Raw genomic sequence first — 230,686 nt, 5'->3', positions numbered from 1 at the left:
GTGGTCTTCCCGAAGCTACACGTATTCTTAGCTGTTCAATTTCTTTGTTTAATTTAGAATTTTCTTCTGTCAGTTTGATGACTTCATTATTTAAATCAGCCATTTTTTGATAGTCTGAAATAATATCATCTAAAAATGCATCTACTTCTTCAGTTTTAAATCCTCTTAAACCTCTTTCAAATTCCTTTTCATAAATATCTTTAGCAGATAGCTTTAATGTTACATCAGCCATATTTACACCTCATTTAATAAGATTCATTTTCATTATTATAATTATATTCCATAAAGTCTTGTAAATCCATGAATGTCATAACAGTATAAGTATAATTTGTCTTTTCGGCAAAATCAACTAACTTACTTTGGAAGTACTTTGGTGAAGCTTCTTGTTCATCATCATAAAACAAAATTGTCTTGTCGGTATTATTCAATATAAAATCATTTGCTTGTTGGAATTGGAATCCGCCTTGGTATTCACTTTGATGTATAGCATTTACATAATCAGCTTGAGCAACTATGCTTTGATATTTTTGCTGGTTCGTTTCATTCCATTTATTAAAATGATTTAAAAATGGTGTTAAAATTGCCAGTTTCAATTGAGGGTATTTATGTTTCATTTGTATTGTAACTTCAGCAGTCCAAAGTTCAAATCCAAGTTGCCCTGATATAATCACCCATTCCAAACCTTCTTCAACTTCTTGCTTAATGATTTCTTCTATATATGCTTTTATGACTTTAACTTCTGGCTGATCATCTTTAAATATATTTAATTCGAACGGCTTATAGCCAGTAAAGTATATGGAAGTCATGACAAATCACCTAAATGTGTATAGATGTAGCTCATATCATGTTGAACAGCTTTATGTTTTTCGAGAAACAGTTTTTTGCTTGTTCTTTTATAATGACATTCAACTGATAACTCTTTGTAATTATCAATAAGAAGTTGAAACTTTTGTTCATTCATATATTGTAATTGAATAACCCTATGTTGTTCTAATGCGAGTTTGTCTAACAATTCGTCAACAGCTTCAACAAATGGCACGACGTCTTTATAAAAGTCATACTCATGGTCATCTTTAGCGTTTTTAAAAATCTGTTGCATCTTGTTCAATTCATTTATAAGATCTTGTATCATTTTTATCCCTACTATCAATGAAGTTTGTTTTTTAAAAGTCCTCACGATAAAATGATAACATAACTAGAAAACTTCTAGAATATTTATGTATCATAAAAAACTTTTGTAACTTATAATGAAATAAGGTATAATGTTTAGAGTTTTTATGATATAAAGCTAGGTGATAAATTTGAATTATCCAAATGGTAAAAAAGGGATCAAAAATACTTCTGAAGTCCCAAGTCAAGACTCCCCTAAGTATAGTAAAATACAATATGGTAAGAGAGGGATGAATTTTGAAGAGGAAATTGATAAATCAAATCAATATTACAGGTTAGAAAATGTAGCAGTTATTCATAAGAAACCGACACCTATCCAAATTGTCGATGTAGATTATCCTAAAAGACAAAAAGCTGTTATTAAAGAAGCTTATTTTAGAAAACCTTCAACGACAGATTACAATGGTGTTTATAATGGATACTATATTGATTTTGAAGCTAAGGAAACAAAAAACAAAACAAGTTTCCCATTAAATAATATCCACGATCACCAAGTAGTACATATGAAACAAGTTTCAAGCCAAAAAGGCGTATGTTTTTTATTGATAAAATTTAGCTACCATGATAGCGTATTTTTATTGCCTTTTAGGAATTTTATGGTATATTGGGACAGATATAAATCTGGAGGAAAAAAATCCATTACTTTAAAAGAAATAGAGTCAGATGGTTTTGCCATTCCAATCCAATTTAGACCAAGAATTAACTACATACAAATAGTTGATCAATTGATAAAAACAGAAAGTGAGGCGCTCAAATGAGTCAATCAAAAGCTTCTAATAGTAAAAATAACAAAGAACAACCTAAGAAAAAGAGGAATATCAAGAGAACAATAATTAAGGTGTTTGGTATTCTCGTACTAGCATTCTTGGCAATGGTAATAGTAGGTGTTCTCGTATTTGCATATTATGCTTGGAAAGCTCCTGCTTTCAATGAAAGTGCGCTTAAAGACCAATTACCAACTAAAATTTATGATAAAAACAACGAACTCGTGACTACCCTTTATATGGGACAAAAGAGAGAACATGTTAAATTCGATGACGTACCTGATACATTAAAAGACGCGGTACTAGCAACAGAAGATAATCGATTCTATGATCATGGCGCATTAGATTATAAACGTTTATCTGGAGCAGTCATGAAAAACTTTACTGGTGGATTCGGTTCACAAGGTGCCTCAACACTGACGCAACAAGTTGTAAAGCGTTCATTCTTAACTGATAAGAAATCTATAGAAAGAAAGGCTCAAGAAGCTTACCTTTCATATAGACTTGAACAAGAATACTCTAAAGATGAAATTTTTGAAATGTATTTAAATAAAATTTATTATTCAGATGGTATTTACGGTTCACAAACTGCATCTAAGTATTACTTCAACAAAAAGTTAAAAGATTTAAACTTAGCAGAAACAGCATATTTAGCTGGCTTACCTCAAGTACCAAATCAATATAATATTTATGACAATCCTGAGGGAGCAGAAAAACGTAAAGACACTGTACTTTATTTAATGGAAAGACATGGTAGAATTTCTAAGAAAGAAATGAAAGAAGCACAAGATACACCTATAGATAAGAACTTAGTTCAAAGAACGGTAGAAGAAAGAAATGATGCTATGACAGATACACCTGATAACGAGTACGCTTCATACATTAATTATGTAAAACAAGAAATCACTGAAAATAAAGCGTTCAAAGGTCAATCTTTAAACGATATTATGACAAGTGGTCTGAAGATATACACAAACATGGATAAAAATGTTCAAAAAACATTACAAGATTCTGTAGATAATGGTACTTTCTACAAGAATAAAGACCAAATTACAGGGTCATCCATAGTAGATACGAAAACTGGTGGACTAGTTGGTATCAGTGGTGGTAAAGATTACAAGGATGTTGTAGATAGAAACCAAGCAACAGATTTACACCCTACTGGTTCATCACTTAAACCAATTTTAGCTTATGGACCAGCAATAGAAAATATGCAATATGCTACCAATCATAAGTTCCAAGATGAAAGTGAATATAATGTTAATGGTAGTATCTTTAAGAACTATGACGGTAAAGGACATGGATCAGTCACTATGGCAGATGCTTTAGCAAGATCCTATAACATACCAGCACTCAAATCTTGGCAAGAAACGAATCAAAACGCTGGTGAAAAAGCCGTTAAAGACTTTGCATCTAAAGTTAATTTAAATTATAAAGACCAAATTGGACCATCAGAAGTACTCGGTGGTTCACAATCAGAATTCTCCCCTACTCAACTCGCATCAGCATTTGCAAGTATGGGTAATGGCGGAACATATAATGAGCCTAAATCGATTAGAAAAGTTGTTACACAAGATGATGAAACAATTAAATTCTCAAGTGATAGTCATAAAGCAATGGAAGATTACACAGCATATATGTTAACAGAAATGCTTAAAGGTACTTTCGAAGCATATGGTTCAGCTTACGGTTATGGTATAAATGGTGTAAATGTCGCAGCTAAAACAGGTACAGGTACTTATGGTGACGAAGTATACAGTGAATATCAATTACCTGAAAATGCAGCGAAAGACGTATGGATTACAGGTTATTCACCACAGTACACAATGTCTGTTTGGATGGGCTTCAATAAAGTTAAAGAATACGGTGAAAACTCATTCTTAGGACATGATGAACAAATCAAACCACAAATTTTATTCAATGAAGTTATGTCAGAGATTTCAAGCTATGACGGTTCAGACTTTGAAAAGCCTGATTCAGTAACTGGAAGTGGCAAGAGCTTAAGTGTTGCAGGTAATGAAGATAACCAAACAACAAGTAACTCAGCACCAAGTACTGGTAATACTGATAATCAACAAAATAGTTATAATTTCTCAGGCAACAATAATAATGTAACAACAAATGAACCACAAACGAATTCAAATTCATCAAATGCACAAAGCACGACACAACAACAATCAGCTAATACTGAAAATGTAACAACAGAAGAACAAACAACCGAGTCACCTACTTCAGAATCTAGCAATGAACAAAGTTCAAGTAGTGATTCAAATAGTTCTGACAGCTCCAGTAGCTCAAATAGCTCAAGTTCAAACGCAGCTAGAGAAGCGGCCAAAGAAGCAGAAGATGAATAAAGAAATCGTTTGGATATAAATATAAGAGCTCTTCACGAGGTTATCGCCTCGTGAAGAGCTCTTTTTATATATTCTATTTATCATGTGAGCCCTGACTTGATAAATTCACAGTCAAATTGCACGAAGACTCAGTGGATAAAGTAAAAAGAGCGTGAATTCTTATGTTAGAAGAATTTACGCTCTTTTACATTACTGTCATAGCTCTATTTAATATTACTTTAATCAGTCATCTTGTTTTAATTTAGCTTCTCTTTTGAGTTTAAGTTGGTATCTTGCGTTCATTTTGATTAGCTCATCTTTTAAGGTTACCATTTGTCTATATCCCATAAAGTGATAAATTCTGTAATTGATATATTGATATCGTTCTTCAAAATTCATGGGTATAACTGGATAGTTAGATATTTCACTTATATCAAATTTGTCTATTTGATTGATCTGTTCGATATAACCAATGATGAGCGCATAATATTGATCTAATAATTGATGTGCGTAATCACTTTTCAGTTTTTTATTTATTACTAATGGTTCGATTTGTTCTTCTAGTTCTATAAAGTCTTGTTTTTCTATCATGCATCTTCAACCTTTACAAGTCCGGCTTTTAATCTTTTTTGTCCTTCTCTACAATCGTCTAATAAAGGACATGCTTCACATTTTGGTTTACGCGCTACACAATGATATCTTCCGAAAAATATTAATTGGTGATGGCTTTTTGTCCATCTTTCTTTCGGAATTATACTACATAATCGGTCTTCTACTTGTCGTACATTATCTTTAAGTTTGCATATTGCTAGTCGTTTAGATACTCTTTCAACGTGTGTATCTACTGCTAGTGCTGGTTCACCAAATGCAACGCTCATGACAACATTTGCTGTTTTACGCCCGACACCTGCTAACGATTCTAACTCTTCATGTGTGCTTGGTACGACACCATCATAATGATCTAATAATGATTGACATAGCTTTTGAATGTTTTTTCCTTTATTGCGATATAATCCAATTGATCTAATATCGTCTTGTAATTCTTCTAAACTGACACTTAAATAGTCTTCAGGTGTTTTATATTTTTGAAAAAGGGACTTCGTTACTTTATTGACAAGTACATCTGTACATTGTGCAGATAACAAGACGGCAATTGTAAGTTCAAAAGAATTATCGTGTACAAGCTCGCATTCAGCATCAGGAAACATTTCATCTATTACATCCATCATTTCTAATGCTTTCTTTTTACTTATCATATGGATTCTCCCCGTTCACCCAATCAAAAATCGGTATTGAATTAACATTTTGTTTTAATTTTTTGTTTTGATTGAACTTTTCGCTTTCTTCTTTTGAAGATTGAACAGTTGTAATGTTTTTCTTCTTCCAATTCAATAAAATTCTATCTATATATTTGATACTTAGTTTATCTAAACTATGTGCTTCATTAAGTGCACTTCGTATAAGTTCATTGGAATGATGATCTGTATCTATCCAATGATTTAACGTTTGGACTTCTAATGGTGTTAAAGGTCGACCAAATGTAGATTCAAACTCTTGGAATAATTTTTTAAATTGGTTATTTTGATCTTCTGCCTTGTTTTCTTGTTTTGTTTCATTTAAGACTAATGCCAATTGTTCAAACAATGGATCAAATGATATGAATTCATTATATTTATGCTGTTCGTCTTTTTCAATTTTAATGTCTATACATTTCAGTTGTGAAAGTTGATTGATGATATGACTGACTTCTTGAATTGACAAACTTGTTCCTTGCTGAACATCTTCTAATGGTGGTTGTATATTACGTTCATTTTCTTGATCTAATAATTTTATTAGAATAACAAATTGTTTTTCATTTAAGCCTAATTCTACGTAATGATTAAATAAAGCTCTTTGTATAACAACTGGTTTTTCTCTTAACATTTCACGAGTATACATTCTTTTTCACCTACTTTGTAATAGAAATAATACGCCCAATTATTGGGCGTATTATTATGGGTATAAACGATTAAGTAAACGTGGGAATGGTGAAGTTTCTCTAACGTGTTCTACGCCACTTAACCATGCTACTGTTCTTTCAAGTCCTAATCCAAATCCACTATGTGGCACACTGCCGTATTTTCTTAAGTCAGTGTAATAGCTATATGATTCTGGATCTAATCCATGTTCTTGAATTCTTTGATTAATTAACTCTAAATCACTGATTCTTTCTGAACCACCAATTATTTCTCCGTAACCTTCAGGTGCAATTAAGTCAGCACATAATACTGTGTCTGGATTCTCTGGGTTCGGTTCCATGTAAAATGGTTTGATTTTTGTTGGATAATTAATAATAAACACTGGTTTATCATAATGATTTGCAATAGCTGTTTCGTGTGGCGCACCAAAGTCGTCGCCCCATTCGATATCGTCGAATCCTTCTTTAATCAAGAATTCTACAGCATCATCATAAGTGATTCTTGGGAATGGTGTAGAAACTTTTTCTAATTTAGCCGTATCTCTTTCAAGTAAATCTAATTCTAAAGTACAATTTTCTAATACTGACGTCACAATATGTTGAACATAGTTTTCTTGCACTTCTAAACTTTGATCATGTTTCATAAATGCCATCTCTGGTTCAATCATCCAAAATTCAATTAAATGACGTCTTGTTTTAGATTTTTCAGCTCTAAATGTTGGTCCGAAGCTAAACACTCTACCATGAGCCATTGCAGCTGCTTCCATATATAATTGTCCACTTTGAGATAAGAAAGCATCTTCTTCGAAATATTTTGTATGGAAGAGCTCACTCGTACCCTCTGGAGCACTACCTGTTAAAATTGGTGGATCTATTTTAGTAAATCCATTGTTATTAAAGAATTCATAAGTCGCACGTATAATTTCATTTCTAATTTTCATAACAGCATGTTGACGTTTAGAACGTAACCATAAATGTCTATGATCCATTAAAAATTCAGTTCCGTGATTTTTAGGCGTTATTGGATAATCATGTGATTCTGATATAACTTCTACGCCACTTACTTGCATTTCATATCCGAATTTAGAACGATCATCTTCTGTAATTGTCCCCGTTACATATACTGACGTTTCTTGAGTTAATGATTTAGCAAGTTTGAACATATCTTCTGATACTTCAGCTTTTACTACTACACCTTGCATAAACCCTGTACCGTCTCTTAACTGTAAAAATGCTATTTTCCCACTAGATCGCTTATTTGCAATCCAAGCACCGATTGTCACTTCTTGATTGACGTAATCTTTCGCTTGTTTAATCGTAATATTCATTATTATTTCTCCTATTCAAATAAATTACCTATAGTTATTTTATCAAATTATGCATACAACTGCTATCTGTTTGGATATTTTCTTAATTTATCTTGGAAATTATCTATATCGCCTTCAATTACGGGTATTTCACCTAAAGCATTAATGAAAAATTTACTATAATTACTATCTAAAATTCTTCGGTCAAAGCACACTAATAAACCTTGATCGTTTTTATTTCTAATCAATCTACCAATACCTTGTCTGAATTTTGTTACAGCGTCAGGCAAGACGAAATCTTTAAATGGATTATCAAATTCATCTTTCATTAAATGGTATCTCGGATCATCTTGATGTATAAATGGTAACTTCGTCATCATGACACATTTAATGCCTGAAGATTGATAATCAAAACCTTCAAAGAAAGATAACGTTCCGAGCAGTATCGTTTTATCAAATTGGTTAAACTGTTGAACAAGTTTATATACATGTGAATGTTGTTGCTGCATTAATAATACATAGTCTTCGAATACTTCAAGTTCTTCCATATAACGATAAGCTTGATAAAGCATTGAATAATTCGTAAACAGCACTAAACATTTTTGATTTGTTTCACTGACGAATGTAGATAAATAATGAACGATTGTTTCAATATATTCATCTTGATTATGGAACTGGTAAGTCGGCATATGGTTAGGAACAAAACAAGTCGCTTGGTTTTTCAAATCATAAATGTCATTTAAGTAGTATGTGTGAAAATCAATATTTTCAGGGAACATAGATTTAAATGAAGTAAATGATTCATTTACAGTTAACGTTCCAGAAATGAATATATTACTATTAAATTGCTCGATAAATACTTCATTAAGTAAATCTTTAACCTCTTCTTTTTTCACAAAAAGTGAAAGCGTCGATTTCTGAGTAATCTTTTTAATAGAAACAAAAGGTATCTGGCCAGATTTAATAACGTTATATATTTTAGTGTATTGGTGGTAAATATAAATCAATTCTTTTTTGAATGCTTTAACATGTGCGTGTGTATAAGATTTGAATCTAGATAAGATTTGATTGATAGTACTAATTTGTCGTTTAAATATTTCCGAAATATTTGTTATATCGATATCATAAAAATAATGAATTTGTTGATCATCTCCAACTTGAGAATCTTGTCTGTTATTGATTTGCGCCATCAATTCATCAAATAAATTTTCATTTTGCTCATGTAGCAATTCGATATCTCTTTTAAGTTGATATATATCTATCGGGTTAATTGGGTATTGTTCAATCACTCTTCTGTTTTCAAGTTTATCTAATCGTTTAAACAATTTTTCTTGTTCATTTTTGCCTAATAATCCGAGGTGATATTTAATATGTTGATAATTTAAATCATCCGTCACTTGATTAAGTGCATAGTCTTGTATGCGGTGTGCTTCATCAACAATAATATGTTTAAACAACTGATATACCGTATCTTCTGTACTATGTTGCAATAAATGTGCATGATTTGTAATACCAATCTCTACACTTTGGGCACTTTCTTTAATAAATTGATAGTAATGTATATCATTTTTAAAAGGAACATAAGTTGTTCTTTTTTGTTCAAAGAATACTTTTTGTCCGCCCTTTAAATGCAGTTCTTCTATATCTCCAGTTTCAGTCTCTAAAATCCACACTAACAATTGCATTTTTAAGATCGTTGCTTCGTAATTATCCGTATCATCTTGAAGAATATTCAAAATTAAACCTAGAGAAATATAGTGATCTTTACTTTTTATAATCATAGCTTTTAAATCAAGGTTTAATGCAGTCAATACTTTATTAAATTCTTGTTCTAACAGTTGATTTTGAAGTAGCTTCGTATGCGTAGATACGAGAATATGTTCACCTGTTTCTAAATAATAAAGCAATGAAGCGAGTACAAAGCTCATTGATTTACCGCTTCCTAATGGTGCTTCAATAAGCGCATTTTCATTATGCAATAATGAATCGAATAACTGTTGTACTAACTGATATTGTTCTTTACGATAATCAAAATTAAATGTTGTGAGAATTCTTTCATATGCTTCATCAATTGTAATCGTCTCTCTATTGTGAGATTTACGAATAGGTGTTTGCTTTAAGTAATGGATGTTTTGATATTTCTTTATATTGCTAGAAACTGTTTCTTGCCCATGGTTCGTTCTAACGATTTCAAACAGAATATCTTTCAAATCATATTTTAAAGATTTAGATAAATAGTAAAGTTGTTTTATCGTATCAATCGGTAAATTTTTAATTTTTTGAATGGCTTTTATAAATAATAAAGCTGTTGCTTTAGCATCTTCATCTGCACTATGTGCTTGATTTAAATCCACTTCTAATGATTGACTCAATTCACTTAGTTGATAACTTTCTTCATTTGGAAATGCAATTTTAAAAAGCTCCATCGTATCAATTATTAATTTCGGTTCAAATTCCAATTGATATTTTTCGAAATGAGACTTTAAAAAATTCAAGTCAAATAAAACATTATGCGCGACAAACACACAGTTTTTCAACTTATTAAATAAAGATTTACTAATTTCTTCAAAATAAGGCGCTTCTTGTAAATCTAATTCATTTATATTTGTTAATGCCTGGATGAAAGACGGAATTTCCAAATCAGTTTTAACATATGAATGATATGTATCTATAATTTGATGATTTTCTATAAATGTAATACCAATTTGTATGATTTCGTCATATTGGATTTGGTTTCCAGTAGTTTCTAAATCTACAACAGCGTATCTTTGCGCCATATTATCTCTCCTATATTTCGATATCTGCACTCATAAATTGATGTAAATCGCCATCTTCAGATATCACAGTTAAGAACCCATTGTCTTGAATGTCAATTGCACGACCAACAATTTGTTTATTACCTTCAGTATAAGTTAGTGTTTTATTCCAAATCATACTTTTACTTTTATATAATTCTTTAATTTCACTAAATGGTAAATTTAAAAATTGATCATATCTTTGTTCGATTGCTTTTATAAGGACGCTCAGAAATTGATAAGGTTCTATAGGTTTACCATTCTCTATATTTAAACTCGTAGCGCGTGATTGATTAACTTTATCAAATTCTTCTTGTGTTTGATTTAAATTAATACCTATTCCACAAATAATAGCATTTACACCATCCGTATCAGCTATCATCTCAGTTAAGAAGCCACATACTTTTTTATTGCCTATATATATGTCATTAGGCCATTTAATTTTACATTGTATATGATAATGTTGTTCAATCACTTCTTGAATAGCAAGACTAATAAACAAATTGAATGTCGACATTTTTTGAATCGGTATATCTGGTCTTAATACGACCGACATCCAAAGCCCTTTGCTTTTTAAAGATGACCATTCTCGATTAAATCTACCTCGACCTTTAGTCTGCTCATCACTTAGCACAATAAAATGATTGTCCGTGTCATTGACATGAGCTTTAGCGAGTATTTGTGTAGAATCAACTTGTGTTTGAACAATTGCACGATTTAACAATAAATTATCTTTAAGTTCTATATTAACGATGTCTTCTTGCCAAGTTGTAGGGATCTTTGCAATTTTATAACCTTTATTAGATATGGATTCAATTTCAAATCCTTCTTTTCTAAGTTGATCTATTACTTTTTTAACAGTAACGCGTGAGCAATTTAATGTCTCTGCAATGTGTTGACCAGATAAGTATTCATCATTTCGATATAAATAATTGACAATTTCATGTTTATATTTCGACATTCTCTCGCACCCATTCTATTAAATCATTTTGTGTGTTTTTTACTTTATTTAAGATTACTGCTTGTTCGACTTTGTTTAATGTATCTTTAATCCAAGGTCCACCCTTTTTATTAAAAGTACTCATTAGTACTTGTCCATTGATATTTAAGTCTACTTTATCGTATATAGGTAGTTTATCATAAATTTCATCTACTAAAATAGCATTCATAATTGTAGGGTGAAATTGTATATTGAGACGTGCTTCATTTTCTTGTATAAATTGAAGCACGTCCTTCACTTTCTTGTCCCCATATGAATAAACTAAGCTAATCATGTTTACTCTTGATTTGTCTTCATGTTTAAACGCATTTAAAAGATTATAATATGAAATGATTTCACGCTTCTCTTGATTGCTTATTTTTAAATGCGTTAAACGTGAAAACTCTAAATCGTATAAATAACACAATGATCCAATCCATAATTCAAAATTGGATTGCTGCGGTATGAAAATGGTGTCGTGATGAATATGTTTGAAAAATGGCATATGTTTAAACATGTCCAAATGATTAATTGTCGAAATGGTACGATTTATAAATTGGCCAGTGATCATTTTCTTTAATTCAACGACAATTCTTTCAATAGCAATTTTGTCCAATAAATGCGCTGTTTGACGCATAGCTTCTTCTGTTTCTCTATCGAGATTAAAGCCAGTTTGCGCTTGGAATCTAACACCTCTCATAATACGCAAAGCATCTTCTTCCATTCTATCAATCGGTGTGCCTACAGCTGTTATGATTTTATTCTTAATCGCGCTTAAACCATCAAAATAATCATGTAATTGATAAGATTTATCCATAGCTATCGCGTTCATAGTAAAGTCTCTTCTTGCGACGTCTTCATATAAGTCTGTTACAAATTGTACAGATGTTGGTCTTCTATGGTCAACGTAATCTCCATCTTTTCTAAATGTCGTTACTTCGAATTGTTGTTCTTGTCCTAACACAATGATCGTACCGTGTTCTTTTCCAATCGGTAATGTCTTTTCAAATAATGCTTCAACTTCTTCTGGCAAAGCACTCGTTGTTATATCTACATCAGAAATATGTTTATCCATTAAATAATCTCTTACAGAACCACCAACAAAATAAGCTTGATGACCGTTATTTTCTAGCACTTCTAATATCCATCGAGCATCTTCAAAAACTTGATAAGGACTCATTTTAAACTCCTAACATATCGTTGTAACAAGATTCATACTGATCAGCAATTACTTTCGAAGAGAAACGTTTGCGGACATCTGCTATCATTTTACTTTGCATGTTTTTATATAACGATTCATTTGTTAATAACTCAATTGCATATTCACTCGCTTTATCCGTGTCACCTACATCAACGGTATAACCTGTCTCACCGTTTTTAATGACTTCTTTTATACCGCCTGCATTCGTACCAATCGGAACAACGCCCGTTAGCATCGCTTCTAATAGCACTAATCCAAAGCTTTCTTTTTCACTTAAGAGCAATGTTAAATCAGACATTTGGTAAAAAATATTAACTTCATCTTGTTTGCCTAAGAAAAGTACATGATTTTCAATATTGAGATGTTTAATTTGTTCTCTAGCAACTTGTAATTCCGGTCCATCCCCGATTAACAGTAATTTAGATTTAACATTTTTGTTAATCTTATAGAAAGTTTCTACAACATCATGGACACGTTTTACTTTTCTAAAATTAGATACAAATGTGATGACTTTTTCATCTTCTTCTATTCCGTATCTCGTCCTTAAATCTGTATTATAAACTTGCGGGAAGTTATCTTCTTGTACAAAGTTATATATTGTTTGAATGTCTTTATCTGGTTCTATTACTTCATATGTTTCTTCTTTTAAACTATCACTAACACTCGTGACAACATCACTTTTTTCAATTCCAAAGCGAATGGCACTTTGTAATGATGTATCATAACCTAATACTGTTATATCCGTACCGTGTAATGTCGTCATGATTTTGACATCTTTCCCAGATATTTGTCTTGCTAAAATACCACAAATTGCATGTGGGACTGCGTAGTGCATATGTAAAATATCTAAATCATAATCATTGATGACATCTGCAATTTTTGCACTTAATGTTATATCATATGGCGGATATTGGAAAACAGAGTATTGATTAACGTCAACTTGGTGAAAAGTAACGTTTGGCACAGGCTCTCTCATTCTAAAAGGCATATTAGACGTTATAAAATGAACTTCGTGACCTCTCTTTGCCATTTCTAATCCTAGTTCAGTCGCTACTATGCCTGAACCGCCCATTGATGGATAACACGTTATACCGATTTTCATACTATTCCTCCATAATGACTTATTTACGTTCAAATCTATCTTTATCTCTTACATTAAATTTATGCATAGTATCTTCAAAACTTTTATTCAAATCTATATTTAATGAGTTTGCTAAACAAATTAATACAAATAGATTATCGCCTAGTTCAGCTTCAATCGTATTTTCTTCTTCAGTAGATTTCTTTTTTTTCTCACCATGACTATGATTAATTTCTCTTGCCAGTTCTCCTACTTCTTCCGTTAATCTAGCTAAATTAGCTAATGGTGAAAAATAGCCAGCTTTAAATTGAGAAATATAAGTATCTACTTCTTTTTGCATTTCTTTCATATCCATTAATATTCCTCCTCACATTACGTTTATATTAATATACAAAGGAACTCACATAATAAAATTATATATGATTCATGCATATAATGACAATGTTATAAACTGATAGAACGTTATGGAACATTTAAATCTACAATTTATGATTCATTATAAAATAAAAAAACTACCGATATAAGTTATAAACTTAAATCGATAGTCTTTAATAGTCATTAACTATTACGAGCCATTAGAATAAATCTTGCAAGTTCTGCTACTGCTACTGCTGTTGCGGCAACATATGTCATCGCAGCTGCTGATAGAACTTTTTTAGCATGTCTATATTCTTGTTCGTTAACCATATTTAATTTCTCAATTTGGCGCATTGCCCGTTTACTTGCATCAAATTCAACTGGTAATGTAATTAATGAGAATAAAACAGCGAATGACATAAACACAATACCAACCCATAATAATGTTGTACCGAATGTACTACTCATTGCTGTTAATACGATACCAGCTAAAATAATAATGTATGATAATGAACTTCCTAAACTAGCTAGCGGTAAAAGCGCTGTTCTAAATTTTAGGAACCCGTATCCTTGAGCATGTTGAATTGCATGTCCAACTTCGTGAGCTGCAATTGCTGCTCCTGCTACACTTGGTTGTTGATAGTTAGCAGGTGATAATACAACACGCTTTTTAGATGGATCAAAATGATCTGATAAGAATCCTTCACCTTGTAATACTTCCACATCATGAATACCGTTAGCAGCTAAAATTTCTTCAGCTACTTGTTTACCCGTCTTCCCACTTGTTGAGCGTACTCTTGAATATTTATTGTAAGTTGATTTTACTCTAAATTGAAAGTACATAGGGACAAGCATAATGATGATAAAATATATGATATATGAAAACAAATAACTTCCTCCTTTATATCCCTGTTATTTATTATATTACGGAGTGACGGCCGTTACGTCAAATATTTCGAACGTAATTTTATGTTTTTTTGTAAATATAATAATAATAGAAAAGCGCCAATACTTAACCAAAAAGCAAAATATCCGATATGTGACTCGTACTGGCTTAACATACTATATACAGGATATTGGTGATACACATAATCTATGACGTCATTATGAAATACCCATATCATTGTGACGATGATATGCCAAGTTTTGATGTGAAATAATGGATAGAACATAAATGCTTGAATCGCCATGATCCCGTGAGAAGTCATGAGCATAATTGCCATAGGAACAAGTTGATCATAATGAATCATAACAAATAAATTCATCACGACAGCCCATACACCATATTTAATTAATGTCACAAACGCTAAACATTCAAACAATCCTAAATGCTTATTGAAATAAATAGCTGCAATAGCAATTACTAGAAATAAAGTTGCTGTAGGACTATCAGGGATGAAAGGCCAAAAATACCATTTACTTTCTAATAATTGTCCGCCATACCATATATATCCATAAATTGTGCCGAGCAGATTTGCTATAAACAATGTTATGAGCACTGACTTTTGTCCCATTACATATCTCCAAAATGCCATTAGATTACTCCTTTGAAAAAAGCCACCATAAAATGGTGGCTTTAATAATTATTTTTTCAATTCTTTACCGTTTGCATCTGTTTCATGTAAATCTGCAACGTATTTAGATACTTTATCGATTTCATCTTTTGAAAGTGTATCTTTAAAGCTCGGCATTTTACCTGCACCTTTTTCTACAAATCCATGGACACCCTCTTTAGGTAATTTCGATTCAACCAAGTTTGGACCTTGTCCCCCAGTCAACTCACCACCATGACAACTTGTACAGTTTGACTTGATAATGTCAGTATATACTGGGTCAGATTTATCTAAGTTAGAGAATACGATTTCACCTTGCTTAGCTTGTTGTTTCCAATCATGGTAATAACTTGATTCCCATGTTGTATAGAATAAGATAGCAACTGCAATTAACATAAATCCAGAAGCAAATGGTCTCTTCGTCCATTTACGTTCAGGTCCTCTATCTAACCAAGGCGCTAATAATAAAGCACCAAATGCTATACCTGGTAAGACGATTGCCCCAAATGTATTATAAGGACCAGATGCGAATGTATATTTAAGTATTTGATATAAGAATAAGAAATACCAGTCTGGTAATGGTGTATAACCAGTATCAGATGGATCTGCCACACGTTCAAGTGGCGATGGATGCGCGACTGTTAAACATAAGTATGCAATTAAGAAAACCGCACCAGTCATCCATTCTTTTAATAGAAAGTCAGGCCAGAAACTCTCTGTACGACCTGGAAATTCTGAGTAATCTCTATTTAACTTTGGTTTGTCGTATGACTTAATTCTTGAGTCACCAACAAACTTCATCCCTTTACCGCGATGCATGTCGCATGACCTCCTTTTTCATTTATTCACGTTATTTTTATAGTGGACCTGAAATACCTTGTTTTCTGATCATTATAAAGTGTGCTGCCAGTAACGCGAATAGTGCAGCTGGTAGGAAGAATACATGTATCGCAAAGAAACGAGTTAAAGTTTGTGCACCAACTATCTCTGCATCCCCTGCTAGTAATGTCTTAACCCACGGCCCAATGATAGGAACTGACTCTGCAATTTGTAAACCTACTTTTGTTGCAAAAAGTGCTTTCATATCCCATGGTAATAAATAACCAGTAAAACTTAATCCAAGCATTACAAAGAATATTAAAACACCTACAACCCAGTTTAATTCTCTCGGTTGTTTATAAGATCCTGTGAAAAATACACGAAGTGTATGTAAAAACATCATGACTACTACTAAACTTGCTCCCCAATGGTGCATACCACGTACGATAACACCAGCAGCTACATCGTGTTGTAAATAGTAAACTGACTTCCAAGCATTAACGATATCTGGAACATAGTACATCGTTAAGAACATGCCTGATAATACTTGTATTACTGTAATGAAAAACGTTAGACCACCAAAACAATAAACGAAAGCTGAAAAGTGATAAGCAGGGTTAACATGCTCTGGCACCTCATGATCAGCAATATCTCGCCAAATTGGTGTAATATCAAGTCTGTCATCGACCCAATCATAGATTTTATCTATCATTGTTAATCCCTCCTTATTTAGCTAATTCGTTCTCGTGTTTTTTACCGATTTGAATAATGCCATCTTTAACTTTCACTTCGTATTGATCAAGTGGTGCTAATGGTGGCGTACCAGGAATGTTTTTACCATTCTTTTCATAACGACCGTTATGACATGGACAATAGAATTGGTTAGGATTTGAGTCATCACCATTCCAAGTTACTGTACATCCTAAATGTTTACAGACCGGTGATAATGCTACGATGTCCTTTCCATCTTTGTATACCCAAGCAAATTCTGTAACTTCACTCGTATACCAAGCATCTTCTTGTTCGAATTTAAAGTCCACTTTTATAGGCTCTTTGCCAAGTTCTGACTCCTTTACGCCTGTAGCAATCAAATCGCCTTGTGCATCCGCTTTGAAAACAGGATCAAGCGCAAATCTACCCATAGGTAAAATCATACCAGCAGCCATAAATGACCCAACACCCATTAATGAATAGTTTAGAAATTGGCGTCGTGTGACACGTTGGCTCATTTAGATTCCCCCCTCTATTAATCGTTCTTTTATAACTAGGACAACTTAATTTTAGCCTATTATTTCAAGACGGTCAACGCTTTGTCACAATTTAAATGTTTATTTATTTAGGTTTTAACACGTAAAATTCAAAAAAATGAAAAGGCTTTAATATTTAAGGAGAAATTCAGTCTAAAAAACTGATTTTTGATAGTGATGTCCCCAAATTTAAACTGTTGCGAGATGCATTTTTAAGTAATGTTACCGGAAGATAGTCCGTAGAAATGATTCAACTCACGACATAACGTAAGACACTACTTAAGTCATGAGTTAAGTACTGAGTTAATCCAAGACATTGCTCAAGTCTGATGTGCACCCCAAAAGTTGAACCTCAAATCTAGCTTATAGGGGTGCATTATTTATGAGAAAAAAATATGATTTTAACTTTAAATTAAAATTAGTAAAAGAGTACTTAGATGGTCAATCAGGTTATAAAGCACTTACCTTAAAACATGACATTTCCAGTTCATCTGTCATTCAAATATGGGTCAATCAATATAAAGAGTTTGGAGAAGATGGCTTACAAGAAAAAAGAAGAAACACTGTTTATACTAGCGAATTTAAATTATCTGTTATAAAATTTAGACAAGAAAATATGTTGTCTTATCGAGAAACAGCTAATCATTTTAAGATTATTAATCCTATAATGGTTGCCAATTGGCAACATCAATTTGATGAAAAGTGTCGTCTTGATCTAGCTAATAAACAAAAGGGACGGTCTATCAATATGGATAAAAAATATTCGGAAACTGATAATAAAAATTCATCTCTAAATGAAAATGAACGTGAAGAACTCGAAAGACTTCGCAATGAAGTTGAAACGTTAAAGGCAGGTATTGCTTATCAAAAAAAGTTACAAGCCTTGACCGACATATACGGAAGCAAAAATCAGAAATAGTAAAGATCATTACGTAACTACACGAAACACTTAATATAAAATTGAGTATTTTATTCAAAGTCGCTAAATTAGCTAAATCTGTATATTATTATTGGATAAATCAGTTCAATAAACCTAATAAAGATGATGAACTGATTAAAGTAATAAAAGAAATATGTAAGGAATCTAATTATACCTATGGTTATCGAAGCGTTACACAAGATTTAAGTAATAGAGGTATCAATGTAAATCATAAAAAAGTAAGAAGATTAATGAAAGAATTAGGGTTATCTTGTTCGAAATTTACGCATAGAGGGCGTAAATTTCGATCATTCAAAGGTAAAGTTGGTAAGGTCGCTAAAAATATAATAAATCGTAGATTTAAAACACATGTCCCTTTTCAAAAAATAGTGACAGATATTACAGAATTCAAGTTGAAGAATGGCCAAAAATTATATTTATCTCCTTTTATGGACTTATATAGTTCGGAGATTATTAGTTTTGAAATTTCAAAACGTCCTTCGTTAGAGATTGTCATCAATCCACTAAAAGAAATGATAGCTATGCGTCCAGATTTAAGCTATCGTTTAACGATACACTCAGATCAAGGTTGGCATTATCAACATTCGCAATACACTAAATTATTAAAAGCAAATAAAGTATTTCAAAGTATGTCTAGAAAAGGTAATTGTTTAGATAACTCAGTTATGGAAAACTTTTTCGGACTACTTAAACAAGAGATGTATTATGGTCAAGAATTCGAAGATTTTCAGCAACTAGAACAAGCTATACATCGTTATATTCATTTTTATAATAATGAAAGAATCAAATCAAAATTAAAAGGCTTATCTCCTAAAAAATTCAGGAAACAAACCTTTAAAATATCATACTAAAAAAGTTCAACTTTTTGGGTTCAGTACAGACATTGCCCAAGTCGTGAGTTAAGTCCGATGTTAATCCAAGACATTGCCCAAGTCGTGAGTTAAGTCCGATGTTAATCCAAGACATTGCCCATGTCGTGAGTTAATTCCGATGTTAATCCAAGACATTTTTGTATCGATTTTGTAAAGTGCTGAAACCCGGGGGAATAGTAGACGCACGCGACTACTGGCTCGAGCCATATTCATAAGACAAGCGTGCACTTTCAAAATCGCAACACTCTAAACACAAAAAAATCTCTTCACTAGGCGATGACCTAATGAAGAGACCTTAATTTTGAAATTGGGTATTGATATCCCAACCTACTTTATCTTTATGATGATTTGTTCCAACTTTTGATGATGAACTTCATGAATTGTTTAACTTCATCTTCTATGAGTGTGCGTTTCATATCATCGTCTAGATCACCCATAGGGATTGTATTCACTGAATAAAGTTGAATATCTGTATCTAGATCGATTTTCTCACTGCTTAAAACGATAATGTTGTTTAGTCCATATTCTTTTAAGCTTTGGATGAATGATATTACATGCTCGTATTGATTTCCGCTCGTAAAAAATGAAGGGGTTAACAATAACCTACCTTTAAATTGTTTTTCAGCTAACATGCCTACGAGTTGTACTGTTTCATTTTTGTCACATGAAGCCAATAATTGATGATTCATATCGATATTGGAAACAGGTATAATCGCTGTATCTATATATTCTAAGTTGTTTTTTAATTCTTTTAAGTCAACATGATTAAATAACATTACTGACGTTCCTCCAACTCATTAATGAATTGTAATATTTTAGACATTTCTAAAAAAGTATCTTGATCGTTATAATCTAATGATTTATCAATTTCATTTCTAATTAATTGCCCCCAATGATGAAGACTATTTTGATTGTTGTTTAATGGACGAAGGTCTTTTTCTTCTCCATAATATGCGACGAGCATTTGTAAGAGCAATAATCTATTCAAACGGTCATCATTGTTGTTTAAATAGAGCAATACATTTAAGTGTGTCTCATCTAGTCTTATATCATGAAATATTTGTCGTCCATTTTCTATACAAAATTGTTCTTTACAATATAATAAGGGTAATTGTTTAGATCGATCTGTGCTTATCGATAAAATTCGATCATGAGTCGTTTCTCTAACGAATGAAATATTTGATAAATATTTCGGACTACTTTTAAGTAAATTTAATATCCATACACTTTCAGCAATTTTAAAATCATATTGGTACAATATATATTCAATGAACCGCTGTTTTTCATAATTAAGCCATGTATGATTCATATTTAACCCTACTTATAATAGTCTTTCGTATTCTTGATCCCAATATGGATTCTCAGGATCCTGCTTGCGAACAGACTCTAATATATTTTTAGCTGTTTCAATATTACCGATTTCTATTAAATAATGGTAATAGTCATTTAAGAAGTCGATGTTTTGCAATAAATCTGGGTACGCTAATTCGTAGAAATGTTGTGCTTCTTTATCTCTTTCTTCTACGCCAAATGCATAACCAACATGCCATGCTACAATTGGATCAATATCTTCATGATCTACATAAGTAAGCAAGTTAATTAAACCGGTTGTATTATCTTTTTCACGATAATAGTCAGCAAGTATGATGGCAGCTTCTGTATATGATGGATCTACTGTAAGTGCATCTTGTAAAAGAATCGCACCGTGTTCATCATTAGTTGTTAACATTAATCTCGCCGTATCCGTCATTAACTCTTTGTAATATGCATTTAGTCGAAGTCCTTCTTTACCTATTTCAATCGCTTTTTCATAATTTTTTTCAGATTCAAATATTTGAAGTAAATAATGATAAGCTTGCATAAAGTCAGGATCTTTTTCTAATAATTTTTCAAGTTGTTTAATTGCTTCAAGTGTTAAGTCATTTTTTTGATAACTGATCGCTTGTTTGAAGTAATCTTCCGCAGTCATGTCCATTTCCGAAACATTTTCATAATAATTAATCGCTTCTTCATATGCACCACTTTGTAAACTTGCATCAGCCATGCGCGCATAAATCGAAATACCATTTATAATGTCTTCACCTGTTTGTGTGATTGTTTCATAGTTTGACATTGCTTTTAAATATTGACCATCATAATAATACATTTCAGCTAAAGCAAAAGTGGTGATGATATCATCTGGTTGCATTTCTTTAGCTTCGATAAGTTTTTCAATACCAACTTCAAATAAACCTTGTTGCTGATATAAATCAGCTTCTAGCATTAATTTTTCTGTTGAATGAGGACTGTTATAAAGCACTTCGTGTGCTCTTTCTAAATCATTTTGATCGATTAGCCCTTCTATATAATAAATGAGCAATTCATTTTCATCTGGATAAAGAAAATATAATTCTTCAAATATTTTTACACCTTGATCGACAATACCGTATTTATATAATGTCTCTCCTAACATAAATAACGCATCATGATCATCTGATTGTAAAACTCTATTCACTTTTTCATCTAATTGGTCGATATTTTTCATGTGAATATCGTCAATTACTTTATATACATCTTCCATATTATAGGACTCCTTCTATTCATTAATTAGAGCTTTAAGTTCGTTAAAAGCGTCTAATACTTCATCTTTAGAAACGGATTCAATTGTAAACGAAGCTTCGCCTTTTTGTAAAACCATTTGAATCGATTGTCCAATATTTTTTTTATCTTTTTTCATATACTCAAAAATAAGCTCAATATCAGCATCATTCAATATATTGAGTGGATATCCAAGCTCTTTTAAATAATTGATTAATGCATCAATTGTATCTAACGTGTCATATAAATTTCTGTTTTTATTGATAACTTTTTGGAATAGAATACCAATCATAACAGCTTCACCATGTGCAATTTTAGTTAAGTATTCTATACCATGCCCAAATGTATGTCCTAAATTTAAATGCTTACGCACGCCACCTTCGAACTCATCTTCAATGACAATTTTTAATTTTGTTTCAATACCCATTTTTAAAAACGTTTCAATATTTTCTAATTGAGACAACTCTTTAATCGACGGATACACTTCCATTAGACGTGTTGTATCAGCTTCACTATTTAAAATTGCATGCTTATATATTTCACCGTAACCACTTCTAATTTCTGTATGTGGTAACGTTTCTAAAAATTTCGTGTCATATATAACTGCACGTGGTCTATGAAAAGCACCTATTAAATTTTTACCAACTGAAGCATTAATGCCAACTTTGCCACCTATTGCAGAATCGTGTGCAAGCAATGTTGTAGGTACTTGAATGAAATCAATACCTCGTAGTAACGTCGCGGCAAGGAATCCAACAAAGTCTCCAGTAGCGCCTCCACCGATCGCAATTAATTGTGACTGTCTAGTGATATTCATAGATAACAATTTTTCACTGATTGATTCAAAGTAAGACATTTGCTTACATACTTCACCACTCATAATTGTTAAAAATTTAATATCATCATCTTCAAGCTGTTCTTTTAAATATTCTTTATGAAATCGATAAACATCTTGATCAATTAAAACGATATTTTGTTCATTTTCTTTCAAATAATGTTTTATATCTGTCAATGCATTTTGCTTCAATATAATCGGGTAGTTGTTGTCATTATAAGTTGTTTTAAAAATCATGTCATCACCTAGAAATTCAAGTTCCAATTACGATGGTTTTTAATCGCATCTTGTAATTGGTCAATATGGTTAGATTGATACTCTTCTGTAATTGCTTTAGCAACTTCAAATGCAATGACGTGTTCACACACTACACTTGCAGCAGGGACTGCACAACTATCTGATCTTTCGATTGTAGCTTTAAAGCTCTCTTTAGAATCTATATCGACAGAATTTAATGGTTTATATAATGTTGGTATAGGTTTCATAACACCGTTAATAACGATTGGCATACCATTTGACATACCACCTTCAAGCCCACCTAAATGGTTTGATAAACGGTGATAACCTTTTTCACTGTCATATGCAATTTCATCTTGGATTTCGCTACCTGGTTTTTCAGCAGCTTTAAATCCTTCACCGAAACTAACACCTTTAAAAGCGTTAATACTAACGACCGCTTGAGCTAAACGACCATCTAATTTACGGTCATAATGTACATAACTTCCAATACCTGCAGGCATGTTTTCTACAACAACTTCAACGATACCGCCGATAGAATCACCATCATTTTTCGCTTCATCTATTCGATTTCTCATTTTTTCTGCTACGTCATCATTAATACAACGTACATCATTGTGATCAATATTTTCTTTCACTTCTTCAAGAGAGTATTCAAAATCGTCTTTTATGCCACCTATTTCGATAACTCTAGAATAAATATCTATATCTAAAGCTTTTAATAAAATTTTAGAAACAGCACCTACAGCTACTCTTGCTGCTGTTTCACGAGCAGAAGAACGCTCAAGGACATTTCTTAAATCTCTATGGTTATATTTCATCCCACCAACAAGATCTGCATGTCCTGGTCTCGGTTTCGTAATAACTCTTTTCATATTTTCTATTTCTTCTTCAGTTAATGGATCTGCACCCATGATTTTTCTCCAATGTTTAAAATCATCATTTTTTACGATGAGTGTAATAGGGCTACCTAAAGTATAACCATGTCTCACACCTGAAACGATTTCTACAGCATCTTTTTCAATTTGCATACGACGACCACGTCCGTAACCGCCTTGACGTTTAAACATTTCTTCATTGATTTCATTGACGTCAATTTTCAAATTAGCTGGAACACCTTCAATAATGACAGTCAGTTGTGGTCCATGTGATTCACCAGATGTTAAGTAACGCATATTATCTCTCCCTACTGTTAATTAAATATAAAATTAATCATATCATATTTAACGCTTTAAATTAACAAAAAGCGAGGAATAGTTTAACAAAAATTTGTTAAACTATTCCTCGCTTGTGTTTATTATTCATATACCCATTTTTCATCATTTAATATATAATCATTAAGTTCCGATTCATCAAACCATAAACTTATTTCACGTGCAGCAGATTCATTAGAATCAGATCCGTGAATAATGTTTCTTCCTAAATCAATACCATAATCCCCTCTTATAGTACCTGGAGCTGCTTTAGTAGGGTTTGTTTCTCCAACAATTGTTCTCGTAACTTCCACTACATTCTTACCTTCAACTACCATTGCAAATACTGGGCCTGATGTAATAAAGCTCACTAATTTGTTATAAAAAGGCTTTTCAACATGTTCAGCATAATGTTCTTTCGCTAATTCTTCATTAGCTTGAAACAATTTTGCTGCAACTAATTTTAATCCCTTTCTTTCTAATCGTGAAACAACTTCACCAATTAGGTTTCTTTGAACTGCATCAGGTTTAATCATTAAAAATGTTCTTTCCATTGCGTAATCCCTACCTTTGTTTTATGTAAATCCAAGATAAGTTTATCATTGAAGAAAGGGAGTTGCAAGCGCTTTCTAATGGTTTCTATCTCTTATTTTCATAATTATTTCTAAAAGCATCTTTTTGCCTGATTCATTATTTAGCGTATCAATTAAATCTTCAGCTTTATGTAAATAATTATTACTTACTTCTTTTGATTTTTGCAATTCTTCAGATGTAATGATTTCTTCTACTAATAAATCGAATGTTTCTGCTGGGCTATCCGCATGTAATTTATTGATATGTTCTTTAAATTCAGATGAGTTTTTCATTCTTAACAATACTGGTAAAGTAAGATGGCCATTTTTTAAATCCGAACCAACTGGCTTACCTAATTTCTTTTCAGTACTCGTAAAGTCTAATATATCATCCACAATTTGATAACTCATGCCTATGTAATAGCCAATTTTAGTTAGCTTTTTAACTGTTTCATTATCTGCTCGTGCAGCATATGCACCTAATTCTGTAGATAATGAAATAAGTAAAGCTGTTTTACGTTTAATTCGACGTAAATAGTTCGTAATAGATTGATTTGAAATAAATTGATCTTCAAATTGGAAGAGTTCTCCTCTACAAACTTCTATGATACCGTGGGCCAATTGCTTGTGTAGGTCAGGATGTTCAATGGTGCTTACAGCATTTAATGATTGAGATAACAAATAATTACCTGTTATGACTGCTGTTTGTACATCCCACTTCTTTGCAATAGTAGGTTTCCCTCTTCGCTTGTCACTTTTATCAATTACGTCATCGTGAACTAAACTAGCCATATGTATAAGCTCTAAAGTTGTAGCTACTGTGATTACATCTTTTGAATATCGCTCGCCAAATTGACTGGCGATTAATGTAAACAATGGACGTATACGTTTACCACCAGACGTTAATAAATATTGGCAAGCTTCATTTATTGTATTTTGATCACTATTAATATAGTTATTAAGTTGTTTTTCTATTTCTTTTACTTCTTTGTTTAAATGGATTTTTGTTTTATCATACATGTAATCACCTTGTTATTTAGGTTTATAAGCTAAATGCATAGCCGAAACGCCGCCAGTAAAACTTTTGATTTTTATTCTTTCGTAACCAACATCAGCGAACATTTCTGCTAATTCTTTTTTGCCAGGAAAGTTTCCGGCAGATTCTTGTAACCAATTATATTCTTGTAAAGATTTTGCAAATAATTTTCCGAATAATGGCATGATATTTTTGAAATAGAATCGATACATTTGTTTGAACACTGGCACAGTTGGTTGACTTGTTTCTAAACATACAACCATACCACCAGGTTTAACGACTCTCTTAAGTTCGTTTAAGACATGTTTATAATCTGGAACATTTCTTAATCCGAAACCAATTGTTACATAGTCGAATTCATTATCTTCAAAAGGTAAACTCATAGCATCACCATGTATCAAATGAATGTTAGCCATATTATCTGTTTTTTTCTTGCCTACTTCTAACATGTTTTCGCTGAAGTCTAAGCCTACCACTTCACCGTAAGGTCCAACAGCATGACTTAATTGTATCGTCCAATCTGCAGTTCCACAACATACATCTAAAGCTTTTGAACCAGGTTTCACATTCATTTGTTTCATTGTATATTTGCGCCATCTTTTATGCTGTTCAAAACTTATAATATTATTTAATGTATCATATTTTCCAGAAATATTTTGGAAAACGTCATGTACGTGTTCTGATTTAGATTTATTATCCACTTTTATTCATTCCTTTAAATTTTAAAATATAGTTATTATTTATTAATAATAATATGCATAAATTTCATCTTTCAACTTTTCTTTATCCATATTGATATCGTAGTAATCTATTAGCGTTGTAATATAAATAGATTCAATTTCTTTAATCATATTAGAATTGGCATTCGTTTTATCACTTGCTAAAGTTTGCTTTAATTCATTTTGTTTACTAATCGCTTTAGTCATTGTATCTAAAAATTTCAAATCTTTATTTAATGTAGCACATTTATAAAAGTATGCACTAACAAGATCACCTATTAAAATATCTTGATTGGAGACGTTAGGTTCTCCAATACGATTTAAAAAGCGCATTGAGGCATCAATAGATATCGTAGCTAACTTTGCATGCGTATCAACGTTAATATTATTCAATATTTCTGCAATAATGGGATTCACTACTGGAACATTACTATTCTGGACGCCCTTTAACAAATTAGAAATTTCTTTATTATAAATTTTTTCAATTTTATCCATCTTATCACCTCAACATTATCACCTATATATCTTAACACTAAGTTAAATGAATTGAAAATGCATATATCTAATTCATTTAAAGAAATAAGACAAATAAAAAAAGCCCTTAATAAGGGCTTTGATACAATCAATTATTTAACTGCATCTTTTAATGCTTTACCTGCTTTAAAAGCTGGAACTTTGCTTGCAGGGATATCAATTTCTTTACCAGTTTGTGGGTTACGTCCTTTACGAGCAGCTCTTTCGCGTACTTCAAAGTTACCGAAACCAATTAATTGTACTTTTTCACCGTCAGATAAAGATTTTTGAATTGATTCGAACACTGCATCTACAGCAAGACCGGCTTCTTTTTTAGTTAAATTAGCTTTTTCACTTACTGAGTTGATTAATTCTGTTTTGTTCATTTCAATTTCACCTCCCAAAAGGTTATCTAATGATATGTATAAATACCATTATGATAAGACTTTAACACAACAACCAGTGTCACTGCAACGATTTACAAGCTATTAATGTATAATTTCTATAATTTTATTAATATTTTTTCACTTTTGATTTAAAAACGGGCTCATTTTTGCTATTTATTGTAAATTCTGGTGAATAAGCCGGTAGTATAGGCGTTTCTTTATAAAGTAGGTAGCGAATGTCTGTACCAGGTTTAGGAAGCGACTTTTCTTTTTTAATTGCTTTTGCTAAATCTAATCGATAATCAATTACGAAATCGTTACCACCGTTCATATAAACAGGTAATCTTTCGTTACTATAAGGACTTGGAACTGTAGGTTTTTTCTTAAAACCATATTTTTTATAGTCAATTTCATATACGTTAGGCGCAACTTTTTTCCCGAGTTGTAACGGCTCACCGCTCGCATCAATTCTAATTCTAATATCTTTTAACACTTCAGAAGTTCTTAAATCAATTAAATGTACTTTTGGATCTTTATCGACATCCATAATGACATATTGGTATATACCACCATTTTCAAATGCATTACCTGGAAGTTGTGATAAGAACTTTGGCTTTAATTTATTAAAATCTACTGGGTGCTTTAAATATATTGAATAGCTATCGTCTCGTTCTTTAAGAGGTAATAAACCATTACTCGCTTTTTGATATTCATCTACTGCCGTTTGAACCATCGTTAATTGGTCTTTAGCAGGTACTTGGTTTTCCCCTTTTTCCTTATCAGGAAATGCACATGCAGATAAGAGTAATGTACAACATAATATAAGAAATGTTATTTTTTTATAATTATGCATGGCTAGATCCACCTAATACAACGATCATAAAAATACCAGCAAGAATAAGTGATATAACCGCTAATAACATCGTAATACCACTTAAAATTCTGTTTTTAAATTTAAATCTAGACAAATATACGAGTATAATCGCTAAAATCATAAAGCCTATCGAGTAAAAAGACACCCACATTAAATCCATTCTTGATATATCAAACATTTAAATACCTCACTTGCTTAAATATTCTCTGACTTTTTGTCGCGTTCCATAAGGTCTTTAACGCCTTCTGAAACAGGATAATCTTCGAATAATACTTTATATAGACCTGATGTAATAGGCATTTCTACATCATATTTTTTAGATAAGTTATAGGCAGCTTTAGTTGTTCTGACACCTTCAACTACCATGTTCATTTCTTCTAAAGCTTCTTCTAATGTTGCACCTTTACCTAGCATATTACCGCATTTCCAGTTTCTTGAATGAACTGAAGTACACGTTACAATTAGGTCGCCTATGCCCCCGAGTCCGAGGAAAGTCATTGGATCTGCACCCATTTTAACGCCTAAACGCGTAATTTCTGCTAAGCCTCTTGTCATAAGTGCAGCTTTAGCATTATCGCCATATCCTATACCGTCAGTTATACCTGCAGCAAGTGCGATAATATTTTTTAGTGCGCCACCAATTTCTATTCCAATTAAATCATTATTCGTATAAACACGGAAATAATCTGTCATAAATAAATCTTGTGCTAATTTCGCAACTTCTTCACTTTCTGAAGATACTGAAACTGTTGTAGGATGCTTGATTGCAACTTCTTCAGCATGACTTGGACCTGATAATACGGCAATACCTCCGTTTATTTTAGAATTGATGGATTCATCAATCATTTCGGAGATTCTTTTGAATGTTCCAGGTTCAATACCTTTTGATACATGTATGAAAACTTTTTTACCATACGCAATTTCGTTAATATGTTCAGAAACTTCGCGAATTGCTTTAGTTGGTACAGCGATTATAAATATTGAAGCATGATGCACAGCATCTTTCATATTTGTCGTTGCTTTAATATTTTCATTTATAGAAATTGTTTTTAAATATTTTGAATTAGTATGTTCTTTATTAATTTCATTGATTGTATTTTCAGTTTTTCCCCACATTAAAACATCATGATGATTGTCTGCTAAAACACTAGCTAATGCAGTTCCCCAACTTCCGGTACCAAACACAGTTATATTTGTCATATTTATCAATCCTTTTACATTAGTTTCTTTTTCTTGAGATTAAATGAATTGGTGTTCCTTCATAACCGAACGCATCTCTTATACGGTTTTCTATGAAACGTTTATAAGAGAAGTGCATTAATTCAGCATCATTCACGAATATTACAAATGTTGGAGGTTGAATAGCAACTTGTGTTGCATAGAAAATATTCAATCTTCTACCATTATCAGTTGGTGTTGGATTCATCGCAACAGCATCTGTAATGACTTCATTTAAAGTAGAACTTTGTACACGTTTACGATGGTTTTCATCTGCCATTGTAATAAGTGGGAATAACGTTTTCAAACGTGATTTTTCTAAAGCAGATACAAAAGCAATTGGTGCATAATCTAAGAATTGGAAGTTATCTCTAACTTTTTCTTCGAATTTTTTCATTGTTTTTGAATCTTTTTCTACTGTGTCCCATTTATTGACTACTATTACAATTGCTTTACCCGCTTCGTGCGCATATCCTGCAACTTTCTTATCTTGTTCAATAATACCGTCATCAGCATCGATTACAACAAGTACTACATTAGATCTTTCAATTGCTTTAAGTGCTCTTAATACTGAATATTTTTCGGTATTTTCATATACTTTACCTTTTTTTCTCATACCTGCTGTATCTATTAACACATACTCTTGTTCGTCATAAGTATATAAAGTATCGATTGCGTCTCTAGTTGTACCTGCAATTGGAGATACGATAACACGTTCTTCACCTAAAATGGCATTTATCAAACTAGATTTCCCTACATTTGGTCGTCCAATAAGTGATAATCTAATCGTTTCATCATCATATTCAGGTTCTGTATCTTCAGGAAAGTGTCTAGCAGCTTCGTCTAGTAAATCTCCTAAGCCTAATCCGTGTGAACCTGAAATTGGAAATGGTTCGCCGAAACCTAATGAATAAAAGTCATAAATTTCACTTCTCATCTCAGGATTATCAATTTTATTAACTGCTAATACGACAGGTTTATTTGATTTATATAGTATTTTAGCTACCATTTCATCTGCTTGTGTCACACCTTCACGGCCATTTACCATAAAGATAATAACGTCTGCTTCATCAATAGCTACTTCTGCTTGTGCCCTAATTTGTTGTTGGAAAGGTTCATCACCTAAGTCAATTCCACCAGTATCAATTAAGTTAAAGTCATGTGTTAACCATTCACCACTTGAATATATTCTGTCTCTTGTAATACCAGGTGTATCTTCGACAATTGATACTCTCTCGCCTATAATTCTATTGAAAATTGTAGATTTTCCTACATTTGGTTTACCTACAATTGCTATAATGGGTTTCGTCATAAACCTACTTCCTCTCATTCATAATCCTTTTTATTTTAACATATCATGTCAGTTTAGCCTATGGAATTAAAAAAAGCCATTCAAAGTTTATTTAGAATGGCTTTTTATATCATTATAATTTAAAATCTTTTAGTTTATCTCCAAAAATATCGCCTAATGTAGGATTATCTTCATCAGTATCTCTTTGATTTAAATAAGATTCATCATAATCTGTTTCTTGTTCAATAGTATCTTTAATTGATAATGAAATTCTTTCTTCATCTTTATCAATAGCTAATATTTTGACTTGAACATCTTGTCCTTTTTCTAGCACTTCTTCTGGATTGCCAATATGCTCATGGCTGATTTGTGAAATGTGTACCAAACCTTGTAATCCTGGCGCGATTTCTACAAATGCTCCAAATTGTGCTAAACGAACAACTTTACCTGGTACGATATCGCCAACTGTGAAATTCGTATCAATTTGTTCGAACGGACTTGCTAAAGTATCTTTAATAGATAAAGAAATTCTTTCTGCTTCTCTATCTACTGCGCGTACTTTAACTTTTACTGTCTCTCCAACAGTAACAACTTCTTCAGGTGATTTAACATGATTGTGTGACAACTCAGATACGTGTACTAAGCCATCTACACCACCTAGATCGATAAATGCACCGAAGTTAGCAATTCTAGCAACTTTACCTTCTAATACATCCCCTTGAGATATATTGTTAAGTAAATCTTCTTTTTGTGAACTTAAAGCTTCTTGTTCTACCTTTTTACGGCTTAAAATCACTCTATTATTCGTTTGATCTAACTCTTCTATTTTAAGTGTTAATACTTTACCTAAATAATCAGAGTAATCTTCGATATAATTAACAGAAATTAATGAAGCAGGTATGAAACCTCTAATGCCAGCATCAACAACTAAGCCACCTTTAACGACTTCAGTTACTTCAGCTTCAATTGTTTCATCTTCATCAAGAATAGTTTGTAATTTTTCGTATGATAAATTCTCATCTAATTTACGTTTAGATAATATATAATGACCGCTTTCTTCATTTTGTTCAATTTTAGTTACGAACGCTTCGATTTCATCACCAATATTGACGACTTCGTTGGCTGTTTCGATGTGTTGAGTTGACAGTTGGCTTATTGGAATGATGCCATCAAATTTACCACCCACTATGTGTACTACTACATGTTTATCTTCTATCGCCTGTACACTACCCTTTACTTTGTCACCTTCTTGCACTTCATTTATCATGGATTCGTTGAATTCTTCCGTCATCAAAATTGCCTCCTTTAAATAAATATCATAATATTAACTTCTTATAATGAAGCTAAATTGTCAAGGAATTCGAACTATTTAGACCATTTTGTCTTTTGCTAGTTCTGTAATCTGATTTGTCACTTCTTCAATTGTTAAACCAGTTGTATCAATACTTATTGCATCTTCAGCTTTAACTAAAGGTGAAATGTCTCGATTCATATCGTATTGATCTCGACGTTCAATATCAACCTTTAAAAATTCTAAATCAGATTCAATGCCTCTTAACTCATTATCTTTCAAACGTCTTACTGCACGTTCTTCTACAGATGCAATCATGTATATTTTGAGTTCTGCATCTGGTAACACAGTTGTGCCAATATCTCTGCCATCCATTACAACATTTTTTTCATCCGCTAACTTTTGTTGCTGTTCTACTAAAAATGTGCGAACCGATTCTTTAGAGGCAACATATGAAACTTTTTCTGTCACGTCATTTTCTCTTATTCTTTCTGAAACATCTTTACCATTTAAAATGACGCGTTGACCATTATCTAATACAATTTTCAAATCAATTTCTTTAACAAGACGGTCAAAATCTTCAGATTCTTGTTCAATGTAATAAAGTGTTATCGCTCTATACATAGCACCTGTATCCACATAAATCATGTTAAATTGTTGCGCTACTAATTTAGCGATTGTACTTTTACCAGCTGCTGCTGGACCATCTATTGCAATATTTATTTTCTTCATTTTATTAACCTCTCTTGTTCTTTAATCCTATATATTTTATCATAAATTATAAACATATGAATAGGAGGAAAGAAATGAAGAGAATTTTAGTTATACATACTGGTGGAACAATTAGTATGTCAGAAGATAAAGATACAGGTAAAGTAGAAACCAACTCAGAGCATCCAATGCATAGACATCAACAGTTTATACAATCTCTAGGTGACATTACAGAAATCAATCCATTCCAAGTACCTTCTCCACATATGAACAATCAATATATTATTAAATTGAAAAATATCATATGCGAATCAATCAAAAATAATGAATATGATGCATTTGTTATCACGCATGGTACGGATACATTAGAAGAAACAGCTTATTTGTTAGATTTAACAATAGATACTGAGTTACCTATAATTTTAACAGGTGCGATGAGATCTTCCAACGAAATTGGTTCTGACGGTTTATATAACTATGTTTCGGCATTAAAAGTTGCTTCAACTGATGATGCTCAAAATAAAGGCGTCATGGTTGTATTTAATGATGAAATTCATACCGCTAAAAATGTTACGAAGACGCATACTTCGAATACAAGCACTTTTCAAAGCCCTAATTATGGACCGATAGGAAGCGTCACAAAAACACACGTTTCATTCCATCATAAGCCATTTCCTTATAAGAAATATCCTGAAATCAATCCAAATATCAAAATCGGTATTGTAAAAGCACATATGGATTTATCTAGTGATTTATTAAACTTTTTCGTTGACTACAAATACGATGGTTTAATAATTGAAGCACTCGGTCAAGGAAATATGCCTCCAACAGCGTTAGAAGGCATCAAACATTTAATAGAGGCTGATATACCAGTCGTAATGGTTTCACGATCATTAAACGGTATTGTTGGTGGTATATACGCATATGAAGGTGGCGGCTACCAGTTACAACAAATGGGCATTATTTTATCAAATGGTTTAAATGGCCAAAAAGCTCGATTAAAACTTCTTGTAGGATTAAGTAATCAATTAACAAAAGACGATTTAGTACAATATTTCGCATAAAAAATTCCCTGTTATTGCTTCTGAGCAAATAACAGGGATCTTTTTATGATTCTAAAGGTGTTTGTTTCTTTCTGTCTATATCTTGTGCAATCGTGCCGCCATGAAACTTACCATTTTCAATGAAAATAGTGTTGGCATCGTTACCTGCAGCAATAACACCTGCAATATATAAGTTTTCAACATTGGATTCCATCGTATCTTTATTATACGAAGGTGCTGTTCCAAATTCGTTCGTAATCGTTTCAACACCACATGATTCTAAAAACTTATAATCAGGGTGATAGCCGATCATAGCAAAAACGAAATCATTTTTAATTGTGTGAGATTTTCCTTCTTTAGAAAAAGTTAAGGTATCTTCGTCTATACGTTCTACTTCACTATTAAAATGCATCGTAATTTTTTCGTGATTCGCAAGTGATTCAAAGTTAGGTAATATCCATGGTTTGATACTCTTAGAATACTCTGATCCACGATAAAGAACTGTTACATTTGCTCCAGCTTTCTCTAACTCAATTGCAGCATCTACTGCTGAATTCTTCCCGCCAACAATCACAACGTCTTGATTGAAATAAGGATGCGCTTCTTTAAAATAATGCATGACTTTACTTAACTCTTGACCTTCTACTTCTAATTCATTAGGTTGTCCATAATACCCAGTAGCAATCGTTAAAAATCTTACTTTGTAAGTTTGTTTAGTAGTTGAAACTAAAAATCTATTATCTACTTTTTTAACTGCTAACACTTCTTCAAATGTTCTTACATCAATCTGATGATGTTTAACAACTTCTCTATAATAAACGAGTGCTTGGTTCCTTTTAGGCTTTAAGTCTTCAACGATAAACGGCACATCACCGATACCGAGTTTATCACTTGAAGAAAAGAAGGTTTGGTGAGTTGGGTAATTATAAATTGCATCTACTACATTACCTTTTTCAATGACTACTGCATTGATGCCTCTTCTCTTTTGTTCAATTGCAGCACTTAAACCACAAGGACCTCCACCGATTATTAAACTTTCATATTCTTGCATGTACCTTCACTCCTTATAATATCCTCAATCATTATATCAATAAAGAGAGATTAGTAAAATGAATTGATACATAATTTCAGATAAACACACTAGCATGACATCATATATATCAGTTGTTATGAGCATAAAAAAACTGCCAACAAAGATTTTGTCTTTGTTGGCAGTTTAATAGTTAATTGAACATCATGTTATAAAATTATACTTCTTCAGTAACATCAAGAACTTTAAATCCATTTTTAGATAAGTACTTGATAAACTTATCAATATTATTCGATTTTTCTACTTTAATAATCATTCTTCGATACATTTTGTCCGTCTCATCAAATGTTACAAATGAAATCGTATTTAATTTGTGTTTTGCTATAATGCTTGATAGTCGTTTAATTCTACCTTCAGCTTCCACTGATGTAATAGCGATTCTAACACCTTTTTGTTTCATACCAAAAGCTGATTTAAATTGCTCCATTACATCGTATCTTGTAACGATACCTAGAAAATCTTTATCGTCATTGACGACGGCAAGAATTGGGAAATCTTGCAAGTTTAGAAGTGACTCTTCAACAAGTTTATTTTCATTTAAAGAGTGTAAGTCTAAAGTTAAGATTTCTTCAATCAATGTATCATCAATAAATTCATCTCTCGTTACATTTTCTTTTTTAAAGAAATAATGTCTAAAAATACTATATCTTGTAATCATACCAATATACTTTCCATCAGCAACGATTGGTAAACCATCAATCCCGTGATGTTCTAACTTATCCAACGCTGAGTGAATCGTATCTTTCGGATGAGCAATATAACACTTTTCTTTCGATATCATTATATTCGTTAAATACATAAATCCATCCCCTTTAGTTTATGTCTATGGTATTACTAAATTCTGACCTTGAGATAATTCATTGCCAGAAATACCATTTGCTTGTCTGATTTTATCTACGTTTTCAGGTGAACCACTACCGTAATATTGAATAGCGATACGATATAAGTTTTCTTTACCTGTTACAGTGTGTGCTTGTTGTGATTGATTTTGGTTTTGATTACTTTGTGCATTTTGTTCAGTTTGATTATTTGCTGCATCTTGTGCGGCATTTTGAACATCTTCATTTTCAGCATTTTCGTTATATTGATTTACACTATTGTCGCTGTTTTGATTTTGATCAGTTTGATTATTTTGTTCATCTGATCCATTTTCATTCGTGCTATTTTCAGATGAGTTTTCAGATGAATTTTCAGATGATTCACTAGAAGCGTTTGAGTTGTTATTTTTATCTGAATCATTTGATTGCTTATCGCTATCTTCTGATTTCTTCTCTTCATCTTTTTTAGCTCTTTCTTTCTCTGCTTGTTCATCCGCTTTTTTCTTAGTATCACTGTTAGTTTGTTCAGTTTTTTCGGCAATTTCTTTACCATTGTCTTTATTGGTACCATTTAAGTACATGCCAAGGAATATTGCCAGAGCCCCTAAGATAAGAATGGCAGCTATTATCGGTATTAAAGCTTTTTTAAACTTGCTAGAATTACCATCGTCTCCATTATTACCACTCTGTCCACTATTACCACCATTAGGCGGTGTGCCTCCACCGGAAGCTCCTGCAGCACCGGCACCGGCTGCACCTGCAGCACCTACGCCAGCAGCGGCAGCGCCTTTTTTCTTGTTCGATTTATCTTTATTATCATTCTGATTGTTTTCTTGCTTATTTTGATTTTTTTGGTCTTTATGACCTTTATGGGCTGCTGAAGCTGCAGCTCCTGCGCCAACTGCAGCGGCTCCGCCTGCTACTGCTGCGCCTTTTTTCTTGTTCGATTTATCTTTATTATCATTCTGATTGTTTTCTTGCTTATTTTGATTTTTTTGGTCTTTATGACCTTTATGGGCTGCTGAAGCTGCAGCTCCTGCGCCAACTGCAGCGGCTCCGCCTGCTACTGCTGCGCCTTTTTTCTTGTTCGATTTATCTTTATTATCATTCTGATTGTTTTCTTGCTTATTTTGGTTATTTTGATCTTTTTGACCATTATTGGCTGCTGAAGCTGCAGCTCCTGCGCCAACTGCACCGGCTCCGCCTGCTACTGCAGCTTTTTTGCCTTTATTATCATTTTCTGACTTCTGTTGTTCAACCTTTTGTTCAGGTTTGTCAGTTAAAGATTTTTTTGGACGCTTTTTATTATTATCATTATGTTTAGAAGCACCAACACCTGCAGCGGCTCCTGCTGCGCCTATTCCAGCAGCACCAGCTTTATTAGTTGAATCTTGTTTAGGTGTCGCTGGTTCTTCTTTAATTTCTTGTTCTTGCTTCACATCTTCGTTATTCTTCTGTTTATTAGCCTCTTCTTTTCTACGTTGTCTTCTTAATGCACCTCTTGGTGGATACGTTTGTTCGTTTTTACGCTGTTGCTTATTATCTTGTTTTGAATCTTCTACTTCTTTCCGATTAGATTGACTATTATTGTTCGTCTCTTCGGTGTTTACTTCTTCTTTCTTTACCTTGTCTTCAGGTCGTTCTATCGGTTGACGACTCTTTTCAAACTCGTCTTTAAAATTATCTTTAGACAATAAACTCACCTCATCATTATCTTTTTGATTTTAAATATATTGAATTATACTTCATTATATCCCTGTTCAACTTATCAAGTAAAGCAATCCTATTAAAATATTGCATTTAATCTATTTTGATAAGATATTCTTCGTTTAACTTCTTTAATGTTCGGTAATTTTAATAACTTTACATTGTTACAGTTATCACAGCATTTATCTTTTTGATTAACAGATTCATTGAAATATTGCATTAAATAACTTCTTCTACAATAGTTACTTTGAATATAGTTTTTCATATAATGAAATGCAGCTAATTTTTGATCTTGTTCTGCTTGAATTTTATCTTTTAATTGTTCGAAAGGATATAGCTCAAGAAGGAATTTAATATTCGTCGTAACTTCCTCATTTAACTGATACCCTTGTTCGTATAAATTAAGCATATCTAAATCGATTCCATGATCATGTGCCAAGTGATTAAGAATTAATAAATCACGCGACGTAAATAAACTTAATGCTTGTGACGGCTCACCATCTCTCCCCGCTCTACCAACTTCTTGGACATATTTAGAAGGAGATGTTGGCAAATGGTAATGGATAACTGTTCTAACATCTTGTTTGTTTATACCCATGCCGAAAGCACTTGTCGCTACGATTATTTTGATATCATTGTTAATAAACTGTGTTTGAACTGTTGTTCTTTCTTGATAGTCTAAATCACCATGATAAATACCCGTTAAATAACCTTCTTTATATATAATATCAGCTAATTCGTGACATTTTTTCTTTGAAGATACGTAAATGATAGTAGGACCTGATTCTTTTATTTCATTTAATAAAAATTTGTCTTTTTCTTCTTCGCTCTCAAAGTTAAAATGATGATACATAATATTTGAACGATTTAATCCTTCTTTATGTATTTTGAATGTTCTTTTCGTAATTTCTTGTATATCTTCCACCATTTTATCCGTTAATGTTGCCGTTAACGCAATTACTTGAGCATGATTAAAATATTGCGTCACTTTTGAAATGAGTGCATAGTGTGGTCTAAAATCAAATCCCCATTCACTTAAACAGTGCGCTTCATCTAATACGATATATTTAAAATCTATTGATTTGAAATGTTTGAAATTATGCTCTTCATAAATAAACTCTGGACTACAAAATATAAATTGATACTGAGATAAAGATTTAAATATGTCTCGCTTTTCATCAATCGATAATGCTGAATGTATGGCTACCGCATTTTTTTCTCCATTTAATTTCATTTGTACAACTTGATCATCCATTAATGAAATTAAAGGTGATATGATGAGAACCCTACCTCCCGTAATATAAGCTGGTAATTGATAACACAAACTTTTACCTGCACCAGTTGAAAGAATGCTTAATACATCATGACCATCTAGTATATTTTGAACAGTTTCTTCTTGCCCATTTCTAAATGTTTCATATCCAAAATATTGTTTGAGTTTACTGTGTAACATTCAATCCCTCCATTGCATAGATCACATACATTAATTTAATTTCAAAATAAGTGAATTCACCTAATGATTCATAATAATATTTCAAATTTTGATTTGGCTTGTCTTCAAAAACTTTTACAAATCCCAAAAATTTATCATCATCAATGTACTTGTTTTTATCTGTTAAATAACCTTTAATATACATTTCTATGACATGATCATGAATTGTATGCGACTTAACATTTTTTAAGCGTGCTAATGTTTCAATATCGTAAGTTTGATTTAATAATTGATAAGTCGTTAATGTTTGTTGATGTAACTTAGGCATAAATTTAATTTGAGATAAAATTGGGTATTTGTCTTCATTTTGCAGCGTTACTTGTATAAATTGATATTCCTCCACTAAATGCGCTTTTAATTTAATAATAGATATATCTTCTAACAGTGCTATTTGTTCTGTGGTATATGGGGTTTCTCGATAACCTGCTAATAAGTAATGAACATAGATTTCATTAAAAAATTGATTCATATCTTCAAATAAGTGATGAACTTCTGTTATAAATTGATTTTCACTATCATCTTTAATAGATATGTATAATTCTTTTGCCTTGAATTGTATCGTTTTATCATTAATAATGGGTTGATAAGAGAAATGTTCATGTTTTCTCTGGCTAACCATTTGAATTAACAGTAATAAAGTGCCTACTGTTTGTGTGGCTTGATGGTAAAAATAGTCACCTACAATCGGCTTTAAATCTTTATTTATTTGTTGTTCAACAACCTTTTCAAAATCCGCATATTTTAGGTTAGGTAAACAACCATAATATAATTTTAAATGCTCAATCGTAGCATCAAAATATGTTTGGTGCGTTTTCTTCCCAGTTAAAATATTATAAATACTTTTATACGTTTTATTTTCGTGTTTCATAGAAAGGGTTTTCATAATTATGTCTTGCAAATCAGTCACCTCATTTATTATAAAAATGTTGAAAAATATATGTGTTATCACTAAAATAAGTATGTATAATAAGTGTAGCATGTTTTTTAAAGGAGGCGAAAATTTTGGCTAAATACACAATAGTAGATATGGATACATGTATCGCGTGTGGTGCATGTGGAGCAGCTGCCCCCGATATATATGATTATGACGATGAGGGAATCGCCTACGTAATATTAGACGACAATAAGGGAATCGAAGCTGTCCCAGAAGAATTACTCGAAGATATGGAAGATGCTTTCGAAGGTTGTCCAACAGATTCAATTAAAATAGCAGATGAATCGTTTGACGGAGACGCACTTAAATTCGAATAATATAGATTAATAAAGCTTGGGAATCATTCCTTTGCTCATAAAAAAATAACAACTCATTTCACTGATGTATTCAGCTAGAAATGAGTTGTTATTTTTTATGAAATAGCTTGGTATGTTTTAAAATCTTGGAGAGAATTATAAAGATTGTTTGCTATTTATCATGTGAGCTCTGACTTGATAATATCAACGGCTCTATTTATCATGTGGGTCTGACTTGATAATATCAACGGCTCTATTTATCATGTGGAGCCTGACTTGATAAATTCATGGATAAAACGCACGAAGACTCAGAAAATATCATGCTCAAAATAAAGAAACATATCACGCTATTACTGAGAAAATTCAGTAGCGTGATATGTTTTAATTTATTTTATAATTGTTTTGAGTTTATCAAAGATGATTAAGTATATGACTGAAATCACAATACCTTTTATTAAATTGAATGGAATGATACCTGCAGATACAATCATTTTTAAATTATGCGCAAGATCTGCTAAGTTCATGATTTGACCGTATAAAGGTAATAATACAAAATAGTTCATTAAACTCATAAATACAGTCATCAATATGACACCTGTTATTAAACCATAACCCATGAACAGTTTAGATTTTTTAATACGGTAAAAATAGTATGTTGGTATAATTAAACAAACTGAAGCTAAAAAGTTAGCCGTATTTCCGATTGGTTCATGTGATACGATTAAAAAGTTTAATACATTTTTAAATAATGCAACTAATATTCCTGATACTGGGCCAAATGCAAATGTCGCCACAAGTACTGGCACATCGCTGAAATCCATCGTTAAATATGGTGGTAAAAATGGCAATGGAAATTTTAAAAACATTAAAATAAAGCTGATTGCAATAAGCATACTTACAGTGAGTAAGCGTTTTGTTTTGTTATCGTTAGACATATAAACTCCTCCTATTCATCTCGTAAGAATAGGAGGAAAGCAATAGCAAATAAACCTAGCATAAACTAGATCTTTTCCTCCATCTTCTCCCATCCAGACTTTAACTGTCGGCCTTAGATTTTCACTAAGTCAGCCAATGCACATATAAACATATGTATTGGGTCGCGGGCTATAACCGCCGGTATGGAATTACACCAAACCCCGAAGATGAATTTTTATTAAATTTTATTTTTATGATTCATATATTAGCACAATACTAAAAAACTTTCATTAAAACGACTCATAATTTATTTATTTAGGTAAAGTAATTATAAATTTCGTGCCTTTTTCTTGTTCACTTGTCACATTTATCGTACCATCATGAGCATCGACAATCTTTTGTACGATAAACAATCCAAGTCCGGTACCGTGTTTACCTCTTGTACGTGATGCATCCACTTTATAAAATCGATCAAAAATCTGTTCTAAATGTTCTTTCGCAATACCGACTCCTGTATCTTGAACAGTGATTACAAAATCTTCTTCTTGTGTGTCATCGAATATAACGTCAATTGAATCTTTCTGATGCGTATATCTTACAGCATTATCAATTAAATTCGTTAATATTTGCTCGATTCTATCACTATCACCGTACCAATTAATAGCTTCGCCAATATGTTTTACGTTTAAATTCAAGCCATTTTCTCGTGCTTGTGGCAAAAATTTAGTATCTATTTTATTGATGAGCGTCGATATTTCAAATTCATCTAGATGAACTTTAATACCTTCAGCATCCATTTTGGCAACTTCTAATAGTTCGTTAATGAGCCTGCTCAACCTTTTAGACTCATCTAAAATGATAAATAGAAAATCATCTACATCTTTTTTGTCTGTCACTACACCATCAACGATAGCTTCTGTATAACCTTGCAACATGGAAATAGGTGTTCTTAACTCATGTGAAACACTTGCTATAAAGTCTTTTTTCATTTGATCCATATGGTGTTCTTCAGTCATATCTCGAATGATAACAACAATTCCAGATGAACCATCATTTTGTATGCTGTCAATGTATGTTGATATTACAACATAATATTTATGACCTACTTCATACTCAAAGAATTGAGTGTTTTTCTCTTTAAATGTTTCATTTCTTTGAATTGAAATATCTACATGTTGATATTCTTTAACTTCTTTTAAGAATGCATCGGCTTTGGAATTAGATATAATGATTTCATTTTTATCATTTATACCGAGCACACCATCAATCATAGAATTTATAAGTTTTTCTTGAATGTTATTTTTTGATTTAACGTCATCAATATTCGTTCTTATATCTTTACTCATTTTATTAAATGCCAAACCTAGTTCTCCAATTTCGTCACGCGTATAAATAGGAACTTTCTCTGTATAATGACCTTTCGCAACTTTAAAAGCAGCGTGTTTAAGTTGAATGAGCGGTTTAGTAATTCTATTTGAAAGGAAAAATGCAAATACTGTACTGACAACTAATAATATAATTGCAGAAACTAAAATACTGAGCGTCACGACATTTTGAGCTTCTTTAATGGTATTGATATCTTGGAATAAAAATATACCCGCTTCATCTGTTTGAAAAGCTTGCGATGGATAACCTAATAAAATATAGGTGTGCTTTTCACCATTGAATGACAAATTGATTTCTTTTAATACATGTTTATCCTTGTTAAAAACTTTGTCAAAAGCATGATTTGTTCTAATTTCATCAATCATGACATCTTTTAGTGGATCGTCAGATTGTTTCGTTAAATCCTGATTGTTTTTAATGATAATGAGTCCTGCTGGATCTTCAATTAGTTCTTTAGCATAATCAATCACATGTTCTTTCTCATGTGAATTAAGAAGTAGCCGTTCAATTTTACTGGCATTATTGTATAAGTTCTCACCTGTATTGGAAGTATTGTATGATTGCAAAAAAGTTATGAGAAAGGCGCTTAATAAAAGTAAAACTGTCGTTACTATTAATATAATAGATAACCACAGTTTTACAACAACACTATTTAATCGATTCATTATTCAGGAACCTCAAATTTATAACCTACGCCCCACACTGTATGAATCATTTGCGCAGCCTCTTCTGAAACGCGATTTAACTTTTCACGCAATCTTTTTACATGGGTATCAACTGTTCTTAAATCTCCGTAGAACTCATAATGCCATACTTCTTTTAAGAGTTGTTCCCTATCAAATACTTTATCTGGTGATTTTGCTAAATACAATAATAATTCATACTCTTTAGGCGTTAAATTCACTTCTTTATGATCAGCTAATACACGATGTGCATCATTATCAATGACAAGATTTTCAAATACAATTAAATCTTTCGCTGTATTAGTTTGATTAACCATTGAATGATTTGTCGTGCGTCTTAATAATGCTTTTACACGCAAGACAACTTCTCTTGGAGAGAACGGTTTTACTATGTAATCATCTGCTCCAATTTCAAATCCTTCTACCCTATTATTTTCTTCGCCTTTAGCAGTCAGCATAATAATAGGTGTTGACTTTGTTTCTCTAATTCTTTTACATACTTCAATACCATCTATTTCGGGTAACATTAAGTCTAACAATATACAGTCATAATCTTCGTTTAAAGCTTTATCTAAGGCGATTTGTCCATTCTCAGCCTCATCTGTTTCATAACCTTCTCTTTCAAGGTACATTGTTACTAACTTGCGAATTCTATCTTCATCATCTACAACTAAAATACGGTCTGTCATACTTGCTGAACTCCCTTCTAGCATTTTTTAAGCATAAGAATGTAAACCAGCTACTATTAAATTAACTGCAATAACATTAAATAGTATTATTGCAAGGCCGCCAACAGCTAACCATGCTGATTTTCGACCTTCCCAGCCTTTACCTAATCTTAAATGCAGGAATATCGCATAATACAAGAATGTGATGAGCGCCCATACTTCTTTAGGATCCCATCCCCAATATCTACTCCAAGCCATTTGAGCCCAGATACTAGCGAATAAAATACCACCAAGTGCAAATAGAGGGAATCCAATAATTACTGCTCGATATCCGATTTCATCCATTAAGGATAGATTGACTCTTTTCGTCAATGGTTTTATAAGACTGAACAATGTTTTTCCTTTTAAAATCAATCTCAGTATACCATATAAGACCGAGCCAATAACAATCGACCAAATCACTGTATTTAATTTTTGAGCATTTATAACTGCAGGTAATTCAATTTTACTCCAACTTAATATATCCGTTCTTTCGATTGGTTCATAATCACTTCCTGATACATGATCCACGAGCAGACTATCTTGCTGTGTTACAAATGCAGGTAAATGATAATGTTGTACGGAATTATTATCGTTCTTATCTATAAAGAAGTATGTGTCGTCGTATCCTGCAATATCTTTCATAACCACCGTAGTTAAAATAAAACCGATTATGATAATAACGAAATACATAATCACTTCAACAAAGAAACTATGTATAGACTTTTCTTTCGGGCTGACTGCTGCAAATAAATAAATCAAACCAGCAACACAGCTTATTGATAAAATACCGTAAGAAATCGTTACTGTAATAACATGTATCGCTAACCAGCTAGATTGTAATGCAGGAATTAATGGTGAAACATCTCTAGAAAACATACTTGCATACGCTATAAGCAGCATAGCGATTGGTAAAACAAACAGTGCAAGAATAGGTGTTTTGTATATTGAATAAATGACAAGAAAACCACCTACCATCATGATTCCAAACATTGTTAAAAATTCATACATATTACTTACTGGCGCATGTCCTGCAGCAATCCATCTTGTAATAAAGTATATGATTTGTAATACAAAACCAATAGCTGTTAATGCTACACCAATTTTCGCGCTTCTATTTTTAGAAGAACGTACTGAAAATGAAAATGGTACAACTGCTACTAAATATAATATAAATGCAGAATATAAACTGATATTACTTATATTTAAAATGAAATCTTTATCCATTATTTGCCTCCTTGCTTTCGTGTATGTCTTCCTTTGTATCTTTAATATGGGTAATTTGATGTTTATCTAGTACTTGATTAATCTCTTTACTAAATCCATAGTAATTCTTATTTGTATGACCTGCAATATTAAATTCACCTTTATCTGTATTAATCCAAATACGTCTATGATTAATGTATGAACCTACTGCTAAGCCTATTAAGAATATAACAAATCCAGTAAATAAAATCGGTAGCGTTAAATCTTTTTTAACAGCTAATACTGTTGCCCATTGATTGGTAGCATTCGCAAACTTAACATCATATTGATTACCTTTAGATATATCTTGTGACTCTTTAATTCTTAAGAAACTAAATTCAGGTTTTTCACCTTTTTTAGTCACTTCAAACACAAAAGCAGGATTATTTGGATTTGGTGATTTAGTAGCTAATACACCATTTTCTATTTTTTCATAATCCGGCGCGTAACTTCTTAATTTAACAGTTAGGTCGTCCGTAAGCTTATATTCTTTTTTTGGACTTTCTAAATTAACCGTAAATGATTGACCTAATGCTTTTCCATCTTTCGTTTTTAAATTAAAAGTCATTTCTTTTAATGAAGAATTATCAAAACTACTTTGATAAAATTGCAAATGATCATATGTTAAGGGGTGATTAACTTTAATAGAATCTGAAGCAACTGCTTTTAAGTTCTCATTTGAACCAATAACATCTTGTTTGTCATTCTCATATAGTGTTGCTTTAGTTTCATAATTTTTAGCAATTTTATTTAAACTAGGATCAATTGATTCCGGATTGGAATTAGATTGAGATTTCTGATTATATTCTTCATATATAAAGTCATTATTTTTTATATAATATGCTCTATCAGTACCAGGGACAGGTTTCGTCTCACCTTCTTTAACATAAAGCATTTCATCTAAATAAAAACCTGGTAAAAATCTAAGCATTGCTCCAAATAGTAAAATGATAAGACCTGTATGATTTATGTACGGACCATATCTAGACAAGCGACCCTTTTCAAGGAGTAAATGATTTCCATCTTGTTTTACTTTATATCTTTTATTCTTAAATGATTTACCAATACCCTCTAAGTCGACTTGATCTTGAGTTGTCATATTTAATCTTTGACGTTTATAAAATGAGTTGTGCTTTTTCGTCCTTTGATTTTTCAAAGATTTATGTAATGGTATCCCTCTGTCTATACTAGAAGTAATGATTGAGAACGCCACTAAACCTAGTAAAATTAAAAACCACCAAGAGCTATATAAATTATGAAAACCTAATTTATAATAAAGTAAACCTAATGAACCATAATGTTCATAATAATATTGTTCTGGATTAACATTCATAGGGATAAAATATTCTTGAGGGAATATCGTACCTATTGATGCAGCTATAACAGTTAATACAAGTAATGTAACGCCCGTCTTAACTGAAGCAAAGAAATTCCAAACACGATCTAAAATCGTTCTATTTTTAGTCTTTGAACGTATTGCTTGTCCATCATAACGCATTACGTCGGTTGTCTTTTTCTTATCATAGTCGTCATTTATTAAGCGACCACAGTTTAAGCAGAGTTGAGTTCCTTCTGGGTTCTTATGCCCGCACTCACATACTATTTGCTTGTTGCTCACCTTTAATCCCCCTCTATTTCACTTTGACCATTTCCATTTCTTTAATGATTTGTTTCTTAGAAAGTTCACCAGTATGCTTAGATTTCACTTTACCATCTTTATCTACAGTTATAGTTGTAGGTAATGGGTTTACACCATAAGCATCCGTTACCAAATTATCATTATCCATCGCTACATTAAATGTAGGTGTTTCTTTTAATGAACTTAAATATTGTTTGATTTGTTGCGGATTATTTCTAACATGTATAGCAACGACCTCTACGCCTTTGTCTTTGTAATTTTGATATTGTCTTTCTAGTTCAGGCATTTCACGTTTACAAGGCTCACACCAAGTTCCCCAAAAGTTGATTAATACGCCTTTACCACGTAAATCTTTTAAATTTACTTTTTTACCATCAATCGTTTCAAGTTCAAATAGTGGCGCGTCATCTCCTACTTGAGCAATTTTATCATGATCTTTAGTAAGGCTAGACCATACCGTAAATATAATTGCGAGAAGAATAACTGCCGTAATAATAATTTGGAGTATAGACTTCTGTTTTTTCTTCATTTATTATCCTCCCTAACACAATAAAAAAACCATACATATACAATGTTATGGTGTTTTGTTTAGTATATCATGACTAAAAAGCAGATTAGTGGCATTATTGTGAACGTTTACAGTTTATTTACCGTCTTGTGCTAAATGTCTTAATACTTTTATTTCATGTGGTGATAACGTTCTACCTTGTCCTGCATTTAAGCCTTTTAAATTTAAAGGACCGTATTCTACTCTTGATAGTTTGACAACTTCATGTCCAAAATGACTAAACATTCTTCTAACTTGTCTATTTCTACCTTCTGTAATTGTTAATTCTACATGCGTTACATTTCGTTCTTTATCTTGACTCTTCACCTTAACAATCGCAGGTTGTGTTACACCATCTTCAAGTTGTATCCCTTTTTCAAGCTGCTTAACTTCTTCTCTTAATAAATATCCTTTTAATTTAGCAACGTATTTTTTTTGAATTTTATAACGTGGATGTGTCATTAAATTAGTGAATTCTCCATCATTTGTTAAAATGAGTAAACCTGAAGTATCATAGTCTAAACGACCTACAGGGAAGATTCTCGCCTTAATATCTTTGAAGAAATCAGTAACAACTGTTCTTCCTTTATCATCAGATACACTTGTAATGACTTTTGTTGGTTTATGGAACAAAATATAAAGTTTATTAGGCATTTCTAAAGGAATACCTTCAACTACAATATAATCTGAATCTCTTACTTTAGTACCTAGTTCTGTAACTTGTTTAGAATTGACATAAACGAGTCCTTCTTCAATCAATTTTTCTGCTTTTCTACGTGAAGTATATCCACTTTTCGCGATTACCTTTTGTAATCTATCTAATTCTTCGCTCATATTTATTGCTCCTCATTATTTTGTTTTTCGTTCATGCTACTAAAAAACAAATCCATTTCTTCTTGTTCATTTTCTTCGTTTGTTGATTTAGGTAAATCGTCTAAAGAAGTAAGCCCAAATACATTTAAAAAATAATCTGTTGTATAGAGTAATTGACTTCTAGATTGATCATTGTGCTTAGATTCTACAACACCTTTAGCGATTAAAGTTTTAACAGATGCATCTGAATTCACACCTCGTATCACTTCAATATCACTTCTTGTTACAGGCTGATTATATGCAATAATTGATAAAGTTTCTAAAGCTGCTTGTGATAATTTTGTATTCATATTCTCAATCATCAATTTTTCTAGATATTCATGCATAATGGGTTTAGCCGTTAGAATACATTTGTTACCATAAAATATAATTTGCAATGTTTCTCTTTCATATTCAGCAGCCATATCTTTCAACTGTGATGGCGTAATTTCTAGTAATTCACACAATTGATTTCTTTCAATACCTTCATCACCTAATGAATATAATAAACCTTCTAATAATCCTAATTTACTCACTGACATAGTTCACGCCTCGATTTATAGTTATTTCCCCAAACTGATATTGCTGAAAAACATCAATTTGTCTTAATCTCATCATTTCTAATATTGCCAAAAACATTGTTACTAATACATTTGTCGTTAAATTTGGTGGCAAAGTTTCAAAAAAGTTATAGCTTTTACGTTGAGAAAGTTGTTTATGAATGGTTGTAGTCGCCATCTCAATCGTATAACTATCCTCATTTACGGTTACATGCTGTGGTTGATTGAACCTTTGTCTCCTTTTAGTACGTTGATAAGCAATAATTAAATCAGTCATATCCAAATCTAAAGGTGCACGTTTATCATGCATTTCTTCAAATTTAGATAAATCTGCAGGTTTTTTAATAAATATTTGTTCTCTATCGTTCTTTTTAAGATTTAATAATTCTGCATATTCTTTATAATTTTGATATTCTATTAACTGTTTAACTAAATCGTCCCTTGGATCATCTTCAAATTCATCGATATCTGAAGGTTGTGTAGGTAGCAATAATTTACTTTTTATCATTAATAACTCTGAAGCCATAACTAAATATTCACTTGCCACATTTATTTCTAATATCTTCATTTGATGTATATAACTTAAATATTGTTCAGTCAGTTCCTTCATTGGAATATCATAAATATCAATTTCGTATTTCTGTATTAAATGAAGTAACAAATCCAAAGGTCCTTCAAAGGCATCAAGTTTTACTTCATACATTTAAAACTTCCTCATTTCTATTCCTTTTACGTGCATAAACCTAAAAATTATTATACCATGATTACGTATAAAGATTCTATGCTGAGAGGGATTAAAAATGGAAACACAAGTTATGTCATTTCATTATCACTTCCATGTCTTAAGACATTACTTTGAATGTCACGATATATTAGAAGAACATTGGAAAGATCAAACACGTTTTAGTAAGAATGATGCGATCGTAAGTTTAATATTATTTTCTACTGCATGCTATCACTATAGACGCGGTAATGTTAAAGGCGCTCTTAAAACTTATAAAAAATCATTACAAATTGCAGAATACAATGATGACTTTGATCATTTAGGTATTGAAAGAACACCTTATATATCCATTATCAATTCTGAAATGATGCGTATAGCGCAAGGTGAAGCATATCGCAATATACAGCTCCCATTAACAAATGCATGCTACCAAGCTTTAGAAAGTGCATATGATGACTTTGAATTCAATTATAATATGGATGTTTCGGACTATATTAAGCATCATCATTTACATAGAGACAGAACAGAAGTTATAGAAAGCCGAATGTCAGCATTTAACCAACGTCACTCTAAACTATAAACAGCCAATAAACAAGCCCCCATACGATAACAAACGTTAATAGAACAGCTAATGTTCTATATTTTTTTGATTCGTTATTCTGTGACTCATCATTGTGGTTATTCTTCTTCATGTTTATGCTCCTTTCTTGCCCGTGGATGGTAATTCAAATACATATCTCGTATTTGTTTTTTAGAAATATGTGTGTAGAGTTGAGTTGTTGAAATGTCTGAATGTCCTAACATTTCTTGAACAGCTCTTAAGTCTGCACCATTTTCTAGCAAGTGTGTCGCAAATGAATGTCTTAATGTATGAGGTGTTAACGTTTTAGTGATGCCTTTTTCCAGTCCGATTTTCTTTAATATTTTCCAAAATCCTTGGCGAGATAAAGCGCCACCTCTAGCATTTAAAAACAAAACATCTGTGACTTGTTTCTTTAATAAATTCGGTCTCACTTCTTGAACATAATACCTCAATATTCCCATTAAATGTTCTCCTAAAGGAACAATTCGTTCTTTGTTCCCTTTACCGAACACTCTTATAAATCCCATCGTTAAATTAACATCTTCAACTTTTAATTGAATGAGTTCTGTAACCCTGACGCCAGTTCCGTATAGCAACTCAAGCATCGCTTTATCACGTTCATCTCTCTCATTTGTAATATGTGTAAAGGTTAATAATTGATTAACTTCTTCTTCACTTAGAACATCTGGAAGCTTTTGCTCGTATTTTGGCGTTTCAATTAAAATTGTTGGATCTTTAACTGCATATTTCTCTCTTATTGCAAACTGATGAAAACTTCTAATGGTCGCTGCTAATCTAGCAATCGTTTTTGAAGATTTTCCTTCTTCTTTCAAATGAGCAAAATATTTCTGAATCACAATACGGTCAATATTATCTATATGACTAATTTTCTTTTTCTTTATATATTGATTATACTGTGTTAAATCGCGATTATAAGATTGAATAGTATTTTGACTTAATCCTTTTTCTAGCCTGATAAAATCTATAAATTCATTTATGACTTGATCCATTGACTCACCTCATTGTTGTCATTATTTTACCATAAAAAAAGACATCACTAAAATCAGTATGTAACTTCATTTAGTAACGTCAATATATAGATTTATTCTTCACGACATCTATGACAAACACCATGGAAAGTTAATCGATGGTCTAAAATTTTAAAGTTAAATTCTTTCTCAACACGACGCTCAACATCTTCTAATAAATCTTCTTCAATTTCATCAACTGCGCCACATTCCATACAAACCATATGATGATGGAAATGCTTTGCGCCTTCTTTTCTTAAATCAAATCGTGCAACCCCGTCACCAAAGTTAATTTTATCGACTACTTTTAGTTCAGCTAAAAGCTCAAGTGTGCGATAAACAGTTGCTAATCCAATCTCAGGTGCCTTATCTTTAACTTTTAAGTAAACATCCTCTGCACTTAAATGATCGGCTTCATTCTCAAGTAGTACTCTAACTGTCGCTTCTCTTTGCGGCGTTAATTTGTAGGAAGCTTTGTGTAACTGCTCTTTCACACGTTGTATACGTTCTTCCAACTTGACACCTTCTTTCTTAAATAAAATCATTATCAATTAGAATTGTATTCGTATACTAAAGTACCAATAATCCGTGAAAAAAGCAAGAAAAAATATCGCATTATTTAGAATGATTATAATTTAATAACAAGTATTGAAAAGCGATCAATGTTTTAGCATCTTCTATCTCTTGAGATAATAACAACGACTTAATATTGTCGATTGGAATTTTACTTAAATGTAAAAATTCGTCTTCATCTAAATTAACTTTACCTTCTTTCAAATCTTTAGCTATGTATATACTCACTTTTTCATTACAAAATCCCGGACAACCATATACTTCACCGATAAGCTCTAATTTATCAGCAATATATCCTGTTTCTTCTTCTAATTCTCGTTTTGCAGCACTTTCTCGTTCTTCTCCAACTTCTAACTTTCCAGCTGGAATTTCGATTAATGTCTTTTCCATCGCTTTTCTAAATTGTTCGACTACTATTACTTCGTTTTCAGGTGTAATTGCAAGTACTGATACTGCACCATTATGTAAAACAATTTCTCGTTCACTTGTATTGCCATTCGGTAATTGGACTTTATGTTTTTCAAGGTCAATAATGCTTCCACTATATATAACTTCTTTCGATATCGTTTCTTCTGTTAGTTTCATTCAAGTGCCCCTCTTTTCATTTAAATAATTAATCTGCTAAACTTAATATATAAAGTGTAGCGAAAGGAGCTTCAATATGCAAAAAAATACATTAAAAAGTGGTATAGAAATTTCTGAAGTTGGTTTAGGATGTATGAGTTTAGGAACAGATGTGAATCACGCTGAAACAATCATTGATGAAGCAGTTCAACAAGGCATCACATATTTTGATACAGCAGATTTATATGATTACGGTGAAAACGAAAAAATAGTAGGTAAACTTTTAAAGAAATATCAAAATCAAAACGATATTGTTATTGGCTCAAAAGTTGGAAACCATTTTAACAAAGAAACAAAAGAACATTATTGGGACCCTTCAAAAGAACATATTATGCGTAGTGTGAAAGAATCATTACAAAGATTGGACTTAGAACAATTAGATTTATATATGTTACACGGCGGTACAATAGAAGATAACAAAGATGAAACAATTGAAGCTTTCGAAAGATTAAAAGAAGAAGGATTAATTAAGGCATATGGTATTTCATCTATTCGACCAAATGTTATCGATTATTATTTAAAAAATAGTAATATCGAAACAATTATGATGCAGTTTAGTCTTTTAGATAATAGACCAGAAGATTTATTAGAACAAATCGATCAACACGGTGTGAAAGTATTAGCAAGAGGACCAGTATCTAAAGGCTTATTAACAAGCAAATCTACAGAAGTCCTTGAAAAGAAATTCAAAGATGGGTTACTAGATTACAACTATAGCGATTTAACAGATACGATTTCTAAACTCAACAGTGAATATGACAATTTATCAGCCGTTACACTCAACTATTTGAAATCATTCAATGCACTAGGATCAATCATTACAGGCGCAAGTTCACCAAAACAGTTAGTAGATAGTATTCAAAACTATCACGAAACATTGACAGAAGAGCAAATTAAGCATGCAAGATCGATTGTTAAGAATTTAGAATATACAAATCATTTATCATAGCAATAAAAAAATTTGAGAGATAAATCCCAACTCAAAATAAATAACAACTCATTTCACTGATGTATTCAGCTAGAAATGAGTTGTTATTTTTTATGAAATAGCTTGCTATGTTTTAAAATCTTACGATTTTGAAAGTGCATGCTTGCCTTATGAATATGGTTCGAGCCTGTAGTCTCTCTCATACTATTCCTCCAAGTATCAGCACTTTACAAAACCAATATGAGATACATGCTCAACTCACGCTACTGTTTTTTTAGTAAATAGCTTGATATGTTTTAAAATCTTACGATTTTGAAAGTGCATACTTGCCTGATGGATATGGTACGAGCCTGTAGTCTCTCTCTCATACTATTCCCCCGGGCGTCAGCACTTTACAAAATCGTTAAAAAGAAAAAATAGGGCTAACAGATCACTACGTGAAGTTAGCCCTAAAATCTATAAACTAATTATTTGTTCCCAATAGAAAAATAAACCTATAATAATTCCTAATAAAAAACCTACAAATACTATTTTTCTAAAAGGTATACGTTTATCTACTGGATTTATTAAATAATTAGAGAACAATCCTATTCCTATTGTCAATAAAATGATTACGATAATCATAAATAACACTTCCATTTTTAACTCCTTAATGTCTATGTAAATGATAGCTCTAAGAATTACCATTTTTCATATATTTTTTATTTGTTCTTTTAAGTACATGCTGTATGTTGCAAGACTTACCAAACAAGCTACATAGAAGCCCTGTATGTTGCAAGACTCACCAAACAAGCTACATAGAACGTCTGTATGTTGCAAGACTCATCAAACAAGCAACATAGAAGCCCTGTATGTTGCAAGACTAGCCAAACAAGCTACATAGAACATCTGAATGTTGCAAGACTCACCAAACAAGCTACATAGAACCTCCGAATCGTTCCTGTCCCAATTTCATTTTTATAAACTTTATATTTTCTTGCTTAGAAATGCTTTTTTAAATAACTGCTCAAATGTTCGTGGTGCTAATTGATAAATTCTCAAACCGAAGTCCATCCATCGAGGGTTGTTAATTTCTGTTTTCTTTTTAATTATGCCTTCGATAATTTGTTCTCCTAATTGCTCTATATTAATCTGAATATGATTTGTGAGATCTTGAAATGTTCCTGTTGGATCTGCTTTTACGTGAAATTGTGATTCAAATGGTCCAGGATTAACGGTTAATACATGTAAATCTTCTCTTTCTAATCTGTATGAGTTCGTAAAACTGCTAAGTGCTGCTTTAGATGCTGCATAATGACTCGCGTATGGCGTTGTTACTTTCGATGATATTGAAGATATATTGACTACTGAGCCGCCTCTTTTTAAAAATGGTGTTATTTTGTTTAATAACAGTATCAAGTTTACGAGATTGATATTATAGATTTCTTTAATTTCTTCATGAGTGTGATTTTCGTTTGATTTAAAATAGCCTAATCCAGCATTATTAATCACACCATCATATTTATTCTTTTTATTTAATGAGAATTGATTAATTTGTGTGATATCGTTCATGTCTAATATATGAACATCTATTATGTTTTTATATTTAGTTTGTAACATATTTGCTTTTTCTTTATTTCTAACAATAATGGATACATAAGCACCATGTTTATCGAGTGCTCGTATGATACTTTCTCCTAAATCACCTGTTGCCCCTGTAAGTATGTAATGTTTTCCTATCATCAATATCATCCTTTTTTGATTATTGTATTTAATGTATCATACATTTTTTAACTACTAAACTATATACAAGCATTTTTGACATAAGGTTTAATTACTTTATAATTAAAATGAATTCTCAAGGAAGTGAGTGGTTTTATTATGAAAATAGTTTTTTATGGTTCTGGTAATATGGCAAATGCAATTTTTACTGGAATCGTTAACAGTAAATCAATTGAACCGGAAAATATTTATTTAACGAACAAATCAAATTTAGAAGTATTAGAAGGTTATCATGAATCATTAGGTGTAAGTTATAGCTATGATGATGCAGAATTGTTAAAAGATGCTGATTATGTTTTCTTAAGTACTAAACCTTATGACTTTTTAAAATTAGCTGAACGTATTAAACCTTATATCACGAATGACAATAAATTTATATCTATTATGGCTGGTTTACCTATCAGTTATATTAGAGAACATCTACAAGTTGATAACCCAATTGCACGCATTATGCCAAATACTAATGCGCATGTAGGTCATTCGGTTACTGGCATTAGTTTCTCAACGAACTTTGGTCCGAATTCTAAACAAGAAGTATTGACGTTAATTGAAGCATTCGGTACTGCATTAGAAGTAAAAGAAGATCATTTACATCAAGTAACTGCAATTACAGGCAGTGGCCCAGCATTTTTATATCATGTATTCGAACAATACGTTAACGCTGGTACTAAACTTGGTATTGAGCAATCTCAAGTCGAAGAATCTATTAAAGAATTAATTATCGGTACAGGTAAAATGATTGAACGTTCTGATTTAAAAATGGATCAATTACGTAAAAACATCACATCTAAAGGTGGTACTACTCAGGCTGGATTAAACGCTTTAAGCAATCATGATATTGAAGCAGTTTTCTTAGATTGTTTAAATGCAGCAGTTAAAAGAAGTATCGAACTTGCAGAAGCTGAAGAAGATTAATTAAAAAAACGATGAAAGTATGCTCGAGATACTTTCATCGTTTTTATATTTGAAAACAATCATAATCTTTAACAAAGTGAAATTGATGATCAGTTGACGCTTTTAATGATTGCTCTACTTCTTGTATATCTTCTATTTCATAACGATTCGATAAATGTGTAAACAATCCTTGTTTAACATTTACATCTTTCATTAACTTAAAGACATCTTCTATATGACTATGAAAGTGAGCGCTCGCCAAACTATTATCTCCTTCAATATAGGTCGTTTCATGAACAATGACATCTGCATCTTTAGCGAGTATCCATTCATTTTGACAAGGCATCGTATCTCCAAATATTGAGATAACTTTCCCCTTCTTCTTAGGACCTTTAAAATCTTTAGATTGATATGTTTGGTTATTGTAATCAAATGTTTCATTAGCTTTAACTTCTTGATATTTAGGTCCAGGTTCCATACCTAACGCTTTCAATTTCTCGACGTCTAATTTACCTTCAATATCTGGTGCAGTTATTCTGTACCCCACTGATAAAATGCCATGCTTTAATGGTAAAGCTTGGATATGAAACCCATCTACATTTAATTCAGTTTCCGTATTAAATTCATTTACTGTAAGTTGATAATTTAAATTAGATTGTGAAATTTCTAGCGCCGTTTGTATAAATTTTGCAATTCCTTTTGGCCCTATTATCGTTAACGGTTTATCTTTACCACCTTGGAAGGAACGACTTGTTAATAATCCAGGCAATCCAAATATATGATCACCATGTAAGTGCGTAATAAATATATGACTTACCTTGCCCAGCTTAATGCCTGTATGCAATATTCTATGCTGAGTAGCTTCTCCAACATCAAATAACCATATTTGGTTTTCATACGGTAGACAATTAAAGGCAATAGATTGTGTGTTTCTTTCTTTAGTCGGTAGTCCGGCACTTGTGCCTAAAAATGTTAGTTCCATCGTCTTCCTCCTTACGAAATTATTATAACATGTTCTGAACTATGATTTATAAAAATACAGAAAAAATGCTATTATTATACAAATAACTGAATAAATTGAAAATTTAACAGTTTAAATTGAAGAATATCAATGAGTAACATGTTATAATAAATGATATTGTTAATTGTGAAAAAGTTAGAGAATCGAGGTAAATTAATGACAACCGAAACTAGAAATATTCCATGCTTAATTACAATATTTGGGGCTACAGGTGATTTAAGTCATCGTAAATTATTCCCATCTATTTTTCATTTATATCAACAAAATCAATTAGATGAACACATCGCTATCATCGGTGTTGGTCGAAGAGATTGGTCAACTGAAAAATTCAGAAATGAAATTAAAGCTTCAGTAGAAAAGCACGTTCAAGATACAGAAAAGTTAGACGAATTTATGGAACATGTATTTTATCAATCACATGATGTAAGTGATCCTTCTAGTTATGAAGAATTATTAACCTTTTCAAATGAATTAGATTCTAAATATCAGTTGGAAGGTAATAGATTATTCTATCTAGCTATGGCACCTCAATTCTTTGGAACAGTGACTGACTTCTTAAAATCATCTGGTTTAACTGAAACTGATGGATTTAAGCGATTGATTATCGAAAAACCTTTTGGCACAGATTTAGCATCTGCTGAAGAATTAAACAAACAAATTAGACGTTCATTTAAAGAAGAAGAAATATATAGAATTGATCACTATTTAGGTAAAGATATGGTACAAAATATCGAAGTTTTAAGATTTGCGAATGCTATGTTCGAACCATTATGGAACAATAAATATATCTCAAATGTACAGGTGACTTCATCTGAAATTTTAGGTGTTGAAGACCGTGGTGGATATTACGAAAATAGTGGTGCTCTTAAAGATATGTTCCAAAACCATATGTTACAAATGGTTGCGTTATTAGCTATGGAACCACCTATTAGTTTAAATAGTGAAGATGTTAGAAATGAAAAAGTAAAAGTTTTACGTTCTATTAGACCACTTAAAGAATCAGAAGTAAAACAAAATTTTGTTAGAGGCCAATATGACAAAGGTCAAATTGACGGCGAACAAGTTAAAAGTTATAGAGAAGAAGATAAAGTAGCAGATGATTCTAACACCCCTACTTTTGTTGCAGGTAAATTGCTTATCGATAACTTTAGATGGGCTGGCGTACCATTCTTTATAAGAACGGGTAAAAGAATGAAGAAAAAAGGTATTCAAGTAATTGTTGAATTTAAAGAAGTACCTATGAATTTATATTATCAACGTGATTCAGAATTAGAATCTAATTTATTAGTAATCAACATTCAACCTAATGAAGGATTATCATTACACTTAAATGCTAAAAAACAAGTTCAAGGAATAGAAACTGAACCTGTTCAATTATCATATTCAATGAGTGCTCAAGATAAAATGAATACTGTAGATGCTTATGAGAATTTGATTTTTGATTGTCTTAAAGGTGATGCGACAAACTTCACTCATTGGGAAGAATTAAAAGCTACATGGAAATATGTAGATGTAATACAAAATGTGTGGGACAATGATAAAGCACCGTTCCCTAACTATAGAGCTGGCACTAATGGACCAATAAAAAGTCAGCTATTATTGTCTATTGATGGATTTAAATGGTGGGACGATATTAACTAATCTTTCTACCAACAGGAGTGACTGAACATTGGAAGTAATTAAAGTTTTACAAAGAGCGATAGTTTACATAGAAGACCATTTACTTAGTGATATTGATTTACAGACTTTGAGTGAACATGTAGATGAATCACCATTTCATTTGAACCAAACTTTTACTATGGTCATTGGAATGACACCGTTAGAATATCAAATCGCTAGAAAAATGACAGAAGCGGCTTTTGATATTTTAAGTGGGCACTCTAGAATACTGGATATTGCACTTAAGTATGGTTATAAAGACGCTCACGCTTTCGCTCATGATTATAATGCATATCATGGTATTAGCCCTTTACAAACAAAGACACATCAATCTATGTTGAAAATCAAAAAGAGAGTATCCATTAAATTAACATCTACGGAAACTGAACCTTTAAACTATTCATTGCAATATAAAGATGATTTAAAGTTAGTCGGTAAAAATCATCATTATCATTCAAATGAGCTAGATAATCATTTCTTAATACCAGATTTATTAGAAATGTTAATAGAAAATAGATATATAGAAGACTTTATTAAATACAATGATGTTAAACCTCATCAATTATTTGTTGTACGCAGACCACTTATAGATGGACTGGAAGTGTTTGTAGGTGTTCCAAGTGATCGCTACCCTGGTCATTTAGATGATTATTATTTGCCAGGACATCACTTTGCAACATTTAACTTACAAGGTGAACTAGATTTTGTAGTGAGTGAAGCTTGGCATCATATTGAAAATCAGTGGCAACTTAAAATGCCCTATTTGCATGATGACTTTTACGTAGAAGTTTATCCATTAGACGTCAATTTTGAACAAGAAACGTCAAAAGTACAACTATGGATACCTATTGATCACAAAATAACCAATTAAACTAAAAAAAACTGGGATATAAATACCCAATCTTAAAAGAGAAGAGCGCTTCATTAGGTTATCGCCTAGTGAAGCGCTCTTTTTATTGTTTTAAAATTTCACGATTTTGCTTGTGCATGCTTGCCTAGGGGTGGGGTATGGTTCGAGCCTGTAGTCGCGCGCGGCATACTATTCCCCCGGGCGTCAGCACTTCACAAAATCGTGAGGAAAGATTATAAAGATTTTTTTGCTATTTATCATTTGAAGCCTGACTTGATAATTTTACGTGCAAAACGCACGAAGACATAAAAGATAATATAAAAAAGCGTAAATTCTTAAAAACCAAGAATTTACGCTCTTTTATATTATTTAGTCCACTCTGTGTGGAAGATGCCTTCTTTATCTTTGCGTTCATAAGTATGCGCGCCGAAATAATCACGTTGTGCTTGAATTAAGTTTGCTGGTAAATCTTCTGATCTATAACTATCGAAGTAGTTAATAGCTGAAGAGAAACCTGGTGTAGCAATACCAGCTTTTATAGCTGTTGCTGACACTTCTCTTAATGAACCTTGATATTTAGAAACGATATCATTAAAGTATGGGTCCAATAATAAGTTTGTTAATTCTTTATCATTATCATATGCTTCTTTAATTTTTTGTAAGAATTGAGCACGGATAATACAACCTTCTCTCCAAATCATAGCTAATTCGCCTAATTTCAAGTTCCAGTTATTTGTTTCACTTGCTGTTTTCATTTGAGCAAATCCTTGAGCATAACCACAGATTTTACTCATGTATAGAGCTTGTCTGATTTGTTCTAAGAATGCTTCTTTATCGCCATCAAATTCAGTTACTTCTGGATTAAATGCAGTGCTTGCTTTTACTCTTTCCTCTTTGAAAGATGAAATGAAACGAGCAAATACTGATTCAGTGATAATTGTTAATGGAATTCCTAATTCTAATGCATTAATTGAAGTCCATTTACCTGTACCTTTTTGTCCAGCTTTATCCATAATTTTTTCAACTAAAGGCGTTCCATCCTCGTCTAATTTATTAAAGATTTCTCCAGTAATTTCGATTAGATAACTTTCTAATTCACCAGTATTCCATGATTTAAATGTATCAGCAATTTCTTTATGATCCATGTGTAAGACACGTTTCATTAAGTCATAGCTTTCTGCTATTAATTGCATATCTGCGTATTCAATACCGTTATGCACCATTTTCACATAGTGACCTGCGCCATCTGGTCCTACATAAGTAACACATGGTGATCCGTCACTAGCTTTTGCAGAAATACTTTCTAAAATTGGTGCTACCAATTCATAAGCTTCTTTTTGTCCACCAGGCATGATAGACGGTCCAGTTAATGCACCTTCTTCTCCACCTGAAACACCAGTACCAATGAAGTTTATTCCACTTTCATCTAAGTATTGATTTCTACGAATAGTATCTAAATAGTTAGTGTTACCACCGTCGATAAGGATGTCACCTTTATCTAATAATGGTAATAAGCTATCGATTGTTTTATCTGTTGCTTCACCAGCTTTTACCATAAGTAAAATTTTTCTTGGTTTTTCTAATGAATCTACAAACTCTTCAATAGAATAGTTCGGATGTATATTTTTACCTTGTGATTCTTCAACCATTAGGTCGACTTTCTCTTTTGAACGGTTATATACTGAAACTGAGTAACCACGTGATTCAATATTCCAAGCTAAGTTTTTACCCATTACAGCTAAACCAACTACACCTATTTGTTGTGTCATGAAATTAACCTCACTTTTTATCGTTTTCTAGTTCATTTTAACATAGATTGAATGTGTTTCGCGTCTAATAGACCCTTAAAATCAAATGAATACGTTTACATTTGTGTTTTTTACGCAAGTTCTGAAATTGCAATAATTTGTTCTGTAATTTTTTGTAATTCTTTGACTGGCATACGTTCGTTTTTAGTATGAATATATTCATATCCGACACCTAATATAACCGTTGGAATACCAAATCCACTTATCACATTTCCGTCTGAACCGCCGCCTAATTTTACAAGTTCAGATTGACGACCAATTTTTTCAGTTGCTTTAACTGCTAATTGTACGACCTCATCTTGTTCAGATAAATTAAAGCTTGGATACATAACTTGTACATTTACTTCTGCTGTACAACCAAATTCTTCTGCTGTTTTTTCGAAAGCCTCTTTCATATGTGAAACTTGTTGATGCATTTTTTCATCATCTAAAGATCTCGCTTCAGCCAAAATGTAAACATGATCACTCACTATATTAGTAGCTGTTCCGCCTTCGAATCTACCGATATTAGCAGTCGTTTCTTCATCAATTCTACCTAAACTCATATGACTAATCGCTTTAGCTGCGATATTGATTGCAGATACACCTTTTTCAGGTTCTAAACCTGCATGTGCTGTTTTGCCTTTAATAACTGTTTCGATTTTAGCTTGAGTAGGCGCTGCTACTACTGTTGTACCTACTTTGCCTGGTGCATCAATTGCAAATCCATATTTAGCATTAATGTCTTCTGGATTTAACGCTTTCGCCCCTACTAAGCCTGATTCTTCTCCTACAGTAATAATAAATTCAATATCACCATGTTGAATGTCATTATCTTTCATAACTTTAATGGCTTCCAATATAGCAGCTAATCCCGCTTTATCGTCAGAACCTAAAATCGTTTCTCCTTTTGAATATATATATCCATCTTCACGAAGTTCAGGTTCAATATTATTCCCCGGAGAAACTGTGTCCATATGACTTGTAAAATATATAGGCGTTTTATTACTATCTTGACCTTTTAATTTACAGATGAGGTTTCCCGCTCCATATCCAGTTTTAGGTTGTGAATCATCTTCTTTAACTTCTAAGCCTAGATCAGTAAATTTTTGTTTAAGTAAATCTGCAATATTTCTTTCATTTTTAGATTCTGAATCAACTTTTACTAATTCGATAAAAGTATTAAGTAATCTTTGTTCATTAATCATGATAGTCCCTCATTTCATTTATTTAAATATCTCATAATCTAGTGTATAATACTTGGTATATATATACAAAACTATTGTTCAAAGAGAGGGTTTCCATGCAAAACAAGAAAGTTCGTAAAATAATCATAATAGTCATGTTAGTAGCGATCGTTGCTGCAATGGTTCTATCTGGTGTTTTACCGTTCCTATTAACATAATAAAAACTCAAGCCCGTTTTAAGAGCTTGAGTCAAGAGTTCAGGATATAAATGTCCTAGACATTAAAAGACAGTAGAAATTCATTATAAAATTGAATTTCTACTGTTTTCTTATTTAAAGTCCTTTGTTCTGTTAAGTACATGCTCTATGTTGCAAGACTTACCAAACAAGCAACATAGAACAGCTATATGTTGCAAGACTGACTAAACAAGCAACATAGAATGGCTGTATGTTGCAAGACTGACCAAACAAGCAACATTCAGATTCCGACCCGCTACTGACTCCACCCCCAACCTCATCCAATTATAAAAAACACCTCTAAAGTTGATTCAAAATTCAACTTTAGAGGTGTTGTTGTTATTTTTTCAAACTACCAAATTGGGATTTAATTTGCAAGTATTCTTCTACTTCATTTAATAATTGGAAAAGTGCTGCGATACTTTCAAGTTCACCTTGTGTCTTTGGTAACTCAATAGATTGTAATTTAATTTTTATTTCATATAAGCTATGCAATCTCATTAATGAATAATCATTACTTTGCACATTTTGAGATACATCTAGTAGCAATTGGCTACATAAATGATGCGCATGTTGACTATGTTGCATTGATTCAATCAAATTTTTCATACGTTTTAATAACGTTAATTGTTCTTGTCTCATATCAAAATAATGATAGTAAGAATTTTCATTTCTCACAAAATGATTTTTAACTTCTCTAAACGCTAATGATTTTGCTTTTTTAATATTTTGAGATACTTGATCGAATGATGGTGTATTTAATTTTTTATTAGGATTATTTAAACCTTCACTAAATACAAAAGTAATTAAAATAAAATCATCTTCAATTTTCCTCTTATATTGATTGAGTTTATGATCCAAACTCGGCATAAACATATTCATAATCAAAGCAATACCGATACCTATAATAAGTAATAATATTTCATTGATAATTAAGTTGAAATCGATTACTTTCGCCATGTATAAATGAAGTATAATAACACAGCTCGTTACGATTCCTTCTTGAACGCCAATCATTACAGTCACTGGAATAAATAGTAAAACCATAACACCTAATACAATAGGCGTACTGCCTAAATATGTGAAAAATACAGATCCAATCATGATCGCTATGAAACAGGCAATAAATCTATATATAGCAGCTTCAAAAGATTTAACTCTAGTATCTTTAATACATAGTACAACAAGTATTGCACTTGAAGCATAATTATCTAAACCTATTAAACGAGAAAGGATGACAGCTAATGTCATCCCTAAGGCAGTTTTTAACGTTCTATAACCAATTCTATACGGTTTTATTTGCATAGTAATTTAACCAACCTTTATACTTCTGCGCAATGTTCTTCAAATAATGCTTGAATGTTTGTAATAACACTCATTGGATCGTGACCTTCAATTTCATGTCTTTCAATCATTTTTACAATTTTTCCATCTTTAAGGAATGCAAATGATGGACTTGAAGGTGGATAACCTTCAAAGTAATCTCTTGCTGTTTCAGTAGCTTCTTTATCTTGACCTGCAAACACAGTTACTAATTGATCAGGTAATTTATCGTAATGTAATGCATGTTGAGCAGCTGGTCTAGCTATGCCGCCCGCACAACCACATACTGAATTAACCATCACGAAAGTCGTGCCAGGTTTATTAAATGTTTCTTCAACTTCTTCTTTTGTCGTTAACTGTTTGTAACCTGCTGCTTCAATCTCGTTTCTAGCAGAACTGACTACATCATTCATATATAAATTGAAATCCATTTCCATAAAAAAAGCCTCCTGTAATAATAGATAAGTCTATTTTACAGGAGATTTAAAGTTAAAACAATGAGAAGCTTTTATTAATATATAGAAGTATTCTCTATAGTCATACTTTGCAATCTTTCTTTTACAAATTTTAAGAATTCACCGGCCATTAAGCCATCTAAAATTCGATGATCAATAGAAAGTGACAAGTTCACCATATCACGAACACCAATCATATCATTTACAACGACCGGTCTTTTCACGATAGATTCTACTTGTAAGATAGCTGCCTGTGGGTAATTAATGATGCCCATTGAAGAAACAGAGCCAAATGACCCAGTATTATTAACTGTGAAAGTACCACCTTGCATATCTTGAGAAGTAAGTTGATGTTTTCTACCTCTAGTCGCTAAATCATTAATTTCTTTCGCGATACCTTTAATAGACTTATCATCGGCATTTTTAATAACGGGTACATATAATTTATCTTCACTCGCTACTGCAATTGAAACGTTGATATCTTTGTGGATTTTAATTTCATCATTTGCCCAAGTACTGTTCAGCATAGGATACTTTTTCAATCCTTCTGCTACTGCTTTTACGAAAAATGCGAAAAATGTTAAGTTATATCCTTCAGTTTGTTTGAAAGATCCTTTATGATGTTGTCTTGTTTTGACAAGATCTGTAGCGTCAACTTCAACCATCATCCATGCATGAGGAATTTCATTAACACTTTGTACCATTTTATTCGCTATCGCTCTTCTTACGCCATTCACTGGAATAGATTCGCCAGGTGTAGAAGCACTTTCGTTTGTATCATGTTGCTGTTTATGATCTGTTACTTCGGTCGTTGTTACATCATCTTGTTGTGATGGGGCCGCTACATCAGATACACCATTTTCAATAGCGTTTAGTATATCTTTCTTCGTAACCCTACCTAAGTTGCCAGTTCCTTTTACATTTTCTAAATTAATCCCATTTTCACTTGCTAATTTAAATACAACTGGTGAATATTGGCCATTATTTAATTTAGCGTTTTCGTTCATATTATTCGCTGGTTTGCTTGATTGATCGTCATCACTTTGGTTAGTGCGTTCTTGTTGATTGCTTTGATCTTCAGTTGAATTATCATCAGAAGCTTCACCATCAACTTCCATGCGACAAATAACTGTTCCAACATCAACAGTTTCTCCAGCTTCAACGACGATTTCTTTAATCGTACCATTATAAGTTGAAGGTACTTCAGCAGTGACTTTATCTGTAATCACTTCACATAACGCATCATATTCTTCAATAGTGTCGCCTGGTTTAACTAACCATTGCTCTATTGTGCCCTCATGTACACTTTCTCCAAGTTTCGGCATCTTTACGTCCATATTTTTACCTCCTAAAATTCAGCTAACGTTCTCATTTTATGTTCTATCTTCTCTGGATTCATCATAAAGAAATCTTCCATAAGTGGTGAAAACGGCATAGCTGGTACGTCTGGACCTGCAAGTCTTGCTATTGGCGCATCTAAGTCAAACAAGCAGTTCTCTGCTATAATCGCTGAAACTTCACTCATAACACTGCCTTCTAAGTTGTCTTCAGTTACTACCAATACTTTACCTGTCTTTTTCGCACAATTAATAATTGTTTCTTTATCTAATGGATATAATGAACGTAAATCTACAATTTCAGCATCTATACCTTCAGTTGATAATATTTCAGCTGCTTGAAGTGCATAGTTCACACATAAGCCATACGTAAATACAGTAATATCAGAACCTGCTCGTTTTACATCTGCTTTATCTAATGGCACAGTATAGTATTCTTCAGGCACTTCTTCTTTTAATAAGCGATATGCTTTTTTATGTTCAAAATATAATACAGGGTCGTTCTCTTCTATTGATGCTAATAACAAGCCTTTTGCATCATATGGACTAGAAGGAATAACAACTCTTAATCCTGGAGTAGAACAGAATATACTCTCAATACTTTGCGAATGGTAAAGTGCACCATGAATACCACCACCAAATGGGCTTCTTATTGTAAGTGGACAATCCCAATCATTGTTTGAGCGATATCTAATTTTAGCAGCTTCATTAATAATTTGATTTGTTGCAGGCACAATATATTCAGCAAATTGAATCTCAGCTACAGGTCTTTTACCCATCATTGCAGCACCAATTGCAGCACCTACAATATTAGATTCTGCTAATGGAGAGTCTAATACTCGTCCTTCGCCATATTTATTGTATAAGTTTTTAGTAGCACCAAATACGCCACCTTTAAGGCCGACATCTTCTCCGATTACAAAAACATTATTATCTTTTTCCATTGCTTGGTCCATTGCTTGATTAATTGCATCAAGATAAGATAACTTAGGCATCTTTTTCGCCTCCTTGATCATATACATGTGTTAAAGCTTCTTCAGGTAGTGGATAAGGTGCTTTTTCAGCATTTTTAGTAGCTGTATTAATTTCTTGTTTGATTTCATCTTCTATTTGGTTAAACCAATCATCATTAGCTACTTCATTTTCTACTAAATATTCTTTAAATCTAATCATGCAGTCATTTTCTTTTTCAAGTTTCATTTCATCCGATGGTCGATAATTATCATCATCATCTGATGAATGTGGTGTTAACCTACTACATAAAGCTTCTATCAGCGTAGGACCTTCACCATTTACTGCACGTTCTCTTGCACGTTTTACAGCTTCATAAACAGCTATTGGATCATTGCCGTCGACTTGTTCACCAAAAGCGCCGTATCCAGCTGCTCTTGAAGATAAATCATCAGTCGCATATTGCAAATGACTTGGTACTGAAATAGCATATTTATTATTTTCGATGATACAAATATAAGGTAATTTATGTACCCCGGCAAAATTCATAGCTTCATGAAAATCCCCTTGGCTCGTACTACCTTCACCAAGTGTTGCAAGCGCAACGGCTTTTTTTCCGTCCATCTTAAGTGATAAGCTTGCGCCAACTGCATGAAGCACTTGAGTTGTCACACAAGATCCTTGTGTAAGAATCGCTAAATCTTTCTTACTAAAATGAGAAGGCATTTGTTTACCACCACTTGATGTGTCACCTTGTTTTGCAAAAGCAGCTAACATCGATTCTTCAGCTGTAATGCCACGTGCAGTGACTAAAGCTAAATCTCTATAATAAGGTGCTAATATGTCTTCGTCTTTCAAAGCAAAATACGTACCGATTTGCGTTGCTTCTTGACCTTGACAACTAATGACGAAAGGTAATTTACCTGCACGATTAAGTAGCCACATTCTTTCATCAATTCTTCTTCCTAATAACATCCATTTATAAAATTCTTTTAAGTCTTCATGCGTTAATCCGACAGTCTTATAATCTAACATCTAATCTCTCCTCTTTAGACGTGAATAGCACGATTCTCAGATTTTAACCCTAGTTCCATAAGCACTTCTCCTATAGATGGATGTGCATGTACAGTAGTTGCTAATTCTTCAGTTGAGCCATTCATAAATGTAAATAGAGCTGCTTCATTAATTAATTCTGTTACTTTAGCACCAATCATATGAATACCGAGCACATTTTCATTTTCAATATCTTTTATTAAAATACATTCACCTAATCCGTTGTTCTCGATTACAGATTTACCGATAGCTTTAAATGGAACTTTAAACTTTTTAAAAGATAAACCTTCATTTTTAGCATCTTGTTCAGTCATGCCAATCGAAGCAACTTCTGGATTCGTATATATACATCTTGGAATCGTTAAATAATCTAACAAAATAGGATTTTGATCAAACATATGTTCAACCGCAATTGTTCCTTCTTTTGTCGCAACGTGAGCCAATTGATAGTTTCCTATTACATCTCCAACTGCATAAATGTGTTTATCCTCTGTTTGATAAACATCGTTCGTTATAATATAACCTTTATCATCTGTTTTTATTTTTGTGTTGTTTAAACCAAGGTCTTCAGTATTTGGCGTTCTACCAACAGCCACAAGTACTTTATCGAAACTTATGTTGTCTTCTTGAAGTTTAACGTCAACATGACTATCTTGGACAAGCACATCATCTTCAGATAAAGGCAATTTTTCATAAATTTTAATGCCATTTTCTTCAAACGTACGTTTAATCGTCTTACTTATTTCTTGCTGTTCATTTGGAATAATAGAAGGTCCGGCCTCCACGACAGTAACTTCTACACCTAAATCATTCAATAATGAAGCAAATTCAAGACCTATTACACCACCACCTATAATTAAAATATTATGAGGTAAAGTTTCTAAATGCATCATATCGTCGCTTGAAATAACTGTATGATGATTAAATTCTAAAAATGGTAATTCAATAGGTCGAGATCCAGTTGCGATTAATACATTATTATTAACAAGAAGTTCTGATTCTCCGTTTTCAAATTCAACGGAAACTGTTCCAGCTTGAGGTGAAAATAATGAAGGACCGAGAATTCTTCCATTTCCTTCATAAACATCTATTTTGTACTTCTTCATCAAACTTTGAACGCCACTGTACATCGTTGAAACTGTTTCATCTTTCTTAGCAACGATATCCATTATTTCAAATTCAGCTGAAGCAGTTTTTATCCCATATTCAGTTGAATGATTAATATATCTTAAAATTTCAGCTGTTTTTAAATATGATTTTGTCGGAATGCAGCCTTTATGCAAACATGTCCCACCAATTTTATATTTCTCTACAATTGCTACTTTTTTTCCGAGTTGAGAAGCACGAATTGCAGATACATAGCCTGCAGTTCCTCCACCAAGAATTACTAAATCATATTCTTTAGACATAGTATTACTCCTTATTCATATGACTTGGTACTAATTTTACCGTGTAAAAGGTCCATAACGCCAACATTTAAGGCGTGCATTTCTTTTTCTCCTTCATATATAGTAACATTTTGTAGCCAAGATACATATCGTTTTACTTTATTTATTAAATATTTTGAATAACTTAAACCACCCGTAAGAATGATTTGATCCACTTGACCTTCAAGAACAACAGCACAAGAACCAATTGATTTAGAGATCTGATAACACATAGCATCTAGTACTAATTTTGCTGTTTCATCTCCATTAGCCATCATTTCTTCTACTTTAATAAAATCATTCGTTCCAAAATATGATAACAATCCAGAATGTTTACTCAATTCATTATTCGCTTCTATTACAGTGAAATCATGATCGATCACCCATTTTATTAACGCATCATTTGGTATTGAACCTGCTCTTTCAGGACTAAAAGGCCCTTCACCTAACAATCCATCATTAACATCAATGACTCGTCCTTTTCTATGTGCACCGACACTAATGCCACCGCCAAGATGCGCAACAATCACATTGATATCTTCATACTTTTTACCGATTTCAGAAGCATATTGTTTAGCAACTGATTTATGATTTAACGCATGAAAAATACTCCGTCTTTCAATGCCTTTAATGCCTGTTATCCTAGCATCAGGTATTAACTCATCTACTACTACAGGATCTACAATATAAGAATGAATACTTAATTCTTGTGAAAGTTCATAGCCTATTACACCGCTTAAATTAGAAGCATGAAATCCATACTTAAATGTTTTTAAATCATGATACATCATATCATTGATTAAATAAGTGCCACCTTCAACAGGTTTTAAAACACCACCTCTACAAGCAATAGCATCTATTGCTTGTAGAGAAATTTGGTGTTGTTCTAATGATTTCTTGATACTTTCAAGTCGAATTGGGACTTGATCAATTAAGGGAAGATTTGTTTGTTCTATATTATGTCTAATAACATCTTCAAATAACATATCATAATTAGTAAATACAGAAACTTTTGACGATGTGCTTCCTAAATTAAGTACAAGAATTTTTTTCATTATCTTTTACCTCTAGAAATGATTGATCTTTCAGTTTTTAAGAAATTACTTCTTACTTTCATTAATTGATCAATACGTTCCTCAGCTAAAATTTCTGCTGCACGTGCTGTTGTAATTTGATCTCTATGGCTAATTTCAAATACTTTATCCATTTGATCGTAAATTTTTTCGATATTTGAAATGGCACGAGATTCATTGTAACCATCTAATTCGTCAGCAACGTTAATCACGCCACCAGAGTTCGCCACGAAATCAGGTGCGTAAATGATACCTTTATTTTCTAATTGGGTACCGTGTTTATCAATATCTTGTAATTGATTATTTGCACTACCACAAACTACTTTAACTTTTAAGCGTTTAATTGTATCGTCATTCAATACGCCACCTAATGCACATGGTGCAAAAATATCTGCATCTACATCATAAATATCATTTATGCCAACACTAGAAGCGTTAAAATCATTTACAACTCTATCTATAGCGTCTTGATTGATATCCGTTACAACTAATTTTGCACCAGCTTCATGTAAATAACGACATAAGTCATAGGCAACGTGCCCTACACCTTGAACTGCTACTGTTTTTCCTGCTAAATCATCAGTACCAAATGCTTCTTTAGCAGCACGTTTCATTGAAACAAAGACACCTAAAGATGTTTTTGGACTAGGATTACCACTTGAGTGATGGCTTTCAGATAGGCCGACAACATAATCTGTCTCTTCGAAAATGATATCCATATCATCTTCAGTTGTGCCTACATCTTCAGCTGTTATGTATCTGCCGTTTAAACTTTCTACATATCTACCTAATGCTCTAAATAAAGCTTCAGATTTATCTTTTTTAGGATCACCAATAATAACTGTTTTACCCCCACCAAGATTCAATCCAGCAGCAGCGTTTTTATATGTCATACCTCTTGAAAGACGTAATGCATCATTAATTGCTTCTTCTTCACTTTCATATGGCCACATTCTACAACCACCAAGTGCTGGTCCTAACGTTGTATCATGAATTGCAATAATCGCTTTTAATCCTGAACTTTTATCATGACAAAATACAATTTGTTCATAGTCATATTTTTCAATTGTTTCAAATAACATAACAATCCCCTTTTCATCTTTTAATATATTAACTCCACATCTAATTTTACATCAAATGTTTTATTTATCAAACAAATTGACGAAATATGATAGCGCTTTCAAAAAGTAAAAATTTTTAGAAAATTCAAAATAAATTGCTATATAAGCGATGTAAGCATTTTCATTTAACACTTCACAGGAGTATAGTTATTTATTTATTATTATAATATACTAAATAAGCATTAAGGCACTACAAATTGAATGAAATTTATCTCGTGAAGAATCTGAACGTGACGTTAAAATTATTGGTATTTTTGCACCAATTATAACAGAAGCAACATCTGCTTTTGATAAATATATTAAAGATTTATATAAAATATTGCCACTTTCAATTTGTGGAACAACAACGCCATCTACATTGCCAGAAATATTGGAATCAATATTTTTAATAATCGAAGCTCTTTTATTTATAGCAGCATCAAATGCCAAGGGACCTTCGATTTCTAATTTCGGCATTTCTTTACGAAAATACGATACAATTTCATTTGCATCCACAGAAGATTGCATTTTAGGATTAACACTTTCGATTGCAGATAAAATTGCTACTTTAGGAGAATCGATACCTATTTTTTGTAAGCACGCTACTAAATTACGCGTGATCACTATTTTTTGTTCTTTATTAGGTGAAATATTCATAGCAACATCTGAAATAGCTAGCATTTTATGATATTCAGGAACATTAAATAAGGCAATGTGACTCATTCTACTTTCTGTTTTTAAATTATATTTATCTTTCAAAACTTCTTTCAACAATGTAGAAGTAGCTACCAAACCTTTCATAATTAAATCTGCTTGGCCATCATCTACAGATTTAACACATTCTGAAATAGTGTGTGCTTCATCTTCTGTTTGAATAATCTTTATTCTATTAAACTCATCATGCGTTAAATTGAATGATCTAATCAACTCATCTTGAGGTTGCTCATCAAATAATATGAAATTCGCATTCGTATTTTTCACCGCTTTAACAACTGCTTTAATAACGCCCTCATCGTTCGATTTACATACAGCAATCGTAGCAGAAATATTCTTCCCCTTATTTATCATATCTTTAAATTGCATTTAATCCCCTCCTATTTCCATCATAATCAAATTCAAACGATTATGCTATTTTTTCAATGTTTACTTTTAATCATTATCTCATATATAATATAAGTTATTAATCAATAGGAGTTTTAACTTATGCAAAAGTATGTTGCATTACTCATTTTAGTTATACCAGGGATAATAGCTGGCTTAGGTATTAAGTGGATGAGAGATGCCGTTTTTGGCGTACTCGTTCCACAATTACATTTTATATGGGTGCAATTTTTATTAGGGTTCATATTTTTTGTATTCGGCGTTATTTTTATTGGCGGATATATATTACACCGTGAAAAGAAAAACAAAAGAGCTCAAGAACACTTTATGAAAAAGAATAACGTAAAAAAAGAGGTTGGGACATAAATGTCCTAACCTCAAATAAAGAGAGCTAATCCATAATTTTCGGATTAGCTCTCTTTCCTTTATTTATAAAATCTACGATTTTGTTCGTGCATGCTTGCCTGGGGGTATGGCTCGAGCCTGTAGTCTCTCACGCATACTATTCCCCCGGGCGTCAGCACTTTACAAAATCGTGACAAAATATCCATTCTTATTCAAAAAAATAAAGCACTTTCGTATAATTTAATTAATCACAACAAAAACTAAATTAACGAGGTGCTCTATGTATAAAAATTATAACATGTCTCAATTAACTCTACCACTAGATATTGAAGTCTTAATTCCAGAAAATGATATTGCTCATTTTGTAAATCAAATCGTAGAAACGATACCTAATGAAGAATTCTACGAATTTACTCACGTTCGTGGTGCATCCTCATATCACCCTAAATTAATGTTAAAGATTATACTTTATTCATATACACAATCTGTTTTTTCTGGAAGAAGAATTGAAAGTCTTCTTAAAGACAGTGTTCGTATGATGTGGTTGTCACAGAATCAAACACCTTCTTATCGAACGATAAATCGTTTCAGAGTTAATCCTATAATTGATCGATTATTACAATCTCTATTTATAAATTTTAGAACACAACTCATAGAACAAAACCTTATTGATGAGGAAAGTATTTATATAGACGGTACTAAGATTGAAGCAAATGCCAATAAATACACTTTTGTTTGGAGAAAAAACACAGAAAGATTTAATAAAAAAGTAGTTGAACAATCGAGAGAAATCTATCGTGAAGCCATTGTAAATGAAGTAATACCTGAGTTAAAAGATGAGACCCAAGATATTACACTTGAAACACTTTACGAATTCAAAAACAGATTAGAAGAAAAAATCGAAGATTTAAACAATGATATTAGCAACTCTAAAGATGTAGCAGAACGAAAAATGATGCGTTCAGAAAGAACGGAAATAAAAAAGACTAAAAAATTGTTAAGTGAAAATATCAATAGGCAAATAAAGTATAAAAAACAATTGGATATATTAGGTGAAAGAAATAGCTATTCTAAAACAGATCATGATGCAACTTTTATGAGAATGAAAGATGACCACATGATGAACGGACAATTAAAACCAGGATACAATTTACAAATCGCAACAAATTCACAATTCGTTTTATCTTATGACATATTTCCTAATCCAACTGATACTAGAACACTTACACCATTTTTAAATAATATTAGAAATAACTATTTTAATCTACCAAACTATATTGTCGCAGATGCTGGCTACGGCAGTGAGGAAAATTATAAAACGATTCTAGATGAATTTAACAGAACACCATTGATAACTTATAGTATGTACTTAAAAGAACAAACCAAGAAATATAATGAAAACATATATAACACACAAAATTGGAAGTATGATGAACTTAGAGATGAAATCATATGTCCAAGCAATCGCAGATTGCCATTCAAACGATACACTTATCGAATCGATAAGTATAAATATAAACGAGATTTCAAGTTATATGAAAGTGATAATTGTAATAACTGCGAACTATTTGATTTATGTAGAAAAAATGCATACCAGAGTACAAATAAAAAGATAATGAAAAACAATGTGTGGGAATACTTTAAACATATGACACAAAAGTTGCTTTCAAAACCTGAAACTGAAAAAATCTACAAACAAAGAAAGATTGATGTAGAGCCAGTTTTTGGATATTTGAAGGCTATTTTGGGTTTCACTCGAGTTTCTCTTAGAGGGAAAACAAAAGTGAAACGTGAATTAGGGATTGCCTTAATGGCAACAAACATAAGAAAAATGGTAGCTCTTAGAGCTACCAAAATTAAAAACTATAGTAAAAAGAGCGTAAATTCTTATTTTTTAAAGAATATACGCTCTTTTAAGTTAATCTGGGATGTTAATGTCCCAGCCTCTTTTTTCTTTGAGTATTTCTCTATATTTATGATATAGATGTGTAATAAATTCACCGTTTGTTGGTCTTACGTATGATTTTTCACTATTATACCAATAAGATTTCAGTTCTTTTTCCCACGCTAATTTAATAGCATGTCTTATTGAACGTTCTACATTATTAGCTTGAATACCGTAATATTCAGATATAAGTGGATATAGTTCTTTAGTTAATTGCATTTTATGAGTATGTTTCAGCATTAAATGGACGCCATACTTGATATATTTATAACCGTTCAAATTATATGAAAAACCGATTTTTTCCAACAATAGATCTAATGCATCTATCTCCAATATATTCGAATCGTCAGTATCTAGTATTCGCTGAATCGTGTTCAACAAGACATCAAATTCAACAGGTTTTATTAAAAAGTAATCTACACCTAATGATACAGATTCTTTTAACACATCATCACTTACAAATGCGCTCATACATATAACTTTATATTGCTTGTTCGGTTTTATATATTTTTTGAGCAAAGTCATACCATCTATATGTGGCAAAATTAAGTCTAACAGAAGAACATCGAAAGCTTCTCCATTTATAATATCAAGTGCTTCTTTACCGTTGTATCCAATATTAACAACCTCAATATCATGTTCTTTTAAATATTGTGCCATTTCACTTACATACGCTTTCGAGTCTTCTATAATTGCTACCTTAATTACCATGGTTAACACCCTATCAAATCATTCTATTTTAATTTTTTATTTTGTGAAATCATTTCTTTTGCGTGCTTTTTAGTTAATTCAGTAACTTCAACGCCTGAAATCATTCTCGCTATTTCATCTATTTTATCTTTACCAACTAATTGCTTAATAGAAGTTGTCGTACGATCGTTTACCGTTTCTTTTGTGATATATAAGTGATTATCACATATTGCAGCCACTTGTGGTAAATGTGATATGCAAATAACTTGTAAAGATTGCGATATTTGATGCATCTTTTCTGCCATTTTTTGCGCAACTCTTCCTGATACACCTGTGTCAACTTCATCAAACAATATTGCAGTTTGCCCTTTAGATGATACAAATATACTTTTTAGGGCAAGCATAATTCTAGATAGTTCGCCGCCTGAAGCTATTTTATTTAAACTTTTCAGTGGCTCACCTTTGTTTGGACTAATTAAAAATTCAACTTCTTCTAATCCATAAGTGCTAGGCTTCGTTTTAGAAAATGTTATTTCTATATTTGCATCTTGCATATGCAGATTTTGAACTTCTTCTACTAATCTATCTCTTAGTTGTAAAGCTACTTCTCTTCTCTTCGTAGAAAGTGCTTGTCCATAATTCATGACATCATCATAAAGTGCATTTATTTCATCTCGTAATTGCGATGTACTTTGTTCATAATTTTCAATTTTGAATATTTCATCATCAATTTTATCTCTATATTTAATTAACTCAGGTATACTTTTACCATATTTACGATTTAAATCTGTAAGTACATTTAAACGTGATTCATATTCGTTTAATAAAGACTCATCAAAATCATTTGATGTTAAATCATTATATAACTCATGTTTATAATCCTCTAACGTATAATACATTTGATCGAGCTCTTCGCTAAACGATGTATACTTCTCAGGAATAATATCCGTAATATGTTGAATTTCTTGATTAAGTTCATATATCTTATCCGTGATATTTTCTTCACTAGATAATAAAATATGCGCTTTATTTAGACTTTCATTTATTTTTTCATGGTTTTGAAGCTTTTTAATTTCTTTGTTTAAAAAGTCGATTTCTTCTTCTTTCAAGTCTGCATCATGTAACTCATCACGTTGGAATTTTATTAAATCTAACCTTTGTAATAAAGCTTGATCTTGTGACTCTAATTTTTCAAGTTCTTGTTTTTTAACACGATAAGATCGAAAAGCTTCTTCGTATTGATTAATTTCTGTTTGATATGAGCCATCAGCATAATTATCTAATAGAGATAAATGATATTTAGGCTTTAACAGAACTTGCGTCTCATGTTGACCGTGAATGTCTAACAGTTCTTGCATAACTATTTTCAAGTCAGCTAAAGTCACATTCTGATTATTTAATTTACAAATACTTTTACCAGAAGCAAATATTTCTCTCTTAACAAATAAGAAATCTTCATCGAAATCTATATCTAGCTTGTTTAAGATTTTGTTCACATTAGGTACATTGTCGATATCAAATACGCCTTCAATCGTCGCCTTTTGTTCACCATGTCTTACAAAGCTTTGAGACGCTCTTGCACCTACTAATTGGCCGATTGCATCTATGATAATAGATTTACCCGCTCCAGTTTCACCACTTAACACAGTTAGTCCATCTGAAAAATTTATTTCTAAAGATTCAATTATAGCGAATTGTTTAATTGTAAGTGCTTGTAACATTGTATATTAAATCTCCTTTAAAGCATATTGAAAATTCTATCCGTGATTACTTCAGCAGCTTCTTTATCTTTACAAATAATTAAGCAAGTATCGTCTCCACAAATAGTACCTATTACTTCAGACCAATCGATTTGGTCAATTATTGCACCAATAGATTGAGCATTACCAGGTAATGTCTTTAATACTAATAAGTTATCGGCACCATCAATTTTAACGAAGGAGTCCATTAAATATCTTCCTAATTTATCAATTGGATGATATTTTCTATCTCTTGGTAAACTATAGATATATTGTCCAGAAGGAGCTGGAACTTTTATTAATTGTAATTCTTTTATATCACGAGAAATCGTCGCTTGTGTAATATTCAAGTCATATTCATTTAATCGTTTAACTAACTCTTCTTGAGTTTCTATTTGTTCGTTTGAAATTATTTCTCTTATCTTAATTTGACGCATCGTTTTGTTCGCCATTACCTACACCTCTATTAATGAATATTTATACACTTATAATAGCATAAAAACGATAAAATGAGTAATGTAAGCGTTATTAATATATTAAAAGACGCTTTAGGTCTACTAAAGCGTCACTTTCAACATAATTATTCATATACTTATAAATATTATCTAATTAATGATTTAACAAGTGATTTTATATTTGCTTTAGAGATACCAATATCTTCTAATAATAAATCGACATCACCATGTTCAATATATTCGTCGTTTATGCCAATTCTGCGCATTACATTTTGATAATCATGATCTTTAATGAAAGTAGCAATTTGACTACCTAAACCACCAGTTAACATGGACTCTTCAACAGTAATAATAGGGTTAGTATCTTTACCTATTTCGTGTAACATATCAAAGTCCATCGGTTTAATAAAGCGAGCATTAATAACATTTACATTTATACCCTCTTTTAATAGTTCATCTGCTACATCAGTAATGATTTTAACTGTTGGCCCGTAACTAATAATAGATAAATGTTGTCCCATTCGTTCGTACTGCCATGTTCCGATTTCTAAAACTTCATTCTTCTTAGTTTCATTTAACATTGGCGCATTTCCGCGTGGATATCTAATAGCCATTGGTCCGTGTTCTGTTTCAAAAGCTGTTTTAACCATAGCAATCGCTTCGTCGCCATCTTTAGGCATCATAATTGTAAAATTGGGAAATTGGCTCAAGAAGCCGACATCGAATACACCTTGATGCGTTTCTCCATCAGCACCTACGAGTCCTGCTCTATCAACACCAAAAAGTACGTTTAAATTTTGTCTATCTACATCATGCAATAGTTGATCATATGCACGTTGCATAAATGTCGAGTAAATGGCTACGTAAGGTTTCATACCTTGTGTCGCTAAACCTGCGGCCATCGTAACGGCATGTTGCTCAGCAATGCCAACATCAAAAAATTGTTCCGGTAATGCTTGTTGAAATTTTGTTAACTTAGAACCTACAGGCATGGCAGGTGTAATAGCTACAACACGTTTATCTTGTTTAGCATAATTTAAGACTTGATCGCTCATTAAAGCACTCCAAGCTGGACCTTCAGCATCACCTTTAATAACTTCACCAGTTTCAAGCTTATACGGTCCAAGACCATGCCATGTGCCAACTGTATCAACTTCGGCAGGTTTATAACCTTTGCCTTTTTTAGTTACGACGTGAATTAACACTGGTTTGTTTATTTGTTTTGATGCAGATATCGCTTCATCTAATTCTTTGAAGTTATGACCATCAACTGGGCCAATATATTTAATGCCTAATTCTTCAAAGAAAATACCATCGACTACTAAATATTTCAAACTATCTTTTATTTTATCTGCTGAATCTCTTAAACGGTCTCCACCTGGAAGTCTGCTCATAAAAGTTTCAGCATCAAATTTAAATCTATTATAATTTTGGTTCGTTCTAATCCGTCCAAACATATTATGCATAGCACCGACATTAGGCGCTATACTCATTTCATTATCGTTTAATATGATTGTTAAATTCGTCTTATCATGACCGATATGATTAAGTGCTTCAAGTGCCATCCCACCTGTTAATGCACCATCACCAATAACTGGTACAACATGATTTGTTTTCCCTAAAATATCACGCGCTTTTGCCATACCCATAGCAGCTGATAAAGAAGTTGAACTATGTCCAGCTTCCCAAACATCATGCTCTGACTCTTTCGTTTTAGGAAAACCACATAAACCTTTATATTGTCTTAAAGAATTAAATTCATGTCCTCTACCTGTTAAGATTTTATGAATATACGTTTGATGACCAACATCCCAGATAATTTTATCTATAGGGCTATTAAAATGTTTGTGTAAGCTTAATGTTAATTCAACTACACCTAAGTTAGCCCCAATATGTCCACCCGTTACAGAACATGTTTCTATTAAAAACTTTCTAATTTCACTACTTAATTCTTCTAATTCTTGATTAGATAAGTCTTTGATAAAGGATGGATTTTGTATACTTGAAACATCCATTGTTTAACCACCTTTAGCCCTGTTTATTACGAAAGCTCGAATAATTTTGCTAAGTGTCTAATTTTCTCTATTTGCAAATAATTGAGTAAGTGACTTCAGTTCATCTGTGTCGTATTGTTCTTCTAATTGTTCCAATAAATATAAAGCTTGATTAACAGGTTGTTCTAATGCAACTTTAGTATTTGTCTTACCTAAAAGTGATACATAAGTGCTCTTATTGTTAATTTCATCACTTCCGACAGATTTACCTATTTTATCGAAATCACCTTCGATGTCTAATAAATCATCTTTAATTTGAAAGATCAAACCTAATTCTTGGCTAAATGAATCTAATAAGAGGAACGTTTTGCTACTTACTTTCGCAATGGTACATGCGGCAACTACTGAAAATTGAATAAGTGCGCCCGTCTTATATCTATGGATTTTACGTAACGTATCCAGTGAAATTTCTTTATCTTCACTATCCATATCTAAAACTTGGCCACCGACCATACCTTGGTGTCCTGCAGATTCAGATAGCAATCTAATAAGCTTAACCTTATCATCTGATGCTATATATGTATCTTTAGTAATAAGTTCGAATGCTTTCGTTAACAATGCATCACCAGCAAGAATTGCTGTGGCATCACCATAAACTTTATGATTCGTCTTCATACCACGTCTATAATCATCATTATCCATAGCAGGCAAATCATCATGTATGAGCGAATAAGTATGTATCATTTCAAGAGCTTTAGCAGTTTCCAGCCCTTTTTTAATGTCACATTTCAGCATAGACAATGTCATTAAAAGCAATACAGGTCTTATACGTTTTCCTCCAGCTGACAATGAATATCTCATACTTTCTTCTAACTTAGTATCCACGACTGGATCAAGTTTAGTCTGTTTTAGAGATTCATTAAATTTATCAACATAACTATTCATTAACTGACTCATCAGAATCACCCTCTTTTTGAACAAGTTTATTTACTTTATCCTCAGCCTCTTTAAGTTTCAATTCACATTTACTACTTAATTCGATACCGCGTTGATAAAGTTCGATTGATTCTTCTAGTGAAATGCTTTCTTCATCTAGTTTACCTACTACTTTCTCTAGTTCAACCATCATTTCTTCAAAAGTTTGTTCGTTAGCCACATTTGTCACCTAATTTCTTTTACATTAGCATTTATTTTGCCATCTTTTAAATTAATCGTAATATTATCTTCTATATTTAAATCATCTTTACTTGTAATGATTTTATCATTTTTTTCAATAATTGAATAACCTCTAAGCATTATTTGTGTTGGACTCAGTGCATCTAGCTGTGCCAATTTACTCGTAAGCATTTGCTTTTTCTGAGTAATGATGCGATTGATTAATTGTGATTGCATAGCATTCAATCGGTCAAAATCTTGTCTATATTGAGTTGTTTTATTATGAATAGGTCCTATTCTCAACTTATTTTGTAAAATATCAATTTTATGCTTATTTCTTAAAATCGTTTGTTCTAAATTTCTTGTTAATTGCTTTTGATAATCATCTAATTTTTGAGTTTCTTGATCGTATAATAACGATGGTGTCTTTAACTTATAATAAGATGATAGCTGTTTTAATTTATGTTTGTCTTGTTGAATACTTTGTGTAACATGCTTTGTTAAATATTGACGAGCATTCGCAATAAGTTGATATAACGCTTTTATATCTGGTGTGGCTATGACTGCTGCTTGAGTAGGCGTTGCTGCTCTAACATCACTTACAAAATCACTTAATGTAGTATCAGTTTCATGTCCAACAGCAGAAACAATAGGTGTAGCGCAATTATAAATAGCTTCTACAACTTCTCTTTCATTAAAGCTCCACAGATCTTCTATAGATCCACCACCACGACCAACGATAATAACATCAACATCCATTGAGTCAGCTTTTTTAATATTGTTAATGATATTATCCTTAGCTTCTTTACCTTGTACTAAAGTACTAATTAACACTTGCTCTGCAAGCGGATAGCGTTTATCTAAGGTAGAACAAATATCTCTAACTGCAGCTCCTGTCGATGCAGTTAATACAGCGATTTTTCTAGGATATTTAGGGATACTTAATTTATGTTCATTATTAAAGTATCCTTTTTCAGCCAATTCTTTTTTTAGTGCTTCAAATTTTTCATACAAAAGACCGACACCATCTAATTGCATCGTTTGAACGTATATTTGGTATGAGCCTCTCGATTCGTATATACCAATTCTTCCTTCAATTAAGACTTGATCCCCTTCTTTAGGTTCAAATGATAGTTGATTAGCATTGGATTTAAACATCATCGCACTTAATACACCTTTATCATCTTTTAATGCGAAATAAAGATGTCCACTTGAATGTTTTTTGAAGTTTGAAATCTCACCCTTTATAAATACATTTTGTAAATGAGGGTCTTGATCAAATTTATATTTGATATATTTAGTTATAGCTGTAACTGATAAATATTTATCCATTTATATCACTCTTTATTATTTTGATAAACTGCTTAATACACCGTTAATAAATTTATAATGTTCGTCGTCACTGTACACTTTTGCAATTTCAACTGCTTCATTAAAAATGACTTTTTGTGGTGTGTCAGTATAATTTAATTCATATGTTGCCATTCTTAAAATAATACGGTCCGTTTTAAGTAAACGTTCTAACGTCCATTTTTTTAAATGCGGTATGAATATTTCATCTAGTTCTTCTTTTTTGTCGATGACTTCTTTAACAAAGTGTTTAACATATAAATATTGTTCACCTTTAAAGTCGTCGACTAAGTAGTTAATTGCTTCCTCTACTGTTAACTCTATTTTGTTATTTTCTAATTGATACAATGTTTTAAAGACGATTTCTCTAAGTTCTGTTCTTTTCATATTCTTCTCCTTCAAAGAATAAGAGGATGCACGCATCCTCTTAATTAATCATTTTTTATTATTGGAAATGTATATTAACGATATGTACATTAACTTCTTTTGGCGTTAATGCTGTCATCGTATTTAATGCTTGTTTAATTTCAGTCTGAACCTTTCGAGCAGTTTCAGAAATTTTTGTGCCATAATCAAATGTACAGTAAACATTAATGTAGATGCCATCTTCTTTTATATCGACTTTTATACCTTTACCAAAATTCTTTTTCCCGAATTTTTCTAAGGAATTCTTATTAAAAACGGATTGCATATGAGATACACCTTTAATATCTGTAGTCGCAATACTCGCTATGACTTCAATAACTTCCGGCGCAATCTCAATCTTACCTAAAGAAGGCTTTTCATTTTCAATTGTTTTAGCCATTTGAATCCCTCCCTATTTATCTTCATTATTTATAATATCATGAATCTCTAGGAAATTGGTATTAAAATCACCTGATTCAAACACATCATTTTCCAACAATCTTAAATGGAATGGGATAGTCGTATCAATGCCTGTAACTAAAAACTCAGTTAGCGCTCTTTTACCGATTTGTATAGCTTCAGTTCTATCTTTACCATGTACGATTAGTTTAGCAACCATTGAATCGTAGTATGGTGGAATCGTATAACCTGTATAACAAGCTGAATCAATTCGAACACCGAATCCACCTGGTGTTAAATATTGTTTAATCTTACCTGGTGACGGCATGAAATTCTTGAACGGACTTTCAGCATTAATTCTAAATTCTATAGCGTGACCTTTTAAATCAACTTCATTTTGAGTTACTGGTAATGATTCACCACTCGCTACTTTAAGTTGCAACTTAACTAAATCCATACCTGTAACCATCTCAGTTACGGGATGTTCAACTTGAATACGTGTGTTCATTTCCATAAAGTAGAATGCTTCAGCATCTAAATCATAAATAAATTCAATTGTACCTGCGTTTTCATAGTTCACGGCTTTAGCTGCTCTAATTGCCGCTTCACCCATTTCTTTGCGCATTACTTCTGATAGAACTGGAGAAGGCGATTCTTCTACTAACTTTTGCATACGTCTTTGAATCGTACAATCACGTTCACCAAGATGAATGACATTACCTTCTGCATCACCAATAACTTGAATTTCGATATGTCTAAAGTTTTCAATGAATTTTTCTAAATAAAGTCCTTTGTTTCCAAAAGCAGTTTCAGCTTCTTGTTGCGTCATTCTAAATCCAGTAACAAGTTCTTCTTCATTTCGTGCTATTCTAATACCTTTACCACCACCGCCGGCAGTTGCTTTTATAATTACCGGATAACCTATTTGTTTTGCGCATTTCTTAGCAATTCTCACTGTATCTACTAGACCTTCACTACCTGGAACAACTGGTACATTCGCTTTAATCATTTCTTCTTTAGCGACATCTTTTATGCCCATTTTTTGAATAGATTGATAACTAGGTCCGATAAATTTGATTTGGCATGCTTCACACATCTCTGCAAAATCACTATTTTCAGCTAAGAAACCATATCCTGGATGTATACCATCACAGCCTGTTGATTTAGCAATTGAAATAATATTAGGTACATGTAAGTATGAATCTTTAGATTGTGTCGGTCCTACACAATAAGCCTCATCTGCTATTTGAGTATGTAATGCATCTTTATCAGCTTCTGAATAAATTGCAACCGTTTGTATATCTAATTCTCTACAAGCTCTAATGATTCTTACAGCAATTTCCCCTCTGTTAGCAATTAATACTTTTTTCATACTACTTCACCTTGAATAACGGTTGGCCATACTCTACCATTTGTCCGTCTTCAACTAATATTTCAGTGATTTCTCCTGATACTTCTGCTTGTATTTCATTAAATAATTTCATCGCTTCTAAAATACAAACAGTCGTATCCGCATCAACATGTGATCCTACTTGTACATAAGGACCTTCGTCAGGTGATGGTGATTTATAGAATGTTCCGACCATTGGGGCATTAATCGTTAAACCAGTTGGTGCTTCAGGTTCAACATTTTGTTGTGGCGTTTGTTGTGGCTGTTGTTCAGCAATAACATTTGAACTTCCTTGGCTATAAATAATCTCTTGTTTAATATCTTTTTTTAAAGTTAATTTAAAATCTTTATCATTAATATCAATTTCAGTTAAAGAAGAATTGTCTAATATATCAACTAGTTCTTTAATTTGTTTTAAGTTCATTTGAAAAACTCCTTTTAAATTCTAATTCATTACACTTCATACATTTTACTTTAGTGGTCATACCAATTCAAGAGATTTTAAGATTTAATTAAAAATGACCAATAGAAGTTTTTTCTATTGGTCATTTAAACATTTATTATTACGCATTAACCTCTTGATACATAACTACCGTCAGTTGTGTTAATGATAAGTAAATCGCCTTCATTTACGAATAAAGGAACATTTAAGCTAAATCCAGTTTCTACTGTTGCTTGTTTTGTAGCACCATTAGCAGTATCACCTTTAATACCTGGTTCAGTTTCAGTAACTTGTAAAGTAACTGTATTAGGTAATTCGATACCAATTGTTTCACCATCATATGTTTGAATATGAACTTCCATATTTTCTTTAATGAACTTAAGTTCGTATTCTAAACTTTCTTCTGGTAGTTCTAGTTGATCATAAGTTTCGTTATCCATGAATACATGGCTGTCTCCGTTTGCATACAGATATTGCATACGACGATTATCGATTTGAGCTTTTTCTACTTTTTCACCAGCTCTAAAAGTTTTTTCTTGGATAGCACCAGTTCTTAAGTTTCTTAGTTTAGAACGAACAAAAGCTGCACCTTTACCTGGTTTTACGTGTTGGAAATCTAATACTTTCCAAATTCCATTTTCAACTTTAATTGTCAAACCTGTTTTAAAATCATTAACTGAAATCATTCATTTTCCTCCTATTTATACCTTCTTATAAAATAATAAGGTCTTTTGAAGATTTAGTAAAGCGCTCTAGACCATTTTTTGTAACTAATACATCATCTTCTATTCTCACGCCACCTAAACCATCGACATATATGCCCGGTTCTAATGTTACACACATGTTCTCTTCAAGCACGATATCTGATTTTTGAGACAGTCCTGGTCCTTCGTGTACTTCTAAACCAATTCCATGACCTAAAGAGTGACCAAATGCATCTCCATACCCATATCCTTTAATAATATCTCTAGCTATCGTATCAGCTTCTTTACCTGTCATGCCTGGTTTAATTTGTTCTAATGCAGCTAATTGTGCTTCTAATACAATATTATATATTTTTTTCATTTCTTCTTTCGGTTCACCTATTGCAAAAGTTCTCGTAATATCACTTACATAACCTTCATATAAAGCGCCAAAGTCTAAAGTGATCATATCACCATTTTCAATGACTTTATTACTTGCAACACCATGTGGTAATGCACCACGGTGTCCAGAAGCAACAATTGTATCGAATGAAGAACATGTTGCACCTTTACTTCTCATGAACATTTCCATCTCGTTGTTCACTTCATTTTCAGTCATCCCTGGTTTAACCCACTCAAGAATATGTTCATAAGTTTCATCTACAATATCAGATGCTTTTTGAATTTGTTGAATTTCAAATTCGTCTTTAATCATTCTAATCGTTTCGATTACACCTTCAATAGAAGAAAGTTCAACATTTTCTGTATTTAATGCTTGAAAATCATTGTAAGTAATTAAGTCAGCTTCAACACCTACATTTTTATATTGACCTTGCTTAATTAAATCATTTATCTTACCTAACATCGGACCTTCTTGATTTATAACCTTAAAGTCTTTAGCTTGATCATTAGCTTGCTGAATATATCTAAAGTCTGTGATTAAAAGTGATTGATCTTGTGTTATTAACAAACTACCACTCGTCCCCGTAAATCCTGAAAGGTACATTCTATTATAAGGTGATAGTATAACCACAGCATCTAATTCTTTTTGACTCATAACTTGTCTCAACTTATTAATTTTCATATTTATCCCCTTTCTATTTGTACAATAAATCTATATACATTAAAATAATAGCATACATGCAATAATTTTTTCACAGTAAAACATTGGGAGTTAATAAACATGAGAAAAACAATAATAACTATCATGGCGAGTACAGTTGTGTTATCCGCTTGTGGGAATGATAAAATACAACAGCTTGAAGAAAAGAAATCAACTTTGAAAACTGATAACAGAAAACTAAAGCAAGAAGTTCTTGACTTAGAAGATAAAAACAAAACATATAAACAAAAAGAATCGGGCATTAATAGCTCCATAAAACAAATTAAAAAAGAATCCACTAGTCAATTTACAACACAATATTTAAAATCATCAACACGTTTCATTAATGAAACAAAAACAAACATTTCAAGTTACAACAAGATCAATAAGAATATCACGAAATTTGATGACGAAGATACAAAAAACGAATTAGAAAACATTTATCAAAATCAAAAAACGATTACGAAGAAATATAAAGACGAAATGGAAGGTAAATCAATTCCTAAAGATTATAAAGATTTACATAAAAGTATGTTGAAATTGTCTACCGGAATCGAAAATGTATTTAAAGATTTAAATGAAGCATTTAATAAGAAAGATAAAAAAGGCGTAGAAAAATCTATCAATCAATTAAAAAGTTTAGACAACGAAATAGGACAAATAAAGTGAGTATAAGTTTAAAATATGCTATATTAAATAGACTAATTACTTAAGGTGAGGTTCTATGAAAAACGTTTTATTTTATTTATTTATTGCAGTAGCACTATTCGGCTTAATTATGAACCTTGATTTTTTCATAATGGGTTTTATTAGAATGTTTGTGTCACTTATTATATTCGGGTTAATCATTTTTTTAATTTACTATTTCTTCTACTTAACACCAGATCAAAGGAAGTATAAGAAAGCAATGCGTAAACAAAAGCGCAGAAATAAATAAAGATGTCTAGGACATAAATACCCATGCACAAAATTAAAGATCTCTTCATTAGGTTATCGCCTAGTGAAGAGATCTTTTTATATTTTTGATTTTTACGATTTTGAAAGTGCATGCTTGCCTAGGGGTATGGTTCGAGCCTGTAGTCTCTCTCGCATACTAACCCCTCAGGCGTCAGCACTTTACAAAATCGCGAGGGCAAACCTAAGTGAAATCTAGGTAACTATGTCTCAGAATCCTTTATTTTCTATATGTCCATTCTTCTGATTTATATTTTTCTTCTATCTCTTTAATTTCATTAAGTTGCGCTTCTGTAAAGATTAAGGGCTTATATTCAATATCTAATCCCTTTTTAAAACCTTCATAAAATGCTGTTTCCATTTCTTCTAATGTGATATGTCTATCAGACAAATCATTTATTGCGACCGCTTTATCGATGAAAGCTGCTTTCATTTTATCTTTTAATCTATCATTTCTATATATAAACATATCAAACAGTTCATCTACATCAATATCTTGTAAAATTGAACCATGTTGCAAAATTACCCCTTTTTGTCTTGTTTGAGCACTTCCTGCTATTTTTCTATCTTCCACTACTAGTTCATACCAACTTGGTGCATCAAAACATACTGAGCTTCGAGGTGTCTTTAATTTGTCTCTAGCTTCTTTTGTTTTAGGGATTGAAAAATAAGCATCAAAGCCTAATGTTTTAAATCCTTCTAACAAACCTTCTGATATAACGCGATATGCTTCAGTAACCGTTTTAGGCATGTTAGGATGTGATTCTGGAACTATGACGCTATATGTTAGTTCTTTGTCATGTAACACACCTCTACCACCAGTCGCGCGTCTAACAAGTCCATATCCTTTTTCTTTAACTTTTTCAATATCAATTTCTTTTGTTAGCTTTTGAAAATACCCTATTGATAGTGTAGCTGGGTTCCACGTGTAGAATCTAATTACAGGGTCTATTTCACCTCTGCTAACAAAATTCATAAGTGCTTCATCTACTGCCATATTGTAATATGGATCGTTTGATTTCGTGTTTATAAAGTGCCAAGTTTCTCTCACATTTAAAACTCCTATTCAATTAATTCTATATACTTGTCTATTTTAGCAAAAATATTTTGATAAATCTCACGAGAAATCTTATAATAGGAGTATCGACTTGAATTGGGAGGAATCAGACCATGAATTATTGGTACATCGCGCTCATAGTCGTAGTCTTGCTTATTATTTATATGGCAATTAACTATTCATTGAACAAGCGCGCAGTTAAAGAACTAGATCAAAATGAGTTTCACAAGGGATTAAGAAAGGCGCAAGTCATCGACTTACGTGAAAAAGCTGATTTTGACTATGGTCATATCATCGGAGCTAGAAATATACCGATGAGTGTATTTCGCACTAGATATCAAGGGTTACGTAAAGACCAACCTATTTATTTTTGTGATGCGAATGGTGTAGCAAGTTCTAGAGCAGCAAGAATGATGAAGAAAAAAGGTTATAAAGACTTGTACATGTTAAAAGGCGGATATAAAAAATGGACTGGTAAAGTTAAGTCTAAATAATTCCAAAAGATTATGGTACATAAATACTCGTTTTCAAAACAAAATATCTCTTCATTAGGTTATAAGCCTAGTGAAGAGATATTTTTATTTTACAATTAATTTTTTTCTTCTTTTAATAATTCGAATTTTAAAACTGGTTTTCTTGCTGCTTGCGTTTCATCTAAACGTCCGATAACCGTAGTATGTGGTGCATCTAATACGATTTCAGGGTTGTCTTCCGCTTCTTTAGCAATTTGAATTAATGTATCACAGAAAGCATCTAAAGTTTCTTTAGATTCGGTTTCAGTAGGTTCAATCATCATGCACTCTTCCACGTTTATAGGGAAGTAAATTGTAGGTGGATGGAAATTAAAGTCTAATAAACGTTTCGCAATGTCCAATGTTCTAACACCTAGTTTTTTCTGTCTTGAACCACTTATAACAAATTCATGTTTACAATGTTGTTTATATGGCGTTTCAAAATGATCTTGTAATCTTCTCAACATGTAGTTAGCATTTAATACTGCTGTTTCTGAAACAGCTTTTAATCCATCAGGTCCCATTGTTCTAATGTAAGTATAAGCTCTTAAATAAATACCGAAATTACCAAAGAATGGCTTAACTCGACCAATTGAATTCGGCATATCATGTTCAAATTTATAGCTATCATTTTCTTTTACAACTGTTGGCTTAGGTAAATACGGAATTAAATCTTCTTTAACACCAACTGGTCCTGAACCAGGACCGCCACCACCATGTGGTCCAGTGAAAGTTTTGTGCAAGTTTAAATGAACTGCATCAAAGCCCATATCTCCTGGTCTGACTTTACTCATTATCGCATTAAGGTTTGCACCATCATAGTACAGTTTACCGCCAGCTTGGTGGACAATTTCTCTAATTTCTAAAATATCTTCTTCAAATAAACCTAAAGTGTTAGGGTTTGTTAACATGATTGCAGCTGTGTCTTCACCGACTACACGTTTTAAATCTTCTATATCTACTAAACCTTTTTCGTTAGATTTAACTGTAACAGTGTCAAAACCAGCTACTTTAGCAGATGCTGGATTCGTACCGTGAGCTGAATCAGGTACAATTACTTTTGTTCTATTAAAATCTCCATTTGCTTCATGGAACGCTTTAATCATTAATAACGCAGTCCACTCACCATGTGCGCCTGCTGCAGGTTGCAATGTCACTTCATCCATACCTGTTATTTCTTTTAAGTGTTCTTGTAAATCATAAATAATTTCTAACGACCCTTGTACAGTGGAAACATCTTGTAACGGATGTGCATTTGCAAAACCAGACATTCTGGCAACTTTTTCATTTATTTTAGGATTGTATTTCATCGTACATGAACCTAAAGGATAGAATCCAGTGTCTACACCATGATTTTTATTCGACAACTCTGTATAGTGTCTCATTAAATCAAGTTCACTAACTTCTGGTAATTCAGCTTTTTGTTTTCTCGTAAATTTATCACCTAGTATATCTTGAACATTTTGTGTTTCAACTTCTTTTTCAGGTAATGAAAATGCAAATCTGTCTTTTCTAGATCTTTCAAAAATTAATTCACTTGATGGTTTACGCACTATATTCACCTACTTTTTGGATAAATGTATCAATTTCTTCTTTAGTTCTAAGTTCAGTCACTGCAATTAACATATGATTTTCAAAATCATCATTCATAAATCCTAAATCAAATCCACCTATTATGCCTTCTTCAAGTAAATCTTTATTTATTTCTTTTATAGGTTTGTTAAACTTAACAACAAATTCATTAAATGAAATACCATCTAATACTTCAAATCCCACTTCTTTCATTTGTTGCTTCATGTATGTTGTGTTTTCCATGTTAAGTTTAGCCATTTCGTATACGCCATTTTTACCTAACGCACTCATACATACTGAAGCTGCTAAAGCATTTAACGCTTGGTTAGAACAAATGTTAGATGTAGCTTTATCTCTTCTAATATGTTGTTCACGTGCTTGTAATGTTAATACAAAACCTCTATTACCATCTTCATCTTGTGTTTGACCTACTAAACGTCCAGGTAATTTACGCATCAATTTTTTAGTTGATGCAAAGTAACCACAATGTGGGCCACCATATTGTGCTGGGATACCGAATACTTGTGCATCTCCAACAACGATATCTGCACCAAATTCTCCCGGAGGTGTAATGAGACCTAGAGATAACGGATTACTCGAAACAATAAATAATGCTTTTTTGTCTTCGATTAATTGTTTAATAGCTTCTAAATCTTCCAGTGAACCAAAGAAATTAGGATATTGAACGCATACAGCTGCAGTATCATCATCGATAACTTCTTTTAATTTATCTAAATCTGTTACTGTACCGTCTAAATCAACTTCGATTACTTCAATATCTTGAGCTTTCGTATATGTTTTAAGAACTTCAATAGATTGATAATGTACTGACTTAGATACGATTACTTTTTTCTTTTTAGTGTGACCTGCTGCAAGTACAGCAGCCTCAGCAAAAGCAGTTCCTCCGTCATACATTGAAGAGTTAGCTACATCCATACCGGTTAATTCACAAATTAAAGTTTGAAATTCGAAAATAGCTTGTAATTCACCTTGTGAAATTTCAGGTTGGTACGGCGTATATGCAGTATAAAATTCTGAACGAGAAATGACATGGTCTACTACTGTTGGAATATAGTGATCATAAACACCAGCTCCCAAAAATGATGCATGTGTTTCACTCGTTATATTTTTATTAGCAATTTGTGATAATTCTCGTAATAAAGCTGTTTCTGATTTTTTCTCTTTAATATTTAGTGGATTGTTAAATCTTACTGATTCAGGTATATCAGTAAATAATTCATCTACTGATTTAATACCGATTACATCTAACATTTCTGACTTATCTTTTTCAGTTAAAGGTATATAGCGGTGACCCATTTTATTCACTCCTATGATTTAAATGATGATTTTTTTACAATTTTAGCTTTTACTTGTCTTTTTCTTACTTGAATTAGAATTTCTTTATCTAGTTCAAAAGATTCTTTGTTAATCAATCCCATTGCGATTGATTTACCAGTTGATGGTGATTGTGTTCCTGAAGTGACATACCCAATTTCATGACCATCAATATCTAAAATTTCATAATCAGTTCTAGGTATACCTTTATCAATCATTTCTATACCAATTGATTTTCTAGTTGCACCATTTTCTTTTTGCTCTTTAAGTACTGATTTACCAATAAAGTCTGCTTCAATTAAAGGTTTAACTGCAAAACCTACCCCTGCTTCATATGGCGTGATTTGTTCTGACAAATCTTGACCATGTAATGGTAAAGCCGCTTCTAATCTAAGCGTATCACGTGCTCCTAAGCCACAAGGTTCAACACCTTCCTTGATGAAGCCATCCCATATTTCTTTAGTATCTCCAGATTTGCAATATACTTCAAAACCATCTTCACCTGTGTAACCTGATTGCGACAATATAACTTCTTTCCCGAATAAACTAACATTTTGTTGAAACTCAAACATCTTCATTTCAGTAACGTCTATGTTCACTAATTTTTGCACTAAATCACGAGCTTCTGGCCCTTGAATAGCTAATTGTCCATATTCTGAAGATTTATTTTCAATGTTTACATTAAATCCTTGAATATTTTGTAACCATTCAAAATCTATATCTGTATTACCAGCGTTAACAACTAAGAAATAAACCGATTCTTCCAACTTGTAAACAACTAAATCATCAATCACGCCGCCCTTATCGTTACAAAGCATAGTATATTGAGCTTTAGAGTCTGTTAATGTAGATGAATCATTTGTTAAAGCATATTGAATAAATTGATCCGCTTCTTCTCCAGAAACGATAATTTCACCCATATGGCTTACATCGAAAATACCAACTTTTGATCTAACAGCATTATGTTCCTCTTTAATACTTGAGAATTGCACTGGTAAAGCCCAGCCAGAAAAATCAATAACTTTTGCTCCTTGATCAATATACGTTTGATATAAAGGTGTTTTCTTTAAATCTGTAGTCATCATAACTCTCCCCTTCTAAATATGTATAATAAAAAAACAGGGTAGCTTTCGCTACCCTGTTGAAGTACTCTTCAGGAATGCGTCACAAAGTTATCCTTTTGCCTGAGAGATTCACTCAAATATGGCTTGCTCCTTCGGCGATGAATATTACATTCATTCTCTCTAACTTTGATCATTCGCAAATATATAAGCTTATAGAGATTCAATAATCTCACTAGCAACTACTTCTTTAGGTCTGTTTGCATCAATATGCTTGAATGCGATTTCATTATAACTTAATTCTCGTTTTGAATACAAGGCTTTTAATTCATTTAAAGATCTGCCGCTCGCATTCGGTCTATTATGATCATGATTAATTCTATTAAATAATATTTCAATATCACATTTTAACCAGAATGTATTCACATTACCTTTCAATATATCTTTCGATAATTCAGATTCTATAATACCACCACCAGTTGAAATAACAACGTCTTTATCAATCCATTTTTGAAGGGCTTGATACTCTAAATCTCTAAAATATGCTTCACCATACTTTTCAAAAATTTGAGGGATTGGTAATTGTGTTGTTTCAACGATATAAGTATCTATATCTACTAAAGGTTTGTCATAATGTTCACTTAACAAGTTACCGATTGTTGTTTTTCCAACACCCATAAAACCAACTAACACTATCGACATTAAATCTACTCCTTAGCTGTCACATTTCAACTTAAACTTTATTCTATCTCATTATTCAGAAAATAAAAAGACTAATATTCTTTATTTATCATTATTTTTATTTCTTGTTGATAGTATTGCTCTAGATTGTGATAAATATTTAACTTATAACTATATTGAACTAGGTAAAACGATAAAAAAGCGGAATAGATAAACAAAATACCTAGCAGAAATGGTAATAAAAACCCATGCTCATTAGATAAAAATTTCTTCATGAATTTTGTTATCTCCCTTCCTAATGGTTATATCTACCTTAAATGTATTTTGATTAACTTGTTGTATATTGAAGAGTTCGACATTATTTAATAACGTAATATTCCCTTTTCCATTAATACTTTTATATATTTTGGCGTTTAACAATGTATATTCTTTTGAATTGCCATTGTGTATAAATTTCATTTTGTGATGAGCATTATCAATCACGATGTTAGTATCTTTTATTTCTTCAGATAAATCTTTACGAAACATGATTAATTCATAGTTCGTATGATCCAATGCATTATCTTTAAACACATATATACTTTTAATTAACAAAGGTATAAGTGCAAGTATAATAAGTAAAAATGACAAAGATAACAACATCTCTATCATCGTAAATCCAGCGTTATTTTTTGATACAAACTTTTTCATTTTTCTTTTCATCTTCCAAACAAATTTGATTATTAAAATTGATATATTTATATCTGCTTACATCATATTTAAATTCGTGATTTGAGGATTGAAGCGTTTGGTACAAGATTTGATAAAGCTTAATTTTGCTATGCTCTTTTTCAATATTTTTATTTAAAGTAGTCACTAAAGGTAATAACGTCCCACTTAATAAAATAATAATGAAAATTGAAAGCATAAAATCGATAAACACATAACCTTTATTGTTCTTCGACAATTCTATATCTTCCCTTCTCTATACGAAAAACAACGTTATATTTTTTGTTGCTAAAATTCATTTTCAATGTACCAAACTGATTAATATTTCCTTCTCCATCAAGTACTAAAGTAGTAAATTTATTGTCTTTAGATATATTGCCTTTATATAGATTGAGTGTTTGAATGTTACCTTTCTCTAATTGATAATAAATTTTTTCTGAATTAGGTTTAAACCAAACTAATATCGGTCTTTTAGTTGCGAGAGATTTTGTTTCTAAATACTCTAACTTAGTTTCAAAGTCTTTTATACCACTTGTTAATCCTATTTTATCTACTGAACTAATCGATAAAGACATCGTAACCATAAAAATCAAACTTAGTATTGAAATTACAATGATCATCTCGATGAGCGTAAATCCCTTATTCTCCATTAATTTGCAACGACTTCTCCATTTTGTAATGTAATGCTCTCACCTGATTTACACGTTAATTGCTTTTCATTTATATACCCATCACTTACTAAATCATTAACTGAGTTCGGTTTAGCATCATGCTTTAACGTATATGCTTCTACTTGTCCAGCTACCATCTTAATTTGTGCTTGGCATCCAGTGCTTTTAACAGTTTCTGATTGTTTGCTAATATTAGGTATGATGATGATTAACAAAATGCTTATGATCAAAAGCACTATCAACATCTCGATTAAAGTAAACCCTTCTTTTTTACATAGCAATTTAAACTTTTTCATTTATAACATCCTTTCATTTTATGCCTTCAACCATTTGTAGCATCGGCAAAATAATAATTAAGTACAGTGTTACAATTAGTAATGCTAAAATCCCAAATACAATAGGTTGTATCCATTTCAAATGTTTAACAAAAGTCTTTTCTAATTTATCTAACATGAATACGCTAAAATAATGCAATTCCAGATCTAATTTAGATTTGTTTTCGCCGTGTTTAATATAATGAATTAAATGCTCGTCGAAACATCCTAATTGTTTTATTGCATTAGGAAATGTTTCCCCTTTTCTCATAGCATTATTGATTGAGAGACCAATATATTTTAAAAAGTCATCTTTAGTTTGTAACATGTAAATTTCAATAATTGTATTAAGCGTTACGCCATTTTGTATAAAAAATGAAAAGTCTCTAGCAATACGGTATGAATGATACATAGAAATGTATTTATTAATAAAAGGTATTCTCTTAAAAAACACGATTCTTTTGGAAACATCTTTACCCATATAATTCATATATAGTAAAAGGTTTATCAATATTAAGCTTAAAAATATCGTGAAAATTGTAGTAGGCAAATAGGAAAAGATTGTCGTAATTACTTTTAATGAGGTGGAAATTTCTACGTTCATAGATTCATATATTTCACTGAATTGAGGAATAATAGTCTGGTTTACTGCAGCTAAAAGCATGAAGAATATACAAAGTAATAATGCAGGATATTGTATCGTTTTAATAAATCTTTCTTTTACATGCTCTATTTTCTTTAAATATAAAATAGAATGATCGATTGTTTCAATTAAGTTTCCGTAGTTTTCTCCAAAATAAATTTGAGTAATGATTACTTGAGGATAATTCAAAACTTTCAAAACTTCGTGCAATTGCCCGGTATCTTTTACTAGTTCAATTACTTTCGTTGTTAATTTTTGTTTAGAAAACTGCAGGAATTGATCTGTTAATAATTGAATGGCTTCCATCAAGGTAAAACCTTGTTTTAACATATCTGAAAGCCTAACTAAATATAATACTTTATCTTTTTTTAAGATACAGCCTTTATTCATGATAATCACGCACCATATATTGAATGATATGTTCACTAAACATGTAACTCATTTTTCGACAGCGACTTGATTCATCTTGCTTAACTAATCGCTGATTTGCAATACACGATATGCCTTGCTTAATTTGTTCTACAGTTATGCCTAATTCAATTAATCTATGTATTGCACCGATATTATCTTTAGCATGCATAGTTGAAAGCACAAGATGCCCACTTAAACTTGCTTGTATAACTTGCTTAGCAGTTTCTTCATCTCTTATTTCACCTATCATAATAACATCAGGATCACATCTTAAAATTGCTTTAAATGACTGTTGATAAGATATATTCGCTCTTTCATTAACAGAAACTTGTACAACGCCATTTAATGTTTGTTCCACAGGATCCTCAATCGTAATAATATGTTTATTCTTTTCTTTCTTTAAGTCATACATTAATTCATACATTAAAGTTGTCTTACCAGATCCTGTAGGCCCAGTAAATAGAAATAAACCTTCAGATTGATACATCTTATTTCTAATTTCTATAAAATCTGAATTAAGCCTATTTGCATCACTTTCAATAAAATATTGAGGTGTTATCCTGATTGCACATGATTCTATCCCTAAACTAATTGGTATCGTCGAAATTCTTAAATAATAATTCATAACATGTTCATAAATATACTGACCACTTTGTGCTTTGTTTCTCTCACTTACGTCTAAGTGAGAAATAAATTTCATATAGATTAGCAATCTGTTATACAATTTAGCATCTAGCGATAAATCATAGTCTTTGTTGTCACCATTAAATCTCATCTGAACAACAATCTTATCGTCTATTACAGGTATGAAATGAATATCGCTTACATTTGATTTTATAGCGTCTTCGATAATTGATTTAAATAATTTCTCCATAATCTCTTCCTATTATATATAAACGCTTTCAATATCCGTCATTACTTACTTGATTGTTTATATTTTGCATCAAAATGCTATTTACTTTTGTATGCAGTAACTTTATAATTAGAAATGAATAAGAAAGTAAACACAGAGGGGGTTCTTAAGAAGATGGATAAAGTTTATAAAACTCTAGGCTTCTGGACTGCTATATTTGCTACAATGTTTTATGTCGGAGGAATGGACATGATGGCGTATTTCTTTGTAGCTCAAACTGGATTTTTCGTATTGTTGGGATACTTAAAATTAACTGAAAGAATGTATATGTATATATTCGCTCTTTATTTAGTATTATGTTTTGTAGGATTTACATACTATTCAACATTCTTATTAGAGCCAAGTTTCGGTCATCATTAAAAAAAGCATTACACATTTAGTGTAATGCTTTTTTATTTAGTTAAAACCATTTAAATAAGGATTCGTCATTTCTTCTTCAGATATCGTTGATTCGGGTCCATGTCCCGGAAAGATTGTCGTATTAGGATCTAATTCTAGTAATTTATCTTCAATAGAGCTCATTAACGTTTCAGTATCACCCTTGTATAAATCCGTTCTACCGATGCCGCCTTTAAACAAAGTATCTCCAACAACAGCAAAGTCACCAAAAACAAACGATAAGCTTCCTGGAGAATGACCAGGCGTATGTAATGCCTCAAACTCAAACTCACCAATTTTATGTTGACCTTCACCTATAACTAAAGGTATCGTGTGCTGCACAACTGGAGGTAACTGATAAGCTTCAAACTTTTTAGAACCATTTTTCACAGTATCCGTTAACCAAGATTTCTCTTCTTTGTGTACATAAACGTCTACACCGTGAGCGTTAACGACATCATCTACACCACCTATATGATCAAAATGAGCATGTGTCAGTAAGATACCACTCAACTTTTTATTAAATTTCTTTATACGTTCATTTATAAATTGACCATTATCACCTGGGTCAATTACTAAAAGTTCTTCATCACCTTCGATAATATAACAATTTGTTTCAACAATGCCTAAAGAATAGCTATGTACTTTCATTTTATTTCCTCCTCTTTTTTAAAAAGTATCTCGACAAAACCGCATATTAATTATACAATTAATATGATAATAAAAGAAATTTGTATTGGGGGTATTGGAATGCCATTTATCGACACAGGGGAATTATTTGAGTTATTTGGAGTAAAAATCCATATCGGTGTTAATATTTTTTCTTTATTAATGCTAGCTGTTTTTATTCTTGCAATATTTGGTTTGATTTCAGCATTCAAAAACAAAAATATTTTGGGCATTCTTTTTGGTGCAATAACTGTAGTATCATTTGGCTTTTTCTCATTAGCTACAATATTTACTTACGGTTATCCAATCTTACATCATTAAAGAAAAGACGAGTTTTCACTCGTCTTTTTTTATTTGTTTAAATGTTTGTTTACTGATTCTAACTTTTCATTCATTTTTCTAGATTTGTCTCTTCTATCATCAATCCTAATGTTCGTGCACACTCTATCTAAACCTTTATTAAAAGGACTTTCATGGATTTCTTGAATCACTTCAAATAAATCCTTTAAATCGCCTTCAATTAAAGTATTCATAGGTGTTAGTTGAAAATCAATTTTTCCTGTTTCTTTATGCTTTTCTAAAATTAATTGGATATCTGCAATATATTCACTTACACTCGGTCCTTCTGTACCTACTGGTATGACAACAACGTCTACTATAGCCATTATTGATTCTCCTTTTCTAATACATAAGTTTTAATGAGGCCTGCTGCACCAATAATACCTGCATCATTGCCTAATTGAGCAACTTCAATATGCGTATCTTCTTGTGCAGGTCTAAAAGTCATTTTTTCAAAATGTTTTTTTATGAACTTAAGTAAGATATCTCCAGCCTTACTAACGCCTCCACCGATTATGATGTACTTCGGATTAGTCATAACACTAATGACACTTGCTGCATAAGCTATGTAACCTGCAACTTTATCAATGATAAATAAGCTGAATTCATCTCCTGATTTCGCTGCATCAAACACGTCTTTAGCCGTAACATTTTTGCTTGCAATGAGGTCATGAATATTAGACTTCATATTAATATTTGGATAAAAATGATGAACTAAATTAATAACGCCTGTAGCAGATGCGACCGTTTCTAAACAGCCTTTCATACCGCAGTTACATTGGAACCTTTTATTCTGATCTACTAAGAAGTGTCCTATCTCAGCGCCAGAGCCATTATGACCGTGAATCAATTCACTGTTGGAAACAATTCCACCGCCTACACCAGTGCCAAGTGTTATACATACAACATCACTTTCATTTCTTCCAGCACCTTTAAATTTCTCACCTAAAGTTGCCACATTCGCGTCATTATCTACGTAAATAGGTCCATTGAAATACTGTTGCATATGTTTTCTTACTTCGATATTACCCGTCCAATTTAAATTAACTGCACCATGAACAATACCATTTTCAAAATCGATTGGGCCAGGAACACCGATGCCCATTCCAATTATATTTTCCATATCAATATTTTTACGGTTCATATGTACTACAAACGAATCGTAAATATTTTCTAAAATACCTTCGCCAGTTTTATTAGTGGAAATTTCCCATTTTTCTTCAATATTTAAAGTTTTATCAAATATTCCTAATTTACATGTTGTTCCACCAATATCTGCTGATAAAATATGTGTCATTTTTTCTCAATCCTTCTCTGGTTAATAATGAGTCTTGCTTGTAAAAATGTGTCTTTATCAATAAGCATAGATTGATACATTGACTTAATTTCTTGCTCCATCATTTCTAATCGATCTTCTTCATTTTTAAAATAGATGATATATCCAAACTTTTTTAATAATTGTTGTACATCATATAAGTTTTCCATTTATTAACTCCTAAATGCAGTTATTTCTTTTTTTAAAGCTTTATAATGTTCATTATTTTTATCTTGCTTTATTGATTGATTAATAAATTTATTTGCTTTATCGTAATCGTCTTTGGCTCTATAACCTAAAGCTAATTGATAATTGAGCTTGGGAGATTGAGGGAAAATCTTTAAACCTCTCTCCCACTCTAAAATAGCTTCATCCAATGACGTATTATTTGCTACAATCAATCCACTTAATATATATGTTTCATCAGATTCGAAGTTTTTTTCTTTTATTTGCTTAATCATTGTTTCCGCACTATTAAAATCACCATTATTCATCGCTTCTTTAGTTAATTCATCATATATATAATGCTGCTGTCTGCTAAAAATAATGAATACTAGAATAATGATTAATACGATAAAAGCAATAATATAATGCATTTTGAATTTATCATGCTCCATCCATTTATATATGATATACATAAGGATAGCACCACCAATAAATCCTCCTAAGTGGGCAAAATGGTTCACGTTGCTTATAAATAATGCTAATAAAGAAATAATCGCAATACCTATAAATGTTTGTAATACAAATTGTTTATTGATATTCTTTCTCGTAAATAAGTAGACGATGAATGCACCAATCAGTCCAAATATAGCACCACTTGCACCAATAGAAATAGATACAGTATCAATACTTAATGATACTAATCCAGCAAATAGACCAGAGACAAGATATATTATAAACATCTTGATTGAACCTAATGCACCTTCAATTAACTTACCAAATATAATAAGTGAAAATACATTCATGATCAAATGTGTGAAATCGGCATGCAAGAACATAGATGTTAATAACCTATACCACTCACCGTGTACAACGTTAAAATGTACGAGTCCACCGTAATCTACTAGATTAATTTGCGCAACTTGATTAAATATTAATACTAGTGATAGCCAGACAATCACGTTGATCGCTACTAAAAAATATGTAACTGGTGAAAATTTTAGCATAAAACTATCAATAAAACTCGCATTTAGCAACTTGTTCTTATATGTCGTTACAGCTGTTGTTTTAGAACGTTTAATTTGTTGTTTTGTAATGATATGGCTGGATACTTTCTCGAAATCTTCCACACTGCTTAAAGCATAATATCTAATTTTAGGACGCTTATAATGATTAAACTCTGTGAAATCTATATCTTTATCCGTTAAATAATATGTGTCCAATTGTTCAAAGCTAAATCCTATACTATCAATCAAACTACTTAAATGGTCTGTTGTTTTTTCAAAGTCAAAATCTACTTCTTGATGTGTAGGTGCTTTATGTATAAAGCGTTTTACGACTTTTTTAGATTCATGTGTTAACCAAACTTCTGAATCTTCTTCATCAATTGATAAAATATTAAATCCTTCTGTATATACTAAATAATAAATCGACTTCCACATTTGTTTTATTTTATCCATTTATTCTTCTCCATAAATAACATTTGGTAATATAATTTCTTCAACGGGTACATCATGCTCTTCTGTATCAAACGATTTAATTTGAAATGGATATACTAGGCTAAGCGTGCTTCCTTTGTATTCAGATAAGTATTTATCATAATAGCCTCCACCATAGCCAATTCTATAACCGTCTTCACTAAATACAACGCCAGGTACAATGATCAAATCAATATCGTCACTTATTTCAGTTTGCTTATCAATATATTTAATGCCCTTTTCGTCTAGAGCAATAGATTCTAAATCCGTTAATTGCTGAAATTTCATAATTTTTGTACTGTAGTTTGTTGTAGGCACATATACTTTTTTATTATCTTGTAATAACTTCTCTATAATTGGCAATGTATCTACTTCATGATCCATGCTCATGACAATAGCTACTGATTTAGCATTTTTATATTTATCGTGATCAAATAATTGTTTTCGTAAATTAAAATCATAATTCTCTTTCTGAGATTTTTGTTGATTTCTCATCAAATCCAGTATTTCTTTTCTCAATTTTTTCTTGATAGTCATGAATTTAACACTTCCCAATTATTATTTCATTTCTAGCATTTATACATTTAATGATAACACAAGAAATACTGTGATAGGTAGTGTTAGGACCTCTAAAGTTAAATAAAAAACACACTACCAAAATTGGCAATGTGTTCTTATTCGTTTTATTATTTTGTTTCTCTATGAAGAGTGTGTTTACCGTCACGAGCACAATATTTTTTCATTTCGATTCGCTCTGGGTTATTACGTTTATTCTTTTTAGAGATGTAGTTTCTTTCACCACAATCAGTACATGCTAAAGTTACATTTACGCGCATGATGAACCCTCCTATTCTTATTTCAATTAATATACGACCTTATTATAATACCATCTATGGTTATATAATTCCAGTATTATTTTTCAATTGGCTCATAGTGTTCGCCAGTAATATAATAATAACAGCTTTCACTAATATTTGTAATATGATCGCCAATTCTTTCTAAATATCTTGCAGCAAGATGTGCTTGACCTGAAATGAATGGATCATTGTCTATTAAATAAGTCGTATTACTAATCTCTCTATATAAATCATCAATGTCGTCATCACGTTCAATGATTTCTTTTATGAGCAATATATCCTTATTATTAACTGCTGTTTCTAAATCTCTCAGCATTAACATCGCTAGTTTACCCATCGTTTTTAATCTCATCAATATAAAATAATCCGTTATGATAGCTCTTTTTCTAATTTGAGCAATATTAGTTGAATTATCAGCCATTCTTTCTAATTCAGAAGCAATTTTTAAAGCTGAGATCATCACACGCAAATCAGTAGCCATAGGTTGTTGCTTCGTAATTAACATAACGACTTTTTCGTTAATATCATATTCCATTTGGTTGATTTTCTTATCGTAAGCGATTAAATTTCTAGCGTTAGTCTTATCTTCATCACTTAAAACTGTAACAGACTGTTCAATCATCTGATAAACTTCTTTACCCAATTTAAATAAATCTTCAATTAGTGTGTTTAATTCACCTTCGTATTTTTCTCTTATAACCATATTAACCAAATCTCCCAGAAATATAATCTTCTGTTTTCTTATCAGTTGGGTTAGAGAAAATTTTATCAGTATGGTCAAATTCGTTTACGTAACCATTTAAGAAGAAAGCCGTTTTATCAGATATTCTAGCAGCTTGTTGCATATTATGAGTCACAATAATAATAGAGTATTTAGATTTCAATTCTTGAACAAGTTCTTCAACTTTTAATGTTGAAATAGGATCTAATGCTGAAGTTGGTTCATCCATTAAAATGACATCTGGCTCTATTGCTAAACAACGGGCAATACAAACTCTTTGTTGTTGTCCTCCAGATAGTCCATAAGCATTTTTATCAAGTCTATCTTTACACTCATCCCATATAGCTGCACCTTTTAATGAACGTTCAACGATTTCGTCTAATACTTTTTTATCAGTAATACCATGGATTCTAGGACCATAAGTGATATTGTCATAAATAGACTTAGGAAATGGGTTTGGTTTTTGGAAGACCATACCAACATTCGTTCTTAACTCTTCAACACTATATTTTTTATCGAAAATATTTTGATCTCTATAAATAATTTCACCAGATGTTTTAACACTAGGAATTAATTCAATCATTCTATTTAAAGTTTTAATATAAGTTGATTTACCACAGCCTGACGGACCAATTATCGCTGTCACTTCGTTTTCAGCGATATCAAGATTAATATTCCTCAAAGCATGGAAATCACCATACCATAAATCTAAATTATTTGTTTTATATACAATGTTTTTATCTTCAACTACTATTTCTTTACTTGATGTCATGTCATTTGAAGGTATATTTTGAGACAAATCTCTAATTTTTACGTCTGTCATTTTAATGACCCCTCTTCATTTTGATTTTAAAGTTTTCTTTGATATTTATTTCTAATATAAATTGCAATGGAGTTCATAAGAATTAATATTACGAGTAAAACGATTATTGCAGCTGATGATACAAATTGGAATTCAGCTTGTGGCAATTTAGCCCAATTATATATTTGCATTGGTAACGCTTGAAATGATTCAAAGATACTATTTGGCGTTTTCATTAATATAGCAGGAATACCAATTACAACTAATGGTGCTGTTTCACCTAGTGCTCTTGATAGTGCAAGTATTGTACCTGTTAAAATACCTGGGATAGATGCAGGTAATACAATATTTTTAATCGTTTGCCATTTTGTACCACCTAGTCCTAAAGAAGCCTCTCTAATTGAAGATGGTACAGCTTTTATAGCTTCTTGGCTTGCTACGATAATAATTGGTAGAATCATAAGCGACATCGTTAATGCGGCTGCAATTACCGTTTTCCCTAGTGATAAGCTTTCAAACCCGGCTCCACGTACAAATATCGTTAAACCTAACAAACCAAATACTACTGACGGTACTCCGGCTAGGTTTGAGATATTTACTCTAATAAATTTTGTGAACCAATTTTCTTTTGCATATTCAACCATATAGATTGCTGTGCCGACACCTAAAATAATAGATATTGGAGCAATCGTCATCATGAGCCAAAGTGTACCAATTAAAGCACCTTTAATACCCGCTCTTTCAGGTGAAGTAGAAGAGAAATTACTAAAGAAATCAGTACTTAAATAAGGAATACCTTTTTTAAATATGTCAAATAGCAATATAGCTAATACAATTAACCCAATTAATGTACAGACAAAAAATACTGATTTAATCACTTTATTTTTTAACAATCTTGTGGGTAATTTTTTTTGAACAACAGTTTGATCAACTAAATTTACTTCTGACATATTAGTACTCCTCTCTAAAGCGCTTAGTAACCCATTGAGAAATAATATTCATAATAAATGTGAATATAAACAATGTGAAACCTACCGCGTATATACTGTAATAAATATCTGACCCATAAGTTGCATCTCCAGTAGCAACTTGAACGATAAATCCTGTCATCGTTTGAATTGAGCCTGTTAAACTAAAGCTTGCATCTGGCGTACTACCAGCTGCTAATGAAACAATCATCGTTTCACCAATTGCTCTTGATACAGCTAATACAATCGACGCAATAATTCCCGATAATGCTGCTGGAAAGACAATTTTAGTTGCTAGTTCAAATTTCGTTGCACCTAAACCAAGTGCACCTTCTTTAATCGATTCTGGCACTGAACTCATCGCATCCTCACTCATACTTGTAATCATCGGAATAATCATGACCCCCACGACTAAACCGGGACTAATTGAGTTAAAGCTACCTAATTCAGGGAATATTCCTCTTAATATAGGTGTAACAAATGTTAACGCGAAGAAACCATATACAATTGTAGGAATACCTGCCAATATTTCTAATACTGGTTTAATCATTCTTCTTGATCTATCAGACGCATATTCACTTAAGTAAAGTGCAGCGCCTAGTCCAACAGGTACTGCAAATACCGTTGCTACAGCCGTTACTTTTAAAGTACCTAATATAAGCGCAAATATTCCGTATTGTGGATCAGAAGAAAAGGGTGCCCATTCTTTAGTGAATAAAAATTCAAATGGATTCACTCTCGTGAAAAACGTTACTGTTTCAGTAATAAGTGTAAATAATATCCCGATTGTTGTTAGTACAGAAACTGAAGCTATTAATAATAAAATAATTGGAACTGCTTTGTCAGCAAAAACCTTTCCTTTATTGTTATTATTTCGTTTAATAAGTTCCTGCACTGAAGTTTGTTCTTCCATAAAAATAACTCCTTCATTTTGAAAAAGGGCGACATATGTACGCCCTTTGCATTGATTTATTAATGATTTTTTTAATGATTATTTTTTAAATTTTTCTAAAGTTTCTTTGTCTTTTTTATATTCTTCATCTTTTAATGGAACATAACCTGCATCTTTCGCTGCATCTGCTGAGTTGTCAATAACATACTCCATAAAGCCGTAGAATGCATCGTTATCTTCAAGTGATTTATTCTTCGCGTAAACGAACAGTGGTCTACTTAAAGGATAAGTTCCATCATTAACAGATTCATCAGTAGGTTCTACCGCTTTACCTTCATCACCTTTGATTTTCACTGCTTTCAATGTATCTTTATTTTCTTGGTAGAAGTTGTAGCCAAAGAAGCCAATTGAATCTTTGTTATCTTGAACTGATTTAACAATTACGTTTGTGTCAGCATTTTTTTCTGATTCCAGATCTTTTTCATCTAAAACTTCTTCACTAAAGAAATCGTATGTCCCGTGAGATTGGTCTGGTGAAAATGCTTTGATTTTCTTATCAGGAAATTCTGAATTAACATCTTTCCATGTTTTAGCTTTCCCGCTATATATTTTTGCTAATTCTTCCATACTTAGTTCTTCAACAAAGTCATTATCTTTATTAACTGCTACTGTTAAACCATCTTGAGCAACTTTAAACTCAGTGTATTCAACTTTTTCTTTTTTCAATTTATCTTTTTCTTCATCTTTAATATCTCTAGAAGCATTTGCGAAATCAGTTTCACCCGCTATGAATTTTTCAAATCCTCCACCAGTTCCCGAAACACCGATTGATACTGATACATCAGGTTGTTCTGCTGAGAAGTCTTCGTTTATTTTTTCCATTACTGGCGCGACTGTAGATGAGCCATCACCTTTTACTTCGCCACTTAATTTATTATCATCTGAAGATTTAGTATCCCCTGCACTAGATTTTTCAGCTGCTCCACCACAAGCTCCTAATAGAAGTGCTGAACTCAATGCTGTTGTTGACCCAATTAATTGCCACTTTTTCATGTTAAATCCTCCTAATTAATAACGCCTTAATCTTTATTACACCTTTACTTTACATTTTCTTTATTAAGCACAAATAAATTGAATGTAAATTTTGTGTTAACATTTGATGAAAACGTTTTTAATTTTAATCGATCAATATTTTGACATGCCCTCTCTATTTAATCGGATGATATGACAAATATTTTTTTATTTTAAAATCTTACGATTTTGTTTGTGCATGCTTGCCTTATGAATATGGTTCGAGCCTGTAGTCTCTCTCGCATACTATTCCCCCGGACGTCAGCACTTCACAAAATCGTGAGGACAAATACAAGTGGAATAAGAGTGAAACGTATGTATACTATGGAGATATCATGATCCACTCAAAATAAAAAAACATATCACATTACTGATATTTGTAAGTAGTGTCATATGTTTTCGTTTGTTCTTTTAAGTACATGCTATATGTTGCAAGACTAATCAAACAAGCAACATAGAAGGTCTGTATGTTGCAAGACTGATCAAACAAGCAACATAGAAGGCCTGTATGTTGCAAGACTTACCAAACAAGCAACATAGAAGGTCTGTATGTTGCAAGACTTGCCAAACAAGCAACATAGAAGGCCCGTATGTTGCAAGACTCGCCAAACAAGCAACATAGAAGGCCCGTATGTTGCAAGACTGATCAAACAAGCAACATAGAAGGTCCGTATGTTGCAAGACTTACCAAACAAACTAAAAAGAGCGTAAATTCTTCGAAAATAAGAATTTACGCTCTTTTATATTAATCTAGGATGTTCATGTCTATCTCATGATGCTTTATTTTCAATTACTTTCTATCTTTAAAATAGTAGTTTATGATATCTCTACCTAAATCTCCACCTGGTAACCACGGTTCTGGTACTGGTTGGTTCGTATAAGTAATAGAAAATGACAATTCAGGGTTTTTAGCTGGTGCATACCCAATATAAGTTGAATTTACTTTTGGTTTTCCGTCTTTAAATACTTCAGCTGTACCTGTTTTACCTGCTGATCTAACAACTGTATCATTAAAGCTTGAATAACCCGTTCCTTCTTCTTTATTGAATGCCATATCGAAACCTTTTTGAACTTGTTTAATTTCCTTATCACTATTGTTAACTTTGTTCATCACTTCGCCTTTAAATGATTTTTTAATAGGTCCAAGTGCGTCTTCGTTAGTAGAATTTCTAATTTCTTTTGCTAAATGTGGTTTCAATCTATATCCATCATTAGCAATTGTTGCTACATATTGTGAAAGTTGTATTGGCGTATAAGTATCAAATTGTCCTATTGCTAAATCAATATAGTTACCTGGATTATCTTTAATGGGTTCTATTTGACCTGCAGACTCGTTTGGCAAGTCAATACCAGTTTTTACACCTAATCCTACTTGATTTAAACCTTTGCGTAATTTAATACCTGCTTGTTCAACATCTGATGGCAATGACATGCCACTTCTATATGGTGAATCTGCTAATAAAAGCGCTGTTTTATACATGAATACGTTTGATGAGTGCATTAATGCTTCGGCATCAGTGATTGTTTTTTTACCATCTTGGTTGAAATAAGAACGCTTCGTTAATCCACCGTTGAATTTTAGTGGTTCATCGACCATCGTATCTCCAACATCAAGTACGCCATTTTGATAACCAGCGAGTAATGTAGCACCTTTGACAGAAGAACCTACTGTATATTGACTTGTAAAGTTCCCAATATGATTATCTGTGATTTTACCGTTTTCATCGATATCACGACCTGCCATTGCTAAAACATCACCATTTCTAGGGTCTTGAACAACAACCATGACTCTATCCATATCTTTCGCGCCTTTATCGCGTAATGACTCGATATGCTTATCGACATATTCTTCAACTTTTTTCTGTAATTCTATATCTATTGTTAATACGAGATCATTACCTCTTGAACCTTCAGAAATGACTTCTGAGCTTGTTATTTTACCTGACTTATCTGTCACGTATTTCATTTTTTTCTTAGAACCTTTTAATATATCTTCGTATTGATATTCTAAGTATGATTTACCTACTCTATCATTTCTTGAATAGCCCTTAGTTAAATAATCATTAACAAGTTCTTTCGGTAATCCTTCTTCTTTGCTTGATACATTACCAAATAATGTTCTTAAAGTTTCTCCGTATGGATAGCGTCTTTCCCAGTCCATCGTTGTGTTAACGCCAGGTAATTCTGATAAGTGTTGCGAAACAGCTGCATACTCGTCGTTTTTAACACCTTCATTTTTAATAACTACCGGGCTAAGTTGAGAACCTGCATTCATTTCTCTGAAAATCGCTAAAATCTGCAAATCATTTTTCGATAAAGTATTTGTGTATTTAGAAGTCACTTTTTTATATAATGCTTCATCATAATCTTCTTGGCTTATATTCCCATCTGAGAATAAAGCTTGTTCATCTTTCATTAACTTTTGAACTTCATCTTGATTTCTTAAAATCCAAAAATCTTGTTTATCTCTATCTGTAATATTAGATGTGTCCATTTTCATTAAATGAGATAGTTTTTCAGCGATTTTTAAAATGTCATCCTGACTTGTTCTCCTATCTCTTGTATATGTAATAGCTTTTCTAGATTCATTATCTACTAAAACCTTGCCGTTTCTATCATAAATACGGCCTCTCGGCACTGACTCGTTTACTGTAATTGATTCAGTACTATCTATTGTCCGTTTATATTCTCCGCCTTTAACTATTTGCAAGTAGCCTAGTCGCATTATAAGCACAGAAAATAAGATGACTACAACTGCTAATATTAGGCTTACACGTTTATTCATTAAAAGGCGAAATGCTTCTTCTTTAGATTTCTTTTTTACTCGTTTCAACAACTAAACCTACCTTTTTAACTCTATTATAATAATTTTATCATATATGATTATGACTTACATTGCTATTGATAAAGGTAAATTTTTATAAAAAAAGATGACTTCTATAAAAAGAAGCCATCCAAATCAAAAGACGAATTATTTTGCTGCTTGATATAATTCGTTTACTTTATCCCAATTTACAACATTCCAGAATGCATTAATGTAATCTGGACGTCTATTTTGATAGTTTAAGTAGTAAGCATGTTCCCAAACATCTAAGCCTAATACTGGAAGTTTACCTTCTGAAATAGGGTTATCTTGGTTTGGAGTTGAAACGATCGCTAATTCACCGTTATCTACAACTAACCATGCCCAACCTGAACCGAAACGGCCAGCTGCTGCAGCTGCAAATTCTTCTTTGAATTTGTCTAATGAACCGAATGTAGAACTAATTGCATCCACAACTTCTCCTGAAGGTTCAGAAGCATTTGGTGTTAATAGTTCCCAGAATAATGAGTGGTTATAATGTCCGCCACCATTGTTTTGAACTGCAGTACGAATATTTTCAGGAACAGAATTTAAATTTTTAATGATATCTTCAATAGATTTACTTTCTAAATCTGTACCTTTAACTGCGTCATTTAATTTTGTTACATAAGTGTTATGGTGTTTCGTATGGTGAATCTCCATAGTTTCTTTATCGATGTGTGGTTCTAATGCGTCATACGCATATGGTAATTTTGGTAATTCAAAAGCCATAAAAAATCATCCTCCTCATTTGTTTTACATACTTATCTTATCAAGATTAAAGTTTTATAACAAACAATTTGTTTAAATAATATTCAAAAAAATTAATTTTCTTATTTATCGCCTTGCAACTCTGTTTTTTTATCATTATTATTGAAACAAGAAGAGGTGAAATTATGCAGTACGCAAAGGAACTAAAAAGGCTATTCAAGCACCCTAGCAAATATCCAATGTTCAGAATAACAAAGTTAAGATACATCTTTCTACATATATTATTATTAAGTTTCATTTTAATACTTCCTAATACAGTTCAATACATACAAATCACGCAAAACTTATCTACCCTTGTAGATAATGAAGTAGATGAAATACCTAAATTTAAAATAGACAACAACAAAATGATTTTATCATCTAATAAAACAATCAAGTTAAACGATACACAATCGATTGTCTTCACTGAATCTCCTCAATTTAATATGAAGGATAATCATCTCGTCGTATTTAAGCCTGACCACATTGAAATATCTAATTACAATGATTATACAGAAATCAGTTATGGCTCATTATCGACTGTTGTCACGGATCAAGATGATTTAATTCGATTTATTGATACGATTAATGATTCAAAGTACTTCTATTTAAGCATGATTGTTTTATTTCTTTTGTTCATCCAATTTATAAGTCTATCTTTAAAAATAAGTATATTGTCATTAGCTGGTCATTTATTCAGCATTTTAATCCGAAAAAAATCACGTTATATGACATGGTTTAAAATGATGACATTTGTCATAACGCTTCCGACTTTAGTCCTATTATTAGGAATAGTTGCGTCGAATACTTTATTAATGTTTGTTTCATGGTGTATAATTATTATTGGTATTCTCGTTATGGCATTTAACTTACCAAACGGAAAGAAACATGCTAATGTAAAATTATAAGCAAATATAAACAAAGGAGTCTTATCATGTCAGAAATCATTCATCGTACTAACACTAGACCTGTTAAAGTTGGGAACTTAACGATTGGCGGTTCAGATGAAGTCGTTATCCAAAGTATGACGACTACAAAAACACATGATGTCAAAGCGACAGTAGCTGAAATTAAACGCTTAGAAGAAGCAGGTTGCCAAATAGTTCGTGTTGCTTGTCCAAATGAAGAAGATGCATATGCAATTAAAGACATTAAAGCTCAAATAAATATTCCTTTAGTTGTAGATATTCATTTTAACTATAAGCTCGCTTTAATTGCTATTGAAAATGGCGCAGATAAGATTCGAATTAATCCAGGAAATATCGGTAGACGTGAAAAAGTCGAAGCGGTTGTTAAAGCGTGTAAAGAAAAAGGTATTCCTATTAGAATTGGTGTAAATGCCGGCTCATTAGAAAAACATATCATAAAAAAATATGGTTACCCTACTGCAGATGGTATGGTAGAAAGTGCATTACATCATATTAAAATACTAGAAGATTTAGATTTTCATGATATTATTGTTTCAATGAAAGCAAGTGATGTTAATCTCGCGATAGAAGCTTATACGAAAGCAGCGCAAGCTTTTAATTATCCATTACATCTCGGTATAACAGAAAGTGGTACGTTGTTTAACGGTACAGTTAAATCTTCAGCAGGCTTAGGAGCCATTCTAAGTTTAGGTTTAGGTAATACATGCCGTATTTCTTTATCGGCCGATCCCGTTGAAGAAATTAAAGTCGCAAAATCATTGCTTAAAGCATTCGGTTTAGCTAGTAACGCTGCTACATTGATTGCTTGCCCTACTTGCGGTAGAATTGAAATTGATTTAATATCTATTGCTAATGAAGTTGAAGATTACATTTCTAACCTTCAAGTACCGTTGAAAGTAGCAGTTCTTGGATGTGCAGTAAATGGTCCAGGAGAAGCAAGAGAAGCGGATATAGGTATTGCAGGCGCACGAGGAGAAGGCCTTTTATTTATGAAAGGTAAAACTGTTCGCAAAGTACCAGAAGAAACAATGGTAGATGAATTAAAAAAAGAAATTGATAAGCTCGCTTTAGAGATGGAACAAAATATAACAACTCAAAAAGCATAAAATATAAAAAGGCACAATAATTACTAATTATTGTGCCTTTCATTAAATAACATATAAAGGTGATTTTTTATGAACCAAAAGCCAAGACTAGGTATAGATATTGACGGGACTGTAACATGTCCTAAAACATTTGTACCCTATTTACAAAAAGACTTTAATCAACAATTAAAATATGAAGATATAACCGAGTATAATTTAGCGAATGTATTAAACTGCGAAGAAGAAGTCATGCTCAATTGGTTTAAAACTAATGAATCTCATATTTATCAAAACTCTCCAGTTGCAGAAGGCGCAAAAGATATTTTAAACCAGCTAAAAAATGATTATGAACTATGTTATATAAGTGCAAGGCATAGTCATTTAGAAGATATAACGAAAGAATGGTTCAATATGCATAACATACCATTTGATCAAATTACATTAACAGGTAGTCATAATAAATTAGAAGTTACAAAGAAACAAAATATAGACGTATTTTTCGAAGATAAATTAGATAATGCTGAAGATATCAACCATCATCTCAACATACCTGTCTTTTTATTCGATACACCATATAACCAAAAAGAGCTTCAACCAGGTATTTACAGAATAAAAACTTGGCACGAAGTATCACCATTACTTAATCGTTTATAAAAACAAAGTTCAAACATAAAAAGAGCAGCAATTCATTGTTTAAATTGAATTGCTGCTCTTTTATATTATACTGTTTTACACTTTTCACACTTACCATATACTTCTAGTTTATGTGCTGCTATTTCTACATTTGGTAATTGTTGTTTTATTGAATCCATTGGACAGTAATCAATAACTTTTGTTGTTCCACATGATTCACATATAAAATGATGATGGTGATGACTTTGACATGCTATACGAAATTTCATTTCACCATCAATTTCAGTACTTTCAATTATATTTAAATCTTTAAATAAGTATAAATTACGATAAATTGTATCGAATGACAAACCTGCGTAATCATCTTTTAAAGCTTCTTGTATATATTTAGCTGTTATATATTTATCTTCGTTAACGAATAAAGAAATAATGTCACGGCGTTTATTTGTATACTTATGACCATCATTCTTCAATATTTGAATGGCTTCTTCTACTTTCAAGATGATAGCCTCCTTTTTTAATCAATACTTTGCTGTAGGCAATACTTGCAAGTAATTCTACAATCAATAATCCTACTATAATACCTCCTGGTGAAATATTCAAATAGAAGGAAAGTATTAGACCAGCAACGACGGATATTTCACCGAATAATATACTCAATGCGATTAATTGCTTAAATCCTTTTGCAAGTCTCATACTTGTAGCAACTGGCAATGTCATTAAACTACTTACGAGCAATATTCCTACAACTCTCATTGATGCTGAAATAACCAATGCAACAATGACGATAAATAATAATTGAATCCATTTCGGCATGCCGATTACTTTAGAATATTCTTCATCAAAAGACAATACGAAAAGAGATTTATATAATAACATGACGAATATTAACACGATCACTGTAATCACAATAATCGTAAATAAATCACTTAAATTCACTGCACTTATAGAGCCGAATAAATAACCAAATAAATCTTGATTAAAACCATTTGCTAGCGATATAAAGATAACACTAACACCAATACCGCCACTCATAATAATGGGAATCGCAATTTCTTGATAATGCTTATACTCGGTTCTCAACTGTTCAATGAGTAAGGCACCTGCTATTGAAAATATAATCCCAAACCATATCGGATTAATTGAAGCAAATAACGGGCTAACACTCATTAAGAATAATCCCATTGATATGCCACCTAAAGTAACATGACTTAAAGCATCTGCAATAAGCGATAACCTTCTAACTACAATAAACGCGCCTATTAAAGGTGCGATAAAACCAACTAAGACACCACTTATAAATGAGTATCTTATAAAATCAAAATTTAAAAACGCATCAATCATTATTTAAAAACTCCTTCACTTTGACCATCATTTCGCAAGTTCTTCCACTTGCTCGTTTACACAGCAATCACGATTATGTTGGTGATCAACAAATTGCACTGGATGTCCATAAATTTTAGATATTGAAACTTCATCTAACGATTTAAACGATTCACTTGTTCCATGGAAGTGTATATGTTGGTTTAAACATGCAACTTTACTTGCTGTATCTGCAACGACTCCGATGTCATGTGTTACAAGAATGATTGTAATGCCTTCTTGTTTTAATTGTGTAAGTAATTGATAAAATTCTGATACATGTCTTGCATCTATACCTACTGTAGGTTCATCTAGTATTAAAATACTCGGTTTAGAGATTAGCGCTCTTGCTATAAATGTTCTCTGTTGTTGACCACCTGATAATTGCGCTATATTTTCATTTTTAAGTTCGCTTATATTGAGTCTGTCTAATATTTCATCTACTTGTGCAGCGTCGTCTTTATTAAACCATTTAAATAAGCTTTTATTTTTAGTTAACCCACTCATTACAACTTCTTTAACTGTAGCAGGAAATCCTGAGCTAAATGCATTTGATTTCTGAGAAACGTAACTAATTTTTTCCCAAGACTTATATTGATTGATTTTTTTACCGCTAATGAATATATCACCTTTTTGTAAAGGTAACAGTCCAAGAATTAATTTAAGTAATGTTGATTTTCCTGAACCATTCGGTCCTACAATTGCTAGAAAATCACCTTTATAAATTTGTATATTAATATGGCTAAGTGCTAACTTATTTGGATAGCTATAACTGATATCTTTTAATTCAAAAATTGGTGCTTCTTTTTCCATGTTCATCACCTCGTCAATAGAATACTATACAACGAAAATTGTTCAATGTAAATAGTAATGTTTACGAATAGAAAAAGGAATGCTAAATATTTAGCATTCCTTAATGATTATTTATTGATTAAAAATTTTATCTTTTAAGTCTGGATCGAACGTTCCATTTTTAATCATTTCTATTTCATATTTATATGGTGGTTTTTTATTCTTTTTATCATCGCCTACATAAGGTGTTTCTAATATTTTAGGAACATCATTAAACGCTTCATGATTTACAATATAATGCAGGGCATCATATCCTATTGAGCCAAAACCTATGTTCTCATGTCTATCTTTTCTTGCACCTTGTGGGTTTTTACTATCGTTTACGTGAAGTACTTTTATTCTATCTATACCTACGATTTTATCAAATTCATTTAACACACCATCAAAATCTTCTTTAACGTTATAACCAGCATCGTTTACATGACAAGTATCAAAACAAACAGATAATCGTTCGTTATTGTCTACACCATCAATGATTTGTGCAAGTTCTTCGAATGTTTTACCACATTCAGAGCCTTTACCTGCCATTGTTTCTAGAGCTATACGAACATCGTTATTATTCGTTAAGACTTCATTTAAGCCTTCAATAATTTTTTTAATACCTTTTTCTTCGCCAGCACCAACGTGAGCACCTGGATGAAGTACTATATCTTTAGCACCTAAAGCTTCAGTACGTTCAATTTCAGATTGTAAAAATTCAACACCTAAATTAAAAACTTCGGGTTTAGTTGTATTCGCAATATTGATAATATACGGTGCATGCACAACAATGTTAGATAAACCATATTCTTTCATTGCTGCTTGACCATTTTCAATATTTAAATCTTCTATACTTTTACGTCTTGTGTTTTGTGGTGCGCCAGTATAAATCATAAATGTTGAAGCATTATAACTTGCTGCTTCTTCCGCTGCTTGAAGCAACATCTTCTTACCACTCATTGAAACGTGTGATCCGATTAACATATATGACACCTATCCTTTTCTGCCTTGTTTTTTAGTCCTCTTAGAATGTGCTTTCTTTTCTTTAAATTTCATATCTTCTAATTCGCGTTTAAATTTCTTCTTGTAACCAGGTTTAACTTTATTTTTATTGTTTCGTTTAAGTTTTTGCTTAAGTGTCTGCTCGATGTTGTCTTCTTTTTTAACACGTCTTGTTCTATTTTGACGATCTTTAATTTCTACGAATTCACCATTTTTAATATCAACATGATTAAATTTGTAATTATTTTTCTCAATTTGTGTGATTAGATCATCTTCGTCTGGTGTATATAAACTAATCGCTACGCCTTTATAATCACCACGACCTGTTCTACCAACTCTATGCGTAAAGAAATCAATTTCTTTAGGCAAGTCATAGTTAATCACATGACTAACACCTTCAATATCAATACCGCGTGATGCTAAATCACTTGCCACAACAAATTCAAAGTCTAATTGTTTAACACGCTTCATTTGTTGCGTTCTTTCTCTCGGTGTTAATCCTCCATGGATAACGCCAACTTTATATCCTTCTTTTGATAAATGAGCTACTAACTCATCAGCTCTATCACGGCTGTTAGCGAATATAATTGCTAAATAAGGATTAATCACTTTCATAACTTTTAAGATTTTTGCTTCTTTCTCTTCACCTTTAGTAGGTATTAAGTAGAAATCAATATTATCTTTGTTAGAAGTTGCTATTTCAATTTCAACAAATTCCGGATTACTTAAATATTTATTTAAGAACGGATGTAAAGCTTTAGGAATCGTTGCACTAAATACAGAGATTTGTGCATTTCCATCTAATCTACTCGCAACACTATCAACTTTAGGCATGAATCCTAAATCGATCATTAAATCTGCTTCATCAATGACAACATACTTAGCTAAATGTAAGTCTAATGCTCTTTCTACAGCCATGTCATCAATTCTATTCGGTGTACCCACAACTACTTGCGGTGTGTTTTTAGATTTATCAATATCTCTTGATTTATCTGTACCACCAATATATAAACTGACTTTAACACCTTTTTTAAACTGTGCTAAATGTGATGCGGCATCATATAATTGTTTAGCTAACTCTCTCGTAGGCGCTAAAATAATGATTTGTGGTTCTTTTATATCAACATTTATTTTATCGAATAATGGTAATAAAAATGCATGTGACTTACCAGTACCAGTCTGAGATTGTCCGATTATATTGGACCCTTTTATAATCTTCGGTATTACACGTCGTTGTACTTCTGTTGGCTGATTAAAATTTAAATCTTTAACCGCCTCTACTAATTCATTTCCTAATTGAAAATGTTCAAACGGATGCTTAGACATAAGCGACCCTCCTCGTTTCTTTTTCACTTCATATATTATATAGTATATAAGCACTTTATGATAGGCTTAAAGAATTATTTCGAATTTTTATTTAGTTTCATTCATTCTTGAGTGTTGTTATAATGGTTATAAATAAGGAGGGCAATTAATGGAAATTATAAAAATTACCCCAAGAGGTTATTGTTACGGTGTTGTTGATGCAATGGTAATTGCTAGAAATGCTTCATTAGACAAATCACTTCCTAGACCTATTTATATACTTGGCATGATTGTTCATAATAAACATGTAACGGATGCGTTTGAATCAGACGGAATCATTACTTTAGATGGCCCTAACAGATTAAAAATTTTAGAACAAATTGACGAAGGCACAGTAATTTTTACTGCACACGGTGTTTCACCTGAAGTCAAAAAACGTGCTAAAGAAAAAGGACTTGTTTGTATAGATGCTACATGTCCAGATGTAGACAATACACATCAACTAATACGAGAAGTTAAAGAGAAAGGTTACAATGTTATTTATATTGGTAAAAAAGGACATCCTGAACCAGAAGGCGCAGTTGGAGTAGCCCCTGATATTGTTCACCTCGTCCAAACATTAGATGACATTGAAGCACTACCAGAACATATTAAAGATAAAAAGCTCATCGTAACGAATCAAACGACGATGTCACAGTGGGATGTAAAACATTTAATAGACGAATTAAAAATTAAATATCCTCATATAGAAGTTCATGAAGAAATATGTTTAGCAACACAAGTAAGACAAGAAGCAGTCGCTAACCAAGCTCAGCAAGCAGACTTACTCATTGTTGTAGGTGATCCTAAAAGCAATAACTCTAATAGGCTAGCACAAGTTTCAAAAGAAATCGCCCATACGAATGCTTATAGAATTTCTGACTTGAGCGAACTAAAGCTAGAATGGTTGCAAGATGTTGAGAGCGTAGCTGTAACAGCTGGCGCATCAACGCCTACACTAATCGTTAAAGAAGTGATCGATTATATTAAGAACTATGATCCTACAAATGTACCAGATTCAGCTTTAACGAGTAATGTCCCTATTGAAAAGATATTACCTAAAATTAAAAAACCACAACCAGTAAAAATCATGAAATAAACAAAAACTGCCGACAAGTTCACTTTAAGTGACTTTATCGGCAGTTTTTGTTTATGTGCAGTTACATATATTCATATGGGTCTGTATTAATTGTAGATACTTTTACTTTGATAGATTGTTGTGTCCATTCTTCCAATAAAGACTTCAAGCCTTCTTTCATCACATATTCACTATAATGATTAACATCTAGTACATTAATACCATCCGCTATAGCATCCAATGCTTCGTGATGTTTCACATCACCCGTTATAAATAAATCTGCTCGTTTACTTTTAGCAAGTTGTGCGTATTCAATACCTGCACCACCTACAATTGCAATTTTATTTATTGTCGCCTTATTATTTCCTATAAACCTTACTGCCGGTATTTGTAGTTTTTCTTTATAATTTTCCACAAATTCCTTAATAGATTGCGTTTGTTCTAATTCTCCAATTATACCTAAACCTATTCCAGCATTTTTCTTAATTTCTATAAAATCAAATACAGGTTCTTCATATGGATGATTTTCATAAATAAGTTGTTGTGCTAATAATTTATCTTTTTCTTCTACCTTAAACTCTAATTTTGTTTCATATACTGTTTCTATTGTATTAGATTTACCTATATGTGGATTTGCGTTCTCACTTGGTTTAAATTGGCCTTTTCCTTGTGATTGGAAAAAGACTTCACTGTACTCTCCTATTTGTGTTAAATGATGCTTAACAAATGCAGCCTTCATCATTTCTACATCTTTATCTGGCACATAAATTTGTACTTTGTAATAAGTTTCAAGTTGTTCGTCTAGAACTGACATATTTTTCAAACCTATTTGATTGCCGATCATGTAACTTACACCTTTAGGATGTACATCTAAATTTGTATGAAGCGCGATTAAATTGATATCATTTTGAATGAGCTTACGTATAATTGGACCGTAACTTTTATCTGTTATGTTTTGAACACCTTTAAAGATAAGCGGATGATGCGCAATAATTGTGTTCATATCATTATCGATCGCTTCATTTACAACTTCCATAGTGCAATCTAAAGTTGTTAACACGCCAGACACTTCACTGTCTTCTGTTCCAATTAATAACCCTGTATTATCCCATGATTCACTACTTGAAAATGGAACGTGTTTATTAATGACATTTAATAATTCTTGAATAATCATTTAAGCACCCCTTTGATATGAAGTATTTGCTGATTAATTTCATGATATCTTTCATGATCATTATGATTCTCTAATTGTTTAATAATCTTATTTAGTGATTCTAATTCCCTTTGCCATTTCTCTTTAAACAAATCAGTTTTAGATTTTAGCAATATAGGTCCGAATTTCATTTCTGTTTCGTCTAATTGCATTTCACCTTTTTTAGCAACAATGATTTCATAAATATGCTTTTTATCTTTTATTAATTGTTCATCATATATTTGGTAACCAATTTTTTGTAATACTTGTCTAATTGGTAATGCATGAATATTTGCTTGTAAAACTAAATCTGGGTAATGAGATAATTTGTGCTGTCCTTCATCAATAATTTGAGCTATTAATGGCCCCCCCATTCCACAAATGGTAATGACATCAATCGTGTCATCTATAACTTCTAGGCCGTCACCTAGTTTAACTTCTATAATATCAGTCATGCCATATATTTTAGTGTTATGTTGAGCAGCTAAAAAGGGACCTTTTACTACTTCTCCAGCTATCGCTTTATTAATGAAACCATTTTGAATTGCGTATATAGGTAAATAAGCATGATCAGATCCAATATCCGCTAATTTATTATGGTTGAGATATTCACTTACCTTCGTTAAACGTTTATTTATTTGAATCATAATTTTTCCTTTCATTAAAAAAATCTTTTGCAATAGCAAAAGATTTTTTTGTGTTATTTAGCTTCTTCTTTCAAGTATTTGACAAGTGTGTCTAAATCTTTATTTGAAATAGTCGCTTCATCATGGGCAGGCATTGAGCCTTTACCGTCACGAATGATTTTTTTCATTTCACCTGCATCTTTAGAACTACCTGCAAGTTTAGGTCCCATTCCACCTTCAAGATTTTGTCCATGACAACTTGTACAATTGTCCTTTGCGAATGTAGCTGCGTCAAACTTTTCAGTTTTCGCACCGCCTCCGCCTTCTTTTTCTTCCTCCTTGTTAGCACCATGTGCTGACATGAAGAATATTAATCCCACACCGAGTAATAAAATCAGAATAAACGGGATAACAGGATTACGATTCATTCATACAACCTCCCTTTTGTTAAACCTTCATACAATTATATTTTATATTAAAACAAGGCATTGTCAAAGGCTTTTTGGGATTAATATAAACTTTTCATGATTAGTCCATAAAATCTTTCAAACGCTTACTTCTAGACGGATGTCTTAACTTGCGTAATGCTTTTGCTTCGATTTGACGAATACGTTCTCTCGTCACGCCGAATACTTTACCAACTTCTTCTAGCGTTCTTGTTCTGCCATCATCAAGACCAAATCTAAGTCTTAATACATTTTCTTCTCTATCTGTTAATGTATCTAAAACATCTTCTAATTGTTCTTTTAACAATTCATATGCAGCATGATCTGATGGGCTTTGAGCATCTTGGTCCTCAATGAAGTCGCCTAAATGACTGTCATCTTCTTCACCAATTGGTGTTTCTAATGAAACGGGCTCTTGTGCTATTTTTAAAATTTCACGCACTTTTTCTGGTGTTAAATCCATTTCTTCACCGATTTCTTCAGGAGATGGGTCTCTTCCTAAATCCTGTAGTAATTGACGTTGAACACGGATTAATTTATTAATAGTTTCAACCATATGAACTGGAATACGGATTGTACGTGCTTGGTCAGCTATAGCTCTTGTTATTGCTTGGCGAATCCACCAAGTCGCATAAGTTGAGAATTTGAAACCTTTATTAAAGTCGAATTTTTCTACTGCTTTAATAAGACCCATATTACCTTCTTGAATAAGGTCTAAGAACAACATACCTCTACCTACATAACGTTTCGCAATACTGACTACAAGTCTTAAGTTAGCTTCAGCAAGGCGTGATTTAGCAACATCGTCACCTTTTTCGATACGTTTAGCCAATTCTATTTCTTCTTGAGCTGTTAATAAATTAACGCGTCCAATTTCTTTTAAGTACATTCTAACTGGGTCATTTATTTTTACACCTGGAGGAGCACTTAAGTCATTTAAATTTAATTTGTCATTAGTATCTGTAGAGTCTTTTTCATTAATCAAATTGATTTCATTCTCATTGATTAAATCAAAGAAATCATCCATTTGATCTGGATCCATTTCAAAGTTTTGCAGTTTATCTGCAATTTCTTCGTGACTCAAATGTCCTGCTTTTTTACCTTGTTCAATTAATTGATGCTTAACTTGATCTACAGTAAGTACTGCTTCATTATTAGCGCTATTGATTTTGTTTAATTCTTTATCAGACATGAATAGGCCTCCCGGGTTATTAACTCTTACATTCTATTCCGATTATATTGTACAATTTGTTCCAAATACTGTCTTTGCAGTGCGAAATCGCCTGCTTGCATTGCTTTATTCAATTGTTCATTTAAATATTCTATTGAATTTTCTTCTTGTTCATTAGGACTAATGACTCTAATATAATCTTCCATCTCATCAGTTTCTGGTTCGTCATTGATCAGCAATGAATCTAAGTACATAACTGTCTCCATGATTTGATGTTCTTCAATGTAACTTGAAAAATCACTTATGTTAAAAACATCATTATTCTTATAATACCCATTTAAACGTGAAAAAATCACTCTATTATTCAATGAAGTGAAGTCTTCTTGATTAATCCTAGAATGATATTCTAAAAATAACTGTTTATGATTCATAAAATGTTTTAACAACGCTTGTTCTGCTCTACCGATTTTATCTAGTTTTTTTTCCTTCATTTCAGGAACGACATCATAATAATCAGCATTATTTTGAACAATATTTGGCGATAGTCGATTTTTTAGACTGTTAACATCTACTTTATACAAATCAGCTACTTGTTGCAATACTTTTTTTCTTAAAAATTCTGAACGAATAAGATTGATATCATTGACTAATTCTTCTAAATGTTGTCCATGTTTTAAATCATTGTTTTCGTTGGCATAATATAATTGTTGAGCTTTGAACGCAACATAAGATTGTTTTTGCCCTTCTACAAATGATTTAAACGCTTCACTTCCATATTCAGAAATATAGTCATCAGGGTCCATTTTTTTAGGTAAATTCACAACAAAAACATTTAAACCTTCATTAAGTAGTTCTTTACCTACATTAATAGCAGCTTCTTTACCTGCGAAATCTCCATCATACAGTAAAGTAACGTTTGATGCCAGTTTTTTGACCATAATAATATGTTCTTTTGATAAAGCTGTTCCCATAGTCGCAACAACTTGTTTAATATCCGCTTCATCAGATTTAATAACATCCATAAAACCTTCAAGAAGAATCACTTCGTCATTTTGTCTTATAAATTTTCTGGCGCGATCGATGTTATATAACATTTTTCTTTTTTGGAATATTGGTGTTTCTGGACTATTCAAGTATTTAGGAGATTGATCAGTATAAGTTCTTCCTGAAAATCCAACTGTTTTTCCTTGGAAATTGAGCAACGGGAATATTATCCTATCTCTGAATCTATCAAAGTAATCAAATGTTTCATCATTGCGACTTAACAATCCAGCTTCAAAAGCGAGTACAGCATCATAACCATTCTTTTCTAAAAAGTCATGCGTAAATTTAGAATGATTAGGTGCGTATCCTATTTTTCTATCATTTATTAATTCATCGCTAAATCCACGTGATTTTAAATAGTTTAAAGCTGCTTCGCCTTCTTCGGTATGTTTCAAAATATAATGATAATTATTTGCCATCAGTTCGTGCATTTCGATCATTTTTATATGGTCATCAACCATTGAATCCGTTGCTACAGTTTCTTGCTTTTCGATGTGAATATCTACTTTGTCTCCTAACTCTCTTACAGCGTCGACAAATGATACATCTTTAATTTCTTGTATAAATTGAAAAACATTTCCACCTTTTTTACAACCGAAACAATGACATATTTGTTTATCTTCTGAAACTGAAAATGACGGTGTCTTTTCATCATGGAAAGGACATAACCCTATATAGTTACGCCCTCTTTTTTCTAGCTTCACATATTCACTTACAACATCTAAAATATCATTTTTCTCACGGATTTCATTTATTAGTTCTTGTTCTATACGCATCATTTCACCCTTTAACGGTTTTGTTGAGTAATGATTTTAATAATGTCATTAGCTGTTTCTTCTATCGCTTTATCTGAAACATCTAATACAGGACATCCAATTTTATCAACAATTTCTTCAAAGTATTTTAACTCTTCTTCAATTCTATCATCTTTAGCATAGTTAGCATCATCGCTGAGACCTAGCTGAATCAATCTTGCTCTTCTAATCGCATTTAGATTTTTTTGATTGATTTTTAATGCAATGCATTTTTTCGGATCGATATCGAATAAACCTTCTGGTGGCGCAACTTCAGGCACTAAAGGTACGTTCATCACCTTATAACGTTTATGCGCTAAATATTGAGAAAGTGGTGTCTTAGAAGTTCTAGATACACCGATTAAAACGATATCTGCTTTAGGTAAACCTCTAGGATCTCTTCCATCATCATATTTAACTGCAAATTCTATCGCTTCAATCTTCTTAAAATAGTCTTCATCTAGTTTATGAATATTACCTGGTTCATTAAGGGGAGATTCATTTAATTCATAGCCCAATATACTCATCAATGGACCCATAATATCTACATTCTTTATATGATTTTCTTCTAATTTTTCTTTTAAGTATAATCTCATTTCAGGTTTAACTAATGTATAGACGACGATTGATTTTTGTTCCAATGCTAATGAAACCACTTCATTAATATTATTTTCATTTTCAATATAAGGTAATCTCACAATATCTAATACATTGCCCTCAGTCTTATACTGAGAAGTACAAGCTTTAGTAACAAGTTCGGCCGTCTCTCCTACTGAATCTGATGCTATAATTATTCTTATCTCTTCCATTTAACGTATCCCTCCTACTCATCTTCAATAAGTGAAACAAATGCTCGAGTAATAGTAGTTTTAGTGATTCTACCTTTTACTTTCATCTTATCGCCTTTTAATTTTTTAACTACAGGTAATGCATCTATTTGTTTATCTATTAATAGTTTCGCAGCATATATTAGTAAATCGTCTTCTAAACATACGGTTATGTTAGGCATACGACTCATGTTTATACTTACGGGTGTTTCTTTCAGACTTTGACCGCCTATTGCTGCTCTTAACAAATCTTTTCTTGAACAAACACCTATTAAATAGCCTTCTTTATTAATAACAAATAATGTACCAACATCTTCTAAAAACATCTTACATATTGCTTCATATACAGAAACACTTTCTTCTATAACTACCGGTATAGCCATAGATTCTTTAATTGTCATTTTCTTAATTGAATCACTTAACAATTGTGTGCTCGATTTTCCAGTATAAAAATACCCTACTCTAGGTCTTGCATCAAGATAGCCTGCCATTGTTAAAATTGCTAAATCAGGTCTTAACGTAGCCCTCGTCAAATTTAGTCGATCAGCTATTTTTTCACCTGTAATAGGTCCATTGTTTTTAACAATTTGTACAATTTTTTCTTGTCTTTGATTTAATTCGATAACTCTCACCCCTTCAAACACAATTCAATTAGATTAATTATAACATGTATCGCAAATTTTGCTCAATTTGAATATTTGATTTTACTTGATAACTCTCACATACCATGCTATATTTTAATTAACTTTGAAATTAAAAGCGAGTTAAGGACGGTGAAAGCTTAACATTAAAAGTTTTGGCTTATAAAACTTAATATAAAGTGAGTGGCTACACTAATTTGGGTGGAACCGCGGGTTATATACTCGTCCCAAGGCATTATTTAATGATGTCTTGGGACTTTTTTAATTTAAATGAGGAGTGAATTTTTTATGGCAAATGATATGGACAAAGTAGTAACGTTAGCAAAACACAGAGGATTTGTATTCCCTGGTAGTGAAATTTATGGTGGTTTAGCAAATACTTGGGATTACGGTCCACTAGGTGTTGAATTAAAAAATAATATTAAAAAAGCATGGTGGCAAAAATTCGTACAACAATCTCCATATAATGTTGGTTTAGATGCTGCAATCTTAATGAATCCAAGAACATGGGAAGCTTCAGGACATTTATCTAACTTTAATGATCCTATGATAGACAACAAAGATTCTAAAATTCGTTACAGAGCAGATAAATTAATTGAAGATTATATGCAAAATGTTGAAGGCGATGAGCACTTTATCGCTGATGGCATGAGCTTCGATGAAATGAAACAACTTATTGATGATAAAGGTATTACATGTCCTGAAAGTGGTACAGCAAACTGGACTGATATTCGTCAATTCAACTTAATGTTCAAAACATTCCAAGGTGTTACAGAATCTTCAACAAATGAAATTTTCTTACGCCCTGAAACTGCACAAGGTATTTTCGTAAACTATAAAAATGTTCAACGTTCAATGCGCAAAAAATTACCATTTGGTATCGCTCAAGTTGGTAAATCATTCAGAAACGAAATTACACCAGGTAACTTCATTTTCAGAACGAGAGAATTCGAACAAATGGAACTTGAATTCTTCTGTAAACCAGGTACTGAAATCGAATGGCAAAACTTCTGGAAAGAGTATGCTGCAAAATGGTTAAAAGATTTAGGTATTAAAGAAGAAAATACTAAATTACGTGACCATGACGAAGATGAATTAAGTCACTACTCTAATGCTACAACTGATATCGAATATAAATTCCCATTCGGTTGGGGTGAACTATGGGGTATCGCTTCAAGAACAGATTTCGACTTAAAACAACATAGTGAATTTAGTGGTGAAGACTTCAAATATCACGACCAAGAAACTGGTGAAAAGTTCATACCATATTGTATCGAACCTTCATTAGGTGCTGATCGTGTGACATTAGCATTCTTATGTGATGCATACGAAGAAGAAAACGAAGGTGAAAAAGAACAACGTACAGTGTTACACTTCCACCCTGCGTTAGCACCATATAAAGCAGCTATCTTACCATTAAGTAAAAAGCTTTCACCAGACGCGATTAAAGTATACGAAAAATTAAGCGAAAAATTCGCAATTGATTTTGATGAATCACAATCAATCGGTAAACGTTACCGCAGACAAGATGAAATTGGTACACCATACTGTATTACATTTGACTTCGATTCATTAGAAGACAACCAAGTTACAGTACGTGACAGAGACACAATGGAACAAGTGCGTATGCCAATCGATGAAGTTGAAAGCTTCTTAGCTGAAAAAATCAGATTCTAAATAAAATAAAAACAGAGCAAAGACTTAGTAACTATAAAGTCTTTGCTCTGTTTTTTTATATTTTTAAATTATCAAGTTGTTTGAGTAATTTTTTCGTTCTAAATACAACACCGACATATTCATCATACATATTATCAATTAAAGTTTGAATCTCTACCTTCACTGGATCGTTTATTTTAAAACTATTTAAATGTTGTATCGGTAATTGATACATTAAGTTCATGAAATATAACGCTCGATTAGATATTCGATAAGCATGTTCATCATTTGCGAGTGCTTGATTACTTAATGGTCCATTATATATAAAACTATAAGCGTTTAATTGTTGTTGGTCCATATCGCCTGTTATCACACATGCATTAAATCTCGGTTCATATCCATATTTAGGCATACATTTTAACGCAACGATCATACTCATTGTGTCAGCATCAACGCCCTTTTCAACCGCTTGAAAGACGCCTAAGAGCAGCTCATAGAAGAATACATCATGTTCTTCCTCTTCTAATGCTTTATCGACTATTTCTATACAATATGCGCCATAAGCACTTTTGAAAATATCGCTTTGCATCATTCTATGACTATTTATAATATCTGCTGAAGATAAAGTACCCATGCCTTTGAATTTAGAAAAAATAAACAAGCCATGAACGAAGGGCTGTGTAGCACCTTGTAAATGATGACTTGTTTTTTTAGCACCGCGTGCCATTAATGGAACTTTATGACCATATTCATTTAAAATCGTTATGATTTTATTATTTTCACCATAATCTACTGAGCGAATGACAAATCCTTCTTGTTTATAAAGCATTTTATCATCGCCTCCATTCTATTTAATACTCGTCTTCCCTATATCCCATTTGTTTAATGAAATTAGGTTTATTACGCCAATCTTTTTGAACTTTTACCCATAAATCTAAATAAACTTTTGAACCAAGTAACATTTCTATATCTCTACGGGCACGTTTCCCTATTTCTTTAAGCATTTTGCCACCTTTACCGATAACAATACCTTTTTGAGAGTCACGTTCTACGTAAATCGTAGCTTCAACGTGTACTTTTTCGCCTTCAGCTTTAGTCATTTTATCGATGTTTACACCAATCGCATGAGGTATTTCTTGGTTAGTTAAATGTAATGCTTTTTCTCTAATCAATTCTGCTACAACAAATTGTTCAGGATGATCAGAAATTTGGTCTTTAGGATAATACATCGGACCTTCTTCTAAATATTTTTTAAATTGTTCTAAAAGTGTCTCTATGTTTAATCCTTCTAACGCAGATATTGGAACAATCTCTGCAAATTCCATAGTTTTTTGATATTTTTCAATCTCAACAAGTAATTGATCTGGATGTACTAAATCTATTTTATTTAAAACTAAAAATACTGGCGTTTTAGTTTCTTTTAATAGATCAATGATATACTCATCGCCTTTACCAATACTTTCATCCACATTAATCATAAACATAATTAAGTCTACTTCTTTTAATGTATTTTTAGCGATTTTCATCATGTAATCACCTAAAGCGTGTTTAGGCTTATGGATACCAGGTGTATCAATAAATACCATCTGCGCATCATCAGTTGTTAAAACACCTTGTACTTTATTTCTCGTCGTTTGTGCTTTGTCTGACATAATGGCTACTTTATGACCGATAACTTTGTTCATAAAAGTAGATTTGCCGACATTAGGTCTACCTATTATAGATATGAAACCTGATTTAAATTCATTCATTTATTCTAAATCCTTTCCTGAGAAACCTAAAGGTAATAATTCATTAACAGTAGTTTCAATTCGTTCGTCTTTTTGATGTGTTAAATAAACGGGCATATCATCATCACATAGTTCCTTTAAGACTTGTCTACAAGTGCCACATGGTGATGAAGGTTTATCAGCATCAACAGTTATTGTAATACATTTAAAGTCTCCAGGTCTATAGCCATCTGACATAGCAGCAACTAATGCTGAACGTTCTGCACAAATTGTTGATGGATATGCAGCATTTTCAATGTTTGCACCATAATACGATTTACCGTCTTTCGTTATTAAATATGCACCAACATTAAATTTTGAATATGGTGTGTAAGCTCTTTTCTGTGCTTCTCTTGCGCCCTCGTACCACTCTTGTTTAAATTCCATAATACATCCCCCTTAAAATACCTCTATCAATTTCGGCAAAAATATCATTATCCCGATAATTGCCGCCATGATTGATGATAACAATACCGCTAAAGCTGCTGTGTCTTTAGCGTGTTTAGCAAGTATATTATACTTGTCAGTGTACATATCAACAACATATTCGATTGAGGTATTGATAATTTCAGTTATTAAAACACTGAATATAGCAAGTATAATCCATAGCCACTCATTCTGATTTAATTTTAATATTAAACTAACAAAGATGACGATAACAGCAAATACTAAATGCAATATTAAATTGCGGTCTTTTTTTACAATCGTAACTAAACCTGCTATAGGAAATTTAAAGCGATTCAAGAATTTATTCACGCGTTAGTCCAAACTCATTTAATATTTCATCTTGTCGAGAAAACATTTCTTTTTCATCTTCTTCAGTCATGTGATCATAACCTAACAGATGTAAGAAACCATGTAATGCTAAAAATCCTAATTCTCTACTGAGACTATGATTGTATGATTGAGCTTGTTCTTGAGCAACGCCCAAGCATATAATAATATCTCCCAATACTCTCGGAATGTCTAAACCTTCAATCTCAGGTTCATCCTCTTCAAGAGAAAATGAAATGACATCAGTCACTTTATCTTTATTTCTATAATCGCGATTAATCGCTTGTATTTCTTCTTCATCGACAAATGAAATAGAAAGTTCTGCTTCTTCAGTAATATTTTCCTTCTTAGCAGCAAATGTTAGTAACGATTCAATTTGATTTTTAGTATCCTCATCAATTACTTGTTGTTCATCTATAAAATCCATTGTTAGCATATTAAATCTCCTCTTCGTATGCATTAATTATTTTACCTACTAATGGGTGTCTGACAACATCAGTTTGTTCTAAATATGTCATCGAAATACCTTTGACACCACTTAATCTTTGATCAGCTTCTATTAAACCGCTTTTAACACCTTTAGGTAAATCAATTTGTGTTCTATCACCTGTAACGACCATTTTCGAACCAAACCCTAATCTTGTTAAGAACATTTTCATTTGTGGATGTGTCGTGTTCTGTGCTTCGTCTAAAATAACAAAAGCGTCATCAAGTGTTCGACCTCTCATGTATGCTAAAGGTGCTATTTCAATTGTACCTCTTTCGATTAAGCGAGCAGTTTGTTCAGTACCTAAGACTGTATGTAGACCATCATATAAAGGTCTTAAGTATGGATCAACCTTTTCTTTTAAGTCACCCGGTAAGAAACCTAATGATTCTCCAGCCTCGACTGCAGGGCGCGTTAATACGATGCGTTTAACTTGTCCGAGACGCAATGCTCTAGCTGCCATTACAACTGCTAAAAACGTCTTCCCTGTCCCTGCAGGACCAATGCCGAATACTAAGTCATTTTTTTTAATGTTATTAATATACACTCTTTGACCCATTGTTTTAGCTCTTATAATTTTACCATTACTATCTTTAGTGATTTCTTCGTCATATAGATTAATCAGTTCGTCAATTGTACCTTTATCAGCCATTTTTACCGCTGCTTGAACATCATTAATTGTTATGCTTGCGCCACTTTCGATTACTTTTAACAAATTCATCAATACTTTTTCAGCTTTTTCAACATTTTCTAAACGTCTCCCACGAACACTAATTTCCTGTCCTCGTGTTAAAACATCCACCTCGAGCTCATTTTCAATATATTTTATATGCTCATCTCCATTACCTAATAGCGCTTGAGCTTGATCCATATTCTCGATTTGAATTAATGTAGGCATTAAATATCTCCTTTATAAGTTGAATTGTTAACACTTTAAATGTACCAAACCTTGATATAACGTGCAATCTTATGGACTTTATTTTGCATATTATTTAATTTTTCTTGTGAAGTTAATAAATTTGTTACTTTTTCAAATTCACGTAATCTATTACTGTTATTCAATTTGATTTTAGGATTGATACGTATGAGCGTAATAATAAACTCTCTTTCTTCAATCGGACTAACCTTTTCTACTAATTTACCTTTTGAGACAATTTCTAACATACTATTTCCTTCAATAGATTTCGTCATGTTAATTTGTTCGATTTCAAAAATATTATAAGTATTCTTAAAAAAACCTCTTCTAATCGTTAAAAAATGTTCTTTGATCGTGTATCTTTCAAACATAATATTTACAATAATAAGAAAAGCCAATATAAAGGTTATTATGATTAAGTATTTGTTGCTAATAAAAAGAGGTATTAAAGCTATTAAAAATAATATAATTGAAATAAAAATAGATGAAACACTTATCTTCTTCTTAAATACCATTTTTATCACACCTTTTTAAATCCTACTTATATTGTAAGTCTAAATGATATTTTTGTGAATTAAAAAACCAGAACCTAAATATTAGGTCCTGGTTAATATAGCTTATTTCAACTCATTTGGTCTTTTGAGTATTTCTGACCAAATGATACCATTAACAACTTGATTCTCATCAACGTTTATTGCTTCATCATTAAACTTATGTTTACTATTCAAATAGAGTTGTTTAACCATTGAACGTCTCGTTCTTTCTGAAAGCTGAGTATTATTTATAATTTGTTCCGCTTCAGCTTCGATTTGAGAAATGTTTTCTTTTTGCAACTCTGTTAAAGCATTCATCTCTTCATTACTAAATTCTAAAAGTTGTTTAATCGTTTCTTTTTGATTTTTAGGTCTGTTTTTACGAATTTGCTCTTTTTTCTCGTTAATAAAAGCATTTTCATGTTTAGGTGATGATTGACGAGTGTTATTCTCTTTAACAGTTTGGTTAATTACAGGCTTTTCAACGTCTATATTATTTTGTTTAAGATGTCTTGCAAGTTGATCAGCTAAATTCTTATAATGGCTAGACATACGGTCAGATGAACTCGTTTCAGCTTTTTGTTTATAAGATTCATATTTATTAACTAAATCTTTCAATTCTTGTTGTGCCTTATTCGTTTTTTCTGTAGCTTGTCTATTTACTGGATTTTGTCTTTGACTAGTTTGGGGTTGTTTATTATTTTTCTTTTTATTTTTAGAGTTACCTTCAATAATTCCACTAACCACACTAAAAATTACCCAAATAACAAAGATGATAATGCCTATTTCCATTTTAAATCACCTCTCTTATTGGTTCGGTGAATTAGAATCTTGTGGCTTTGTACTCTTGTTAATTGCTTCTCTCATGCCAGTATCAGCTTCTACATTTTTTAAATTGTAGTAATCTTTTACACCTAAATTACCAGATTTAAGTGCTTCTGCCATTGCAAGTGGTACTTCTGCTTCTGATTCAACAACTTTAGAACGCATTTCTTGTACTCTTGCTTTCATTTCTTGTTCAGTTGCTACAGCCATAGCACGACGTTCTTCAGCTTTAGCTTGTGCAATATTTTTATCTGCAAGTGCTTGTTCTGTTTGAAGATCTGCACCAATGTTTTTACCGATATCTACATCAGCTATATCAATTGATAAGATTTCAAATGCTGTACCAGAGTCTAATCCTTTACTCAATACAGTTTGAGAAATACTATCCGGATTTTCAAGTACTTTAGTATGATGTTTACTAGAACCGATTGTAGATACAATACCTTCACCAACACGAGCGATGATTGTATCTTCACCAGCACCACCAACTAAACGCGCAATGTTAGCTCTAACTGTAATTCTAGCTTTTGCTTTTACTTCGATACCATTCATTGCAACACCTGAAATAAATGGTGTTTCAATCACTTTAGGGTTAACTGACATTTGTACTGCTTCTAGTACGTCACGTCCAGCTAAATCAATAGCTGCCCCTCTTTCAAATTCTAAATTGATTTCTGCTCTTTGTGCAGCAATAATCGCATCTACTACTCTATCAACGTTACCTCCAGCTAAATAATGAGATTCTAATTGATTTGTAGTTAACGCTAAACCAGCTTTATGTGCTTTGATCAACGGATTGATAACACGTCTAGGTGATACACGTCTTAAACGCATACCGACTAATGTACCAATTCCTACTTTAACACCTGCTGCTATAGCTGAAATCCATAATCCTACTGGAACAAATGAGAATAAGATCATAAGTAGTACGATTAAAATGACAGCAATAATTATAAAGGCAACTAAACCTGATAACATATGCAACTCTCTCCTTAACTATATTATATTTCTCTTACAACGACTCTCGTACCTTCTACTTGTACGATCTTTACTTGTATATCCTTTTGAATAAAATTACCATCTGAAACAGCATCTATTCTTTCGTCATCCACAAGTATAATGCCAGAGGGTCTTAATGCAGTGTATGTTGTACATAGTTTGCCAATCAAATGACTTCTATCATCGTGTGATGTGTAGCCAGATTCTTTGTTCGTAGAATCTTTAAGAATAACTTTATCAAAGAATGGTATTTTTCGATTAAATCCTTTCACTAATATCACCCACTCTATCGTTGTTAGAATTAATGCTACCGCAATAATCATACCCATTGTTAATATGTTTTCACCAACTAATATAAAACTACCTATAATAGCGATAAATCCAAGGATACCTAATATTGCGCCTATAACAAATAATTCAATTATTACTAAAAGCGCACCTATTGCAAAAAGTAAAACAGAAATCAAACTAATTTCATCAATTATTACATAACCAATAAAGAAGATAAGCGTACAAATAAAACTTAAAATCCCTGCAAAGTTAATATGGTTTGAATATAATTGATAAAGAGCGCCTAGAAAAATAATACAAGTCAAAATTAATGTCACTAGCGGTGTCGTAATAAAATCGCCAATTGTTGAAAGACTTTGACTTGAAACAATACCTAAATTCAAATTATGTTGAATGAAAGCAATTATGTATTCATACCCTGTTGTCAATAATCTCACCCCTCTTTAATATTATACAATAAAACAGACACGAACTAAAACGTATACACATATTCTTCTATAAATATAAGCTTAAATTATTTTTATATATAAAAAAGAACACATAAACAAGTTGTTTATGTGTTCTTTTAACGTTTTAAACGTTAAATAACGTTCATTATAATTAATTAATATTCATTGAGGGAGTTCAATAAAAAATTAATTATTTAACTTTACGTTTACGAGCTGCTTCTGATTTCTTCTTACGCTTAACGCTTGGTTTTTCATAGAACTCACGTTTACGCACTTCTTGAATCGTACCGCTTTTTGAAACTGTACGTTTAAAGCGACGTAATGCATCTTCGATTGATTCGTTTTTACGAACTACTGTTTTAGACATCTGTATTTCCCTCCCTCCAAATATCAACAAAGCTTTATTTGTCATTTACATAGCATTTAAATAACTATGTACTATAACATTATAAAATAAGTCATTTTTTAAGTCAATAATCATTTCTTATGAATATTACTTTACAAGTAATCTTTCATCTTTATTCGTTGCATGATTGACTACTTTTACAAGTTTTCCTTTATTAATAGGATAACTTGGTGTTACTACTTTAACTTTCACTAATTCACCAATTAATGACTCGTCACCTTCAAATTCAATCTTCATGTAATTATCAGCATAGCCAACTAGTTTTCCATCAGAAGAACCTTCCTCTTCAGGAATAACTTCTAATACAGTTTGATCAAATTTAGACGCGTAATCTTTCGCTAATTGATCAGACAGTTCAATTAATCGATGTACACGATCATTTTTAACATCTTCATCAATTTGATCCGTCATTCTAGCTGCTGGTGTACCTGTTCTCATAGAATAAGGGAACACATGTAATTCTGAAAATTGGTGTTTCACAATAAAATCATATGTCTCTTGAAATTCTTCTTCAGTTTCACCAGGAAAACCAACAATAACATCACTTGTCACAGCTAGACCAGGTAACGCTTTATGAAGCTTTTGAAGCCTTTCAGAGAAATGTGCCATCGTATATTTTCTTCTCATGCGTTTTAACACAGTATCTGAACCTGATTGTAATGGAATGTGTAAATGTCTCACTACTTTTGTAGATTTATCAATGACATCAATTACTTCATCAGTAAGTTGACTCGCTTCGATTGAAGAAATTCTAATTCTTTCTAAGTTTTTAACTTGTTCTAAATCTCTAAGGAGTTGCGCTAAATTATAATCTTTTAAGTCTTCGCCATATCCACCTGTATGAATTCCAGTTAAAACAATTTCTTTATAACCTGAATTTACTAGTGTTGTTGCTTGACTGACCACTTGTTCAGGATCTCTTGATCTCATCAAGCCTCTAGCCCACGGAATGATACAGAATGTGCAAAAGTTATTACAGCCTTCTTGAATTTTTAATGATGCACGTGTTCTATCAGTAAAATATGGTACTTCTAATTCTTCATATTTTCTGTTTTTCATAATATTACCTACACCATTAATGGGTTGCCTACTCTGTTTATAATCTTCAATGTAAGAGATTAATTTATGTCTATCTTGAGTACCAACAACTATATCAACACCAGGAATCGCCATGATTTCTGCAGGTGATGTTTGAGCATAACAACCCGTTACACAAACGACTGCATCAGGATTTTGACGAATTGCTCGCCTAATAACTTGTCTACTTTTCTTATCGCCCGTATTTGTCACAGTACACGTGTTAATAATAAACACATCTGCATTTGTTTCAAATTCTACTCTTTCGTAATCATTTTCCTTAAATAATTGCCAAATTGCCTCAGTTTCATAATGGTTAACTTTACAACCTAAAGTATGAAATGCTACTGTAGCCAATTATAATCACCTCATTAATTCTAATTGATAACTTAAAGCAGCTAAAGCATACAGTGGAGCGGTTTCAGCTCTTAAAATTCTAGGACCTAAACTCACTTTTTCTGATCCTTTAAAAAGATTGACTTCACTTTCAGTTAAGCCACCTTCTGGTCCAAAGATGATTAAAATCTTTTGCCCATGTTTAAGATTAGAAACAACTTGATGTAATTTGCTCGTTTCCCCACGTTTAGCTTCTTCTTCATATGCTATTAATACATAATCATATTCATTCATATTATCATATATTGATTTAAAACTCGACTTATACTCAATGTCTGGAATTGTAAGTCTCATACTTTGTTCACTAGCTTCTTTTATAATTTTTTGCCATCTATCGATTTTCTTAGACTGTTTCTTTTCTTCCAACTTAACAATTGCTCTTTCAGATTGAACAGCAATAAAATGATGTGCGCCCATCTCAGTTCCTTTTTGAATCATCCATTCATATTTGTCACCTTTAATAAGACCACTCGCAATTGTTATCTCAACAGGAAGTTCTGTTTGTCTCGTTGTATCTTCAATCGTTTCTAATTCAATACTATCATCGTGAAAAGCAATTATTTTAGATATTAGAGACTTTTGGTCTTTAAACGTTAAAATAAGTTTTTGATCCACATTCATGCGCATCACATTTTTTATATGATGTATATCATCTGTATTATGTATAAAAAAACGCTGATTTAACTCAGCGTTTTCGAGTAAGAAATATCTTTGCATCATTTCTCCTACTTTCTAGCTCTTATTGAAACCCATCCATCTTCTCGTAATACTTTTTCGATAGTATAACCAGTTTCTTTTAGTTTTTCAATAATTTCATCGGATTTTTCTTCTATAATTCCAGAAGTAATAAAGTAGCCATTATCATTCAGTCTTGCATAACTATCTTCAATCATTAAATCGATTATATGCGCTAAAATATTAGCAATAATCACATCATATTGTTCAGTTTCTTCAGTTAATAAATTGCCAGTTTCAGCTAATATATCTTGCTCGCAATTATTTTTTTCGAAGTTTTCCTTAGCGACTTTAATAGCTAACTCGTCTAAATCAACAGCTTTAATTGATTGAACGCCAAGTAAATGACAACCAATACTTAAAATACCAGAGCCTGTACCAACATCAATGATTTTATGATTTGGCTTCACAACTTCTTCTATATGTTTTAAACACATGCTTGTAGTTGGATGATCACCAGTACCAAAAGCCATACCTGGATCAAGCTTTATGCATAAATCATCATCTTGGTTATCATATGTGTCTTCTTCCCAACTTGGTACGATTGCAAATCTTTCAGAAGCTTTAAATGGGTGAAAATAATTTTTCCATTCATTTTCCCAATCAGATTCTTTAATAATTGTTTTAGAGAAAGATAATATCTCAGAATTAATACCTTCAACATGAGCAATAGAATCTTTAATTTCTTGTTCTAAACTATCAGTAAAAACTAGTTCATTAAAGTAACACTTAACTCTTATATCATGTTCCGGATAATCTTTAGGATTTAATTCATAAATTTCACCGTATACGTCAATATGTCCTTTCTCTAATTCTGATGAATCTTCTATTACAACGCCGTTTGCGCCTAATTCATTTAGCAATGCAGTAACGACTGGTTCTGCTTCTTTATTTATCATGATAGAATACTCAATCCAATTCACAGGCTATTCTCCTTTAAAAAACTTTTTAGCTCTATCTTTTAAGCTAGATGGTTGTTCTGTTAATTTTTCTCCACCAATTTCAGCAAATTCACGTAGGAGCTCTTCTTGTCTCTCAGTCATTTTTTCAGGTGTTACGACTTTAACCGTTACAAAGTAGTCACCTTTACCATAACCGTGAACATTTTGTACACCTTTTTCTCTAAGTCTAAACTGTTTACCTGTTTGAGTACCAGCTGGCACAGAAAGTGATACATTACCAGTTAATGTAGGTACAGTTATTTCATCACCAAGCGCTGCTTGTGGAAATGATAGATTCAAGTCATAAAAGATGTCATCGCCTTCACGTCTGAAATTGCTATGAGGTTTAACTCTGAATACAACATATAAGTCACCAGCAGGTCCACCATTTATACCTGGTCCACCTTTTCCAGCTAGACGAATTTGTTGATCATTGTCTACACCTTCTGGAACTTTAACTGTGATTGTAACTTTTTTGTTTTGTGTACCTTTACCATGACAGTCTGAACATTTTTCTTCAAATACTTGTCCAGAACCTTCACATTCAGGACATACTTTTTGAGTTTGCATTCTACCAAGTATCGTATTTTGTTCAACCGTTACATGACCTTGTCCACTACAATACGTACATGTTTTTTTCTTAGTTCCTGGTTTAGCACCATTACCATGACATGTGTCACATTCAACATCTTTGCGTACTGTAATATCTTTTTCAGTACCAAATACAGCTTCTTCAAATGTTAATGTCATGCTATATTGCAAATCGTCACCTTGTCTAGGTGCATTTGGATCTCTTCTAGCACCACCGCCACCGAAGAATGACCCGAATATATCTTCAAATCCACCAAATCCAGAGAAATCTTGTCCTCCAAATCCTTGTGAACCTCCGGAACCTTGTTGTGGTCCATTATGTCCGAAACGGTCATATTGAGCACGTTTGTTTTCATCACTTAATACTTCATATGCTTCTGATAATTCTTTAAATTTAGCATCAGCACCTTCTTCCTGGTTAATATCAGGATGGTACTTTTTTGATAATTTTCTATAAGCTTTTTTTATTTCATCTTTAGAAGCATCTTTGGAAACACCAAGCACTTCATAATAGTCTCTTTTTGCCAATATAAACTCTCCTTTACACACTGATTTATAATACGGATATGAATTAAAAAAGTCAAAGCCAATCACATTGACTTTGACTTTTTAATGATCAGTATTATTTTTTATCGTCTTCGTTGACTTCTTTGTAGTCAGCATCAACTACGTCATCATCGTTTGAAGTAGATTGGCCATCAGCTGATTCAGCACCTTCTTGTGCTTGTGCAGCTTGTTCATACATTTTCACTGATAATTGTTGTACAATTTCTTGAAGTGCATCTTTTTTAGCTCTGATGTCTTCGATATCAGTGCCTTCTAATGCTGTTTTCAATTCTTCTTTAGCTTCTTCAGCTTTAGTTTTTTCGCTTTCATCAACATTTTCGCCAAGATCAGTTAAAGTTTTTTCAACAGTAAATACCATTTGGTCTGCTTCGTTTCTTACATCGATTTCTTCGCGACGTTTTTTGTCTTCTTCAGCGTTTTTCTCTGCGTCTTGAACCATACGATCGATTTCTTCATCAGATAATGATGAGCTTGATTCGATTGTGATTTTTTGTTCTTTGTTAGTACCTAAATCTTTAGCTGTTACATTTACAATACCGTTTTTATCGATATCAAATGAAACTTCAATTTGTGGTACGCCACGAGGTGCTGGTGGAATGTCCGTTAATTGGAATCTACCAAGCGTTTTGTTATCTGCTGCTAATTGACGTTCACCTTGTAACACGTGAATATCTACTGCTGGTTGGTTATCAGCTGCTGTAGAGAATACTTGTGATTTAGATGTTGGGATTGTAGTATTTCTTTCGATTAATACTGTAGATACGCCACCCATAGTTTCAATACCTAAAGATAATGGTGTAACGTCAAGTAATACTACGTCTTTAACGTCACCAGTGATAACGCCACCTTGGATCGCAGCACCCATTGCTACTACTTCATCAGGGTTAACACCTTTGTTAGGTTCTTTACCGATTTCTTTTTTGATAGCTTCTTGTACAGCTGGTATACGTGTTGAACCACCAACTAAAATTACTTCGTCAATCTCAGAGTTTGATAAACCAGCATCTTTCATAGCTTGTTTAGTAGGTCCCATAGTTCTTGCAACTAAATCACTTGTTAATGATTCGAATTTAGCTCTTGAAAGAGTAGTTTCTAAGTGTAATGGTCCATTAGCGCCACCTGAAATGAATGGTAATGAAATTTGTGTAGATGATACACCTGATAAGTCTTTTTTAGCTTTTTCAGCTGCGTCTTTTAGACGTTGTACCGCCATTTTATCTTGTGTTAAGTCAATTCCATTTTCTTTTTTGAATTCTTCAGCTAAATATTTAATGATAACGTCGTCGAAATCGTCACCACCAAGTTTATTGTCACCCGCAGTTGCTAATACTTCAAATACACCGTCACCTAATTCAAGGATAGATACGTCGAAAGTACCGCCACCAAGGTCGAATACTAATACTTTTTGGTCTGTTTCAGTTTTATCTAAACCATATGCTAATGCAGCTGCAGTAGGTTCGTTAATAATACGTTCTACTTCTAAACCAGCAATTCTACCAGCATCTTTAGTTGCTTGACGTTCTGAGTCATTGAAATACGCAGGAACTGTAATAACTGCTTTAGAAACACTTTCACCTAAATAACTTTCTGCAGTTGATTTTAAGTTTTGTAAAATCATTGCTGAAATTTCTTGTGGTGTATATTCTTTATCTTCAACTTTTTCTTTATAATCAGTACCCATATGACGTTTAACTGATTGAATAGTATTAGGGTTAGTTACTGCTTGACGTTTAGCAACTTCACCAACTTGTGTTTCACCATCTTTAAATGCTACTACTGATGGTGTAGTTCTGTTACCTTCAGGATTTTGGATTACTTTAGGCTCTCCACCTTCTAAAACTGATACTACTGAATTTGTTGTACCTAAGTCTATACCTATTACTTTACTCATAAGAATGATTCCTCCATTTTATAGTTATGTTTTAAACTAAATTGATTATTCGTTTACTTTAACCATTGCCGGTCTTAAAACGCGATCTTTTAATTTATATCCTCTTTGTAGTTCTTCAGTCACTACACCTGACTCGAAATCAGGATTACTATCTTGCATTACTGCTTGATGTACATTAGGATCGAATTCTTGATTATATGATTCGATTTCTTCTAAACCATTATCTTTCAATGATCTTAATAAATCGTTATAAACCATATTGACACCTTTTTTAAATGTTAAGAAGTCTTCAGATTCACCTTCTTGTTGTAATGCGCGATCCATATTATCTAAAGCTGGTAATACATCAGTAAGCACTCTTTGTGCTTGATAATCTTTCATAATACTAGATTCTTGTTTCATTCTACGTTTATAATTTTCAAATTCAGCATATAAACGTAAATATTTTTCTTCTTCAATGTTAACTTTTTGTTTGAGTTCTTCGAGTTCAGCTTCCGGAATTTCGACTAACTTTTCTTCCTCAACCTCTTCAACATTTTCTGTGTTATCTACCGATTCCGTTTCATTTGTTTCTACATCTTCAGTAGCGACAGATTGAGCTTGATCATTTGTTTCGTCGAATTGTTCATTTTGCTTTTCTTCCGTCATTTCATGCCCTCCATTTTCTTTCCTTATTTAAAAATGATTCAACAATTGAATCACTTTGTTATAATGCATAGCAGTTGGACCGATAACAGCTAAATGACCGCTTATATCTCCAGAAATCTCATAATTCGTACTTACAATAGAAATCCCGTGTAAGTCTTTATTGATTTCCTGTCCAATTTTAACGCTTATTGAATCACTAGACGTTTCATTTAAAAATTGAGCGATGCGTTCTGATTCAAGATACTTTAATATCGATTGAATCATCGTTACATTTGTAACATCCAAAGCATCAATCAAATGCATCTTTCCACCTAGAAAGATTTCTTCACTTTGATCATTAATTTGTGTTAATAAAGCATGTTTAAACTTTTTAATAAAGTCATGATCTATGAATGACACCGTTAATGATTCTAACGTTTTTATCATTGTAGATAAAGTGTTTTGCTTAAAATGTTGATTTAAATAGTTCATTAATTTCTCTATTTGTTCTTGTTGTAATGATTCTAATACTTGAACGTGAACTTTTTCAACATATCCATCTGTAAATACAATGACACTCATTAAATGAGTAGGGTTGACTCTAACAAAATGAATTTCAAAAATATATCTTGAAAATTTATTTGGTCCAAGAACCACAGTTGTATAATGAGAACGATTTGATATCTCTAAAGCTAGCCATTTAAGCATTGCATTGACATCATATTGATTTTCATCATGAAATTGATCAAACCAATTCACACTTTTATTGCTTAGAGATTTAGACTTTAATAATTGATTTACATAATGTCTAATGCCTCTTTCGGAAGGTATACGCCCTGATGACGTATGTGTCTTCTCAAGAAGTTGCAAATCTTCAAGTTGTTTCATTTCATTTCTAACTGTAGCCGGACTTATAGGCAATTGATGCCTTTCGATAATCGACTTAGAACCAATTGGCTGTCCTAACTCAACATAATCCTCAACAATCACATTTAATATTTGTAATTGCCTCTCAGTAATCATGTCATCACCTCGATTAGCACTCTATGTTCCCAAGTGCTAATTATAATTTATCAAAATGGTCAAAGAAAGTCAACGTTAAAGCATTCAATTTTTAAATCTTTTTTTAATTATGAATCAGCTTAATAAAAATCTTTCAAACACTTCATTCCCAATGATTTGACCTCGGTTACTTAAACGTAAAAAGTCATTCTCATCTATTAATAATGCTTGTGAAGTTAGTTCTTTAACATGCTCGCCGAACACATCTTCAATTGTTCTATTGAACTTGTTTTCAAATTTAGTCTTCGATACACCTTTAGACATTCTGAGCCCAAGAAACATTTCTTCTTCCATCTGCTCTTTAATAGAAACTTCGCTACTTTGCAATTTAGGCAATTCATTGTTTTGAATCTTCTTAATGTATTGATTCACCGGGTTTATATTGCCGTAACGGATACCATTTATATAGCCATGTGCACCTGCGCCGAAACCATAATATTCTTCATTCTTCCAATAAACCATATTATGAAGAGATTCATGTCCTTCTTTAGCGAAGTTAGATATTTCATATTGATTTAAATGAGAAGCTTTTAACGTTTCTTTAAGGTGTTGGTACATTTCTTCTCCTAAATCTTCGTTTGGTAGCTTTAATCTACCTTTTCTATATAAGTTATAAAATTGTGTTTTTGGTTCAAGTATTAATGCGTAACTCGAAATGTGATCAACATCTAAAGCTAAAGCTTTATTCAACGAGTCATCAAATTGCTTTAATGTTTGGCCAGGTAAATGAAACATTAAATCTAAACTAACTGACTCAATTTGATGTTTTCTAGATAAATTGACCGCTTTTTCAATATCTTCACTATGATGCGTTCTGCCCAATACTTTTAGTAATTCATTATCAAACGTTTGGACACCTAACGATAATCTGTTTACGCCATATTGTTTTAATAATTTTATTTTAGCTTCAGTTAGTTCATCAGGGTTAGCTTCAAAAGTATATTCTTTCGTTATAACAAACAAATCGTTGATTGCTCGAAGTAATTTTTCCAATTGCTCTTCTGATAATGCTGTTGGTGTACCACCACCTACAAACATTGTCTCAACTACTTTATCTTCCCTCGTTGACATCTCTTTAATCAAACAATCCAAATATTCATCCACGGGTTGATTGGCTATATAAAACTTATTAAAATCACAATAAGTACAAATCCTCACACAGAAAGGTATATGAATATATACACTTTTAGCCATTTAAATTCTCCTTTAAAAATAGAAACAGCTACATATTATGCAGCTGCTTCAAAATTAGTCTTCATCCATTTTAAGTACTGCTAAGAATGCATCTTGAGGTATTTCAACATTACCTACTGATTTCATTTTAGCTTTACCTGCTTTTTGTTTTTCAAGCAATTTACGTTTACGGCTAATATCTCCACCGTAACATTTTGCTAATACATTTTTACCCATAGATTTAATATTTGTACGTGCTACTATTTTATTACCAATTGCTGCTTGAACCGGCACTTCAAATTGTTGTCTTGGGATTAATGTTTTTAATTTATCTACTATTGCTTTACCGCGATCATATGCAAAATCTTTATGAACGATAAAACTTAATGCATCTACTTTTTCATTATTTAACAAGATATCCATCTTAACTAATGTACTTTCTTGATATCCAATCAATTCGTAATCAAATGAAGCATAACCTTTCGTATTAGACTTCAACTGATCGAAGAAATCAAAAACAACTTCAGATAACGGAATTTCATAAATAATATTAACTCGAATATCATCTAAATAGTCCATTGTTTTAAAGTTACCACGTTTTTTCTGACATAATTCCATAACAGCACCAACATAGTCATTAGGAACCATCATTGTCGCTTTAACGAATGGCTCATAAATTCTATTGATTGTTTGAGGATCTGGAAATTGTGATGGATTATCAATTTGAAGCTTTTCTCCATCTGTTAATTCACATTCGTATACAACTGAAGGTGCAGTCGCAATTAACTCAATATTGAATTCTCTTTCTATTCTCTCTTGAATAATTTCCATGTGTAATAAGCCTAAAAATCCTGTTCTAAAACCGAAACCTAAAGCTTGAGATGTCTCAGCTTCAAATTCAAGTGAAGCATCATTTAGTTGTAATCTTTCTAAAGCTTCTCTCAAATCATTATATTTACTATTATCAATAGGATATAAACCACAGAACACCATTGGATTCATCTTCTTATACCCTTGTAATGGTTTCTCAGCAGGTCTGTTAGCTAGCGTTATCGTGTCACCGACATTTGAATCTCCAACATTTTTGATAGCTGCTACAATATAGCCTACATCACCAACAGATAAAGTTTTGACTGGCAGTTGTTTAGGTGTGTTAATACCTACCTCTGTAACTTCAAAAGTTTTACCAGTAGACATCATTTGAATTTTATCTCCTGCTTTAACAGTTCCTTCAACAACTCTTATTGATGAGATGACACCTCTATATGCATCAAATGAAGAATCGAATATAAGTGCTTGTAAAGGATTTTCAGGGTCACCTTCAGGCGGTGGAACCATTTCTACTATTTTTTCTAAAATATCTTCAATTCCAATATTCGCCTTAGCACTAGCAAGAACTGCATCACTCGTGTCTAAACCGATAACATCTTCAATTTCTTGTTTAACACGTTCAGGCTCAGCTGCAGGTAAATCAATTTTATTAATAACTGGAATTAATTCCAAATCATTATCTAGCGCTAAATAAACATTAGCTAAAGTTTGAGCTTCTATACCTTGAGCGGCATCGACAACTAATATAGCACCTTCACATGCTGCCAAAGATCGTGAAACTTCATATGTAAAGTCGACGTGTCCAGGTGTATCAATAAGATGTAGAATATAAGTTTCCCCATCTTTTGCTGTATAGTTTAAACAAACGGCATTAAGTTTAATCGTAATGCCTCTTTCTCTTTCAAGATCCATAGAGTCTAACAACTGTGCCTTCATGTCTCTTGTCTCTACACTTTTAGTGTTTTCCAATATTCTATCAGCTAACGTTGATTTTCCATGATCAATGTGAGCAATGATTGAAAAGTTTCTAATTTTATTTTGGCGCTCTAGGCGTTTAGTTCTGTCCATTTGAACTCCAACTTTCTCGTTAATTTTACATCTTCTAAATGTAAGTCGCATCTTTGATATGATACCGTCTTTACGAAATAAATGCAAACGTATTATCAAACTGTCAATAAAGTGTTATGCTATATAAGGAATGTGCAAATAATGATTGCACTTATGCCCTACATTTGATAAAATATTTTTTGTTGCAATCAAAAAATCTTTGATCACGGACAACATATTTAGGAGGTGACTCTCATGCCAAACATTAAATCTGCAATTAAACGTGTTTCTGTTACTGAAAAGAAAGACGCTGCAAATATTTCACAAAAAAATGATATGCGTTCTGCTGTTAAAGCTGCAAGAACTGCTATCGAAAACAATGCTGATAACAAAGGTGAATTAGTTTCATTAGCTATTAAAAAAGTTGATAAAGCTTCTAAAAACAATCTAATTCATTCAAATAAAGCTGATAGAATTAAATCAAGCTTAATGTCAAAAGCTAACTAATTAATAAAGCTACAGATTTTTCTGTAGCTTTTTTATTTTTAAATTTTTAGAATGAATAGTTCTAATATAAGCACTTTATCCATATATGATGATTTTAAATCAAAATCTGTCTCTGCACATATATCGATTGTTGCAAGCAATCTTTCTAAAGATAATTTCCTAACGATTCTAAGTGCAAGTTTAACCCTATACGGATGAACACCTATCGTTTTAGCTATTTGTTGTTCACTATAATGCTTGTTCGCTAATATTTTACATTGATAATATAGTCGATAGTTACTCGTTATCAATGCTAATAGTTTAATAGGCTCCTCTTTCATATTGATTAAATCTTTCAACAAATTGATAGATTTCTCTTTTTGACCCTTTTGAATATATTCTGTAAGTAAAAATACATTCTGTTCTAGTGAACGACTTACAATATCTTTCACATCTTGTTTGTTTATAACAGCTTCATCACCAATAAATAAAACTAATTTATCTAGTTCAGCTTTTATAATATTGAACTGAATGCCTGTAAGTTCTATAAATTCTACTAAAGCATCTTCTTTAATATCCTTATACTGCTCATTTAAATATGATTTAATCCACTGTTTAATTTCTTGCTCTGTCATCTGGTCAATTTTATTTAATCTCGCATTTTTCTTAACAGTTTTGACTAACTTTTTCCGTTCATCTAGCTTTTCATTGAATACATCAAAGACTACTAATGTTTCACCATCGTATTGTTCTAAAAAACCCATTAATTGATCAATATTTTGATTAATATTATTAGTTACTTTTTCTCCTGTAAATAAGTATGCATTCTTAATATGTACTACTTTTTTGTCTGAGAGGAATGGTAAAGTTAAAGCTTCTTCAATTGCGCTCGAAATGGATGCTTCATATAAATCATATTTAACATAGTTGAACTCGTCGCGTTCCCCGTTTAAATATTCATTAATGATTTCGTCTGATTTTTTCTCTATTAGTGCATTTACTGCACCATAATTCAACACAATATTATCTTCCAAAATAAGTCTCCCTCTCTTATAAAGTTCTAATTAAGTATAGCATTTTTAAGTTTATTATCATATAATGAATGTAAGTATAGGAGGGAGTCATATGAACAGATTTGAAGGTGAAAATACTCAAGGGCGTAACAATGATGTTAAAGACTCTGGATTTGGATTTATAATTGGTTTCGCTTTCTTAGCAGTAATATATATTATTGCTCAAGTATTTAGCTTACTTCCAAATTAAGATATAAATGACAAATCTATTTATATAAAGCTTACAAAAATCTAATGATTTTTGTAAGCTTTTTTATTATATTCTGATAATCCGCTAGTTATATTCATATCCTCTTTATCAATTGTAACTTTGATCACACCATAGTCTTGAGTATTAAAAACTTTACATTGATTATTCTCGAGCTTTTGAACAATTTTAGGATGCGGTAATTTATATCGATTATGACGCCCAGAACTGATTACACATAATTTAGGCTTCACTTTATATATAAAGTTATAACTAGTACTTGTTAAACTACCATGATGACCTACTTTCAACAAATCGTAGTTCGATGTTAAATCATTTAAAATATGGTTTTCAATTCTTTCAGTTGCATCTCCTGCAGTTAATATCTTTTTATTATATGCTCTAATCTCCGTAACAATCGATGTATCATTTTTATCTGCATGATTTTCACTATCTTGATTATATAACTGATATACAGTTGCTCCAATTTTGAATTTTTTAATATGTGTACTATCAATAATATGTGTATTTGAATGAGCAACTTCATTTAATATTAATTTTAGTGCATGACTATCCCACGTCTTCTTATTAATAATCAAATTTTTAATCTTCACTTTTTTACTTAAATTCACCAATTCACCCATATGGTCAGCGTGAGGATGTGAAATGATTAAATAGTCAATTTGATTATATCCTTTCTCATATAAATCTGGCACTAGAACTGAGTCAGTATAATTGAGTTCTTTATTTCTAATTCGCCATTTTTCTTTATGGTGCTGATCTTTTCCACCTGTATCGATCATAACTACACTATTTACATCTTGGTGGTAAGCAATCATAGCATCCCCTTGTCCGATGTCTAAAAACTCCAAAATAAGGGCATCATGGTTATGCTTAATTGATAACATGAGCATTAATATAGAAAATAAAGTAATGGCTTTTATATATTGTAGCTTCAAAATTGATACTACGATAACGATAATAGCCACTAGAATTAAAAAGTAAAAAATTGCATGTAAATTCGATATTACTAAATCATGAATAGGTATTTTGTTCAATGCTTCAATTAATTCAAGTGTTTTACCGAATACAAATTCGATAATATGACTTAACAACATAGGGACTTTGCCTAAAATAATAAATAGCATTAAAAATAACATGACTAACGGAAATATGATTAATTCAAAAAGTGGAATAAAAATGAAATTGCTTATAAATCCAAGCCATTGAAAAGTATTGAAGTGAAAAATCAAAATAATAAAAGAGGATAATTGTGAAATCATATTAATCGTAAAAGTTTTACGAGTCATACTAAATGTTTTGATGAGTGGAATACTTAAAATAATAAAAGAGGAAATAATGTAAGATAATTGGAAGCCTATGTCAAAAATAACATAAGGATTGAAAAGTACAAATAATATAAATGTTATTGAGAGGATTTGCAGTGAATCAATATTCACAACTCTTTTAATGACCATATATACCATTACGACTCCAACAGCCCTTAACACACTCGGGCTTAATCCTGTCAAAATAGCATATAACGGTAATAATATAAAAATAATTAACTCAGAATGATGATATTTCACATTCATCCTCAATAGTAATCGAAACAAGAATACGTTAACCAATGCTACATGAGAACCGCTCACTGCATATAAATGATAAATTCCTAGCTTCTTTAATTGTTCTATGCGTTCAGGTGATAAATAACGCGTTTCACCTAAAGTTAATGCAATGATATCGTCAATGTTCTTTACGTCTAATGTCTTTAACTTTTGTATTAAAACCTCTCTGTATAATTGAGCCTCTTCAATTATGTTTAGAGATCTTTTTTTACAACTCTCAATAGAGAATGCTTTCACTTTCAATACGCCAGCTATTTCATGTTGTATTAAATACTCATTATAGTTAAATTTCAAATCATTCGTATTAGGTAAAATGTCCGTTCTATTATATGTAATTCTACAATTCTTCATGAATGGCATCGCTTTTAATAATGTCATTTTTTCTTGCTCATTTTTTAAAGTGTAAAACACTTTATAAGTTAGACCGTTAATCTCACCATTAGCTTGAAAAAGATCACCATCAATAAGCACTTTATCACCAAATTGTATTGTATGAGTATAAACTTTGTTCTCTTTAGATAGATTGAATGATTCCATATCATGCAATGACATTTTAGGATAAATTAAATAACCTATGACGATAAATAATAAACTCATCATCATTATTTTATATGATTGAAATTTAATCATACAACTCAAAAAAATGATCATGAGCATTAATATCCCTACATAAGCGCTCAAATGCAAAATGTAGCCACTTAATAAATGCAGTGCAAAATAAAACCACATACAAAGACATATCCTTTAATTCAAATATTTAATGATATCTTGTGGGTGAAAATCTATTTTTTCATAATGAACACCTGATTGTTCTAATAGTTGAATTGCATATGTATGATTATGATAATCGTCCGCATAATAAATTTGTTTAATACCTGCTTGAATGATTGATTTCGTACAATTTAAGCAAGGAAAATGTGTAACGTATATTGTTGCACCTTCTGAAGAAACACCAAGCTTAGCACATTGTATAATGGCATTCATTTCTGCATGTATCGTTCTAATACAATGTCCATCAACTACAAGGCAGCCGTTATCGATACAATGTTCTTCACCTGAGACAGACCCATTATAGCCACCGGCAATCACTCTGTTATCTTTCACTATGGTAGCACCGACTGATAGCCTCTCACATGTTGATCTTAATGATAAGAGATGACTTTGAGCCATAAAATATTCTTTCCATTCAATTCTTTCCATTTCATATCGACCTACCTTTCATATATCTTTATTGTAATAACTAAAAAGCTGAATTGCAATTTCAATTTAACACTATATAATCTCTTAACGACTCAATTGTCTTTTCACCAAATCCTTTAACATTTTTCAAGTCTTCAATCTTCTTAAATTCTCCTTTAGTTTCTCTATACTGTAATATTGCTTCAGCCTTACTTGGACCTATCCCAGGTAATTTTTCAATTTCAGCTTTATCACCGGTGTTTATATTAACTTCTACTTTGTTATCTGAGGATTGATTTGTCGAATGTTTTAGTACTTTTTCCCCTTTTACAGGTACATAAATATACATTTGATCCTTTAACTTTTCCGACAAGTTTATTTGACTTAAGTCCGCATCGTTTTTAGTTTGTGCTTTCTTTAATACATCATTAACTCTGTCAGAAGATTTCATATTATATGTATTCGGAAAATTGACAGCACCCTTTACATCAACAGTAACACTTTTATTTATGTTGATATCTTGCGTTGACTTAGTCATTTCAGATTTAACATCTTTATCTTGAGAAGCCTCCTGCGTTATTTCTTTACGTGTGTCCTCTTCAATATTCGAGTGTTCTGAATCTGCTCCTATAAATAGAAACTTAAATATAACAAACAGTGCAATAACAGCAATTAACACAAGTTGATAATGGTTCATTAACCACTCTTTCAATCTCATTAAATTGTTCAAAAAAACACCTCCTACTTTATTAAACGTAAGAGGTGTTCATGATTACTTATTTTTGAGCAACAATAAAATGTCTGTCGCCTTCGTCATTAAAATCATCGATATTAAAATCTGTAAAAACATTTTTAACATCAAATCCAGCAAACTCTAAAAGTTGTTTGTAAAGCTGAATTTCAAATGTAACTTGGTAATGCTCTTCATCAAACCGTTCATATAACCCATCTTCTCTTTCTGCAAAAAATGACATTTGATGGTATACACTATTTGGTTCTTCTCCAGCAATTGCTTGCCAAGCCAATGTTAATTGCTCTGTCTCATCAATATAATTACAATTATTAAACTGATGATTCATTTTATAAATTGAATGCACATCAAAAATAAGTAAACCACCATCATTTAAATAACTGTTAACATAGTTAAAGACTTGAAGCACATCTTCTGGATCAGTTATATAGTTTAAGCTATCGCAAAATATCGTAACAACGTCATATTTTTGAGGTAAGTCCAAATCTCTCATATCTTGACAATACCACTTAATATCAGCGTTTCGACTTTCTGCTATTTCTAACATTTCTGCACTCAAATCCAGACCACTAACATTACCATAATCTAAAAGTTGAGTCGTCAGTCTCCCAGTTCCACAGCCAATGTCTAAAATTTCATTGTCGTGACCTGTTGTAAAATGACCAACGATTGCTTTCCATTTATCATATGGTTGATCATCCGTTAACAAATCATAGAAATTACTCATACGATTGTATGCCATTAATTTACATCCTCAGTTAAAGTGATTAACGGTGCATCTTTATATAATCTTTCTAAATTATAGTAATCGCGTTCTTCTCTATGGAACACATGAACAACAACGTCACCTAAATCGATTAATATCCATCTCGCTTCGTTAAAACCTTCTAATCTTTTAACTAAAACACCATTTATTTCAGCTTCATCTTTAACATTTTTAGCGATTGCTTGAACTTGTTTATCACTATTACCGTGACAAACAACGAAATAATCCGCAATATCACTAATACCTTCCACATCAATCCCTACAATATCTTCTGCACGCTTATCATCACACGCTATTATACTTCTTTTCATTAATTCATTTGAGTTCATTTAACCATTCCTTTATTGTTCTGAATGCAAATTATAATAATTTAAGCATTCTATTGTTTTTAAATGTACTGTTTTATCTTTGTTAATTAAATGTAAAACAGTACGTTTTGAAATTTCATAAACAGCTTTATCTAAATCTCGCTCTTTAAATACGATATCTCGAATTTCTTCAACACCTGGTGTCGTTCTTTTAGGTTCTATATAGTCTGCAATAAATATAATTTTTTCAGTCTTATTCATTTGCGCTCTACCAGTCGTATGACTATAAATTGCATAATAAATTTCTTCATCATCAATTTCATATTGATCTTTAAGACGCGCAGCAGCAACTGGTCCATGTAAAATTTCAGAACCATAACTTAATAAATCTTGACCTAAATCATATTGAGTCACACTTTGATATAAATCTGATAGTTCTTCATATTTGCATAAGTCATGTAATATGCCAGCTAGTTCGACTTTTTTAGGATCACCATCAAAAATTTCAGCCATTTTTTTACCTGTTTCAGCAACTCTAATTGAATGATTATATCTTTTTGAAGGTAAAGTTTCTTCTACTAGCTTTACCGCTTTTTTAATTTTCATACAATCGTCCCCTTTTGATATATGTTTCAATACGTGGTGTAACTAGCATCTTGATAGATTGACGATTTTTACATCTATTACGGATATCTGTTGAGCTAACATCAATTCTTGGAATGTGTAATGCCAACATGCCTTCATGAACATCTTGTCTATCAACTTCTCTATTAACAACTACGAAAATTAACATTTCTTTCAATTCATCTATGTTTTTCCATTTATTCAAATTTTCATATTGATCTGTGCCTATTATGAAATAAATTTGATGTTCCGGATATTCACTTTGAATTTCTTTAATTGTATCAAATGTGTAACTTGTACCTTTTCTATTTAGTTCTCTTCTATCCACTACACCGAATTGTAAATCTTTAATCGCTAGCTCTAACATGTTTACACGTTCAGATTCTATGAGATAAGATTCGTTATGTTCTTTAAGTGGAGATTGATAACTAGGTAAAAATAAAAATTCGTCTGGCTGAACAAATTGATACGATTCACTCGCAACTAGCATATGACCAATGTGTATAGGGTTAAACTGACCACCATATATCATTAACTTTTTCATGGATTAAGGTAGTTCTATTTTCTTGTTTTCTTTAGACTCTTTATATAATACTATGATGCTGCCAATAAGTTGTGCGAGTTCACTATCAGTTTGTTCAGATATGCTTGCAGCTACTTCTTTACGGTCATCCATATTATTTTGTAGAATATGCACTTTGATCAATTCTCTTTTTTCAAGCGCTTCTTTCACTTGCTCTATCATATTTTCATTTAGTCCACCTTTACCAATTTGGAAAATTGGATCTAAATGATGCGCTTCTTTTCTTAAATATCTCTTTTGTTTACCTGTTAACATAATTATCTCCTTTTGAGTTCATCTTTTACTCTATTTTTCATTACTTCTATATTTGCTTCTTGACCCGTCCATATTTCAAAGCTTTCTGCACCCTGATAAACGAACATATCTAATCCATTGTATATTAGTAAACCTTCTCTTTCACATGCTTGTAATAGAGGTGTTTTATTAGGAATATAAATGATATCACATACTAAAGCTTTTTCACTTATTTTTTCTATTGGTATAATAAGCTCGCTACTTTTTTCATTCATTCCAACAGGTGTTGTATTAATAATCATATCAAACGTATGAATCAAAGGCTTAACTTCCGTTAAACTCATTGCTTTGATTTCTAGTTGCCAATTATCAAATCTATTAACACTGCGATTCGCTACAGTTATTTTATGATTAGTAAATTTTATCATTTCAGAAACGATACCTTTACTTGCACCACCTGCACCAAGTACTAAAATATTCTTTTCATCAATTGGACCATGCTTATCTATTAAACCTTTAACAAATCCAATACCATCAGTATTATAGCCTATCCACTTATCATCTTTAACTAACACCGTATTTACAGCCCCTATATATTGAGCGCTTGGGGAAATTTCATCTAAATACGGAATGATAGATTCTTTATGCGGTATTGTAATATTAAAGCCATTTAATTCTTGCTCTTTAATAATTTCTCTAATACGCTGAAAGTGCTGAGGTGGTACATTCAACGCATGATATTGATCGTCTCTGCCTAAAGCTTCAAAGTTTGCAGAATGCATAATAGGCGAAAGAGAATGGTCAATGGGATGACCAATAACTCCAAATTTCATTTAATTCACCTCTTATAAAATTGATGTTCTCAATGTAACTTCTACTTCTTCAGGCGCAATAATGTGTACTTCTGCACCTGCATCTACAGTCACAAATCCTAAACCAGAAATCATAATGTCTTGTCGCTCGTTTTCAGTTACAATTTCCGTTTTATTCAAACGTTCAAAATCAAAATTTTCCGGATTATATGGTGGTTTAAGTAATTCACCAATTTGACGGTTCCATAAGTCATCAGCGTTTGACAACTTTGTTCTATGGATATTTAAATCGTTAGATACGAAACATGTTAAAGAACGTCTACCACCACTAACATAGTCGACTCTAACTAAACCACCTAAAAACAAACTTTGTTCTTCATTTAATTGATAAACTTTCGGTTTTATTTCCTTTTTAGGCATAACAACCTTTAATTCTTTGTCAGTTACATAATGCGTCATTTGATGGCTTTGTATAATACCTGGCGTATCAAACATATATGAATCGTCATCTAACGGAATATCAATCATATCCAAAGTTGTTCCAGGAAAATGACTTGTTGTTATAACGTCTTTTTCACCAACACTTTTTTCGATTAATTTATTAATCAAAGTTGATTTACCAACATTTGTCGTCCCAACTACAAAGACATCTTTACCTTCTCTAACTTTTTCAATCGTATTAAGCAGTTCATCAATACCTTGATTTTTATAGGCAGATATAAGCACGACTTCGTCAGGGTTTAAACCGTAATCTTTAGCTCTATTTCTAAGCCATATTTCCACTCTTTTTTTATTAATAGCTTTAGGTAAAATATCCATTTTATTGGCTACAAGTACCACTTTTTTCTTACCTACAATATCTTTCAAACGATGTATCATCGAACCTTCTAAATCAAATACATCAACAACATTAACGATTAAACCATCTTCGTTATGTAATGATTTAAGCATATTTAAAAAGTCTTCACTTGTTAAATCAACATCTTGAACTTCATTATAGTTTTTAAGTCTAAAACACCTTTTACAAATCACATCTTCTTTATTCAAACTAGATTGTGGTACATAACCTGCTGCTTCCGGATTATCAGATTGCAGTATGGCACCACAACCAATACATTTAGCTATTTCTGTCAAATTTATTCCTCCCAATTAATTAAACCTTTTCTCTTAAAATAGTTTAGGAATCTTCTCTCAATTAAACGATTGAATTTTGTAACTAAACCATCTGTCTTTTTCACTGGTACAACCATGATTGTATAAAGTCCATTCCTATTACCGCCGAAAACGTCAGTCAACATTTGATCACCAATGACAACTACTTCAGATTTATTAACACCCATTAAATTTGAAGCTTGTCTAAACGCTTTTCCTCTAGGTTTACGTGCTTTAAATATATAATCTATATCTAACGTTGATGAAAAGGATTCTACACGTTCTTGATTGTTATTAGAGACAATCGTTACAGTTATATCATTTTCCTTCATTTTTTCAAACCATGTTCTTACTTCGTCAGTCGGATCTTTCACGTCCCAACCAACTAAAGTGTTATCTAAATCTGTAATGATTGCTTTTATATTTTTAGATTTTAAATGTTCAGGATTTATATCGAAAACAGACTGAACATATTCATTTGGCAAAAAGTATTTAGTAAATATTCCCATTATTACACCTCAATATTATTTCTTATTTTAACATAAATTATGTATACATTCCTTTTAGTTGAATACAAAATAAAAGTGTTGCAAATCAAATTAGATTCGCAACACTAAATATTATTCAGTAATTTCACGGTCAGATGTTTTTTCAACATCCGTATTCGCATAAATCACAAAACCAACAAGTGCTGTAGCAATGACAGCGATAGCCATTAATATTAACATGAAACTGCCTCCTTATGCCACTCTATTTAATAATAATTTTACAATTTTACTGGAATTCACGCAAGCTACTTTTAAAAATTCTTCAAAAGTAACGTCGGATTCTTTATCAGCTAAATCTGAAACAGCTCTCGTAACAATTATAGGCATATTATATTGATAACAAGTTTGAGCAATTGCACCAGCTTCCATTTCAACGACACTCGATGAAGGGAAATTTGATTTAATCTCTTTACGTTGTTCGAATGAACCTATAAAACTATCACCTGTAGCAACTTCACCAACAATACCATTTAACTCAAGTTCTTCTACTGAAGATTTCGCTATAGATATTAACGCTTCATTTGTTTCATAATATTCTGGCATACTCGGAACTTGTCCGAATTTATATCCAAATGCAGTTGCATTAACATCATGATAATAAACTTTATTACTTATAATGATATCTCCAATATTCAATTGATTGTCAACTGATCCTGCCGAACCTGTATTGATAACAAGTTCAGGATTAAATTCACTAATCAATAATGTAGCCGTTATTGCAGCATTGACTTTGCCAATTCCACTTTGAGCTAATACAATCTCTTTACCTTCTATTTGACCTTTATAGAAAATAACATGTGCTTTTTGGATTGTTTCTATATTTTCAATAGATGACTTTAATATTTCTACTTCTTCTTCCATTGCTCCAATAATACCAATCATGCTTTATCACTCCATCATATTCATTCATATTTATATTAACATAATTAGTACGCTTTGAAACATGTTTTTAGCTATTCCATAAATCTTGTAAACCTTGCAACGATAATATACCAGCAATCAATGTTGTTATCACTGCTATAACACCCATTACAATCATCCAAGTTGGATGTTTGTACTCACCAACAATGCTTTTTTTACGAGAAGCTATAAGTATTGTACCTAAAGTAATTGGTAATATTAAACCATTCAAAGCACCCGCAATGATTAATAATTTTATCGGTTTACCTATTGTTAAGAAAATGATTGATGAAATAACTATGAAAATAATAATAACTAAGTTTCTATGATTTTTAATTGATGGATGTAAAGATTGAATGAAAGTTGTACTTGTATAAGCACAGCCAATAACTGATGACAATGCCGCTGCAAATAATACAACACCAAACACTTGTTTACCTATTGGACCAAGTACATGCTCAAACACTGATGCAGGAGGATTGTCTGGATTTAAAGCAAAGCCAGTTACGACTACACCTAAAACTGCTAAAAACAAAAATGTTCTCATAATACCAGTTGTTAAAATACCTGATATGGCAGCTCTATTCACAAAAGGTATGTAATGTTTCCCAGTGATACCTGCTTCAAGCAATCTATGTGCACCGGCAAAAGTAATATAACCACCAACCGTACCCCCAACTAGAGTAATGATTGGTACAATAAGTTTACTTATATCATCTGGCGCAACCATTTTGTGCGCCGCTTCTACTACTGGTGGTTTTGTTAAAATCATTACGTAAGCAACAATAGCAATCATGAGCACACCTAAAATTTGTGTAATAATATCCACAACTTTTTGTGCGTTTTTAACGATAAAGATCAAAATTGCTAAGACGCCGGTTATACCAGCACCAATTCTCACATCAATACCAAATATCGCATTTAATCCAAGTCCAGCTCCAGCTACATTCCCAATGTTAAAAGCTAAACCACCTATAGCAATTAATATCGCAATAAATGTACCTAATCCTTTGAAGACATCGTTCGCTATATCTTGTCCGCCTTTACCAACAACAGTAATAACTCGCCATATATTAATTTGAGCCCCTATATCAATCAATATCGATGCAAGAATAGCAAATGCAAAACTTGCTAGAAATTGTTCTGTAAACACTGCTGTTTGAGTTAAAAATGCTGGACCTATAGAAGAAGTTGCCATTAAGAAAACAGCGCCCCATAAAATTCTTCTATGTTTGTTAGTATATTCAAACGGTTTATTTAAATCCTCATACCCTTTATTTTGACTCATATACATTCCTCCTACTTCATTGCACTGATTTGTATACCTTCAGATTTGAACTGAGCGATAATTTCTTTAACAAAGTCTAGCGCATGTTGTCCGTCTCCATGAACACATATTGTGTCCGCTTCAATTGAGATTTCTTTTCCATTTATTGTTTTAACTTTAGATTCTTTAACCATTTTAATCACTTGCGCCACTGCTTGATCTGTATCTTTAATGAGCGCACCTTCTTTTTTACGAGATACAAGCTGTCCATTATCTTCATATGCTCTATCAGCAAATACCTCACTTTTATACGTCAAATTGTGACGTTTACAAGATTCAATTAGTTCGCTATTTGATAGACCTACGAATAACAATTGATCATCAAAATCTTTAACAGCTTTAACGATAGCATCCGCTATTTCAGGAACTTTGGCGCCCATCTGATATAAAGCGCCATGTGGTTTAACATGATAAATTTTAGTATTATGAATTTTACAAAATCCAGATAATGCACCTAACTGATAAATCACTAAGTCATAAACTTCTTGTGGTGTTAAATCCATATTTCTACGACCAAATCCATTCAAATCTTGAAATCCTGGATGTGCGCCAATATGTATATTATATTTAGCAGCCGTTTTGACTGTTTCATTCATGACATGTTGATCACCCGCATGAAAACCACAAGCTACATTAGCAGATGTAATCAAAGGTAAAATAAGTTCATCCTTACCAACTTTATAGTTACCAAAACTTTCCCCTAAGTCGCAATTCAAATCTACTTGTACCATTTAGCTCTCTCCTTAAACTATTTTATGTTCATGTAAAAACTTAATCGTTATATCATTATTTATATATGGCTCATAACTTAAGACGCGATAAAGGAAATCGAGTGTCGTCGGAAAACCATCTATAACTGTTTCTTCTAAAGTACCTTTCATCTTCTCAATTGCTTCAAGTCTATCTGTACCTTTTACTAAGATTTTCGCTACTAAAGAATCATAGTATGGCGGTATCATATATCCGTCATAGAGCATGCTATCGACTCTTGTATTAAAGCCGTTAGGTAAATGTAAAGCTAGGACTTTACCAGCTGCCGGTCTAAATTGTTTTTCGGGATTTTCAGCATTTATTCTGCATTCAATGACATGGCCTTCAAATTTTATATCTTCTTGTTTAAGTGATAAATGCTCACCATTTGCCATTAATATTTGTTGTTTAATTAAATCCACACCTGTAAGCAATTCAGTTACCGTATGTTCTACTTGAATTCGCGTATTCATTTCTAGAAAATAATAACCATTATCTGTTAATAAAAACTCAATTGTGCCAGCACTTTCATAATTACAAGCTTTAGCAGCTTTTACTGCATCTGCATGTAAAGAGGCACGCGTCTTAGAATCAAGAGCTGTACAAGGCGCTTCCTCAATGAGCTTTTGATTTTTTCGTTGAATGGAGCAATCTCTTTCACCTAAATGAATGGCCTCACCATGACGACTTCCTAACACTTGAACTTCTACATGTCTCGCTTTATCAATAAATGTTTCTATATAAACACGCTTGTCGCCGAAATATTTTTCGCCTTCTGATTGTGCTTCTTTAAAGTTTTTCTCAAGTTCTGATGCTTCATGAACAATTCTTATACCTTTACCGCCGCCACCACTAGCAGCTTTTATAACAAATGGAAAGCCAACTTTTTCAGCTGTTTCTCGAGCTTCTTCTACAGTTTTAACTTCACCAATAGAGCCAGGTATAATTGGAACATTAGCTTGATACATCGTTTCTCTCGCTTTTATTTTATCTCCCATTAAATCCATCGTTTTGAAGCTTGGACCAACGAAAATAATATTTTCCTCGTCTACCCTTTGTCTAAAAGTAGTTGATTCAGATAAAAAGCCATACCCTGGATGAATTGCATCTGCTTTACTCATGTTACAAGCTTCTAATATACGATCGATATCTAAATAGCTTTCAGCAGATTGATTAGGGCCAATACATATTGCTTCATCAGCTAATTGTACGTGCAAACTATTTCTATCAGCTTCTGAATATATGGCGATTGTCGTTATATTCATCATCCTACATGTTCTAATAATTCTAACGGCTATTTCTCCTCTGTTAGCAATTAACAAACGCTTTATCATTCGAATCACCCCTTTACTTTAATGTCATAATTGTTTGTCCATATTCAACGGGATCTCCATGACTAATCAGAATATCTTCAACAACTCCATCATGATCACTTATGACTTCATTTAATACTTTCATAGATTCTATATAACCGACTATTTGACCTTTTTTAACTTCATCCCCAACTTTAACAAGTGGATTACTTAACTGTTCTTCATCTTGTAAATAAAAAGTTCCTAGAATTTCTGCGTCAATTGTATTATGTTGCTCAGTGCTATTATGACTAGTTTGAGTCTCATTCGCTGGAACTGTTGTAGGACTTGCTGATTCAGTTACCGTCGTTTTCAAATCTAATTCTATTTCCACTGATTCGTCTTTATATTTCATATATGAAACGCCATTATTTTTCATTAACTTAATTACATCTTCTATTTTTTCGATATTCACGTTTTATTCCCCTTTTATAAGTTTTGCTATTTTCTTAGATTTCGGTCTAACAATGCTTAAGTCTTTATATTTCTTCAATTTGATTGTTTCAATATCTTGTCTCATTTGTTTGATATACGCCTTATATTCTTTCGTTGCTTCTTCCACTGTAATCCATTTAAATTGCAAACGATCTTGAGCTTTTAATTGTGCTAGTTTTTCTCGTCCTACAAAACTTACAGTGGCAATTTTAGTATATCCACCGATAGTTTGGCGATCATTCAACAAAATAATGGGTTGGCCATTATTAGGTACTTGTACACTTCCTGGTGCAATTGGTTCTGAAATGATATCAGCACTATCTATATGAACTAAAGATTTTTCCCCATTTAATCGATAGCCCATGCGATCTGACATGTCAGAGATGCTATACGTTTGACTCACTAATAACTGCTTGGACTCTAGTTCGAATTGTTCGAATTGAAGACCTTCAATAATGGGTATCGTATTAGGTTCATGAACATTGTTTAAGTTAAATGTGTTACCTATAATGTCATAGTTAACGGGTTTATCCTTGAAATAAAACACATCATTTCGTTTTAATGTTCTTCCTTTATATCCACCTATACCACTTCTCGTATGTGTGGAAGCGCTTTCTAAAACAGGTAAAATATTTAATGGTTTATGAAATGCTAAGTAGCCTCTCGCTCCAGCTGTAATACTTTTTATATTGAGCACTTGTCCCTTCTCAACATATATCGCAGTATTCACTGGAATTTGTTGATCATCTAAAAATATTTCAGCATCTAGCGCTACAAAAGCAAAAATATTTGAAGCATTAAATTGAAGAACAGGACCATTCATCGTGATTTCTAATACTGATGCGCCCTCATTATCAACTAGTGCGTTTGCAATGTTGTAGAAATATTGATTCATAACGCCTGCTACAGAAAAACCATCTTTTTCATATTTTGTTCTACCTAAATCTTGAACGGTTGTAAACAAACCTGGCTTTATACATTTCAATTTAATTCACCTACTAATCTACTGTAATCAAACTTTCCACTTTCGATTTCTCGCTCAATTTCTTGAAATTCTTGTTCTTCAATCGCTTTGAAAGATATGTAATCTCCTGCTTCGTATAAAATCATTGGGTTTCTCTCTAGGTTGAATACATCAACAGGTGTACGACCAATAATTTGCCATCCTCCAGGTGATTCTTTCGGATATAACCCTGTTTGATTATTAGCTATACCAACAGATCCTGATTTGATTTTGCTTCTAGGCGTTTCTTTTCTCGGTGTATATAACTGTTTATTTAATCCCCCTAAAAATGGAAATCCTGGTAAAAATCCAATTGCATAAATCAAGTAATTCTCGTCCGAGTGCAATTTAATCACTTCTTCTTTTGTTAATTGTGAATGTTCCGCCACAATGTTTAAATCTGGCCCATATTGTTCTCCATAGACAACAGGTAATGTAATCACTTTTTTAGATTTCTTGCCACTGTCGGACTCAAAATTAATGTTTTGAAGATTCAATTCTTTAATTAACTTTTCATATGTATACGTTGTAGCATCAAACGCCACCATAATGGATGTATATGAAGATGTTACACTTAATATGGCAGGATGCTTGTATGACTCAATATGTGATACTATGTTTGAAATTTTATCCCTAACTTCAGGATTAATTTCATTTTGTTCGTAAATCATAAAATGAGTTTCGCTAATTTGACGAATATTCAATTTTACCACCCCTTATTTCAAAAATTATTAAATAAACAGATTATTAAAACAATTTTACCTTATCATAATAACATGCTTTATATATAAAAAAAATACTGTAAAAACATTTAATTTCAATGTTTTTACAGTATTTTTTACTAAATTGCAAAATAATTAATCTATTTTTACAATTTTGACTTTCATTTCATTACCATTTGGTAATGGCACGTTAACTTCGTCATTTACTTTTTTACCAATTAGCGCTTTAGCAATTGGAGATTCGTTAGAAATTTTTCCTTCAAAAGGATCTGCTTCTGCTGAACCTACAATTTTATAGCTTTCTTCATCATTACCTGGAATTTCAGTAAATGTTACAGTTCTTCCAATTTGGATATCATTTTTAGATCCATTGTCTTCAATAATTTGAGCATGACGAATCATATTTTCGATTTTTTGAATTTCTTGTTCGATAAATCCTTGTTCGTCTTTAGCAGCATCATACTCAGAGTTCTCAGATAAATCTCCAAAACTACGCGCTACTTTTATTTTTTCCACGACTTCTGGTCGTTTTACAGTTTTTAATTCTTCTAATTCTTTTTCTAATTTGTTGAAACCTTCCTGTGTCATAGGAAATTCTTTTTGTGTTTCCATTCTTCCATCTTCCTTTACTTTGTAATTATTTAAATATTTTTAACGAGTGATTGGATCTTCGTTGTCATGATATCAATCGCTACCTTATTGCTACCACCTTCAGGGATGATGATATCCGCATACTTTTTCGTTGGTTCTATAAATTGGATATGCATCGGTCTTACAACTGATAGGTATTGATCAATTACTGATTCCATAGTACGTCCTCTATCTTTTATATCTCTTGCTAAACGACGTAATATTCTTAAATCAGCATCAGTATCAACATAAATCTTAACATCCATTAAATCTCTTAAACTTTCGTTCTCTAAAGCGAAAATACCTTCTAGTATAACAACATCTTTAGGTTCGAATCTAATCGTTTTATCACTTCTTGTATGATTAGAATAATCATACGTTGGTACTTCAATTGCTTGTCCTTCTTTTAGATTCTTTAAGTCATGCTTTAATCTTTCATTATCGAAAGCAAATGGATGATCATAGTTTGTCTTAAGTCTATCTTCAAACGACATATGTGATTGATCTTTATAATAGTAATCTTGCTCAATTAATGCAACACTATATCCATCTAAATTTTTCATTATTTCGGATGTTACAGAAGTCTTTCCTGAACCAGAACCCCCTGCAATACCTATGATTGTAGTCTTTCCCATCAAACGATTCCCTTTCTCATCATGTTTTTTGGATAAATCGGACGATCCACTTTTATTTGTAAAATTTGAAGTGGATGTCTTGCTGCGTCTAATTCCTCACCGTTTTCATCATAAATTTTATCGATGACTTGTGTGAAATTTTCAATTTCTGGACCGAAAAATTCAATTTCTTGTCCAGGTTTAAAATAATTTCTTTGTTGAATGGTAGCTATTTGAGATTCTGCGTCATAGTCTAACACTAATCCACAAAAATCAAAAGGTGTTTTTTTATTTGATTGTTGTCCAAACATTTGTTCTTCATAATGCGGAACACCTTCAAAAAATGCAGGTGCAGTGTCTCTATTAGCACATTTATCCAATTCAATTAACCATCTAGGATCAATTTTAAAGTTCTCAGGGTCTTCAGCATAACGGTCAATGACTTTACGATATACTGATACGACTGTCGCAATATAATGAATAGATTTCATGCGACCTTCAATCTTTAATGAATCAATACCAATGTCCATCATTGTAGGTATAGATTCAATTAATTTCAAGTCTTTTGGACTCATTGCAAATGGCGTGGTGTCTTTATCATCGAAATATGGCTCTAATTCACCGTCTTTTTCCACTGAAATTAAATCATAATCCCAACGACAACTTTGACAACATCCCCCTCTGTTAGAGTCTCTTGCCGTCATGTGATTGCTTAACGTACATCTGCCAGAGTATGCAATACACATCGCACCATGTATAAATGTTTCTATTTCTATATCAACTTTTTCTTTCATTTCACGCATTTCTTCAGCACTTGTTTCTCGGGCAAGTACGACACGTTGGAGGCCTTCTTCTTTCCAATATTGTACAGCGCGGTAGTTAGACAATGATTGTTGAGTACTTAAATGAATTTCTAAACTTGGCGCAACGCGTTTACATGTTTCAATAATAAGCGGATCTGCAACAATGATGCCATGTGCGCCAGTATCATTTAAATTTCTTAAATAGTCTTCCAAACCTGGAATGTTTTCGTCATGTGCAAAAATATTAGTTGTGACGTAAATCTTTGCACCATATTTAGCAGCAAACTCAACGCCTTCTTTAATTTCTTCCATAGTAAAATTATCGGCGTTAGACCTTAATCCATATTCTTGACCACCTAAAAATACTGCGTCTGCCCCGTAATGGACAGCAATTTTCAGTTTTTCTAAATTGCCTGCTGGTGCTAGTAATTCAGGTTTCTTAATCTTAGTGTGACGACTAGCTCCTATAGGTTCTAAAACCTTCATTTTAATCATTCCTTTAATTAATCTTAATAAACTGTTTGTTTAAACAAGAATCCTTGATCCATAGGACGATAATCTTTTTGAACTTCTTCGATTGGTTCAAGTAACATAAACTTTTCATCTTCGTATAATTCTGGGTCTTCGTTAAATAAATCAATAGCTTGTCTGTATTGCTCAGTCGCAATATTAATATATTCCTCTGTTTGAAGAACACCATCAATTTTAAATGAGTCTATTTGAGCTTCTAATAATTCTTCTAAGTCTTCGATCAAACAAATATCGTTCGGACTCATAATATGCGTACCATTACCATCTTCATAAATCGGATATTTATTGCTACGCTCTTCGTCATACAGAAGCATATTGTCATTTTCTTTTCTGTTTTCAATCTTCATAACTTTATCTTGATACATAAAATAATTACCAAGCAATTTCCTTTTTGATTGGAACATGCAGGTCATTCCATGTACTTGTACTTCAATTTCAACATTACTTTTTTCTTTAATCTCCAGCACTTCTTCAATGCTTAATTCACGTGCAAGCACGGCTCTCTGAGATCCTCTATCTCCCCAGTAATTACATTGAAAATGATTTGTTACAATCGTTTCGGCACTCCAATTTAACGGGATAGGATTTTCACGATGTTTCATAGCCATGACAACGGCTGGATCACCGAATATAATTCTATCTGCTTTCAACTCATGTAATAAATCGATATAAGCTTCTAAATCATCAATATGCTCATTATGAAAAATACCATTTACAGCTATATATGCTTTTTTGCCATGTTTATGAATTAGTTTAATTGCTTCGCGAAGTTCAGGTTCTTTAAATTCGCCTGCAAGTCTCAAACCAAATTTCTCTTCACCTATGACAAACGCATCAGCACCTAATTCTATTAGTTTCTCAATATGTTGAACGGATTTAGGCGTCACTAATAATTCTGTCATTTTGTATGCTCCTTTTTAGAAATAGCCATGCCATCGCCAATGTTAATCAATGTAGTGGTATAGTCAGAATGATTCATAAGCCATTGATTATAGTTTTGAACTTTCTTAACCATTTGTTTAACATTTCTATTTCTCACAATATCTATGTCACTTACAAAACCATGATATAAAATATTATCAGTAATGATAATACCCTCATTATTAAGCAATGGTTCATACAGTTCAAAGAACTTTTGTGACTGGGCTTTAGCGGCATCAATAAAAATCATGTCAAACGTTTCGTTAGGTGGCAATAAATCATAAGCTTCTAAAGCATCAGAAAATATCACATCAATTTGATTATCAAATTGATAATGTTTAATATTTGATAATGCTTGTTCATACATTTCCTCGCTTCTTTCAATAGTCCAAACTTTCAAGTTAGGATTGCATGAAGCAAAATGCATAGCACTGTATCCAATCGCCGTTCCAATTTCAAGAATATTTTTCACATCTTTAATTCTAATGATTTGTTTAACAAATTCTGTTGATATTTTATCCATTATTGGAACATTATGCTCAGTAGCATATGATCTTAATTCATCTATTTGAGATGAATTTTGAAAAAGTAATTGTTCGATATATTCTATATCTTTGTCCATGTTACAACTTCCTTACACTTCAATATAATAAAAAACCCAACTAGTCCATTGGCTAGTTAGTATGTATCAGTCATATCCGTAATATGTTTTATAAACATTAGATATTTTACCATATTTTCGAATAAATAGTAAGTATAAATACAAAACAAGAACGCTTATACGACATCTCATTGCGTTCTTGCTTTGTATCCACCTATTTTTCTCTATTTTTTTCTTGCTCTTTTAATGTTTCAGCAAATAAAATTTTACCACTTTTCGATTTTGTATAATAATAATACTCTGTCTTAGGTGGATTAATTGTCGTTCTTGCCGTTTCGTCAGAAACATTACTTATCGGTCCACTTGGTAAACCTTTATTTACATAAGTATTATATTTAGAATTATCTTTGTAGTCTTCTTCTGAAATAGACTCATTTGGCTCTTTCTTAGTTGCATAGCGTACAGTTGCATCGGAATTCAAAGCAATTTGCGGATTATTTTCGATTCTATTTATAAGCATAGAAACATATCTTGATTTATCTGTCATTTTCTTCATTTCCAACTCAACCATGGATGTTAATGTTAAATACTCGTGAAAAGTAATTTTCTTTTCTTCATAATTTGACGTAAATTTAAATCCGCCATTATCTTTATAAATTTTATATGTACTATTGTAAGTTTCTTTTAGCATTTCATTCGTAATATCATCAATTGATACATCACTTTTTGAAAATTGATAAGTAGAAGGCGCAAAGTATCCTTCTAAAGGATAGCGCAAGTTCTTATTTAACACTTCATCTGTTAACATGTCGGGATATTTTTTTTGAAATTTTTTAATATAATCTAGATCTCGCATTTTTTTCAAAAATGCTTCACGACTAATAGAAGTATTTTCTTCAATTATGCCTGCAATAAGCTCTAAGTTAGAACCTTCCTTAACATCAAATTGGATGGCAGTTTTTAAATATACTTTCCCACTTTCTAAACTTTTAGCTATTTCTCTAGGTGACATTGAAGGTGAAAATTTATATTCCCCTGCTTGGAAGCTAGAAATATTATTCAATTTTAAATAATATTTGAAAATAGTGACGTTTCTAATAATTTTTTTATCTGCTAATTGATGACTTAACATTTCAGTTGTTGTATTTGGATTAACTTCAACAATGACTTGTTCATTACTATCAGCATTTACTGGCTTTATATTAATTCCCACAAAAATTAAGCCGACTATAGTTATTAATAAAAATAATAAAAAGAGGATACCGATTATCGTTATACTAATATACTTCGATAATAATCTAGCATCTTTATATATACTATTTTTTCCCATATGTAACTCCTTATGTAAATTAAATACCCCTAATGATTATATCACATTAGGGGTATCGTGTACTATTACATATTAATTTTTAAACGTCATCCATTTCAGTATTAACGATTTCTTCTATCATTTCCCACTCTTCGTCAGTTTCAACTGGTAATAATTTACCACCTTCACCATCATCGTTAGCTTCATTAATCATAGGAATTAATTCAACTTCTTCTTCGTTCTCAGTTCCTTCTTCAGCTAGAATGATGTATTCTTTCTTGAATTCAGGATGATAAAATTCTAAAACTTTACGGTATAAAACTTCGTTATTATCTTCATCGATTAACGTTAATAATTCTTCCTCGTTGTTGATATCTAAATGTTCTTCATGATTATGTTCAGTCATTATTCATTCTCCTCATCTTTATTTAATAGAATCTAAGTACCCCTGCAAAATAAATACAGCAGCCATTTTATCTATAACTTTCTTTCTTTTTTTTCGAGAAACATCTGCTTCTAATAGTGTACGTTCAGCTCCGACTGTACTCAGTCTTTCATCCCACATCACCATTTTTAAATCCGGTCTTTCTTGTTCAAGTACTTCCTTGAAATGAATTGATGCCTCTCCACGTGGTCCGATAGAATTATTCATGTTTTTAGGCAATCCAATAATGACAGTATCAACATCATATTGATCTATTATTTTAATTAATTCATCAATTCCAAACTCTTCTTTGTCTTCGTTAATTCGGAGTGTATCGATTCCTTGAGCTGTCCAACCCATCGCATCACTGACAGCTACACCAATTGTTTTACTTCCTACGTCTAAACCTATTATCCTATTTTTAAGCATTGAATTCATTTTCTTGCTTTAAATAATGGGATACTAATTCTTCCATAATATCATCTCTATCTAAGCGTCTAATTTGATTTCTTGCTTCGTTATGTCTAGGAATATATGCTGGGTCACCAGACAGTAGGTATCCAACTATTTGGTTAACTGGATTGTATCCTCGTTCTTCTAATGTGCGATAAACATTTTGTAGTACTGTTTTGACATCTTCTTTCGGAAAATCATCATAGTTAAACTTCATGGTTTTATCAAAATTATTCATCTATATTTACACTCCCTAACTCCATTAACTTAGTATTAATTATATCATATTCTATTAATACTTAAAATTATAGAGTTTTAATGTAGTCTTTAACAAACTGTAACGCTTCTGTTACTTTCGAAGGATCTGTTCCGCCACCTTGAGCCATATCTGGGCGACCTCCACCTTTACCGTTAGTAATTTGAGCTGCTTCTCTTATAATATCCCCAGCTTTAACTTTATCTGTTAATTCTTTTGGTACTGTAGATACTAATGAAACTTTTTCTCCATTAACACTTGCTAATAATAATACAGTATCTTGCATTCTTGATTTGTAATCATCCATGATTGATCTGAGCACTTTAGGATTTTCAGCTTCTACTAATACAGAAAGTACTTTTATACCATTAATTTCTTCAATACTATCTTCAATGTTACCTGATTTTAATTCAGTTATTGTTTTATTTTTTTGTTGAAGTTCTTTTTCTAAGTCTTTATTGTGTTGTTGAATTTGATCAATTTTTTCAATTGTTCTCGTTTGATCTTTAACTTTCACATGTTGCATAACGTCTTTCAGTATTGTTTCAGTAACTTTTAATGTTTCATAAGCTTTTTTACCAGTCACCGCTTCAATTCTTCTCACACCTGCGCCAGTACCTGATTCTGAAACGATTTTAAACAAGCCAATTTCGCTTGTGTTTCTAACATGTATACCACCACATAGCTCGATAGAGTATGATGACATTTCAACAACTCTTACAACATCGCCATATTTTTCGCCGAATAGCGCCATTGCACCTTTTTCTTTCGCTTGTTCAATCGGCATTTCTTGAATGGACACTGGGATGTTTTGCCATATTTTTTCATTTACAATTTGTTCAATTGTTTCAAGTTCTTCATTTGTTACTTGTCCAAAGTGTGAAAAGTCAAAACGTAATCTTTCATTTTCAACTAAAGAACCTGCTTGGTTTACATGTGAGCCTAGTACTTCTTTTAAAGCTGCATGTAATAAATGTGTAGCTGAATGGTTTTTAACGATTGATTTGCGATCAGCTTTATTAACGATTGCTTCAACTGTCTCTCCAACATGAACTTGTCCAAACGTAATATGACCAGCATGTAGGTTTTGACCATTTGGCGCTTTAATAACTTCAGTTACTTCAATTTCAAATTGATCATGTCTAATAATACCTTTATCTGCAATTTGACCACCAGATACTGCATAGAACGGCGTTTCTCTTAACACAAATTGAATGTCTTCTCCGCTTTCTGCTTCTTCAACTAATTGTCCATTTAAAATAATATCCGTGATTTCAGATTGTATTTCAATATGTTCATATCCAACAAACTTACTAGGTGTCGTTATTTTACCTAAGACTTCATTTTGCACTTGCATAGATTGCGTTTTTTGACGTGCTGCTCTCGCTCTATCACGTTGTTGACGCATTTCATTTGCAAATCCATCACTATCAATTGTAATACCTTCTTGTGCAGTAATTTCTTCAGTCAGTTCAATTGGAAAACCATATGTGTCATATAGTTTGAATGCATCTGAGCCAGATAATACATGATCTTTTTGTTTAGCTCTATCCATCATTGTATTAAGAATTGCTAAACCTTCTTCTAATGTTTCATGGAAACGATCTTCTTCAGACTTAACAACTTTTTTAATAAAATCACTTTGTGCTTTAACATTTGAATAATATGGTTCCATTATTTCTGCAACAACATCAACGAGTTTGTATAAAAATGGTTCGTTAATATTTAAAGTTTGGCTAAAACGAACTGCTCTTCTAAGCAATCTTCTTAAAACATAGCCTCTACCTTCATTTGCTGGTAATGCACCGTCTCCTATAGCAAAACATATTGTTCTAATATGGTCAGCTATTACTTTAAATGCGATACCTTGTTCTTTAGATTGTAAATATTTCAATCCACTAACCTCTTCAACTTGTTGAATGATTGGAATAAATAAATCTGTATCATAGTTAGTCGGTACATCTTGTGCGATTGACGTCATACGTTCTAAGCCCATGCCTGTATCAATATTTTGATTTGGTAATGGTGTATAAGTGTGATCTGCATTATGATTAAATTCGCTGAATACTAAGTTCCAAACTTCGAGATAACGTTCATTCTCACCGCCTGGATACATTTCTTCGGCTGGATCTTCTTGTCCGTATGTTTCGCCTCTATCATAGAAAATCTCTGTATTTGGTCCAGATGGGCCTTCACCAATGTCCCAGAAATTACCTTCGATTCTAATAATTCTACTTTCTTCTAAACCGATCACTTCATGCCATAAATCATATGCTTCAGTGTCTTCAGGATGAATTGTTACATATAATTTTTCAGGATCCATTGCCATCCATTTATTGCTCGTTAAAAATTCCCAAGCATATTCAATCGCTTCACGTTTGAAGTAGTTACCGATTGAAAAGTTACCTAACATTTCAAAGAAAGTATGATGTCTTGCTGTAAACCCTACATTTTCAATATCGTTTGTTCTAATCGCTTTTTGTGCATTCACTATTTTTGGATTTTTAGGTATTTCTCTACCATCAAAATATTTTTTTAAAGTCGCAACTCCTGAGTTAATCCATAGTAATGTATCGTCATCAATTGGTACTAATGGTGCTGATGGTTCTACCATATGTCCTTTTTCAACAAAAAAGTCAATATACATCTGTCTAATTTCACTTGCTTTTAAATTTTTCATCGCTTTCACTCCTCAAATAAAATAAAAAACGCCCCTCCCTCAAAAAAGGGACGAACGTATCGCGGTACCACCCTAGTTATGACAAAATGTCATCACTTTAAGTTTATTCAATTTAAATATAAGAAGTAGCGTTCAATATATATTGTCATGTTTCACACCAACCAACATGTCTCTTTAAACAATATATTATTTACTCGGCTTCTTTATTAGCATTCTATTAGATTATAAGCACTGGATTTTTAGATGTCAATTATTTCATAAAATCATAAGGTGTTTTATCTTTCATGTTAATCATCGGGTCAATTTCATACATATTATCTTCTGTTAAAATTAAGTTTTTCATTTCACTAGGTTCGTTTGTATTTTCAGTATCCGTTTGAAAATATGTTTTTAATTTAGTATCAAATGACGTCATTCGTCCATGCCCTAACGTTTGTATACCTTGATTAAAAGCATTCTCTTCTCCGCAAATGACCAATGATTGTTTAGCTCGGGTTAGTCCTGTATACAAAATGTTCTTCTGTAACATTCTAAAGTATTGTCTAACTATAGGCATGATTACAATTGGAAACTCAGAACCTTGCGATTTGTGTATGGAACAACAATAAGCATGTGTTATTTCTGATAAATCTTGTTTCGTATAAGTAATATCATTTCCTTCATAGTCTACAATGACTACATCTTTACCTAACGCATTTTCTTCTGCTTTATAAACGCCTGTTACAACGCCAATATCACCATTAAATACATTATCGTCTGGTCGATTTATGAGCTGTAACACTTTATCATTTTCTCTATATTCGATATCTCCATATTCAAGATAGCGAGTTGTTTCATCTTTCGGGTTCAAAATATCTTGTAATAACTCATTCAGTTTATTAATACCTGCAGGGCCGCGATAAATTGGGGCTAACACTTGTATATCTTGCATGTTATAACCTTTATTTACTGCACCTTGGACAACTTTTTCAACTACTGTTGCAATTTGATTACTACTACACGGAATAAAGGATCGATCATGATGTTTTTCATTAATAGATACTGGTAAACCATTTTTTATTTTGTGCGCTAAATCAATAATTGAAGAACCTTCTTGCTGTCTATAAACTTCTTTTAAATTAACTCTAGGTATCACTTTAGATTCAATCAAATCTTTGAAAATCTGTCCTGGTCCAACTGAAGGTAACTGATCTTCGTCTCCTACAAAGATTATTTGAGCATGATCTGGCACAGCACGTAGAAACTGGTACATTAACCAAGTATCTACCATGGACATTTCATCTAAAATAATTAAATGTGCATGTATATCATTATCAAGCACATCGTCCGGTTGTGTATCTTTACTCCAACCTATTAGCCTATGAATGGTCATAGCTTCTAAACCTGTTGATTCACTCAGTCGTTTCGCTGCACGTCCTGTAGGTGCTGCTAATACGATAGGAAAGTCAGTACCTTCTTGGTAATCATCATAATTTAAACTGACACCATGAATTTCAGAATACAATTCACAAATCCCTCTTATAACTGTCGTCTTACCAGTACCAGGTCCACCTGTTAGTAGCATCATCTTGTTGTTTATCGCTGTTTCTAATGCTAACTTTTGACCATCTGCATATGACACGTCATTCATATCTTCAATTTCACCAATGTGTAACTGCAAATCACTTTTTTCTATATCTTTAAGTTCTTCTTGATGTTGATAAAGACGATGGATAATTTGAACGCTTTTAGCTTCAGAATAATATAGAGAAGGTAAAAAACAATTATTATCTTCAATTATTAATTTGTTTTCTTCACTCATCTCTAAAATAACACTGTTCAGCTGATCTTTATTCACGACTTCTGGTTGGTTATGATTTAACAATTCATATGCACCATTAATTAATATATCAACAGGCAAAAATGTATGACCATTTTGTAAAGATTGTTGATCTAAGAAATAGCTGATTCCAGCGACAAGTCGATCATGATGGTCCTTTGAAATACCTACTTGTTCGGCAATTTGGTCGGCTCTTTGGAAGCCAATACCGTTAATATCCATAACTAATCGATAGGGTGTTTGTTTAATAATATTAAGCGTTTCTTCCTTATAAACTTGATATATAGACATAGCAAGTTTCGGTCCAAAACCAAGTTCATTCAGTTTAATCATGATGCGTTCTATAGCTTGATTCTCACGTATAGCTGCTGCAATCGTATCTCGTTTTTGTTTGTTTAATTTAGGTATTTCTTTCAATACTTCTGGCTCTTCAATTATTTTTTTAAGTGCGTCTTCACCTAATTTATCAACAATTGTTTCTGCAGTTTTCTTTCCTATACCTTTAAATAAATCACTAGATAAATAATGAATAACGCCTTGTTTAGTTTGTGGCAATTCTTTTTCGAATGTTTCAGCTTGTAATTGCTTACCATACTTTGGATGATTAATTACTTTACCTTTAAAAAGATATGTTTCGCCTTCTACTATTTGAGGAAGATAACCAACAATTGTGACTTCTTGATCGAAATCTTCATTTGAGTCCATCACATCAACTTTTATAACGGTATAATAGTTATCACTATTTTGAAATAAGATTCTAATAACTTCACCTTTTACATGTGAAAGATCAAATAAAGATAAGTTTTCCAATGTTAGTCCTCCTCTTCAGCTAATTGTTCAAACATTTTTATCGCATGCCCACTTAATAAATGATCTGGTTGTATGTCTACTGCTTTTCTAAAATAAGTAAGCGCTTCGTGCGGGTCTTCATTTTTCATATATTTTGCTAAACCTAAGTTATATAAAGCATCAACATGTTTAGGATCTTTTGCTAAGACAATTTCCAACTGTTTAACCGCTTCTTCAAACATTTCAAGTTGACACAATGTTAAACCGTATTGAAAACCGATTTCTACATCTTCGTTATTAAGTTCAGACGCTCTCATAACATATGGTAATGCTTCTGTATGCGCACCTAATTCATTAAAGCTCATACCTAGCATAAAGTTTGTATCTGCGTCATTAAGCCCTCTTTTCAATGCGTGTTGATATAATTTAACCGCTTCTTCAAAACGTTGCTGATTGTAATATAAATTTGCAAGACTGTAATAAGCGCCACCATGACTCTCGTTAACCGTAATCGCTTTTTGGAAGAACTTTTCTGCTCTTTCAATGTCATTTGCCTCTGATAAAATTGTACCAGCATTAATATAATTCGTAACTTCGTTCGGATCTGCTTCAATATTTTCAAATAAATATGAAAGTGCTTGATCGAATTTTTTATCTTGTATTAGTTCAACTATTTGTTCTTCACTATGCATGTTGTAACTCCTTTAAATATCATTACTTTTAATTATAACAAAAATAAATAGAGGTGCATCAGAAAAGATAACACCTCTAGAGATTTATACCATATAATCTAATTGTTTTTCAGTTTTGTATACTTCATCAATTGTTGCGCCGCCTAGACAAACTTCACCATCATAAAGCACAACGGCTTGACCAGGTGTAATAGCACGAACTGGTTGATCAAAAGTAACTTTAATTTGATTGTCAGAAATTTTTTCAACTGTTACATCTGTATCTTTTTGTCTATATCTAAATTTAGCAGAACATTTTACAGGTTGTGAAAAATCAATATCATTCACAAATGATATGTCAGATGCGATTAAATAATTACTATACAAAGCATCATGATGAAAACCTTGTTCTACATATAGAATATTTTCTTTTAAGTTTTTACCAACTACAAACCAAGGATCTCCATCTCCGCCAATACCTAGTCCGTGTCTTTGTCCAATCGTGTAATACATTAAACCGGTATGTTCACCCATATCTACACCATCTAATGTTTGCATTTTACCATTTTGTGCTGGTAAATATTGAGATAGAAATGTTTTGAAGTTCTTTTCTCCTATGAAACATATACCAGTTGAATCTTTTTTCTTAGCAGTTGCTAAATTTTGTTCTTCAGCTATTCTTCTTACTTCACTTTTTTCTAATTCACCAATAGGAAACATTACTTTAGATAATTGTTCTTCAGTAAGTTGATTCAAGAAATAAGTTTGATCTTTATTATTATCTACGCCACGTATCATTTCAACTTTGTCACCTTCACGGTTAACACGTGCATAGTGACCAGTTGCCACATAATCAGCACCAAGTTTCAAAGCGTGATTTAAGAAAGCTTTAAATTTAATTTCTTTATTACACATCACATCAGGGTTAGGCGTTCTTCCTTTTTTATACTCATCTAAGAAATACGTAAAGACTTTATCCCAATATTCTTGTTCAAAATTTACAGCATAATATGGTATATCTAATTGATTACAAACTTCTATTACATCATTATAATCTTCAGTAGCTGTACACACACCATTTTCATCCGTATCGTCCCAATTTTTCATAAATATGCCTACTACATCATAACCTTGTTCTTTCAATATATGCGCAGTAACAGAACTATCTACGCCCCCGCTCATACCAACGACTACACGGGTAGTTTCATTATTCATTTTCTTCCTCCTTAAATTGATTGTATATTTTCATAATTGCGTCCACAATATAGTTTATTTCTTCTTCTGTTGTTAAATCACTAAAACTAAATCTCACAGATTGCTTAACTCTTTCATGCTCACCATACATAGCTTCTAGAACATGTGATGGTAGTGTTGAGCCTGCTGTACAAGCTGAACCACTTGATACATATATGTTGGCCATATCTAATAATGTAAGCATTGTTTCCACTTCAATAAATGGAAAATACAAATTCGTAATATGCCCTGTTGTATCTACCATGCTACCATTTAACTCAAATGGAATGGCATGTTGTTGTAAACCGACAATGAGTTTTTCTTTTAAATTCATCAAATGAACATTGTTCTCATCCATATGTTCATTTGCAACTGCTAAAGCTGAAGCCATCCCACATATATAAGGTACATTTTCAGTACCAGCTCTTCTCTTGAGTTCTTGTTCTCCGCCTTGAATAAACGTATCTAATTGTATACCTTTTTTGACAAGTAAGGCGCCAATTCCTTTTGGTCCACCAAACTTATGAGCAGTCATACTCAATAAATCTATAGGCATTTCATCAAATTCAATCGGCATATGACCAATTGCTTGAACGGCATCAACATGAAAAGCAATGTTTTGTTCTTCCAAAATTTCAGCGATTTCATATAATGGCTGTACAGTACCTACTTCGTTATTAACTAACATAATCGATACTAACGTTGTTTCAGGATTGATAGCTTGTTTCAACTCATCTAAATCAACAAGCCCTTCATCGTTTACATTTATATAAGAAACTTCAAAACCTTCACGTTCAAGTTCTTCAAAAACATGTAATACAGAATGATGCTCTATTCTACTCGTAATAATATGTTTTCCTAAGTGCTTGCGTTTTCTTGCGATTCCTTTAATAGCTGTATTATTAGACTCTGTTGCACCACTAGTAAAAATGACTTCGTTAGGGTTTGCTCCTAATAATGTAGCAATTTCTCTTCTAGATTGATCTAAATACTTTCTACCATCTCTACCAATAGAATGAATTGAAGATGGATTTCCGTAATGTTCAGATAGTATTTCGGTTATCTTCTCTGTAACAATCGGTTTAACAGGAGTAGTTGCTGCATAATCTGCATATACTTTCATGTTGAACGTCCTTTCTTAGTTTTCAATGTACCTATTCTAGCACCATTTTCATAAAATGACTAGAACTCTGTTTCTCGATTTCTTTCATGAGTATATTGTTCTAATTCATTTAAATTTTTTTTCATATTTTCAGCATTTAATGGATTATCAATTTTTAAATTTTCATGAGTTAAATTTCGTTCATTTATAGTCCACACTTGATCTTTAAGTTTTTCTTTAAAGTGTTTATCATGTGAAATAATAAGCGTACTACCTTGAAATGATTGTATTAATTGTATAATTTTTTCTTGCATGTCAATATCAAAGTAATTTGTCGGTTCATCTAATATGAGTATGTGAGGATTTGAGAAATATAATTTAACAAATTGTAGTCTACACTTTTCACCCATTGATAAAGTATTAACAACATCATCTATTCTATCCTTGTCAAAATAGAAACTTGCTAGTATTGTTCGCGCATCTGTTTCTTTAATTTCAGGAATACACATAATTTCTTCTAACACTGTATTTTCCATCGTTAAATTGTTAAAATCTTGAGAAAAATAACCTATTTCTAATTCATGGTGAATGATTATTTCTCCTTTATCAGGTACTAATTGACCTAATATTAATTTTATTAAAGTGGATTTTCCCGAGCCATTTTGCCCTTCAATAATAACATTTTGATTTCTTTTTATATGAAACGATACATTTTCAAAAATAACTCTCTCCTTATATGAAAATGTTACATTATCGAATTTAACTAAATACTGTGGTTTAAAAGTATGATGTTGAATCGAATATGATTTTTCTTGTTCATCAGGATTCATAATGTTATTTTGCTCTAGCTTTTTATTCATTTGATGTTCTTTAGATTTGAATTTTTTTGCCAGTTTACTCAATTGTTTTTGCTGGTAAGGACTTCTTACAGATGCTTTTTTTGATGCTTTTTCATACCATTCTTTATATCTTTTAATTGTTTCTTCTATAGCTTGTTGTTCTTTCTCTTGTCTTTCATATTGTTGTTTAACTGTTTCATATTCTATTTCTTTTTGTTGTCTATAATGCCCTAATTGACCAAGATACTTTGTTGCACCATTCTTATTTAATTCTAATATTGAATCTGGCGTTTCATTTAAGAATGTTTTATCGTGAGACACAAATAATATTGCCCGTTGCTCTTGTTTAAAAGCTTTTGTTAACCATACTTTCATTTCTTGATCCATATGATTAGTTGGTTCATCTATTAATAATAATGATGCTTTATCTAATTTAACTTTTAAAAATGAAATTTTCGTTTGTTCTCCGCCACTTAATGTAGAAATCAATTGATCAAAATGACCTTCTGTTAAACCTAACTTTTTACCTTCTATAATAATATTTTGTTCAATATCATAACCATCTAATTCAATAAAGCGATTTAGATAATCTAGTTCACTTAAATTTTCTCTTAATCTTGATAACTCTGGGTATGCTAGCATAATAAATTGCATGACATTTAAATTCTCAAATGCCTTCAAATCTTGTTCCATCATTGCTGTATCAATATTTTCATTAAAATGAATTTCATTTAATAATGTGGTCTTTCCGATACCGTTAACACCTACAATTGCCATATGTTCATTATCTTCAATGTTAAAAGTTAATGAAGGTATAAGGACTTTTTGTTCAATCTCTAAAGGTTTTTCTTCAAATAAAAATAGCATAATGTTGCCTCCTCGATCCATGCATTACACAGGAAGACACACCATTACACTATTTATTATGTAATGGCAACATCAAAATATAGACATACTCTTCCAATCATCATTGTGTAATACAATGGTATTTTTACGTTATAACTTTATGTCGTAAAAATTATTGGATATCCATGCCTATTATTGATGCCACCTCTCATTAAATTTGGGTTTATTATATCTTTAACTTGTAAGTTCGTCAACTTTTGTTGAGCAATTAAATAGTGCATTGCGATGACGCTTGATATACTTCCAATATATAATTAAGTAAGGAGAGTCATAAAATGAAATCTAAATTCCCAGTCTCTGCATTGAATCTCGTTCCATTAAGAAAGGGAGAAACAGAGCAAGAGGCCATTAAAAACATGGTCACATTAGCACAAAATGTAGAGGAACTCGGTTATGAAAGGTACTGGATTGCAGAACATCATAATGCACCTAACCTTATAAGTTCAGCTACTGCATTACTGATTCAACATACATTAGAACATACAGAATCTATACAAGTCGGTTCTGGTGGTATCATGCTACCTAACCATGCCCCACTCGTTGTAGCAGAACAATTCGGCACAATGGCAACAATGTTTCCTAACAGACTAAACTTAGGATTAGGAAGAGCGCCAGGTACAGATATGATGACAGCTTCTGCGTTAAGACGTGATTCTCATAAAGGTGTATATACTTTTGGCGACGATATTAATCAATTACTTAAATATTTTGGACCAGAAGAAAATCAATCTTATGTAAGAGCTTATCCGGGTGTTGATACAAATATTCCGATATATGTCTTAGGGTCTTCAACGGATTCTGCACATTTAGCAGCACGTTTAGGATTACCTTACGTATTCGCAGCACACTTTGCACCTGAACAAATGTCACAAGCTATTGAAATATATAGAGACTTATTTGAACCATCAGAGTATTTAGATGAACCATATGTCACGATTTGTTTAAATGTCATTGTAGGTGAAACAGATGAAGAAGCAACTTTCTTATCATCAACAATGCACTTAATGTTCTTAGGAATCGTGAGAAATTCACGTCTGCCTTTACAACCACCAACAGATCAATTAGAAAACATTTGGTCACCACAAGAAAAATATATGGCCCAATCTAAAACAAACACATCATTTATTGGAAGTGAAGAAACAGTTAAAAAACAATTATTAGACTTCCAAAATAAATATAATGTAGATGAAATAATGGCTGTAAGTTATATTTATGATTTAGAAAAACAATACAAATCATTTGAATCATTCAAAAAAATCGTCGATGACGTTTACGGTGAATAATAAAAGTTAAAATAAATAACAACTCATTCCACTGATTTATTCAGCTAGAAATGAGTTGTTATTTTTATGAAATCTACGATTTTGTTCGTGCATGCTTGCCTAGGGGTATGGTTCGAGCCTGTAGTCTCTCTCGCATACTATTCCCTCAGGCGTCAGCACTTCACAAAATCGTGGAGAATATCTATTTTTATACAAAAAAAGCAGAAGTTCGATTTTAAAAATGAACTTCTGTTCTTTTTAAGTTTTCAGGACATTTATGTCCCAGCAGCTTTTATTTATTTCAAGTTACTATTGATAAATTCTTGAACGCTACTATTAAATAATACACCGCTGTTATGACTATCTGGTACGCCACCGTAATGTAGACCGATTACTTGATTGCTAGCATTAAATATTGGAGAACCTGAGTTCCCACCATATGTGCTTAAATCATAAGTTACATCACTTCCTGAAGCTGACAAGATATTGCCTTTACTTTCCCATAATGTTGCGATTGGCTTGTCTCCTGGGTATCCTGTAACAGTAATATCATCACCTTTTTTAACAGTTGATGTATCAGCTATTGTTGCTGGTTGAACAGCATCCCCTATTGATTGTCCTTCACTATTTTCACCAACTGTTACGACAGCTAAATCTTCTCCATCTGGAGCTGTTTTATAATCAGTCGCTGTAAATGTTCCTGCTGGGTAATTTCCATCTCCATTTGCAGCCGGTGAAAATTTTAATACTGATGCATCTCCGTTAGTTGCATCTACAACATGTTTGTTTGTTAATACTGTATTTTTACCGATTACAACTCCTGAGGCTATTGAAGTCCCTCCAATATCAGCAAAAGCAATGGATTGATAGTGTGCCGATGTTGTATTTGTTATTTGTTCTCGGTCATTATTAGGTAGTATAACTCTTGATGAAGGTTCATCCGTTTTAGCATTTGCTTCTAAAGGTAAACCTACGAAACTTAATAATAAAATTGAAACTACGGTCAATATGTAAACTTTGAATTTTTTCATATAATCTCCCCTTTATTTGAGTCTACAACTATCTTAATATGAAAAATTATACAGAGGAGAAAATTACACTACATTATCAAATTTCATGCTTAACTGTCGTAATATAACTTTTATTAATACAGTTAAGCATGAAATCCATACAGTTGAGCATTATTTTGTTTAAACTATTCAAAAAAAAATAAAAGACTATCCATCAGTTATTCATCTAATGGACAGTCTTGTTAAATTTAAATGTAGAACATATACCCTTCAAGTTCATCTTGGTTTGTATAGTTTGCTAAATATTCTAATGTTGTATTATCAAGTACTTCTTTAACAGCATCACGAATTCGTATCCATAATTGCTGTTGTGCTGGAGGTTCATCTTCTATACCTTCGACAGGTGTAATAGGTCCTTCCAACAATCTAATAACATCACCCGCTGTTATTTCTGATGGTGCTTTTTGTAATTGATAGCCCCCCTTGGCCCCTCTTACACTTTTAATAAGACCAGCATTACGTAGTGGTCCTACTAGTTGTTCTAAATATAAATCACTTAAATTATTTTCTTCTGCGATAGATTTTAACGATGTACATCCTTGACCGTAACGCTTAGTCAACGATATCATAAGTGTTAAGCCGTATCGTCCTTTAGTAGAAATTTTCATGTACTACACCTCTTATTTTCTTTAAAGAATATTGTTAACTTATTTTATCATTTTTTGTACACTTTGAGTAATTAGAAAGGTTGATCACAAATGAAAAACGAACCATTAGCTTATAGAATGCGTCCAAAAACGATTGACGATGTTATCAGTCAATCGCATTTAGTAGGTCCAAAAGCAATTATTAGAAGAATGGTAAATACTAAAAGATTAACTTCTATGATTTTTTATGGACCACCTGGAATTGGTAAAACAAGTATTGCGCAAGCTATAGCAGGCAGTACTCAATATAAATTCAGACAACTAAACGCCGTTACCAATACTAAGAAAGATATGCAATTAGTTGTCGAAGAAGCCAAAATGTCTGGCCAAGTTATTCTATTACTAGATGAAATTCATAGACTTGATAAAGCTAAACAAGATTTTTTATTACCTCATTTAGAGTCTGGTAAAATTGTACTCATCGGTGCAACGACATCAAATCCTTATCATGCTATTAATCCAGCTATACGAAGTAGAACGCAAATTTTTGAACTTTTCCCATTAGAAGAAGATGATATCATAATTGCTTTACACAGAGCACTTGAAGATTCAGAAAACGGTTTAGCCAGTTACGCACCCGTTGTAGATGATGAAGCCATTCAGTATTTTGCAAAAGCAAGTTATGGTGATGTTAGAAGTGCTTTGAACGCGTTAGAACTAGCCGTACTTAGCGCCGATACTGAAAATGAAAAACGTCATGTCACGATTGAAGATGCTAAAGTATGCATACAAAAAAATGCTTTTCAACATGATAAAGACGGTGATCAGCACTATGACGTAATGAGTGCCTTCCAAAAATCCATTCGAGGTAGCGACGTTGATGCCGCTTTACACTATTTAGCAAGACTCATTGAAGCTGGGGATTTACCCACGATTGCAAGACGCTTGCTTGTCATTAGCTATGAAGATATCGGCTTAGCATCACCTGGTGCCGCTGCAAGAACGTTATCTGCTATTGAAGCAAGTGAACGTCTTGGTTTTCCAGAAGCACGCATTCCACTGAGTCAAGCCGTAATTGAATTATGTCTATCTCCAAAATCAAATTCAGCTATTGTCTCTATTGACAGTGCATTGTCTGATATTAGAAATGGAAAAGCTGGATTAGTGCCTAAACATTTAAAAGATGGCCACTATCAAGGCGCTCAAGAATTAGGAAATGCGATTGGTTATAAATATCCACATAACTACGAAAATAGCTATGTAGAACAACAATATTTACCTGATACATTAAAAGATAAACAGTACTATCAGCCAAAGCTCACTTCTAAATCTGAACAAAAGCTAGCAGAAATATATAAAAACTTAAAAAAATGAGACTGGATACGTCCAGTCTCATTTTTTATATCAAAGTCGTTGTTATTTATCTTTGACTCTTTTTACTGGTATATCTTTCAAAATATCATTAATAACATAACTCGCACAAATTAAGCCGACAACACTTGGTACAAATGCATTTGATGATGGTGGCATTTGAGCTTTTCTTACTTTTGCATTTTTATCTCCGATAACTTCTTTAACGTCTTCACGAATCATAATCGGACTTTCGTCACTAAATACGACATTAATCCCTTTATGGATGCCCATTTTTCTTAATTTCAGACGTATTATTTTTGCCATTGGGTCAGTATGTGTCTTAGAAATATCAGCAATTTCAAATTTAGTTGGATCTGTCTTGTTAGCAGCACCCATACTTGAAATAACATCAATGTCTCTTTCTAAACATTCTTTCATTAAATGTACTTTATACATAATCGTATCACTAGCATCGACGAAATAATCAATATCATATTCATTAAATAACGCCTCATACGTCTCTTCTGTATAGAACATATGAAGAGATGTTACTTTACAATCTGGATTAATGAGCTTAATACGTTCTTCCATTAAATCAACTTTAGATTGACCTATTGTTGTTGTTAACGCATGTAATTGTCTATTTACATTTGTAATATCTACATCGTCTTTATCTATTAATATAATGTGACCAATATTAGTTCTTGCGAGTGCTTCAGCTGCAAACGAACCTACGCCACCTACACCAAGCACAACTACTGTTTTACTTTTTAATAAGTCTAAACCTTCTTTACCTACTGCTAATTCATTTCTAGAAAATTGATGCTTCATAGTTTAATTAACTCCTTTACACAAAAATACGCAAGACATAAAGTCTTGCGTACCGATAGAATCCAATTGTGCCGTAATATTAAGTGCTAGATCATTTTGGCCTGCTATATACAGGTGGGTGCTCTGTTTCTTATTTTGCATGTCCTCCTTACGAGGCGTATGCGCTATTAAGAAAACCAATTAAGCTCCCTTGATCAAAAGTGTTAGGTCAAAATATTAAAAGCTTATTACGAACACTTCAGATGACTACCTTATAAATTTATTTTATCATAATTCTTCTAAATAACAAGTATTTAAACTTTTAATTATTTTTCATCTAAATCAAGTTGCAAATGTAATTCATGTAATTGACTATTAGATACTTCACTTGGTGCATCTGTTAATAAACATGAAGCACTTGCCGTCTTAGGAAATGCAATCGTATCTCTTAAGTTCGTTCTACCTGATAAGAGCATGACTAATCTATCAAGACCTAAAGCAATACCGCCATGTGGTGGCGCACCATATTTGAATGCTTCAATTAAGAAACCAAATTGATCTTGCGCTTGTTCATCAGTAAATCCAAGTGCTTTAAACATTTTTTCTTGAAGATCTGATTTATGAATTCTAATAGAACCTCCACCTAGTTCAAAACCGTTAAGAACGATGTCATAAGCATTTGCTTCAACATTTGTAGGTTCAGTTTCTAACATCGATTCATGTTCTTTTTTAGGCGCAGTAAATGGATGATGGGCTGCTACATATCGTTTTGAATCTTCATCGTATTCAAATAATGGCCAATCTGTTACCCATAAGAAATTATATTTATTTGGATCAATTAATCCACGTTCTTTACCTAATTTATTTCTTAATTGAGCTAAACTTGCTGCTACAACGTCTTTTTTATCAGCTACAAATAATACTAAATCACCATTGGTAGCTTCTGTACTACTTAACAACTCGGCTACATTATCTTCAGTAAAGAATTTACTAATAGGTCCATTTAAACCTTCTTCAGTAACTTTAACCCAAGCTAAACCTTTTGCACCATAAATACTTACGAAAGTTTGTAACTGATCTATATCTTTTCTTGAGTAATCATTTGCTGCATCTTCTACAACAATCGCTTTGACTTCGCCGCCATTTTCAACAGCAGATTTAAATACTTTAAAGTCCATTTTTGATGCAAGGTCAGATAAATTAATCAATTCCATACCAAATCTAGTATCCGGTTTGTCAATTCCGTATCTTTCCATAGCTTCAGCATGAGTCATACGTGGGAATGGTGTTGTAATATCAATGCCTTTGACATCTTTCATAATACGCTTCATTAAACCTTCATTCATTGTTATAACATCTTCTTGATCAACGAAACTCATTTCAATATCGATTTGAGTAAATTCAGGTTGTCTATCTGCTCTTAAGTCTTCATCTCTAAAACATTTAACGATTTGGTAGTATTTATCAAATCCACCTATCATTAATAACTGTTTGAATATTTGAGGTGATTGAGGTAAAGCATAGAATTCACCATCATGAACACGTGATGGTACAAGATAGTCTCTTGCGCCCTCAGGTGTAGATTTTGTTAAAACAGGTGTTTCAACTTCGTAAAATTCACCTTCATCTAAATAATTTCTAACTGAACGTGTAATTTGATGTCTCATTTTGAATGTTTGAGCTAAACTTTCTCTTCTTAAATCTATATAACGATATTTCAAACGTACATTTTCATCAATGTCGTTCATATCTGTTATAGAAAATGGTGGTGTTTCTGATTCATTCAAAATAAGGATATCAGAAACTTGTACTTCTACTTTACCAGTATTAATTTTGTCATTGACTGATTTTTCGTCTCTTTTGCTTACTAAACCTTTAACTTGAATAACATATTCAGAGCGTACTTTTTCAGCAACTTGTAAAGCTTCTTCGGAAAAGTCTGGGTTAAAGACTATTTGTACAACACCTTCACGGTCACGCAAATCGATGAAAATTAAACCACCTAAGTCACGTCGTTTTTGTACCCATCCGTTTAATGTAACTGTTTGTCCAATATATTCTTCTGTAATTTTTCCTGAGTATGTTGTTCTCTTATCCATTATGATTCCACCTTTATATAATTCTCTAATTCTGATAATGAAACAAGTGTTTGTTCACCAGTTTCCATATTTTTTACTTCAACTTTATCTTGTTCTAATTCATTTTCACCAATAACAATTGTATTTCTAGCATTAAGTCTGTCTGCTTGTTTCATTTGTCCTTTTAATTTTCTGCTAAGATAATCTTTATCACAACTTATACCAGCAAGTCTTAATTTGTTAATCAATTGTACTGAAAATTGATCGGCTTTTTCACCCATCGTAGCAATAAATAAATCAATTGAGTCTTCTTGTTCTATTTCAATACCTTCTGCTTCCAGGGCAAGTAATAATCTTTCAATACTCAATGCAAACCCTATACCTGTTTCTTTAGGGCCATCTAACAATTCTAATAATCCATTATAACGACCGCCACCACACAATGTCGTAATAGCTCCAAATCCTTCTGCATTACTCATAACTTCAAAAGCAGTGTGCGTATAATAATCTAATCCTCTAACAAGATTCGTATCGATTTCATATTTAATACCTAATTCATCTAATAAGTGTTTAACATCATCAAAGTATTGTTTAGAATAATCATTTAAGTATTCTGTAATTTTCGGTGCATTTTTAACCGCTTCTTTGTCTCTGTCGACTTTACAGTCAAGGATACGCATCGGATTAGTGTGTAATCTACTTTGACAATCACTACAGAACGTATCAATAACCGGCTCAAAGTGAGCTTGTAATGCTTTCGTATAATCTGCTCTTGATTCAGCATCACCAATACTGTTTATAACTAATTTTAAATCTTTTAATCCAAATGATTGATAGATGTGTACGAGCATTGAAATAATTTCAACATCTATTGACGGATTTTCTGAACCAATTGCTTCTACACCAAATTGAACAAATTGACGATAGCGTCCTTTTTGTTTTCTTTCATACCTAAACATAGGACCGCTATAATATAATTTTACGGGTTGATTAGGTTCACCTTGCATTTTATTTTCAATATAACTTCTCACAACACCTGCTGTGCCTTCAGGTCTTAATGTAAGACTTCTATCACCTTTATCTTGAAAAGTGTACATTTCTTTTTGTACAACATCAGTTGAATCACCAACGCCTCTACTAAATAATTCTGTACTTTCAAAAATAGGTGTTCTAATTTCTTTATAATTATATAATTTCATTAATTCATGTAATTTATTTTCAATGTATTGCCATTTATAAGTATCTTTTGGTAATAAATCTTGTGTACCACGTGGTATATTTATCATAAAACTTCCTCCTTTAAAATAAAAAAAGCCCCTTGTATGCATATACATACAAGGGACGAATTTTCCGTGTTGCCACCCTAATTAGTATTCATTATATATGAATACTCACTTCACAACATTGTAACGGGTGTTAACCGACCTTACTTTCATAAGGTTCCCTCTTCTTGTGTTCAAAAGTATACGCGGTATCTTTATAACTCTCAGCATGTGTTATAATCTCTGTTTCTCACCTAAATTGTACACTATTCAAGAATATGCGGTGTATAAGTTATTTCGTAATTTATATTAATATTACCTTCATAAGCAGAAACAGTCAATATCTAATTTGAAAAGTAAACTTTCAAGCCATCAACAATCCCTGTTTCTACGATATGTCGATATTTTCGATCTACTATTAAATCTTCATCAGTTGGATTACTGATATAACCTAATTCCAGTAAGACAGCTGGCATTTTAGTTTGACGAATAACTTGGAAGTTTTCGTTTCTAACGCCTCTATCTGACAGAATTGATTTTTGGTTTATAGATGTGTGTAACGTCTTCGCAAAATCTTTTTGAGTATCATGATGATAATAGACTGTTAAACCATGTGGTGCATAAGAATCAAGTGCATCATTATGAATACTAATAAATACGTCACCATCTTCTTGTCTATCTTTTAATTTAACATATTCATCTGTTGTTCTCGTCATTTTAACTTTGGCGCCTTCATCTTCTAACATGTTTTTAAGTTCTTTAGCTGTTTCTAAAGTAATCATTTTTTCAGTTACATCCTTATGTTTAGAACTGGCTGCTCCTTGATCACTGCCACCGTGACCAGGGTCTAATACGATTACTTTATCTTTCAATGGTTTTAAGACTGGATTCACATCTTCTTTTATATCTAAATTAGTATGCCAACCTGCAATCCAACCCTTTTCATTGTCATCATTTTTCACTTCAAACCATTTACCTTTTCGATCGGTAATTTCAAAGTTGTCACCTTTTTTCACATCAAAAATGATAGGATAATATGCTGCTGGTCCCGTCCTAAGTTCCCCATCTTCTTTCATGGATAACGTTTTAGGTTCATCTTCATTTGGTATTAACAAGCTTATAATAATAATTAATAATACAATCAGTAAGACCGCTACACCAATGACTGGGACAGGCTTTATTCTCCTTTTTTTAAACCATAAATTAATTCGGTTCATTGAATGTTACCATCCTTACTTTCAAAAATAATTGTAATTGGTCCATCATTCGTTAATGACACGTCCATATGTGCGCCAAATTCACCTGTTTTAACTTTAATATTATATGATGCTAATTGCTCATTAAAATACTCATAGATTTTCAAAGCTTCGTCGGGACTTTTAGCATTTGAAAAGCCAGGTCTATTCCCTTTTTTAACAGAAGCATATATTGTAAATTGTGATATGGATAATATTTCACCTTCAACTTGGTGAATATCTAAATTCATTTTTCCTTCACTATCTTCAAAAATTCTCGTTTTAGCAATTTTTTTAGCTAATATTTCTGCATCTGTATAAGTTGACTCTTGTCCAACACCGACTAACAACAAAAATCCTTGATTAATTTCATTTTGACTTTTTTCAGATGTTACTTTTGCTTGACTTACTTTTTGCAAAACAACTTTCAAAAATATTCACCTCTTAATTCCATACACGGCTTACTGTATAGATATCACCTAATTGTTTAATTCTATCAACGATTCGATATACATCGTTCACGTTTTTTACCATAACACTTATATTAATAACAGCATTCTTATCAATATCAGCTTTTCCAGATACTTTCACTAACTGAACTTTAATTGCATTGACAACTTGAAGCACTTCATTAAGTAAGCCATTTCTGTCATATCCAGTAATTTCTAAATCTACTTGATAACTCTTCTGTTCGTTTGAATTTTTAACCCATTCAACATCAATTAATCGTTCCGTTTCATTTATAATGTTTGGGCAATCTTTACGGTGAACTTTAACACCATGACCTTTAGTGATATATCCTATGATGTCATCACCAGGTATCGGATTACAACATTTAGAAAGTTTAATAAGCATATTATCTAAACCTTCAACATAAACGCCAGTTTCTGTTCTAATATCCTCTTTAATAGGAATAGATTTACTCACTTCTTGAACTTGATTAAGCGACTGTCTTTTGCGTTCTAATCTAATTTTTTCAGAAAGTCTATTCACAGCTTGTAGTGCTGTAATACCTCCAAAACCTACCGCAGCGTATAAATCATCTTCATTAGAAAAATTATATTTATCGTTTACAATTTTGATGGTTTCCGATGTAAGGACATCATCTACATTGAATCCTTGTTCTTTAATTTCTGCTTCTATCATAAATTTACCTTTTTCAATATTGGCAGAACGATCTTGCTTTTTAAAGAAACTGCGAATTTTACTTTTCGCACTAGATGAACGTACAATTTTTAACCAGTCTCTACTTGGTCCGTATGAATGTTTACTCGTTCTAATTTCTACGATATCACCAGTTGAAAGTTTATAATCGATTGGCACTATTTTCCCATTAACTTTCGCACCGATCATTTTATTACCTACTTCACTATGAACGGCATACGCAAAGTCAATTGGCACTGCACCATACGGCAATTCAACAACATCACTTTCTGGAGTAAACACGTAAACTTTATCACTTTGCAAATCATATTTTAATGATTCCATAAATTCTTCAGCATCAGGAGATGTATTATCCGTTTCAGCGATTTCTTGTAGCCAGCTCATTTTTTGTAAGTACTCTTCTGACTTATTGCTTAAGTTTTTACCTTCTTTATATGCCCAATGTGCTGCAACCCCGTGTTCAGCAATCTCATGCATTTCAAATGTTCTGATTTGAATTTCTAAAGGATCTCCGTTTGGGCCTACAACTGTTGTATGTAATGATTGGTACATGTTTTGTTTAGGCATAGCTATATAATCTTTAAATCTACCAGGCATAGGTTTCCATAAAGTGTGGACAAGTCCTAATACTGCATAACAATCTTTAATGGATGGAACAATTACCCTAATAGCTAATAAATCAAAAATTTGTTCAAATTGTTTCTTTTGTTTGACCATTTTTCTATAAATACTATAGATATGTTTTGGTCTACCACTAATATCACCAGAAATACTCATAATGCCCATTTCTGATTCTATATCTTTAATGGCATTTGTTATATATGTTTCTCGCTCGCTTCTTTTCTTTTTCATAAGATTAACTATTCTGAAGTATTGAACACTATCAATATATCTTAATGAAATGTCTTCTAATTCCCATTTAATTGTGTTAATACCTAATCTATGAGCAAGTGGTGCATAAATTTCAAGCGTTTCTTTAGCAATTCTTTTTTGTTTTTCTTTAGGCATGGCCTTTAAAGTTCTAACATTATGTAGTCTATCAGCTAATTTAACTAAAATTACACGCACATCTTTTGCGATGGCTATAAATAATTTACGATGATTTTCAGCTTGTTGCGTTTCTTTAGATTTATATTTAACTTTTTTTAATTTTGTAACACCGTCAACGATAATTGCGACTTCTTCATTAAACATCTCTACTAAATCATCATACGTATAAGGTGTATCCTCAATAACATCATGAAGGAAGCCTGCAACAATTGTTGGGCCATCTAGTTTCATTTCTGTTAAAATACCAGCAACTTGTATAGGATGCATGATATATGGCAAATTATTCTTTCTAATTTGTCCTTGATGCGCTTTAAAAGCTAAATCATAACTTTTTTCAACAAGACGATATGCGTCTTTAGATAAGTAACTTTTAGCTTTATATAATACATCATCAGCACTATAAGGATATTCTTTATTCATAGGGACACCACCTCATCATATAATTTCTCTTTAATATTACTATTATAGCAATTATTAATAGTAATACGCCACAGTTAATTGTGATAATTAAATTAAAAATAAAATAGTCACGTTGTGACTATTTTATTTATTACTGTGTTATTTTATTCGTCATACGAAATTAAAGAAACAACATCGTAGCCTTTAAGTTTTTCAATGCCGTTTAAATATTTTAGTTCTATTAAGAAAGCAATACCTACGACTATGCCTCCTAATGACTCAATTAAATGTATCGCTGCTTCAATTGTGCCACCAGTTGCTAATAAATCGTCTGTTATTAACACACGTTGACCAGGTTTAATAGCATCTTTATGCATCGTTAAAACGTTAGATCCATATTCTAAATCATATTCATAGCGGATCACTTCACGTGGTAATTTACCTTCTTTACGTACTGGTGCAAACCCGATACCCATAGCGTAAGATACTGGACATCCAATGATAAAACCTCTTGCTTCAGGTCCAACTACTATATCCACTTGTTTGTCATGTGCATATTGAACAATTTGATCTGTAGCATATTTGTATGCTTCACCATTATCCATAATTGTTGTAATATCTTTAAAATTCAAGCCTTCTTTAGGCCAATCTTGTACTTCTGAAACGTATTGCTTTAAATCCATTATACTTCCTCCTCAGTGTTGTTTAACAATGATTGAATCCAGTTAATAACTGATTGACTGTCATTGTACAACAATGTCTTCTCTATTTCTATTTGTTGTTTTTTTGCTTGATATAATGGTGCGTTTTGAATCTCATTCTTTTCCGCATCTTTATTGATTTCAATTATACCATTATTTATTGTAATAAAGTTAAGCTCGTAAAAGCAATTTAAAATGAACTTTAAATGATCAGGTTTTATTTTTACAGCTTCACATAGCTTCATACCTTCACTTTGAATGTTTGTTTCTTTTTTAGTATATAATGCTTTGTAAACTGCTTTAAATTTCTGATCATTAGGCATACCTTCAAAATATGAATTAGATTGTCCTTTAAACACTAAATAGTATTTCTCGGCATTGATCGAACTCAAAGTACGTTTAAACGCTTCTATATCTTCAGGTAAATCTCTTAAAACACATGTTTCGATTTCATTGTCATAACCTTCACCGTAATAAATATATTGATCATTCACTTTTTCTTCAGATTTATTAATGACAAACAATGCATTGTCTTGATTTATTTTAAGTAAATCATGTTTGTTTTTACTTCTATAATCAAAAATTGTATGTTCATTACTTAATTCTAAATCTTTAAGAATGATTTGAGGTGACTGATGACTATTCCATTCATTAACATTTAAACTTCCTGCAACATTTATAGATGTATCATTTGATATATCATGAACTAAATTGCCAAAATTCCAATGCAAAGCTGCAATATTTTTATCAGTTAAAGTTAATTTAAGATGTTTTTCACCTTGACCAATACCTTTAGCAGATTTAACTTGCACGTTCTTTATTGAAAATATTGGCGCCGCTATATCAGTACCAAAAGGTCTCAACCTTTCTAAATCAAAGATATTATCCACTGTAATATCCGAAGTGTCTATTTCTGCATCAACTATTAATTGCGGCAATAATGGTTTACCGTCAGTTAATTTAGACATTTCTTCATTTAAAGCTGTTTTTAAAGGTTCAATCGCATCGATTTCTAAAGTCATACCAGCTGCCATATGGTGGCCACCGAACTTTTGAATAAGATCTCCATGTGCTTGAAGGAATTCAAACATTGAAACTTGCTCAATACTTCTTGCTGACCCTTTAGCATGATTTTGATCGATGTCTACGTTTAAAACAATTGTTGGTAAATTATATTTTTCAACGATTCTTGAAGCAACAATTCCAAGTACGCCTTCATTCCAATTTTCTTTTGCAAGAATTAAAAATTGAGCATTTTGTTGAATTTCAACTTCTGCTAATTCCATGGCTTCTTCTGTTATTGTTTCAACAATAGCTTTTCTTTCAGTATTAAAATGATCCACTTCTTCAGCAAGAAATGTCGCTTCATCATAATCCTCACTCATCAGTAGCTCACCGGCTAATCTAGCATCATCGAGTCTACCAACAGCGTTTAATCTTGGTCCTATAATAAAGCCAACTGTTTGTTCACTCACTTCGTCATTAAAGTCAGCTACACTTAAAAGTGCTTTAATACCTGGTGATGGATCTTCATTTAATATGCGCAATCCTTGTTTAACCATGTATCTATTCTCATCCGTTAAACTCACTAAGTCTGCAATAGTCCCTATTGCAACGAGTCCAAGGAATGATTCAGGCAAATCATTTTTAAGTGCTTTTGACAGTTTATAAGAAACACCGACTCCAGCTAAGAACTCGAATGGATAATCAAAGTCTGGATGCATAGGATGAACAATTGCGTATGCATTTGGTTTTGTTTCACCAAATTCATGGTGATCTGTAATGATAACATCAATTCCTAATTCATTAGCCACATCTATTTCATGATGACCTTGCACACCATTATCTACTGTGATAATTAAAGTTACGCCTTCATCATGCGCATTTCTAAATGCCGCTTCACTAGGACCATATCCTTCAGTAAATCTATTTGGAATATACCATCCAACAGTCGCACCTAGAGATTCTAAAGTTTTCACAAGAATTGTCGTAGAGGTTACACCATCTGCATCATAGTCACCATAAACTAATATTCTTTCATCATTTTCAATTGCTTTATGTATTCTTGAAGTCGCTTTTTCCATATCACTTAATAACATAGGATCATGGAACAAAACTTCTTTAGATAATAATTTTTCAATTTTATCTTCTGTTGTATAGCCTTTAGAAATTAATGTTTTTTCTAACAGTGGGGAAATATTAAATTTTTTTATAATTTGTTGATCAATATCTTGATTATTTTCAGATACAAGCCATTGATAACGCGCTTTAGTCATAACAAATCTCCTCATTTCTACTCAAAACATTATACATGAAAAATAGTACTTTCTCTACTAAACAAATTAAGCATAACAAAAGCTAGCGCTTACGACCATTGTTAACTATTCAAAAAAATTATTTGCAGTTTTAATAAAACAAAAAAATCCTGCCTCATATTCGAGGACAGGATTCTTTATTGATTTATACAAGTATTTTTTCGTCGTTTGATTTCTTTTCTTCATAAACAACTAATTTGCCGTTGTCTGTTTTCTTAAGTTGTCGTTTTTTCAACATACCCCATAGTGGGACAGCAACGAATACAGATGAGAATACACCTGACACTAAACCAATTAATAATGCTAATGAGAAATTGAAGATACTTGGGGAACCAAGTATTAATAATGCAACTACAACAATAACCACGGTTAACACTGTATTAATCGATCTCGTCATAGTTTGTCTAATTGAAGAGTTAACAATCATATCAATTGTTTCTGGCTTTTCAATGACTTTAACTTTTCGTAAGTTCTCTCTCACCCGGTCAAACGTAACGATGGTGTCATTAATGGAATAACCGATAATCGTAAGTACTGCAGCTATGAATGTAATGTCTACTTCAAGTCTAAACAGACTGAATACCGCTACTATCATGAACACATCATGTAATAATGCTAACACTGCAGTCGTACCCATTCGCCATTCGAATCTGAATGTCACGTATAGAACAATACCTAACGCTGCATAAACCATAGCTTTAAGTGCATTCATAGCTAATTCTTGACCAACAACTGGAGAAACTGTGCTGACGTTAGGATCATGACCTAACGATTTGTCGAAGTCTGATTTGACTTTTTGTATTTCTGATTTATTTAACGCATCTTTAAATTGGACTGTTGCCATCTTGCTACCTTTGCCACTTGTTGTAACTTGTGACGGTTCTAATCCCATATCTTTAAACTGTTTAGAGACTTGTTCAGTTTTGATTGCTTGATCAGATTGTAAATCTACTCTCGTACCACTAGTAAAGTCGATACCTAAATTCAATTTAAATATGGATACAATAATCGCACCGACAATGATGGTGATTAAACTAAACGTCAGTAATGGTTTAGCTAGTTTAACAAAATTAATTTTGTCGTATACAGATTTTAAATCATGTACGTCCAATCTTTCGCTGATATCATGTCTATCTTTCTTAGAAACACCAAACCAATTATATTTTTTCTTGAAATAGTTTGAGTTAACAAGTAGTGATAACAAGACTCTTGTAAAGAATACAGAAGTAACAAAACTCATTAAGATTGCTAATAATAACATTGTAGCAAATCCTTTTACAGAGCTTTCACCGAATACGAATAGCACTAAGGCTGCTAAAATTGTCGTTAAGTTAGCATCCAGAATCGTAATGAATGAAGATCCCGAACCTTTTTTGAAGGCTTGTTGCAATGTCCTTCCTATCCGCAACTCATCTTTAATCCGTTCATACATAATAATGTTAGCATCGACTGCCATACCTACACCTAAAACTAAGGCTGCAAGTCCAGGAAGTGTTAACACACCAGATATAAAGTTAAATGCCAATAATGTTAAGTAAACATAAGCACTTAGCGTTATAACAGCTACGATACCTGGCAGACGATAATATACAAGCATGAATAAGAAAATGATACCTACACCGATTGATGAAGCCAGTACAGTTTCTTTCAATGCATCTTTACCGAATTGAGCACCAACCGATGTCGAATAAACTTCATCTAATTTAACAGGTAAGGATCCTGAATTTAATAAATCAGCGATTTGCTTAGCATCTTTAACGCCTTCTTCACCATCAAATCCACCAGAAATTTCAACGTTTTCTGAGTTGATTGGTTGGCTTACAGTTGCTGCTGAAATGAATTTCGGTTTTTTACCTTCTTGTTCTTTTTTAGCTTCTTTAGCGTAACTGTCACCTTTTTCATAATCCATCCAAATTACCATTAGATTAGGATTCATCTTAGAAACTTTTTCAGTTACTTCTTTGAATTTTTTAGCGTCTTTTAATTTCAGTGTCACTGCAACTTCGTTTGTATTATCTTTAAATCCTTGTTTAGCGCCGCCTTGAACTAAATCTTTACCAGATAATAAAACTCTATCTTTAGCGTCTCTGATCGTTAAATTCGCTTGTGTAGAAAGTACTTCACGAGCTTCATTTTGGTCTTTTATACCAGCTAATTGAACTCGTATTCTGTTACCTTCCTCAACCTGTATTTTCGGCTCAGAAACACCTAATACGTTGACACGCGATTCTAAAGTCTTCGCAGTAGATTTAACCGCATCAGTATCTATCTTGTCACCTTTATCTAAAGGATTAACTTGATATAATACTTCAAATCCACCTTGTAAGTCTAAACCTAAATTTACATTCTTTGTTATATCTTTTGTAGTTGTTCCTATTAAACTAAAGACCAACACTGCAAGAAGCAAAAAGGCTATAATTCTACTCCGCTTTTTCACGATAACACCTCTTACTTAATTTAATTCACTATATATGTTATAGCATACATTAACAGTGATTGAATAGCCAAAACATTTATCTATCAAAAAAAGACATGGATAACCATGTCTTTTAACATTAAATATGATACATAATATTAAACCAATTTCCTTAAAAAGTAAACTATTTTATGAAGGGTCTACTTGTTTAATAGCTGGTTTTTCAAATGTAATTTCTTGTCCTTTGTCATTAACAGATACAACAACGATTGATTCGTCAACTGCTCTAACTGTTCCTTTAATGCCACCGATTGAAGTAACTTTTTGACCAACTTCTAAACGGTTTAATAATTCACGATGCTCTTTTGCACGTTTTTGTTGTGGTCTAATCATTAAGAACCATACAAGTGCGAAAATTAAAATAATAGGTAATAATTGTACTAATACTTCCATATTCAAGCTCCTTTAAAAGTTTTTGGGGTTATCTACATTTAGTCCATACTGTTCAAAAAATTCATCTTTAAAATCAAGTAATCGATCTTCTCTTATTGCTTGGCGAACATTCTCCATAAGTTTTAATAAGAAATATAAATTATGATATGTAGTAAGACGAATTCCAAATGTTTCATCTGCTTTAATCAGATGACGCAAATATGCTTTAGTATAGTTTCGACATGTGTAGCAATCGCACTCAGGATCTAGTGGTGATAAATCTTGCTGATATTTAGCATTCTTAATCACAACTCTACCTTGAGAAGTCATGCACGTACCATTCCTAGCTATACGTGTAGGTAATACGCAGTCAAACATATCGATTCCTCTAATAGAGCATTCGATTAATGCGTCTGGAGAACCTACTCCCATTAAATATCTTGGTTTATTAAATGGCATTAATGGTGCAGTATGTTCAACCATTTTGTACATAACAGGTTTTGGTTCACCTACTGACAAGCCACCAATTGCATAGCCGGGGAAATCAAGTGAAACTAAATCTTTAGCACTTTGCTCTCTAAGATCTTTGTATTCTCCACCTTGGATTATGCCGAATAAAGCTTGATCTTCAGGACGTTGATGTGCTTCAAGACATCTTTCTGCCCATCTCGATGTTCTCTCGATAGAATTTTTTACATATTCATATTCAGCAGGCATAGGCGGACATTCATCAAATGCCATCATAATGTCTGAACCAAGATCGTTTTGAATATGCATTGCTTTTTCAGGACTTAAAAACAATTTAGACCCATTTAAATGGTGTCTAAAATGTACACCTTCTTCTTCGATTTTTCTCATATCACTTAAACTGAATACTTGAAATCCTCCAGAATCGGTAAGAATAGGTCCGTCCCAATTCATAAACTTATGTAATCCACCCACTTTAGAAATGATATCACTTCCAGGTTGTAACCACAAATGATAGGTATTACTTAGTATGATTTTAGCTTCCATTTGTTTAAGTTCTTCAGGACTCATCGTTTTAACAGTTGCTTTTGTTCCGACTGGCATGAACATTGGTGTTTCAAATGAACCATGTGGCGTATGAACAATTCCTAATCTTGCACCAGACTGCTTACAAGTCTTTATGTGCTCATATGTTACTGCAGGCATGTCGTTACTCCTTTTCTATATTAAAATCATTGCATCTCCAAAACTAAAAAATCTATATTTTTCTTCTACTGCATGATTATATGCATTAAGTATATTCTCTCGAGTTGAAAGTGCTGAAACAAGCATAATTAATGTCGATTTAGGCAAATGGAAATTTGTAATAAGGCCATCAATCGCTTTAAACTCATATCCCGGATAAATAAAAATATCTGTCCATCCACTTTGCTCTACAAATTTTTCGTTTTTAGAACGAATTGTTTCTAAAGTTCTAGTAGAGGTTGTACCAACCGATATGATTTTATGACCATTTGCTTTAACGCGATTTAATAATTCAGCTGTTTCGGCTGTCATCTGATAATATTCAGAATGCATTTCATGATCATCAATATTATCTACACTTACAGGTCTAAACGTACCTAATCCAACATGTAGCGTAATAAACGCAATATGAATACCTTTTGCAGCTATTTCTTGCAATAAATGTTCAGTAAAATGTAAGCCCGCAGTTGGTGCAGCAGCAGAACCTACCTCTTTAGCATAAACAGTTTGATATCTATCTTGATCATCTAATCTCTCTTTAATATATGGAGGTAAAGGCATTTCACCAAGTTCGTCTAGCCTTTCTTGTAAAATACCTTCATAAGAAAGTTTCATTATTCTTCCGCCTTGTTCTAATTCTTTAACACAAGTCGCAATTATTTTCCCTTCTCCAAAAGATACTGACTGACCTACTTTTATTCTTTTAGCAGGCTTTATTAACACTTCCCATTCATTATCTTCATGTTGAGTAAGCATTAACATTTCAACTTTAGCGCCTGTTTCTTCTTTTAGACCAAACAATCTAGCCGGCATAACTTTAGTATCATTTAAAACTAAACAATCACCCGGCATAAGCTCGTTTACAACATCTTTAAATGTTAAATCTTCTAATTCACCCGTTTTTTTATTACATTTAAGCAACCTACTGCTTTCTCTATCTAACAGTGGTGTTTGTGCAATTAACGATTCAGGTAAATCAAAATCGAAATCTTCAATATTCACAAACTGTTCCTCTTTCCTAATCCTTTTTAAATTCGAAGTGGTCGTAACTGATTGCTGTAGCACGACGACCACGAGGTGTTCTTTCTATAAATCCTTTTTGAATTAAATAAGGTTCGTAAACATCTTCTAACGTTATACGCTCTTCTCCTATAGTCGCAGCTATTGCATCTAATCCAACTGGTCCACCTTTATAATTATTTAATATACAGTGCATAATTTTATAATCTATGTGGTCCAGCCCTTCTTTATCTACTTGTAACAAATCAAGCGCATGTTTTGTTATATCCATTGATATAGATTGCTTGCCTTCTACTTGAGCAAAATCACGAACTCTACGCAACAACCTGTTTGCAATACGAGGCGTACCTCTACTACGTTTAGATAGTTCATTCGTACTTTTATCATCAATCTCAATATTAAAGACTTCAGCAGTACGTTTAATGATTTCTTTTAAACTTTCATCATCATAATATTCTAATCTCAAATGCACACCGAAACGATCTCTTAAAGGCGCTGATAAACTACCTACTCTAGTAGTTGCGCCTACTAACGTAAATGGCGGTAAATCAATCCTAATACTTCTCGCTTCTTCACCTTTACCAACAACAATATCTAAGAAGAAATCTTCCATTGCCGGATATAACACTTCTTCAACTACTCTACTGAGACGATGTATTTCATCTATAAAAAGTACATCACCAGGTTGTAAAGCAGAAAGTATCGCCGCTAAATCACCTGGTCTTTCAATAGAAGGCCCACTTGCTGTACGCAAGTTAACGTCCATCTCGTTTGAAATAATATGTGCTAAAGTTGTTTTACCAAGCCCTGGGGGACCATAAAGTAAACAATGGTCTAATGGTTCTTCTCTTAATTTTGCTGCTCTAATAAATATATCTAAGTTAGACTTTATATTATGCTGACCTATATATTGGTTTAAAGTGTCAGGTCTTAATGACAATTCACTTTGAATATCTTCATCATGCTCATGTTCATCCATTAATCGCTCATCCAAAAAATCACCTCATTTACTGAATAAGTAATGCTAAACCTCTTTTAACACATGCATCAACTGTATCAAACGATTCTTTTTCTAACCCTTTTTTAACTCTGCTTATTTCGCGCTTAGAATATCCTAAAGCTTCTAATGCTAGTAAAGCTTCATCTAACAAATCATAATCTGAATGATTACTTTCAGGGAATAACTCTGACTCTTCAGTTATAATTAATTTCCCTTTTAAATCTAATATGATTTGTCTTGCAGTTTTTTTACCAATACCAGGAAACTTCGTTAAATAAGCTTCATTTTCATTTTCAATAGCAATTGCCACTTCATTTGGCGTGCTAGAAGCTAAAATAGCTAAAGCTGATTTAGGACCTATTCCAGTAACTTTGATTAAGCTTAAAAACATATCTTTTTCTTCAAGATTGACGAACCCATACAATAATTGTGCGTCTTCACGAACAATTAATTGTGTATAAACTTGTGTTTCTTGTTCCAATTGTGACTGGAAACGATACGAATTTGGTGTTTGAATTTCATAACCAATACCATTTGCTTCTACAACAATATGGGATGGATATAACTGTGAAACTTTACCTTTAATATATGCATACATTTAAATAACTTCCTTTACATACTCATTCCGATGATTTCTACTTCATCTACATACGGGCTTTCTTTTATTGCATCCATTAATTCTTCTAACGATAATTCAATATTTGTAGCATTTAATGAAATTGTAATAGTAGCTCTATCTTTCATTGGTAAACTTTGATGAATCGTCAGAACAGAACCATTAACTTCAGCTATTTTATTCAAGACAGTCGCCAGCATACCAACTTCATCTTGTACGTATAAAATCAAAGTTAAATTTCTTGTTTGTTCTTCCAGTCTATCAATCGGGAATATTGTATCTTTATATTTATAAAACGCACTTCTTGATAAATTAAATTCTTTAACTGCATCATAAATTGTAAGATTGTTATTTTTTAATAAAGCATTTTTAACTTTAATTGTTTTTTGAACAGATTCTGGTAAAACATCTTCTCTAATTAAATAAAACCTTTTTGTTGATTCATTTGATTTTTTCAATTGGAACACGCCCTATTCGACAAATTCAAATTCTCCACCTAATATTCTTACGATATCTCCATTTGAAGCGCCGCGTTCTCTTAATGCATCATCTATACCCATTGAACGCATTTGTCTCGCAAACCTTCTTACAGCTGAATCTTGGTTAAAGTCGGTCATCTTGAATAATCTCTCTATAGAGTTACCAGACACAACATACGCACCATCGTCATCTCTTGTAATAACAAAATGATCTCTTGATTTTTCATGTTTATAAACAACTCTATGAACGCCTGTTTCTTCTTCAACACTGTCAAAGTCCATGCCTTCAGTTTCATCTAATAAATCTGCAATTTCATACAGTAACTGATCAACATTTTTTCTCGTAACAGTACTTATCGGAATGATTTTGACTTCCTCTTCTAATTGCTCTTTAAACATGTCTAATTGTGTCTCTGAATCTGGTAAATCCATTTTATTAGCCACTACTATTTGTGGTCTTCTAGAAAGATTTTCGTTATATGATTTTAATTCTCGATTAATTGTAACATAATCATCGTATGGATCTCTTCCTTCCATACCACTCATATCAATTATATGAACGATTACTCTTGTTCTTTCGACATGTCTTAAAAATTGGTGTCCTAGCCCAACACCTTCTGATGCACCTTCAATTAAACCAGGTAAATCTGCCATTACAAATCCTCTACCATCATTTGTTTGAACGACACCTAAATTAGGTTTAATTGTTGTGAAATGATATGCACCAATTTTTGGTTTTGCTTTTGACACAATAGATAGTAATGTTGATTTACCAACACTTGGATAACCTACAAGTCCTACATCTGCCATTAGTTTAAGTTCTAATACGACATCCAACTCTTCGCCTGGCTCACCATTTTCACAAAAATCTGGCGCAGGGTTACTTGCAGAAGCAAATCTAGAATTCCCTCTACCTCCGCGTCCACCTTTAGCGACTGTAGCACGTTGACCATGTTCAACTAAGTCTGCTATAACTTCTTCATTTTCTGAATTTTTAACAATTGTACCAGGTGGTACTTTTAATACTAAGTCGTCTGAACCGCGACCGTGCATATTACTACTTTGGCCATTTCCGCCTTTTTCTGCTTTAAATTTACTTTGAAATCTAAAGTCTAACAACGTACGTAAACCTTCATCTACTTCAAATATAACAGACGCACCTTTACCTCCATCGCCTCCAGCTGGACCACCAAATGGAACATACTTTTCACGACGAAACGCAACGATACCGTTACCACCATCACCAGCTTTTAACGAAACCTTGACCTGATCTATAAACATGTTTACACCTCTAATTCATTTATATTAATAAAAAATTCTATTTCTTTGTCATTATCGTCTTCTGATAAAATCTCTACATTATATTCAGAAAACATAATTTTTAATTGTTCATCATTTAAATTCATTTCATTAAGAAATATATTTAAAATAACAAATTCTTTTTCAACTGTTAAGCGCAAGCCTAACTGAATATCATCACATTGCTCTTTAATGACACTTTTTAAAGTTTGATAAATATCCAACATTACACTATCTGATAATTCTAGATTCTTTTGATAATATTCGTCATATGAGCATTCAATTTCAAATGTCCATTTAGAGCCTGACGTAGATATTTTGTGTTCAAATACTTCTTGAACAAATTTTCTACAAGGTGCATTTAAAAACAACTGTTCTTGCTTTAGATTATTGTACAATTCATCAAGTAATGAATTAACTTCATCGTCTTTGCCTAATTGTTTATATGTATATAACAACTGGAATTGATTCACAAAATCATGTCTCGACTTTAAATACACATCTAAATTGTTCATTTTACCACCCATATTATCAATATTCATAAAATACATTATAACATTTTCGCTATACGATTAAAAAAAGAAACACCAGAAAAAAATTCTGGTGTCTCAATATAGTGATTATTCAGCAGCTGCGTATACAGATACTTTCTTTTTGTCACGACCAAAACGTTCGAATTTAACAACGCCGTCGATTTTAGCGAATAATGTATCGTCTCCGCCACGACCTACGTTTTCACCAGCGAAAACTTTAGTTCCACGTTGACGATATAAGATAGAACCACCTGTAACGTATTGACCGTCAGCACGTTTAGCACCTAAACGTTTTGATTCAGAGTCACGTCCGTTTCTTGTAGAACCTACCCCTTTTTTCGATGCGAAAAATTGTAAGTTTAATTTTAACATGAGTTACACCTCACTTGTAATTTAGTTTAATATATTGCCCATATTCTTCTTCGATTGTTTTCAAAGAAATGATGAGGCCTTGTAATAATGTTTGTGCTTGTTCATTTTCTAAGTTTACACTACGTATATGAAAATATCCACCGTCGTCACTGTAATCTATATCAGGTGTTTCATCAGTTAAGCCAATGATTGCATTTGTAGCACCAAAGACTACTGCTGAAGCTCCGGCACAGACTAAGTCTTTGCCATATTCACCTGAATCGGCATGCCCAGACATCTCAACATCTGTAACTTGCCCTTCTTGATTCAAACTAATATCTACATTAATCATTGCTTACGCGTTGATTTTTTCGATAGTTAATTTAGTGTAAGGTTGACGATGACCTTGTTTACGTTTGTAGTTTTTCTTAGCTTTGTATTTGAATACAGTGATTTTTTTACCGCGTCCTTGTTTTTCAACTTTAGCAGTAACTGAAGCACCTTCAACAACAGGTGATCCAACTTTAACTGAGTCTCCACCTACAAATAATACTTGGTCAAAAGTGAATGAATCACCTTCATTTACGTCTAATTTCTCAACCCAAATTGTTTGACCTTCTTCTACTTTAACTTGCTTTCCGCCAGTTTCAATTATAGCAAACATACTTGCACCTCCTAATTTTTTAAGTCACGCCATTTATAGGTGACATTCGTACTTTAAAGACCTATAAGCGAGCGGTTGTATGTAGCTTGAAACTACTCAACTTCAATAGAGTACCACCTACAGCTATTGATGTCAATATTCTCCAACTAATTTGTATTTCTTTCTAATAATTTAAGTATAAAAGGAAAGATTATGATTAAACATATTAAATTAAAAATAACAGTTGGTATAAATCTAAACAGAATGATCTGACCAATATTTAAAGACGTAATACCTAAAAATCCATAAAAGACCATTACCCATATTTCTAACAATACAACTGAAGATATTAAAAGTATAACCATCATTAATATGTCTCTATAAAATACTTTAAATAATTTATCCATCATAATCACAAAAATAGCATAACCGAAAGTATACACGCCATAAATGCCACCGAAATAAATATCTGTAAAAATACCTGTAACTATTGCTAATATAATGGCTACTTTAGGATTTTTGTATACTGCAATGATTAATAAATATAAAAATGTTAATCTTGGAACGATTATAAAAGTTTCACCAAATAAATGTATAGGTGATAGTCGTGTTAATAAAGAATCTAAATAAAATAATATAACGCCAATTAAAGGAATAACGTAAAATCTCATTATTCTTCACCACTTTCTTCTGAAGAAGGTATTGTTTGAGGATCTCTCTTCGCGACAAATACATGACTGATATCTTTAATATTTGTTGATGTCTTAATAAACGCAACTTTAGACAAACCATATTCATCGTTTTCTACTTTTTCAACTTTCCCTACTAATATACCTTTAGGAAGTTGATCGCCTAAACCATTTGTAACAACTTTAGACCCTTTTTTAATATTGTACTTATTATCAATATCGCTGATAACAAGTAAATCTTTGTCTTCATCATATCGATTGATCATACCAAAGATATTTTCTTCTTCTTGTTGAATATCGACAGACAGTTTACTTGTTTTTACACTTGTAGATATCAATTCTACTTGTGATGAAAATTGATTAGCTTTTTTTATTCTTCCTACTAAGCCTTCACTCGTAAGAACAGCCATATTTTCTTTCATTCCACTCTTTTTACCTTTATCAATAATAATTGTGTTCATCCATTGATCAGGACTTCTCGCAATAACAGTTGCAGATATTGGATTGAATTGTGAAATATCTTTCATATCTAACTCTTTTTTCAATGCTTTGTTTTCTTTTTCTAATCGTGCTTTATCTGCTTTAATTTGGTTTGTACTTTTAACTTCTTCTTTTAATTTATCAACATCTTCATCAGATGTGAAAATGTTTGAGAAAAAGTCAGATACAAATGTAACTGGGTATGAAATGACTCTTCCACCAAAGGAAGATGTATCACTCGCATATTGTTCACTAAGCGATGCAGATTGTGCTCTCACTGAATAACCAACTATCACAATTAATAAGACCATAGAAATAAGAAAAAACATCAATTTATTATTTTTAAAAAAATTCGACAATCTAAACACCTCTTAATCTTCAAATGTCTAAATAACAATGATATTACTATTTTAGCTTACACTTCACTTTAAATAAAGTGAGAGACTGCCGAAAAAACAATTTAATATGCAGTTTTTGGTAATAATTTTATATTTGAGTTCATTTCACTTAAATCATTAATTAAATCTTGCTCAGTCTGGTATACATACATCTTAGGTTCACCAAACTTATATAGGATATACTCGGTACCACGTTGCCCTGCTACATAATCCTCATCATACCCCATACGTTCTAATCCTGAAACGTCCATAAACTCACTCTTGTTGATCCATTTAAAAGCCTGTTTAGTTTGGGCTAAAGGCACATTTTGTAACAACGGATTATCTTCTATAGTATAAGTAGAATTTGCACGTTGAGGAGACATTTCTCCAGTTTCTTGATCACTACTATGATCAAAAGGATTCAAATCACTTATTGCAGGAACATTTCTATATACAATTACGATTATAATTACAATAGCTAATAACGCTAATAAATTTCTAATTAATCTGAACAACCATCTCAATATTATAGACACCTCTCATTCATCTATATTATACAAAAATATCATATAAATCATCATCGGGCTTTGGACTGAACTCTTTAATCATTCTGTAGTCTGATGCATTTTTATTCATTGTCCTATATAATTTGTCAAAGAGGTGAAAAAAATGGAATTATTATATATATTCTTAGCTATCTTGTTTTTAATTATCTTTTTCAGATTTTTTGTTGGCTTATTAAGAGTGGTCATAAAGTTAGCCATTATTGCATTAGTCATTTACTTCATTTATCAAGGTTTTCTTTACTTTATGTGATCCAATTAAATAATTTTAATGACAAATAAAAAAGAGCGGACTCATTATTAAATACGAGTTGGCTCTTTTTGTGTTTATTTGTTTAATAGTTTTTTTAATACGAATAAAGTAACTGAAACTAAAACACCCCATACGATCCCTGCACCTATTGACCCGAGTATCACGTTAAATGAAAGTGATGATTCATCATTTGTTAAAGTGAGTAATATTGATGCTAAAAAGACACCGATAATACCTAACACCATAATAATCCCGTAATCTTTTTTAACGATTGCTCGTTTATTTTTTCGTTGAAAAATAGATATAATGAATAATAGTGGTAAAACAACTAAAATAAATGTAATGATTTGCAAACTAAAAACTCCTGACTCATTTTTAATTACATTATAACATTTAATTATTCATTAAAATCATTAATTTCCATGTCTTCACGCATAATAAAGTCATTTTCGAATATGCTGATAAATTCTCCATCACCTATAATGATATGATCAAGTAAATCTATACCCATTAAATCACAGCAATATAGTATACGTTTAGTTGTTTTAATGTCTTCTAACGAAGGTGTCGGATCTCCACTAGGATGGTTATGTGCAATTACAATTGATGCAGCAGAATGTTTTATGGCTTCCCTTAATAAATCTCTCGGATGAACAACGGCCATATTTAAGGATCCTATAAAAATAGATTGTTCATGGATAATTTGATTTTTAGTATTTAGTAGCAAGGCAACAAAATGTTCTTGCTTTAAATACCTTAACTTCTCCATTAAGTAATTTGCTACATCTTGTGGTTCGTTAATTTCTACTTTATCCAACACTGTATTGCTATGCATTCTTTTTGCTAATTCTATAACAGCTAAAATTGTAATGGCTTTAGATTCTCCTATGCCATTAACTGTTAATAATTCTGATAACGTAAGATGCCTTAATTCTCTTGTATTTTCTACTAAATTCAATACTTTGTTTGCACATTCTAAACTCGAATATTGTTTACTCCCAGAATTGATGATTATGGCCAACAATTCTCTATTTGTTAATTTGTCTGGACCGTAGGATTTTAATCTTTCCCTAGGCTTATCCTCATGTTGTAAATCTTTAATTTTAATGACCATATGACCCTCCTAAAAAATAATAATTAAGTTGATGATTCAATATTAAAACAAGCAGTGTTGCAATCGTGATAAACGGTACTAATGGAACTTTTTTGAATTGTTTTTTACTTAAACACATATAAATTAAAGTGAATATACCCGCTATAATAAATGTAAACATAAACGTTAATAAAAATTGTGAGGCGGATAGTAAAAAGCTCAAAAGTCCAAAAAGTTTAATATCACCATAGCCAATTCCACCGTTTGAAACAAAATACAAACAGTTCAGTAAAAGGATAATAAAAATTGAAACTGATATATGACGGATAGAAATATCAAAAAGCATAAAAGTTGTTATAACCATCACAACCAAAATGTGATTTGGAATAATAAAATGGCAAGCATCGTATATAGACAAAGGGACTAGAAAAATCAGTAAGTAATAAAATAAAAGAGTATCAAAAGACGCATCACATGATAAGGGAATTAAAAAGAGTAACCCGAGGAGGAGTTCGCACAAGAATAACTCAAATGGAATTGTAGATTTACAAAATCGACATTTACCTCTTAAATATAAATAACTAACTATCGGTACGAGGTCTTTCACTAAAATATTGTTATGACAGCATTCACATTTAGAACGGCTGTAGAACATTTTAAAGTTAATGTTTGACGTAGAGACGAGTTGATACATATAACTAGCAAGTATAGCTCCTAATAAAAAGAATAAAAACATTCGCTTATTCTCCTTTTTTTGATATATATAAATATACCAAAACATCAAGTTAAACATATAATTCTATATTTTAAAGATATGATTGCAATTCATACTAAATTTATTCATCATCATAAAAAAACTTGAAAAACCCCTTTTAGTTAAAGGGATTTTTCAAGTTTTGTAATATTTATAAATTTTAATAACCTAATCCTAATGCAATAAACATACCTACCATACATATAACAACCCATAGAACTAACAATTTCCATATAAACTTAACCCATTTAGTATAAGGTATTCCAGCAACAGCTAATCCACCCATTAACGAAGCTGATGTTGGGAATATACTGTTGCTCACTGCATCTCCATATTGAAAGGCAAGGACGGCCATTTGTCTGTTAATACTTAACAAGTCAGATATAGGTACCATCAGTGGCATTGTAGTCATTGCTTGTCCAGATCCTGATGGGATAAAGAAATTCAAAATCATTTGAATGATAAACATCATACCAACCGTAACACCTGTTGGTAGATCTTGAATGACGTTAGTTAAATAATAAACGATTGTATCGATAATTTTACCGTTTTCTAACACGACAACTATAGCTTTAGCAAAACCAACAATTAATGCTCCAAACAGAATTGATTTCATACCTTCGACTAATGCATCAAAAGTTCCATTAAACCCTAGTCCACCAATAAATCCAGCTAATAATCCTGCTAATAAGAAATTAGCGCTCATTTCATTAAATGACCAACCGAATGTAAAAATACCAAAAACATTAAAACAGATTGCACTCACTAATAAAATTAAACAGAATAACTGTCGCTTAGTAAATCTACCTATCTCAGATTGGTTCTCAGTTTGGTGTTGCTCTTCTTGCTCTAAATCGTAAACTAAACTTTTTGTTGGATTTTTCTTTACTTTTCTACCGTACATCATTACATAAGCAATACCAACAATCAACACACAAATATAGATAATCGTTCTAAATTCCCACCCAGAAAACAATGGTATTTCAGCGATCTTTTGAGCTACACCTACTGTAAACGGGTTGAGCATGCCTCCTAGAAATCCAGCCGCCGCACCCATTATAACCATTGCCGCACCAGTCATTGCATCATAGCCAAGTGCTCTTGCAATCGCAATGCCTATTGGAACAAATATAATCGTTTCTTCTGCTAATCCAATAGAAAAACCGAGTAATGAGAAGATAAACATTGTAAAAGGTATCATCAGCTTTCCGTTTTTCCCTAACTTGTTCATCGCAGCATTGACACCCGTCGTTATTGCACCAGTCTTATGTATAATACCGAAAGCGCCACCTACAAGAAATATGTAAAATATAATATCGGCCCCACTAATTAAACCTTCAGGAATTGATCTAAATATTTCTAAAAATCCAGATGGTTCACTCTTTACTAAATGGTAAGTACCTGATACAACTTCTTCGCGATCATTTACAGTCTTACGATCAAATTCACCTGATGGTATAACGTATGTCAGCAAACAACTAATCGCAATAATAAATAGTAAAATGGCATATGTATGAGGATTTTTAAATTGGATTTTGCGCTTCACATTTTCTTTCATAATAATCTCCCCTTTAAGAATATGTATTACTCATACCCTATTATTCAGAATATAATGAATATTTTATACAAAAAAAGCTAACGACAATGATTATATTGTCGTTAGCTTTAATTTATTATGAGTTGGAATTTATGTCCTATATTTTTATAATTGGATGAGGTTAGGGTCTGAATGTTGCTTGTTTTGTTAGTCTTGCAACTTTCGGAGCTTCTATGTTGCTTGTTTGATCAGTCTTGCAACTTACAGAGCTTCTATGTTGCTTGTTTGATCAGTCTTGCAACATACAGCATATACTTAAAAGAACAAACGAAAAAATATAAGAAAAATGAATACTTATAACGATTTTGTAAAGTGCTGACGCCCGGGGGAATAGTATGAGAGAGAGACTACAGGCTCGAACCATATTCATAAAGCAATCACAGACAAGCATGCACTTTCAAAATCGTAGATTTTATAAAAAAATACAACTCATTTCTAACTGAATAAATCAGTGAAATGAGTTGTTATTATTTTTGAGTTGAGATACATATCCCAGCCTCTATAAATTATGTGTTATTTAATGAATAATTTTCTTGCTTCGCTTATAAAATACAAACTACCAGTTATGACAAGTAATTCTCCATCATATTCATCTATAAAATCATTGTAATGCTCTACTTTTTCGACATGTTTATGTTCTAAATTTTCATAAACGGTATCGATTGGCAATGCTTTAGGAAAATCAAATGTTGTCACATAGAACCTATTTGCTATTTCTTCTAAACGATTCATCATTTTACCAATTGGTTTTCCATCAATCGCAGCGAACAATACATCAATTTTCTTGTCAGAATAATACTGATTTAAAGTATCGACTAATGCATCGATGCTTTCTTTATTGTGAGCACCATCAACCAATACGAGTGGTTCGTCTTTAACTTTTTCGATACGTCCTGACCATTTCGTATTTTCGATAGCATCAATCATCTTATTAAAATCTAGTTGAATGATACCTCTTTGATACATTTCGATAAGGGTTGTTATAGCAAGCGCTGCATTCTCATGTTGATGTTGACCTAACATTTTTAATTGAATGTTTTCAAGCTCATAGCTTTCATATCTGTAAGTGAACTCTGTTTCATCAGAAAGCACATGAATATCTCTATCTAATTCTAGGCCTTTATTGTGATGACTTTCCACAACTTCTCGTACAAAATGAAGGGCATCTTTTGGTTTAATGGCATAAACTAAAGGTACACTAGGTTTAATCACACCGGCTTTTTCTCTTGCGATATCCATGTAAGTGTCGCCTAATATATTTGTATGGTCTAACCCAATACTCGTTAATACAGTCATAATAGGTTGAAATACATTTGTTGAGTCATTAAGAGCCCCTAAGCCCGCTTCAACAATCACAAAATCAACTGGGTGTATTGTACCAAAGTAAACAAACATCATAAGTGTGATAATTTCAAATTCAGTAGCAGGACCTAAATCTGTTTCAGCTTCAAGCCTTTCAGATATAGGTTTCACTATTTGAACTAAGTCCACTAAGTCATCATTAGTTATCGGCACGCCGTTAATACTGATTCTTTCATTGAAAGTAACAATATACGGTGATGTAAATGTGCCGACTTCATAATTATTTGCTACTAAGGCATCTCTTAAATAACTAACAGTTGAACCTTTACCATTTGTACCAACTACGTGCACGCCGTGTATCTTTTCTTCTGGGTGGTCTAAATTACTTAGCATCCATTTCATTCTTTTAACGCCTGGTTTAATGCCGAATTTAGTACGTTCGTGTATCCAATGTAAACTATCTAAATAATTCATAAGCCTTCCTAGCCTTTCAATTGTTCAATTCTAGCTAAAACACCGTCGTATTTTTCTTGATAATTAACTTTTTTATCTTTCTCTTCGTTAATAATCTTTTCAGGTGCATTAGCAACGAATTTCTCATTGCTCAATTTTTTATTAACACGATCTAATTCTTTTTGCCATTTTTCAAGTTCTTGTTCTAATCGTTCTATTTCTTTATCCATATCGATTAAACCTTCTAGCGGTAACACAACTGTTGCACCAAATACAACTTCCGTCATTGCTTTTTCAGGGATTTCTATAGAAGTGTCGATGATCAACTCACTTGGATTACAGAAACGCATTAAATAATCTTTGTTATCTATAAGTTGTGCTTTCACTTTTTCGTCTTTTGCTTCGATATGAATCGGTACTTCTTTAGACATTGGTGTATTTACTTCACGTCTAGCTTGTCTAACTGACTTAATAATTTCAACTAATAGTTGCATTGAAACTTTACTGTTTTCGTTAGACAATTCTGGCTTAACTTCTGGCCATGAAGCTTGAATGATTGTTTCACCTTGATGAGGTAAAGCTTGCCAAATATGTTCTGTTACAAATGGCATTAATGGGTGTAACATTCTCATTGTTTGATCTAATGTATAAGCTAATACTGAACGCGTCATTTGCTTCTTAGCTTCGTCTTCACCGCTCATAGGTATTTTACTCATTTCAATATACCAATCACAGAATTCATCCCAAATAAAGTTATATAGCACGCGGCCAACTTCACCAAATTCATATTTATCACTTAAGTCTGTTACATTCGCTATCGTTTCATTTAAACGTGTTAAAATCCATTCATCAGCAACAGATTTTTCTCCTGATAAATCAATATCTTCAAATTTAAATGACTCGCCGATATTCATGATACTAAATCTAGAAGCATTCCAAATCTTATTGATAAAGTTCCATACAGCTTCAACTTTTTCTGTTGAATAACGTAAGTCATGTCCTGGTGATGAACCAGTAGCTAAGAAATATCTCAAGCTATCCGCACCATACTCTTCGATAACATCCATTGGGTCAACACCATTACCTAGTGATTTACTCATTTTACGGCCATCTTCAGCTCTAACTAAACCGTGTAATAACACATCGTTAAATGGTTTTTGTCCAGTAAATTCTAGTCCTTGGAATATCATTCTTGATACCCAAAAGAAAATAATGTCATAACCTGTCACTAATGAATTAGTTGGATAATAACGTTTAAAGTCTTCGTTGTTTTCATCTGGCCATCCTAATGTAGAAAACGGCCATAATGCAGAACTAAACCAAGTATCTAGTACGTCTTCATCTTGAGTCCAATTTTCAATATCTGAAGGTGGTTCTTCTCCTACGTAAGTTTCACCCGTTTCATTATGATACCATGCTGGTATTTGATGTCCCCACCATAGTTGGCGAGAAATAGTCCAGTCACGAATGTTTTCCATCCATCTATTAAATGTACCTTCAAAACGATCTGGAACAAAATTAATGCGTCCATCAGTCTCTTGATTATCTAAAGCTTGTTTTGCTAATGGTTCCATTTTCACAAACCATTGTGTAGATAAATACGGCTCAACTACAGCACCACTGCGCTCAGAATGACCAACTGAATGCTCATGGTCTTCTATTTTAATCAATTCACCAGTAGCTTTTAAATCTTCTACTAATTGTTTACGACATTCAAAACGATCTAAACCATTATATTTACCAGCAAGTTCATTCATTGTGCCGTCTTCATTCATAACATTAATTTTTTCAAGTTGGTGTCTTTCACCGATTTCAAAGTCATTAGGGTCATGAGCAGGTGTTACTTTCATTGCCCCACTACCAAATTCAATATCAACATATTCATCGCCGATAATAGGAAGTTCACGACCAATTATAGGTAAAATAACAGATTTACCGATTAAGTGTTTGTAACGATCGTCGTTAGGATTAACAACAATTGCTGTATCTCCTAGCATCGTTTCAGGACGTGTCGTCGCAATTTCGATCGCACCTTCTCCTTCTTTAAAAGGATACTTAATATGATAAAAATGTCCTGCTATATCTTCATGGATTACTTCTATATCAGAAATAGCTGTTTTTGTTTGTGGATCCCAGTTGATAATTCTTTCACCGCGATAGATAAGACCTTTATTATACATATCAACAAACACTTTTTTAACTGCTTGTGATAGTCCTTCATCTAAAGTGAAACGTTCACGACTATAGTCTAATCCTAAACCTAATTTAGCCCACTGTGCACGAATAAAATCTGCATATTCTTCTTTCCATGACCAAGCTTGTTCAAGAAATTTTTCTCTACCTAAGTCATGTCTCGTTAAGCCTTGTTCTCTTAATTTTCCTTCTACTTTAGCTTGCGTTGCAATACCAGCATGGTCCATACCAGGTAAATACAATGTGTCGTACCCTTGCATTCTCTTCATTCTAGTTAAAATATCTTGTAAAGTTGTATCCCAAGCATGACCTAAATGTAGCTTACCCGTTACATTTGGCGGTGGAATGACAATAGTGTATGTCTCTTTGTCTTTATTTTCACTTGGTTTAAAATAATCTTTATCTAGCCAATGTTGATAACGGCCTTCTTCAACCTCTTTTGGGTTATATTTAGGTTCCATTTCCATTAATAATCACTCCTCTTTAAAATATAAAAAACCCGTCCTATAAATATAGGACGGGTTAAACCGTGGTACCACCTAAATTCAATATAATTTCTTATATTGCACTTTAACGATTATCGCTCGCACACGCATTAACCTACTTAGTTTCAATTAACGTTCAAATTAAGGCTACCTTCAATCATCATTAATATGCATTCACACCGACCATGCACTCTCTATTAATAATTAATGATTTACTCTTCCTTGTTAAATATTTAATTACTTTAATAATATAAGCACTTTCTATATAAGTCAATATTGATTCATCTTAATTCCTGTATTTCTTAGATCGAGATGTTAAGAAAATCTTTATTAACGGTGCAACAAATAACAATATAAAGAATATCCTAAATATATGATAACTTGAAATCATTGCAACATCTCCCCCGGTTTCAAGGGCAACAACTATAATTTGTGCCATGCCACCAGGTGCAGCACTTAAAAACAAATCATTAATATTTTCATCCATAAAAAGATCAAATATAAATACAAGTAAAAATGCGCCAATAATTAATGACACATTTTGAAATGCTATTGCAAACACTGTCTTTTTAGTTAGATTATTGATTAAATCAGATATTTGAACACCTATTCTTATCCCAAATAACACTTGAGCAATAACAATTAATGGATAATCTAAAGCAAAAACTTGCTCGGTATATAAATTCCAAATAAGAAGCACAAAAATAGGTGCCAGTAAATGTGGAACAGGAAATTTTATTTTGTAAAATATTAAAAAGAGAATCGCTATTCCTATTATTAAAGTGATATATCCTGTTAAATCTAACACTGTAAATATTGAAGGTGCTGAGTCCGCATGTCTTAAGCTATCGCCATGACTACCAAATATTGAAGAAATAATTGGAACAAGTATTACAACAAACATAATTCGCGATGTTTGTGTAAGTGTAACGATAAGTAAGTCTGCTTTTTTGTTCTCTTCAGCCATAACGACCATTTGACTTAAAGCACCTGGAATGGCACTTAACAATGCTGTTTCAAATGTTACATTGGCTATTTTTTTAAAGACGATTGATATAATTAAAGCGAGTAATAAAATCAATACTGTCATTAATACAATTTGTAGCCATTCATCTTTCACATCATGAAGTACATCACGTGTGAAAGTCGAGCCCATTTGAACACCAAGAATGAGCAATCCTATATTACCTAGCCAATTTGGCCATTTAATCGAGCGTTTCATTAGTTTTATAACGATAATACTCGCGAATATTGGACCAAACAACCAAGGTAAAATCATATGAATACTTTGGAGTAAATAACCCAGTATTATAGCTAACAAACTTACGATTATAATGTTCCACTTATTACTATTCATGAATTAACACCTCATGTGAAATTATAATATTTTAAAAATATAAATTGAGGCGTCTTTTATGATTTTGTAATTCTACCAAGCGCAGTATCAAACGCTTGAATTGTTTTTTCTATATCTTCTTTAGTATGAGCAGTAGATAAGAAAGTCCCTTCGAATTGAGATGGTGGCAAGAATACGCCTTCTTGAGCCATTTCTCTATACATGTTGCTAAATAATTCTAAATCTGATGCATTAGCTTCATCAAAGTTTGTTACTGGCCCTTCATTTAAGAAGTATCCAATCATTGAGCCAGCACGATTTACCGTTATTGGCACTTCATGTTTAGCAAAAACTTCTTTAAGACCATTTTCAAGTAAATCTCCTAATTCATTGAAATAACGATAGCTATCTTCTGTTAATTCATTTAATGTTGCATAACCGCTCGTCATAGCTAATGGATTCCCTGACAATGTACCAGCTTGATAAACATTTCCTACTGGTGCTATTTCTTCCATGATATCTCTTCTACCACCAAATGCACCAACTGGTAATCCACCACCAATTACTTTACCTAAACAAGTTAAGTCTGGTGTAACGCCATAATAACCTTGTGCACAGTTATACCCCACTCTAAATCCAGTCATAACTTCATCAAATATTAAGACTGAGCCATATTCTTTTGTAATTTCACGTAGTCCTTCTAAAAATCCTTCTACTGGCGGTACTACACCCATATTACCTGCAACAGGTTCAACGATAACCCCTGCAATATCATCACCGAAGTGTTCGAATGCAACTTTTACTGCATCAATATCATTATAAGGAACTGTTATAGTATTTTTAGCAGTTCCTTCAGGTACTCCTGGAGAGTCAGGTAAACCTAAAGTTGCTACACCTGAACCTGCTTTAATAAGTAATGAGTCACTATGTCCGTGATAGCAACCTTCAAATTTCAAAATTTTATTTCGACCAGTAAAACCTCTTGAAAGACGTAAAGCTGCTAATGTTGCTTCCGTACCTGAAGAAACCATTCTCACCATTTCAATTGATGGTACACGGTCAATTACAAGTTGAGCCATTTTATTTTCAAGTTCTGTTGAAGCGCCAAATGAAGATCCTTTATCTACCGCTTCATGTAATGCAGCTTTAACTTTTTCATGTGTATGACCTAAAATTAAAGGACCCCAACTTAATACATAATCTATATATTCATTACCATCTACATCATAAATTTTTGATCCTTTACCATGATCCATAAAGATTGGTGGCGTATCTACTGATTTAAATGCACGAACCGGACTATTGACGCCACCTGGCATTAAATCTACTGCTTCTTTATATGCATCTATCGATTGTTCATATCTCATATTAATATTCTCCTCCATCTAGATATTTACATATATCTTTTGCGAAATAAGTTATAATCATGTCTGCTCCAGCACGTTTCATTGAGATCATTTGTTCCATAACGATTTTCTCTTCATCAATCCAACCGTTTAATGCAGCAGCTTTTGTCATGCTGTATTCACCACTTACGTTGTATGCCACAATAGGCAAGTCAGAACGATTACGTACATCTCTTATAATATCTAAATAACTTAAAGCTGGCTTAACAATCATCATGTCACAACCTTCTTTAATGTCACTTTCTAGTTCTCTAAATGCTTCTAAACGGTTGCTTGGATCCATTTGGTATGTTTTGCGGTCACCGAATGAAGGCGCGCCATCAGCTGCTTCTCTAAATGGACCGTAAAAGCTAGATGCATATTTGATACCGTAGCTCATAATAGGGATGTTTATAAATCCAGCTTGATCTAATCCTTCTCTAATCTCAGCTACAAATCCGTCCATCATATTACTTGGCGCAATGATATCCGCTCCTGCTTTAGCTTGTGAAACTGCAGTTTTAACAAGTAATTCTAATGATTTATCATTATCTACATCGTTTGTTTCTTCATCTATAACACCGCAATGTCCGTGATCAGTGTATTCACAAAGACACGTATCTGCTACAACTAATAAATCTGGGAATTTACTTTTAGATAGTCGAGTTGCTTTTTGAATAATGCCATCATCAATAAATGCACCTGTACCACATGCATCTTTCTCATTAGGTATACCAAAGAACATAACACCTCTAACACCTAAATCATAAGCTTCTTTCAGTTCTTCTTCTAAAAGATTTAAACTTAATTGATATATACCAGGCATTGATGTGATTTCATTCTTAATGTTGTCTTCTTCGATTACGAATATTGGATAAATTAAATCAGATTTATGGACATATGTTTCTTTCACCATATTTCTCATTACCTGTGATGATCTAAGTCTTCTATGTCTATCAAATTTCATAATTCTACCTCTTTCAAAATTGTATTTATCATACCTTCCAAAGTGTATTCTGATGCTATTTTAGAAGGTTGATGATATGTATTTAATTTTCGTTGTGTAATTTCTCCAATTGCATAAACTGTTACTGCATCGTTGATTTCTTTATGTTTGTCAAAATAACTTGATACTGCTGATGAACTTGAAAAAGTAACGTGCGTCACTTCATTATTTTTAATAAGTTCGTGAACTTTATTAACATTTTCAGTATTTGTCACAGGTTCGTAGATGTGCAACCTTTGTACTTGATTACTCCATTCAGATAATTGCGTCGTTAGTTTATCTCTCGCAAGTTTGCTGCATGGAATCAATACAGATTGATTGTATAGTTTATCTTTAAATTCATCTATTAAACCTTCTTGCGTGAATGATTCAGGCATTGTATCAACAGTAATATTCAGCTTCTCAGCCATCTTTTTAGTTTTAGATCCAATGACTGCAATATGATTCACACGAATACTCGCTAAATACGGTTCGAAAATTTTAATAGCATTAACAGACGTAAAAATAAGCCAATCATAGTGGGGTTTTAAACAAGACTGGTCAAATTGGATAGGAACAATATCTATAAATGGATAATGTCGAATCTCTACATCTTCGCGTTGAACAGTTCTTGTACTTGTAACCACTATAATCGGCTTCATTTTAACGACTCCTTATTATGCTTCTTCATTTAATTTCTTAATAATTTCATATGCACCTTGAGCTTTTAATTCTTCAGACACTTGTTTACCGATTTCTACTGGATCGGTACCTACTTTCGTACATTCATATCTTTCTTTACCATCAGGTGACATTATCAATCCAGTAAATGAAATTTCATTTCCTTCTTTAGTTGCATAGCCTGCAATAGGAACTTTACAACTTCCATCCATTTCACTTAAAAACGTTCTTTCACATGTAACACATGTTTCTACTGTATCATCGTGAACGGATTTCAGAATATCTAATAATTCTTTGTCATCTCTTCTACATTCAATACCTAATGCACCTTGACCAATAGCTGGAACCATCGTATCTTCTTTTAAATATTCAGTAACGATGTCTTCACTCCAACCCATTCGTTTTAATCCTGCAGCGGCAAGGATAATCGCATCAAAATCTTCTGTTTCTAATTTTTTCAAACGTGTATCAATGTTACCTCTAATCCATTTAATTTCTAAATGAGGGTATTTAGCTAATATTTGTGCACCACGTCTTAAAGAACTTGTGCCTACTATACTACCTGGCTTTAGATCTGCAAGTTTTACGTGATTATTAGCGATATAAGCATCAAAAGGATTTTCGCGTTCAGGTACACATCCAAGTGTGAGCTGTTCAGGCAATTCACTAGGAACATCTTTTAGCGAATGAATCGCAAAATCAATTTCGCGATCAAATAATGCTTGTTGGATTTCTTTTACGAATAAACCTTTACCACCAACTTTAGACAATTGAACATCAATTATTTTATCACCTTTAGTTACAATTTCTTTGATTTCAATATCTAATTCTGGATATGTTTCTTTTAATTTATCTATAAATTGCTGACTTTGCGTCATTGCTAATTTACTTTTTCTAGAACCTACAATAATTTTACGCATAATTTCCTCCATCATTGTTTAGTTAAACCATTGATGAAATCCTGAAAATTTTGAGACCACCAAATAATTTATCATACACACTAAAAATATCATAATATTCGCTATGACTAATGTTTTAGTATTAACAGATTTTCTCACTCTTAAAAATAAATAAACACCGTATAATAACAAGACTATTAATGATCCTATCACTTTCATATCTATCCAAATCTCACTACCAATTATAATTAAGCCCCATTGAATGCCTAATATTAAACTGATGAGCAGTACTAAAAATCCTACTAAAGAGAATCTAAAAACATTTTGTTCTAATTGTTCAATACTACCCATTCTAAAGAACTTTTGGTTAAACTTTTTCTCTTTTAAGTTCTTTCTTTGAAGTAAATACAATATTGCATGTGATGTACTTAATGCAAAAAGAACGTAACTTAAAATTGCTAAAGATATATGTATTAATAGCAATTCATTCATAATATTAGAAGCAGTATTTTCTGTATCATATTGCTCAGGTCTAAATGTATGAATAACTAAGAATACAAATCCAATTAGATTAATAATAAATACTGTTAAATCTGTTGATTTAAAATAGTTTATAACTAATGAAACTGTAATAATCATCCATGTATAAAAATAAAAACCTTCAAATATAGTCAAGATTGGGAATTGTTTTGTTGTCACAATATACATGCACAAAAAGATTGTTTGAAAAATCCAAACAATCCCTAGTGCGTAGTACCCAAACGTTCTTACTTTAGAATTTTTTTGAATAAAGTCATAGAAATAGCACCCTAAACATATCATGTAAATGACTAATACAATTTCATGCAAACGTACCGCAATTATATCTTGCATAGCATCACCATATATTTAAATTAAGATTCAACTGTGCTTGTAGACAATTGACCTCTCTTTATTTCTTTCTTAGTTTCATTAATTTGCTCTACTTCATTTGTGATATTAAAGATTTCTTGGAATAATTCTAATTTTTCTTTTGATTTTTTATCCGTTGATAATTCTTTAGCTTGTGTAATCGGGTCTTTTAATAGTTGATTAACGATACTCTTCATATGTTTAGATATAACTTTTCTTTCTCTTTCAGTCATATCAGGAAGCTTTCTTTCTACACTTTCCATAGTATCTTGTTGTATATGTGACGCTTTATCTCTAAGCGCTGTAATAATAGGTACAACACCTAACATGTTTACCCATTCTTCATGTTTATCTATTTCTTTTGCAATGAGTAATTCAATTTCACGAGCTGCTTGTTCACGTTCTGCTAGGTTTGCGTCTACTAGACCGTTCAAATCATCTACATCATAGTTAAACATTAAATCTAGATCATTTACTGCAGGGTCAATATCTCTAGGCACAGCAATATCAATTAATACAAGTGGCTTGTTTCTTCTAAAACGTTCTACATCTTGCATCATTTCTTTAGTTAAGACATAATGTTCTGCACTTGTAGAACTAATAACAATATCAGCTTCCATCAATGAACATTGTAATTCATTGATGCCTTTAGCTACGCCTTTATACTGCATTGCTAATGCTTCTGCTTTAGCAACAGTACGATTGATTACCGTAATGTCATTTACGCCACTACCGTTAAGGTTTGCAACTGCTAATTCTGCCATCTCACCAGCACCAATGATCAGTGCTTTCTTATTGTCTAATTTACCTAGCACTTTTTTAGATAACTCTACTGCAGCATAAGAAACCGACACAGCATTAGATGCAATATCTGTTTCATGATGACCACGCTTAGCTAGCGTAATTGCTTGTTTGAATAATCGATTAAACATTGTACCTGTTGTAACTTCAGTTTGTGCAATTTGAAACGCATCTTTCATTTGTCCTAATATTTGTGTTTCACCTAGGACCATTGAATCCAAACCTGATGTCACTCTAAACAAATGTTCCACTGCATCATTCTCAGTTAACACATTTGTATAAGCTTTAATTGTGTCTAATGATTGATCAAACCAGTCAGCTAAAAATGACTGAATATAATATTTACCTGTGTGCATTTGATCTACAACAGCATATACTTCAGTTCTATTACATGTTGATAAGATTACACATTCTAATATTGATTTTTTATTACTTAGAGCTACGAGCGCGTTCTCTATTTCTTGATCATTAAACGCTAATTTTTCACGCATCGCAACGTCTGCAGTCTTATAGTTTACACTTACTACAACAACATGCACTTCTAACGCCCCCATTAATTTATGTCCAATGCCTAAATTATAACATTTCTAATCTAGGAATGTGAGGATTTTGTTTAAATATATTGTGACAATAACGCCCAAATATTGTCTGTCTTTTCTTTTTTAACAGATGAATAACTTATTAACTTATCCTCAGAATCAACTTCCATAGTTTGTCGTATAATTTTTAAATGTTTTTGAACTTTGCCCTTAGGTATTTTATCTTCTTTAGTTGCGATAATGATTGTAGGAATTTCAAAATGTTTTAAGTAATTATACATCAATACATCATCTTGTGTTGGTTTATGTCTAATGTCTACTAGCTGAATTACACATTTCAATTCGTCTCTAGTCGTTAAATATTGTTCTATCATTTTACCAAATTGTTCTCTTTGTTTTTTACTTACTTTTGCATAACCATAGCCTGGCACATCTACAAAAATAAGTTGTTCATCTACGTTAAAGAAGTTCAATGTTTGCGTCTTCCCTGGTTTAGATGAAGTTCTTGCTACTTTTTTTCTTGAGATTAGTGTATTAATGAACGTTGATTTACCAACATTAGAACGTCCACTAAGCGCTATCTCAGGTAAACCAGTTTCAGGATATTGCTTTGGATCAACTGCGCTTATTATAATATCTACGTTATTCGGATTAATTTTCATTGTTTTCTCCTACAAGTTTGTTTCTTTTATTATATCTTATATTGCTTATATTTTAAACAAAGCAAACGGAGCGAAACAGAAATCTAATGTTGAAATAAGATTTCATTGTACCACCCATTATAAATGATTGAGGCTGAGACAAATAATTTGTCCCAGCCTCTTATAGATCATTTATAGTTATGCTGATGTCTTTTCATCATTTATTAAGTTACCTTCACTATCAAATAAATTAGGTAATTTATTATCTCTAATTGTATTTTCTGTGATGACAACTTTGCTAACATCGCTACTTGATGGAATATCAAACATGATATCAATTAAAGCTTCTTCAATAATAGAACGCAATCCACGCGCGCCTGTTTTACGTTCTATAGCTAATTCGCTTATCGCTGTTAGTGCTTCTTCATCGAATTGTAATTCAACATCATCTAATTCAAGCATTTTAGTATATTGTTTTACTAATGCGTTTTTAGGTTGAGTTAAAATGTTTTTCAATGCATCAACATCTAACGTTTCTAAATTAGCTACAATTGGAATTCTACCGATAAATTCAGGGATTAAACCATAAGACTGTAAATCTTCCGGTCTGATTTGTGATAACAATGATTCTTCATCGCTAATTTCTTCACCTGAACTACTGAAACCAATTATTTTTTCACCTAATCTACGTTTGATAACTTCATCAATACCATCAAACGCACCACCAAGAATAAATAGAATATTAGTTGTATCTATTTGAATAAACTCTTGGTTAGGATGTTTTCTGCCACCTTGTGGCGGTACACTTGCTGTAGTACCTTCTAATATTTTAAGCAATGCTTGTTGAACACCTTCACCGGAAACATCTCTTGTTATAGATGCGTTTTCAGATTTACGTGCGATTTTATCAATCTCATCAACATATATAATACCCTTTTCAGCGCTTTCAACATCAAAGTCTGCTGCTTGGATTAATCTTAATAATATATTCTCTACATCTTCACCTACATAACCAGCTTCTGTTAAACTCGTTGCATCTGCAATAGCAAATGGAACATTTAAAGATCTAGCTAATGTTTGAGCTAGTAATGTTTTACCACTACCAGTAGGTCCAATTAATGCGATATTACTTTTTTGTAAATCAACACCATCTTCACTTTCTGAAGGTTGTTGAACACGTTTATAATGGTTATAGACAGCAACTGCTAATGATTTTTTAGCATTTTCTTGTCCAATAACATAATCATTTAATTGTTCCATAATTTCTTTAGGTGTAGGAACTTCAGTAAATTGTTCTGGCTCTTGTGACTTCAATTCTTCTTCTACTATTTCAGAACAAAGTTCTATACATTCATTACAAATATATACACCACTACCAGCTACAAGTTTTTTAACTTGATCCTGCTCTTTACCACAGAAAGAACATTTTAAGTTTTCTTCACCATCGTTAAATTTAAACATTTTTACACCCCTATTCTTTTTAGACTATACTAAATGTTTTTTACTTTTTCAAATTAAACGAACTAAAAAAAGAATAGTAGCAGAAAAATTCTGCTACTATAATTAATTTAATACTGAATAACAATTATTCTCCAACTGATTCAGCAACTAATAAGTCAATAACTTTTTGGATTCTTAGGTCGTTAATTAAAATGTCGTTATTACCTAATGTTGATTTAATATCTTCAACAGATAATCCAAATTGTTCACTCATTTTAGTCAATTCTGCTTCAACATCTGAATCAGAAACTTCAATATTCTCTGCATCAGCGATAGCTTTTAAAGTCAAATTAGTTTTAACGCGTTTTTCAGCGTCTTCTTTCATTTGTGCTTTAAGTTCTTCTTCTGATTGACCTGAGAATTGATAGTATAATTCAAGGTTTAAACCTTGTTGTGATATACGTTGTTCGAATTCTTGCATCATGCGATCTAATTCAGTGTTAATCATAGCTTCAGGAATTTCAACTTTAGCATTGTCAGAAGCTTTAGTGATCGCTTCTTCTTTTTCAGTTGCTTCCGCTTGATTTACTTTCGCATCTTCTAAATCTTTACGTAATTTTTCTTTGTACTCGTCTACAGTTTTAATTGACTCATCAAGCTCTTGAGCTAATTCATCATCTAATTCTGGAATTTCTTTTGATTTCACATCATTAATTTCACATTTGAATGTTGCTTCTTTACCAGCTAACTCTTCAGCGTGATATTCTTCAGGGAAAGTGACAACAACATCTTTGCTATCATTCGCTTTAAGACCAATAAGTTGTTCTTCAAATCCTGGAATAAATGATCCAGAACCAATTTCAAGATCGTAACCTTCAGCTTGTCCGCCTTCAAAAGCTTCACCGTCAACATAACCATCAAAGTTAATGTTTACAACGTCGCCTTCAGCGATTTCGCCATCTTTAACTGTTAATTCAGCTTGACGACTCACTGCGTCTTCTAATGCTTTGTCGAATTCTTCGTCAGTTACTTCACGATCTTGTTTTTCTATAGTTAGACCTTTATAGTCACCTAATTCAACTTCTGGTTCAACTGTTACAGTAGCTTCAAAGATAAGTTCTTTACCTTTTTCCATTTGTGTAACGTCAATTTCCGGACGATCAACTGGATTGATTTCTGCTTCTTCAACTGCATTACCGTATGCTTCAGGTAAAATGAAGTCTAATGCGTCTTGGTATAATGATTCAACACCAAATCTTTGTTCGAATAATGGTCTTGGCATTTTACCTTTACGGAAGCCAGGTACATTAATTTCTTTAACAACTTTTTTGAATGCTTTGTCTAAACCTTTATTTACTTCTTCTGTAGGAACCGTAACAGTTAATAAACCTTGGTTACCTTCTTTCTTTTCCCATGTTGCTGTCATGAATAAAAACCTCCGTGATTATCCTAATTTTATTAATTTTCAACTCTTTAATTATAACATAGCTTTCTGATGTTTCAACTATAGTGTTTATATTCATTACAATTTTTGAATAAAATCAATAAATTTTTGCCAATCATCTTGATTTACACTTTTGTAGTTAGCGTCTATATTAAAACGTTCTGATAAAAGTTTCAAGTAACACGCAATTAAATTTTCATCTTTTATCTCACTAAACGTAATTGGATACATTACTATAGCGTGTTGATTCAGTAAACTTTTAGCTAATTCAATTGATGAAGGACTATCAATTTCAAGTTGATCTATTATTTTAGGAATGATATTTTTGTTAATGTTTGTTCTTTCAATGCCATCTAATTCGATGGGGTTAACGGTTATAATCTCGTTTAGCTTTTCAAATTTTACATCTGCAGACCATTCGCCTAATCTCAAATACTCTAAAATTAAACTTTGTACATTAGGATGCAGTGATTCGTTCTCTATAATTTGAGCTAACGTTAAATTAAATACACCTAAGTGATTATCAATTAAATCTATCAATAGATTAATTTGCTCTTCAAATTGTGTTTCTTGAAACGTTCTTAATACCTCTGAAGCTTTAAGCTGTCTTTGGTCGAGTTTATCTTTTGCCATATCTTGAATTGGAAGTAGCGACATTCTAGTAGAATGTTCAATGTTTTCATCTTTAATTTGATTAATGATTTCAACTACTGTTTGATACTGTTCTAAATAATATAAGCTTTCGACAAAATAAACAACAATTTTATCGTAATAATCATGTCCTTGATTTAACAATATACTTGCTTCTTCTCTTAATTCTAAATAATGGCCACACTCTTTTAAGACTTCACATTTTTTTAATGAAAGTTCTTCATCCATCGCAAAATGTTGTTCATATAATTCAAACGTTTGATAAGCTTCATCAAACTGTCCATTTTTTATTGCTTGATTAATACTCGTAATGAGCTGATTTTTCAATTTTGGAAATGGAATGATTTCACTCAAGGTTACTCACCTCTTCTATATATGCCGTCTATAATAAGACTACTCCATGTTTCATAGTTTTCATTATGCGACAATTCTGATTGATTAACCCAATTGATTTTCAATGTATCAGTCTCGATAGCTTCTACACTTTCTTTATCAACTTTTAATTTAAAGACAACACCTATATGAACTTTTCCAACTTCATTTTGATCATCGTTGATAAAGCCGATTAATTCCATATTTTCTACATCTTGTTTATTTAAACCAACTTCTTCTTCTAGTTCACGTGCTGCGTTTTCTCTTATAACTTCTTCAACATTAGTAGCGCCAGGAACATCATTCATATGTCCTCCTACGCCAATTGAACTTAAGCCATGAAGTCTACCTTCACCACCACCAGTTAAACGTTCATAAACCAATACTTCGTCATTTTCATTTTCTAATATGCAATACGAAATCAATTGTTTATATGAAGGGTCTTCCTCCATATCTCCACGTCTCTTTGTTTCATATTGATTAATTGTTTCATAAATATATTTTGTTTCTTCATCTTGAATTGATTTAAAGCCATCGAATTGATACGCTTCATCATTAAAAATTGTCTTTCTTGGTACAACTGTTATCATTTCGTCAAATTTAGACATATTATTCTCCTTATTCTTTTTTCTACACTATTTTATCAAAGGGAATATAAAGCGTAAAGGAGATGGGGCTATTCCTCCCTTTTTTCATAAAAAAACTGTCGATAAAGTTCAATCCTTTATCGACAGTTTAAATTGCGTATATGAACAGCTATTATTTAGCTAAAGCGTCTTTAGCTTTAGTAGCTAATTCAGCAAATGCTTTTTCATCTGAAACAGCGATTTCAGAAAGCATTTTACGGTTGATATCAATACCAGCTAATTTAAGACCATTCATTAAACGGCTATAGCTGATGTCGTTTTGACGAGATGCCGCATTGATACGTGCAATCCATAATTTACGGAATTCACGTTTTTTCTGACGACGGTCACGGTAAGCATAGTTACCTGATTTCATAACTTGTTGCTTAGCAACTTTATATAATGTATGTTTTGATCCAAAGTAACCTTTAGATAATTTTAAAACTTTTTTACGACGAGCTCTCGTCACTGTTCCACCTTTAACACGTGGCATTATAATTCCTCCTTAAAATGGACCATTAGTCCGCTATGTTTATTATTTTACGTACGTTAACATTTGTTTAACTCGTTTTGTATCTGATTTAGAAACTAATGAAGCTTTACGTAATTTACGTTTCGCTTTAGTAGATTTGTTTGCAAATAAATGTGAAGTGAACGCTCTAGAACGTTTTAATTGACCTGAACCAGTTCTTTTAACACGTTTAGCTGCTCCACGATGAGTTTTCATTTTAGGCATTGAGATTTCCTCCTATTATTTCGGTTTATTTTTCAGTTGAAATTGGCGATAACATTAAGAACATTGAACGCCCTTCCATTTTAGGTCTTTGCTCAACTGTTGCTATATCTTTACAAGATTCTGCAAAGCGTTCTAACACACGTTGACCAATTTCTTTATGCGTAATCGCACGACCTCTAAATCTAATAGATACTTTAACTTTATCTTCTTTAGATAAGAATTTTTGAGCATGCTTTAATTTTGTTTCAAAGTCATGTTCTTCGATAGTTGGACTTAATCGAATTTCTTTAACATTAACTACTTTTTGTTTCTTACGCATTTCTTTTTCTTTTTTCTGTTGTTCGAATTTATATTTACCATAATCCATAATTCTTGCAACAGGTGGTTTTGCAGTTGGTGCTACGATTACTACGTCTAAATCTACTCTTTCAGCCATTTCAATTGCTTCAATTTTAGATTTAACACCAATTTGTTCACCATTTTGACCTATAAGGCGAAGTTCTTTCGCACGAATTTTGTCATTAATTTGAGTCTGATCTTTAGCTATGGTTGACACCTCCTAGAATTTTACGAAGTCGTCCAAGAAAAAAAAGAACGAATGCACAATGCACCCGCTCTCATCCATAAACATTAAAGGTTTATTGTACCTGCTAACAGCTTTACGCGTCACTACAGGTGAGAAGCGGGTATGCTTCTACTTGGTCCGTTTCGTATTCAACAAGACTTATCTTACCAATTATAAACGTTCATGTCAATCTTTATTTAATATTCTTTTCAAATACTTGCATATCCACGTCTTGACTTAAATCAACTTGTTTTAGTGGAATCATTTTTGTTTTATATTTCACTTTATGGAATATAAAGAATGCTAAAAATACTGGAATACCCATATATGTGATGAAGAATCTTCTAGGTTCAAACTCACCTGTTTGAATGAAATCAACATCTTGACCAACAATTACAACCGCACAAAGTGCAAAAGCGAATAGTGGTCCGAATGGGAATAATTTAGCTGTATATTTTAATTTTGTTTTATCATAATTTTGAATATCAAAAGCTCTTCTAAATCTATAGTGACTAATTGCTATACCTAACCAAGCAATAAATCCTGTCATACCTGAAGCAGCGATAATATATTCATATGCACCACCACTTAAGTGCTCAATCGCAAATATAATGACAACAACGACTGCTGTAGCCATAAGCGCTGTATAAGGAACACCGAATTTATTTGTTTTTGAAAATACAGGTGAAGCAAGTTTATCTTTACTCATAGAGAAGAGCATTCTCACTGAAGCATACATACCAGAATTACCAGCTGATAATACGGATGTTAAAATTACTGCGTTCATAAATGAAGCTGCAAATGCTAAACCAGCGTTTTCGAATACGAGTGTAAATGGCGATTTAGCCACTTCATCTCCACCCATTAAATTAGGGTTCGTATAAGGAATGATCATACCAATTACAAAAATTGCTAAAATATAGAATAATAAAATTCTCCAGAATACTTGTTTAATCGCTTTAGGCACAGCACGCTCAGGATTTTCAGATTCACCAGCTGTAATACCGATGAGTTCTGTACCTTGGAAGGAGAATCCTGCTACTAAGAATACACCTAACACGAGCAAGAATGTATTAACATTAGAATCACCTAAGAATGGTGCGTCACCTGCTACGAAGTTATTGAATCCTAAATATTCTCCGCCTAACAAACCGAATATTGTTAATAAACCGACTCCAATAAAGATAATAACTGTAGCAACTTTAATGAAGGCAAACCAATATTCACTTTCTCCATACACGTGAACAGAAAGAGCATTTAAACCGAATATAATGGCCATAAATATTACACTCCATAGCCACGATGGAATAATTTCAAGCGGTTCCCAATAGCTGACAACTTGAGAAGCTATCGTAATATCAGCTGCAACTGTAATAACCCAGTTGAACCAGTAATTCCAACCTAGCGCAAATCCTAATGAAGGATCTACAAATCGTGTCGCATACGTACTAAATGATCCTGAAACCGGTAAATACGTTGCCATTTCTCCTAGAGATGTCATAAGAAAGAACACCATTAATCCGACTATTGCATATGCTAATAGCGCCCCTCCTGGTCCAGCATCTCTAATAGCACCGCCAGAAGTCATAAATAAACCTGTACCTATACAACCGCCAATAGCGATCATTGATATATGTCTATCTTTAAGCTTTCTTTGAACATTGTTTGTTGATTTTTCTTGAGACATTGTTATTTCCTTTCTCCATTCCACAATCGAGCCACTAAAAAAGTCGCATATCCTCAAGATATGCGACCTATATATGTTCATTCCATACAAATTGGTAGCACATCACTTAGTGTGACAGTCCAGTATTTATTAAACACTGGCCCAATAAATAGCATCATGGTTACTATTTATTTCGGCAATATCCCCTTTCATTATTTCAACATATGCGCCATTACGCTTCTGAATAATTACTATTGAATATTGCAACCTCTAACTCATTACTGAGGAATATTTAATTAAATTTACTATTAAAACTATACCCGATGACACAATGAATTTCAATAGCTTATTACTTTTTCAATCTAATTTCATCTACTAAGCTCCAGATGAACTCATCTTTTTCGACAGTTTTCGAATCTTTAGAACCATATTGGCGGACATTTACCTCTTGATTTTCCACTTC

The 230,686-nt window shown here is 32.2% G+C and carries 246 protein-coding genes, 1 other RNA gene, 3 riboswitches and 4 other annotated features (2 of these 254 running past the window's edge); of the genes, 29 read left to right on the top strand and 218 right to left on the bottom strand.

What is annotated here, in order from left to right:
• The 3 genes in view from gpsB to PYW35_RS06740 are tightly spaced (at most 13 nt apart) and all read right to left on the bottom strand, a layout consistent with a single transcriptional unit that may run on beyond the window.
• Nucleotides 1-232: the 5' portion of a cell division regulator GpsB gene (gene gpsB, locus PYW35_RS06750; protein ID WP_016912948.1), read on the bottom strand. Its footprint begins 83 nt before the window's first position; only the first 232 of its 315 coding nucleotides appear in the window; its start codon is at nt 230-232; the stop codon falls past the left edge of the window.
• A 13-nt stretch (nt 233-245) separates the two neighbouring features.
• Complete coding sequence (locus tag PYW35_RS06745) at nt 246-806, bottom strand: SLOG family protein (protein ID WP_103322288.1); 561 nt, start codon at nt 804-806, stop codon at nt 246-248.
• The gene (locus PYW35_RS06740; RefSeq protein ID WP_103322289.1) at nt 803-1,132 is read right to left on the bottom strand and encodes a DUF1798 family protein; all 330 of its coding nucleotides are present in this window, start codon (nt 1,130-1,132) and stop codon (nt 803-805) included. The genes PYW35_RS06745 and PYW35_RS06740 overlap by 4 nt, the downstream gene beginning before the upstream one ends.
• 169 nt (nt 1,133-1,301) lie before the next feature.
• On the opposite strand from PYW35_RS06740, the gene recU reads away from it, so the two are divergent.
• Both recU and PYW35_RS06730 read left to right on the top strand, forming a co-directional pair.
• Complete coding sequence (gene recU / locus PYW35_RS06735; RefSeq protein ID WP_103322290.1) at nt 1,302-1,928, top strand: Holliday junction resolvase RecU; 627 nt, start codon at nt 1,302-1,304, stop codon at nt 1,926-1,928.
• Entirely contained in the window at nt 1,925-4,288 is a 2,364-nt protein-coding gene (locus PYW35_RS06730; RefSeq protein ID WP_103322291.1) for a transglycosylase domain-containing protein, read from the top strand. The genes recU and PYW35_RS06730 overlap by 4 nt, the downstream gene beginning before the upstream one ends.
• Nucleotides 4,289-4,510: 222 nt before the next feature.
• On the opposite strand, the gene PYW35_RS06725 is transcribed toward PYW35_RS06730, so the two are convergent.
• The 14 genes from PYW35_RS06725 to PYW35_RS06660 form a co-directional block, all read right to left on the bottom strand.
• On the bottom strand, nt 4,511-4,858 hold the full coding sequence (locus PYW35_RS06725; protein WP_103322292.1) for a YpoC family protein: 348 nt from the start codon (nt 4,856-4,858) through the stop codon (nt 4,511-4,513).
• On the bottom strand, nt 4,855-5,523 hold the full coding sequence (gene nth / locus PYW35_RS06720) for an endonuclease III (protein ID WP_103322293.1): 669 nt from the start codon (nt 5,521-5,523) through the stop codon (nt 4,855-4,857). Before nth ends, PYW35_RS06725 begins: the two co-directional genes overlap by 4 nt.
• Nucleotides 5,513-6,205, bottom strand: a complete 693-nt coding sequence (locus tag PYW35_RS06715; RefSeq protein ID WP_103322294.1) for a DnaD domain-containing protein — start codon at nt 6,203-6,205, stop codon at nt 5,513-5,515. The genes nth and PYW35_RS06715 overlap by 11 nt, the downstream gene beginning before the upstream one ends.
• A gap of 54 nt (nt 6,206-6,259) precedes the next feature.
• Nucleotides 6,260-7,552 (bottom strand): asparagine--tRNA ligase, encoded by a 1,293-nt coding sequence (gene asnS, locus PYW35_RS06710; protein WP_103322295.1) that lies wholly within the window; start codon nt 7,550-7,552, stop codon nt 6,260-6,262.
• 62 nt (nt 7,553-7,614) lie between these two features.
• Nucleotides 7,615-10,308: a helicase C-terminal domain-containing protein gene (locus PYW35_RS06705; protein WP_103322296.1), complete on the bottom strand. Its 2,694-nt coding sequence runs from the start codon at nt 10,306-10,308 to the stop codon at nt 7,615-7,617.
• A 10-nt stretch (nt 10,309-10,318) separates the two neighbouring features.
• Nucleotides 10,319-11,287, bottom strand: coding sequence for a biotin--[acetyl-CoA-carboxylase] ligase (locus PYW35_RS06700; RefSeq protein WP_103322297.1), 969 nt, complete (start codon nt 11,285-11,287; stop codon nt 10,319-10,321).
• The gene (locus PYW35_RS06695) at nt 11,274-12,485 is read right to left on the bottom strand and encodes a CCA tRNA nucleotidyltransferase (protein ID WP_103322298.1); all 1,212 of its coding nucleotides are present in this window, start codon (nt 12,483-12,485) and stop codon (nt 11,274-11,276) included. The genes PYW35_RS06700 and PYW35_RS06695 overlap by 14 nt, the downstream gene beginning before the upstream one ends.
• A 1-nt stretch (nt 12,486) precedes the next feature.
• Nucleotides 12,487-13,608 carry an N-acetyl-alpha-D-glucosaminyl L-malate synthase BshA gene (gene bshA, locus PYW35_RS06690; RefSeq protein WP_103322299.1) on the bottom strand — a complete coding sequence of 374 codons (1,122 nt, stop codon included), beginning with the start codon at nt 13,606-13,608 and terminating at the stop codon, nt 12,487-12,489.
• A 19-nt stretch (nt 13,609-13,627) separates the two neighbouring features.
• Nucleotides 13,628-13,942 carry a nucleotide pyrophosphohydrolase gene (locus tag PYW35_RS06685; protein ID WP_016912353.1) on the bottom strand — a complete coding sequence of 105 codons (315 nt, stop codon included), beginning with the start codon at nt 13,940-13,942 and terminating at the stop codon, nt 13,628-13,630.
• A gap of 203 nt (nt 13,943-14,145) precedes the next feature.
• The gene (locus tag PYW35_RS06680) at nt 14,146-14,832 is read right to left on the bottom strand and encodes a zinc metallopeptidase (RefSeq protein ID WP_016912352.1); all 687 of its coding nucleotides are present in this window, start codon (nt 14,830-14,832) and stop codon (nt 14,146-14,148) included.
• A gap of 53 nt (nt 14,833-14,885) precedes the next feature.
• Nucleotides 14,886-15,479, bottom strand: coding sequence for a DUF1405 domain-containing protein (locus PYW35_RS06675; protein ID WP_103322300.1), 594 nt, complete (start codon nt 15,477-15,479; stop codon nt 14,886-14,888).
• A gap of 48 nt (nt 15,480-15,527) precedes the next feature.
• Nucleotides 15,528-16,316, bottom strand: a complete 789-nt coding sequence (locus tag PYW35_RS06670; protein WP_016912350.1) for a menaquinol-cytochrome c reductase cytochrome b/c subunit — start codon at nt 16,314-16,316, stop codon at nt 15,528-15,530.
• A 37-nt stretch (nt 16,317-16,353) separates the two neighbouring features.
• Nucleotides 16,354-17,028, bottom strand: coding sequence for a menaquinol-cytochrome c reductase cytochrome b subunit (qcrB, locus tag PYW35_RS06665; protein ID WP_016912349.1), 675 nt, complete (start codon nt 17,026-17,028; stop codon nt 16,354-16,356).
• 13 nt (nt 17,029-17,041) lie between these two features.
• Nucleotides 17,042-17,545: a Rieske (2Fe-2S) protein gene (locus tag PYW35_RS06660; protein WP_016912348.1), complete on the bottom strand. Its 504-nt coding sequence runs from the start codon at nt 17,543-17,545 to the stop codon at nt 17,042-17,044.
• Between the two features lie 400 nt (nt 17,546-17,945).
• On the opposite strand from PYW35_RS06660, the gene PYW35_RS06655 reads away from it, so the two are divergent.
• Together PYW35_RS06655 and PYW35_RS06650 are read left to right on the top strand one after the other, a co-directional pair.
• Complete coding sequence (locus PYW35_RS06655) at nt 17,946-18,482, top strand: helix-turn-helix domain-containing protein (RefSeq protein ID WP_103323507.1); 537 nt, start codon at nt 17,946-17,948, stop codon at nt 18,480-18,482.
• A 41-nt stretch (nt 18,483-18,523) separates the two neighbouring features.
• Entirely contained in the window at nt 18,524-19,354 is an 831-nt protein-coding gene (locus PYW35_RS06650; RefSeq protein WP_204107814.1) for an IS3 family transposase, read from the top strand.
• A gap of 359 nt (nt 19,355-19,713) precedes the next feature.
• Here the strand turns inward: PYW35_RS06650 and PYW35_RS06645 are convergent, their stop codons facing one another.
• From PYW35_RS06645 to cmk, 16 genes are all read right to left on the bottom strand, one after another.
• Entirely contained in the window at nt 19,714-20,151 is a 438-nt protein-coding gene (locus PYW35_RS06645) for a DUF2487 family protein (RefSeq protein WP_103323657.1), read from the bottom strand.
• Nucleotides 20,151-20,684 (bottom strand): YpiB family protein, encoded by a 534-nt coding sequence (locus tag PYW35_RS06640; RefSeq protein WP_103323658.1) that lies wholly within the window; start codon nt 20,682-20,684, stop codon nt 20,151-20,153. The genes PYW35_RS06645 and PYW35_RS06640 overlap by 1 nt, the downstream gene beginning before the upstream one ends.
• Before the next feature lie 12 nt (nt 20,685-20,696).
• Entirely contained in the window at nt 20,697-21,935 is a 1,239-nt protein-coding gene (locus PYW35_RS06635; RefSeq protein ID WP_103323659.1) for a tetratricopeptide repeat protein, read from the bottom strand.
• 15 nt (nt 21,936-21,950) lie between these two features.
• On the bottom strand, nt 21,951-23,024 hold the full coding sequence (aroB, locus tag PYW35_RS06630; RefSeq protein ID WP_103323660.1) for a 3-dehydroquinate synthase: 1,074 nt from the start codon (nt 23,022-23,024) through the stop codon (nt 21,951-21,953).
• Nucleotides 23,025-23,032: 8 nt separating this feature from the next.
• A complete protein-coding gene (aroC, locus tag PYW35_RS06625; protein ID WP_103323661.1) occupies nt 23,033-24,199 on the bottom strand; it encodes a chorismate synthase in 1,167 nt (388 codons plus the stop codon).
• 122 nt (nt 24,200-24,321) lie between these two features.
• Nucleotides 24,322-24,771 (bottom strand): nucleoside-diphosphate kinase, encoded by a 450-nt coding sequence (ndk, locus tag PYW35_RS06620; RefSeq protein ID WP_016912126.1) that lies wholly within the window; start codon nt 24,769-24,771, stop codon nt 24,322-24,324.
• A 75-nt stretch (nt 24,772-24,846) separates the two neighbouring features.
• Nucleotides 24,847-25,809: a polyprenyl synthetase family protein gene (locus PYW35_RS06615; RefSeq protein WP_016912125.1), complete on the bottom strand. Its 963-nt coding sequence runs from the start codon at nt 25,807-25,809 to the stop codon at nt 24,847-24,849.
• 12 nt (nt 25,810-25,821) lie between these two features.
• Entirely contained in the window at nt 25,822-26,526 is a 705-nt protein-coding gene (locus PYW35_RS06610; RefSeq protein WP_016912124.1) for a demethylmenaquinone methyltransferase, read from the bottom strand.
• 42 nt (nt 26,527-26,568) lie between these two features.
• Nucleotides 26,569-27,039, bottom strand: coding sequence for a hypothetical protein (locus tag PYW35_RS06605; protein WP_103323353.1), 471 nt, complete (start codon nt 27,037-27,039; stop codon nt 26,569-26,571).
• A gap of 131 nt (nt 27,040-27,170) precedes the next feature.
• On the bottom strand, nt 27,171-27,443 hold the full coding sequence (locus tag PYW35_RS06600; RefSeq protein WP_016912122.1) for an HU family DNA-binding protein: 273 nt from the start codon (nt 27,441-27,443) through the stop codon (nt 27,171-27,173).
• A 127-nt stretch (nt 27,444-27,570) separates the two neighbouring features.
• Entirely contained in the window at nt 27,571-28,296 is a 726-nt protein-coding gene (locus PYW35_RS06595; RefSeq protein WP_016912121.1) for a hypothetical protein, read from the bottom strand.
• Nucleotides 28,289-28,495, bottom strand: coding sequence for a DUF2768 domain-containing protein (locus tag PYW35_RS06590; protein ID WP_016912120.1), 207 nt, complete (start codon nt 28,493-28,495; stop codon nt 28,289-28,291). Before PYW35_RS06590 ends, PYW35_RS06595 begins: the two co-directional genes overlap by 8 nt.
• A gap of 17 nt (nt 28,496-28,512) precedes the next feature.
• Nucleotides 28,513-29,517 carry an NAD(P)H-dependent glycerol-3-phosphate dehydrogenase gene (locus PYW35_RS06585; RefSeq protein WP_103322741.1) on the bottom strand — a complete coding sequence of 335 codons (1,005 nt, stop codon included), beginning with the start codon at nt 29,515-29,517 and terminating at the stop codon, nt 28,513-28,515.
• A gap of 19 nt (nt 29,518-29,536) precedes the next feature.
• Complete coding sequence (gene der, locus PYW35_RS06580) at nt 29,537-30,847, bottom strand: ribosome biogenesis GTPase Der (protein WP_016912118.1); 1,311 nt, start codon at nt 30,845-30,847, stop codon at nt 29,537-29,539.
• A gap of 112 nt (nt 30,848-30,959) precedes the next feature.
• Nucleotides 30,960-32,117 (bottom strand): 30S ribosomal protein S1, encoded by a 1,158-nt coding sequence (gene rpsA, locus PYW35_RS06575; RefSeq protein ID WP_103322740.1) that lies wholly within the window; start codon nt 32,115-32,117, stop codon nt 30,960-30,962.
• A gap of 78 nt (nt 32,118-32,195) precedes the next feature.
• Nucleotides 32,196-32,849, bottom strand: a complete 654-nt coding sequence (gene cmk / locus PYW35_RS06570; protein ID WP_016912116.1) for a (d)CMP kinase — start codon at nt 32,847-32,849, stop codon at nt 32,196-32,198.
• A gap of 74 nt (nt 32,850-32,923) precedes the next feature.
• Between cmk and PYW35_RS06565 the strand changes: the two genes are divergently transcribed.
• Nucleotides 32,924-33,892 (top strand): asparaginase, encoded by a 969-nt coding sequence (locus PYW35_RS06565; protein ID WP_016912115.1) that lies wholly within the window; start codon nt 32,924-32,926, stop codon nt 33,890-33,892.
• 43 nt (nt 33,893-33,935) lie between these two features.
• On the opposite strand, the gene PYW35_RS06560 is transcribed toward PYW35_RS06565, so the two are convergent.
• From PYW35_RS06560 to PYW35_RS06540, 5 genes are all read right to left on the bottom strand, one after another.
• Entirely contained in the window at nt 33,936-34,922 is a 987-nt protein-coding gene (locus PYW35_RS06560; RefSeq protein WP_016912114.1) for a YpdA family putative bacillithiol disulfide reductase, read from the bottom strand.
• A 196-nt stretch (nt 34,923-35,118) separates the two neighbouring features.
• Nucleotides 35,119-35,760, bottom strand: a complete 642-nt coding sequence (locus tag PYW35_RS06555) for a CBS domain-containing protein (RefSeq protein WP_016912113.1) — start codon at nt 35,758-35,760, stop codon at nt 35,119-35,121.
• A gap of 24 nt (nt 35,761-35,784) precedes the next feature.
• On the bottom strand, nt 35,785-37,473 hold the full coding sequence (locus PYW35_RS06550) for a LysM peptidoglycan-binding domain-containing protein (protein ID WP_204107813.1): 1,689 nt from the start codon (nt 37,471-37,473) through the stop codon (nt 35,785-35,787).
• A 92-nt stretch (nt 37,474-37,565) separates the two neighbouring features.
• Nucleotides 37,566-38,939, bottom strand: a complete 1,374-nt coding sequence (locus tag PYW35_RS06545; protein ID WP_103322981.1) for a RecQ family ATP-dependent DNA helicase — start codon at nt 38,937-38,939, stop codon at nt 37,566-37,568.
• Complete coding sequence (locus tag PYW35_RS06540; protein ID WP_275068757.1) at nt 38,926-39,885, bottom strand: helix-turn-helix domain-containing protein; 960 nt, start codon at nt 39,883-39,885, stop codon at nt 38,926-38,928. Before PYW35_RS06540 ends, PYW35_RS06545 begins: the two co-directional genes overlap by 14 nt.
• A 95-nt stretch (nt 39,886-39,980) precedes the next feature.
• On the opposite strand from PYW35_RS06540, the gene PYW35_RS06535 reads away from it, so the two are divergent.
• The gene (locus tag PYW35_RS06535) at nt 39,981-40,229 is read left to right on the top strand and encodes a ferredoxin (protein ID WP_016913182.1); all 249 of its coding nucleotides are present in this window, start codon (nt 39,981-39,983) and stop codon (nt 40,227-40,229) included.
• 365 nt (nt 40,230-40,594) lie between these two features.
• On the opposite strand, the gene PYW35_RS06530 is transcribed toward PYW35_RS06535, so the two are convergent.
• From PYW35_RS06530 to PYW35_RS06490, 9 genes are all read right to left on the bottom strand, one after another.
• Entirely contained in the window at nt 40,595-41,143 is a 549-nt protein-coding gene (locus tag PYW35_RS06530) for an ECF transporter S component (RefSeq protein ID WP_016912388.1), read from the bottom strand.
• Nucleotides 41,144-41,220: 77 nt separating this feature from the next.
• Nucleotides 41,221-41,356, bottom strand: a riboswitch (FMN riboswitch).
• Between the two features lie 78 nt (nt 41,357-41,434).
• Nucleotides 41,435-43,174, bottom strand: coding sequence for an ATP-binding protein (locus PYW35_RS06525; protein WP_103322983.1), 1,740 nt, complete (start codon nt 43,172-43,174; stop codon nt 41,435-41,437).
• The gene (locus tag PYW35_RS06520) at nt 43,174-43,881 is read right to left on the bottom strand and encodes a response regulator transcription factor (RefSeq protein ID WP_016912386.1); all 708 of its coding nucleotides are present in this window, start codon (nt 43,879-43,881) and stop codon (nt 43,174-43,176) included. The genes PYW35_RS06525 and PYW35_RS06520 overlap by 1 nt, the downstream gene beginning before the upstream one ends.
• Nucleotides 43,882-43,908: 27 nt before the next feature.
• Nucleotides 43,909-45,126 (bottom strand): c-type cytochrome biogenesis protein CcsB, encoded by a 1,218-nt coding sequence (gene ccsB, locus PYW35_RS06515; RefSeq protein ID WP_103322984.1) that lies wholly within the window; start codon nt 45,124-45,126, stop codon nt 43,909-43,911.
• Nucleotides 45,119-46,762 (bottom strand): cytochrome c biogenesis protein ResB, encoded by a 1,644-nt coding sequence (gene resB, locus PYW35_RS06510; protein ID WP_016912384.1) that lies wholly within the window; start codon nt 46,760-46,762, stop codon nt 45,119-45,121. Before resB ends, ccsB begins: the two co-directional genes overlap by 8 nt.
• A gap of 13 nt (nt 46,763-46,775) precedes the next feature.
• Nucleotides 46,776-47,312 carry a thiol-disulfide oxidoreductase ResA gene (gene resA, locus PYW35_RS06505; protein WP_016912383.1) on the bottom strand — a complete coding sequence of 179 codons (537 nt, stop codon included), beginning with the start codon at nt 47,310-47,312 and terminating at the stop codon, nt 46,776-46,778.
• 114 nt (nt 47,313-47,426) lie between these two features.
• Nucleotides 47,427-48,164 (bottom strand): pseudouridine synthase, encoded by a 738-nt coding sequence (locus PYW35_RS06500; protein ID WP_016912382.1) that lies wholly within the window; start codon nt 48,162-48,164, stop codon nt 47,427-47,429.
• A gap of 2 nt (nt 48,165-48,166) precedes the next feature.
• Nucleotides 48,167-48,724 (bottom strand): SMC-Scp complex subunit ScpB, encoded by a 558-nt coding sequence (scpB, locus tag PYW35_RS06495; RefSeq protein WP_016912381.1) that lies wholly within the window; start codon nt 48,722-48,724, stop codon nt 48,167-48,169.
• Entirely contained in the window at nt 48,711-49,445 is a 735-nt protein-coding gene (locus PYW35_RS06490; protein ID WP_016912380.1) for a segregation and condensation protein A, read from the bottom strand. The genes scpB and PYW35_RS06490 overlap by 14 nt, the downstream gene beginning before the upstream one ends.
• A 97-nt stretch (nt 49,446-49,542) precedes the next feature.
• Between PYW35_RS06490 and PYW35_RS06485 the strand changes: the two genes are divergently transcribed.
• A complete protein-coding gene (locus PYW35_RS06485) occupies nt 49,543-50,046 on the top strand; it encodes a DUF309 domain-containing protein (protein WP_103322424.1) in 504 nt (167 codons plus the stop codon).
• Here PYW35_RS06485 and PYW35_RS06480 read toward each other — a convergent pair.
• The 4 genes from PYW35_RS06480 to PYW35_RS06465 all read right to left on the bottom strand — a co-directional run bounded on the left by PYW35_RS06480 (nt 50,036) and on the right by PYW35_RS06465 (nt 52,235).
• On the bottom strand, nt 50,036-50,158 hold the full coding sequence (locus PYW35_RS06480; protein WP_016912378.1) for a hypothetical protein: 123 nt from the start codon (nt 50,156-50,158) through the stop codon (nt 50,036-50,038). The two genes, PYW35_RS06485 and PYW35_RS06480, sit on opposite strands and share 11 nt — an antisense overlap.
• Nucleotides 50,145-51,059 carry a site-specific tyrosine recombinase XerD gene (gene xerD, locus PYW35_RS06475; RefSeq protein WP_103322425.1) on the bottom strand — a complete coding sequence of 305 codons (915 nt, stop codon included), beginning with the start codon at nt 51,057-51,059 and terminating at the stop codon, nt 50,145-50,147. Before xerD ends, PYW35_RS06480 begins: the two co-directional genes overlap by 14 nt.
• Before the next feature lie 92 nt (nt 51,060-51,151).
• Nucleotides 51,152-51,592, bottom strand: a complete 441-nt coding sequence (fur, locus tag PYW35_RS06470; protein ID WP_016912376.1) for a ferric iron uptake transcriptional regulator — start codon at nt 51,590-51,592, stop codon at nt 51,152-51,154.
• Nucleotides 51,593-51,692: 100 nt separating this feature from the next.
• On the bottom strand, nt 51,693-52,235 hold the full coding sequence (locus PYW35_RS06465) for an NUDIX hydrolase (protein WP_103322426.1): 543 nt from the start codon (nt 52,233-52,235) through the stop codon (nt 51,693-51,695).
• A 76-nt stretch (nt 52,236-52,311) separates the two neighbouring features.
• Between PYW35_RS06465 and PYW35_RS06460 the strand changes: the two genes are divergently transcribed.
• Nucleotides 52,312-53,223, top strand: coding sequence for an aldo/keto reductase (locus PYW35_RS06460; protein WP_103322427.1), 912 nt, complete (start codon nt 52,312-52,314; stop codon nt 53,221-53,223).
• 435 nt (nt 53,224-53,658) lie between these two features.
• Here the strand turns inward: PYW35_RS06460 and PYW35_RS06455 are convergent, their stop codons facing one another.
• A complete protein-coding gene (locus PYW35_RS06455) occupies nt 53,659-53,841 on the bottom strand; it encodes a hypothetical protein (RefSeq protein ID WP_103322428.1) in 183 nt (60 codons plus the stop codon).
• A 327-nt stretch (nt 53,842-54,168) separates the two neighbouring features.
• A complete protein-coding gene (locus tag PYW35_RS06450; protein ID WP_103322429.1) occupies nt 54,169-54,924 on the bottom strand; it encodes an SDR family NAD(P)-dependent oxidoreductase in 756 nt (251 codons plus the stop codon).
• Nucleotides 54,925-55,062: 138 nt separating this feature from the next.
• Between PYW35_RS06450 and proC the strand changes: the two genes are divergently transcribed.
• Nucleotides 55,063-55,878 (top strand): pyrroline-5-carboxylate reductase, encoded by an 816-nt coding sequence (gene proC, locus PYW35_RS06445; protein ID WP_016913042.1) that lies wholly within the window; start codon nt 55,063-55,065, stop codon nt 55,876-55,878.
• Between the two features lie 43 nt (nt 55,879-55,921).
• Here proC and rnz read toward each other — a convergent pair whose 3' ends face one another.
• Nucleotides 55,922-56,839, bottom strand: coding sequence for a ribonuclease Z (rnz, locus tag PYW35_RS06440; protein WP_103322430.1), 918 nt, complete (start codon nt 56,837-56,839; stop codon nt 55,922-55,924).
• Between the two features lie 195 nt (nt 56,840-57,034).
• On the opposite strand from rnz, the gene zwf reads away from it, so the two are divergent.
• Together zwf and PYW35_RS06430 are read left to right on the top strand one after the other, a co-directional pair.
• Nucleotides 57,035-58,519 (top strand): glucose-6-phosphate dehydrogenase, encoded by a 1,485-nt coding sequence (gene zwf, locus PYW35_RS06435; protein ID WP_103322431.1) that lies wholly within the window; start codon nt 57,035-57,037, stop codon nt 58,517-58,519.
• Nucleotides 58,520-58,547: 28 nt separating this feature from the next.
• On the top strand, nt 58,548-59,408 hold the full coding sequence (locus PYW35_RS06430) for an effector binding domain-containing protein (RefSeq protein ID WP_103322432.1): 861 nt from the start codon (nt 58,548-58,550) through the stop codon (nt 59,406-59,408).
• Between the two features lie 344 nt (nt 59,409-59,752).
• Here the strand turns inward: PYW35_RS06430 and gndA are convergent, their stop codons facing one another.
• Together gndA and PYW35_RS06420 are read right to left on the bottom strand one after the other, a co-directional pair.
• Entirely contained in the window at nt 59,753-61,156 is a 1,404-nt protein-coding gene (gndA, locus tag PYW35_RS06425; protein ID WP_016911726.1) for an NADP-dependent phosphogluconate dehydrogenase, read from the bottom strand.
• A gap of 110 nt (nt 61,157-61,266) precedes the next feature.
• Nucleotides 61,267-62,382 (bottom strand): M20/M25/M40 family metallo-hydrolase, encoded by a 1,116-nt coding sequence (locus tag PYW35_RS06420; RefSeq protein ID WP_103322433.1) that lies wholly within the window; start codon nt 62,380-62,382, stop codon nt 61,267-61,269.
• 95 nt (nt 62,383-62,477) lie between these two features.
• Between PYW35_RS06420 and prli42 the strand changes: the two genes are divergently transcribed.
• On the top strand, nt 62,478-62,579 hold the full coding sequence (gene prli42, locus PYW35_RS06415) for a stressosome-associated protein Prli42 (protein WP_016911724.1): 102 nt from the start codon (nt 62,478-62,480) through the stop codon (nt 62,577-62,579).
• Nucleotides 62,580-62,936: 357 nt separating this feature from the next.
• Here the strand turns inward: prli42 and PYW35_RS06410 are convergent, their stop codons facing one another.
• From PYW35_RS06410 to PYW35_RS06370, 9 genes are all read right to left on the bottom strand, one after another.
• Nucleotides 62,937-63,902 carry an aromatic acid exporter family protein gene (locus PYW35_RS06410; protein WP_016911723.1) on the bottom strand — a complete coding sequence of 322 codons (966 nt, stop codon included), beginning with the start codon at nt 63,900-63,902 and terminating at the stop codon, nt 62,937-62,939.
• A gap of 17 nt (nt 63,903-63,919) precedes the next feature.
• On the bottom strand, nt 63,920-64,357 hold the full coding sequence (locus PYW35_RS06405; protein WP_016911722.1) for a BrxA/BrxB family bacilliredoxin: 438 nt from the start codon (nt 64,355-64,357) through the stop codon (nt 63,920-63,922).
• 74 nt (nt 64,358-64,431) lie between these two features.
• Nucleotides 64,432-65,712 carry a dihydrolipoamide acetyltransferase family protein gene (locus PYW35_RS06400; RefSeq protein ID WP_103322434.1) on the bottom strand — a complete coding sequence of 427 codons (1,281 nt, stop codon included), beginning with the start codon at nt 65,710-65,712 and terminating at the stop codon, nt 64,432-64,434.
• An 11-nt stretch (nt 65,713-65,723) separates the two neighbouring features.
• A complete protein-coding gene (locus PYW35_RS06395; protein WP_016911721.1) occupies nt 65,724-66,707 on the bottom strand; it encodes an alpha-ketoacid dehydrogenase subunit beta in 984 nt (327 codons plus the stop codon).
• On the bottom strand, nt 66,700-67,698 hold the full coding sequence (locus PYW35_RS06390) for a thiamine pyrophosphate-dependent dehydrogenase E1 component subunit alpha (protein WP_103322435.1): 999 nt from the start codon (nt 67,696-67,698) through the stop codon (nt 66,700-66,702). Before PYW35_RS06390 ends, PYW35_RS06395 begins: the two co-directional genes overlap by 8 nt.
• A 14-nt stretch (nt 67,699-67,712) precedes the next feature.
• On the bottom strand, nt 67,713-69,125 hold the full coding sequence (gene lpdA, locus PYW35_RS06385; protein WP_103322436.1) for a dihydrolipoyl dehydrogenase: 1,413 nt from the start codon (nt 69,123-69,125) through the stop codon (nt 67,713-67,715).
• 11 nt (nt 69,126-69,136) lie between these two features.
• Nucleotides 69,137-70,198, bottom strand: coding sequence for a butyrate kinase (gene buk / locus PYW35_RS06380; RefSeq protein WP_016911718.1), 1,062 nt, complete (start codon nt 70,196-70,198; stop codon nt 69,137-69,139).
• Nucleotides 70,198-71,298 (bottom strand): Glu/Leu/Phe/Val dehydrogenase dimerization domain-containing protein, encoded by a 1,101-nt coding sequence (locus tag PYW35_RS06375; RefSeq protein ID WP_103322437.1) that lies wholly within the window; start codon nt 71,296-71,298, stop codon nt 70,198-70,200. The genes buk and PYW35_RS06375 overlap by 1 nt, the downstream gene beginning before the upstream one ends.
• Nucleotides 71,299-71,508: 210 nt before the next feature.
• A complete protein-coding gene (locus tag PYW35_RS06370; protein ID WP_016911716.1) occupies nt 71,509-72,399 on the bottom strand; it encodes a phosphate acyltransferase in 891 nt (296 codons plus the stop codon).
• 120 nt (nt 72,400-72,519) lie between these two features.
• Between PYW35_RS06370 and PYW35_RS06365 the strand changes: the two genes are divergently transcribed.
• Complete coding sequence (locus tag PYW35_RS06365; RefSeq protein WP_103323627.1) at nt 72,520-72,783, top strand: DUF2627 family protein; 264 nt, start codon at nt 72,520-72,522, stop codon at nt 72,781-72,783.
• Nucleotides 72,784-73,042: 259 nt separating this feature from the next.
• Nucleotides 73,043-74,746, top strand: a complete 1,704-nt coding sequence (locus PYW35_RS06360; protein WP_204107812.1) for an IS1182 family transposase — start codon at nt 73,043-73,045, stop codon at nt 74,744-74,746.
• On the opposite strand, the gene PYW35_RS06355 is transcribed toward PYW35_RS06360, so the two are convergent.
• From PYW35_RS06355 to PYW35_RS06295, 13 genes are all read right to left on the bottom strand, one after another.
• Nucleotides 74,681-75,418 carry a response regulator gene (locus tag PYW35_RS06355; protein ID WP_103323622.1) on the bottom strand — a complete coding sequence of 246 codons (738 nt, stop codon included), beginning with the start codon at nt 75,416-75,418 and terminating at the stop codon, nt 74,681-74,683. The two genes, PYW35_RS06360 and PYW35_RS06355, sit on opposite strands and share 66 nt — an antisense overlap.
• 23 nt (nt 75,419-75,441) lie before the next feature.
• On the bottom strand, nt 75,442-77,118 hold the full coding sequence (recN, locus tag PYW35_RS06350; protein ID WP_103323621.1) for a DNA repair protein RecN: 1,677 nt from the start codon (nt 77,116-77,118) through the stop codon (nt 75,442-75,444).
• 17 nt (nt 77,119-77,135) lie between these two features.
• Nucleotides 77,136-77,588, bottom strand: a complete 453-nt coding sequence (gene ahrC / locus PYW35_RS06345) for a transcriptional regulator AhrC/ArgR (protein WP_016911712.1) — start codon at nt 77,586-77,588, stop codon at nt 77,136-77,138.
• Between the two features lie 149 nt (nt 77,589-77,737).
• Nucleotides 77,738-79,606, bottom strand: coding sequence for a 1-deoxy-D-xylulose-5-phosphate synthase (gene dxs, locus PYW35_RS06340; RefSeq protein WP_103323620.1), 1,869 nt, complete (start codon nt 79,604-79,606; stop codon nt 77,738-77,740).
• A 57-nt stretch (nt 79,607-79,663) separates the two neighbouring features.
• Nucleotides 79,664-80,542, bottom strand: a complete 879-nt coding sequence (locus PYW35_RS06335; protein ID WP_239102405.1) for a polyprenyl synthetase family protein — start codon at nt 80,540-80,542, stop codon at nt 79,664-79,666.
• The gene (xseB, locus tag PYW35_RS06330; RefSeq protein ID WP_040808213.1) at nt 80,523-80,714 is read right to left on the bottom strand and encodes an exodeoxyribonuclease VII small subunit; all 192 of its coding nucleotides are present in this window, start codon (nt 80,712-80,714) and stop codon (nt 80,523-80,525) included. The genes PYW35_RS06335 and xseB overlap by 20 nt, the downstream gene beginning before the upstream one ends.
• Nucleotides 80,715-80,746: 32 nt before the next feature.
• Complete coding sequence (gene xseA, locus PYW35_RS06325) at nt 80,747-82,072, bottom strand: exodeoxyribonuclease VII large subunit (RefSeq protein WP_103323619.1); 1,326 nt, start codon at nt 82,070-82,072, stop codon at nt 80,747-80,749.
• Nucleotides 82,073-82,087: 15 nt separating this feature from the next.
• Nucleotides 82,088-82,477 (bottom strand): transcription antitermination factor NusB, encoded by a 390-nt coding sequence (gene nusB / locus PYW35_RS06320; RefSeq protein ID WP_016911707.1) that lies wholly within the window; start codon nt 82,475-82,477, stop codon nt 82,088-82,090.
• Nucleotides 82,478-82,535: 58 nt separating this feature from the next.
• Complete coding sequence (locus tag PYW35_RS06315) at nt 82,536-82,895, bottom strand: Asp23/Gls24 family envelope stress response protein (protein WP_016911706.1); 360 nt, start codon at nt 82,893-82,895, stop codon at nt 82,536-82,538.
• 12 nt (nt 82,896-82,907) lie between these two features.
• The gene (accC, locus tag PYW35_RS06310) at nt 82,908-84,266 is read right to left on the bottom strand and encodes an acetyl-CoA carboxylase biotin carboxylase subunit (protein ID WP_103323618.1); all 1,359 of its coding nucleotides are present in this window, start codon (nt 84,264-84,266) and stop codon (nt 82,908-82,910) included.
• A 1-nt stretch (nt 84,267) separates the two neighbouring features.
• Nucleotides 84,268-84,708, bottom strand: a complete 441-nt coding sequence (gene accB, locus PYW35_RS06305; protein ID WP_016911704.1) for an acetyl-CoA carboxylase biotin carboxyl carrier protein — start codon at nt 84,706-84,708, stop codon at nt 84,268-84,270.
• 146 nt (nt 84,709-84,854) lie between these two features.
• A complete protein-coding gene (gene efp / locus PYW35_RS06300) occupies nt 84,855-85,412 on the bottom strand; it encodes an elongation factor P (RefSeq protein ID WP_016911703.1) in 558 nt (185 codons plus the stop codon).
• A gap of 25 nt (nt 85,413-85,437) precedes the next feature.
• Nucleotides 85,438-86,493, bottom strand: coding sequence for a M24 family metallopeptidase (locus tag PYW35_RS06295; RefSeq protein ID WP_016911702.1), 1,056 nt, complete (start codon nt 86,491-86,493; stop codon nt 85,438-85,440).
• 99 nt (nt 86,494-86,592) lie between these two features.
• Between PYW35_RS06295 and PYW35_RS06290 the strand changes: the two genes are divergently transcribed.
• Both PYW35_RS06290 and PYW35_RS06285 read left to right on the top strand, forming a co-directional pair.
• Nucleotides 86,593-87,180, top strand: a complete 588-nt coding sequence (locus PYW35_RS06290) for a hypothetical protein (RefSeq protein ID WP_016911701.1) — start codon at nt 86,593-86,595, stop codon at nt 87,178-87,180.
• A 55-nt stretch (nt 87,181-87,235) separates the two neighbouring features.
• Complete coding sequence (locus PYW35_RS06285; protein ID WP_103323617.1) at nt 87,236-87,448, top strand: SA1362 family protein; 213 nt, start codon at nt 87,236-87,238, stop codon at nt 87,446-87,448.
• A gap of 237 nt (nt 87,449-87,685) precedes the next feature.
• Here PYW35_RS06285 and PYW35_RS06280 read toward each other — a convergent pair whose 3' ends face one another.
• Nucleotides 87,686-88,516, bottom strand: coding sequence for a lipoate--protein ligase family protein (locus tag PYW35_RS06280; protein ID WP_016911900.1), 831 nt, complete (start codon nt 88,514-88,516; stop codon nt 87,686-87,688).
• A gap of 119 nt (nt 88,517-88,635) precedes the next feature.
• Between PYW35_RS06280 and PYW35_RS06275 the strand changes: the two genes are divergently transcribed.
• A complete protein-coding gene (locus PYW35_RS06275) occupies nt 88,636-89,016 on the top strand; it encodes a rhodanese-like domain-containing protein (RefSeq protein ID WP_016911899.1) in 381 nt (126 codons plus the stop codon).
• A gap of 95 nt (nt 89,017-89,111) precedes the next feature.
• Here PYW35_RS06275 and gcvPB read toward each other — a convergent pair whose 3' ends face one another.
• The 10 genes from gcvPB to comGA form a co-directional block, all read right to left on the bottom strand.
• Complete coding sequence (gene gcvPB, locus PYW35_RS06270; protein ID WP_103323616.1) at nt 89,112-90,587, bottom strand: aminomethyl-transferring glycine dehydrogenase subunit GcvPB; 1,476 nt, start codon at nt 90,585-90,587, stop codon at nt 89,112-89,114.
• Nucleotides 90,580-91,923, bottom strand: a complete 1,344-nt coding sequence (gene gcvPA, locus PYW35_RS06265; protein WP_103323615.1) for an aminomethyl-transferring glycine dehydrogenase subunit GcvPA — start codon at nt 91,921-91,923, stop codon at nt 90,580-90,582. Before gcvPA ends, gcvPB begins: the two co-directional genes overlap by 8 nt.
• Before the next feature lie 11 nt (nt 91,924-91,934).
• Nucleotides 91,935-93,023: a glycine cleavage system aminomethyltransferase GcvT gene (gcvT, locus tag PYW35_RS06260; RefSeq protein WP_103323614.1), complete on the bottom strand. Its 1,089-nt coding sequence runs from the start codon at nt 93,021-93,023 to the stop codon at nt 91,935-91,937.
• A gap of 80 nt (nt 93,024-93,103) precedes the next feature.
• A riboswitch (glycine riboswitch) is annotated at nt 93,104-93,199 on the bottom strand.
• A gap of 16 nt (nt 93,200-93,215) precedes the next feature.
• Nucleotides 93,216-93,704: a shikimate kinase gene (locus PYW35_RS06255; protein ID WP_103323613.1), complete on the bottom strand. Its 489-nt coding sequence runs from the start codon at nt 93,702-93,704 to the stop codon at nt 93,216-93,218.
• A 234-nt stretch (nt 93,705-93,938) separates the two neighbouring features.
• The gene (gene comGF, locus PYW35_RS06250) at nt 93,939-94,373 is read right to left on the bottom strand and encodes a competence type IV pilus minor pilin ComGF (RefSeq protein WP_204107811.1); all 435 of its coding nucleotides are present in this window, start codon (nt 94,371-94,373) and stop codon (nt 93,939-93,941) included.
• Complete coding sequence (gene comGE, locus PYW35_RS06245; RefSeq protein WP_016911892.1) at nt 94,348-94,629, bottom strand: competence type IV pilus minor pilin ComGE; 282 nt, start codon at nt 94,627-94,629, stop codon at nt 94,348-94,350. The genes comGF and comGE overlap by 26 nt, the downstream gene beginning before the upstream one ends.
• Complete coding sequence (gene comGD / locus PYW35_RS06240) at nt 94,613-95,041, bottom strand: competence type IV pilus minor pilin ComGD (protein ID WP_103323612.1); 429 nt, start codon at nt 95,039-95,041, stop codon at nt 94,613-94,615. Before comGD ends, comGE begins: the two co-directional genes overlap by 17 nt.
• On the bottom strand, nt 95,041-95,358 hold the full coding sequence (gene comGC / locus PYW35_RS06235) for a competence type IV pilus major pilin ComGC (protein WP_016911890.1): 318 nt from the start codon (nt 95,356-95,358) through the stop codon (nt 95,041-95,043). Before comGC ends, comGD begins: the two co-directional genes overlap by 1 nt.
• 13 nt (nt 95,359-95,371) lie before the next feature.
• Nucleotides 95,372-96,409 carry a competence type IV pilus assembly protein ComGB gene (gene comGB, locus PYW35_RS06230; RefSeq protein WP_204107810.1) on the bottom strand — a complete coding sequence of 346 codons (1,038 nt, stop codon included), beginning with the start codon at nt 96,407-96,409 and terminating at the stop codon, nt 95,372-95,374.
• Nucleotides 96,402-97,304, bottom strand: coding sequence for a competence type IV pilus ATPase ComGA (gene comGA / locus PYW35_RS06225; protein ID WP_103323129.1), 903 nt, complete (start codon nt 97,302-97,304; stop codon nt 96,402-96,404). The genes comGB and comGA overlap by 8 nt, the downstream gene beginning before the upstream one ends.
• 153 nt (nt 97,305-97,457) lie before the next feature.
• On the opposite strand from comGA, the gene PYW35_RS06220 reads away from it, so the two are divergent.
• On the top strand, nt 97,458-97,703 hold the full coding sequence (locus PYW35_RS06220; protein WP_016911887.1) for a DUF2626 family protein: 246 nt from the start codon (nt 97,458-97,460) through the stop codon (nt 97,701-97,703).
• A 36-nt stretch (nt 97,704-97,739) separates the two neighbouring features.
• On the opposite strand, the gene PYW35_RS06215 is transcribed toward PYW35_RS06220, so the two are convergent.
• Nucleotides 97,740-98,372: an MBL fold metallo-hydrolase gene (locus tag PYW35_RS06215; protein ID WP_016911886.1), complete on the bottom strand. Its 633-nt coding sequence runs from the start codon at nt 98,370-98,372 to the stop codon at nt 97,740-97,742.
• Nucleotides 98,373-98,471: 99 nt separating this feature from the next.
• On the opposite strand from PYW35_RS06215, the gene PYW35_RS06210 reads away from it, so the two are divergent.
• Nucleotides 98,472-98,711, top strand: coding sequence for a DUF2759 domain-containing protein (locus PYW35_RS06210; RefSeq protein ID WP_016911885.1), 240 nt, complete (start codon nt 98,472-98,474; stop codon nt 98,709-98,711).
• Between the two features lie 29 nt (nt 98,712-98,740).
• Here PYW35_RS06210 and PYW35_RS06205 read toward each other — a convergent pair whose 3' ends face one another.
• The 13 genes from PYW35_RS06205 to PYW35_RS06145 form a co-directional block, all read right to left on the bottom strand.
• Nucleotides 98,741-99,055 carry an MTH1187 family thiamine-binding protein gene (locus PYW35_RS06205; protein ID WP_016911884.1) on the bottom strand — a complete coding sequence of 105 codons (315 nt, stop codon included), beginning with the start codon at nt 99,053-99,055 and terminating at the stop codon, nt 98,741-98,743.
• Entirely contained in the window at nt 99,055-100,026 is a 972-nt protein-coding gene (locus PYW35_RS06200; protein WP_016911883.1) for an ROK family glucokinase, read from the bottom strand. Before PYW35_RS06200 ends, PYW35_RS06205 begins: the two co-directional genes overlap by 1 nt.
• Nucleotides 100,023-100,214 (bottom strand): YqgQ family protein, encoded by a 192-nt coding sequence (locus PYW35_RS06195; RefSeq protein WP_016911882.1) that lies wholly within the window; start codon nt 100,212-100,214, stop codon nt 100,023-100,025. The genes PYW35_RS06200 and PYW35_RS06195 overlap by 4 nt, the downstream gene beginning before the upstream one ends.
• A 3-nt stretch (nt 100,215-100,217) precedes the next feature.
• The gene (locus PYW35_RS06190; RefSeq protein ID WP_103323128.1) at nt 100,218-101,666 is read right to left on the bottom strand and encodes a rhomboid family intramembrane serine protease; all 1,449 of its coding nucleotides are present in this window, start codon (nt 101,664-101,666) and stop codon (nt 100,218-100,220) included.
• On the bottom strand, nt 101,667-102,221 hold the full coding sequence (locus PYW35_RS06185; protein ID WP_103323127.1) for a 5-formyltetrahydrofolate cyclo-ligase: 555 nt from the start codon (nt 102,219-102,221) through the stop codon (nt 101,667-101,669).
• Nucleotides 102,222-102,370: 149 nt separating this feature from the next.
• Nucleotides 102,371-102,520 carry a 50S ribosomal protein L33 gene (rpmG, locus tag PYW35_RS06180; RefSeq protein WP_016911879.1) on the bottom strand — a complete coding sequence of 50 codons (150 nt, stop codon included), beginning with the start codon at nt 102,518-102,520 and terminating at the stop codon, nt 102,371-102,373.
• A gap of 76 nt (nt 102,521-102,596) precedes the next feature.
• On the bottom strand, nt 102,597-103,244 hold the full coding sequence (phoU, locus tag PYW35_RS06175) for a phosphate signaling complex protein PhoU (protein ID WP_016911878.1): 648 nt from the start codon (nt 103,242-103,244) through the stop codon (nt 102,597-102,599).
• A 1-nt stretch (nt 103,245) separates the two neighbouring features.
• Nucleotides 103,246-104,034 carry a phosphate ABC transporter ATP-binding protein PstB gene (gene pstB, locus PYW35_RS06170; RefSeq protein ID WP_103323126.1) on the bottom strand — a complete coding sequence of 263 codons (789 nt, stop codon included), beginning with the start codon at nt 104,032-104,034 and terminating at the stop codon, nt 103,246-103,248.
• Between the two features lie 77 nt (nt 104,035-104,111).
• The gene (gene pstA / locus PYW35_RS06165; RefSeq protein WP_016911876.1) at nt 104,112-105,014 is read right to left on the bottom strand and encodes a phosphate ABC transporter permease PstA; all 903 of its coding nucleotides are present in this window, start codon (nt 105,012-105,014) and stop codon (nt 104,112-104,114) included.
• Nucleotide 105,015: 1 nt separating this feature from the next.
• On the bottom strand, nt 105,016-105,945 hold the full coding sequence (gene pstC, locus PYW35_RS06160; protein WP_103323163.1) for a phosphate ABC transporter permease subunit PstC: 930 nt from the start codon (nt 105,943-105,945) through the stop codon (nt 105,016-105,018).
• Nucleotides 105,946-106,023: 78 nt separating this feature from the next.
• Nucleotides 106,024-106,977, bottom strand: a complete 954-nt coding sequence (locus PYW35_RS06155) for a PstS family phosphate ABC transporter substrate-binding protein (protein ID WP_103323164.1) — start codon at nt 106,975-106,977, stop codon at nt 106,024-106,026.
• An 808-nt stretch (nt 106,978-107,785) separates the two neighbouring features.
• Entirely contained in the window at nt 107,786-109,831 is a 2,046-nt protein-coding gene (locus PYW35_RS06150; RefSeq protein ID WP_026023170.1) for a peptidoglycan D,D-transpeptidase FtsI family protein, read from the bottom strand.
• Nucleotides 109,832-109,966: 135 nt separating this feature from the next.
• Complete coding sequence (locus PYW35_RS06145; protein ID WP_016910890.1) at nt 109,967-110,569, bottom strand: superoxide dismutase; 603 nt, start codon at nt 110,567-110,569, stop codon at nt 109,967-109,969.
• 164 nt (nt 110,570-110,733) lie between these two features.
• Here PYW35_RS06145 and PYW35_RS06140 point away from each other — a divergent pair, with 164 nt between their 5' ends.
• The 3 genes from PYW35_RS06140 to PYW35_RS06130 all read left to right on the top strand — a co-directional run bounded on the left by PYW35_RS06140 (nt 110,734) and on the right by PYW35_RS06130 (nt 113,255).
• A complete protein-coding gene (locus PYW35_RS06140) occupies nt 110,734-111,495 on the top strand; it encodes a DUF1189 family protein (RefSeq protein WP_103323165.1) in 762 nt (253 codons plus the stop codon).
• 26 nt (nt 111,496-111,521) lie between these two features.
• Entirely contained in the window at nt 111,522-112,622 is a 1,101-nt protein-coding gene (gene ispG / locus PYW35_RS06135; RefSeq protein ID WP_103323166.1) for a flavodoxin-dependent (E)-4-hydroxy-3-methylbut-2-enyl-diphosphate synthase, read from the top strand.
• Nucleotides 112,623-112,691: 69 nt separating this feature from the next.
• Complete coding sequence (locus PYW35_RS06130; protein ID WP_016910887.1) at nt 112,692-113,255, top strand: 5' nucleotidase, NT5C type; 564 nt, start codon at nt 112,692-112,694, stop codon at nt 113,253-113,255.
• Nucleotides 113,256-113,320: 65 nt separating this feature from the next.
• Here PYW35_RS06130 and PYW35_RS06125 read toward each other — a convergent pair whose 3' ends face one another.
• The 5 genes from PYW35_RS06125 to PYW35_RS06105 form a co-directional block, all read right to left on the bottom strand.
• Nucleotides 113,321-113,734, bottom strand: coding sequence for a Fur family transcriptional regulator (locus PYW35_RS06125; RefSeq protein ID WP_016910886.1), 414 nt, complete (start codon nt 113,732-113,734; stop codon nt 113,321-113,323).
• Complete coding sequence (locus PYW35_RS06120; protein ID WP_016910885.1) at nt 113,697-114,578, bottom strand: metal ABC transporter permease; 882 nt, start codon at nt 114,576-114,578, stop codon at nt 113,697-113,699. Before PYW35_RS06120 ends, PYW35_RS06125 begins: the two co-directional genes overlap by 38 nt.
• 27 nt (nt 114,579-114,605) lie before the next feature.
• Nucleotides 114,606-115,409 carry a metal ABC transporter ATP-binding protein gene (locus PYW35_RS06115; RefSeq protein ID WP_016910884.1) on the bottom strand — a complete coding sequence of 268 codons (804 nt, stop codon included), beginning with the start codon at nt 115,407-115,409 and terminating at the stop codon, nt 114,606-114,608.
• 111 nt (nt 115,410-115,520) lie between these two features.
• Entirely contained in the window at nt 115,521-116,411 is an 891-nt protein-coding gene (locus PYW35_RS06110) for a deoxyribonuclease IV (RefSeq protein ID WP_103323167.1), read from the bottom strand.
• 9 nt (nt 116,412-116,420) lie between these two features.
• Complete coding sequence (locus PYW35_RS06105) at nt 116,421-117,755, bottom strand: DEAD/DEAH box helicase (protein ID WP_103323168.1); 1,335 nt, start codon at nt 117,753-117,755, stop codon at nt 116,421-116,423.
• 148 nt (nt 117,756-117,903) lie between these two features.
• On the opposite strand from PYW35_RS06105, the gene PYW35_RS06100 reads away from it, so the two are divergent.
• Nucleotides 117,904-118,872 carry a 4-hydroxy-3-methylbut-2-enyl diphosphate reductase gene (locus tag PYW35_RS06100; protein WP_016910881.1) on the top strand — a complete coding sequence of 323 codons (969 nt, stop codon included), beginning with the start codon at nt 117,904-117,906 and terminating at the stop codon, nt 118,870-118,872.
• 61 nt (nt 118,873-118,933) lie between these two features.
• Here the strand turns inward: PYW35_RS06100 and PYW35_RS06095 are convergent, their stop codons facing one another.
• From PYW35_RS06095 to ccpN, 7 genes are all read right to left on the bottom strand, one after another.
• Nucleotides 118,934-120,025 (bottom strand): Nif3-like dinuclear metal center hexameric protein, encoded by a 1,092-nt coding sequence (locus PYW35_RS06095; protein ID WP_103323169.1) that lies wholly within the window; start codon nt 120,023-120,025, stop codon nt 118,934-118,936.
• Complete coding sequence (locus PYW35_RS06090) at nt 120,022-120,690, bottom strand: tRNA (adenine(22)-N(1))-methyltransferase (RefSeq protein WP_103323175.1); 669 nt, start codon at nt 120,688-120,690, stop codon at nt 120,022-120,024. The genes PYW35_RS06095 and PYW35_RS06090 overlap by 4 nt, the downstream gene beginning before the upstream one ends.
• A 53-nt stretch (nt 120,691-120,743) precedes the next feature.
• Nucleotides 120,744-121,097, bottom strand: a complete 354-nt coding sequence (locus PYW35_RS06085; protein WP_016910878.1) for a c-type cytochrome — start codon at nt 121,095-121,097, stop codon at nt 120,744-120,746.
• A gap of 100 nt (nt 121,098-121,197) precedes the next feature.
• Nucleotides 121,198-122,307 carry an RNA polymerase sigma factor RpoD gene (gene rpoD, locus PYW35_RS06080; protein ID WP_016910877.1) on the bottom strand — a complete coding sequence of 370 codons (1,110 nt, stop codon included), beginning with the start codon at nt 122,305-122,307 and terminating at the stop codon, nt 121,198-121,200.
• 26 nt (nt 122,308-122,333) lie between these two features.
• Nucleotides 122,334-124,106, bottom strand: coding sequence for a DNA primase (dnaG, locus tag PYW35_RS06075; protein WP_103323170.1), 1,773 nt, complete (start codon nt 124,104-124,106; stop codon nt 122,334-122,336).
• 11 nt (nt 124,107-124,117) lie between these two features.
• The gene (locus PYW35_RS06070; RefSeq protein WP_103323171.1) at nt 124,118-124,933 is read right to left on the bottom strand and encodes a pyruvate, water dikinase regulatory protein; all 816 of its coding nucleotides are present in this window, start codon (nt 124,931-124,933) and stop codon (nt 124,118-124,120) included.
• A 14-nt stretch (nt 124,934-124,947) separates the two neighbouring features.
• A complete protein-coding gene (gene ccpN / locus PYW35_RS06065) occupies nt 124,948-125,583 on the bottom strand; it encodes a transcriptional regulator CcpN (RefSeq protein WP_016910874.1) in 636 nt (211 codons plus the stop codon).
• Between the two features lie 297 nt (nt 125,584-125,880).
• Here ccpN and PYW35_RS06060 point away from each other — a divergent pair, with 297 nt between their 5' ends.
• Nucleotides 125,881-127,269, top strand: coding sequence for a glycine--tRNA ligase (locus PYW35_RS06060; RefSeq protein WP_016910873.1), 1,389 nt, complete (start codon nt 125,881-125,883; stop codon nt 127,267-127,269).
• 55 nt (nt 127,270-127,324) lie between these two features.
• Here the strand turns inward: PYW35_RS06060 and recO are convergent, their stop codons facing one another.
• The 20 genes from recO to lepA all read right to left on the bottom strand — a co-directional run bounded on the left by recO (nt 127,325) and on the right by lepA (nt 145,656).
• Nucleotides 127,325-128,077: a DNA repair protein RecO gene (gene recO / locus PYW35_RS06055; protein ID WP_016910872.1), complete on the bottom strand. Its 753-nt coding sequence runs from the start codon at nt 128,075-128,077 to the stop codon at nt 127,325-127,327.
• A gap of 22 nt (nt 128,078-128,099) precedes the next feature.
• Entirely contained in the window at nt 128,100-128,999 is a 900-nt protein-coding gene (era, locus tag PYW35_RS06050; protein ID WP_016910871.1) for a GTPase Era, read from the bottom strand.
• Complete coding sequence (cdd, locus tag PYW35_RS06045; RefSeq protein WP_016910870.1) at nt 129,000-129,404, bottom strand: cytidine deaminase; 405 nt, start codon at nt 129,402-129,404, stop codon at nt 129,000-129,002.
• A gap of 12 nt (nt 129,405-129,416) precedes the next feature.
• Entirely contained in the window at nt 129,417-129,761 is a 345-nt protein-coding gene (locus PYW35_RS06040; RefSeq protein WP_213017645.1) for a diacylglycerol kinase family protein, read from the bottom strand.
• A 4-nt stretch (nt 129,762-129,765) separates the two neighbouring features.
• Entirely contained in the window at nt 129,766-130,227 is a 462-nt protein-coding gene (gene ybeY / locus PYW35_RS06035; RefSeq protein ID WP_103323173.1) for an rRNA maturation RNase YbeY, read from the bottom strand.
• A gap of 1 nt (nt 130,228) precedes the next feature.
• Nucleotides 130,229-131,176: a PhoH family protein gene (locus PYW35_RS06030; protein ID WP_016910867.1), complete on the bottom strand. Its 948-nt coding sequence runs from the start codon at nt 131,174-131,176 to the stop codon at nt 130,229-130,231.
• A 35-nt stretch (nt 131,177-131,211) separates the two neighbouring features.
• A complete protein-coding gene (locus PYW35_RS06025) occupies nt 131,212-131,709 on the bottom strand; it encodes a PH domain-containing protein (protein WP_016910866.1) in 498 nt (165 codons plus the stop codon).
• A gap of 102 nt (nt 131,710-131,811) precedes the next feature.
• Nucleotides 131,812-132,519, bottom strand: a complete 708-nt coding sequence (locus PYW35_RS06020) for a hypothetical protein (protein WP_103323511.1) — start codon at nt 132,517-132,519, stop codon at nt 131,812-131,814.
• Nucleotides 132,520-132,534: 15 nt separating this feature from the next.
• Nucleotides 132,535-133,530: a flotillin-like protein FloA gene (gene floA, locus PYW35_RS06015; RefSeq protein WP_016910864.1), complete on the bottom strand. Its 996-nt coding sequence runs from the start codon at nt 133,528-133,530 to the stop codon at nt 132,535-132,537.
• A 23-nt stretch (nt 133,531-133,553) separates the two neighbouring features.
• The gene (locus PYW35_RS06010; RefSeq protein ID WP_016910863.1) at nt 133,554-134,270 is read right to left on the bottom strand and encodes an NfeD family protein; all 717 of its coding nucleotides are present in this window, start codon (nt 134,268-134,270) and stop codon (nt 133,554-133,556) included.
• A gap of 211 nt (nt 134,271-134,481) precedes the next feature.
• A complete protein-coding gene (gene rpsU / locus PYW35_RS06005; protein ID WP_016910862.1) occupies nt 134,482-134,658 on the bottom strand; it encodes a 30S ribosomal protein S21 in 177 nt (58 codons plus the stop codon).
• Between the two features lie 126 nt (nt 134,659-134,784).
• Nucleotides 134,785-136,131: a tRNA (N(6)-L-threonylcarbamoyladenosine(37)-C(2))-methylthiotransferase MtaB gene (gene mtaB / locus PYW35_RS06000; RefSeq protein WP_103323245.1), complete on the bottom strand. Its 1,347-nt coding sequence runs from the start codon at nt 136,129-136,131 to the stop codon at nt 134,785-134,787.
• Nucleotides 136,132-136,137: 6 nt separating this feature from the next.
• On the bottom strand, nt 136,138-136,887 hold the full coding sequence (locus tag PYW35_RS05995; protein ID WP_016910860.1) for a 16S rRNA (uracil(1498)-N(3))-methyltransferase: 750 nt from the start codon (nt 136,885-136,887) through the stop codon (nt 136,138-136,140).
• Nucleotides 136,888-136,895: 8 nt separating this feature from the next.
• Complete coding sequence (gene prmA, locus PYW35_RS05990; protein WP_103323244.1) at nt 136,896-137,828, bottom strand: 50S ribosomal protein L11 methyltransferase; 933 nt, start codon at nt 137,826-137,828, stop codon at nt 136,896-136,898.
• Between the two features lie 3 nt (nt 137,829-137,831).
• Complete coding sequence (gene dnaJ / locus PYW35_RS05985; RefSeq protein WP_016910858.1) at nt 137,832-138,965, bottom strand: molecular chaperone DnaJ; 1,134 nt, start codon at nt 138,963-138,965, stop codon at nt 137,832-137,834.
• 94 nt (nt 138,966-139,059) lie between these two features.
• Nucleotides 139,060-140,895 (bottom strand): molecular chaperone DnaK, encoded by a 1,836-nt coding sequence (gene dnaK, locus PYW35_RS05980; protein WP_016910857.1) that lies wholly within the window; start codon nt 140,893-140,895, stop codon nt 139,060-139,062.
• Nucleotides 140,896-140,940: 45 nt separating this feature from the next.
• Nucleotides 140,941-141,543, bottom strand: a complete 603-nt coding sequence (gene grpE / locus PYW35_RS05975) for a nucleotide exchange factor GrpE (RefSeq protein ID WP_016910856.1) — start codon at nt 141,541-141,543, stop codon at nt 140,941-140,943.
• A 27-nt stretch (nt 141,544-141,570) separates the two neighbouring features.
• Complete coding sequence (gene hrcA, locus PYW35_RS05970; protein ID WP_016910855.1) at nt 141,571-142,545, bottom strand: heat-inducible transcriptional repressor HrcA; 975 nt, start codon at nt 142,543-142,545, stop codon at nt 141,571-141,573.
• Between the two features lie 114 nt (nt 142,546-142,659).
• Nucleotides 142,660-143,778 carry a radical SAM family heme chaperone HemW gene (hemW, locus tag PYW35_RS05965; protein WP_016910854.1) on the bottom strand — a complete coding sequence of 373 codons (1,119 nt, stop codon included), beginning with the start codon at nt 143,776-143,778 and terminating at the stop codon, nt 142,660-142,662.
• Nucleotides 143,779-143,832: 54 nt separating this feature from the next.
• Nucleotides 143,833-145,656 (bottom strand): translation elongation factor 4, encoded by a 1,824-nt coding sequence (gene lepA, locus PYW35_RS05960; RefSeq protein WP_016910853.1) that lies wholly within the window; start codon nt 145,654-145,656, stop codon nt 143,833-143,835.
• A gap of 234 nt (nt 145,657-145,890) precedes the next feature.
• On the opposite strand from lepA, the gene rpsT reads away from it, so the two are divergent.
• A complete protein-coding gene (gene rpsT, locus PYW35_RS05955; RefSeq protein ID WP_016910852.1) occupies nt 145,891-146,142 on the top strand; it encodes a 30S ribosomal protein S20 in 252 nt (83 codons plus the stop codon).
• Between the two features lie 38 nt (nt 146,143-146,180).
• Here rpsT and holA read toward each other — a convergent pair whose 3' ends face one another.
• A complete protein-coding gene (gene holA, locus PYW35_RS05950; RefSeq protein WP_204107809.1) occupies nt 146,181-147,155 on the bottom strand; it encodes a DNA polymerase III subunit delta in 975 nt (324 codons plus the stop codon).
• A gap of 91 nt (nt 147,156-147,246) precedes the next feature.
• Between holA and PYW35_RS05945 the strand changes: the two genes are divergently transcribed.
• Nucleotides 147,247-147,384, top strand: a complete 138-nt coding sequence (locus PYW35_RS05945; RefSeq protein ID WP_016910850.1) for a YqzM family protein — start codon at nt 147,247-147,249, stop codon at nt 147,382-147,384.
• A gap of 41 nt (nt 147,385-147,425) precedes the next feature.
• Here PYW35_RS05945 and PYW35_RS05940 read toward each other — a convergent pair whose 3' ends face one another.
• The 33 genes from PYW35_RS05940 to sal form a co-directional block, all read right to left on the bottom strand.
• The gene (locus tag PYW35_RS05940) at nt 147,426-149,666 is read right to left on the bottom strand and encodes a DNA internalization-related competence protein ComEC/Rec2 (RefSeq protein WP_240594860.1); all 2,241 of its coding nucleotides are present in this window, start codon (nt 149,664-149,666) and stop codon (nt 147,426-147,428) included.
• Between the two features lie 87 nt (nt 149,667-149,753).
• Nucleotides 149,754-150,209 (bottom strand): ComE operon protein 2, encoded by a 456-nt coding sequence (locus PYW35_RS05935; protein WP_016910848.1) that lies wholly within the window; start codon nt 150,207-150,209, stop codon nt 149,754-149,756.
• Between the two features lie 61 nt (nt 150,210-150,270).
• Nucleotides 150,271-150,918: a helix-hairpin-helix domain-containing protein gene (locus tag PYW35_RS05930; protein WP_103323242.1), complete on the bottom strand. Its 648-nt coding sequence runs from the start codon at nt 150,916-150,918 to the stop codon at nt 150,271-150,273.
• Nucleotides 150,919-150,964: 46 nt separating this feature from the next.
• On the bottom strand, nt 150,965-151,681 hold the full coding sequence (locus PYW35_RS05925) for a class I SAM-dependent DNA methyltransferase (RefSeq protein WP_016910846.1): 717 nt from the start codon (nt 151,679-151,681) through the stop codon (nt 150,965-150,967).
• The gene (gene rsfS / locus PYW35_RS05920) at nt 151,681-152,034 is read right to left on the bottom strand and encodes a ribosome silencing factor (protein ID WP_016910845.1); all 354 of its coding nucleotides are present in this window, start codon (nt 152,032-152,034) and stop codon (nt 151,681-151,683) included. The genes PYW35_RS05925 and rsfS overlap by 1 nt, the downstream gene beginning before the upstream one ends.
• Before the next feature lie 12 nt (nt 152,035-152,046).
• Nucleotides 152,047-152,619, bottom strand: coding sequence for a bis(5'-nucleosyl)-tetraphosphatase (symmetrical) YqeK (gene yqeK, locus PYW35_RS05915; protein ID WP_103323241.1), 573 nt, complete (start codon nt 152,617-152,619; stop codon nt 152,047-152,049).
• Nucleotides 152,609-153,181 (bottom strand): nicotinate (nicotinamide) nucleotide adenylyltransferase, encoded by a 573-nt coding sequence (gene nadD, locus PYW35_RS05910; protein ID WP_026023166.1) that lies wholly within the window; start codon nt 153,179-153,181, stop codon nt 152,609-152,611. Before nadD ends, yqeK begins: the two co-directional genes overlap by 11 nt.
• Before the next feature lie 3 nt (nt 153,182-153,184).
• Nucleotides 153,185-153,475 (bottom strand): ribosome assembly RNA-binding protein YhbY, encoded by a 291-nt coding sequence (yhbY, locus tag PYW35_RS05905; RefSeq protein ID WP_016910842.1) that lies wholly within the window; start codon nt 153,473-153,475, stop codon nt 153,185-153,187.
• Between the two features lie 2 nt (nt 153,476-153,477).
• Complete coding sequence (aroE, locus tag PYW35_RS05900; RefSeq protein ID WP_103323240.1) at nt 153,478-154,287, bottom strand: shikimate dehydrogenase; 810 nt, start codon at nt 154,285-154,287, stop codon at nt 153,478-153,480.
• A gap of 12 nt (nt 154,288-154,299) precedes the next feature.
• Nucleotides 154,300-155,400 (bottom strand): ribosome biogenesis GTPase YqeH, encoded by a 1,101-nt coding sequence (gene yqeH / locus PYW35_RS05895; RefSeq protein ID WP_016910840.1) that lies wholly within the window; start codon nt 155,398-155,400, stop codon nt 154,300-154,302.
• A gap of 2 nt (nt 155,401-155,402) precedes the next feature.
• Entirely contained in the window at nt 155,403-155,927 is a 525-nt protein-coding gene (locus tag PYW35_RS05890; RefSeq protein ID WP_103323239.1) for a YqeG family HAD IIIA-type phosphatase, read from the bottom strand.
• Between the two features lie 231 nt (nt 155,928-156,158).
• Nucleotides 156,159-156,848 carry a 5'-methylthioadenosine/adenosylhomocysteine nucleosidase gene (locus PYW35_RS05885; RefSeq protein WP_016910837.1) on the bottom strand — a complete coding sequence of 230 codons (690 nt, stop codon included), beginning with the start codon at nt 156,846-156,848 and terminating at the stop codon, nt 156,159-156,161.
• Nucleotides 156,849-156,915: 67 nt separating this feature from the next.
• The gene (locus PYW35_RS05880) at nt 156,916-158,154 is read right to left on the bottom strand and encodes an NRAMP family divalent metal transporter (RefSeq protein WP_016910836.1); all 1,239 of its coding nucleotides are present in this window, start codon (nt 158,152-158,154) and stop codon (nt 156,916-156,918) included.
• 11 nt (nt 158,155-158,165) lie between these two features.
• Nucleotides 158,166-158,924: a 5-oxoprolinase subunit PxpA gene (gene pxpA, locus PYW35_RS05875; protein WP_103323238.1), complete on the bottom strand. Its 759-nt coding sequence runs from the start codon at nt 158,922-158,924 to the stop codon at nt 158,166-158,168.
• Between the two features lie 12 nt (nt 158,925-158,936).
• Nucleotides 158,937-160,277: an acetyl-CoA carboxylase biotin carboxylase subunit gene (accC, locus tag PYW35_RS05870; protein WP_103323237.1), complete on the bottom strand. Its 1,341-nt coding sequence runs from the start codon at nt 160,275-160,277 to the stop codon at nt 158,937-158,939.
• A gap of 13 nt (nt 160,278-160,290) precedes the next feature.
• A complete protein-coding gene (locus PYW35_RS05865; protein WP_103323236.1) occupies nt 160,291-160,710 on the bottom strand; it encodes an acetyl-CoA carboxylase biotin carboxyl carrier protein in 420 nt (139 codons plus the stop codon).
• Nucleotides 160,711-160,713: 3 nt separating this feature from the next.
• Nucleotides 160,714-161,715 (bottom strand): 5-oxoprolinase subunit C family protein, encoded by a 1,002-nt coding sequence (locus tag PYW35_RS05860; protein ID WP_103323235.1) that lies wholly within the window; start codon nt 161,713-161,715, stop codon nt 160,714-160,716.
• A complete protein-coding gene (pxpB, locus tag PYW35_RS05855; RefSeq protein WP_103323234.1) occupies nt 161,712-162,437 on the bottom strand; it encodes a 5-oxoprolinase subunit PxpB in 726 nt (241 codons plus the stop codon). Before pxpB ends, PYW35_RS05860 begins: the two co-directional genes overlap by 4 nt.
• Nucleotides 162,438-162,590: 153 nt before the next feature.
• On the bottom strand, nt 162,591-163,067 hold the full coding sequence (gene greA / locus PYW35_RS05850) for a transcription elongation factor GreA (RefSeq protein ID WP_016910830.1): 477 nt from the start codon (nt 163,065-163,067) through the stop codon (nt 162,591-162,593).
• Nucleotides 163,068-163,096: 29 nt separating this feature from the next.
• Nucleotides 163,097-163,720, bottom strand: coding sequence for a uridine kinase (gene udk, locus PYW35_RS05845; RefSeq protein WP_016910829.1), 624 nt, complete (start codon nt 163,718-163,720; stop codon nt 163,097-163,099).
• Nucleotides 163,720-164,988, bottom strand: a complete 1,269-nt coding sequence (locus PYW35_RS05840; RefSeq protein WP_103323209.1) for a peptidase U32 family protein — start codon at nt 164,986-164,988, stop codon at nt 163,720-163,722. The genes udk and PYW35_RS05840 overlap by 1 nt, the downstream gene beginning before the upstream one ends.
• A 23-nt stretch (nt 164,989-165,011) precedes the next feature.
• On the bottom strand, nt 165,012-165,935 hold the full coding sequence (locus PYW35_RS05835; protein WP_103323210.1) for a peptidase U32 family protein: 924 nt from the start codon (nt 165,933-165,935) through the stop codon (nt 165,012-165,014).
• A complete protein-coding gene (locus PYW35_RS05830) occupies nt 165,932-166,576 on the bottom strand; it encodes an O-methyltransferase (RefSeq protein WP_016910826.1) in 645 nt (214 codons plus the stop codon). The genes PYW35_RS05835 and PYW35_RS05830 overlap by 4 nt, the downstream gene beginning before the upstream one ends.
• Nucleotides 166,577-166,769: 193 nt before the next feature.
• A complete protein-coding gene (gene mltG / locus PYW35_RS05825) occupies nt 166,770-167,885 on the bottom strand; it encodes an endolytic transglycosylase MltG (RefSeq protein ID WP_016910825.1) in 1,116 nt (371 codons plus the stop codon).
• 79 nt (nt 167,886-167,964) lie between these two features.
• A complete protein-coding gene (locus tag PYW35_RS05820) occupies nt 167,965-168,270 on the bottom strand; it encodes a DUF1292 domain-containing protein (RefSeq protein WP_016910824.1) in 306 nt (101 codons plus the stop codon).
• An 18-nt stretch (nt 168,271-168,288) separates the two neighbouring features.
• Nucleotides 168,289-168,717, bottom strand: coding sequence for a Holliday junction resolvase RuvX (gene ruvX, locus PYW35_RS05815; RefSeq protein WP_016910823.1), 429 nt, complete (start codon nt 168,715-168,717; stop codon nt 168,289-168,291).
• Nucleotides 168,710-168,979 carry an IreB family regulatory phosphoprotein gene (locus PYW35_RS05810; RefSeq protein ID WP_103323211.1) on the bottom strand — a complete coding sequence of 90 codons (270 nt, stop codon included), beginning with the start codon at nt 168,977-168,979 and terminating at the stop codon, nt 168,710-168,712. Before PYW35_RS05810 ends, ruvX begins: the two co-directional genes overlap by 8 nt.
• A gap of 67 nt (nt 168,980-169,046) precedes the next feature.
• Nucleotides 169,047-171,677 (bottom strand): alanine--tRNA ligase, encoded by a 2,631-nt coding sequence (alaS, locus tag PYW35_RS05805; RefSeq protein ID WP_103323212.1) that lies wholly within the window; start codon nt 171,675-171,677, stop codon nt 169,047-169,049.
• 43 nt (nt 171,678-171,720) lie between these two features.
• Nucleotides 171,721-171,887 (bottom strand) — a binding site (T-box leader).
• A 40-nt stretch (nt 171,888-171,927) separates the two neighbouring features.
• Nucleotides 171,928-174,306, bottom strand: a complete 2,379-nt coding sequence (gene recD2 / locus PYW35_RS05800; RefSeq protein WP_103323213.1) for an SF1B family DNA helicase RecD2 — start codon at nt 174,304-174,306, stop codon at nt 171,928-171,930.
• Nucleotides 174,307-174,308: 2 nt separating this feature from the next.
• Entirely contained in the window at nt 174,309-174,977 is a 669-nt protein-coding gene (locus PYW35_RS05795; RefSeq protein ID WP_016910819.1) for a tetratricopeptide repeat protein, read from the bottom strand.
• Between the two features lie 84 nt (nt 174,978-175,061).
• Complete coding sequence (gene mnmA, locus PYW35_RS05790) at nt 175,062-176,171, bottom strand: tRNA 2-thiouridine(34) synthase MnmA (RefSeq protein WP_103323214.1); 1,110 nt, start codon at nt 176,169-176,171, stop codon at nt 175,062-175,064.
• Nucleotides 176,164-177,312 (bottom strand): cysteine desulfurase family protein, encoded by a 1,149-nt coding sequence (locus PYW35_RS05785; RefSeq protein ID WP_103323215.1) that lies wholly within the window; start codon nt 177,310-177,312, stop codon nt 176,164-176,166. Before PYW35_RS05785 ends, mnmA begins: the two co-directional genes overlap by 8 nt.
• Before the next feature lie 59 nt (nt 177,313-177,371).
• A complete protein-coding gene (sal, locus tag PYW35_RS05780) occupies nt 177,372-178,997 on the bottom strand; it encodes a Sal family ABC-F type ribosomal protection protein (protein WP_103323216.1) in 1,626 nt (541 codons plus the stop codon).
• A 314-nt stretch (nt 178,998-179,311) separates the two neighbouring features.
• On the opposite strand from sal, the gene PYW35_RS05775 reads away from it, so the two are divergent.
• The gene (locus PYW35_RS05775) at nt 179,312-180,319 is read left to right on the top strand and encodes an LLM class flavin-dependent oxidoreductase (RefSeq protein ID WP_103323217.1); all 1,008 of its coding nucleotides are present in this window, start codon (nt 179,312-179,314) and stop codon (nt 180,317-180,319) included.
• Between the two features lie 275 nt (nt 180,320-180,594).
• Here the strand turns inward: PYW35_RS05775 and PYW35_RS05770 are convergent, their stop codons facing one another.
• Together PYW35_RS05770 and cymR are read right to left on the bottom strand one after the other, a co-directional pair.
• Nucleotides 180,595-181,329, bottom strand: a complete 735-nt coding sequence (locus PYW35_RS05770) for a trypsin-like serine peptidase (RefSeq protein WP_016911540.1) — start codon at nt 181,327-181,329, stop codon at nt 180,595-180,597.
• Between the two features lie 227 nt (nt 181,330-181,556).
• Nucleotides 181,557-181,976 (bottom strand): cysteine metabolism transcriptional regulator CymR, encoded by a 420-nt coding sequence (cymR, locus tag PYW35_RS05765; protein ID WP_016911539.1) that lies wholly within the window; start codon nt 181,974-181,976, stop codon nt 181,557-181,559.
• A gap of 90 nt (nt 181,977-182,066) precedes the next feature.
• On the opposite strand from cymR, the gene PYW35_RS05760 reads away from it, so the two are divergent.
• On the top strand, nt 182,067-183,329 hold the full coding sequence (locus tag PYW35_RS05760; protein ID WP_103323218.1) for a replication-associated recombination protein A: 1,263 nt from the start codon (nt 182,067-182,069) through the stop codon (nt 183,327-183,329).
• Between the two features lie 42 nt (nt 183,330-183,371).
• On the opposite strand, the gene PYW35_RS05755 is transcribed toward PYW35_RS05760, so the two are convergent.
• The 24 genes from PYW35_RS05755 to PYW35_RS05640 form a co-directional block, all read right to left on the bottom strand.
• Entirely contained in the window at nt 183,372-184,139 is a 768-nt protein-coding gene (locus tag PYW35_RS05755; protein WP_016911537.1) for a tRNA threonylcarbamoyladenosine dehydratase, read from the bottom strand.
• Between the two features lie 55 nt (nt 184,140-184,194).
• Nucleotides 184,195-184,387, bottom strand: a non-coding RNA gene (gene ssrS / locus PYW35_RS05750) — 6S RNA.
• 57 nt (nt 184,388-184,444) lie between these two features.
• Complete coding sequence (aspS, locus tag PYW35_RS05745) at nt 184,445-186,217, bottom strand: aspartate--tRNA ligase (protein WP_103323219.1); 1,773 nt, start codon at nt 186,215-186,217, stop codon at nt 184,445-184,447.
• Nucleotides 186,217-187,482, bottom strand: coding sequence for a histidine--tRNA ligase (gene hisS / locus PYW35_RS05740; protein ID WP_103323220.1), 1,266 nt, complete (start codon nt 187,480-187,482; stop codon nt 186,217-186,219). The genes aspS and hisS overlap by 1 nt, the downstream gene beginning before the upstream one ends.
• Before the next feature lie 320 nt (nt 187,483-187,802).
• Nucleotides 187,803-188,675, bottom strand: a complete 873-nt coding sequence (locus tag PYW35_RS05735; RefSeq protein ID WP_103323221.1) for an N-acetylmuramoyl-L-alanine amidase family protein — start codon at nt 188,673-188,675, stop codon at nt 187,803-187,805.
• Nucleotides 188,672-189,124, bottom strand: a complete 453-nt coding sequence (gene dtd, locus PYW35_RS05730; protein ID WP_103323222.1) for a D-aminoacyl-tRNA deacylase — start codon at nt 189,122-189,124, stop codon at nt 188,672-188,674. Before dtd ends, PYW35_RS05735 begins: the two co-directional genes overlap by 4 nt.
• 13 nt (nt 189,125-189,137) lie before the next feature.
• The gene (locus tag PYW35_RS05725) at nt 189,138-191,327 is read right to left on the bottom strand and encodes a RelA/SpoT family protein (protein WP_016911531.1); all 2,190 of its coding nucleotides are present in this window, start codon (nt 191,325-191,327) and stop codon (nt 189,138-189,140) included.
• A 143-nt stretch (nt 191,328-191,470) separates the two neighbouring features.
• On the bottom strand, nt 191,471-191,989 hold the full coding sequence (locus PYW35_RS05720) for an adenine phosphoribosyltransferase (protein ID WP_103323223.1): 519 nt from the start codon (nt 191,987-191,989) through the stop codon (nt 191,471-191,473).
• Complete coding sequence (gene recJ / locus PYW35_RS05715; RefSeq protein WP_103323224.1) at nt 191,989-194,283, bottom strand: single-stranded-DNA-specific exonuclease RecJ; 2,295 nt, start codon at nt 194,281-194,283, stop codon at nt 191,989-191,991. The genes PYW35_RS05720 and recJ overlap by 1 nt, the downstream gene beginning before the upstream one ends.
• A 184-nt stretch (nt 194,284-194,467) precedes the next feature.
• Nucleotides 194,468-196,759 carry a protein translocase subunit SecDF gene (gene secDF, locus PYW35_RS05710; RefSeq protein WP_103323225.1) on the bottom strand — a complete coding sequence of 764 codons (2,292 nt, stop codon included), beginning with the start codon at nt 196,757-196,759 and terminating at the stop codon, nt 194,468-194,470.
• Nucleotides 196,760-196,927: 168 nt separating this feature from the next.
• Nucleotides 196,928-197,191: a preprotein translocase subunit YajC gene (gene yajC / locus PYW35_RS05705; protein WP_016911527.1), complete on the bottom strand. Its 264-nt coding sequence runs from the start codon at nt 197,189-197,191 to the stop codon at nt 196,928-196,930.
• A 12-nt stretch (nt 197,192-197,203) separates the two neighbouring features.
• Nucleotides 197,204-198,343, bottom strand: coding sequence for a tRNA guanosine(34) transglycosylase Tgt (tgt, locus tag PYW35_RS05700; RefSeq protein WP_016911526.1), 1,140 nt, complete (start codon nt 198,341-198,343; stop codon nt 197,204-197,206).
• A gap of 15 nt (nt 198,344-198,358) precedes the next feature.
• Nucleotides 198,359-199,384, bottom strand: a complete 1,026-nt coding sequence (gene queA, locus PYW35_RS05695) for a tRNA preQ1(34) S-adenosylmethionine ribosyltransferase-isomerase QueA (RefSeq protein ID WP_103323226.1) — start codon at nt 199,382-199,384, stop codon at nt 198,359-198,361.
• A 16-nt stretch (nt 199,385-199,400) separates the two neighbouring features.
• Nucleotides 199,401-200,381, bottom strand: a complete 981-nt coding sequence (gene ruvB / locus PYW35_RS05690; protein WP_411828300.1) for a Holliday junction branch migration DNA helicase RuvB — start codon at nt 200,379-200,381, stop codon at nt 199,401-199,403.
• 28 nt (nt 200,382-200,409) lie between these two features.
• The gene (gene ruvA, locus PYW35_RS05685) at nt 200,410-201,000 is read right to left on the bottom strand and encodes a Holliday junction branch migration protein RuvA (protein ID WP_103323228.1); all 591 of its coding nucleotides are present in this window, start codon (nt 200,998-201,000) and stop codon (nt 200,410-200,412) included.
• A gap of 14 nt (nt 201,001-201,014) precedes the next feature.
• Nucleotides 201,015-201,476, bottom strand: a complete 462-nt coding sequence (locus PYW35_RS05680) for an ACT domain-containing protein (protein WP_016911522.1) — start codon at nt 201,474-201,476, stop codon at nt 201,015-201,017.
• 12 nt (nt 201,477-201,488) lie between these two features.
• A complete protein-coding gene (gene obgE / locus PYW35_RS05675) occupies nt 201,489-202,778 on the bottom strand; it encodes a GTPase ObgE (RefSeq protein ID WP_016911521.1) in 1,290 nt (429 codons plus the stop codon).
• 2 nt (nt 202,779-202,780) lie between these two features.
• The gene (locus tag PYW35_RS05670; protein ID WP_103323232.1) at nt 202,781-203,311 is read right to left on the bottom strand and encodes a Spo0B domain-containing protein; all 531 of its coding nucleotides are present in this window, start codon (nt 203,309-203,311) and stop codon (nt 202,781-202,783) included.
• Nucleotides 203,312-203,416: 105 nt separating this feature from the next.
• On the bottom strand, nt 203,417-203,701 hold the full coding sequence (gene rpmA / locus PYW35_RS05665) for a 50S ribosomal protein L27 (RefSeq protein ID WP_016911519.1): 285 nt from the start codon (nt 203,699-203,701) through the stop codon (nt 203,417-203,419).
• 10 nt (nt 203,702-203,711) lie between these two features.
• Nucleotides 203,712-204,032: a ribosomal-processing cysteine protease Prp gene (locus PYW35_RS05660; protein ID WP_016911518.1), complete on the bottom strand. Its 321-nt coding sequence runs from the start codon at nt 204,030-204,032 to the stop codon at nt 203,712-203,714.
• A 3-nt stretch (nt 204,033-204,035) separates the two neighbouring features.
• The gene (gene rplU / locus PYW35_RS05655) at nt 204,036-204,344 is read right to left on the bottom strand and encodes a 50S ribosomal protein L21 (RefSeq protein WP_016911517.1); all 309 of its coding nucleotides are present in this window, start codon (nt 204,342-204,344) and stop codon (nt 204,036-204,038) included.
• A gap of 12 nt (nt 204,345-204,356) precedes the next feature.
• Nucleotides 204,357-204,431: a sequence feature (ribosomal protein L21 leader region), on the bottom strand.
• 59 nt (nt 204,432-204,490) lie between these two features.
• A complete protein-coding gene (gene mreD / locus PYW35_RS05650) occupies nt 204,491-204,994 on the bottom strand; it encodes a rod shape-determining protein MreD (RefSeq protein WP_016911516.1) in 504 nt (167 codons plus the stop codon).
• Nucleotides 204,994-205,851, bottom strand: coding sequence for a rod shape-determining protein MreC (gene mreC, locus PYW35_RS05645; RefSeq protein ID WP_103323229.1), 858 nt, complete (start codon nt 205,849-205,851; stop codon nt 204,994-204,996). Before mreC ends, mreD begins: the two co-directional genes overlap by 1 nt.
• 101 nt (nt 205,852-205,952) lie before the next feature.
• Entirely contained in the window at nt 205,953-206,396 is a 444-nt protein-coding gene (locus PYW35_RS05640) for a DUF4930 family protein (RefSeq protein ID WP_103323230.1), read from the bottom strand.
• Nucleotides 206,397-206,541: 145 nt separating this feature from the next.
• On the opposite strand from PYW35_RS05640, the gene PYW35_RS05635 reads away from it, so the two are divergent.
• Nucleotides 206,542-206,688, top strand: coding sequence for a hypothetical protein (locus tag PYW35_RS05635; protein ID WP_169034834.1), 147 nt, complete (start codon nt 206,542-206,544; stop codon nt 206,686-206,688).
• A 74-nt stretch (nt 206,689-206,762) separates the two neighbouring features.
• Here the strand turns inward: PYW35_RS05635 and PYW35_RS05630 are convergent, their stop codons facing one another.
• The 23 genes from PYW35_RS05630 to thrS all read right to left on the bottom strand — a co-directional run.
• Nucleotides 206,763-207,041 (bottom strand): hypothetical protein, encoded by a 279-nt coding sequence (locus PYW35_RS05630; RefSeq protein WP_103323231.1) that lies wholly within the window; start codon nt 207,039-207,041, stop codon nt 206,763-206,765.
• A gap of 44 nt (nt 207,042-207,085) precedes the next feature.
• The gene (gene radC / locus PYW35_RS05625) at nt 207,086-207,802 is read right to left on the bottom strand and encodes a RadC family protein (protein WP_016911511.1); all 717 of its coding nucleotides are present in this window, start codon (nt 207,800-207,802) and stop codon (nt 207,086-207,088) included.
• On the bottom strand, nt 207,792-208,517 hold the full coding sequence (locus tag PYW35_RS05620) for a prepilin peptidase (RefSeq protein ID WP_016911510.1): 726 nt from the start codon (nt 208,515-208,517) through the stop codon (nt 207,792-207,794). Before PYW35_RS05620 ends, radC begins: the two co-directional genes overlap by 11 nt.
• A 178-nt stretch (nt 208,518-208,695) precedes the next feature.
• Entirely contained in the window at nt 208,696-210,093 is a 1,398-nt protein-coding gene (locus tag PYW35_RS05615) for a YfcC family protein (protein WP_016911509.1), read from the bottom strand.
• Nucleotides 210,094-210,645: 552 nt separating this feature from the next.
• Nucleotides 210,646-211,908, bottom strand: coding sequence for a bifunctional folylpolyglutamate synthase/dihydrofolate synthase (locus PYW35_RS05610; RefSeq protein ID WP_016910892.1), 1,263 nt, complete (start codon nt 211,906-211,908; stop codon nt 210,646-210,648).
• Nucleotides 211,909-211,916: 8 nt separating this feature from the next.
• Nucleotides 211,917-214,547, bottom strand: a complete 2,631-nt coding sequence (locus tag PYW35_RS05605) for a valine--tRNA ligase (RefSeq protein ID WP_016910893.1) — start codon at nt 214,545-214,547, stop codon at nt 211,917-211,919.
• 43 nt (nt 214,548-214,590) lie between these two features.
• Nucleotides 214,591-214,803: a binding site (T-box leader), on the bottom strand.
• 48 nt (nt 214,804-214,851) lie between these two features.
• Nucleotides 214,852-215,922 (bottom strand): AbrB family transcriptional regulator, encoded by a 1,071-nt coding sequence (locus tag PYW35_RS05600; protein ID WP_103322813.1) that lies wholly within the window; start codon nt 215,920-215,922, stop codon nt 214,852-214,854.
• Between the two features lie 56 nt (nt 215,923-215,978).
• Nucleotides 215,979-217,268 carry a glutamate-1-semialdehyde 2,1-aminomutase gene (gene hemL, locus PYW35_RS05595; RefSeq protein ID WP_103322812.1) on the bottom strand — a complete coding sequence of 430 codons (1,290 nt, stop codon included), beginning with the start codon at nt 217,266-217,268 and terminating at the stop codon, nt 215,979-215,981.
• 1 nt (nt 217,269) lies between these two features.
• Nucleotides 217,270-218,253 (bottom strand): porphobilinogen synthase, encoded by a 984-nt coding sequence (gene hemB, locus PYW35_RS05590; protein WP_016910896.1) that lies wholly within the window; start codon nt 218,251-218,253, stop codon nt 217,270-217,272.
• Nucleotides 218,250-218,933, bottom strand: a complete 684-nt coding sequence (locus PYW35_RS05585; RefSeq protein ID WP_103322811.1) for a uroporphyrinogen-III synthase — start codon at nt 218,931-218,933, stop codon at nt 218,250-218,252. Before PYW35_RS05585 ends, hemB begins: the two co-directional genes overlap by 4 nt.
• Before the next feature lie 15 nt (nt 218,934-218,948).
• Nucleotides 218,949-219,872 (bottom strand): hydroxymethylbilane synthase, encoded by a 924-nt coding sequence (gene hemC / locus PYW35_RS05580; protein ID WP_103322810.1) that lies wholly within the window; start codon nt 219,870-219,872, stop codon nt 218,949-218,951.
• 18 nt (nt 219,873-219,890) lie between these two features.
• On the bottom strand, nt 219,891-220,724 hold the full coding sequence (locus PYW35_RS05575; protein WP_016910899.1) for a cytochrome C assembly family protein: 834 nt from the start codon (nt 220,722-220,724) through the stop codon (nt 219,891-219,893).
• A 20-nt stretch (nt 220,725-220,744) separates the two neighbouring features.
• Nucleotides 220,745-222,082: a glutamyl-tRNA reductase gene (hemA, locus tag PYW35_RS05570; protein WP_016910900.1), complete on the bottom strand. Its 1,338-nt coding sequence runs from the start codon at nt 222,080-222,082 to the stop codon at nt 220,745-220,747.
• A 74-nt stretch (nt 222,083-222,156) separates the two neighbouring features.
• Nucleotides 222,157-222,744 (bottom strand): ribosome biogenesis GTP-binding protein YihA/YsxC, encoded by a 588-nt coding sequence (yihA, locus tag PYW35_RS05565; RefSeq protein ID WP_016910901.1) that lies wholly within the window; start codon nt 222,742-222,744, stop codon nt 222,157-222,159.
• A 177-nt stretch (nt 222,745-222,921) separates the two neighbouring features.
• Nucleotides 222,922-224,184 carry an ATP-dependent Clp protease ATP-binding subunit ClpX gene (gene clpX / locus PYW35_RS05560; protein WP_016910902.1) on the bottom strand — a complete coding sequence of 421 codons (1,263 nt, stop codon included), beginning with the start codon at nt 224,182-224,184 and terminating at the stop codon, nt 222,922-222,924.
• A 124-nt stretch (nt 224,185-224,308) separates the two neighbouring features.
• Nucleotides 224,309-225,589, bottom strand: a complete 1,281-nt coding sequence (tig, locus tag PYW35_RS05555) for a trigger factor (RefSeq protein ID WP_103322809.1) — start codon at nt 225,587-225,589, stop codon at nt 224,309-224,311.
• A gap of 96 nt (nt 225,590-225,685) precedes the next feature.
• Nucleotides 225,686-226,612, bottom strand: a complete 927-nt coding sequence (locus tag PYW35_RS05550) for a hypothetical protein (protein ID WP_016910904.1) — start codon at nt 226,610-226,612, stop codon at nt 225,686-225,688.
• 2 nt (nt 226,613-226,614) lie between these two features.
• Nucleotides 226,615-227,238: an NUDIX domain-containing protein gene (locus PYW35_RS05545; RefSeq protein WP_016910905.1), complete on the bottom strand. Its 624-nt coding sequence runs from the start codon at nt 227,236-227,238 to the stop codon at nt 226,615-226,617.
• A 151-nt stretch (nt 227,239-227,389) separates the two neighbouring features.
• Nucleotides 227,390-227,749: a 50S ribosomal protein L20 gene (gene rplT, locus PYW35_RS05540; RefSeq protein ID WP_016910906.1), complete on the bottom strand. Its 360-nt coding sequence runs from the start codon at nt 227,747-227,749 to the stop codon at nt 227,390-227,392.
• A 42-nt stretch (nt 227,750-227,791) separates the two neighbouring features.
• The gene (gene rpmI / locus PYW35_RS05535; protein WP_016910907.1) at nt 227,792-227,992 is read right to left on the bottom strand and encodes a 50S ribosomal protein L35; all 201 of its coding nucleotides are present in this window, start codon (nt 227,990-227,992) and stop codon (nt 227,792-227,794) included.
• Nucleotides 227,993-228,017: 25 nt separating this feature from the next.
• The gene (gene infC / locus PYW35_RS05530; protein ID WP_016910908.1) at nt 228,018-228,548 is read right to left on the bottom strand and encodes a translation initiation factor IF-3; all 531 of its coding nucleotides are present in this window, start codon (nt 228,546-228,548) and stop codon (nt 228,018-228,020) included.
• Nucleotides 228,549-228,572: 24 nt separating this feature from the next.
• Nucleotides 228,573-228,698: a sequence feature (ribosomal protein L20 leader region), on the bottom strand.
• Nucleotides 228,699-228,750: 52 nt separating this feature from the next.
• Entirely contained in the window at nt 228,751-230,244 is a 1,494-nt protein-coding gene (locus PYW35_RS05525) for an amino acid permease (protein WP_103322808.1), read from the bottom strand.
• An 87-nt stretch (nt 230,245-230,331) separates the two neighbouring features.
• A riboswitch (Lysine riboswitch) is annotated at nt 230,332-230,504 on the bottom strand.
• 68 nt (nt 230,505-230,572) lie between these two features.
• Nucleotides 230,573-230,686, bottom strand: the end of a protein-coding gene (thrS, locus tag PYW35_RS05520) for a threonine--tRNA ligase (RefSeq protein ID WP_016910910.1). 1,815 nt of this gene lie beyond the right edge of the window; 114 of the gene's 1,929 nt are visible here — the last part of the coding sequence; its start codon lies off the right edge, out of view — the gene reads right to left on this strand; the stop codon is at nt 230,573-230,575.

The sequence above is a fragment of the Mammaliicoccus vitulinus genome (assembly GCF_029024305.1).
Taxonomy (GTDB): domain Bacteria; phylum Bacillota; class Bacilli; order Staphylococcales; family Staphylococcaceae; genus Mammaliicoccus; species Mammaliicoccus vitulinus.
The sequence above is the reverse complement of the archived record's forward strand: the minus strand, read 5'-3'. Positions and strand labels throughout refer to the sequence as shown.

What these genes read in the sequence shown, in the direction of transcription:
- PYW35_RS06465 (WP_103322426.1), bottom strand. Translation starts at nt 52,235, where the DNA reads ATGAAACTAACAGAAGAAACGATATCGAAAGAAGTTATATATAGTGGA.
- rpmA (WP_016911519.1), bottom strand. Translation starts at nt 203,701, where the DNA reads ATGTTAAAATTAAACTTACAATTTTTCGCATCGAAAAAAGGGGTAGGT.
- efp (WP_016911703.1), bottom strand. Translation starts at nt 85,412, where the DNA reads ATGATTTCAGTTAATGATTTTAAAACAGGTTTGACAATTAAAGTTGAA.
- comGC (WP_016911890.1), bottom strand. Translation starts at nt 95,358, where the DNA reads ATGAAAAAGTTTAAATTGCTATGTAAAAAAGAAGGGTTTACTTTAATC.
- PYW35_RS06355 (WP_103323622.1), bottom strand. Translation starts at nt 75,418, where the DNA reads ATGGTAATTAAGGTAGCAATTATAGAAGACTCGAAAGCGTATGTAAGT.
- pxpA (WP_103323238.1), bottom strand. Translation starts at nt 158,924, where the DNA reads ATGGTACAAGTAGATTTGAATTGCGACTTAGGGGAAAGTTTTGGTAAC.
- PYW35_RS06290 (WP_016911701.1), top strand. Translation starts at nt 86,593, where the DNA reads ATGAGAAAAACAATAATAACTATCATGGCGAGTACAGTTGTGTTATCC.
- ruvA (WP_103323228.1), bottom strand. Translation starts at nt 201,000, where the DNA reads ATGTATGCATATATTAAAGGTAAAGTTTCACAGTTATATCCATCCCAT.
- floA (WP_016910864.1), bottom strand. Translation starts at nt 133,530, where the DNA reads ATGTTATCAGGTTTAGTTGCCTTTATAATTATTGCTGTCATTTTAATC.
- comGD (WP_103323612.1), bottom strand. Translation starts at nt 95,041, where the DNA reads ATGGAGAATAAGGGATTTACGCTCATCGAGATGATCATTGTAATTTCA.
- PYW35_RS06460 (WP_103322427.1), top strand. Translation starts at nt 52,312, where the DNA reads ATGCAAAAAAATACATTAAAAAGTGGTATAGAAATTTCTGAAGTTGGT.
- PYW35_RS06685 (WP_016912353.1), bottom strand. Translation starts at nt 13,942, where the DNA reads ATGGATATGAAAGAAATGCAAAAAGAAGTAGATACTTATATTTCTCAA.
- PYW35_RS06490 (WP_016912380.1), bottom strand. Translation starts at nt 49,445, where the DNA reads ATGTATGAAGTAAAACTTGATGCCTTTGAAGGACCTTTGGATTTGTTA.
- PYW35_RS05720 (WP_103323223.1), bottom strand. Translation starts at nt 191,989, where the DNA reads ATGGATTTAAAGCAATACGTTTCAGAAGTACAAGATTGGCCTAAAGAA.
- PYW35_RS06555 (WP_016912113.1), bottom strand. Translation starts at nt 35,760, where the DNA reads ATGTATTTAACGAATATAATGATATCGAAAGAAAAGTGTTATATTGCT.
- rpoD (WP_016910877.1), bottom strand. Translation starts at nt 122,307, where the DNA reads ATGTCTGATAAAGAATTAAACAAAATCAATAGCGCTAATAATGAAGCA.
- PYW35_RS06450 (WP_103322429.1), bottom strand. Translation starts at nt 54,924, where the DNA reads ATGATAGGAAAACATTACATACTTACAGGGGCAACAGGTGATTTAGGA.
- PYW35_RS05890 (WP_103323239.1), bottom strand. Translation starts at nt 155,927, where the DNA reads ATGGGAATATTTACTAAATACTTTTTGCCAAATGAATATGTTCAGTCT.
- lpdA (WP_103322436.1), bottom strand. Translation starts at nt 69,125, where the DNA reads ATGTCTAAAGAATATGATTTAGTAATTCTTGGTGGAGGAACTGCAGGC.
- PYW35_RS06545 (WP_103322981.1), bottom strand. Translation starts at nt 38,939, where the DNA reads ATGTTACACAGTAAACTCAAACAATATTTTGGATATGAAACATTTAGA.
- PYW35_RS06395 (WP_016911721.1), bottom strand. Translation starts at nt 66,707, where the DNA reads ATGCCTAAGTTATCTTATCTTGATGCAATTAATCAAGCAATGGACCAA.
- PYW35_RS06365 (WP_103323627.1), top strand. Translation starts at nt 72,520, where the DNA reads ATGCAAAAGTATGTTGCATTACTCATTTTAGTTATACCAGGGATAATA.
- aroC (WP_103323661.1), bottom strand. Translation starts at nt 24,199, where the DNA reads ATGCGTTACTTAACATCTGGTGAATCACATGGACCACAACTGACTGTC.
- PYW35_RS06420 (WP_103322433.1), bottom strand. Translation starts at nt 62,382, where the DNA reads ATGATTAATGAACAAAGATTACTTAATACTTTTATCGAATTAGTAAAA.
- PYW35_RS06455 (WP_103322428.1), bottom strand. Translation starts at nt 53,841, where the DNA reads ATGGAAGTGTTATTTATGATTATCGTAATCATTTTATTGACAATAGGA.
- PYW35_RS06215 (WP_016911886.1), bottom strand. Translation starts at nt 98,372, where the DNA reads ATGAAAGTACATAGCTATTCTTTAGGCATTGTTGAAACAAATTGTTAT.
- PYW35_RS05830 (WP_016910826.1), bottom strand. Translation starts at nt 166,576, where the DNA reads ATGGACAAAGATATAGAATATATCGAACAATTACTTTTTCAAAATTCA.
- asnS (WP_103322295.1), bottom strand. Translation starts at nt 7,552, where the DNA reads ATGAATATTACGATTAAACAAGCGAAAGATTACGTCAATCAAGAAGTG.
- nusB (WP_016911707.1), bottom strand. Translation starts at nt 82,477, where the DNA reads ATGAAAAGAACAGAACTTAGAGAAATCGTCTTTAAAACATTGTATCAA.
- rpsT (WP_016910852.1), top strand. Translation starts at nt 145,891, where the DNA reads ATGCCAAACATTAAATCTGCAATTAAACGTGTTTCTGTTACTGAAAAG.
- PYW35_RS05880 (WP_016910836.1), bottom strand. Translation starts at nt 158,154, where the DNA reads ATGAGTCAAAATAAAGGGTATGAGGATTTAAATAAACCGTTTGAATAT.
- recN (WP_103323621.1), bottom strand. Translation starts at nt 77,118, where the DNA reads ATGTTACAAGCACTTACAATTAAACAATTCGCTATAATTGAATCTTTA.
- PYW35_RS06085 (WP_016910878.1), bottom strand. Translation starts at nt 121,097, where the DNA reads ATGAATCGTAATCCTGTTATCCCGTTTATTCTGATTTTATTACTCGGT.
- PYW35_RS06675 (WP_103322300.1), bottom strand. Translation starts at nt 15,479, where the DNA reads ATGGCATTTTGGAGATATGTAATGGGACAAAAGTCAGTGCTCATAACA.
- PYW35_RS05760 (WP_103323218.1), top strand. Translation starts at nt 182,067, where the DNA reads ATGAAAAACGAACCATTAGCTTATAGAATGCGTCCAAAAACGATTGAC.
- PYW35_RS06285 (WP_103323617.1), top strand. Translation starts at nt 87,236, where the DNA reads ATGAAAAACGTTTTATTTTATTTATTTATTGCAGTAGCACTATTCGGC.
- obgE (WP_016911521.1), bottom strand. Translation starts at nt 202,778, where the DNA reads ATGTTTATAGATCAGGTCAAGGTTTCGTTAAAAGCTGGTGATGGTGGT.
- PYW35_RS05940 (WP_240594860.1), bottom strand. Translation starts at nt 149,666, where the DNA reads ATGCTCATGATCATTTTTTTGAGTTGTATGATTAAATTTCAATCATAT.
- PYW35_RS05620 (WP_016911510.1), bottom strand. Translation starts at nt 208,517, where the DNA reads ATGTTTTTATTCTTTTTATTAGGAGCTATACTTGCTAGTTATATGTAT.
- PYW35_RS05585 (WP_103322811.1), bottom strand. Translation starts at nt 218,933, where the DNA reads ATGAAGCCGATTATAGTGGTTACAAGTACAAGAACTGTTCAACGCGAA.
- PYW35_RS05925 (WP_016910846.1), bottom strand. Translation starts at nt 151,681, where the DNA reads ATGGCATACAATCGTATGAGTAATTTCTATGATTTGTTAACGGATGAT.
- grpE (WP_016910856.1), bottom strand. Translation starts at nt 141,543, where the DNA reads ATGACGGAAGAAAAGCAAAATGAACAATTCGACGAAACAAATGATCAA.
- PYW35_RS06485 (WP_103322424.1), top strand. Translation starts at nt 49,543, where the DNA reads ATGGAAACACAAGTTATGTCATTTCATTATCACTTCCATGTCTTAAGA.
- PYW35_RS06565 (WP_016912115.1), top strand. Translation starts at nt 32,924, where the DNA reads ATGAAGAGAATTTTAGTTATACATACTGGTGGAACAATTAGTATGTCA.
- PYW35_RS05615 (WP_016911509.1), bottom strand. Translation starts at nt 210,093, where the DNA reads ATGAAAGAAAATGTGAAGCGCAAAATCCAATTTAAAAATCCTCATACA.
- PYW35_RS06140 (WP_103323165.1), top strand. Translation starts at nt 110,734, where the DNA reads ATGCAGTACGCAAAGGAACTAAAAAGGCTATTCAAGCACCCTAGCAAA.
- rplT (WP_016910906.1), bottom strand. Translation starts at nt 227,749, where the DNA reads ATGCCACGTGTTAAAGGTGGAACAGTGACGAGAGCTCGTCGTAAAAAA.
- PYW35_RS06120 (WP_016910885.1), bottom strand. Translation starts at nt 114,578, where the DNA reads ATGATTGATGCGTTTTTAAATTTTGATTTTATAAGATACTCATTTATA.
- sal (WP_103323216.1), bottom strand. Translation starts at nt 178,997, where the DNA reads ATGCTATTTTTATTTGAAGAAAAACCTTTAGAGATTGAACAAAAAGTC.
- PYW35_RS06600 (WP_016912122.1), bottom strand. Translation starts at nt 27,443, where the DNA reads ATGAACAAAACAGAATTAATCAACTCAGTAAGTGAAAAAGCTAATTTA.
- PYW35_RS05795 (WP_016910819.1), bottom strand. Translation starts at nt 174,977, where the DNA reads ATGCATAGTGAAGAACAAATAGTTGAACTAATACAAGATAAAAAATTC.
- xseB (WP_040808213.1), bottom strand. Translation starts at nt 80,714, where the DNA reads ATGATGGTTGAACTAGAGAAAGTAGTAGGTAAACTAGATGAAGAAAGC.
- PYW35_RS06695 (WP_103322298.1), bottom strand. Translation starts at nt 12,485, where the DNA reads ATGAGTCCTTATCAAGTTTTTGAAGATGCTCGATGGATATTAGAAGTG.
- rnz (WP_103322430.1), bottom strand. Translation starts at nt 56,839, where the DNA reads ATGGAACTAACATTTTTAGGCACAAGTGCCGGACTACCGACTAAAGAA.
- PYW35_RS06640 (WP_103323658.1), bottom strand. Translation starts at nt 20,684, where the DNA reads ATGAATCATACATGGCTTAATTATGAAAAACAGCGGTTCATTGAATAT.
- era (WP_016910871.1), bottom strand. Translation starts at nt 128,999, where the DNA reads ATGAATGAATTTAAATCAGGTTTCATATCTATAATAGGTAGACCTAAT.
- accB (WP_016911704.1), bottom strand. Translation starts at nt 84,708, where the DNA reads ATGAACTTAAAACAAATTAAAGAACTAGTTGATATATTAGACAATTCT.
- pstB (WP_103323126.1), bottom strand. Translation starts at nt 104,034, where the DNA reads ATGACATCAAGTAAAGAAATAGTAGTTGAAGATAAAAACATTGTATAT.
- mreD (WP_016911516.1), bottom strand. Translation starts at nt 204,994, where the DNA reads ATGAGATTTTACGTTATTCCTTTAATTGGCGTTATATTATTTTATTTA.
- PYW35_RS05610 (WP_016910892.1), bottom strand. Translation starts at nt 211,908, where the DNA reads ATGAATTATTTAGATAGTTTACATTGGATACACGAACGTACTAAATTC.
- PYW35_RS06375 (WP_103322437.1), bottom strand. Translation starts at nt 71,298, where the DNA reads ATGTTATTTGAAACAATTGAAAAATATGACTATGAACAAATTGTATTT.
- ccsB (WP_103322984.1), bottom strand. Translation starts at nt 45,126, where the DNA reads ATGGATAAAGATTTCATTTTAAATATAAGTAATATCAGTTTATATTCT.
- PYW35_RS06525 (WP_103322983.1), bottom strand. Translation starts at nt 43,174, where the DNA reads ATGAATCGATTAAATAGTGTTGTTGTAAAACTGTGGTTATCTATTATA.
- rsfS (WP_016910845.1), bottom strand. Translation starts at nt 152,034, where the DNA reads ATGAACTCAAATGAATTAATGAAAAGAAGTATAATAGCGTGTGATGAT.
- PYW35_RS05755 (WP_016911537.1), bottom strand. Translation starts at nt 184,139, where the DNA reads ATGAAGCATCAATTTTCTAGAAATGAATTAGCAGTAGGTAAAGAAGGT.
- ispG (WP_103323166.1), top strand. Translation starts at nt 111,522, where the DNA reads ATGTCAGAAATCATTCATCGTACTAACACTAGACCTGTTAAAGTTGGG.
- recO (WP_016910872.1), bottom strand. Translation starts at nt 128,077, where the DNA reads ATGCTTTATAAACAAGAAGGATTTGTCATTCGCTCAGTAGATTATGGT.
- buk (WP_016911718.1), bottom strand. Translation starts at nt 70,198, where the DNA reads ATGAAAAAAATTCTTGTACTTAATTTAGGAAGCACATCGTCAAAAGTT.
- PYW35_RS06145 (WP_016910890.1), bottom strand. Translation starts at nt 110,569, where the DNA reads ATGGCTTTTGAATTACCAAAATTACCATATGCGTATGACGCATTAGAA.
- nth (WP_103322293.1), bottom strand. Translation starts at nt 5,523, where the DNA reads ATGATAAGTAAAAAGAAAGCATTAGAAATGATGGATGTAATAGATGAA.
- scpB (WP_016912381.1), bottom strand. Translation starts at nt 48,724, where the DNA reads ATGTCAGTGAGTAAATTAGGATTATTAGAAGGTTTATTATATTCATTA.
- radC (WP_016911511.1), bottom strand. Translation starts at nt 207,802, where the DNA reads ATGGTCATTAAAATTAAAGATTTACAACATGAGGATAAGCCTAGGGAA.
- yajC (WP_016911527.1), bottom strand. Translation starts at nt 197,191, where the DNA reads ATGGAAGTATTAGTACAATTATTACCTATTATTTTAATTTTCGCACTT.
- PYW35_RS06725 (WP_103322292.1), bottom strand. Translation starts at nt 4,858, where the DNA reads ATGATAGAAAAACAAGACTTTATAGAACTAGAAGAACAAATCGAACCA.
- greA (WP_016910830.1), bottom strand. Translation starts at nt 163,067, where the DNA reads ATGGAAACACAAAAAGAATTTCCTATGACACAGGAAGGTTTCAACAAA.
- mnmA (WP_103323214.1), bottom strand. Translation starts at nt 176,171, where the DNA reads ATGAATAATGAAACTACCCGTGTAGTCGTTGGTATGAGCGGGGGCGTA.
- prli42 (WP_016911724.1), top strand. Translation starts at nt 62,478, where the DNA reads ATGCAAAACAAGAAAGTTCGTAAAATAATCATAATAGTCATGTTAGTA.
- clpX (WP_016910902.1), bottom strand. Translation starts at nt 224,184, where the DNA reads ATGTTTAAATTTAACGATGGTGAAGAAAACTTAAAATGTTCTTTCTGT.
- PYW35_RS05725 (WP_016911531.1), bottom strand. Translation starts at nt 191,327, where the DNA reads ATGAATAAAGAATATCCTTATAGTGCTGATGATGTATTATATAAAGCT.
- ndk (WP_016912126.1), bottom strand. Translation starts at nt 24,771, where the DNA reads ATGGAAAGAACATTTTTAATGATTAAACCTGATGCAGTTCAAAGAAAC.
- PYW35_RS05785 (WP_103323215.1), bottom strand. Translation starts at nt 177,312, where the DNA reads ATGAAAGTATATGCAGATTATGCAGCAACTACTCCTGTTAAACCGATT.
- PYW35_RS06520 (WP_016912386.1), bottom strand. Translation starts at nt 43,881, where the DNA reads ATGACAGACCGTATTTTAGTTGTAGATGATGAAGATAGAATTCGCAAG.
- PYW35_RS06335 (WP_239102405.1), bottom strand. Translation starts at nt 80,542, where the DNA reads ATGAGTCAGTTAATGAATAGTTATGTTGATAAATTTAATGAATCTCTA.
- PYW35_RS06195 (WP_016911882.1), bottom strand. Translation starts at nt 100,214, where the DNA reads ATGGAAAACTTATATGATGTACAACAATTATTAAAAAAGTTTGGATAT.
- rpsA (WP_103322740.1), bottom strand. Translation starts at nt 32,117, where the DNA reads ATGACGGAAGAATTCAACGAATCCATGATAAATGAAGTGCAAGAAGGT.
- alaS (WP_103323212.1), bottom strand. Translation starts at nt 171,677, where the DNA reads ATGAAAAATTTAAAAGCAAGTGAAATTAGACAGATGTATATTGACTTT.
- PYW35_RS05810 (WP_103323211.1), bottom strand. Translation starts at nt 168,979, where the DNA reads ATGAATAATTTTGATAAAACCATGAAGTTTAACTATGATGATTTTCCG.
- dxs (WP_103323620.1), bottom strand. Translation starts at nt 79,606, where the DNA reads ATGGATGTTTCAAGTATACAAAATCCATCCTTTATCAAAGACTTATCT.
- accC (WP_103323618.1), bottom strand. Translation starts at nt 84,266, where the DNA reads ATGAAAAAAGTATTAATTGCTAACAGAGGGGAAATTGCTGTAAGAATC.
- PYW35_RS05935 (WP_016910848.1), bottom strand. Translation starts at nt 150,209, where the DNA reads ATGGAAAGAATTGAATGGAAAGAATATTTTATGGCTCAAAGTCATCTC.
- PYW35_RS06100 (WP_016910881.1), top strand. Translation starts at nt 117,904, where the DNA reads ATGGAAATTATAAAAATTACCCCAAGAGGTTATTGTTACGGTGTTGTT.
- pstC (WP_103323163.1), bottom strand. Translation starts at nt 105,945, where the DNA reads ATGGAAGAACAAACTTCAGTGCAGGAACTTATTAAACGAAATAATAAC.
- gndA (WP_016911726.1), bottom strand. Translation starts at nt 61,156, where the DNA reads ATGACACAACAAATAGGTGTAGTTGGTTTAGCTGTAATGGGTAAAAAC.
- PYW35_RS05945 (WP_016910850.1), top strand. Translation starts at nt 147,247, where the DNA reads ATGAACAGATTTGAAGGTGAAAATACTCAAGGGCGTAACAATGATGTT.
- xerD (WP_103322425.1), bottom strand. Translation starts at nt 51,059, where the DNA reads ATGGATCAAGTCATAAATGAATTTATAGATTTTATCAGGCTAGAAAAA.
- hrcA (WP_016910855.1), bottom strand. Translation starts at nt 142,545, where the DNA reads ATGATTACTGAGAGGCAATTACAAATATTAAATGTGATTGTTGAGGAT.
- gcvT (WP_103323614.1), bottom strand. Translation starts at nt 93,023, where the DNA reads ATGACTACAGATTTAAAGAAAACACCTTTATATCAAACGTATATTGAT.
- PYW35_RS06070 (WP_103323171.1), bottom strand. Translation starts at nt 124,933, where the DNA reads ATGGAAGAGATAAGAATAATTATAGCATCAGATTCAGTAGGAGAGACG.
- PYW35_RS06020 (WP_103323511.1), bottom strand. Translation starts at nt 132,519, where the DNA reads ATGGAAATAGGCATTATCATCTTTGTTATTTGGGTAATTTTTAGTGTG.
- ahrC (WP_016911712.1), bottom strand. Translation starts at nt 77,588, where the DNA reads ATGGCGAACAAAACGATGCGTCAAATTAAGATAAGAGAAATAATTTCA.
- PYW35_RS06530 (WP_016912388.1), bottom strand. Translation starts at nt 41,143, where the DNA reads ATGTCTAACGATAACAAAACAAAACGCTTACTCACTGTAAGTATGCTT.
- PYW35_RS06130 (WP_016910887.1), top strand. Translation starts at nt 112,692, where the DNA reads ATGAACCAAAAGCCAAGACTAGGTATAGATATTGACGGGACTGTAACA.
- hemC (WP_103322810.1), bottom strand. Translation starts at nt 219,872, where the DNA reads ATGCGTAAAATTATTGTAGGTTCTAGAAAAAGTAAATTAGCAATGACG.
- bshA (WP_103322299.1), bottom strand. Translation starts at nt 13,608, where the DNA reads ATGAAAATCGGTATAACGTGTTATCCATCAATGGGCGGTTCAGGCATA.
- comGA (WP_103323129.1), bottom strand. Translation starts at nt 97,304, where the DNA reads ATGGAGAAATTATTTAAATCAATTATCGAAGACGCTATAAAATCAAAT.
- yqeK (WP_103323241.1), bottom strand. Translation starts at nt 152,619, where the DNA reads ATGAAAATTAAAAAAGCGGTAAAGCTAGTAGAAGAAACTTTACCTTCA.
- mltG (WP_016910825.1), bottom strand. Translation starts at nt 167,885, where the DNA reads ATGGGAAAAAATAGTATATATAAAGATGCTAGATTATTATCGAAGTAT.
- aroB (WP_103323660.1), bottom strand. Translation starts at nt 23,024, where the DNA reads ATGATTTTTAAAACAACTTATAATGACAACAACTACCCGATTATATTG.
- yhbY (WP_016910842.1), bottom strand. Translation starts at nt 153,475, where the DNA reads ATGTTAACAGGTAAACAAAAGAGATATTTAAGAAAAGAAGCGCATCAT.
- PYW35_RS05995 (WP_016910860.1), bottom strand. Translation starts at nt 136,887, where the DNA reads ATGCAAAGATATTTCTTACTCGAAAACGCTGAGTTAAATCAGCGTTTT.
- PYW35_RS06255 (WP_103323613.1), bottom strand. Translation starts at nt 93,704, where the DNA reads ATGTCGATAGTGTTAGTTGGTTTTATGGGTGTTGGAAAAACAACAATC.
- PYW35_RS05545 (WP_016910905.1), bottom strand. Translation starts at nt 227,238, where the DNA reads ATGTCTAAATTTGACGAAATGATAACAGTTGTACCAAGAAAGACAATT.
- ybeY (WP_103323173.1), bottom strand. Translation starts at nt 130,227, where the DNA reads ATGCTAACAATGGATTTTATAGATGAACAACAAGTAATTGATGAGGAT.
- der (WP_016912118.1), bottom strand. Translation starts at nt 30,847, where the DNA reads ATGACGAAACCCATTATAGCAATTGTAGGTAAACCAAATGTAGGAAAA.
- hemL (WP_103322812.1), bottom strand. Translation starts at nt 217,268, where the DNA reads ATGAGATATGAACAATCGATAGATGCATATAAAGAAGCAGTAGATTTA.
- PYW35_RS06500 (WP_016912382.1), bottom strand. Translation starts at nt 48,164, where the DNA reads ATGAGCGAAGAATTAGATAGATTACAAAAGGTAATCGCGAAAAGTGGA.
- zwf (WP_103322431.1), top strand. Translation starts at nt 57,035, where the DNA reads ATGACAACCGAAACTAGAAATATTCCATGCTTAATTACAATATTTGGG.
- tgt (WP_016911526.1), bottom strand. Translation starts at nt 198,343, where the DNA reads ATGCCTGCAGTAACATATGAGCACATAAAGACTTGTAAGCAGTCTGGT.
- PYW35_RS05820 (WP_016910824.1), bottom strand. Translation starts at nt 168,270, where the DNA reads ATGACTGAACATAATCATGAAGAACATTTAGATATCAACAACGAGGAA.
- PYW35_RS06670 (WP_016912350.1), bottom strand. Translation starts at nt 16,316, where the DNA reads ATGCATCGCGGTAAAGGGATGAAGTTTGTTGGTGACTCAAGAATTAAG.
- PYW35_RS06370 (WP_016911716.1), bottom strand. Translation starts at nt 72,399, where the DNA reads ATGCAATTTAAAGATATGATAAATAAGGGGAAGAATATTTCTGCTACG.
- PYW35_RS06200 (WP_016911883.1), bottom strand. Translation starts at nt 100,026, where the DNA reads ATGACACATATTTTATCAGCAGATATTGGTGGAACAACATGTAAATTA.
- PYW35_RS06480 (WP_016912378.1), bottom strand. Translation starts at nt 50,158, where the DNA reads ATGAAGAAGAATAACCACAATGATGAGTCACAGAATAACGAATCAAAA.
- cmk (WP_016912116.1), bottom strand. Translation starts at nt 32,849, where the DNA reads ATGAAGAAAATAAATATTGCAATAGATGGTCCAGCAGCAGCTGGTAAA.
- accC (WP_103323237.1), bottom strand. Translation starts at nt 160,277, where the DNA reads ATGATAAAGCGTTTGTTAATTGCTAACAGAGGAGAAATAGCCGTTAGA.
- PYW35_RS06095 (WP_103323169.1), bottom strand. Translation starts at nt 120,025, where the DNA reads ATGATTATTCAAGAATTATTAAATGTCATTAATAAACACGTTCCATTT.
- cdd (WP_016910870.1), bottom strand. Translation starts at nt 129,404, where the DNA reads ATGGAATTTAAACAAGAGTGGTACGAGGGCGCAAGAGAAGCACAGAAA.
- rpmG (WP_016911879.1), bottom strand. Translation starts at nt 102,520, where the DNA reads ATGCGCGTAAATGTAACTTTAGCATGTACTGATTGTGGTGAAAGAAAC.
- PYW35_RS06715 (WP_103322294.1), bottom strand. Translation starts at nt 6,205, where the DNA reads ATGTATACTCGTGAAATGTTAAGAGAAAAACCAGTTGTTATACAAAGA.
- hemB (WP_016910896.1), bottom strand. Translation starts at nt 218,253, where the DNA reads ATGAAATTTGATAGACATAGAAGACTTAGATCATCACAGGTAATGAGA.
- hemW (WP_016910854.1), bottom strand. Translation starts at nt 143,778, where the DNA reads ATGGCTAAAAGTGTATATATTCATATACCTTTCTGTGTGAGGATTTGT.
- PYW35_RS06060 (WP_016910873.1), top strand. Translation starts at nt 125,881, where the DNA reads ATGGCAAATGATATGGACAAAGTAGTAACGTTAGCAAAACACAGAGGA.
- udk (WP_016910829.1), bottom strand. Translation starts at nt 163,720, where the DNA reads ATGGGAAAGACTACAATCATAGGTATTGCAGGGGGTTCTGGTTCAGGA.
- pstA (WP_016911876.1), bottom strand. Translation starts at nt 105,014, where the DNA reads ATGTCAGAAGTAAATTTAGTTGATCAAACTGTTGTTCAAAAAAAATTA.
- PYW35_RS06275 (WP_016911899.1), top strand. Translation starts at nt 88,636, where the DNA reads ATGAATTATTGGTACATCGCGCTCATAGTCGTAGTCTTGCTTATTATT.
- rpmI (WP_016910907.1), bottom strand. Translation starts at nt 227,992, where the DNA reads ATGCCTAAAATGAAAACTCATCGTGGAGCAGCTAAACGTGTTAAAAGA.
- PYW35_RS05660 (WP_016911518.1), bottom strand. Translation starts at nt 204,032, where the DNA reads ATGATTAATGTAGATATTAGTTTGAATCAAGAAGGGCAAGTTACAGAT.
- PYW35_RS06400 (WP_103322434.1), bottom strand. Translation starts at nt 65,712, where the DNA reads ATGGACGTAAAGATGCCGAAACTTGGAGAAAGTGTACATGAGGGCACA.
- PYW35_RS06655 (WP_103323507.1), top strand. Translation starts at nt 17,946, where the DNA reads ATGAGAAAAAAATATGATTTTAACTTTAAATTAAAATTAGTAAAAGAG.
- PYW35_RS06185 (WP_103323127.1), bottom strand. Translation starts at nt 102,221, where the DNA reads ATGACTATCAAGAAAAAATTGAGAAAAGAAATACTGGATTTGATGAGA.
- PYW35_RS06745 (WP_103322288.1), bottom strand. Translation starts at nt 806, where the DNA reads ATGACTTCCATATACTTTACTGGCTATAAGCCGTTCGAATTAAATATA.
- PYW35_RS06295 (WP_016911702.1), bottom strand. Translation starts at nt 86,493, where the DNA reads ATGAAAATTAATAAGTTGAGACAAGTTATGAGTCAAAAAGAATTAGAT.
- PYW35_RS06105 (WP_103323168.1), bottom strand. Translation starts at nt 117,755, where the DNA reads ATGTCTAAGCATCCGTTTGAACATTTTCAATTAGGAAATGAATTAGTA.
- PYW35_RS06740 (WP_103322289.1), bottom strand. Translation starts at nt 1,132, where the DNA reads ATGATACAAGATCTTATAAATGAATTGAACAAGATGCAACAGATTTTT.
- PYW35_RS06595 (WP_016912121.1), bottom strand. Translation starts at nt 28,296, where the DNA reads ATGCATAATTATAAAAAAATAACATTTCTTATATTATGTTGTACATTA.
- aspS (WP_103323219.1), bottom strand. Translation starts at nt 186,217, where the DNA reads ATGGATAAGAGAACAACATACTCAGGAAAAATTACAGAAGAATATATT.
- lepA (WP_016910853.1), bottom strand. Translation starts at nt 145,656, where the DNA reads ATGGACAGAACTAAACGCCTAGAGCGCCAAAATAAAATTAGAAACTTT.
- PYW35_RS05600 (WP_103322813.1), bottom strand. Translation starts at nt 215,922, where the DNA reads ATGAATAGTAATAAGTGGAACATTATAATCGTAAGTTTGTTAGCTATA.
- cymR (WP_016911539.1), bottom strand. Translation starts at nt 181,976, where the DNA reads ATGAAAATTTCTACTAAAGGACGATACGGCTTAACACTTATGATATCG.
- recJ (WP_103323224.1), bottom strand. Translation starts at nt 194,283, where the DNA reads ATGACTAAAGCGCGTTATCAATGGCTTGTATCTGAAAATAATCAAGAT.
- rpsU (WP_016910862.1), bottom strand. Translation starts at nt 134,658, where the DNA reads ATGTCTAAAACAGTAGTTCGTAAAAACGAATCAATCGAAGATGCATTA.
- PYW35_RS06155 (WP_103323164.1), bottom strand. Translation starts at nt 106,977, where the DNA reads ATGAAAAAGTGGCAATTAATTGGGTCAACAACAGCATTGAGTTCAGCA.
- dnaG (WP_103323170.1), bottom strand. Translation starts at nt 124,106, where the DNA reads ATGCGTATAGAACAAGAACTAATAAATGAAATCCGTGAGAAAAATGAT.
- PYW35_RS05770 (WP_016911540.1), bottom strand. Translation starts at nt 181,329, where the DNA reads ATGAAAAAATTCAAAGTTTACATATTGACCGTAGTTTCAATTTTATTA.
- comGB (WP_204107810.1), bottom strand. Translation starts at nt 96,409, where the DNA reads ATGAATAAAGGCTGTATCTTAAAAAAAGATAAAGTATTATATTTAGTT.
- PYW35_RS06410 (WP_016911723.1), bottom strand. Translation starts at nt 63,902, where the DNA reads ATGCAAATAAAACCGTATAGAATTGGTTATAGAACGTTAAAAACTGCC.
- PYW35_RS06110 (WP_103323167.1), bottom strand. Translation starts at nt 116,411, where the DNA reads ATGTTAATCGGATCACACGTTTCAATGAGTGGTAAGAAGATGTTGCTT.
- hisS (WP_103323220.1), bottom strand. Translation starts at nt 187,482, where the DNA reads ATGATAAATATACCACGTGGTACACAAGATTTATTACCAAAAGATACT.
- PYW35_RS06605 (WP_103323353.1), bottom strand. Translation starts at nt 27,039, where the DNA reads ATGGATAAAATTGAAAAAATTTATAATAAAGAAATTTCTAATTTGTTA.
- xseA (WP_103323619.1), bottom strand. Translation starts at nt 82,072, where the DNA reads ATGGATAAATATTTATCAGTTACAGCTATAACTAAATATATCAAATAT.
- PYW35_RS06025 (WP_016910866.1), bottom strand. Translation starts at nt 131,709, where the DNA reads ATGGTATTTAAGAAGAAGATAAGTGTTTCATCTATTTTTATTTCAATT.
- aroE (WP_103323240.1), bottom strand. Translation starts at nt 154,287, where the DNA reads ATGAAATTTGGAGTTATTGGTCATCCCATTGACCATTCTCTTTCGCCT.
- PYW35_RS05835 (WP_103323210.1), bottom strand. Translation starts at nt 165,935, where the DNA reads ATGACAGAATTATTAGTGACGCCTAAATCCGTTCAACATATTGAGAAA.
- nadD (WP_026023166.1), bottom strand. Translation starts at nt 153,181, where the DNA reads ATGAAAAAGTTAATGATATATGGTGGTCAGTTTAACCCTATACACATT.
- tig (WP_103322809.1), bottom strand. Translation starts at nt 225,589, where the DNA reads ATGACAGCAACATGGGAAAAGAAAGAAGGTAACCAAGGTTTATTAACT.
- PYW35_RS05605 (WP_016910893.1), bottom strand. Translation starts at nt 214,547, where the DNA reads ATGGAAATGGAACCTAAATATAACCCAAAAGAGGTTGAAGAAGGCCGT.
- PYW35_RS06190 (WP_103323128.1), bottom strand. Translation starts at nt 101,666, where the DNA reads ATGGATAAAATAAAACAAATGTGGAAGTCGATTTATTATTTAGTATAT.
- PYW35_RS05635 (WP_169034834.1), top strand. Translation starts at nt 206,542, where the DNA reads ATGGAATTATTATATATATTCTTAGCTATCTTGTTTTTAATTATCTTT.
- PYW35_RS05885 (WP_016910837.1), bottom strand. Translation starts at nt 156,848, where the DNA reads ATGATTGGTATTATTGGAGCAATGGAAGAAGAAGTAGAAATATTAAAG.
- PYW35_RS06705 (WP_103322296.1), bottom strand. Translation starts at nt 10,308, where the DNA reads ATGGCGCAAAGATACGCTGTTGTAGATTTAGAAACTACTGGAAACCAA.
- PYW35_RS06560 (WP_016912114.1), bottom strand. Translation starts at nt 34,922, where the DNA reads ATGCAAGAATATGAAAGTTTAATAATCGGTGGAGGTCCTTGTGGTTTA.
- PYW35_RS06090 (WP_103323175.1), bottom strand. Translation starts at nt 120,690, where the DNA reads ATGATTCAAATAAATAAACGTTTAACGAAGGTAAGTGAATATCTCAAC.
- dnaK (WP_016910857.1), bottom strand. Translation starts at nt 140,895, where the DNA reads ATGAGTAAAGTAATAGGTATAGACTTAGGTACAACAAATTCAGTAGTA.
- qcrB (WP_016912349.1), bottom strand. Translation starts at nt 17,028, where the DNA reads ATGATAGATAAAATCTATGATTGGGTCGATGACAGACTTGATATTACA.
- PYW35_RS05525 (WP_103322808.1), bottom strand. Translation starts at nt 230,244, where the DNA reads ATGTCTCAAGAAAAATCAACAAACAATGTTCAAAGAAAGCTTAAAGAT.
- PYW35_RS06700 (WP_103322297.1), bottom strand. Translation starts at nt 11,287, where the DNA reads ATGTCGAAATATAAACATGAAATTGTCAATTATTTATATCGAAATGAT.
- PYW35_RS06210 (WP_016911885.1), top strand. Translation starts at nt 98,472, where the DNA reads ATGCCATTTATCGACACAGGGGAATTATTTGAGTTATTTGGAGTAAAA.
- PYW35_RS06645 (WP_103323657.1), bottom strand. Translation starts at nt 20,151, where the DNA reads ATGTTATTTAATCATGTTGACTTAAAAGAATTAAAAAACAACTTAGAA.
- PYW35_RS05840 (WP_103323209.1), bottom strand. Translation starts at nt 164,988, where the DNA reads ATGAAGGTTTTAGAACCTATAGGAGCTAGTCGTCACACTAAGATTAAG.
- PYW35_RS06635 (WP_103323659.1), bottom strand. Translation starts at nt 21,935, where the DNA reads ATGGAAGATGTATATAAAGTAATTGACGATATTCACATGAAAAATATC.
- PYW35_RS05575 (WP_016910899.1), bottom strand. Translation starts at nt 220,724, where the DNA reads ATGCAAGATATAATTGCGGTACGTTTGCATGAAATTGTATTAGTCATT.
- PYW35_RS06585 (WP_103322741.1), bottom strand. Translation starts at nt 29,517, where the DNA reads ATGACAAATATAACTGTGTTTGGTACCGGAAGTTGGGGAACTGCATTA.
- PYW35_RS05670 (WP_103323232.1), bottom strand. Translation starts at nt 203,311, where the DNA reads ATGAACAATTTAGATGTGTATTTAAAGTCGAGACATGATTTTGTGAAT.
- comGF (WP_204107811.1), bottom strand. Translation starts at nt 94,373, where the DNA reads ATGAAAAAGTTTGTATCAAAAAATAACGCTGGATTTACGATGATAGAG.
- rplU (WP_016911517.1), bottom strand. Translation starts at nt 204,344, where the DNA reads ATGTTTGCTATAATTGAAACTGGCGGAAAGCAAGTTAAAGTAGAAGAA.
- yihA (WP_016910901.1), bottom strand. Translation starts at nt 222,744, where the DNA reads ATGAAAATTAATCCGAATAACGTAGATATTATAATAAGCGCAGTTGAT.
- PYW35_RS06360 (WP_204107812.1), top strand. Translation starts at nt 73,043, where the DNA reads ATGTATAAAAATTATAACATGTCTCAATTAACTCTACCACTAGATATT.
- PYW35_RS06315 (WP_016911706.1), bottom strand. Translation starts at nt 82,895, where the DNA reads ATGGCTAAAACAATTGAAAATGAAAAGCCTTCTTTAGGTAAGATTGAG.
- PYW35_RS06615 (WP_016912125.1), bottom strand. Translation starts at nt 25,809, where the DNA reads ATGTATGATAAAACAAAAATCCATTTAAACAAAGAAGTAAAAGAAATA.
- PYW35_RS06390 (WP_103322435.1), bottom strand. Translation starts at nt 67,698, where the DNA reads ATGTTAGATTATAAGACTGTCGGATTAACGCATGAAGACTTAAAAGAA.
- PYW35_RS06205 (WP_016911884.1), bottom strand. Translation starts at nt 99,055, where the DNA reads ATGGCTATAGTAGACGTTGTTGTCATACCAGTAGGTACAGAAGGACCG.
- PYW35_RS06030 (WP_016910867.1), bottom strand. Translation starts at nt 131,176, where the DNA reads ATGCCTACATTAATTCAAATCGAGAATATGGATCAAGCTCAAGCGCTA.
- ruvB (WP_411828300.1), bottom strand. Translation starts at nt 200,381, where the DNA reads ATGGATGAACATGAGCATGATGAAGATATTCAAAGTGAATTGTCATTA.
- resA (WP_016912383.1), bottom strand. Translation starts at nt 47,312, where the DNA reads ATGAAGAAAAAACAGAAGTCTATACTCCAAATTATTATTACGGCAGTT.
- PYW35_RS06660 (WP_016912348.1), bottom strand. Translation starts at nt 17,545, where the DNA reads ATGAGCCAACGTGTCACACGACGCCAATTTCTAAACTATTCATTAATG.
- PYW35_RS06405 (WP_016911722.1), bottom strand. Translation starts at nt 64,357, where the DNA reads ATGGAAATGGATTTCAATTTATATATGAATGATGTAGTCAGTTCTGCT.
- PYW35_RS05735 (WP_103323221.1), bottom strand. Translation starts at nt 188,675, where the DNA reads ATGAACCGAATTAATTTATGGTTTAAAAAAAGGAGAATAAAGCCTGTC.
- PYW35_RS06590 (WP_016912120.1), bottom strand. Translation starts at nt 28,495, where the DNA reads ATGTTTGATATATCAAGAATGGATTTAATGTGGGTGTCTTTTTACTCG.
- PYW35_RS06220 (WP_016911887.1), top strand. Translation starts at nt 97,458, where the DNA reads ATGGATAAAGTTTATAAAACTCTAGGCTTCTGGACTGCTATATTTGCT.
- proC (WP_016913042.1), top strand. Translation starts at nt 55,063, where the DNA reads ATGAAAATAGTTTTTTATGGTTCTGGTAATATGGCAAATGCAATTTTT.
- ruvX (WP_016910823.1), bottom strand. Translation starts at nt 168,717, where the DNA reads ATGCTTAAAAATAGGATAATAGGTTTAGACGTAGGAAGTAAAACAATT.
- PYW35_RS05775 (WP_103323217.1), top strand. Translation starts at nt 179,312, where the DNA reads ATGAAATCTAAATTCCCAGTCTCTGCATTGAATCTCGTTCCATTAAGA.
- PYW35_RS06730 (WP_103322291.1), top strand. Translation starts at nt 1,925, where the DNA reads ATGAGTCAATCAAAAGCTTCTAATAGTAAAAATAACAAAGAACAACCT.
- gcvPA (WP_103323615.1), bottom strand. Translation starts at nt 91,923, where the DNA reads ATGGGTCACCGCTATATACCTTTAACTGAAAAAGATAAGTCAGAAATG.
- phoU (WP_016911878.1), bottom strand. Translation starts at nt 103,244, where the DNA reads ATGGTTATAAGAGAAAAATACGAAGGTGAATTAAACACACTAATTGAA.
- PYW35_RS06115 (WP_016910884.1), bottom strand. Translation starts at nt 115,409, where the DNA reads ATGGAAAAAGAAGCACCAATTTTTGAATTAAAAGATATCAGTTATAGC.